Below are 224,897 nucleotides of genomic sequence, written 5' to 3' on the forward strand. Positions count from 1 at the left end.
CCGCTCAACTGCCGGTGCAGGTAGCGGCAATGCCGATCTGTCCAATCCATCATAGGGGCACAGGATAATCTAGCGTGTTGATTTATTTGCATTTTTTGTGTATCTTCAAACTGTTGGCGGCGGATGCTGCTACGCTGTAATACGCCCCAATATCCCCGAATTTGCCCCTCTACGACGACTCATTGCACACACAGCGCACACGAAAATGGCCTCCATCACCAAGCTCCCCTCCGGTGCCTACCGGGTCCAGATCAGACGAAAGGGCCGCTACGCGAGCGAGACGTTCCTCCGCCGCGACGACGCCCATCGTTGGGCCCGCCAGGCGGAGACCCGGGTCGATCAGGGGCTGGCGCCGAACAAGTCGTCCGTTTCCCGCCTCCAGACCTTTGGCGACCTCATCGACCTTCATATAACCGATATGTGCGAGGTAGGGAAACCGCCGCGTCGCAGCAAGGCCGCCACGCTAACGACGCTCAAGCGCGATCTGGGCAAGGAGAAGGTCGGGCACCTCGACCGGCAGAAGTTGATCGACTACGGCAAGATGCGCGCCGAGCAAGGCGCGGGACCGGTGACCCTCGGGATCGATATCGGCGTGATCAAGATGATCATCACCCATGCGGCGGCCGTGCACGGGCTCGATATCTCTCCGGAACCCGTCGATCTGGCGCGCGTCGCGCTCAAGCGTCTCGGTCTGATCGGCAAGGGCACAGAGCGGGATCGTCGCCCCACCACGGACGAATTGAACCGCCTCTTTCGCTGCTTCGATGACAACGATCGCCTGACCCTGCCGATGACACGGATCGTGAAGTTCGCGGTGGCCACAGCCATGCGGCTCGACGAGATCTGCCGCGTCGAATGGACCGATCTCGACGTCGACCGCCGAATGCTCATGATCCGCGACCGAAAAGACCCACGCAACAAGACCGGCAACGACCAGCGGATCCCCCTTTTCGCTGCCACCGGCTTCGATGCCTGGGCGCTGGTCACTGAACAGGCCAAGCATCTGGGTCACACCAACGGACGGATCTTTCCCCATAACTCGAAATCGGTCGGTACAGCCTTCCGGCGCGCCTGCACCGAGGTCAGCGTGAAGGACCTGCATTTCCACGATCTACGCCACGAAGGCACAAGCCGCCTGTTCGAGGCCGGATTCGCGATCGAACAGGTCTCACTGGTCACCGGCCACAAGGATTGGAAAATGCTGCGCCGCTACACGCATATCCGCCCGGAAACGCTGCACCGGCTCGCCGCGTCGCGCGCCCCTTCCCCGCTCGAGACCCGCGCAGCCGAGTGATCCGAGAGGTAGAGGGGTGCCGTCCCGGCCCGTGACGGGTTTGGAGGTCGAGAGAGAGGCTTTCGGCCGCCCGTCGCGGGAGAAAACCCATGAATACCGAAATCATCGATGCCGGGCGTGACATGAGCGGCGGTTACAAGGTGGATGTGTCGCGCGGCACGAATGTCGACCGGGTGTCGTCCGAGTGGTTCTCGCGGCCGGATGACGAGCGGTATCTGTCGCTCGACGATCTTTTCGCCTCGGTCAAGGGCCGGGCGGAACGCAGCCGGACGCGCACGGTGGAGAGCGCGGCGATCCGGGTCGAAGCGCATCGCGACAACCCGGAGAGGCTGGGGCTGGTCCTGCCGGGGGCGGATGAGCCGATCGCGCCGACGCATTGGTCCTTCGGTCAGCTCTCGAGCCTCGTCGGCGCGCCCGCGGCCTATCTTCGGCAACTGCCTGCGCCGCTGGCGGGCATCAACCTGCAATACGGGCTGACGAACCACCGGGCAGAGCAGATCAAGACCATGGAGGTCGCGAATGGCCGCACCGAGCTGCGCGCCGTGACCGGCCCCGACTACGGGCGCATCTACGACCACGAACTGGTATCCGCCGTGCAGCGGATCGCAGGCAACGGCACGGGCGACACGCGCTGGAAGGTGCCGGGCGTCCTCGATTGGTCGACCGGCATCTACAACCCGCGCGTGGACGTGACGAAGGAGACGACGACGCTCTACGCCTCCGACCGCGACGTGTTCCTGTTCCTGGTCGATGACCTCAACCCCATCGAGGCGGGGCTGCTGCCCGATGGCTCACCCGACCTTTATTTCCGTGGGTTCTACTGCTGGAATTCCGAGGTGGGCGCCAAGACGCTCGGCATCGCCAGCTTCTACCTGCGCGCCGTCTGCCAGAACCGCAACCTCTGGGGCGTCGAGGACTTCCAGGAGATCACGATCCGGCACTCGAAATACGCCGCCTCCCGCTTCGCGCACGAGGCCGCCCCGGCGCTGAGCCGCTTCGCCGAGTCCTCGCCCGCGCCGTTCATCGACGGAATCCGCGCGGCGCGGGAGAAGATCGTCGCACGCTCAGACGAGGACCGGCAGGACTTCCTGCGCAAGCGCGGGTTTTCGAAGGCGGAGACGGGGCGAATCGTCGAGACGGTCCTGGCCGAGGAAGGCCGCCCGCCAGAGAGCGTCTTCGACTTCGTGCAGGGGATCACCGCGGTGGCCCGGTCAAAGCCGCAGCAGGATACGCGGTTGGTGATGGAGGGCAAGGCGAAGGCGTTGCTGGAGAAAGCATGATTGCGTTTAATATAACATACATTCAATGCCCTGCAGAGATAAGCTCACGCACTGAATAAAGATTTCGAGGGGCGCTATAGCCCCTCGATCGTGAACTCGGGCGCACCTTGCCAAACCAGCTTCCAGCTCGCGCCAGGGCGGACATTCTGGATGATCCCAGGATCGAAGGCGACAAAGCACCGTCCGCCCGGGTGGCGCACGGAGGGGTAGATCAGCCCGCGATGCCCCTCTGATCTCAGATCCGCCGCGAGGTGCTGCCCGGCCAGATAACCGCGTTCCGGATCCGGATCGAGCGCCTGATGCGCCTCCCCGTGCAGATCGGGGAAGTCCCCAATGAAATCCGCCAGCAGTTCCACGTAACGGGCCTCGTCCTCGTAGCGACCTATGAAGCCCAGTTCGCGGGTCCGGTGAAACCCGACCTCTTGCGCGCTCGTCAGCATCTCCCAGGCGCAATACCAGGCACCGCGGTCACCAGTATTGAAGCGGTTGCCCGAGGGTCTCGTGTACGTGAAGGCCGCGTTGATATGGCTCTGTCCATAGAGGGTCAGGTCATGAGACCGCCGCGCGAAGGCCAGTTCGCGACGGTCGAGTGCGGGGCTTCCCTCGCGCTCGGCGATCAGGCGGGCGCTCGTCTCGCCTTCGATCTCGGCCAAGATGTCTGCTTCCTCGTCGCTGTCGACCAGCCCTCGCAGCACCGGGGGCTTGTGATGGGTCTCGGAAATCAGCCGGACAAGGGCGCGGTCATTGACAGAGGTGATCCTCAAACCCCGCCCCTAAGCGCATCGACATAGCTGCGCACGCGCAGGATCTTGGGCAATCCCCCTTCGATCATCGCGTCCACGGGCCGCGCGCCGTCGAACTCAGGACCCCGGTTGGGCAGCTTCACCCATTCCCGCGAGATCGGCTCGTTGAAGTAGAGCTCGAGCGACTTGTAGAGGCCGATCAGCGCGCTCAGGCGCAGCATCTGGTCCCGTGTCAAATCCCCCGCAAAATCGGGCTTCTTCGCTCGCTTCCAGGTCGACTCAGACATGTCCGCCAGCGCCGCCGCTTCACGCAGGGTGAGCGACCAGGCCTCCGCGATCCGCGCGAAGGCCTTGAGAGCGACACCCTGCCGATCCGGCGCCGGACGTTCCAGAACAAGGTTTTCCATGTGTTGGCGCTCCTTAATAGGTTGACTGATAATATAAGGTCATATGGGTTCCATTACAAGTCCATATGATCCGAATGGTGCCCCCAGAGTAAGAGGGGTGCCGAGTTTTCCGTGACGGGTTTGGAGGTCGGGAGAGAGGCTCCCGGCTGGCCCGTCGCGGAGATATCCCGATGACCAAGCAACAGAAGATCACCCTCAGCGCCTCGCGCGACATCCCCTTCAACAAGCTGATGCTCAGCCAATCGAACGTGCGTCACGTCAAGGCCGGCGTGTCGATCGAGGAACTGGCCGAGGACATCGCGCGGCGGACGCTCCTCAGCTCCATCACCGTGCGGCCCGTGCTGGACGACAATGGTGCCGAGACCGGCATGTACACGATCCCCGCCGGTGGGCGGCGGTTCCGGGCGCTCGAACTGCTCGTCAAGCAGAAGCGCATGAACAAGACCGCGCTCGTGCCCTGCATCGTCCGCACCGATGGGCTCGCCGAGGAGGACAGCCTGGCCGAGAACGTCCAGCGCGCACCCCTGCATCCGCTCGACCAGTTCCGCGCCTTCCAGGCGATGCGCGAGAAGGGTCGCACCGAGGAGGAGATCGCGGCCGCCTTCTTCGTCTCGCCCAGTGTGGTCAAGCAGCGGCTGAAGCTCGCCGCCGTGGCGCCGTCGCTGCATGATGCCTATGCCGAGGAGGAAATGACGCTCGACCAGCTTATGGCCTTCACGGTCAACCCCGATCTCGCGCGGCAGGAGCAGGTCTGGGAGGCGCTGCAGCAGCACTATTCGCGAGCGCCTCATGAGATCCGCCGGATGCTGACCGAGGGTGCGGTGCGCGCATCAGACAAGCGGGCGCAGTTCGTCGGGCTCGACGACTACGTCGAGGCCGGGGGTGAGATCCTGCGCGACCTGTTCCAGCAGGACGATGGCGGCTGGCTGCAGGATGCCGCCCTGCTCGACGTCATGGTGCGCGAGAAACTGGCCGAGGAGGCCGAAGCGATCCGTACCGAGGGCTGGAAATGGGTCGAGGTCGATACCGAGTTCCCCTATGGCCACAATTTCGGGATGCGCCGGGTCCATGGCGAGGCGGTGCCGATGAGCGACGAGGAAGCCGCCAGTAACCAGGCGCTGAAGGCCGAATACGACGCGCTCGAGGCCGAGCATGCGGAGGCCGACGAGTTGCCGGACGAGGTCGATGCCCGGCTGGGCAAGATCGAGGAGGCGATGGAAGCTCTCGAGGCGCGCCCGATCCGGTACGAGGCAGAAGATCTCGCGCTGGCTGGAGCCTTCGTCAGCATCGACAGTTCCGGGCGGCTGCGGGTCGAACGCGGCTATGTGCGGCCCGAAGATGAGCCAGCCGAAGAGGTGGAGGACACCGGCGAGGTCGCACCGGAAGCGGCGCCGGTCGAGGACATCGGCGAGACCGCCGCGACTACCACAGATGAGGAGGAAGAGGATGACGGCCTCAAACCGCTCTCCGACCGCCTCGTTATGGAACTGACGGCCCATTGCACCCTGGCGCTGCGCAATGCGCTGGCCCAGGACCCTCAGGTCGCCTTCCTCGCGGCGCTGCACGCGATGGTCCTGCGGCTCTTCTATCGGTATGCCGTCGACAGCTGCGTCGAGATCGAACCGCGCAACGCGGGTTTCGGATCGCAGGTGCCGGGTCTCGGCGACACGGCCTATGCGCAGGCCATCGACCAGCGCCACGAGACCTGGGCGCGGAACCTGCCGAAAGCGCCCGAGGACCTCTGGGAGGCACTGACCGAGTTCGACAGCTGCAGCCGCGAGGCGCTCTTCGCCCATTGCGTGGCGATTACCGTGAATGCCGTCCACGACCCCTACCAGCGCCGCCCGCGCGCCATTGCGCATGCGGATGTGCTGGCCGGGACCGTCGGGCTCGACATGGCCAAGGCGGGCTGGACGGCGACAGGCGACAACTACCTTGGCCGCGTGACCAAGGCGCGCATCCTCGAGGCCGTGCGCGAGGCGAAGGGTGAGGACGCCGCCGACCGGATCGCCGGGCTGAAGAAGGCGGAGATGGTGGCCGCCGCCGAGGACCTGCTCTCCGACACCGGCTGGCTGCCCGAACCGTTGCGCACGCCGCCGCTACCGGAAGAGGACGCGCCGGAGATCGAACTGATCGACGTGGCGGACGGCGTCGGGGATGAGGCTTCGGACGACGATACCGACAGCGGCGAAGCGCAATCGGCGGAAGACGGCGGCGAACCGGCTATCGGAGACTCCGAGCCTTTGAGCGAAGATGATCCCGTCGCCGGTGACGCCTTCGCCCGAACTGCCGCCGAGTGACCTTCGAGCAGGTCGGAGCTCCTTCCCCCCGAGTTCCGGCAGCCGGGGTCCGCCAGAAATGGCGGGCCCCTTTTTCAATCCACGACAGGAGGCACAGAGTATGCACAGCCCCGCCGCCGACATCGCCCGCCGCCTTGCCCAGGATGCCGAGGCCGTCTGCCGACAGTACCTTTCAAACGGACGCAAGCAAGGCCGCTACTGGATCGTAGGCGACGTGCAGAACACGCCGGGCCGCAGTCTTTACGTTCGGCTATCGGGCCCGACCTCCGGACCCGGCGCGGCTGGCAAGTGGACAGATTCCGCCACCGGGCAGCACGGCGACCTGCTGGATCTGGTCGCCCTCAACATGGGCATCGTCACGCTGAAGGACACGCTTGAGGAGGCCCGCAGGTTTCTAAGCCTGCCGCAGACGGACTTGCACCGCGCCGCCAATCCGCCAGCCAGTCGTGGCTCACCTGAGGCGGCACGGCGGCTCTGGGCAATGGGCCAGCCGATGCCGGGCACCTTGGCCGAACGCTATCTCGAAGGGCGCGGCCTCACTGGGCTGGGCCATCTCGATAGTCTCCGGTTTCACCCGAACTGCTTTTATTGGCGCGAGGATCACGCACTGAACGATCCGCCCGAGACTTGGCCCGCCCTGCTCGCCAAGGTAACGGACCTCGATGGACGGCTCACCGGCCTGCACCGCACCTGGCTTGAACCCGCCACTGCGGACAAGGCCCCGGTCATTCCACCGCGCAAGGCGATGGGCAATCTCCTCGGCCATGGTGTTCGCATCGGCAAACCGGTCAGCGTGCTGGCCGCAGGCGAAGGGCTTGAGACCATGCTCTCCCTGCATCTGGCCCTGCCGGAGTTGCCTGCGGTGGCGGCTCTGTCCGCCAATCATCTCGCAGCCCTGCAGCTGCCCGCCGATCTTCGCCGCCTCTACATCGCCGTCGATGCCGACCCGGCGGGCCTGTCCGCCGCGGACCAACTGGCGCATCGGGCCATCGGGGCCGGGATCGACGCCGTCCATCTCTCCCCCTGTCTCGGCGATATCAATGACGATCTGCGGGCCAATGGCCGCGACGCGTTGCGCGCGCATCTGCGTCCGCAACTGGCGCCCGAGGATGCCGTGACCTTCCTCGACCACGCCGAGGATTGATCGGAGTCGGCGCAGCCAGCCATCGCCTCCGCGATCAGAGCCACGCCCTCCGGCCTTCCGAGAGCGGGCAAAGCGGAGCAGAGCCCGGACGGGCCCGCAACGGCCATGGCCGTCCTCCGCTGCGCTTCGGTTCCACCCCATCGCGCGGGCGCGACGGGGACCCCTGAGAATGCAGACCCGTCCGGCCCCCGCTTTTCCGTTGCCCGGGAAGGCCGCGAGAGGCGCGGTCTTCGACAAACGGAGACGACATCATGACCGACACACATCTTCAAACCCGATCTTCCACCGCCGTCGTGCTCGAGGAACTGCAGCTCTATGGCTGGCGCCCCTTCACGGACGAGCCCGATCCCCGCCCCTTGCCGGAGCCCGACGCCATTCGCACCGCCATCGTCGACATTTTCGACGCGCTCGTCTCGACGCTGTCCGACACGCGCCTGGAACCCGACCTCGAAGATCTGCTCTGGTCCACCACGAACCTCTTTCACCGCATGGCGACGCGGACAGGCCGGGAGCTCGACAGCAACGAACAGGCGCAGAAACGCGCGCAGCGCGAACAGGACGGCTCCGAGGTCCGGTCCGTCGAACTCGAGACCCTGATCGCCGAAGGCATCACACTCATCGAGCGGCGCAATGCCTTTGAGGCCATGCGCGATCTCGCCGCCGAATTGTTCGAGACCCATCTCGGCCAAAACTGGCACCCGCGTGCGGGCAGCCACGTGAACCGCCGCACCCTGACCGCCTCGTTGATCGACAGCCGCGATCACATCGCAGCCAAGCGCCGGGCCGATCTGGAACCGCTCCTGCCCCAAGGCACAAAAATCGCTTTCACTGGCGGGCTGGACTGCAACGATCATACGGCTGTCTGGGCGGCCCTCGACCGCGTCCATGCGAAACACGCCGACATGGTCCTGTTGCACGGCGGCGCGCCACGCGGGGCCGAACGCATCGCTGCAGCCTGGGCCGACAACCGCAGCGTGACACAGATCGTCTTCAAGCCCGACTGGACGCGGCACGGCAAATCGGCCCCCTTCAAGCGCAACGACCAGTTGCTCGACACCCTGCCCATCGGGCTCATCGTCTTCCCGGGCTCGGGTATCACCGAAAATCTCGCCGACAAGGCCCGCGCGATGGGCATTCCCCTCTTCGACTTCCGGCCGAAAGCCGCCCCACCGGCATGACCGGATTTCCGCCGACGCCCGCCCCGGACTCTCCCGGGGCGGGCCGTTTTCTGCTATGATCTGCCCGTGCCAATGGAGGAGGTGGCGGCGCGATCCTTGTTCTCGAAAGGAGTGCCTCATGTTTTTCTCCACCCTCTTCACGCTGTTCGGCCTCGGTGCCCTCTGCTGGATCCTGTTCAACCTGGCCGTCTACGCCCTGCCCTTCGCGATCGGACTGACGTCCGGCATGTATCTGTTTGAAACGGGCCAAGGCGTCTTCCTGTCGATCATTGCGGGCCTCTTCATCGGCGGATTCATCGCGGCTCTCGGAGAATTCGCCTTTGACCGCATCCGTTGGGTTCCGCTCAAACTCGCCATCGGTCTGATCTACGCGGTCCCCGCCGGGATCGCCGGGTTTCATGCGGCAAAGGGTCTTGCCGAGTTCGGCAGCGCGGGCGCTGTGACCATCACCTTCCTGTCTTGGCTGGGCGCACTGGTCGTGGGTGGGACCGCATGGGCGCGTGTATCGGGCTGGTCCGAGGTCAACGCCGTGTCCGACCCGCATCCGCACAGGTCTTTCAACGAACACTGAACGCCCTGTGAAGCTTGCGCGGGTGCTTGCCGTCCGCCACATCGTCAGAATGCGCCGCAACCGATTGCTGCAAAAGGTCTCGATCCTCGCCGTCACTGCAGCGTTGCGGTTGGGCAGGACCGGCTGAGCAAAGCCAGACCACTGAGACCCACGTTGTGGCGCATGGCCCCGGTCGCGCATGCACTTGCAACAACGGCAAACCGAAAATTACGGCAGACAAACGCAGACACCGCGAGAGGGGGCAATCCCGGAGTAGCGAGGCACGTCCGGGACATGCACCGTTTCCGCCTGCACGCCAGAACCTGTCTTTGAACGATGCATACTGCCGGGGTCTTGCGCGGTCCAAAGGTAGCCTGTCATCCCCTCTTCCATGGCATGACGCCACGCGTCCCTTGCGGGCCTCTCAGCGGCTGATCTGACCGGGATCGGCTGACGCCTCGACCGCCTTGGCCGCAACGGCCGGTCCGGACTTTCTTCCCCTGGCGCCCCCGAAAAGTATCGGGTCCGCCATTCCTCGCGGAGCAAGAAAGACCCGCCTTGCCGTCCTCCGCTGGCGCTGCGGGCCACAGGGGCTGCGTCGGCGGATCGTCCCGGTCCTGACGATCGCCATCGAGGCCGCGAAGGGCGCGGGCTCGGACAAGCCAAAAGGAGATATGACATGGCCACCATCGGAACCTTCAAGAAGACCGGCAGCGAATACGTCGGCGAAATCGTCACCCTGAGCGTTCAGGCGAAAGCCGTCCGCATCGTCCCCGAGGACAGCACCCCGAACGACAACGCCCCCTCCCACCGCGTCTTCGTGGGCCGTGCTGAGATCGGCGCCGCATGGTCCAAGCGCTCGACCGAGGGCCGCGACTACCTGAGCCTCAAGCTCGACGACCCGAGCTTCACCCAGCCGATCTATGCAAACCTCTTCGACGATACGGTGATCGAAGGCGGCGAAGAGACCTTCAGCCTCATCTGGTCACGCCCCAACACCCGCCGCAACGGCGACTGATAGCAGACCGCCCCGCCCGGGATCACCGGGCGGGGTGACCTTTACTCATCTTGTGCTGACCGCGAGCGACTCGCGGTTATACTTGACCGCAACGGGTCCGGCCCATTCCGGCCATTCATCATACACTCGGGTGCCGCAGCGAGACTTCCTCAAAGCGGACTTTGATCACTCGTCGAAATCGTTTGTATGCCCGTCCCTACCTTGGCGATAGACTATTAATCGGAAGCAACATTCGCTCTGAGCGGCCAATGCAAACAGATGGATCTAGCAACTTGGAACTAGTTTCGAAGTCGACGAACCGGCTCAATTGGCGGCGCGCTGAATAAAGGCGCGCCGCTCGCCGGTCTTTAATGTGCGATTTCTGTTCCTTTGGTCACATAATCAGCATTGCTTTTGAGCACCTTCCCGAGCATCGACCGGAACTGCGATGCCATCATCGGGGACATGAGCCGACCGATCAGACCCATGCCCGGTGTGAATTGCATGGTCATCGTGACCAGCGTCATATTACCAACCCGTGGGGTCAGTGTCAGTGTCGCCTGCGCGGACCGGATCGGCACGGTCGCCTCGAAAATATCGATGACCATCCTATGCGGCGGGTCATAGCTCACGATCTTTTCGCGGACGAATTGCTTGCCGTTGGCGGACAGGTCGCATTGGCGGCTGGCGCCAATACCAGACTGGGCGCTGCCATCCATAAGGCGTGATGCCTTGATGCCGGGATGGAACCGCGCGACAGCGCCGAAGTCATCCCAACTTGCCCAAACCTGATCGACAGGCGCTTCGACGATTTCCTTTACTGTGACTGTTTTCATCTGATTTCTCCTTTCTGGCGCAGGCCTGACCTAGCCACCAAAAACTGCCGGATCGAAGGCTGGCAGGATGACGACGTTATTGATGCTGGCCGCGCGAGTACGGATCGGAATAAACTGTTCCTGATAGGTGCCGTCCTTGTAGAACTCATCGAAATCCGCCTGGTTCTCAAAACGCATGAGCACCGTCCAGTTGCTGTCCCATGTGCCTTCAACAACCATTGGTGCGGGCGACACAGCCAGAACTAAGGCGCTCGTTGCACCAAGAAGTGCAGCTGTGCCTGGCACATATTCGGATTGAAACGCCTCCATGTCGTCTACCTTCAACTGGGCGATGAAATACACATCGTCCTGATCAGCAGCGGTTTGCACGCGTGCAAAAAGATCCTGTGCAATGCTGGACGAAGGCAACGCAACTGCGAGCGAAACGAGGGCAGTAAGAATGATACGTTTCATGCCGTACCTCCCATCCGCTCAATCATGTCGGCGAACATCAGATCGGCCGCCTCGGCAAAGATGGGTGCCGCGCTGTCCGGCAACAGATCAGTCGTCCAGGTCACGTGCGCAGCGCCATTGTCGTCGGTTACTACGATAGAAGCGGCATGTTCCGTCATCGGGAAGGGCGAGGAATGCACGCGATAGGCCAAACGCTGCAGGTCGTGATCAACTGACAGGATGCTTTCCTCAAGGGTCTGTCCATCCGCCATACGACATGTCCGGTGATCCCCTTTAATCACGCTTTCCGTAATCATGCCGGTCAGGGCGGGCACGTTTCCGATGTCGGAAACAACGCTCCAGACATCTGGCGCAGACGCGCGCAGGGTAGCTGTTTTGGTGATAGTGGCCATGAATGGCCTCCTTTCTTCTGATTTGTGTGATGCAGAGTTATGCAGTCTTTGACTGAGCAAAAGTAGATGATAAGACACCAATATGGTGCAAAAACACACCAATACTTCAGGCTGGGACGGGTTGCAGGCAATCCTGCTGGTTGCGCGGCATGGAACCGTGCGCGCCGCTGCGACAGAGATCGGCGTCGCCCACACCACCTTGGCGCATCGGATTGCTGTCGCCGAAAAAGCGATGGGCGTCACTGCGTTTGTTAAATCAGTTCGGGGCTACGCGCTGACGGACGAAGGTGCCCAGATTGTGGAACATGCCGAGCGTATGGCGGCGGAATCCGAGGCATTAGCACGATCATTGGATGGGGCCGGAAAGGTTGCGAGGGGTCCGGTCACGGTCTCAATGAATGCAAGCCTTCTGACCCACGTCGCGGCCGCCTCCGTGGCAACGCTGCGCGCGCGCCATCCCAATATCGCGCTGACTTTCTTGCTCGGAGATGCCTTTGCCGATCTAGACCGGAGAGATTCCGACATCGTTCTGAGGATGCAGAACGCGCCGGCGCCGTCCCTGTTCGGCAGAAGGCTCTGCCAAGTGCGTTCAACGGTTTTCGTAGCCCGGGACGCAAAAGGCTCTCTTGAACAAGCCAAGAGTCCCTTGCCCGTAATCGGTTGGGCACGCGATGCCGTGGTGGAGACGACATTCGCGTCGCTCGGCTTCGACAATGTGCGTGTCGTGGCGACCGTGTCCGACATCGACGCACAAGCTGCGATTGCGCAGACTACACCGGTTGCCGTTGAGCTACCTTGCTATCTTGGCGACGCCCTTCCCCAGCTTGTCAGGCTGGCGCCTACGCGCCTGCGGGATTTGAATGCGTTGTGGATCCTGACACACGATAGTTTGCGCAATTCTCCCCGGATTAGAGCAGCCTTCGAAGCGCTGTCGTCCGCCGTTCTGGATCGACGGGAGATGATTGAAGGCATTGCTCTGCCCACGCGTGAAGAGGCGTAAAGAAACGAGTTGTAGCGGGCCGCAAGTATTCAATCTTCGCCCCTACGTTGACCCTGAAACGGCTTGGGTCGATTGTCGATTACGTCCGGGAAGTAGCCAAAACCGGGCATGATCTCGTCCATTCTGAAGGGCGGAGCACCATCATCTTCGCGCCGGATTTCGCCGTCGATCAGCAGCATCGCGTAGCCATGCACGAGGCTCCAAAGCATCCATTCTGTGCGCCATGGTCCGCCCGGGGCGCCGGCTTTGTCCCAGTCAAGACCATGGGCCACGTCGCGCAACACGCTGTAGCTTGCCCAACCGGCTTGCTTCAACGCATCATCATCCGAAAGGTGGAAACGGCTGGTGAACATGAGTTTGAACAACTCGGGGTTCTCCAACGCAAAGCGCAGGTATCCGTTGCACGCCGCATCGAGGCGCGCCTTGCCCGGCGGATGATCTTCGACGCCGCGCTGCATTTCGGCCGCATGCCGTCGAAACCCGTCAGTCGCCATCGCGGTCAGCAAACCACGCAGCCCGTCAAAGTGGTTCTTGGGTGCTGTATGGCTGACCCCGACCCGCGCCGCGATCGAGCGGAGCGAGACAGATTCGAGCCCTTTTTCCTCAAGCTCTGCCAGACCAGCCTCAACCAAAGCCGCTTTAAGATCACCGTGATGATATTTTTTTCTGTTTTCTTTCAGCAATTTAGAGCCTCCATATTTCCAATGTAAATTTTTCTTCTGGACATTGCAAGAGATTGCACTCAGTAAATTACCAATGGAAATTTACAGTGGTGATATAAAATGACCCCAGAGCTTCTCTTCTCTCATGTTGGCACCGCCGCGATGGCTGGATGGGCATTGCTGATCCTTGGCCCTAGACGTTCCGTGTGGCTCAACGCACTCCCGCTATGGATCATCCCCGCAGGTCTGTCTGCCGTCTATGCCGCGCTGATCTTCAGCCGCTTTTCGGGCATGGGTGGGGGATTTGACAGCCTGTCTGATGTAGCGAAGCTTCTGGCCGACGACTGGGCGTTGCTTGCAGCCTGGGTGCACTTTCTCGCCTTTGATCTGTTCATCGGAGCGGTGATGGCGGCCCGGATGGATCGCGTCAGCATCGGCCGCCTGGTTCAGACACCAATCCTGCTATCGACCTTCATGCTCGGGCCGCTCGGCTTTCTGATCGCTGCGCTGACGGAGTTGGGCCTGCGCGCCCGGCGTCTTCCCACACAAACCAAATCCCTCGAAGGAACGCACAATGTCTTTGCTTGAAACCAATCTGCCCGCTGTCCCGGCCCCTTCGCCGACCCAATTCATCACGCTGACTGTTGTGGCAATCGTGCTTGCTGCCTTATCCATTCTCTGGGGCTTCGTGGACCCGCGCCTGATCGAAGGCGTCCCGGTCTGGATGAAGCCGCTCAAGTTCGCGCTGAGTTTCGCGCTGCTCTTCGGAACTCTGGCGCTCGTGGAAACGCGGCTATCTGCCCCGGCCCGAGAAGGCTGGACAATGCAGATCACGGGCTGGGTCATGGCGGCGGCATTTCTGTCAGAGATGGCCTACATGATGTATCAGGCCGGTCGCGGAGAGGCCTCGCATTTCAACCTGTCCACTCCTTTTACAGAGTTGATGTACACGACCGTTATGGCGATAGGCGCTGTGGCACTGGTTGTAGGGACGGCAGTGGTAGGCTGGGTTGCCAAGCGCGATCAGGCTGCAGCCCTCAGCCCCGCTCTGCGCGAAGCGATCTGGTTGGGCTTTCTTCTGACCTTCGTGCTTACCATGATCGTGGCGGGATACATGAGCGTTGGGAGTACGCGCTTTGTTGGCCTGCATCCCGAAGGAGCGCCGACCCTACCGTTGGTAGGTTGGTCTGGCGTCACCGGTGACCTGCGCCCGGCACATTTCGCATCGCTGCACGCCATGCAGGCGCTACCACTTCTGGCGCTTTGGCTTGGTCGTGCCGGAGAAGCGAACGGTGCCGTCCGGACCATCCGCATTGCCGCATTCGGCTATGCCACACTGACTTTCGCCATCTTTGCACAAGCTCTGATGGGCCTTCCCCTGATCCCCCTTGGATAACACTCTCTCCGGTCGCTCACTCCTGCGCGGCCGGTTTCAACCCCATCTCTGAAAGGACAATAGAATGCCTCTAAAGATCTCAATTCTCGCACTCTGCATAGGTGTACTGACACCAACGCTTGCCTTTGCAACAACGCCTGACGATGTGCTTGGCACATGGAAAACCGGAATAGGTGAACAGCCTGCACCCGATGGCGGCACGGCATATCTGCAAGTGACAACGGTCTTCACTGAAACGGCACAAGACCTGATCTTCGAAATTTTTGCGGACGAGGCGCTGCAGATGCCTCTTTTCAAGTACCATTCCAGCGGCCCCTGGGACCCACAGGGTGCATCGGCGGAAATTCCAGGTGCGATGGAAGTCAACATGACAAACGACTTTTCGCGCGTGGAGATCTTTGTCGATGCGCCCGAAATCTGGGAGGCTCTCAACATGGCCGATTGCCCACTTGAAATTGGAGTCGCCGTCGAAGTGGCCGATTGTGTGAACGGTCCACCGTTTATCGTATCGGACTGCTTGGACATGGACTTGGTGATGGTCGATCAGGATGGTCAGCGTTTGCGCTATGGCGGGGGCGATGTGAACCGATGCGAGGTTCGGCCGACGGAGATGTCGGCCGACGCTTACTTCAAAGTTGAGTAATTGAGCACGGGCAAGGACTGCAAAGCTCTGCGAGGCTCGCTGGGAGTATTTCTCGGCGAGCCTTTCTACTTCCGGACATTACAGCATTGAAGGCCAACTGTCGCATCGGTTCCTTCGGACGTTCGAGTGAAAAATTCACATTGCGGCATTTGGGAGGTAGGCTTCACAGCCGACCTCGAAGATCGCGCGGCAATCCTGTGATAAGATGCCTCGTCAACGTCGGGCTGCCAAATTTGCTGAAAGGGCTGAGTTCTCGACGCCAATTGTTCATCGATGAATGTCTGCTCTTGCAGTTCACTATTGTATTGCGTGCAACTACAGCGAAAGTCCGGAATCCGCCGATTTTCGTAATGATATAAGATAGTTGCAATCGGCCCATTGCGGACGTTGACCTTGTCATTTCGATGCTGCGTTTGCAGCCCGCATAGCAGACATTCAACGTCGGCGCGAAATGCGTAGCGGGCGAAATCACAGATTGCGCAGACATCGCCACCGTTCAAGCACTACCAATCGCAACATGATGGCCGTTGCTCCACTGCCGTGGCGACTGTCCATACAACCTTTTGAACTCTCGGCTGAACTGGGAAGGGCTGACGTATCCCACATCAATTGCCGCCTCGTTCACGGTCATGCCCCCTGCAATCTTCATTGCCGCGTTGTTGAGGCGCATTGATTTCACGAACTGGATTGGGGCCATTGTTGTGACCTGTTTGAACTTGCGATGAAATACGGCACGGCTCATGCCTGCGTGAGCCGCCATGTCATGAATAGAGATTGGCGCATCTAAGTGGGACGATACATGCGCAATGGACCGTGCAATGGCGTTACCAGCACCAAAGGCTTGTCGAACAAACAAGCCAGCCTCGCCTTGCAGGATAGCATAATAGAGTTCACGCAGTCGGGCATCGCCAAGAACAGCAGCGTCGGTTGGATTTGCGCCAAGCTGCAAAAGGCGCTGCAGCGCATCGGTGAAACCTTCACCCCACTCTGCCAGTCTGATCCCCTGCGCGCGCAAGTCACTTTTGAGCGCAGGAAGCGCGCCACCCACATTTTCCATCTCTAAAGTCAGTTCCGTCATGACCCGTTGGTTCAGCGAAATAAAGACACCGTAAAGAGGGTTATCAGTCGATGCATTGGGGGTCCCGGCCTTTACCGGCATCGACATCGGGCAGCACAAATAACTGCTATCGTCGTAGACGTATCTGTGGCCATCCAAGACAGCCTCCTTGGAACCGCTCACAATAGCAACGACGCTGGGTTCATACACCGCCGGAACACAAGGGATAGCTTGTGTTGCCCGAAACAAGCGTACGCCTGGGATGCCAGTTTCCGTCAGACCGTCTTGGTCAGTGCGGTCTTCGATAAGCTGTTTGATACGTTGTTTGCTCATGCGGCCAATCTAGTGCCGCAGACTCCGCGCTGGCAACCTAACTGAGACAATCAGGCAAGTATTCGCGACGATCTCGCCTATTTTCAAGTATCAGCGAGAGCTACCTACACTTTCAGGACACCAACATGCACTGCGCGGCCGATGTGCCGACGTCATAAGGAGCGACACAATGGCAGATACGACATTCGGACCGAAAGGCTGGACGCCAGAGCGCCTCGGATCGCTTGCAGGCAAGACCTACGTCATCACCGGTGCCAACGCAGGTGCTGGTTTCCAGGCCGCACGCACCTTTCTATCCAAGGGCGCAAAGGTGGTGATGCTGAACCGCAGCGCGGACAAATCAACCGCCGCTGTCCAAGAACTGAAAACAGAGTTCGGCGCTGAGGCCGATGTAAGCTTTGTACGTATGGACCTGTCCGATCTTGCAAGCGTGCGGGCGGCCGCAAAAGAAGTGATGAGAACTGTTCCCCAAATCGACGCGCTAATCTGCAACGCGGCTATAGCACAAGTGCCGACGCAGAAACTGACCGTTCATGGGTTCGAAAGCCAGCTTGGCACAAATCACTACGGGCATTTCGTGCTGTGCGGAATGTTGTTTGACCGGATCGAAGCCAGCAAAGGCCGCATCGTCGTTGTCGCCAGCCTTGGCTACAACCTGGGGATCAAGACCATCCAGTTCGATGACATGAATTGGGACAAAAACTACAGCGCGAACCCTGTCTATAGCCAGAGCAAGCTGGCCCAGATGATGTTTGCCTATGAGTTGCAGGATCGCCTGAAGGGAACAGGCTCGAACGTTCAGGTCTACGTCTGCCACCCCGGTGCATCCGCGACATCATTGATAAGCACGAGTGGCGGTTTCCTGACGCGGCTGACGTGGTGGCTGATGAGCAAGACGCCAATGGTTCAAACCGCCGAAAAAGGGGCTTACCCCGAGATCATGTGCGCGACCGAGGACGGGCTAGAGCAGCGCGCGCTTTATGGCCCCACCGGGTTGATGCAAACAGGCGGCCCGGTCGGAAAGGGCACGCTCAATCCTCATGCCTATGACAAGGCGGTCATGGAAAAGCTGTGGGAAGTGTCGGAAGAGGCGACGGGGTTCAGCTGGGTACTCTGATTGCCTCTCTTATGCGGAGTGCTCAACACGAATCGTAGCAGCAGGCATTTGTTCACCTCGTAGTGTCCGGATCAGCCCCGAAGTATCGGTCATCAGGGAAGGCCCAGAGCGGACATCCAACAGCTTTCCACGATGCTGCAGCCGCAGCGAGCATTGCGGATATTGGCGTTCGACGACAGCTCTATCGCCTTTTCGCGAAGTACGCGGACGCCAAGGCGCCTTGACTGGGCGCCCTGTGCCAAATCGGTAAGCAATCGGCAACTAGCGGTGCCCTATCCGTCTAGAACTCAGCTATCTTGAACAAGCGCCCATCCCTCCCATCGTCGTGTAGCCTGAGCACCACCTCTTCATCAGAAAACCGAACAGGCTGATCTTCCAAATCGCGAGGCAGGTCAGTGTCGATCAAGGTAAAAATGTACTGTAGCTTTCCAGCGCCGGTCTGCTCATTGATCACGTCGAGTAAGTTATTCTTTTTTCGGTTGTCTAAACCTTCGAAAACGCCGTCATGGTAAACGAAACGGAAGAAGGGAGCATCTTCGTATACGCTCAAAAGTGCCAAATCAAAGAGAACGCAGATGAGTTTTTGATAACTAGTCCCATCGGACAAATTTGATGTTGTTGTCGAGCTTCCAGGGAGCGACAAGCCAATCTCATAGTCAAAATTGTTTTGTTGGTTCACTCGAAAGTAAACTATTCCATCGTGGTTCAATACCCGCTTACAATACGCGTTAAAGGTGTTTCTGAAGCGGTCAAAGAGTTGATTGGGCCTTTCAACCATAGCCTTCAACTCATCGGTAACCCGCCCCCGATTTCGCTCAACTTCGCGCAGATCGCGAGCGGCGGCAGCGACGAGTTCAAGCTTTTTCTTTTGTTCCTCCAAGTAAACGAGACGAGCTTTGTGATCGGCCAAGCCTTTTTGAAGTTCCTTGAATTTTTCAAAGGTGTCGGTCGCCTTCATGAAATGCAGTCGTTGCGATCGCTGAGCATCCAAAACGCGTTTCCGCTCAGCAAGCTCCACTCGCCTTTCTTCAAGTGACTTGCGTTGCTTGCGCAGCGCGGCATTTCTCTCTTTTGTTATTTTTCGATTGAAAGCCACGAGCTGTTCATAGTCATTGGCGAGTTGCTTTGGGAAATGAAGCTCTACTTCGTCAAAGATGGACTTGACATCTTTCAGATCGAACTTGTCCTTGTGGGCGAGAGCTTCATCTATCTGCCTGATATCAAAACGCAAATTATACAGAGTCGCCGAAATGTCTGATATCTCAGCCTCAATCTCGTTCACGAGATCACGCACAAGTTTCCGCTCTTCTTCGTCAAAACTGAACCCATCCAAAGCGGTCTCACTTGACTGGATGTCTTGCGCTAGTGACGATATCTGCGCGCTTAGCTGTGGTAACTCGTCTTCGGAAAACTGCACTTCACTTTGAAGATGATCTAGCCTTGCTTTCTTCTCGGCATGCTCTTCGTCCAGACTATACTTTTGCTGTACCAAACCATCGTCGAACGCAAACAGCCTCGCGATGAATGGCTTCCAATACTGATCCTTAGATGAGGCAAATTTCTGAAGCTTTAGCTCATCATCCCAATCACTTTGCGCACGCAGAAAGTAGGTAATCGCCTTTCTGAAGCTGAACGGCTTCAAGACGCGCAAATCAAGCCAACTATCCAAAATGACTTCGGCGTCGCTTCTACTCAACTCAAAGTGATCCCACCGTTCTTCCGGTGCATCGACAAACCTAAGTTCTTGGCTTTCGTGTCTCGCGAGCGAGATCAAATTGGGATCATTCACGCCTCGCCTTACGGTCGCAAATCCACCTGAGTTCAACGCAATTTCGACAAAGAACTGATATCCTTCGAACAGAGCCTTGTTTTTGACCAGAAAGTGTCCTGGCCACATGCCCTTCAGTAGGGAAAAGTCTATCAGATGCAGGAGTGTGGTCTTACCAAGATTGTGCGAGTCCCTCGCTAGATCTGACGGATGACGGATTTCGCCCAGGACTACGTTCAATCTTGTGGCCTCATCCCCAAAATTGAAATCCACGGGTGTGAAGGTTTCGTCATGGTTGCTGTACAGGCGGCTAATCTGCATTGTTCACACCGACAAGCTCAATGACGTCGTTTTTTGCGTGATACTCGACACGACCTAGTAGGAAAAGAAACCGCAAAGCGGGAAGAAACATCAGTTCTCCGTCTTCACCAACGCGTCGAATAATCAGCTTTCGGAGCGCTTCAAATGCGACAGCTCCCTTGCGCTTTAGTTCCTTCAAGATCACAGCGGCGATACGAACTAGTGAAGTATCGAGATCAAGATGCTTTTCTGCAGTTAACATGATCAGGCCGCCAGCTCATCTTCGCTCTTCACGCCGATATCGCAGTTACAGTACATGTAATGCAAGAGGATGCTCACAAGACGTCGCTTCCCTTTCAGTGCGTCCCGCTGGCTCTGAACTTTATCATACAAGAAGGTAAATACTCGGTCAAAGTCTGGAAACTGATCGCGCTCCACGATGAGCTTTTGCTTAAGTTCGTCGGCGGCGTCGTGGTACAGTTCTCGGAACTCGTCGTTTCGTGGGTTCTTGAGGAAGCGTTCAATCCTACCGAAATGAAGCATCGACTCCGCTTCGATTACTTGCTCATAGAACTCTTTGGACAATCCATTGATTGGGTTCTTTTTCGCCTTGATCGATATTGTATCGAATGATTGGGCGCTGTCGAAGGCCTCGTCAATGTGCCCGTCCGAATAGGCGTGCAAAGCGGTGATCACCTCAACTATGTCGTCTGGTTGAAACGTGAACGGCTGAGCGTCCCTGGCGTTTGGCAGGGACTGTGCGAGGCTCGGATTTCCTTCAAGTTCGACATCCAGTCGGCCGGTACCAATAATGTGGGCCGACTGAAGCCCAAGATTCATAAGCTCCTTGTGAAGCTTCTTTTCAGCACCGCCTGTCAGGTTCCGATTGGCAAATAGTATGTAGTGCTCACACATCTCATCTTTGATCAGCTTCTTGATACGAGGGTATTCCTCATTCTTCAGCTTCCTTTGGAACGGACGATCCGAATAGGATGCGATCGGAGACGCTGCATGCTTCGCCTGCAAAACGACCTTACCTTTCAGCGGTTCGGCTGAGCTTGGGAAGCAGTTGGCTGTACCCGTGAATTTGCCATCCCTACCACCGTCAGGACCTGGCGCGAAAGGCGTAACTGCCTTTCCCAACCAATCAACCGATATCTTGACACAAAGGTCTTCGAAATCATCGTCACTAAGTTCGTAAAGTCGAAAGTCTCGACGCATGAAAAACCTGAAAAAAATACGCTGCTCAACTATGACGTTAGTCTTTGGGAGGCTGCCAAGTCAACGCTTGGGTGTAGCAATCAGAATGGTATCCAATGTCTGCTTGGCGGAGGCTGTGATTGAAACGTTCCATCCGCAGCGAACGACCGCTTCCCGCCCTCCTCGAAGAGTTTGTTGGTCTTCAAGCCTTCGCCTATATGACTAAGCCATACCCCAGAGCCCAGCATGACCGTCAAGACAACCATCAGCTTCACCGACCGCCACCATCGGTTCCTGACCGACAAGGTGGGCCAAGGCGTCTTCGCGTCGCAAAGCGCGGCTGTGGCAGCGGCTCTGGAGCAGATGATGCGCGATGAAGAGAAACGCGAGCTGGCCCTCGGCGCGATGGCCGAAGAAATTCGGGCGCGGCTCGACATGCCGCAAACCGACTATGTCTCGGCGGAGAAAGCCTTTGCCGACGCCCGGGCCCGCCTTCAGACCGCGCGCGAGGCGTGAGCCATCGCATCCGGTTCCATCCGGCGGTTGCGGAGGATCTAGACGCGATTATTCGCTGGCTGAACGATTATGCCGGCCCTCAATAGGCAGCGCGCAGGTTGGACGAGATCGAAGCAGCTATCGCTAGCCTTACCGAACTGCCCCAAGAGGGCAGCCGTCGGGATGGGATTGCGCCCGGGCTGCGCGGCATTCCTGCAGGCCGCAAGGCCGTGATCGCCTTCACTATCGACGATGATGCACGCGAGGTGTATATCCACGCCGTGACCTATGCCGGGGCCGACTGGATAAGGCGCAGAAAAGCACGCGGGCGAAAGTGCACACCTCGGGCAGCCAACGAAACCAGTGCCACCAAGCAGCCGAGCGCCGTCGTCCAATCCAGCCGCCCAAATCAGATAGGGACTTGGTGATCCTGGAAATCTATTCGGATTCCGAGTGTTCTTCGATCAGCTTCGCTGGGGCCACATCCAGATGCGCTGCGACCCGCTGCAGGGTCTGCAAGGTGACATTCTGCTGACCGCGCTCCATCGCGCTGACATGCGCGCGGTCGACATCCATCGCCGCCGCCAACGCGGCCTGTGTCAGCCCGCGCAATTGGCGGTAGTGCTTGAGATTCCTTGCAAAAACAACGCGGATGTCCATCCGCGAGTAAAGAACCTATCGCGTATTTTGGTGCGACGTATTATTATGCTCATCTGCAGTTTGACTGACCGCAATCCGACCTTGCACATGCAATCTGATGTGCTGTTATGAGCCTTAACGCCCAACGGCGAGGGGGAATCATGTCTGCCACCGGCACCACGCCGATCGCTGATCTCGCACCACAAAGCGATGAGCTGACCGATTACGACCACGCGCACATGACGCTGTACTTGCGCCTGTTTGATGCCGCTGAAAGCGGAGCCAGCCTGCAGGAAGTTAGTGAGATTCTATTCGGTATAGATGCCGCCGAAGAACCAGAGCGTGCCAAAAAGATGTACGACAGCCACCTCGCCCGCGCCCGCTGGATGACGGAGCAAGGCTATCGCAAGCTGCTTGAAGGCCGGACTGGCTGAACTTTGCCCGATCCATCTGAGATCGGCGAACACCCGCGCAGGTTGCGCAAAGCAACCGTTCCTGCCGTCGTTTTGACGCATCACCAAGCTATACTCATTGTTCATCGAAACAGCTGACGCGGAGCTTCGCCATGACCAAGGATTGGCAAGACGAAACGGCGTACAAGCATTTCGACAGTCTCGACCTGTCCGGGCTGGCCTGGGAGTGCTTACGCCGTAATTCCGACTATCGCGCCAATTACCCGCAAATGCGGGATGGATTGAAATCACCGGCCGCATGGGGGTTGCGATTTCCCGGTTGACCCGGACATCGACGCACCCGATGCACCCGTATTCTGGAAGCCATCAACCGCCCCGGCGGCGGTCGGGTATGCTGTACCGGTCCCCGGCGGCGACACCACCGCGCCGCACATTGATGCAGATGATCTGACCGTCATCGGAACGCAGGGCGGTTTGATGTATGTGCGCCTCGCAACAGGCGCATTGCTTGTGCTGGATGCCAAAAACCTCCAACGCCCGATTGGGATTCTGCTGCCGTTGGACGAACATTGGGCGGCACGAGTGGACATACTCAAGGCGCTTCGCGCGCAGCTGTTGTACCGCAAACGATCCCCTCCGCCCCTGACGTCGCAGCAGCGACGGCGCATCCAGCTGGCACTGCGCACGCTCGACGCGCGCCGGGACGATGCCAGCTACCAGACGATCGCGCGGCACTTGTACGGCGCCGAGGCTGTGTCGCGCGAGCATTGGAAGACCAGCTCCCTCAAGGCCCAGATCACCCGACTGTCAGCCCATGGTACGCATCTCACCACCAAAGGCTATCGCTATCTCCTTCTCGGCAAAGGACCCACGGGGCGCTCCAAGCCGCGCAAGTGATCACCGTGCGATCTCCGAAAATCGAACTCCCATCAATCCCTGATCCTGTTGGCCTTTGGGGGTGACGTTTTCACGGCGCGATCTTCGTCATCCCTCCTCACGGCGCTCTTCCGTTTTCATGACCTCCGACAGCCCGCGACGCGCCGTCGCGCGGCCTAGCCACCGGAGATGCTAAAATGCCCGACCCAAATGAAGGACTCCCGCCCCGCTACCTCAGAACCCCGGAAGCCGCTCGCTTTCTCGGCCTCTCCGGACGCACTCTGGAAAAACACAGGACCTACGGGACCGGCCCGCGGTACTCGAAAATCGGCGGGCGTGTCGTCTATGCGGTCGACGATCTGCAGGCCTGGGTCACCAGGGGCGAGAAGACCTCGACCTCAGACGAGACCGAAGACAGCGTTCTGCCCGCCAAACGCCATGCCGCCGTTTCGCCGGCCTATCTGCGGCGGGGGCGCTGAGCCGATGCAGACACTTGTCCACCTCACCTGGATCGAAGGGCGTATCGAGCGCTGGATCCGTTTCGGTCAGATGGCCGGGGAAACCATCCTGACGCGCACGGAAAAGCGCGTGGCCTTCGCTCCCGGCGCGATCTTCGCGCTCGTCCGCTGGTCGTCGAACGACCACGGCACCGTTGAAAGCCGGATCGACATTCTGCGCGCCGTCGGCGCTGGCGAGCCCTGCTCCACGGTGCCCTGTGTCACGCCAGGCGGAGAGCTTTTGCTGCGCCTCTCCGGCTGGCCCAAGGTCGAGGCGGCGCTGCGGTCCGTCGACATCGTGGAAAGCTATGGCATCGCACCGGAAGATGTCTGTCCCGATCATTGGCGGCACGTCCACAACCGCCTGACCGCGGCATTGGAGCCCCGGCCTTACACCCCTGCCCGGCATGCGGCCTGGCTCAAGCGTCGCATGGTAACGACATGAGCGCGGCGGTCTCTCCCCTCCTCGCGGCCGGTTTGTCCCTTAGTCTTCTCGCAGCTGCACAGATCGATCGCGCACCGCGCCTGATCTGGAATGCCACAGCAAGCGTGCCGATCGGCCTCTACGTCGCTCGAGCGTCACACGGGCCATCGCTGGGCGATCTCGTTGCCGTGCGCCTGCCGGAAGACCTGTCATCCTGGGTGGTTGAGCGCGGCTATGTCGGTGCGGATACCTTGCTGTTGAAACGCGTCACAGCCGTCTCGGGCATGACCGCCTGTCGCCACGATCTCGATATCACCATCGACGGCACCGTTGTTGCCCAAGCAGCATCGAATGACCGGCAGGGTCGCCCGCTTCCCAGATGGACGGGATGTGTCACCATCGGCTCGGACGAGGTTTTCTTGCTCGTCGCAGGTGTCGCGGACAGCCTCGATGGACGGTATTTCGGCCCGTTGTCAGGGGACACGATCCTCGGACGCGCCATCCCTCTTTGGACATTTGGAGGGGCGGAAGATGCGTAGTCTTGAACGCGGTCACAGCCGTCGGCACGCGGGCGTCACGACCGCGCTTGTACTGATCCTCTGCATGCCGATGACCGTGGCACCGTCCGCCGTGATCGCTCAGGACCGCACTGCTCCTGCATCTGAACAGCAAGCGATCGACAACTATATCGCAGAAGCCTCGCGCAGGTTCGGCATCCCGCAGCACTGGCTCCGTGCCGTCATGGAGGTCGAGAGTGCGGGCAATCCACGTGCGGTCAGCCACGCAGGCGCCATGGGGCTCATGCAGATCATGCCCGGCACCTGGGCCGAGTTGCGCGCAGCTTATGGGTTTGGCGATAATCCCTTCGATCCACGCGACAACATCCTCGCCGGTACCGCCTATCTGCGGCAGATGTATGATCGGTTCGAATCGCCCGGCTTTCTCGCGGCCTACAATGCCGGGCCTGCGCGCTACCAAGAGCACCTTGATACCGGTCGCGACTTGCCGCGTGAAACCCGCAATTACCTTGCCATCCTCGCGCCACTCATCGGCGACGGGACCAACGTTGCGCAGGCAGTCAGCCGCCCGCGCAGGACACAGGACTGGCGCGACGCCCCGCTGTTCGTGGCAACGGCTGAGGAGGGTCAAACACCGGGTGATGACACTCAACGGATTGCGTCTGACGCGTCTCAGAACGGGATTTTCGTGCCTCTCAGCCAGAGGCGAACACCATGATCCGCGAAATCGCACCATGGCGAGGTCTGGAAAGCCCGGTCGGAGGAATGTGCCGGAGAGGATCGACGCGCACGGTCTCAACAGAAAGAGCGCGAGATAAAAGAGGTGCCGCAAGCGGACCTCAAGCTGTTGTTTCTCTGCGAGGATTTGCGCGGCACATCCAAGCCGCATGCCGCAGGACTTCACCTAGAAAGCTGATTTATGGGGGTTTTTCAAGCGGCAGCTGGCCCTGCAAGCGAGTGTCGCCATGACCCGGCGCGACAATGACCTGCGCATCCGCCCCGGACGCATCCGCGACGGCGGCAGGACCTCTAAGCAATCGACACGCTTCGTCAACGAGGTGATGCGCGCTGCGCGGAAATCCGGACATACCGGCTATCGCATCGGCGCGGGCAGCACGCGTTCCGGCAACACCTCTTTCGGGCGCGGACGGTTTGCCCGAACGGCCAAAGGCCTGACTCGCACCTCCCGGCGCGTCGTCGTGAAGGCCCGCGTCGTGCGCAACCAGGGCAAGCGCTTTCGCTCCGCGCCCATGGCCAAGCATCTCGGCTACCTGCAGCGCGACGGTGTCGGCCAAGACGGGCGTGATGCCGATCTGTTCGAGGCTGAAAGTGGTGATCTCGACCGGGATGGCTTTGCGGCGCGCTGCGAAGAGGACCGGCATCATTTCCGGTTCATCGTCTCGCCGGAAAACGCGGGCGACCTCGAGGACCTTCGCGCCTTCACCCGGGATCTGATGGCCCGTGCCGAACGGGATCTCGGCACCCGATTGGACTGGGTCGGGGTTGATCACTGGAACACCGACAACCCGCATGTGCACATCCTGTTGCGCGGCAAAGCCGACGATGGGCGCGATCTCGTCATCTCGCGCGATTACATCGGCCGGGGGTTTCGAGCGCGCGCAGAAGACCTCGTACAACTGGAGCTGGGCCCCCGCAGCGCGCGCGAGATTTCCCAAGCCCTGGAAACGCAGGTCACGGCGGAGCGCTGGACCGATCTCGACCGCGGCCTGCAATCGCTGGCGGACGATCATGTCGGCATCGCCGACCTGCGCCGCGGCACACCGGAGCCCCGCGATCCGGAACTGCGCCGCTTGATGATCGGGCGCGCCCAGACACTGGAGAGGCTCGGGCTGGCCGAACAGATCGCCCCTGCCGCCTGGGAGCTGAAACCGAGTGCCGAAGACACTCTGCGCGAACTTGGGATGCGCGGCGACATCATCAAGAGAATGCACCGGGCCATGGGCGCCGACCGCCACCGCGCAGCGGGTGATTTCGCCATCGAAGGCACGCCCACGGCCCCGATCCTCGGGCGGCTCATGGAACGCGGCTTTCATGACGACCACGCCGGGACCGGCTACGCGATCATCGACGGTGTTGATGGTCGCGTTCATCACCTGCGCTTCCGGGATCTCGATGCGACCGGCGACACGCCACAAGGTGGTATCGTCGAAACCCGGCTCTGGACAGGGACGACGGACGGGACAGCGCAACTGTCTCTTCTCGGTCGTTCCGATCTGCCGCTTGCCGCACAGATCGACGCCGATGGCGCGACCTGGCTCGACCGCCTGCATCTGGCCCGGGACCGCGCACCGCTGAGTGGTGCCGGATTTGGCGCGGAGGTTCGCCAGGCGCTGGTGCGCCGCTCGGATCACCTTGTCGCCGAAGGTCTCGCCCGACGGCAAGGCCAGCGCGTGACCTTTGCCCGCGATCTGCTGGCCACCCTGCGCAACCGCGAACTGGACGCCATCGCCCAGAACCTCAGCGCCCAAACCGGACTTCCCCATCACAAGCCAAACGAGGGCGAGCATGTCGTGGGCACGTTTCGCCAACGCCTCGATCTCGCCTCGGGCCGCTTCGCCATGATCGACGATGGCCTCGGCTTCTCGCTCGTGCCCTGGACCCCGCAACTCGAACGCCATCTCGGCCAGACCGTCACGGGCACGATGACGCCCGGCGGCGGGATCGATTGGAGCCTCGGACGCAAGCGCGGGCTGAGCCTCTGAGCAGAAAGGACATCACCATGAGCCGTCAGGACACGTCATCGGCCACCAAGATCCTCTGGGGCCAGGTCCTTATCGTCAGCATCGTGGCGCTGCTCTTCGTCTGGGCAGCGACGCAATGGGTCGCGTTTCGTCTCGGGTTCCAACCCCAGCTTGGCGCGCCTCTGACCACCCTGTTTGGCCTGCCAATCTACCGCCCGTGGCAGGTCTTCACCTGGTGGTACTGGTACGACGCCTACGCGCCGCGCGTCTTCATGGAAGGGGCCGCGATCGCCGGCGCAGGCGGGATCGGCGCCATTGCCGTCGCGATCTTGCTGTCGGTCCTGCGGGCGCGCGAGGCGAGCGACGTGACAACCTATGGCTCGGCCAGATGGGCAAGCCCCAAGGATATCACCGCCGCCGAGCTGTTCGCAGACGACGGGGTCGTGCTGGGCCGTCTCGAAAAGCGCTACCTCCGGCATGACGGACCAGAACATGTGCTGTGCTTCGCGCCCACCCGTTCCGGCAAAGGCGTCGGCCTGGTGATCCCAAGCCTGCTGACCTGGCCGGGCTCCGCGATTGTCCACGACATCAAGGGCGAGAACTGGCAGCTGACGTCCGGATGGCGGGCACGGTTCGGGCGTGTCCTGCTCTTCGATCCGACCAACGCGGCCAGCGCCGCCTACAATCCGCTCCTCGAGGTCCGTCGCGGCGAGCGCGAAGTGCGCGACGTCCAAAACATTGCCGACATCCTCGTCGATCCCGAAGGCCAGCTCGAGCGACGGAACCATTGGGAGAAGACGAGCCATTCCCTTCTGGTGGGCGCGATCCTGCATGTCCTCTATGCTGAGAAGGACAAGACATTGGCAGGCGTCGCCGCCTTTCTGTCCGATCCGCGGCGTCCCATCGCTGCCACACTGACGGCAATGATGCGGACGGCCCATCTCGGAGATCGCCCGCATACTGTTGTCGCTCAGGCCGCCCGCGAGCTGCTGAACAAATCCGAGAACGAACGCTCCGGCGTCCTGTCCACGGCCATGTCCTTCCTCAGCCTCTACCGCGACCCCGTGATCGCCGCCGTGACCCGGCGCTGCGACTGGCGGATCGATGATCTGGTCTCGGATGCGCGGCCGCTCACCCTCTACCTCGTAGTACCCCCGTCGGACATTTCCCGCACGAAACCGCTGGTCCGGCTAATCCTGAACCAGATCGGCCGCCGCCTGACGGAAGAACTGCACAACACCAACCGCAAGCACCGCCTTCTATTCATGCTCGACGAATTCCCCTCCCTCGGCCGTCTCGACTTCTTTGAAAGTCAGCTGGCCTTCATGGCGGGATACGGTCTCAAGGCCGTCCTGATCGCCCAGTCGCTGAACCAGATCGAAAAGGCCTATGGCCAGAACAACGCCATTCTGGACAACTGCCATGTCCGCGTCGCCTTCGCGACCAATGACGAGCGCACGGCGAAGCGCCTGTCCGACGCGCTCGGCACCACGACCGAACTGCGCGCGATGAAGAACTATGCCGGGCACCGCCTGTCGCCGTGGCTCGGACATCTGATGGTCTCGCGCCAGGAAACCGCCCGCGCCTTGCTGACCCCCGGCGAGATCATGCAGCTGCCGCCCGATGACGAAATCATCCTCGTGTCCGGCGCAGCCCCGATCCGGGCACAAAAAGTGCGGTACTTCCGCGATGCGCAACTGACGGCGAGAATCCAAAAGCCGCCTATCGTCGGAGGATCTGCACCCGTCAGCTCTGCGGGATCAGACGATTGGAGCAGTCTTCAGCCAGTCGCACCGCCCCAAGAAGCTGCCACGAAAAAGCCCGCTGACGACGGGGATGGTGGCATCCGACGAGAGCCTGAAATCCCAGAACATGAGGATGTGGCGGCTGAGTTGCCGTTCCCGCGCGAGGAATTCGCCGCTCTCGAAGGCGAACCCGATGACGAGGCCCAACGCGCCCGCGCCATGCAGACCCGCTTCCGCGCCGTCGCGCGTCAAGCGGCCCTCGATCCAGACGACGGCATTGAACTGTGAGGTGACGACATGAAGAAAGCCAAGATCACCGCTTATGTCGACGCAGCCCTCTTCGACGAAATCGACGCACTGGCGGCGCGGCGGCGCGTTCCCAAAACCCAGATCATCGAGGCGGCCTTGGCGTCGTTCCTCTCACCCGACAGCGCCGAACAGAGCGAGGCCGCGATCGTCCGCAGGCTGGACCGCCTGACGCGGTCGCTTGAACGGCTGGAACGAGACCAAGAGATCACAACCGAAGCGCTCGCGCTGTTCGTCCGCTTCTGGCTGACGACGACGCCCCCCCTGCCCGATGACACCTACGCGGCGGCCAAGGCGAAGGGCAAAGAGCGATATAGCGGCTTCGTTCAGACGCTCTCACGTCGGTTGGCGAAGGGATCAACTCTCACAAAAGAGCTGTCTCACGACCGCTCTAGCTAAGCATGTTCACTGCAGGCCTAGCCTAGAACAGAGAAGTGCCATCCGCCGTTGGACGCCCCCGCGCGCACGCCGACTGAACAATGAGAACGTTTTGGCACGCAGTCTGTCTAGCCCACTTCCGTCAACCTGCACCCGGAGCCACACCTTGGACCGCTGAACGAAAACGGTGTTTGCCCACTCCCCCTGTTTCAACTAGCTTCAACTCACATCCCTCGCAGAGGACACCTTGGAATGGCCAACGATGACATTCTGACCGTGAGAGAGCTCGCCGAGTATCTCAAGATCGCGGAGAAAACGGCGTATCGCTTCGCATCGGATGGAAAGGTCCCTGGCTTTAAGGTGGGCAGCGCGTGGCGCTTTCGTAAAAGCGAGATTGAGCGCTGGATTTCCGAGCAGGAACAAAAACAAGAAGGGGGTCAAGAATGACAGGCCAGCAGCAACGGGACGAACTGCACCGCCAAATCTGGAGCATCGCGAATGAGGTACGAGGGGCCGTTGATGGCTGGGACTTCAAGCAGTTCGTGCTTGGCGCGCTCTTCTACCGCTTCATCAGCGAGAACTTCACCAGCTACATCGAGGCCGGCGACGAGAGCATCGACTATGCGGGCATGTCGGACGCCGACATACCCGATGAAGTGAAAGTTGATGCCATCAAGACCAAGGGGTATTTCATCTACCCCAGACAGCTGTTCGCAAACGTGGTCAAATCAGCAAGTTCCAACGAAAGCCTGAATACGGATCTGGCGGAGGTCTTTGCAGCGATCGAAGCGTCTGCAAGTGGGTATCCTTCCGAAGAGGACATCAGGGGCCTGTTCGCCGATTTCGACACCACCAGCAATCGCCTTGGCAACACGGTCAAGCACAAGAACGAACGCCTGGCCAAAGTGCTCAAGGGTGTTGCGGGCCTCCCTCTGAAATTCGATGATAACGAAGGAGACCTGTTCGGCGACGCCTACGAGTTCCTGATTTCGAACTACGCGGCCAATGCGGGCAAGTCGGGTGGCGAATTCTTCACGCCGCAGCATGTGTCCAAGCTGATTGCTCAGCTGGCGATGCACAAGCAGACCAGCGTCAACAAGATCTATGACCCGGCGGCTGGGTCCGGATCGCTGCTTCTGCAAGCCAAGAAGCACTTCGACGATCACATAATTGAAGACGGCTTCTTCGGGCAGGAGATTAACTACACCACCTACAACCTCGCCCGCATGAACATGTTCCTGCACAACATCAATTACGACAAGTTCAACATCCAGTACGGCAACACGCTCGAGGACCCCCACTTCGCCGATGAGAAGCCCTTCGATGCCATCGTATCGAACCCACCCTACTCCGTTCGGTGGAAGGGCTCCGATGACCCGACGCTGATCAATGATGACCGCTTTGCGCCCGCAGGCGTGCTAGCCCCGAAGTCCAAGGCCGACTTCGCCTTTGTCCTTCACGCGCTGCACTATCTGTCGGCCAAGGGCCGCGCCGCGATCGTGTGTTTCCCCGGCATTTTCTACCGCGGCGGGGCAGAGCAGAAAATCCGTAAGTATCTGGTCGACAACAACTTCGTTGAAACCGTGATCGCACTTGCGCCGAACCTGTTTTTCGGCACCACCATCGCGGTGAACATTCTCGTGCTGGCCAAAAACAAGACCGACACAAAGGTACAGTTCATCGACGCCACTGGCTCAGAGTTCTTCCGCAAAGACGTTAACATTAACGTTATGCAGGACCGGCACATCGCCAAGATCATGGAGATCTTCGACAGAAAAGAAAATGTGCCCCATGTCGCAGAAAGCGTGGCCTTCGAGAGGATCGCAGAGAATGATTACAACCTGTCGGTCAGCGCCTACGTCGAGCCTAAGGACACCCGGGAGAAGGTCAGCATCGCTCGCCTAAACGACGAGCTTGAGACGACTGTTGGCAAGATTAACCAGCTACGCGCCGAAATCGATGCCATCGTTGCGGAGATCGAGGCGTGAAGGGTCCAGGGTTTCTTGATAAGCTCTTGGCTGGAACAGATGTTGAATGGCATGCACTTGCCGACATTTTCCATATAAAAAACGGCTATACTCCGAGTCGATCAAAAAAGGAGTATTGGGAAAACGGTAGCGTTCCTTGGTTTAGAATGGACGACATACGCGCCAACGGTCAGGTTCTGTACCATTCATTGCTTCAGGTTTCAGAGAGTGCAGTAAAAGGCGGAAAGCTTTTTCCGGCGAACTCCATGATAATTGCAACTTCGGCTACGATTGGCGAGCATGCTCTAATTGGGGTGCCCTATCTCGCCAATCAGAGGTTTACGAATCTTACCTTGAAGGACGATTTTGCCCATAGGTTCATCGATAAGTTCCTTTTCTACTATGGATTTAGACTTGCCACCTGGTGCCAAAGGAATACGACAAAGTCGAGTTTTGCTTCTGTCGACATGGATGGATTCCGCAGGTTTCAAATACCAATCCCATGCCCAAACGATGTAGAACGATCCTTAGAAATTCAGACTGAAATCGTACGAATTTTGGACCTTTTCACCGAGCTTACCGCCGAGCTTACCGCCGAGCTTACCGCTCGCAGAAAGCAATACAAATACTACCGTGATCGACTACTAGGTTTCGAAGGTATCGACGTCGAGTGGAGGACCTTGGACGAGATCGGCGAGTTCATCCGAGGGAGGCGCTTCACAAAGGCAGACTATGTCGATGAAGGCATTGCCGCCATCCACTACGGTGAGATCTACACGCATTACGGTGTCTATGCCCATGAAACGCTGTCCAAAGTCAGAAGCGATATGGCCGACTCCTTACGATACGCCGAACCGAACGACGTCGTCATCGCAGGTGTCAGCGAGACCATCGAGGACGTCGGGAAAGCCGTGGCTTGGCTTGGAGAGGAAAAAGTTGCCATTCATGACGACAGCTACGCCTTTCGCCACAAGATGAACCCCAAGTTCATCGCGTATGCGATGCAAACCGACGCCTTCCATGATCAGAAGGCGAAACACGTTTCCAGCGGCAAGATCAAAAGGCTCCTGATTGATGGCATCAAGAAGGTCACGCTGCCGGTGCCCTACCCAAATGACCCCGAGAAATCTCTTGAAGAGCAGGCACGCATCGTCGCCATCCTCGACAAGTTCAACACGCTGACGAACTCTCTGAGCGAAGGCCTGCCGCGTGAGATCAAACTGCGGCAACAGCAGTATGAGTATTACCGCGACCTTCTCCTGAGCTTCCCCAAGCCCGAGGAGGCGGCGTAAATGAGCCAAACCCTCGAAGAGATTGCAGAGCAGCTGCACGCCGCCGACAAGAAAGTTCAGCTGATCTATGCGTTCAACGGCACTGGGAAGACCCGACTTTCCCGGGCCTTGAAGAACCTGGTCGCCCCCAAGCCCGAGAACGGCGACGAAGGCGAACCTTCACGCCAGAAAATCCTGTATTACAACGCCTTCACCGAAGATCTGTTTTATTGGGACAATGACATCCTGAACGATGGTGAACCGAAGCTGATGATCCAGCCAAACTCTTTCACCGACTGGATCCTGAAAGAGCAAGGGCAAGACCGAAACATCATCACCAACTTCCAGCGCTACACGAACGAGAGGCTGACCCCTAGATTCAACGAAGAGTACACACGCCAAGACGCCAACGGCAACGACACGACGGTGCAGGCATTCTGTGAGGTAACCTTTTCCCTTGGTACAGGGGGCGACGATGCAGCGGGGAACTTCAAGATCTCAAAGGGCGAAGAAAGCAACTTCATCTGGAGCGTCTTCTACACGCTGCTAGAAGAAGTGGTTTCCGTCCTCAGCGTCGCAGAGCCTGGCGATCGGCAAACGGACCAGTTCAACCAGCTTCAGTACGTTTTCATAGACGACCCCGTCAGCTCGCTGGACGAAAACCACTTGATTGAACTGGCGGTAAACTTGGCCGGCTTGATCAAGAACGCGCCACCTGAGCTGAAGTTCGTCGTTACGACCCACAACCCATTGTTCTACAATGTCCTTCACAACGAATTTCAATACAGAACCAACAACTCCACCTACCGACCACGCGATTGCAAGCAGTACCGCCTGGTCAAAAAGGAAGACGGTACGTTTGTTTTGGAAGACCAGCCCAACGATCGCCCTTTCTCGTACCACCTATTTCTGATGTCCGAGTTGCAAACCGCTATCAGGACTGGCCAAATCAGGAAATACCATTTCAATTTCATGCGGAACATTCTCGAAAAGACGTCTACTTTTCTTGGGTACAAGAACTGGGGCGACCTCCTCCCCAGAACAACCGATGGGTCCGCCGACCCATACATGGCTAGGATCATAAATCTGTCTAGCCATTCGGCACATGCTGGCGAAGAGGTGGCGGAACCCGATGAAGATGACAAGCGCGTACTGGGCTTTCTTTTTCGCCATGTAACTGAGAATTACGGGTATAGACCGTTGGAAGAACAGCCGAATGATTGAACGCATAAAGCCCATCGCGGAATCGAAGAATTTTATCGTTCTCGACAAGTACACCCAAGCCTGGGACGTCGCCAATCAATACCAGAGCGAAGATGCTCTGGAGCGCGAGTTAGTGCAGGATCTGATCAATCAGGGCTATGAATTTCTGCCTGCTCTAACAACCCCAGATGCCATGCTTGCCAATGTGCGGGTGCAGCTGGAACAGCTGAACAACGTCACGTTTTCAGATGATGAGTGGAAGCGTTTTGTCGAGACCTACCTCGACAAGCCGAGCGACAGCATCATCGAAAAAACCCGCAAGATCCACGAAGACTACATCCATGATTTCGTCTTCGATGACGGGCGTATCCAGAACATCTACCTCGTCGACAAGAGGAACATGGCCCGCAACAAGTTGCAGGTGATCAAGCAGTTCGAGCAAGTCGGCACGCACGCCAATCGCTACGACGTGACGATCCTGATCAACGGTTTGCCATTGGTGCAGATCGAGCTGAAAAAGCGCGGCGTGGCGATCCGAGAGGCCTTCAACCAGATTCACCGCTACAGCAAAGAAAGCTTCAACAGCGAGCATTCCCTGTTCAAGTTCCTGCAGCTCTTCGTGATTTCGAATGGCACCGACACCCGGTATTTCGCCAACACGACCAAGCGCAATAAGAACAGCTTCGACTTCACCATGAACTGGGCGAAGTCCGACAACGAACTGATCAAAGATCTGAAGGATTTCACCGCGACCTTCCTTCAGAAGCGTACGCTGCTGAACGTTCTGTTGCAGTATTCGGTTTTCGATGTCAGCGACACGTTGCTGATCATGCGCCCTTACCAGATTGCAGCGACTGAGCGTATCCTGTGGAAGATCAAAAGCTCATATGAGGCCAAAAACTGGAGGAAGCCGGAGAGCGGTGGTTTCATTTGGCACACCACAGGCTCCGGTAAAACGCTGACGAGTTTCAAGGCCGCGCGGTTGGCAACCGAACTGGATTTCATCGACAAGGTCTTCTTTGTAGTGGACCGGAAGGACCTCGACTACCAGACGATGAAGGAATACCAGAGGTTTTCCCCTGACAGCGTGAACGGTTCCGACAGCACGGCCGGGTTGAAGCGCAACTTGGCTAAGGATGATAACAAGATCATTGTCACGACAATCCAAAAGCTGAACAACCTGATAAAGGCAGAGGGTGATCTGTCGGTATATGACCAGCAGGTGGTCTTCATTTTCGATGAATGCCATCGCAGCCAGTTCGGTGAGGCACAGAAGAATCTGAAGAAGAAGTTCAAACGATTTTACCAGTTTGGCTTCACGGGAACGCCGATCTTTCCTGAGAATGCGCTAGGGGCTGAAACGACCGCGGGCGTATTTGGGCGCGAGCTGCATTCTTATGTGATCACCGATGCCATTCGCGACGAAAAGGTTCTGAAGTTCAAAGTCGACTACAACGATGTGCGCCCCCGGTTCAAAGCCATCGAAACAGAGCAAGACGAAAAAAAACTAAGCGCTGCTGAAAACCAACAAGCGCTGCTTCATCCAGAACGTATTCGGGAAGTCTCTCAGTATGTACTGAATAACTTCCGTCAAAAAACCCACCGGATGCAAGCGGGCAGCAGCGGGTTTAATGCCATGTTCGCTGTCAGTAGTGTGGATGCCGCGAAGCTCTACTATGAAACCTTGAACGCCCTGCAGGCGGACAGTGAAAAGCCGCTGAAGATCGCCACGATCTTCTCGTTTGCGGCCAACGAACAGCAAGACGCGATAGGTAACATTCAAGACGAGAGCTTCGATGTGTCAGCAATGAATATTAGCGCCAAGGAATTTCTGAGCGCTGCAGTCAAAGACTACAATTCCTTTTTCAAAACGAATTTTAGTGTCGATAGCAGTGGTTTTCAGAACTACTATCGTGACCTTGCTAGCCGTGTTCGCTCGAAGGAAATCGACTTGCTTATTGTCGTCGGTATGTTCCTTACAGGCTTTGACGCGCCAACGCTGAACACCCTGTTTGTCGATAAAAATCTGCGCTTTCATGGCTTGATGCAAGCGTTCTCCAGAACCAATCGAATCTACGATGCGACCAAAACGTTCGGCAATATCGTAGCGTTCAGGGACCTTGAGCAAGCGACCGTTGATGCGATCACGCTGTTCGGTGACAAGAACACAAAAAACGTCGTGCTTGAGAAGAGCTACGACGAGTACATGAATGGGTTCGTTGATCAGGAAACCGGTGCGGCTCGGCGCGGGTTCATTGATGTTGTCAAAGAGCTCACCGAGCGTTTTCCAAAGCCGGACGAGATTGTCAAAGAAGCAGACAAGAAAGAGTTCGCGAAGCTCTTTGGTGAGTATCTGAGAGTTGAGAATGTGCTTAGAAACTACGACGAGTTTTCTGCATTGAAAGCCTATCAAGGGCTGGATTTAGCAGATCCCGCTGCCGTTGAGGAGTTCAAGCAAAAGCATTACTTGAGCGACGAGGACCTACGCGACATGGATGTGATAGATCTGCCTTCAGACCGAGCAGTTCAAGACTATAGATCAACATACAACGACATTCGCGATTGGCTACGCCGGGAAAAGTCTTCGGCAGAGCAAGAACAAAGCGATATCGAGTGGGATGATGTCGTTTTCGAAGTAGATCTTCTGAAATCGCAGGAGATTAACCTCGACTACATCCTCGAGCTCATCTTTGAAAAAAACAAAAAGGTGAAGAGCAAGAGGGATCTGATTGAGGATGCTCGCCGCGTCATTCGCGGTAGCCTTGGAAATCGTGCCAAAGAGGGCCTGATTGTGGACTTCATTAACCAGACTGATCTTGATAAGATTGATGACAAGGCTGGCGTGATCGACGCTTTCTTTAAATTTGCCCGGGCTGAGCAACGCAAGGAGGTCGACGAACTCATTAAGTCAGAGAATCTTAACTCAGACGCCGCGAAGCGTTATATTTCGGTGTCCATAAAGCGGGAATTTGCAAGCGAAACCGGCGCCGACCTAAATGCCGTACTACCTAAAATGAGCCCGCTAAACCCGCATTTTCGGACGAAGAAGACAACCGTCTTCGAAAAGATTTCAATGTTCGTTGAGAAGTTCAAGGGCGTAGGCGGAGAGGTTTGACTGCATGCAGCAAAAGGCAGTCACAACCAAACGAACAATCGCAAGAACTGAACGAAGCACTCCGGATTCGGATGACAGCTCGGTGGATGCGCGTCGCAGTCGCCCTGCCTTCGTACGCAATTGCGCTACTACGCCTTCACGGCTGTTGCCCGTAAGCCAATAGCGGTCCTCTTGATCGGTCTCGTGATCCATCGCGAGGCCAATCATGACCGTTACCCCTTTCAAAACCGAGACGTCTTCCCGCGGCGCGCGCATGCTGCGAACAGCCCTTGGCCCCGGCATCGCCGCCTGGCTCGAGGATGCGGGCGTCGTCGAGGTGATGCTGAACCCTGACGGTCGGCTCTGGGTTGACCGGCTGGCCGATGGGCTGAGCGACACAGGCGCGGTGCTGTCTCCCGCCGATGGCGAGCGCATCATCCGTCTTGTCGCGCATCACGTCGGGGCGGAGGTCCATCCCGCGGCCCCGCGTGTTTCGGCTGAATTGCCGGACACGGGCGAGCGCTTCGAGGGTTTGCTGCCCCCAGTGGTTTCTGCGCCGACCTTTGCCATTCGCAAGCCCGCCGTCGCGGTGTTCACCCTCGAGGACTATGTCGCAAAGGGCATTCTCTCCTCAGATGCGGCTGCGCAGTTGCGCGAAGGGGTCACCAGCCGGGCAAATATTCTTGTGGCGGGCGGGACCTCGACCGGCAAGACAACCCTGACCAACGCGCTGTTGGCGGAAGTTGCCAAGACCTCGGATCGCGTTGTCCTGATCGAGGACACGCGCGAACTGCAATGCCTGACCCCCAACCTCGTGGCTCTCCGCACGAAAGACGGGGTTGCGACCCTGTCCGATCTCGTGCGCGCGTCGCTTCGGCTGCGGCCTGATCGCATCCCCATCGGCGAGGTGCGCGGGCCGGAAGCGCTCGACCTCCTGAAAGCCTGGGGCACGGGGCATCCGGGCGGGATCGGCACGATTCACGCCGGGTCCGCCATCGGCGCGCTGCGGCGGCTCGAACAGCTGATCCAGGAAGCGGTTGTCACCGTCCCGCGCGCGCTGATCGCAGAAACCATCGACCTGATCGCCGTACTGTCCGGACGGGGGGCCGATCGTCGCCTCTCCGAGTTGGCGCGTGTCACCGGCCTGACCGCCTCGGGCGATTACGCTCTCACCCCCCTTTTCCCACCAACACAAGGAAGCCATCCATGACTCTTCTGCCATCATTTCGCATAGCCCTTGGCGCAACCGCACTCGGCCTGATCGCTTTTGCCCTGCCCGAGCCGGCGCTCGCCGCCGGGTCTGGCATGCCTTGGGAAGCCCCCTTGCAAACCATCCTTGAGTCGATCGAAGGCCCGGTCGCCAAGATCGTCGCTGTAATCATCATCATCGTCACAGGGCTGACGCTGGCCTTTGGCGACAGTTCGGGCGGGTTCCGGCGGCTGGTGCAGATCGTTTTCGGGCTTTCCATCGCCTTCGCGGCCTCGAGCTTCTTTCTGTCCTTCTTCTCCTTCGGCGGCGGAGCGCTGATCTGATGGAGAACCCCACCGACATTCCCGGCTATTTCGCGCCGGTGCACCGCGCCCTGATCGATCCGATCCTGCTGGCCGGTGCGCCACGCACCATCGCCATTGCCAATGGCACCCTGGCGGCCGCCATTGGGCTGGGCCTGCGGCTCTGGCTCGTAGGCCTCGCGTTCTGGCTGATCGGCCACCTCCTCGCTGTCTGGGCCGCGAAGCGAGACGCACAGATCGCTGAAGTGGCGCGGCGGCATCTCCGTTACCCGTCCTGGTTCGGGGTCTGAGCCGATGATGCGTCTGGCCGAATACCGCTCCAAATCCGCCCTACTAACCGATTTTCTGCCCTGGGCGGCGCTGATCGCGCCCGGCGTCATCCTGAACAAGGACGGCAGCCTGCAACGCACGGCGCGGTTCCGGGGGCCGGATCTGGATTCAGCCACGCCCGCCGAATTGGTCGCCACATCGGCCCGGCTGAACAGCGCGCTGCGTCGGCTAGGGTCTGGATGGGCAGTCTTCGTCGAGGCGCAGCGGATCCCGGCACAGGACTACCCCACCTCCGAGTTTCCCGATCCTGTCTCCGCCCTAGTCGATGCCGAACGGTGCGCGCAATTCGAAGAAGCGGGCGCGCATTTCGAGAGCGCGAATTTCCTGACGCTGGTCTGGATGCCGCCCGCTGACGACGCGAGCCGCGCCGAAGGCTGGTTTCTGGAGAACGCCCCTGATCGCAGCACCAAGCCTCAGGATCTTGTCTCCAGCTTTGTCGGCCGCGCCGACCGGCTGACCGATCTGCTGGACGGGTTCATGCCGGAGATCGCCTGGCTCTCCGATGAAGATACCCTGACCTACCTGCATTCAACCGTTTCGACCCGGCGCCAACACGTCCGCGTGCCGGAGGTGCCGATGCATCTGGACGCGGTGCTGGCCGATGATCCGTTGGTGGGCGGACTGACACCTCGGCTCGGGGCCGCGCATCTCAAGACGCTGACCATTTTCGAGCTGCCGAGCGCCACCTGGCCCGGACTGCTCGACGAATTGAACACGCAGGGTTTCGAGTATCGCTGGTGCACGCGGGCGATCTGCCTCGACAAGACGGATGCTGCGCGAGTGTTCACCCGCATCCGCCGGCAGTGGTTCGCCAAGCGCAAGTCCGTGGCCGCGATCCTGAAAGAGGTGATGACCAACGAAGCCTCGACCCTGCTCGACAGCGACGCGGCCAACAAGGCGGCGGATGCCGACGAGGCACTGCAAGAACTCGGCGCCGATGTGGCGGGCGCGGCTTACGTAACCGCCACGATCACCGTCTGGGACGAAGACGCAGCAGCCGCCGAGGCCAAGCTCAAGGCCGCCGAGAAGATCGTGCAGGGGCGCGATTTTACCTGCATCCCGGAATCGCTGAACGCGCTCGAGGCCTGGCTCGGCTCCCTGCCCGGCCATCTCTACGCCAATGTCCGTCAGCCACCCATCTCGACGCTGAACCTCGCCCATATGATCCCGATCTCGGCGGTCTGGGCGGGGCCGGACCGGAACGACCATCTGGACGGCCCGCCACTGTTCCACGCCGAAACCGACGGCACGACCCCGTTCCGCTTCTCCACACATGTGGGCGATGTCGGCCATACCTTGATCGTCGGCCCGACCGGGGCGGGCAAATCGGTCCTGCTGGCCCTCATGGCGCTGCAGTTCCGGCGCTATGCCAGTGCCCAGGTCTTCGCCTTCGACTTCGGCGGCTCGATCCGCTGCGCCACGCTCGCCATGGGTGGCGATTGGGAAAACCTCGGAGATGCACTGGCCGACGAAGACCCCGCCGTGCAGCTGCAGCCGCTCGCCGGGATCGACGACGCGTCCGAACGCGCCTGGGCGCAGGACTGGCTCGCGGGAATCCTCGGGCGCGAAGGCGCGACGACCGACCCTGCTGCGCGGGACCATCTCTGGTCGGCTTTGAGCTCGCTCGCCTCGGCCCCGCGCGAGGAGCGCACACTGACCGGCCTCTCGGTCCTGCTGCAATCGACAGAACTCAAACGCGCTCTGAAACCCTTCTGCCTCGGCGGGCCTTTCGGACGGCTTCTCGATGCTGAGGCCGAAGACCTGGGCAGCGCGGACGTGCTCGCGTTTGAAACGGAGGGGCTGATCGGTTCCCCCGCCGCACCCGCCGTGCTCGCCTATCTCTTCCACCGGATCGAGGCACGCCTCGACGGCCGCCCCACGATGATCCTGATCGACGAAGGCTGGCTTGCGCTCGATGACGCCAATTTCGGCGGGCAGCTGCGCGAATGGCTGAAGACGTTGAGGAAGAAGAACGCTTCGGTGATCTTCGCCACCCAATCGCTGGCCGATATCGACGGGTCCCTCATCGCGCCTGCCATCATCGAGAGCTGCCCCACGCGGATCTTCCTGCCCAATGAGCGCGCTTTCGAGCCGCAGATCGCGCGCATCTATCAGAATTTCGGGCTGAACGACCGCCAGATCGACATCGTCGCCCGCGCGACGCCGAAGCGGGACTACTACTGCCAGTCACGCCGCGGAAACCGGCTCTTCTCCCTGGGCCTCGGTGAGGTGGCGCTGGCCTTCACCGCGGCTTCCTCCAAGGCCGACCAGACCGCCATGACCCAGATTCTCGCCGACCATGGCCGCGACGGCTTCGCCGCGGCCTGGCTGCGCCATCGCGGCCTCGACTGGGCGGTCGAGCTGCTTGGCAGCGCCCCGGCGCCACCCGCTCCAGACCCCCAACCCACCGCCCAGAAGGAGACAGAGAATGACCCGCAACCCTGACCGCCCTACCCACCCCCTGAGACTCGCCGCCGCATTGATGGCCAGCGCTCTCGTCCTGACACCGGTCCTCACGACACCGGCTCAGGCCTTCTTCTTCGGCGGTGGCGGGCGGATCGTCTACGACCCCCGCAACCATGCCGAAAATATCCTCTCGGCCGCCCGCGCGCTGGAGCAGATCAACAACCAGATCGCCCAGATCCAGAACCAGGCGCAGATGCTGATGAACGACGCGCTGAACCTTGCAAACCTGCCGCATTCCTCGCTGGCGCAGCTGCAGGACGCCATCGGCGAAACGCAGCGCCTGTTGGCCGATGCCCAAAGCCTCGCCTTTGATGTGGCCACCATCGAACGGGCCTTCGCGCAGGATTACGGCGCCGCCGCAGCTCAGGGCGATTTCGACGCGATGATCGCCGGAGCGCGTGAGCGGTGGGAGACATCCGTCGCGGGCTTCGAGGACGCGTTGCGCGTGCAGGCCGGGGTCGTCGGCAATATCGACGGAGCCCGCAGCCAGATGGACGCACTCATCCGCGAAAGCCAGGGCGCCGTTGGGGGCCTGCAGGTCGCGCAGGCTGGCAACCAGCTGCTCGCATTGCAATCGACACAGATCGCCGATCTGATCGCCGCCATTGCGGCGCAGAACCGCGCCGAAGCGCTGGAAGCCGCCCGCAACGCCTCCGCCGAGGCGCAGGGCCGCGAGAACCTCGCCCGGTTCCTCGATTACGGCGGCGGCTACTCCCCCGGCACCGTGCGCTTCTTCGGGGATTGAGCGTATGGCACTCGACACCCCACAAACCTTGCGCCTGATCGCCTTCGGTATCGGCGGCCTAGCTGCCCTCGCCGCCGTGGTCGAACTGACCCGCACGGTCCTGCCCACCGACACCGGGCATGTGGTCAGGGATGACGCTTTGCGCGGCACCCTCGCGCGTTGCCGTGACCTGACGCCCGAAGACTATGCCACCGACACCGAATGCCGCGCCGCCTGGGAGGCGGCCCGGCAGCGCTTCTTCGATCTGGCTCCAGAGCCGGCCGGGATGGAGTGAGGTAATGGGCGGCGTCAGTGTCATCGACCGGTTTCTCGAAGTCTTCGCCTCCTACATCGATTCCGGCTTCGGCCTTCTCGGCGGCGATGTCGCCTTTCTCGCTACCACGCTGATCGTGATCGACATCACGCTGGCCGCGCTCTTCTGGGCCTGGGGCGCGGATGACGACATCATCGCGCGGCTGGTGAAGAAGACCCTCTTTGTGGGGGTCTTCGCCTATATCATCGGCAACTGGAACACGCTGGCCCGGATCGTTTTCGACAGTTTCGCGGGCCTTGGCCTGGTCGCCACCGGCGGAACGATCTCCGCCGGTGAACTCCTCCAGCCGGGGCGCATCGCGCAGGTCGGGCTCGAGGCGGGCCAGCCGATCCTCGCCTCCATCGCCGACCTCTCCGGGTTCGTCGCCGTCTTCGAGAACTTCATCCAGATCGGGATCCTGTTCTTCGCTTGGTTGGTCGTGCTGCTCTCGTTCTTCATCCTCGCCATCCAGCTTTTTGTCACGCTGATCGAATTCAAGCTGGCCACGCTGGCAGGCTTCATCCTCGTGCCCTTCGGCCTCTTCAACAAGACCGCCTTCATGGCCGAGCGCGTGCTGGGTCTCGTCATTTCCTCCGGCGTCAAGGTGCTGGTCTTGGCCGTGATCGTCGGCATCGGGTCGACCATCTTCAGCGAGTTCACCGCCGGATTCGCGGGTGAACCCACGATCAACGACGCCATGTCGGTCGTCCTTGGCGCGCTGGCGCTCCTCGCCCTCGGTATCTTCGGCCCCGGCATCGCCAATGGCATCGTTTCGGGCGGGCCGCAGCTTGGTGCAGGCGCAGCGGTCGGTACCGGAATCGCCGTAGGCGGGGCCGCGGTCGCCGGTGTCGCCGGGACACGGATGGCCCTTGGCACCGGTGGCGCGGCCTTGCGTGGTGCCAGTGCGGTTGGCAGCGGAACCGCGACCGCTTACCAACTTGGTGCCGCGTCCCGCAGCACTGCGTTGGGCAAGTCCGTCGGTGGCGTGGCCGCTGTCGGCAAGACCGGTGCCGTCGCGGCGTTCAGCCCGCTCCGGCGCGCGATCTCGGACGGCGCGCAGTCCGGCGCCCGCGCAGCCTATGCCGCCACCGGCGGGCGCATTGCGGGTGGCGCCCTGCCCTCCCCGGCCAATGACGGCCCACCCGATTGGGCGCGCCGGATGAAGCGCCAGCAATCCCTTCAACACGGCCTCTCGACCGCCGCCCATGTCATCCGCTCCGGAGACCATGGCGGCGGCGGCACGGTCGTCAGCCTCTCCGAAAGGTCCTCCTGATGTTCCGACGCCCCAGTGTCCGCTATGGCACCACGCCCGAGCCTGTCACCCCCTACCAGAAGGCCGCCCAGGTCTGGGACGAGCGCATCGGCTCGGCCCGCGTTCAGGCCCGCAACTGGCGCCTTATGGCGATGGGCTGCCTTGCCCTGTCCGCCGGGCTCAGCGCGGCGCTCACCTGGCAATCGACGCGCAGCAGCGTCGTCCCTTACGTGGTCGAGGTTGACGATCTCGGTGCGGCACAGGCCGTCGCCCCGGCGCTTGCCGAGTATCGCCCGACCGACCCGCAGATCGCCTGGCATCTTGCCCGCTTCGTCGAGCATGTCCGGCAGGTCCCGGCCGATCCGATCGTGCTGCGCCAGAACTGGCTTCGTGCCTACGATTTCGCTACGGATCGCGGCGCCGTCGCGCTGAATGACCATGCCCGTTTGAACGATCCCTTCGCCTTGGTCAGCGACACGCAGGTCTCCGTCGAGATCTCGAGCGTCATCCGTGCATCAGAGTCGAGCTTCCGTGTCGCCTGGATCGAGCGCCGCTATGGAAACGGTCAGCTCGCCACAACCGAACGCTGGACCGCCATCCTCAGCGTCGTGGTCCAGCCGCCGCGCGATGCCGAGCGTCTGCGAGCCAACCCGCTCGGCGTCTATGTCCACGCCATCAACTGGTCGAGGGAGAGCGCCCAATGAGCCGATTGCCATCCATTCCCGTTGTTCTCATCGCGGCCACCGCGCTGAGTGCCTGCACGGGACAACGTCCCCCCGAGATCGCCTATGATGACACCCTCCCCGCGCTTGCGCCGCCGCCGGCACCGCCCCCGGCCGAGGGGCCGCCCCGCCCGGTTCACACGCCGCCAGCGTGGACGCCCTCCCGTGGCGGCGATCCGGAAGCGGATACGCCGGAAGCGCGCATCATCGCCGCCAATGCCGCCGCCCGCGTCGAGCCCCGCCAGCAGGGCTATTACAACGCCATGCAGGTTTTTCCGTGGAGCGAAGGCGCACTTTACCAGATCTATGCAGCACCCGGCCAGATCACGAATATCGCGCTCGAACCCGGCGAACGCCTGACCGGCCCCGGCCCGATCGCGGCGGGCGACACCGCGCGCTGGATCATCGGCGACACTACCAGCGGCGCAGGCCGCACCGAGCGCGTCCATATCCTCGTGAAACCCACCCGCCCCGTCATCTCCACCAATCTCGTCGTAAACACCGACCGGCGCACCTATCACATCGAATTGCACGCCGACGAGGAGACCTGGATGCCCAGCGTTGCATGGGCCTACCCGGAGGTGCGAACCACGCCCCGCGCCCCGACCATCCTCCGTCCAGAGGTCCCGCCCGAGGCCGAGCGGCACTACCGCTACGGCTTGCAGGGCGACGCCCCGCCCTGGCGGCCGGTCTCGGTCTTCGACGATGGACGGCGTGTCTATGTCGTCTTCCCGCCCGGCATCGCCCAGGGCGAAATGCCCCCGCTCTTCGTGATCGGCGCGGATGGACGCGGCCAGATCGTCAACACCCGCGTTCTCGGCAACGTGCTGATCGTGGACCGCCTGTTCGGGGCCGCAGAACTGCGTCTCGGCGAAAGACAACAGCAGGTCGTGCGGATCATACGGACGGATGGCGTCCATAGCCCACCGCGCACGCCACAGCCGGAGGCGGAGCAGTGACACAAAACCCTGATATCCAAAAGCCGACACGGACCGAGGAAGGCATCGCCCAGGAGCTCCGTCTCAGGCCCGATCCACCCCGTGTCATGCGCCTGTCCCGCCGGGCCATTGCCCTTGCCACCGCGATTGGCGGACTTGGCCTTGGTGCGATCCTGATCGTGGCCCTGCAGAACAACCGGCAGGAAGGCACCCAGACCGAGCTCTTTTCCACCGAACGCATTCAGGCGGCTGAAGGGCTGTCCACATTGCCTCGGGATTACGCCGATGTCCCGCGTCTCGGCCCACCCTTGCCCGGTGAGCTGGGCCGCGCCATCCTTGGGGCGCAAGATCGCGGCCAGCCGGTCCCGGCACCGCCCCTTTCCGGTCCATTGGCCCCCACGGTCGATCCGGAGGAACAACGCCGCCTTCAGGAACTCGACGCCGCCCGGCTGAGCGCCCTTTTCGCGGAGGCGCAAACCGTGCCCCGTGGCGGAGCACAGGCCACACCGACGCCCCCCGCAACCGGCGCGCTCTTCCCCTCCACATTGGGCAGCCCGACGGCAAATGATCCTATTTCGGGCCGGGAGGCATTCCTCACCCGTCCCGGAGATACGGAAACCGTGAGTGCACAACGCATCACGGCACCGCCCAGCCCCTACATCCTGCAGGCCGGAACGGTGATCCCGGCCGCCCTGATCACCGGCCTGCGCTCCGACCTACCTGGCCAGATCTCGGCCCAGGTGACTTCGAATGTCTATGACAGCCCCTCAGGACGATACCTTCTGATCCCGCAAGGGGCCCGTCTGCTGGGAGAATATGACAGCCGCATCGCATCCGGGCAAAGCCGCCTGCTCCTCGTCTGGACCCGCCTCATCCTTCCGGATGGTCGCTCCATTGTGCTGGAACGCGCGCCCGGCACTGACGGAACAGGCGCGTCCGGCCTGCAGGACCGGGTCAACTACCATTGGGGTCGCGTCTTCCTCGCCGCTGGCCTCGCCACGATCCTGAACCTCGGCCTGGAAAGTGGCGCAGAAACCGAAGACGATGTCGCCCGCGCCATCCGCGAGGCCGCCCAGGACACGATCGGACGGACCGGGGACGAGATCGTCCGGCAGCAGCTCGCCGTCCCGCCGACACTGACCATCCGACCGGGCTTCCCCGTCCGCGTCATGGTCACCCGCGACCTGATCCTTGAGCCCTTGGGAGAAGTGAGATGACGAAGCTGAAGCTTGGCCCGATCCATGACGACAAGCCGGTCAAGCTGACCGTGGAACTTCCCGCCGATGTGCACCGCGACCTTTGCGACTACGCGGCTGTCCTGGGCCAACAGACCGGACAGGATCTTGAGCCCGCCCGCCTCGTCGCCCCCATGCTCGACCGCTTCATGGCCACGGACCGCGGGTTCGCTGCAGCGCGCAAAGCGGGATCGACGGCTAACCGCAAGAAGCCAAACCCACCGAAGCCACTGGATTCCGATCAGGGCTAAGTATCTGAGAAATCGTAAATCTCTTGGCGGATCGCATTGCACACGGATCGCACATAGGCACCCCCTACTCGCCTGAAGTTGCGACGGAGTCGAGCCGATCCTCCATAAGCGAAGCGTTCGACTCGCGGTTAATGGCCAATAGCCATCTCCGGTAAACCCGGGGCGTTTCATATTGGCAAGGAAAACGATTAGAAGTGCGGGGCGTTTTCTGCCCCACACAGTGTTTTTCACTATGCGTGATGTTTCGGCATTTTCTGAAACACCACATAAAGGCCCGCCAGAACCAAAGCCGTTCCGACGACGCCGGCATTCCAGGCGGTCACAGGTTCGGTGAATCCGAACAGCCAAGGCGCCGCTACCAAAATCAAACCGTAGGAAACTCCCAGATAGGTCTGGACCAAGTAATGCTTGTTGTGACCGTAACCCGCTACGGTCAAAGCCAAAAGCCCCGAGAGAATGAGCAGTCCTGCATCGCCAACGAGGGCATTGCTTAGAGCCGACTGGCCGCCGAGAAGCATGAATGGCGACAAGATGAGCCAAAGCCCTGAAGCTGTGAAGGTCCATCTGAAAGCTTCGCGATTCTGCATAGCGCGTACTCCAACCTTTGGTTTCAGGAGTCGGTTTCAGGATCCGCGAGATTGCCAAGCTCGACGGCGATAGTCATTTCCTCGTCGTCGACGAAACCATCACCATTTGTGTCGATGTCGCCGAACACTTCCTCGGTAAGTTCAGGGTATGAAACCTGAAGTTCAGCGAAGGATGCCATGCCGTCTCCGTCAGTATCAATTTCGGCAGACATTGCGTTGGCGGAGAATGCGACGGATGTCATGAGGGCAGCTACGAGAGTTACATTTTTCACGTTTTTTCCAATCAAGGTAAGGCAATCCATCATGGATTGCGGTTCAAGTCCCGGCGTATTGCATTCTGCATTTGCGCAAACTGGCCCGCTTTTTCAGGCGGCCGTTATTTATTACGCAAGGGCTTTCCTGGCAGCGTCGAGTTCGTATTTCGTCTTTATGTCGTCATTCGCTTTGTGCGCGGCCTCAGCAGCGTTGTAATGTCTCCAGGCCTGCGTTCTTTTTTTCACCGAAGGGTGCGCCTCCACAGCTGGCTTTGACGGACTTCATCTTTTCCGAGATGGTATTGGTGTTGAGTTTCATTGTGGTGTCCTTTCCTAGGCACTTCGAGAAACAGCGGCGCGCGAAAGAAGAATTTCATTTTAGGGAACTCACACTTGCGCGCCGCTCTAAAACTCGAAAACACACTTCCTGCTGAATTTTCAGCGGGCATTCTCTAGCTAACTTACATTTCAGCTTTCAACGCTTACACAGATCAGCTTGGAGCGATTTGATGTTGGAAAGCGGAGCCTTCAGACATGGTCTACTCAGGGTGCAGAGCGACTGGAAAAAGTCGGGGCGTTGGTGCGAGCCGTTTTCAGAAATATGCTGCTCGCGGCTCATAAAGAGTGGTTCCAATGCCGCAAGCAAAAGTTCGCTTCTACATCATGCCTTCCATACCCTCCATGTCGGGTATGCCGTGGCGGTTCGGCCTGGCGGGTTTATCCGCCACCATCGCTTCGGTGGTAACGAGCAGGCCCGCAACCGATGCCGCGTATTCCAGCGCGATCCGAACGACCTTGGTCGGATCAATGACACCGGCCTTCAACATGTCGCCGTACTGATCCAGCTGCGCATCATAGCCGAACGTCTTGCTGGTGTTCTCAAGTACTTTTCCAGCCACGACCGAGCCATCGACACCGGCGTTTTCAGCGATCTGGCGCAACGGGGCCTGAAGGGCTTTGCGGATGATCTTGATACCCGCATCCTGATCCGCGTTGTCACCTTTTAGACCTTCCAGAACCTTGCCCGCATGGACAAGTGCAACGCCACCGCCTGGTACGACGCCCTCTTGGACGGCTGCACGAGTTGCGTTCAAGGCGTCATCAACCCGGTCCTTACGCTCTTTCACTTCGATCTCGGTCGCGCCACCAACTTTGATCACCGCAACACCGCCCGCCAGTTTGGCCAGCCGCTCCTGCAGTTTCTCCTTGTCGTAGTCAGAGGTGGTCTCTTCGATCTGTGCACGGATTTGGGTAACGCGAGACGCGATGGCTTCTTTGTCGCCAGCGCCGTCGATCACGGTTGTTGTGTCCTTCGTGATTGTAATCTTCTTGGCATCGCCAAGCATGTCCATCGTGACGTTTTCGAGCTTGATGCCCAGTTCTTCGGAAATCACTTGTCCGCCCGTCAGGACGGCAAGATCTTCCAGCATCGCTTTGCGGCGATCCCCAAAACCGGGCGCTTTGACACCGGCCACTTTCAGCCCACCGCGCAGTTTGTTCACCACAAGCGTTGCGAGTGCTTCGCCATCAATATCCTCGGCCATCACCAAAAGCGTCTTGTTCGCCTGCATGACAGCCTCAAGCAGCGGCACCATGGGGGCCAGAGATGTCAGTTTTTTCTCATGAAGGAGGATCACGCAGTCCTCCAGGGTCGCCGTCATCTTGGCGGTATCCGTGATGAAATACGGGCTGAGATAGCCACGATCGAATTGCATGCCCTCGACGACTTCGGTCTCGGTCTCCAGCCCTTTGTTCTCTTCGACGGTGATGACACCTTCGTTGCCGACCTTGGCCATCGCGTCCGCGATCTGTTGACCGATAGCAGATTCACCGTTTGCCGAAATGGTGCCGACTTTGGCGATCTCGGCCGTATCGCCCACAGGCCGTGACATTGCCTTGACCTCGGCAACAACGGCAGTGACCGCTTTGTCGATACCGCGTTTGAGGTCCATCGGGTTCATGCCCGCTGCGACTGATTTCATGCCTTCTTTGACAATGGCCTGCGCCAGAACTGTCGCTGTGGTCGTGCCGTCGCCTGCCTCGTCATTGGTACGGGACGCGACATCCTTGACGAGCTGTGCGCCCATGTTCTCGAACGCATCCGAGAGTTCGATTTCCTTGGCGACCGTAACGCCGTCCTTGGTGATGCGTGGCGCGCCATAGGACTTGTCGAGAACCACGTTGCGGCCCTTGGGACCCAGCGTGACCTTTACGGCGTTGGCGAGCGTGTTGATGCCCTTAAGCATGCGGTCACGGGAGTCCGTGCCGAATTTGACTTCTTTTGCAGACATGTCGGTATTCCTAAATGAAAGATGTGTGAAAGGGGACGCGTAGTTCAGGCCATAATGCCTAAGATGTCGCTCTCCTTCATGATCATCAGCTCTTCGCTATCAATCTTGATTTCAGTGCCCGACCATTTGCCGAACAAAATTTTGTCGCCAGCTTTGACGTCCATTGCGATACGTGCGCCTGCGTCGTCTTTTGCACCGGCACCGACGGATACGACTTCGCCTTCCTGCGGTTTTTCTTTTGCATTGTCAGGGATGATCAGGCCGCCCGAGGTCTTTTCGTCGCCTTCAATAATGCGAACCAAGACACGGTCATGTAGTGGGGTAAACATCATGGAAATGCTCCTTTTCGGGATTTCCGGGTAGGGGTGGCATGCTTAAGGACGCATTGGCACTCGCCACACCTGAGTGCCAATGTATGAAAAATGGCTATCCTGATCGGTCTCTGCAATAGGTTGTTGAACTATATTTAGCTCAAACCTGCTTTTCAGAAATCGCGGCGTAGAAGGCTGTCTTACTTTACCTTTTTCCCACCAATCGCCAGCGCAGGCTTTCCTGCAATGGAGTTGGCTGTGGCAGAGACCTTCGGCTTTTCTTGATTGGGTTTCTTGGGCGCAGGCGAATGATAGAGCTGCCCTTGTGATAGAGCCGTCTGCGTTTTCTGTGACGGTGGGGAAGTTCCCTGCCCTCTTCGCCCCATAAGACATCGGTCGGCGTGATGCGAGCGACGTCTAGACAGGGCGAATTGACGGGTCCGGTACGGTACTGGGAAGACGACGCGGGCACCGATAGAGATTAGCGGCGGCGAGATGCACTCGGGCTGACGGGCACGGCGTTCCGCCAGGCGTTCAACCCCTTGCAGCGCCGACAGATCCGTTCTCCAAAGCCTTCACTCCAGAAAACAGCATCGCATCTCAGACAAGGACGGTTTCGAGGTACGTCGCCAAAGGCCCTTCCGCGGGCGATGTCCGGAAATGCTACGTCGACCGAGGTTTTGTTCGCGATCATATCGAATCCGCGCTGACTTCCGTGCGCATAGCCGACGTCCCTGTCGGTCGTGGGGGCATGCCCTCGTTTTCAGCAGCATGGATTGACGCAATGTCACGTGCGCCTTGTCGCGCCGGGTTCCGGTCCAGGACATCCCTGTCAGACTGGGGCGTCCCGTGCCCGGAGTAGAGATGTCTCAGATGCGCCTCGGAGACCCCGTCGGCCTCCATAACGAGGCGCACCATCGGATCTGCCAGCATTTCCTCAAGGAAGAAGTCGGACAACGCTCTGCCCGTCAGCTTGTCCCTGGCGCGGGCATGGTCCAGATCGGCAAGGGAAACAGTCAGAGTCCGTGCAAGTCCCGGATGAGATATCCGGGGATGAAGCTTCACAAGGACGGAAGCTTTCCAGGCTGCGGGATCCCGTTGATCAGGGGGTGAAGCCACCTCCGTTTCGATCTCGTATTCTCCCGCCGGGAGCGTCTCGTCAAAGCCCGGAACGGTGAAGGGCCGGGAAAAAACCGCAACGGTCTTGCTCGTCAGATCTTCCATTGGTGCGTTCCTTTCCCTTGTCGCTGTGGATGGTCCGCGCCCTTACAGGAATGAGGCGCGTAACCTGTGTAGGTCTCAAGATGTCTTGGACTTGGCGGGTGCATCCTTGCCAGAAGCCTTGGGCTCGGTCTCCTTGGCAGGGGACGTCGCTGTTTTCGCAGGCTTGGGCTTTAACGCAGCCGCAGCCCTGGCGGTCAGGTCCTTGAAGGACATTTCATCGATCCTTTGATTTTCCGACGCCAACTCCTCGTCCATGTCGGACCGGGATGCTTGACGCCAGTGTTACTTATGTGGGGATTGGCGACCCGGTTTACGATAGCGCATCAAAAAGGAAGCCAAGGTCAGTCAGGCCAATTCATCCGTCCAGACCTTGAATTCCGTCAAAGTGTTCTGACCAAATGTCTGGGTCAGAGGGACATCGGCAGCATCGCGACCGCGCGCGATCAGAATTCTGGCAAACCGCAGCTTGTTATTCCGCGGGTCGAACATGTGCCATTCACCAGCGAGAAAGACCTCCATCCAAGCGGCGAAGTCCCCAGGCGGATGAGGCAGAGGTTCACCGATGTCGCTCAGATATCCGGTGCAGTAGCGGGCCGGAATGTTTATGCAACGACACAGGGCGATGGCGAGATGGGCGAAGTCGCGGCAGACACCCTGTCGCTCGGCCATGGTCTGCGATGCGGTGCGCGTCGCCTTCGCCTGCATGTAGTCGAAGCGGACATGTCCGTGCACGAAATCGCAGATCGCCTGCACGCGTGACCATCCGGGGTCCGTGGTCTCGAACAGGCGCCACGCTTCCTCCGACAGAAGGTCGGTATCGCAATACCGGCTTCCCTGCAGAAACACGAGGGTCTCGAACGGCAGATCCTGAACGGCGTACTGCCGCGCGCCGGGCATGGAGGGATCAGGCTGGCCCGTGTCGCGGAAGATGCCATCCGTCGACAGGCAGAAGTCGCCCTCCGGGGCCACCATCCGCGTGCACCAGTTGCCGAACCCGTCGCGGTAGCTTTCCAGCGGCACGCTCGGCTGCGTCACGAGATAGTCGGCACGCTCCAGATCGCCAAAGCGCGAGTAGTGGACGTTCAGCATCGCAATCAGTGGCGTCGGCTGCGGGAAGCTGTAGCGCAGACGGCACCCGATGCTGACGCGCATGCCGGACCCGCCACGACGAGAAAAATCCGCATCACCGTGCAAGGACGCACATCCCGTCAGAGAGCCGGAAGCCTCGATTGCAGCTCCACCGGTTGCCGGATCGGTCGAGATAGGCGTTCTCCGGCAGATCGATAGAGACGCAGGAACCGCTCAGCGGCTCGTACCCACGATCACAGCTCCAGCCCGGTCCATAGGATGCCTCGTCCAGATAGGCATTCGATGGCACGACAACGGCGTCGCATCGGTCGTCGATTCTGACGAAGCCCCTCTCACAAGCCCAGGCGGCGCCGTAGTCTGCGTTGGTCAGATACGCGTTCTCTGGCACGACAATCGGCGAACATGTCCCTGCAAGAGCCTCATAGCCACGATCACAGGTCCATCCAGTCCCCGAGTGATCGTCTGTCAGGTAGGCACGCTCGGGAATTACGATGGGCACGCATGCCTCGTTCTCCTGCCGGAACCCGCGTTCGCATTGCCAATCGTAGCCGGAAGACCGGAGGAAGGCATTGGTGGGCAGCGAGATGAAATTGCAGGATATCCCGTTTACCTCTTCATAGCCACGGTCGCACTCCCACCCCGTCCCGTAGGAGCGCCCGGTTGGATAGGCATGCTCTGGGATGTCGAGCGCAAGGCATTCGGTGCCCGCCACCCGGTAACCAAGATCGCAGACCCATCCGCCGCCATAGCTGCGCGGCTGGGCGTTCTCAGGCATTGGGCCCGTGCCATCCTGCGCGAGAACGGGGAAGGCGAAAGACGCTATCACACCGGCTATGACTGCCGTCTTCGCGATCAGCCTCGCGAGGGGATGCCTCATCGCCGCTTGCTCCTTGGCGGACCAGAGTCTGCCGTTTGCCGCGCGAGTCTTCGATAGCGCAAGCGTGAGCGTTCCAGTCAGCCATCGCGTGGGCGCGGGCGGCGGCGGGGAGCCCCTGGAATTCGATCTCGATGGCATGCCTTCGTTCTCGGCCACCTGGATCGAGAAGTCCTGCGGGACTGTCGGATGAGTGCTACCGGTCATCGGGGTGACAACTTGTACAACGCTGCAGCGGCGAGAGCATGTTCCTTCTGGTGGTAATCGCCGCGGAACTTGCCATCGACCTGCACCTCCCAAATTCCGTTTCGTTCGCGTACCTGAACCCCACCGCGCTGCGGTGGCCTGTTCATGGAAGAACCCTGTTCACCTTTGCTTTTCGGTGGCACGGGTTGCTTGTTGGTCATTTCCGGCTCCTTCGCGTTGGGCGCGCGCGCTTCTCCTAGGAGCATCACCGCGCGAATAAATTCTGCCGCATAATCATCGGTTTCGCGGTGGTCGTGTTCGCGCTGGGCCAATCTCATCGGATCTACGAACCGTTCTCGCAGGTGGTCGACGAAACGCGGCTCGGTACGGGCCATGTAGGCGATTAGAGCTTGCAGGATCCGTTCATGGGCCAGAACGCGCCGTTCAAGATCGGTCGTCTCTGCGGCCGTCGTGGTAAGATCTTTCAATGATGTCATGGCTTGTCATCCTTCACGCTGCGTGGTGTGACGCTGGATGTCGTGTGCTCGGGCGTGCGCAGGCAGGCCCTCACCTCATCGCGATACAACTCTTGCCATCTACCTACCAGCCAAGCGTAATTCGTGCGCTGACCCAGGTTAGGGGCACAGAAATTAAGTGGGTGTGTCTTGCCCAGAAGCGTAAAGAAACCGACCTCGGCAGTCCGAGTGTCATTGACGTGCTTCCGCCATGATTATGGCTGTCAGCCTTCGTTGAAGACTGATTCATTGTCAAAATAGAAGCCCAAAAACCTGCGCGAGATCTTGCCTGAGCGTCATCATGCTGCCTGCTTGCCAATCGCCCAGATGATTACGAGTGCAGACAACGAGAGGAGGAGAATGGCGGCCGCCTCGATCAGTATGTTTTCCGGCGCCATTTCCTTGCCCTGCAGGACGACCAGCCGTCCGACCGCAGTGATCGCAATAAAAATTGGATACACAAACACGGAATTGCGCTTGGCATAATACACCGCAACCATTCCGATCACTTCAAGATAGAGAAACATCAGCAGAATATCGGCCAGCAGGATGGTGCCAAGGCGATATATTGCCACGATTTCGAAGGCAACGGCGAGCAGCGTCATGGCCACGATGACAACCAGCAACAGACGCTCGATGAAGTGGAACAGACCCAGGGCAAACAGTCTTTCGCCGCGCCCCGCGCCATCGTCTTCCTTTGGGGGCAGCGTCTTGTCTCCCGCTGCCGCTCCCGCTTGATACCCTCTATTCATGATTGCTGCCTTTGGCCACGAAACTATCGGCCAACGCCGACATCTGAGCGTGTCAGGATCGGCGTCGCGGGGTCTTGCGCTGGTCGGGGCCTGCCGATTGACGCCACGCCACCGTCGCCTGGGACGCTGCCCGGATCGCGGAGTGGGTCTGCCTCGCCCTGCATGCCGCGCAGGAACTGGAACAGATCGCTGTCCGTCGTCAGGACAAGCGTCGTGTCGTCCGAGATCATATCGCCGTAGGCCTGCATGGTTCGGGTGAAATCGTAGAATTCGACCGAAACGGCATCGACATTGTAAGCACCCGCATAGATTGCTGCTGCGGCGGCATCTGCGGCACCGCGGATTTCCTCGACGGCGCGATAGGCTTCGGACTGGATCTTGTTCAGATCACGCACCCTGTTGCCTTGAATACGGGCTGCTTCGCCGTTGCCTTCCGACAGGAAGCGTTCGGCGATCTGTCGCCGTTCCGAAATCATGCGGTCATATATTTTGGGCCGCACGCTTTCATTGTAGTTTATGCGTTTGAAGCGGATATCGAGAAGCTCGATCCCGAAGACGCGCACCTTCTCCGCCGCCGCTTCGAAGATCTGCTGTTCGACCAGCGCCCGCCCTTTCGTGATGGGAACCAGTGCGCCAATGTCCTGCGCAAGCTCCTGGTCCGTCAAAAGCGTGTCCCGAAGCGGCGTCCGCCCCCTGGTCGTGCGCACAATCTCGATGAGTTCGTGCTTGGCTACGGCGTTGCGCGTCTCGCTGCCGAGGATATCGTCGAGGCGAGACTGGGCGCTGCGCTCGTCGCGTAGGCGCAGGAAGTATTGCAACGGATCGGTAATCGTCCAGCGCGCGAAGAGATCGACTGAGATATAGAGCTTGTCCTTGGTGGGCATGTCCGATGGCGAGCCGTCCCACTCCAGAACCCGGCTGTCGATCCGGTTAACCTCCTGAACGAAGGGGAGTTTCAACTTGAGACCAGCCTCGGTGACCGGCGCGCCGACCGGCTTGCCGAACTGGGTGATGATGGCCTGTTCGACCTCGCCTACGGTGTAGACGGCGGATGACACAGCGACGACCCCGGCAACCGCGATTCCCGAGGCAATAAGCGAAAGGGTCTTCATGGTTGATCTCCTGTCTGTCGATCCAGATTCAAAAGCGGGAGGATGCTTGCTGTGGACCCGTCGACAATGATCTTGGAACCAATTCCCGGCAGAACATCCTGAAGGGTTTCGATGTAGATCCGGCGCCGGGTCACTTCGGGCGCCAGACGGTATTCCGTCAGGAGGGCCGTGAACCGGGCCGCATCGCCCTCGGCTTCGTTGATCCGCCTCAGGCGATAACCATCGGCTTCGCGGATCCGCTGGTCCTTTTCGCCTTCGGCCAGAGGTATGACGCGGTTGTATTCGCGGCGGGCCTCGTTGATGATCCGCTCCTTTTCTTGTTGTGCCTGGTTGACCTCGTTGAACGAGGCCTGAACCGGCTGGGGCGGATTGATGTTCTTCAGCTGTACCTGATCGATACTGATGCCCATCGCGTATTTGGTCGCGAGCGCCTGCATCTTCAGCAGGGCTTCGCTTTCGATTTCCTGGCGCCCGACGGTGATCACCTCGTCGACTGTGCGGTCTCCCACGACTTCGCGCATGACGGACTCCGAGACGTAACGCAGGGTCGCGCTTGGCTCGCGCACTTCAAACAAGAACTTCCGGGGTTCGGAAATCCGGTACTGCACCACCCACTCCACGAGCGCGGCGTTGAGATCGCCAGTCACCATCTCGGTCTCGCGGCGACCGTCCGTCGGGCTCTGATAGGGATCGGAGGCACCCGGAGTCGTAAACCCGAACTCCTGTTTCAGCTGGCGCTTGACCGGGACCAACGTGGTCACGTCAATCCCGAACGGGATCTTGAAGTGCAGCCCCGGAGGGACCTCGGCCGCGTACTTCCCGAACCGTTGGACAATCGCAACGGAGTCGCTCGGCACCGTGTAATACGAGGTCCACGCCCCAAACGCCGCAAGCGCAATGGCGGCCCCGATTGCAAGACGCTTCACCGGTGGCAGACCGTCCGGCAGGATGCCGTGCAGCCGATCCCGGCCCCGTCTGAGAATTGCGTCAACCTCAGGGGGAACGCGGGTCTGCTTGTTTTTCCAAGGTCCGCGATCTTCCGGTCCATTGTTATCAGAAGGCATCGCAAGCTCCTATTTCGGTTTTGGCACTCGGGGCGATGCGTGGCTCGCGCGTTTGACGGTGCGACCCGATTTGCGCCATCACATCGTCGGCTCTGAACAGCATGACCTCAGAGTTCCAGTTCCTTCAGGCAGGCTTGCGCAATGTCTCGGTCTGGGGCATCGGTTCCTGGCATCGTCGCCCAGCCGGCTGTCATGAGAGCGTCGCGCCTCTGGTAGGTTGAAGCTGCCCGGATCGTTGCAAGCTTGTCCGCCCGGGCCGGGTCTGACCGCGCCATGTCGAGGCAGACCGGAACCATTGAGGCGACGACATCGTTACGGGACATCGCAACCGCGCGGTCATTCGAGGTGCCGCCGGTCACCCAGCCACCCCATGAAAATCCGACGACGCCGACAAAGACAGCACCGATCACGGCACCATAGATGCCGGGTTTGAGCCATTCGGGAGTATTCATAGCAAGTCCTCCTGCGGAGAAAGCGCCGCTTCGCTGTGGTTGTTCATCTCAGTCGGACCCAGATCCCGGCTCAGCGCCTCATTCAGGTCGCGCTCTGATATCGTGTGCAGTTCCATCCAACCCGCCCGATCCCCTCTGCCAGGAACGGTCATATGGGTCGCCGTCCTCTGATACGTTTCGAAACCTTGCCCGCGGAGAAGTTCTTCCTGAATCAGGACTTCGTAGTCCCCGGCCGGAAGTTCGTCCGGAAAATCGGCTAGGCGGAACGGGTGCAGGAAAGTCACCCTCAAACTGGATGAACGCACGCTCATCTATGGCCTCCACGATTTTGGCAGATCCGTCGCTCGCCACTGTTGACGGCCCCTTGGGTTCCGGACCTGACCAGTCGAACGATTTCTCCTCTTGTACTTCGGAACCGTTCGACTGGTGCTGACACATGTTAGTCCCGGGCGCCGCGCGGGTAGCGAACACCCTGGGGAGGTTTGCGGGCACTGACCTGTGTAAGGGCGGCGAGACCGACCTGCGCGTATCCTTTGGGAAACAGGGATGATCTGCATTCCTGCAACCCTTGAAAGGATTGGCTATGGCCGACCCCAATGTACTCAACCCGCACCCGCCCGAGTTCGATCGGTTTCTGCATGCGTCGGTCGGCGAGGACAGGAACGGCTATGCCGTGACCGTGCTCTCCACGCTCGCGCGGCTTGGCATCGATCCATGGAAGGAAACCGCTGAACTGGTCATGCTGGGGCACGACGCCGCGCAGGCACGCTTGGGAACGCTGCTTGCCCGATTTCGGGACGTACCCGCGCTCGCAAGCGATCACCGCAAGATCGCACGAGACCTGAGCCAGCTGCTTCCCGAAGGCCGGGAGTCCGGTAGCCTGAAGCGAGCTGCCTCGACGGTGACCGGCGACCGCCCCGGGACAAGCGGAGCGATCTGGGCGGTGCTCGCGTTTATCTTCCTTCTATTTCAGATGTTCATGGTTGGCGGGTCGGGGTCAGGCGAATGACCGCACCAACCGCGACTGCGAAGAGACCGGCACATGCGGCACACAAGTCCGGCACGCTATCACCGCGTGAACAGGGCGTTCTGTGGGACATGGAGGAAGACTTCTGGACCAGTGGTGCCGACAACGCACGGGCGACGACAGCGACCAACGCGGTGATGATTTTTCCCTATCCGCCCGGGATCCTCCAGGGCGACCAGATCTGGCCCCATCTTCGCGAAAGGACCGGCTGGCGTTCCGTCGTCATGGCCGAACGGCGCGTGACGCGATGCGGTGACATCGCGATACTCACCTATCGGGTCTCGGCGGAGAAGCCCGACGTGCCAATCTACAAGGCGCTCTGCGCCTCGACCTATCTTAACGATGACGAGACTTGGGTAAGGATTTCCCACCAGCAAACTGTGGTGACATGAGAAGCGCAGAGGCAATCGACCTGCCGCGGCCGCCAGGACTAACCTACGTCAGTACGGCGTGGCGCCAACATCGGTTAGGTGGGACGTGCCCGCCGAGTATTTGGCGGTGCATCTTTTTCCGAGTACCTGAGAAGCGTGTGGGCGTGTCGATCCCAAAAGGGCCGGCATGTCGGCGCGCTTCTTGTTTCTCGGAAAGTCCATGAAAGGACAATTCCAATGACACCCGAACAGAACAAGACTGCCGAAAAGATGACGTCCGTGAAGGTCGCGTGGGACAAGGCGCCCGCTGGTCCGAAGAAGGACGCGGCGCTGAAGCACTACCAGGCAGCCGAGAAAGCCAACACGGCGAAGAACGACGCCGAGACCAACAAGGAACTCGATGCGGCGACCCACGCGCTCGCTTAATGTCCAGCGTCTGACCTGAACACCGGGGCCGCCCGCCGATCAATGGCCGGCGGTCCTTCTTATTTCAAGAGCGGCCCGGTCTGATCCAGATAGGCTGCATCAAACTCAGCCAGCTCCACCAACCCGGCACGATCTTCAAAGGACACGCGACCGTCTCGAAAGATCACCAGCCCTCTTTCGCGCAGCTGTCGCAGGACGCGATTCACATGAATGGCACTTAACCCCAGCACATCGGCCAAGTGATACTGGGTCAGTGGGCAGTCGTATCCTTCCCGGGATCCCATATCCACCAGTGCCAGCCTCGATCCCAGTTCCAACAGAAAATGTGCCATCCGGGCGTCCGCGTCGCGCCTGCCGATCCCGACAAGGTGTTCGACCACCATTGCCTCGTCCCGCGACGCGGCCCATAGAATGGCCGTCGCAAGCCTGGGCGTCTGCGCGAAGGCGTCCAAAAGGTCACTCTTGAGAACCTCGGCGGCCATGATGTCCACGATCGGCTCGAAACTGTGGTCCGATGTCCGCAGCAGCACGCTGCGCAGGCCGAGGAAATCCCCGGGCACCTGGAAGTCGACGATCTGGCGTGTCCCGTCAGGCTGGAGCTTGTAGGAACAAACCCAACCTTCCGACAGGATATAGGCAGCCTGATCCGACTGCCCCTGATGCACCATATCGCGCCCAGCGACGAAGGAGCGGCGGCGCTGGTGCAGGCGCTCGAGCACATCCAACTCCGCCTTTGACAAAGCGACAAAGGCAGAAAGCTTGCGGGTGAGCGGGCTGGTCGCGAATGGTGTCATAGCTTCTCCCTGACAGGTCCGTCAGCCGTGTGGAAATCGTTTCTTCGACTGCTCTCGATCAGTCCAGCATAGCTCATATCGTGCGAGAAGTATGGGTAGGTCCGGTGCGAATTCGGGCCAGATCGCGAAACAAGAAGGGAATTCCGAAGATGTCTACGGCGAACGAGCATTCAGGACAGGCCGCCCTTTCAATCTGCGAAGCACTTCTGCTTGCGATGAACGATGGCGGACTGCTGCCGGAGCATGAGATCGTAGGTGTTCTTCGCGACGCCGCAGCAACCCATGAGAACGCAAAGGGATCAGAGGCCGAAACGGAAACGCACCGATCTGTTGCGGCACTCATCAACCAGATCATCGCTGGTGGCAACTCCGTTCGGAGGCCGCAAGTGTAAACGCTCAATCACACAGGATTTCTATTGCCGATGAAGCTTTCGTCCTATTCAACCAACAGTCGTCGCCAAGGGCGGGATCGAGAAGAGTTACCGGATCAGACCACCAACCAAGTCCGCAAAGCTCAGCCTCTGAGCGCGCCGCAGCCCCCAGTACAAGCGCGGGCCTCGTCCATTTCGGGTAAGGAGCCGGGCACGCAAAATGCTGCCGGTCAGACTGATCTGATGCGGGAAGAGCCCAATTTGGCTCCTTCAGACTGGTCGCGGGCGATGGCGAAATACCGACAGCCAATCCATTCGCGCAGCATCTTCGAGCTGACTGTAACAGTGGCCCCGTTTGTGGCAATATGGGCGGTCGCCTGGTGGATGCTCTCGATCAGTACTGCGCTGGCAATGGCCCTGGCACTGGTGAATGCGGCGTTCCTCGTCCGACTGTTCATGATCCAGCACGATTGCGGTCACGGGTCCCTGTTTCGCAATCGGCGTCTGTGCGACTGGATCGGTCGCGTTATCGGCGTGATCACGCTGACGCCCTATGACGTCTGGCGCAAAACGCACGCAATCCATCATGCCACGACCGGAAACCTCGACCGGCGGGGTGTCGGAGATATGCCGACCCTCACAGTCACGGAGTACCGAGAAAAGGGGTGGCTCGGCCGGGCGCTCTATCGGCTTATCCGCAATCCAGTTTTCCTGTTCGGGGTGGTGCCGTTCTATACGTTCTTTTTGCAGAACCGACTGCCCGTTCACTTAATGCGGTCGGGCTGGCGATACTGGCTGAGCGCGATGGGAACAAATGCCGCCATTGGTTCGGCGCTGGCCTTGATCGTCTGGCTGGGTGGATGGGACGTTGTTCTGTTCGTCTTCCTGCCAACCATGTTTTTGGGTGCAGTCGCCGGCATGTGGTTCTTCTATGTCCAGCATCAGTTCGAAGAAACCAGTTGGCGGCACGAAGAAAACTGGAACATCCACGAAGCAGCGCTTAACGGAAGCTCACATTACGATCTTCCAGGCGTTCTACGCTGGATTACTGGCAACATCGGTGTCCACCATGTTCATCATTTGGCCAGTCGAATTCCGTTTTATCGCCTGCCAGAGGTGATCGAGGATCACGAGATTCTGGCACAGACCAAGCGCATCACGCTTCGGCAAAGTCTCCGCTGCGCGCACCTCCACCTCTGGGATGAGCATCGCCGCAGACTTTTGTCGTTCGCCGAGGCACGCGCTCTGTCCTCCTGAACCTTCCATGATATGATGCCTGGGCAAAGAGACGCGCGAAGGTGCCTACAGGGCTGCGATGTGAGAGCGGTGCATCGTCCAATTGGAAAAGGCATGTTCATCCCATGATCGACGATGCCCAGACTTTGCCCCATGAGGCCGCCGACAGAATAACAAAGCCATTTGTGCGCTTTCTGAAAATCGAAGCGGCGGCAGGAGGGCTCCTGCTTCTGGCGGTTCTACTGGCCTTGGCGCTGGCGAATTCACCTTGGCGAGAGGCCTTTCTGGGCTTTTGGGAGACGCCCATTGGCCTGACATTCGGCTCGTTGGATTTCACCCGCTCGCTGCGACACTGGATCAATGACGGTTTGATGACGCTCTTCTTCTTTGTGCTTTCGTTGGAGCTCAAGCGGGAAATCGTGCTGGGAGAATTGAAAAACCCTCGACAGGCCGCCCTGCCGTTTGCAGGCGCAGTGGGTGGCATGGTAGTACCGGTCTCCCTGTTTCTTGCGATGATGTACGGGCAACCCGGGATGCACGGCTGGGGAACCGTGATGGCGACAGATACGGCGTTCGTGATCGGATGCCTGGCCCTTTTCGGAAACCGGATCCCTCCAACCTTGCGTCTGTTCCTGCTTTCCCTCGCTATCTTTGATGATGTCGGCGCGATACTCGTGGTCGCCCTTGGATACGGGGAAGCGCCGACTTGGTCGGCCCTCGGGTTGGGCCTGCTGGGAATTGGTATTGTAGCAACCGCCTCGCGCCTCGGGATCAGAAGCATCCCGGTCTATTTCTTCATGGGAGCGGCAGTCTGGCTGTGCTTCGATGCCTCTGGCGTTCACGCGACCATCGCCGGTGTCATTCTGGGCCTCATGACCCCTACCCGAATTTGGGTGAGCGATATTCGCCTGCGTGTGATCCTCGGGCGCGTACTCGCCGCTCCGAACGGCGACCATCGGCAAGGGGATGTTGCAGGCCATCATGACCTTCGTCAGGCGGGCCGAGCGCTCACCGAATCGCTCTCGCCGGTCGAACGTCTTGAGATAGTGCTGCACCCTTGGGTCGGCTTTGCAATCATGCCGATCTTCGCGCTGGCAAATGCTGGCATCACTATTGGCGGTGGCGATTTCGGACAACCGGTTTCCGTGGCGATCATTGTCGGCCTAGTGCTGGGAAAACCGATTGGCGTCCTCGGGTTCAGCTGGCTTGCGGTCCGCTCAGGCTTGGCTGTGCTCGCGCCAGGGCTGTCGTGGCCATTCATCATCGCCGGCTCGTTTCTCACGGGAATCGGTTTCACGATGTCGCTGTTCATTGCGGGCCTCGCATTCGACTGGTCTGTCCTGAATGCGGCGAAGCTGGGCATTCTCAGCGGATCAGCTCTCTCCGCGATGCTCGGAGTCGCACTGCTGATCTGGCTGACACTACGAAGGACGTGACAACAACTCACCGCTGGTAAGATGCGCGACATCGTTCATGTACTGCCAATGTCCATGGTCGATGTCGACGCTACGCGCTGGATGGGTATTGCCACCACGTGCCGCACGTCGCAACGGGCAGGAGTATCGAGTTCGAGGGCACAGCATCCTTCTGATCCCGGGCGCACAGTCCCCTGCTCCCGATCCGTGTCAGTGCAAGGAACAGCACGAAAAAGACAGATCCCATCGTGACCAAGAGGTACATTTAGCCGACGTTTGTGGCTGTCGCATGGAGCACTGCACGCTCAATCGCCCTAGGCATGATCGCCGCGGCTAGCAGGAACATGGCAACGACCGCCACCGACACGGGAAACGCCGGCCTTCAACTCACCAACTCTTTGATGGGCACGACAAGGGACAAATGACTACGTGCCGTTGCAGAGTTGGTGAGATCTCTAGGCCCTCCGGGTCCAACGCGCTTCAGTTCGACCAAATCCACACAACCGCCAAACGCCCGACCGAGTGCGCTAGAACGCGATTTCTTGTTGCACACACAGTGCACACAGAACCGATTAAGATACTGAACTTACTAACTAACCCGTCCAATCCATCATAGGTGCAACGGACAAGCGTGCGGCGCGGGTTATGTTAGCATGTGTTGCCATGGCGCGCGACATAAGCCGTGCGGTACCTTTTGCCAAGAAGAACGGTGCATGGCACGAGCCTCATGGCGTGCTGTCAGATGCAGAGGCAGTGCAAGTCCACAAAGGCTAGGCCAAGGATGGAAGCCACAAAACAATTGCCGGGAACGCAACCAGAAGCGCAATTGTAATCGCGTCCGCGATGAAGAAAGGGGTAACTCCCCTGAACACGTCCTGCACGCTCAGATCATCGCGCACGCCCGCAACCACAAAGCAGTTGAGACCGATGGGCGGTGTGATCAAACAGAACTCGGCCATCTTGACCACCAGAATGCCAAACCATATCGCACACATTGGTCCGGACATGCCAAAGGTGCTGTCCTCCGCACTGACGAATTCGCCCCCGTTAAGCGCCATCACGGCCGGGTAGACCACGGGCAGGGTCAAGAGCAGCATGCCAATTGCGTCCATGAACATGCCCAGCACGGCATACGCCAGAAGTATGCAAACCAGGATCAACATGGGCGACACGGTCAGCGAAGTGATCCAGTCCGAGAATGCACCCGGCAGGTCAGCGAACCCCAAGAAGCGAACATAAATCAAGACGCCCCAGATGATGGTAAAGATCATCACCGTCAGTTTGGCCGTCTCGATCAGCGCGTCCTTCAGCTCAGTCAAGCGCATGCCTCGGTACACCGCCATGAGGAATACAATGAACGCGCCCACTGCCCCGCCTTCCGTCGGCGTCCCCCATGCGTCGCCAAAGGGGTTGTAGACAAAGAAGATGATGATCACGACAACCGCTACGATGGGCAGCGCAGGTGGTAGAGCCAGCAAACGTTCTTTCCATGTGAAACCGGTAACGGGCGGGCCAACGGTTTTGAAGATAACCGCGATACCGATGATCAGAATGGCGTAGACAAAGGCGGAAAATGCACCGGGAATAAAACCAGCCAACAGCAGTTTACCCACATCCTGCTCGACGATGATCGCATAGATCACAAGGATGGCTGACGGCGGGATCAACGACGCAAGCGTGCCACCGGCCGCGACAACACCAGCCGCGAATTGTTTGTTATAGCCGATCTTAAGCATCTCTGGGATCGCGATACGGGCAAACACGGCTGCGGTCGCCACCGAGGCTCCTGACACAGCGGCAAAGCCGGCGGTCGAGAACACGGTGGACACGGCCAAGCCCCCCGGAACCCAGGCAATCCACTTTTTGGCGGCATCGAAGAGGGCGGTAGTGAGTTTGGCGTAGTAGGCCAAATAGCCAATCAGAATGAAGGTTGGGATCAGGCTCAGCGCGTGCGCAGATACCTTTGAGTGAGGTACCTGGCCCGCAACCTTGACGCTGATTTCCAGCGCTTTTCCAAAGCGTTCCGGCGCGTAATCAAAGCCGTTCCAGCGCAACCAGACCAAGCCGACGAAGCCAGCCAAACCAGCCGCAAACGCAACACGCATTCCCAGAAAAACAAGGCACAGCATGCCGCCTGTAACCCACAGGCCAATTGTGATCGGGTCCATCAGTCTGCTCCGTCCAGGGCTTCGGCTTCTGCACGCGCTTGCGCGGCGACACTCTGGATCAACGGCACTGCAACTGGGCGCTCAAGGTTCAGCCAGAAGGCACGCGCATAGCCGACGGCTTGCAGCACAAGTCGGGCACACAGAACAGCAAAGGCAATGGGCACCAGCAGTTTCGATGGCCAGATCGGCAGCGAGATATCGATGGAACTGTCTCGGCTGCAAAACGGACGTGCGCAGTCAAAAGAACGATCGAAATGGGCCCATGCCCCCCAAACCAAAGCAATCATGAGGACAAGGATCAAAACCACCATGATCAGCTCGACCAGCCACAGCAGGCGTCCCCGCATGGCACCGATAATGATGTCCATACGAATGTGCCCACCGTTTCGCTGAACATAGGACACACCCATAATGGCGATCAGAGGCATCAGCATTTCGATCAGGTCGACGTAACCCATCAGCGGTGCTTCGAAAAACTCCCGGCCTGCGACCGAATAAGCGGCAAGGAACATGAGGGAAAAGGCGGCCAGTCCGCTTAACAAGGCCATGACCTGCTCAATTGGCAATAGCGCCCTATCCAAACGGCTTAGAACACTGGAGTCTTCCAGCACTGTGGATGCACCTGCCATCCCTGCCCCCTGTTTTTATGTGTTTAGGGCGGGCCATGTGACCCGCCCCTTTAAGGCTTAGCTTCCGCCTTTGGCGTCAGCGAGTGTTTTGACGACCAGGTCATACAGTTCCTGACCGGGCAAGCCCTGCCCTTCCATGTCTGCGATCCACGCGTCACGTGCGGGATCTGCTGCAATCGACCGGAACTCGGCAATCACTGCGTCGTCTATCTCGACCTTTTGCACGCCCTTCTCTTCAAGAACACTGTCCCAACGCTCGAGCAATTCGGCATAGTTGGCCAGGTAGTGATCAATCGCCTCGGAAACCGAGCTTTCGAGCGCTGCCTTGTGCTCGTCCGACAAGCTGTCATACGCGTCGATGTTCACAACCACCGGGCAGTTCACGGTGCCGGGGTTCAGGTTGGCCGTCCACCAGTCAGCCTGGTTGATCGTACCAAACGACAGGTGTGCGTGCTGGGCAAATGCCACCGTGTCTACAACACCGGACTCCATCGCCTGGTAAGCCTCGGTTGCGGTGACAGATGTCGGAACGCCACCGACGCTTTCAAAAGCCTTGCCCAGGCCACCTGTTGCGCGCACGCGCATACCTTCAAAGTCTGACAGCGTTGTCTTAGGTTCGCCCGTCCCGACCAAGTTGTACTGCGGCATCGGCGAGGTCATCAGAAGGCGTGCGTTCCACTGCTCCATCTCCTCGACGGCAGCTGGGTGTTGGTAGACGGCAGTCGCCACCGCCACTTCTTGCTCCAGGTTCTCGACCCCGAGGAACGGCAATTCCAAAACGGTGATCACCCGGTTCTTGTCCCGGTGATAGCCTGCGCAGAACTGTGCCATTTCGAACGCACCGATCGAGATGCCATCAAGGTTCTCGCGGTTCTTGGACAAGCCACCATAGCTGATGTTCATGGTGAATTCGCCGTTTGTCTTTTCAGACACGAGCTCGGCCAGTTTTTCAACATGCTCGGTAAAGGCACGACGCTTGCCCCAGACCGACACGTTCCATTCCGTGGCCGCGGCTTCGAGCGCAAATGTACATGATACAGCGGCAACAACGCCGCCCAACGCGAATTTGTTCATGATGTTTCTCCCTTGATGCGGGACCTGACGGCCCGCTTAGAGTGGAAGCTAGCGTGGCGGCCTCGCGCTGCCAAGGGGCTGCAAACCGGCCAAATGCCAGCTTGATTCTCGAACAACAGCCGTCGCTGCAATGCAGCAGGTGTTTTATCGCAGCTTTTCAAGTGCGTGACGCGAAGATGCAGGGGGCCACTCTTCAAGGGATTTCGACAAAAAAGATGTGTAAGTCATTGTAATTTATTATTTTATCACCTCATCCGTCACATCACACGGCTTTGGCCTGACCTATACAACCAACGTCCCATTTATTTCCTTCTGCTCTGCATTGCGTATTATCACCAACAGAGGGAGGAGGCCGCGCGCACGGTTGCGTCATCATGGAGGATGGCACGTAAATCTTGCGCACCTCCAACAAGAATAGGACGACCCGGAGGAACCATGCCCGAAACCAAAACACACGCGCCACATCCCGATCTGGCCGCCAATGCACATGTGAATGCGGCCCGCTATGACGAGATGTATGCGGCATCCATGAGCGACCCGGCGGCCTTTTGGAGTGAGCAAGGGAAACGGGTGGACTGGATGACGCCCTATAGCGAGGTCAAGGACGTGTCCTATGATTTCGGCAACGTGTCGATCAATTGGTATGCGGACGGCACACTGAACGTCTCCGCCAACTGCATCGACCGGCATCTTGCAAAACGTGGCGATCAGACGGCCATCATCTGGGAACCCGACGATCCCAATGATACCGCCAAGCACGTCACCTATGCAAAGTTGCATGCAGAGACGTGCAAAATGGCCAATGTGCTCAAGGGGCTGGGCGTTAGCAAAGGTGATCGGGTGGTGATTTACATGCCGATGATCCCCGAAGCCGCCTATGCCATGCTGGCTTGCGCACGTATCGGTGCGATTCATTCCATTGTATTTGCGGGGTTTTCGCCCGACGCGCTGGCAGCGCGCGTATCAGGCTGCGATGCCAAGGTGGTCATCACCGCCGACGGCGCCCCCCGCGGGGGCCGCGTGACCAACCTCAAGGACAATGTGAACCAAGCGCTGATCAACGTGATCAACGATACCAAGTGCCTGGTGGTGCAACGCACGGGACAGCAAATTGCATGGCGCGACGGGCTGGACTATTGGCTGCACGAAGAAGCGGCCAATGTCCCGGCAGAGTGTCCACCAGAAGAGATGGGCGCAGAGGACCCTCTGTTCATTCTTTATACGTCTGGATCGACGGGACAGCCCAAGGGTGTCGTCCACACCACCGGCGGCTACCTTGTCTATGCGTCGCTCACGCACGAGATCACCTTCGACTACAAAGATGGTGAGATTTACTGGTGCACAGCAGATGTGGGTTGGGTGACCGGCCACAGCTACATCGTCTACGGCCCGCTCGCGAACGGGGCCACAACCCTGATGTTCGAAGGGGTGCCGACCTACCCCGATGCCAGCCGCTTCTGGCAGGTCTGCGAAAAGCACCAGGTGGCACAGTTCTATACTGCGCCTACGGCCATTCGTGCCCTCATGGGCCAAGGCAATGATTACGTGACCAAGTGCGATCTGAGCAGCCTTCGCATACTGGGTACGGTTGGTGAACCAATCAATCCGGAAGCCTGGAATTGGTACAATGACGTGATCGGCGGCGGGCGATGCCCCGTTGTAGACACGTGGTGGCAAACCGAAACAGGTGGCCATCTGATGACGCCCCTGCCCGGTGCCCATGCGACCAAGCCGGGCGCGGCGATGAAACCGTTCTTCGGGATCAAGCCATTGGTTCTGGAGCCTGCCACCGGCGACGTCATTGAAGGCAATGGTGTTGAAGGGGTGCTGGTCATCGCAGACAGTTGGCCGGGCCAGATGCGCACAGTCTGGGGCGATCACGAGCGCTTCGAGAAAACCTATTTCTCTGACTACAAAGGCTACTACTTCACCGGCGATGGATGTCGCCGGGACGAAGATGGCGACTACTGGATCACCGGCCGCGTGGATGACGTGATCAATGTCTCAGGGCACCGGATGGGCACGGCCGAGGTGGAAAGCGCACTTGTCGCGCACGCAAAAGTGGCCGAGGCTGCAGTGGTCGGCTATCCCCACGACATCAAAGGTCAGGGCATCTATTGCTATGTCACCTTGATGAACAACGAGGAACCGACCGAAGAATTGCGCAAGGAGTTGCGCACATGGGTCCGGTCCGAGATTGGCCCCATCGCCTCCCCCGATCTGATCCAGTGGGCGCCGGGCCTGCCCAAGACACGATCAGGCAAGATCATGCGCCGCATTCTGCGCAAGATTGCCGAGGATGATTTTGGCGCATTGGGCGATACATCAACCCTCGCCGATCCGTCCGTGGTTGAGGACCTGATCGAAAACCGGATGAACAAAAGCTGACCAAGCGGGGCCGCTTCACGCGGCCCCATGCGGCAACCCGATCACGCCAAATGACTTGCATATTCCGCCAAGCCGCTGGCTTGGTCGGCGAAAAGTGGTCACACTGGCACCATGACCGCGCCGCAAGAAACCTATTACAAGATTGCCCGGACGACCGAACAGTTGTGTGGGCTGTTGCAAGTGGATCCGACCGCCGTGATGCGGCGCATGCGGTTTCCGCCGGACTTTCTGCAAAACGAAGGGCGCGGCGTATCTGCGGCAGACTATTTTGCGGGATGGAATGCAATCCTCGCGGAAGCGGACCGCGAAGACACCCCGCTCATGCTGGGTCGCGCCTATGCCCGCGGGCCATTCAACCCCGCATTCTTTGCCTTTACGTGCAGCCCCAACGTGGCCGTTGGACTGGAGCGACTGTCACTGTTCAAACCCCTGACCGGTCCACTCGTTCTCAGACTCAAGCGCACGCCATCGCAGGCTCTGGAGATCCACAAATCTTCGAACCAACCCACCCTGCCCTTACCCGCGACCTTTGCAGCAACCGAGCTTGTCTTTCTGACCGAGGCCATCCGCGCGTGCACCGGTCATCACATGATACCGCAGGCCGCCCGCCTGCCTGAACGGCTGGCCTGCCATGATGCATTGGAGGAGTTCATCGGCATTCCCATTGAAACGGGAGGACCGAACATGATGATGCTTGCGCCCGAGGATGCCGACCGCAAGTTACTGTCGGCTGATCCGGCGCAATGGGCGCAGCTTGAACCCGGCTTCAAACGTCAGATGCAATTGCAGACCTCGGAAAAGGCGATAACGGCGCGGTTGCGCGCAACACTGGCAGAAATGCTACCCGCTGGAGAAGCCACAATCGACGCCGCAGCACGGCGCATGCGGCTGAGTACACGTAGCCTGCAACGGCATCTGCGCGACGAAGGCACGCGATTTCAACAGGTCCTCGACACCACACGCGCAGATCTGGCGCGCGACTACCTGACCTCAACAGACTTGAACGTGGCCGAAATCAGCTACTTGCTTGCCTATCGTGACCCAAACTCCTTCTACCGCGCCTTCAGCACGTGGACAGGCTAAACACCTCAATCCGTACGCGCCGCTGCCAATACCTAGATGGCCTGTGTCACATCGTGGCGATAGACCCAATCCTGGCGCGCATGTATCAGTCCGGGGGCGATGCGTGCTCCAAGTGCCATTGGTCCATAGAACCCGATACTGCCAAGCGGTGTCGCCTTATGAAACATGCGTGCATTGGCGGCTGACCCGGTCTGGATCCGTGCTGTACGCTCGATGCGCAAGTCAAAATAACGCTGCAATCCGACCTCAACCGATGCGGCATCTTCGAGCACTGCCGCGAGCGTCCATGCATCCTCCAACGCCTGCACCGCCCCTTGAGCCATGGATGGCAACATCGGATGCGCTGCATCGCCTAATAGGGTGACCTGCCCCTCATGCCAGCGGGGCAAAGGCGTCCGATCAAACAGGGCCCAGCGATTCAAAACCCGGGCTTTTGCAATCAGCCCCGCGACGATTGGATGCCATCCGTCAAAGGCGGCCATCGCATCATCACGGCTGCCCTCGATCCGCCAACCTTCAGGCGCTGGCTCCGGTTCTTCAACCATGCCGACGAAGTTCGCCAATGTACCAGCGCGCAACCGCGTGGTGACGGCGTGGCGCTTGTCGCCCGCCCAGACACATGCCGTTGGCGGGGGCGGACGATCCAGTTCATCGACTGGCACCACCGCGCGCCAGGCAATATTGCCTGTGTATCGTGGCTTGTCCGGACCCAGCATTTGCTGACGGATCGCCGAATGCAGCCCATCGGCCCCAACAACCAGATCACCCGAGACCTGAGTGCCATCTGCGAACACAACAGTACCCTTCGGATCATATGTGGAGACACTCAAACCGGTTTGCACGGCAGCGGGTGACAACTCGTTCAAACGCTCCACCAACGCATCCACCAAGTCGACGCGATGGATATGTATGTATGGTGCGCCCCAGCGCTGGGCCGCATACCCTTTCATAGGAAGTGAAAACACCTGACGACCTGATACGCCCAGGCGCATCTCGATCGCTTCCGGTTCGAAGAGCGTCCGCGTCATGTGCGCAGACACGCCCAGCGCCTCAAGCACATGCCAGCCGTTAGGTGAGATCTGCAGCCCAGCACCCACTTCAGTCAACGCCGGGGCCTGCTCGAACACGGACACATCCCAGCCTCGCAAGCGCAAGGCAATCGCAGTGGACAGCCCTCCTATACCACCGCCGACGATCAATGCCTTCATGTCAGCGCTCCGTCCGCCCGAAGCGCGTCAATACTTGTCTGATCGTAACCGAGCTCGGACAGTACGGCCTCAGCGTCCTGCCCGGGTGCCGTCGACGATTTTGGATTACGCGGTGGAGTGTGATTCAGACGGGGCGCGGGTGCAGCCTGCCAAACGTCGTCAACGGACAAGTAGGTACCACGGCCCGCCATGTGCGGGTCATCCCGCGCTTCCTCCATCGACAGAACCGGTGCAACGCAGGCGTCCGTCCCAGCAAAGATGCGAGCCCATTCATCGCGCGGGCGCCGTGCAAACAATGTAGAGAACTTGCCGGTCAGTGCAGGCCATCCGCTTCGATCATTCTGATCCGGCAAGCTGATCGGCTCCAGCTCAAGCCCCGCAAGCAAGGCTGCATAAAATTGCGGTTCCAAGGCTGCGACGGCCACATCACGCCCGTCAGAACAGCGGTAACAGCGATAGAACGGTGCACCACCATCCAACCAGTTCTGCCCAGGTTGATCCGTCCAAAACCCATTGGCCATAAAGCCATGCAGCAACCCCATCATCGCTGGCACACCATCCACCATGGCAGCATCAACCACCTGACCTTTGCCCGTCCGACCCCGTGCAATGACCGCAGAAAGAACCCCGAAAATCAGGAACATGGCCCCACCGCCGTAGTCCGCAATCAGGTTCAATGGCGGGCGCGGCGGTGCATCAACTGTCGCCATCAGGCTGAGCACACCCGTTTGCGCCAGATAGGTCAGGTCATGGCCTGCGGTCTGCGCCAGCGGCCCGTCCTGCCCCCACCCGGTCATGCGGCCATAAATCAACGTGTCCGGCGTGTCATCCGGCCCCAAGCCAAGACGCTCCATCACGCCCGGGCGAAAACCTTCGATCAGGATATCAGCCTGTGCAAGCAAATCACGCGCCACCCCACGCCCGGTATCAGACTTCAAATTCAACGCAATTGACCGCTTGCCGCGCCGGTTCACATCGTACGGATCAGCAGGACCGGAGGCGCGGTCAATCACCACAACATCTGCCCCCATGTCAGCCAGAAGCTGCCCCGTCAACGGGGCCGGACCAAGCCCGGCAAATTCGATCACCTGCAACCCGTGCAGCGGTCCTGTCATCCATGTGCCTCAATCGTGCCATCCACAACCCAGCCATCAAAAACAGCCAGCGCTGCATCCACAAACGCATCATCATTGATGTGAGCGGCAACCTCGGTAAATCCCAACGGTTCTGTAATCACAGCGCGCATCTCGTCGCAGAAGGCGGCCAACCCCTCGGGATCATGCGCCGGTTGACCCGGGCGATCCCATTCCTCGATCCCGCCAGATGGAAGGATCACATGCGCCGGGGTGTCGCTGGCCTTGAGCCGCCTGGCAATTTCTCGTGCGGTCGCACGGCGTTCTTCCGCGTTGAATGCAGAGCATTTGATCAATCGATTATGCGCGTGGAACGGGCGGTCACGATATTGCTCCGGGATCTCCTGCCAGCCTGCAAAGTCAATCAGGTCAAGACAACCCGGCGCGACGATCCGTGGAATGCCTGCGCGCCCGGCATTCAGCATGCGATCTTCGCCGCCATTCACCACGGACCCCGCCATCAGGTTGCCAAGCTCGGACAAGGCAAAGTCCATGACGCAGACGAAGCCACCCTCGCGCGCAATACTTTCAAACGCCATGCCGCCCATGCCGGTGGCGTGAAAGATCGCAACCTCGTAACCCCGCGCCTCCAGCTCTGGTTTCAGGCGCTTCATGTATCGGAGGCAAGATGAGCCAAGCGATGTCATACCAACCATTGGACGATCAGCCGCCGGAGGCTCAACGGCGCGTGCAGCCCCCAATACCGCCCCCGCCGCCTGGCTTAGCGATGCTTTGCAGACCGAATTCAGACCATAGAGGCCACCCGCCCACAGGATCATCTGTATGTCAGCCGACAACCGGTCTGTCGGGATGACTGGCGAAAAACTGACCGTGGACACCACATATTTGGGAACCCCCAAGGGCAACGCCTGACAGATATCCAGCGCCACATCCGTCCCCATGGAGCCGCCCAAGATGACCACACCATCAAACCGGCCTTGATCCAGCAATGACCGCGCCAGCACACTCGCCCCACGCGCCATGATCTGCATGGCCGTGTTTTCATCACCGCTGTCGATCACCGCTTGAATGGTCGTGCCTGCCGCCTCCGCCACTTCAGATTTTGAGACATCGACTGGACGCTCGGGATCACCCAGAACCGAGATGTCCATTGCCAGCACGCCACCACCCATGGCGGTGATACGCTCGGCCATGTAGGTCAGTTCGTCATTCTTGGTATCGTAGGTCCCGACAACCAAAATGGTCTTGTCCGCCATGTGTGCTTTCCCTTGCCGTGCGACGACATGCAATCACAGGCAACGAAACAGGGAAACCGCAAAAGATGTCGCGATCAGCGCCATCCAGACATGAGAGTTCAGAAACGCCGTTCATGGGCGGTGCACGCGACTGGTTGTGGCTGAATGCGCGCGCCAAGACTGATTGCGGCCAGCATCAGGATCCTAGTCCAAAGACACAGCCGCCCAAACAAGGTCGTGGTCTGATAGCGGTTGCCCCGCGTCTGACAGCGACGTCCTGATCCCGCACTCCTGGCACCGCAAACCGCGCCCAGCGATCCAATCCAGCTTCATTTGCCGATCCGGATGTGGCGTGATCAGGCTGGGCCTTGTTGTCGTTCCCTCAGCGGTAAATTCCCACGAGTAGCCGCGGCTTTCAGCCAAGGAAAAGAGAGTTTCCTGACGCCAGTCAAAGTCTGGCGGCATGTGGTTCCCGGTATTCAAATCACCGCCGATCACGACCGGGCCACTTGGCGCAAAATCGTCGATGGCATCCAACAAGATATCAAATTGGCGATGGCGATGTGGCGCATCCGCATTGCTTTCCAAATGCGTGGAAACAACTGTTATGGGTCCCTTCTCTGTCGGCAGTTCCGCCAACAATGCCATCCGACCACCGACACGCGGCTGCTCCGGGTCCGATGCTCCGCTGTCGCCCGCAAACCAATGTCCATGATCATCGAGCCGAACCATCGCCACCCGATCGAAGGGCACGGCGGACAGGATTGCATTGCCATGCCAGCCAAGCACATTGAAGTCGTCAGTGCACAGCGGCAGTTCAGTTGGGCCGCCTAGTCCCAACTCATGGAACTCGACGCCATAGGCGTAAACCATCGACAACGCGTCGGCAAAGCTTGCGGTTGTGTGGCGCTGGCTGGTACGGGCCATACCGTTGTCCACCTCTGACAACAGCACCACATCAGGCTTGATCGGTTCAAGATGATCCGAACAGGCTTCGGGGAACAGACACCGTTCAACGTTCCATGCGACCACCGTAATGTCGCTTGGCAAGCGGTCCCGCTGCGCCCTGCCCCCACATTGAACCGCGTTCATGGCAGGAATACCGTTCAGCAGCTGACGATGCGCGTCCGCCGTGCGCGGGGCAGACAGAATACGCGCGCGCTGTTCTTCGCTCACCGGTTCAAGAACCGTCCGAACATCGGTGATCATATCGCTTTACCGGTCTCCGGTTGGAACAGCCGGATCGCATCCGGTTTGATCTGCAGCCTGACCTCACCCGCATTCGCCAATGACTCCTTGCCGACATGCACGGTAAAGGCGTGCCCCGCCAAACGGCCATGCAACAGGCGATGGGCTCCCAGCTCTTCCACGATTTCAATCGTAAAGGGCGTCGAACCGGCTTCATCTATGACAACGTCTTCGGGGCGAATGCCCATTGTGACCGGCCCGGCATAGGCTTGGTCCGAGGGAGCGGTCAGTACGGTGCTGCCGTTCATACGGATTTCGCCATTTTCCAGTTGTGCATCTATCAGGTTCATTGGCGGCGCGCCCATAAAGGACGCGACAAATTTCGAGGCAGGATTGTGATAGATCTCTGCCGGGGTGCCGATCTGCTCGATCTCGCCACCGTTCAAGACAATGATACGATCCGCCATGGTCATGGCCTCGACCTGGTCATGGGTCACATAGATCGACGTCACACCAAGACGTCGCTGCAAGGCCTTGATTTCGATCCGCATTTGGTTGCGCAATTTGGCGTCCAGGTTGGACAATGGCTCGTCGAACAGAAACAACGCCGGATCGCGCACCACGGCACGCCCCATCGCGACGCGCTGGCGTTGACCACCAGACAGTTGCGAAGGCTTGCGGTCCAGCAAGGCGCTCAGATCGAGCATCTTGGCCGCATCCTGCACCTTCGCCTCGATCTCGGCGGCAGAAGTGCCACGGTTCTTGAGGCCATAGCCGATGTTCTTGCGCACGGTCATGTGCGGATAAAGCGCATAGTTCTGAAAGACCATGGCGACATCCCTGTCCGCCGGATCCACATCATTGACCTCGCGGTCTCCTATGTTCAGCGAGCCAGCGGTTATGTCCTCAAGGCCAGCCACCATGCGCAGAAGCGTGGACTTGCCGCAGCCTGATGGCCCCACAAGGACAACAAACTCACCGTCCGCAATGTCAAAGCTGGAAGGCTTCACCGCCTCAAATCCATTCGGGTAGGTTTTTCCAACCCCGTTCAGTGTAACTTGTGCCATTTGCGGTGTTCCTACTTGTCTGACTCGGTCAGGCCCTTGACGAACCAACTCTGGAAGAAAATGACGATCAGGACCGGCGGCAGCATCGCGATGATCGCAAGCGCCAGGGCCTGGCCGTATTCCGGGATGGAGTTTGCGTCGATCATCGTTTGGTAGATCTGCTTGATGCCCCGCACGAGGGTAAACAACCCCTCGTCAGTGGTGATCAGCGTGGGCCACAGATACTGGTTCCATCCGAAGACGAACATGATGATGAAGATCGCGGCAATCATGGTTTGCGACAACGGAACCAGAATATCGATGAAGAACTTCACCGGACCTGCCCCATCTATCCTCGCCGCCTCAGCCAACTCTTCGGGGACTGAGCGGAAGAACTGCCGGAAAAAGAATGTGCCCGTTGCCGATGCAATCAGCGGCACGATCAGGCCAGTATAGGTGTTGGCAAGGTCGAGGCGCTGAATGGCCTCGTAAGATGGCAGGATGCGCACCTCCAACGGCAACAGCAGCGTTGTGAAGATGATCCAGAACGCAAAGGTCGCAAAGCGAAGCCGGAAGTAAACAAGCGCATAGGCGGCCAGCATCGAAATGATGATCTTGCCAAGGGCAAAGCCCAACCCAAGGATCAGAGAGTTCTTGAGCATCACCATGCCGTCGATTGTGGCAGTGAAGCCTCCCTTTTCGAACATGGCCTTTGAGTAGTTTTCCCCGAGGTGACTTCCCGGAACAAACATGATGCCTTCTCGTGCAATTTGGACTGCGCTGTGACTGGATGTGACGAATGCCAGCACCACGGGCACGAGCATGAAAAGCGCGCCCAAGATGAGGATCGTATGATCGAATACGGGCGCCCACTTGAAGGGCTTGCGGGTCTGTGAGCGTGCCATGACGTGGACCTCAGCTATAGTGAATGCGGCGTTCTATCAGCCGGAACTGAAAGACGGTAAGAACAAGGACCAGAACCATCAGGATCACGGACTGGGCTGACGAGCCACCCAGATCATTTCCGCGGAACCCGTCCATGTACACCTTGTAAACAAGGGTCATCGGGTTGTTCCCCGGCTCGCCCTTCACCAGCGTGTCGATGATGCCAAAGGTGTCGAACAGTGCATATGTGATGTTGATGATCAGCAGGAAGAAACCGGTCGGGGCCAGCAGTGGGAATGTGATGTCCCAGAACCTGCGAACGCCCGAGCGATTGTCGATCATGGCGGCTTCACGCACTGCTCTGGGTATGGATTGAAGACCGGACAGGAAGAAGATGAAATTGACCGGGATTTGCTTCCAGACAGAAACGATGATGAACGCCGTTGCCGTTGAATTGTAATCAACCAGAATTTTGTAATCCCAGCCCAGCGCCTTGAAGAAATCCGTCATGGGGCCGGTGTGCTGGTGAAACAGCATGATACCCATGAAACCCGCCACTGGCGGCGCCACAGCATAGACCCACATCAATAGCGTGCGATAGCTTTTGGCGCCCCGAATAACCTTGTCCGCCTTCACGGCGAGCAACAAGGCGATCGACAGTGAAAAGAAGGTCACAAGAACCGTGAACACCACGGTGAACCACGCGATCCGCATATACTCCGAATTCGCTGTCAGGTCGGTGTAATTTTCAAATCCCACAAATGTCGATCCAAAGCCGAACGGATCCTGAAGATAGAAAGACGACTGAACCGCCCAGCCTGCTGGCCAATAGAAAAATATCGCGATGATCGAAAGCTGCGGTAAAAGCAATGCTACAGGCAGCCAAACGCTGGTGAACCCGGCTCGTTTCATTCGGAATCCCTTTTGCAGAAAAGTGGCGACCGCACTGAACGGTCGCCACCCAAGTATGAAACGTGCGGCTTAGCCTTGGGTCTTGGCGAAGCGCTCCAAGAGTTTGTTGGATTCCGCCTCGATCGTGGCAAACCCGCTTTCTACATCCGTTTCACCGGTCAGGATGCGGCCGTACTCACGGTTCATCACGTCACGGATCTGCACATAGAAGCCCATACGGTAGCCCCGGGTGAACTCGCCCGCAGGCAGTGAAAGCTGCTGGATGCCAACCTCGGCCGCCGGGAATTTCTCGTAGTGGCCATCCGCCTTGGCTGCTTCATAAGCAGCTTCCGTGATCGGCACGTAACCCGTGGCCTGGTGCCAGAAATACTGCGTATCGGACGATGTCAGGTAGCTGAAGAATTCTGCCGCCGCTTTGTTTTCCTCTGCCGATTTGCCGGACATCGCAAACAGGGCCGCGCCACCGATAAAGGTTTGTGTGGGTTCGGTTGTCACACCTTCCCAATAGGGCAGCATTGTCGCCGAGAAATCAAAGCCCAGGTCCTTGGCCAGCAATCCACCGAACGAACCCGAAGACCCCAGCCACATCGCGACATTGCCGTCCTCGAACGGCTTGGCGTTGTCACCCCATCCGGTGCCGTACCACTCAAACAGCCCCTGCTCTTTCCAATCCACCAGCGCGGAGAAATGCGCCTTGATGGCCGGGTTGTTGATCATGATCTGCGTGTCGTTGCTGTCGTATCCGTTGTTGCTGGATGCAAACTGCAGATTGTGCCGGGAAAAGAAATTCTCGGTGAAAATCCACGGCAGGTGCGATTGGCTCAGCGGAATGTAACCGGCCTCTTTCAACGCCGGAGCGGTGACATTGGCGAATTCTTCCCACGTTGCGGGCGGCGTGACACCGGCTTTCTCAAGCGCTTGGACATTATAGTACATGATCGGCGTTGAAGAGTTGAAGGGCATACCGATCATCTTGCCGTCGGCATCCGCATAGAAGTAACGCACACCAGCGATGTAGTCGTTGATGTCAAAATCGATACCATTGTCCGCCAGCAGGTCCTGCACCGGGATAGTCGCACCTTGCGCACCGATAACCGTGGCTGCACCAGCATCAAAAACCTGGATGATGTTGGGTTGTTCACCCGCACGGAAGGCCGCGATGCCGGCAGTCAACGTTTCTTCATACGAACCTTTGAAAACGGGCGTGATCTTGTATTCGTCCTGGCTTGCGTTGAAGCCTGCGGCAACTTCGTTGACCGTTTCCCCAAGCTGGCCGCCCATCGCATGCCAGAAGGTGATTTCGGTTTCGGCCAAGGCCGCTTGGCCTGCAAATGCGATGCTGAAAGCAGCCGCGCCCAGTTTGAAAGATTTCATTACATTGCTCCGTGTGTCGTGAGACTAATAGAGTTTGGCAACTGGTGTCGGGACGTCTTTAGACCCCGGCAAGTCCAGCTGCTGTTTGGTTACAGGGAATAAACTGCCCCATGCTGCACGGAATGTGCACACGTGTTCAGTACGAGTTAAATGTAACGGTGATGCTACGGTTTCAGTTCCGTCTTGAAAAGTTTTTCCTACAACGGGAAGGTGCATGCGGATGCCCCAAACATCAATGAAACGCTTATAAATATGGCCAAACGCAAACGTATTACTGCTCAAATGGTGGCTGATCGTGCGGGCGTTTCGCGCTCTGCGGTGTCTCGTGCCTTCACCAAAGGCAGCTATTTGGAAGAATCAAAGCGCCGTCGAATCTTGGGAATCGCGGCCGAAATTGGGTACCAGCCAAACGCACTCGCCGCGGGTCTGCAGGGCGGACGCTCCCGTTTGGTAGCAGTGATCGAGGGGGACATTCGCAACGCCCATGACACAACCCTGATCAGCCGATTGTGCAGCGCGCTCAATGCAAATGGCTTTTGGCCCATTCTTGTCAGCGGGACGCCGATCAACGGGTATACAGAGGCTCTGGCTTTTCCGCTGGATGCATTGATCGTGCGCGGCGGCAGCATGTCAAAAGACCTTGTCCACCGATGTGCCAAGCTCGGTATTCCGATGATCTGTTACGGGCGCCCGACCGAAGAGCTCAACATCGACTCAGTCCACTGCAAGAACCAGGCAGGGATGCAATTGGCAACCGAACTTCTGGTGTCAAAGGGCCGGCAAAAATTCGGTTTTCTTGGTGGACCGGACCAGTTCTATTCCTCCATGAAGCGGCGGAAAGGAGTGTTGAACGCACTCGAAAACGCGGGCTTGGATTTGCAGGCGGAGGCGGCCAGTGATTTTTCAGTGGATGGTGGTTTTACCGCAGCAAAAACCCTGCTCACTGGAAACGGACACATAGATGCGCTCGTCTGCGCAAATGATGCCATGGCCATTGGCGCACTCGGAGCGGCCCGCGCGCTTGGGATCGCCATACCAGACGCCTTGTCGGTCGTCGGCTTCGATGATGCCGACATGGCGGATTGGCAGATCACAAAGTTGACCACTGTTCGGAATCCGCTTGAGACGACGGTTCAGGAAGTTCTCAATCTGCTTGTCGATCGGATCAACAATCCGGATAGAGAGTGTCGAACGATCCGGGTCGAACCACAGCTTGTAATCCGCGGAACGCACTAGCGTGGTTTGAATGTTGCTCGCCACAGCAAAGTGGCTGCAACACAGCCGCCGCCACCGAAACTACGCCCCAACGCAAGACGCGAGCACTCTTTTCGCCGGTTAGTGGTCCCGCCAATCACAAACCGGCGGGCCAGGTCGCGATTTCAACTCCGAAGGGTGGCGCGACCAGTCTGCGGCCCTATCTTTCTACGTACCCACGTTCAGCACGGAGATCTAGGCATGGCACTTTCACTCAAGATCAATGGCAAGACCCAAGAAGTGGAGGCTGACCCCGGCACCCCGCTGCTGTGGGTCATACGCGATGAACTGAATATGACCGGCACCAAATTCGGGTGCGGTGTTGCGTCCTGTGGCGCCTGCACTGTGCATCTGAACGGCGAACCTGTCCGGTCTTGCCAAACCTACATCGAGGACGTCGAAGACGCAGAGATCACGACAATCGAAGCCATCGGGGACAACGCAATCGGGGCCGCTGTGCAACAGGCATGGGTGGAACTGGACGTGGTTCAATGTGGTTACTGCCAGTCCGGGCAAGTCATGTCTGCCGTCGGCCTCCTGTCCGAAAACCCAAAGCCATCGGCTCAGGAGATTGACGACTACATGCACGGCAATGCCTGCCGCTGCGCCACGTACCAACGTATCCGCGCGGGCATTCAACGCGCCGCAGACATCCTGGAGGCTTGATCATGACTGTGAACACATCCCGCCGCAGTTTTCTCAGGGGTGCTGCAGCCGCAAGCGCCGTATTGGTGGTCGGCATTCGCCCCGATGGCGCGCTAGCCGCCGCTGGAAATCCATCAATGCTGACACCCTTCGTGCAGGTTGGTGCCGATGGGTCGGTGACCGCCATCATCAAGCATTTCGAAATGGGTCAGGGTCCGTCGACGGGCCTTACAACGCTGATTGCCGAGGAAATGGGCCTGTCGATGGACCAGATCGGCTATGATTTTGCCCCGTCGAACCCACAGGTTTACAACAACACCCTCTTCGGCCCGATGCAGGGCACAGGCGGCTCAACCGCAATGGCCAACTCTTATCTGCAATATCGCCAAGCCGGCGCCGCCGCGCGCGATATGCTTTTGCAGGCTGCAGCGGATGCATGGAGTGTGGACGCCAGCTCACTCAGCATCGAAGACGGCATTATCTCCGGCCCGGCGAATGCCGCACCCCTCGGTCAGTTTGTGGAAGCGGCCGCCGCTCTCGATGCCCCAACAGAACCGCGCCTCAAGGATCCATCCGAGTTCCGCCTGATCGGCAACCCCGATGTCCGTCGCCTCGACAGCGCTGCAAAAGGCAACGGGACAGCGATGTTCGCTATGGACATTCGGCGCCCGAACCAGATGGTTGCCATGATTGCCCGCCCCGAACAGCAACGCGCAACCGCCGTCAGTGTCGATGCCAGCGGGGCCGAAGGGACCAAGGGATTCATCAGCGCCGCGATCCTGCCCAATAAGGCGGGCGTGGCTGTCTTTGCCGAAAATACATGGGCCGCAATGCAGGCCCGCGATGCGCTTTCAATCGAATGGGACACCTCAAACGCGGAAACCCGCAGTTCAGACCAGATCGAGGCGGACATACGCACAGCACTTGAGGCCGAACCGACCTATAATGTGAACAACGCAGATGTGCCTGCCGTGCAAGCGGCAATCGACGGCGCGGACACCGTGGTTGAGGAAAACTTCTACTTCCCCCTCCTTGCCCACGCCCCGATGGAGCCGCTCAACTGCACCATCGAACAGACTGAGGATGGCGGCATTCTGCTGCATGACGGGTGCCAGATCCCAACGATCCCCCATGGTGCGATTGCCCAAATCTTCGACCTGCCCTTCGAAAAAGTGCAGATCAAGACCGTGCTGGCAGGCGGATCATTCGGGCGCCGGGCAACGCCCAGCGCCGACTACCAGGTCGAAGCCGCGCTCGCCTTCTCGCTCACCGACCGATCGCGCCCCGTGCATCTGGTCTGGTCGCGCGAAGATGACCTGCGTTCAGGCTACTACCGTCCGGCCTTTGGACACAAAGTGCGGGTCGGGTTGGACGGATCAGGCAACATCGTTGGTTGGGAACACCGCGTCGCTGGCCAATCGATCATGAAGGGCACGCCATTCGAAGCCTTCGCCGTGCATGATGGCGTCGACCACTCCTCGATCGAAGGGACCTCAGACAGCCCCTACCAAATTCCGGGTGCAGCCTTTGGTCTGACAGACACCGAAAAGGCAACCAGCACCTTGTGGTGGCGCGCGGTCGGGCACACGCACACGGCCTATGTCATGGAGGTCATGATGGACATGGCCGCCACCGCGGCTGGAATTGATCCCGTTGAATTCCGCCTGGCCTACCTCTCAGGTGACGGAGCTGACCAAACCCGCAAGGCAGGTGTCCTGAAACTGGTCGCCGAAAAAGCAAACTGGGGCAACCCAGCCGAAGGGCGCAGCCAGGGCATCGCCGTGCACAAATCCTTTGGCTCCTACGTGGCCGAGGTTGTCGAAATCTCCGGCAACGCCGACGACGGGATCAGGATTGAAAAGGTCACCTGTGCCGTCGATTGCGGCGTGGCCGTGAACCCCGACCTGATCAAGGCACAGATGGAAGGTGGAATTGGGTACGGCATCGGCCACAACATGCGCGACAAGATCACGCTGACGGACGGTGTCGTGGACCAGTTCAATTTCCCCGACTACGAACCGCTGCGGATCTCCGACATCGGTGAGATCGAAGTGCACATCGTGCCCTCGGTCGAGGCACCGACAGGCGTAGGCGAACCGGGCACACCGCCCGCGGCCCCGGCGCTCGCAAATGCCATCGCAGCGGCCAGTAACCTGCGCGTCGCGGCACTCCCCATGGAAGACAACGGCGTGTTCTTCGCCTGACCCAAGCCCCCGGCGTCAACGCCGGGGGCCACACTCTCTTGCCCTTCTGGCCGCGATGCCCATGATGGCGCCAAACGCAGGGACAGGAGACGCATATGCCCCACACCACCGCCGTCATCGGCCTTGGCTCAATGGGCTATGGCATTGCCCAATCCTGTCTGGCTGCTGGGCATACAACACACGGATTTGACATCGCCCCGGCGCAGGTCGAACGCTTCCGCACCGAAGGCGGCGCAGCCGGGAACCTCACCAGTATTGCAGACACGCTTGATGCCGTCATCGTAGTTGTCCTGAACGCAGCCCAAACCGAAACAGTCCTGTTCGGAGAGGCGGGGATCGTCCCGCATCTGAAACCAGGCACGGTGGTGATGGCCTGCGCAACCGTCCCCCCGGACTTCGCCAAGGACATGGAAGCGCGCTGCAACGCCCACAACATCCACTACCTAGACGCGCCAATTTCGGGCGGATCGGTGAAGGCTGCCCAAGGGGCCTTGTCCATCATGGCGTCCGGCACGCCAGATGCCTTTATCGCGGCAAAACCCGTTCTGGACGCCACCGCCGAAACCGTCTTCGAACTGGGGGATCATGCAGGCCCCGGCTCGGCTATGAAAGCTGTGAACCAATTGCTGGCAGGCGTACACATCGCCACGATGGCCGAGGCGCTGACCTTCGGCATGACCCAAGGCGTCGCCCCCGATCAGTTTGTCGAGGTGATTTCGAAATGTGCAGGGTCCAGCTGGATGCTGGAAAACCGCGCGCCTCATATCGTGAACGGAGACTACACTCCGCACTCATCGGTCAACATCTGGCCCAAGGATCTGGGCATCGTGCTCGACATCGCCAAGTCGTCCCGCTTCTCCGCCCCCATCACAGCCGCAGCCCTGCAACAATTCATCGCCGCCGCAGGCATGGGGCTCGGGGGCGAGGACGACGCCGCTGTCGCAAAGGTCTATGCCCGCAACGCGAGCCTTACCCTGCCCGGAGAGGACGCATGAGGTTCTCTGCCAATCTGGGCTTTCTCTGGAACGACCGCCCCCTGCCCGATGCCATCCATGCCGCCAAGGCGGCCGGTTTCGATGCCGTCGAATGCCACTGGCCCTATGACATTCCAGCGGAAGACGTGCGCGCCGCGCTCGACGCAACGGGTCTGCCGATGCTGGGTCTCAACACCTCGCGCGGAGACGTGGCTGGCGGTGAAAACGGTCTCGCCGCCCTGCCGGGGCGCACGGATGATGCCCGCGCGGCCATAGATCAGGCGATTGCCTATGCCGGCATCGTCGACGCTGGCGCGATCCATGTCATGTGCGGCTTTGCAAACGGCCCTAAAGCCCATGCCACGTTCATCGAAAACCTGCGCTACGTCTGCGCAGCGACCACGCGCCGGATCCTGATCGAACCGCTCAACCGTCACGACGCGCCCGGCTATTTCCTGCAAACGACAGATCAGGCGCGCGCCATCGTCGCCGAGGTCAACGCGCCCAACCTCAAACTGATGTTCGACTGCTATCACGTTGGCCGGACCGAGGGCGACATCCTGACCCGCATCACAGACCTTGGCGATCTAATCGGGCACATCCAATTCGCATCGGTCCCCGACCGCGGCGCGCCGGATCACGGAGAGTTGGATTACACCACCATCTTCGCCGCGCTCAAAGACTGGCCACATCCGCTGGGCGCGGAATACAAACCCGTTGGAGACACAGATGCTACGCTGGGCTGGATGCAGCGCTATCGCTATCGCTGATCCGGCCAATCGACAGCCAGCTCAGCACGATCATCACAGCCGCCGTTGCAAGGCACAGGGACACGCCGCCAAGCTGGTAGGCCAGTCCTGACAACACGGTGCCGATCAACCGGCCCGCCGCATTGGCCATGTAGTAGAACCCCACATCCATCGTGACCCGTTTTGCATCGGTAAAGGCAAGGATGAGATACGAGTGCAGCGACGAGTTGAGCGCAAAAAGCACGCCGAAGACCAACAATCCGAGCACGACAAAACCCGTCAGCCAAAGCGTCGGCGTTCCCACCGACCAAACGGTCACAGCCAAAACAGCGGGCACGAAAAAGAGTGTTCCGACCCAAAACCGTGCCGCGCGTGCCAAATCCGCCTCGCTCCTCTGCGCGCTGCGCAGCATAGCTGGTGCCTTGGCCTGCACGGCGCCGTAAAGGATCACCCAAACAGCCATGAAAATGCCAATCATGAAGAACGCGGCACGCTGCCCTTCCGGGCTGCCATCACTCAGCACCGAATAGAAATAAATTGGAATACCCACGACAAACCAAACGTCCCGCGCCCCGAACAGGAACACGCGGGCCGCACTCAGCCAGTTCACTCGCGGGTTCTTCGAAAATACCTCTTTGAACTTCGCGTCCTTCCGACCGGCCGGCAGCCCGCCGGGCATGCGTAGCAACACCACCAGCAGGATCACGGCAAGGATCGCGGCCATCCCCAGCACGCTTGGCGCAAAGCCAAACAGCGCCAGCGCCCCGGCCCCTAGTAGAAAGCCAAAGCCCTTGACCGCATTCTTCGATCCAGTCAGCAGCGCCACCCAACGAAACAACCCATCGCCCTCGGCGGGCGCCAGCAGCTTTACGGCAGATTTCGATGACATCTTGGCCAGATCCTTGGCCACGCCGGACAGCCCCTGCACCGCCATCACAAAAACAACCGATGCAGCGACGGACCATGCTGGATCAAGCTCCGCCAAGGCCAGAAGCGCAATCACCTGCAAACCTAGCCCGACATAGAGCGTCGAGGTCAGCCCAAACCGCGCGGCAATCCATCCCGCACTCAGGTTGGTCACAACACCCGCGATCTCGTACAGCACAAAGAGATAGGCCAGCTGCACCGGCGAAAAGCCCAGCGTGTTGAAGTGCAGCAGCACCAACATGCGCAAGGCGCCATCGGTCAGCATGAACGCCCAGTAGGCCGCCGTCACGGCCACATAGGCTGCAAACCCGTCCGGTCGGGTCAAAGGCTGTCACCAACCATCTGCGCCACGTCAACAAGCCTGTGCGCATAGCCCCATTCGTTGTCATACCAGGCATAGACCTTCACCTGCGTCCCGTTCACCACCATGGTGCTGGGGGCATCCACGATGCTCGACCGCGGATCATTGGTGTAGTCGGTTGAAACGAGGGGCCGCGTCTCGTACCCAAGAATGTCCTGGAGCGGCCCATTCGCAGCCGCTTCAAACAGCGCATTCACCTCTTCTACGGTTGTCTCCCGCTCCACCTCAAACACGCAATCGGTCAGGGAGGCGTTCAGCAGCGGCACCCGCACCGCATGACCGTTCAACTTGCCTGTCAACTCTGGATAGATCAGCGTGATCGCCGTGGCCGAGCCAGTGGTTGTCGGGATCAGCGAGTTCAGCGCAGACCGTGCACGCCGCAAATCCTTGGCCGGACGGTCCACGATGGTCTGCGTGTTGGTTACATCATGGATCGTCGTGATCGACCCATGCTTGATACCTAACCTTTCGTGTATCACTTTAACAACGGGCGCTAAGCAATTGGTTGTACAGGATGCAGCCGTTACAATAGGTTGCCCAGTGTAGACGTCATTGTTAACGCCGTAGACAATGTTCGCCGTCTCTCCGTCCTTGACCGGTGCAGACACAACAACCTTCTCTACGCCCGCTTCAAAGTACGGGGTCAGCTTGGCTTCGGTTTTGAATACGCCGGTGCAATCAATGACAACGTCTACACCGTCCAGTGGCAGATCCTCGATGGTCCGGACAGACAGCGCAGGTATGCGCGTGCCATCAATGGTGATGCTGTCTGCATCTGCTGCAAAATCGGCATCCCAACGCCCATGCACCGTATCGAACTCAAGCAGATGCGCATGCATGGCCGGATCGCCGACCGCGTCGTTGACAAACGCAATCTCGCACCCGCGGTCAAGCAGCGGCTTCAGGGCCAGTTTTCCAATCCGGCCCAAGCCGTTCAACGCGTATGTCGTCATGTGTCTTCCTTGGTGCGGCCGATATCATCGACCTCGTTCTGCAGTGATGCGCGGCTTAGCGTGTCAAGCGGCAGCGCGGTAAAGGCGATGATGCGGTTGCGCATCGCGCCAAAGGTGTGTTGGAAGGCAAGTCGTTTTTCGGCATCTGTGCCTTCCGCCTTGACCGGATCGGGCAGACCCCAATGGGCACTGATAGGTTGCCCTTCCCACGCTGCGCATTCCTCGTTCGCAGCCAGATCACAAACGGTAAAGACGAAATCCAGATGCGGCGCGTCCGGGCCTTGAAACTCCGAGACGTTTTTTGCCCGCAGACTACCCGTCTCGATCCCTTTCTGCGCAAGCATCTCAACGGCGAAAGGGTTCAACTCGGAAAATGGCTTCGTCCCGGCAGAATAGACGTTGAACCGGTCACCCGCTTCATGGCGCATAATGGCTTCGGCCAAGATCGACCGGGCCGAATTGCCGGTACAGATGAACAAAACGTTGTGTTTGTAGTCAGACATGGGCGCCATCCTTTGCAGCGGGTCGACCATTGCGGGCGGGCACAAATCGGGCCGACCATTGCAACAATCCGTGAAAAGCTGCGCCACCATGTCCCGCGCCCCGTCCAACTTCACAGCATAGCGCAGAGAATTCCCATCGCGGGTGTGATGGATCAATCCAGCCTTCTGCAAAGCCGACAAATAGACCGAGGTGGTCGAGGGCTTGAACCCCAGCACCTGTGCAACCTCACCCGCTGGCACCGCATCAGGACAGCGCCGCATCAGCAGGCGAAACACGCGCATCCTCTCGGGATGGCTGAGGGTTGAAAGTTGGTCGAGCAGCATGGCCCATATCTATTTCACGATTCCATGAAATATATATGACAGGAGGTGCCCGACCCTCAATCGTAAACGTTACAGGCTCAGCCGAAGAACTCCCGCGGCTGGCAACTTATGCCCCTCTACCTGCACCGGTTGATCGGTGTAGTTGAACCAGAACCGTTCGGTCCCCGTGTCGCGGCATCGCACGCCTTCTGGCATGTGCGTTGTTGCCAGATCAGGCGCAACCGCCTCGATCAGACGCATATGCGCCTCATCATCCACCCATCCCGCGACATAGGTTGTCTGGGCGTCCAGACGCACAGCCACCGGCGCGTCTGCGGTGTGCAAGACAATCTCGCCACCACCCTCAACCTGCTCAAGATACAGATGAACGTGACCACCGCCCTCAATCGGAACAGGCAGATCAGGGCGGATGGATTGCACACGGCTGACAACCAGATCACTGCCGGGCCATGCGGGCGGCAACGGAGTCGGGATATTGAAATCGGCATCCCGCGATGCGGTACGCGGCCCCAGAATGACTTGTGCATCAGAGGCTTGCAGCGCAACCTTCAACTCAATTGGCACATGCATCATGCCCGGCACAATCACAGCCGCATAGCCTGCAAAATCCCGTGTCGATGATGGCAGGATGTCAACCGACAGACCAAGTTTGCGACAAGCCCGATACCAATCAAACACCAACCCGAAATAACTCAGGCCCGCCCCATGCGGCTGCACAGACCACGCCCAATCGGCATCATAATCAAAGACGATCCCAACAGGCGCTTGAACAGGCGTCACATCAGGGGCATCCCCCAATTCTTCCATAACCTGCGCGGCTTCACCAAAGGCCTCGGCAGCAACCGAATCCGGGCGCAACAGCCCAGCATGCATCTGCTCTTGAGCAAAAGGGGCCTGCCGCCAGCGGAAGTAGCACACAGCTTCTGCCCCATGGGCAAAGGCCTCCCAAGTCCACAACCGCACCATTCCCGGCAAGGGGGACGGGTTGTAGGGCGCCCAGTTCACCGGACCGGGCTGCTGCTCCATGATCCACCAGCGGCCCTTGCCCACGGCACGATAGAGATCGTGGTGAAAAGCCTGAAAGTCCGGGTCGCCCTGCCGCGCATAGGCACGCTGATGCGCAGCATCTGCCCCCACACGATCTTCAAGAAACCCAAGCGGGTAGCTGTCCCAAGACGCGATATCCAGATCGTCGCCAACCTTGAAATGGTCAAACTCGGTCACGCGGCCCATATAATTGTGGGCAATGGGCGCATCGGAATGGGCCCGAATGATCTCAACCTGTGCCCGATTGAAGGCCACGACCTCTTCGCTAGCAAACCGCCGGAAGGCGTGCACATGGGCCGGGTTCGGCTCGGTCACTGTCAGGTTCGGCAGGCCGATTTCGTCGAAATCATCATAATCCATCGACCAGAACACATTGCCCCAGGCAGCGTTCAGCGCGTCGATATCGCCGTCATTGCCCTGCCCCGGAAACTGCCCGCGCAACCAGCCGCGGAACCGGCCCCGCGCCGCATCGGAATAGCTGATGACCGTGTCATGGCAGCCATATTCATTGTCGGTCTGCCAAGCGGCCACATGCGGGTTGCGGCCATAGCGTTCTGCGACGGCACGCACGATACCACGGCATTCCTCAAGAAAGCCCTGATGCGAAAAACAGTAGTGCCGGCGTGATCCGTAGCCGCGCGCATGGCCCTGTTCGTCCACTGCAAACATGTCCGGATGCTTCTTGCAGACCCATTTCGGTGGTGTGGCTGTTGGCGTGCCCAGCACGACCTTCAGTCCTGCAGCTCCCAGAGTCTCGATTGCGCGGTCCAGCCAGCCCCAGTCATAGTCACCTTCGCGCGGCTCCATCCGCTTCCAGGCAAATTCGCCAATCCGCACCCATGTCAGGCCCAGTTCGGCCATGCGCTGCGCGTCCTCGGCCCACTGCGCCTCGGGCCAATGTTCAGGGTAATAACACACCCCCAATGTTCGTTTCATAGGATCACCCGATGTTCGCTCTGGCCTGTTGTGCCAGCGGGTCCGTAAAAGGTTTTCCCTCCCTCTGCTTCGTCCAGCCCGACTGCCGCAGTTGTGACGAAAAGCGTGGTGCCATCCGGCCCGCCAAAGGCCGGACAGCTTGTTTGCGATGCGGGCGCATCAATGGCGCGCACGAACGCACCCGCCGGGCTGTAGCCCGCCACACGGCTGGCCCCCCACTGCGCATTCCAAAGGTTTCCATCTGCATCCACGACAGCGCCATCGGGGTTCAGCCCCTCACCCTTCAGATCCAGAAAGACCTCTGGCTCTCCCTCGGGCCAGCCATCTGAATCCAGCACAACTGACTGTATTTGCTGAGAAAACGTATCGCTGAAATACGCACGCGTGCCATCAGGCGCAAAGCAGATCGCATTGGAAATGGTGATGCGATCGAAAAGCTTGCGTAGCTCACCTTTGTAGTAGCGATAGATCGCCCCGGCATAGGCTTCAGTATTCAAGCCCATGGTCCCGATCCAGAACCCACCCTGCGGGTCGGCCCGTCCGTCATTGGATCGCGTGGTCGGATTGTCCGCCTCCAACGCTGTGACCAGCTCCCGATCCCCGGTCGGGACGTCAAAGCGCCACAAGCCAGAAGCCGACGCCATCAGCAGCGTATCCCTGTCCACCCAACCACAGGCGGAAACGTGTTCGTCAAACTGCCATTCGCGGCGCTGCGCGCCTTTGGCAAACATGCGTTTGCCCAGAATGTCGAACCAGAACAGCTCACCCCGCTCGGGGTGCCACATCGGCCCCTCGCCCAGCGCACACGCCGTGTCATCAAAGACCTGCATCACGCCCCCGCGTCGTAGGCCGCCACCATGTCCGCCGCGCGCGATGCCACGTCAGCCACTGACATACCGGGCTTGAACACGGCCGAGCCGATACCAAACCCTGTGATCCCGGCGGCAAACCATTCCGAAAAATTGGCCGGTCCCACGCCGCCCACGGCATAGGTCTTGGTTCCCTTGGGCAACACGGCACCAATCGCCTTCAACCCTTCAAGGCCAAGCAGCGAGGCCGGGAACAGCTTCAAACCATCGGCCCCCGCGTGCAGCGCCGCAAAACATTCGGTCGGTGTCATCACGCCGGGGAAGGACATCATACCCGCCTGCTTCGTCGCCACGATGACGGATGCATTTGCATCCGGTGACACAACCATATGTGCACCCATCTCGTGCAGGCGCTCGACGGATTGCACATCCAGAACTGTGCCTGCGCCGATCATTGCATGATCGCCGTGCGCCTCCAGCATTTTCCCAATGCTGTCAAAGGGATCGGGCGAATTCAGAGGGACTTCGATCCGCGTGATACCTGCGGCGACCAAGGCATCTGCAATCGGAAGGGCCTCGTCCGGGGTCACACCCCTCAGGATGGCAATGATCTCACGGCTCATGCGGCCTCTCCATATATCTGGGTGTATGCGGCGGTCAGGCCCGCCAGTGTCATGTCTTCGGCGTCGGCCTGCTGGCACGGCACGCCCTGCGCCGCAAGGGCCGTGGCATAGGCATCAGACAAGCGATCCGCCCCGATCAGCGCCACCTGCTGGCCCAGCCAATACGGTCGCATGGACGCCAGTTCTGCCCCGATCAAAAGGCCGGACAAACGTGCACGTGCAGCATCTCCGGCCAACCCATCCAGCAATCCCTCGGCCCGCAGCGAAAACAGCGCCGCCGCCAGCCCTTCGGGCCGGGACAAGGACTGATCAACGCCTGCCGCAAACGCACTAGCATCCCAGCCCTCGCCCATCGAATGGCGCAGCACGGATTGCTTTGACAAAAGGCCAAACATCTCGCCCGTCATGGCGGTGCGGAAACTCACGATTTCGCCTGCGCTCACATGCACCCACTTCGTGTGTGTGCCCGGCAGGCAAATCACCCCGTCAAAGCCAGGGGACGTCGCCAGATATCCGGCGATCTGCGTCTCTTCCCCGCGCATCACGTCGGCAGGTTTGGCCTGCTTCACACCGGGCAGGATACGAACATCCAGGTCAGTGCCGGACACCCGAACAGCCTCTGCAGCCGAAGGCGGCGCACAGGGCACGGCACTGTAAGGCGCCTCTGCCCACCCCTGCCGCGAACCCACCATGCCGCAGGCCAGAACCGGCGCGGGCAACGCATCACCAACCAGATCCCGCAAGGCGGGCTCAAACCCGGCCCGGTCCAGTGTCCCCATCCCTTGCGCCGACGACCGCCGATCCAGAACCGACCCATCACGGCGCATCAGCCATGCGCGCACATGCGACGTCCCCCAATCCACAGCGATCCACGCAACTTGCCCCATCAACCTGTCACCACCACACCGCCATCGATCACCATCGACTGCCCCGTCATCATGCGGCTCGTCTCCGACGCCAGGAACAGCGTTGCACCCACTATATCGCGCGGCTCCAGATGCTCTTTCAGGCACTGACGCTCCATATGAGCGGCCAACCCCTCGGGCGTCGCCCACTTGTCCAGCTGCTTCTGGGTCAACACCCAGCCCGGCGCCAGCGCATTCACCCGGATCTTGTCGGGACCGAACTCGCGTGCCAACGACCGGGTCATCCCGTTGATGCCGCTATTCGACCCGGTATAGATCGGATAGCCTGCATTCCCCATCATGTAGCTGATGGAGGAGAAATTGATGATTGACCCGCCACCGGCGGCCTGCATCCCCGGGATCACCGCCTGACAGGCAAAGAAATACGCCTTGAAGTTGATGGCAATCATCCAATCCCAAAACTCGGAATCCACGTCCATCGTGGCATGCCGCTTGTCATTGGCCGCGTTGTTCACCAGCGCGGTGATCGGACCATGGGCCTCTGCCGCCTGCGCAATGCAAGACTTCAACAGTTCTGTATCGGTGATGTCGCATTGCATAAACAGCGGGCGCACCCCGTGCTTCTGCTCCATCTCGTCGCAGAATTCCGTGGCATCCGACCGCCCGACAAAAGCGACATGCGCCCCCTGCTCCATGAACCCATCCGTCAGCGATGCGCCAATGCCCGCGCCACCGCCGGTGATGAACACTGACGCGCCCTTCAGGTCGTGAAATGTGGCTGTCTCTTTCATGGCATCACTCTCAATTCAAAGGGTCAGGCAAGGTCGCCCTTGATCACCCACATCCGTTCCGGGAAACTCCATGGCAGCGTTAGGCCATGATACATCAGATACGCACCGCTCACCACGAACGGCCCGGTTTTGAGCGCATTCTGGCCGCGTGACAAATGGCTCGCGTCGGCGCGGTTTACAAGCTCAACACGATACTTCGCATCGGGTGACAAACGGGTCAGACGCAGGGGGCGCGGGGCAATCTGATCGCTGGTCGCAGCCTTGCCTGCGAATACTGCAAACTGCCCGCCGCCCTCTTCCAGATGCTGCTCGGCAAAGACGGCCGGATCAGCGCTATCAAGGCGCAGGATATCGGCGCCATACATCCAATCCCGGTTCTGCTTCCACCACCCCGTCACCTCGGTCAGCACATGCTTTTCGTCATCCGTCAACTCACGCGGATCCATCTCGAACCCCATGTGCCGCTGGGCCGCAACCCAGGCACGGAAACGGATGTCGAGGGTGCGCCCCGAGGTATGACAGGTGCGCGGCCCCACATGCGATCCAGTCACCGCCATCGGCAAGAAAATCGAGGAATTGTGCTGAATGCGCAGCCGCTCGACGGCATCATTGGAGTCGCTCAACCAAACCCGCTGCGTCCGCTCCATGATACCGAAATCAATCCGGCCACCGCCCGACGCGCAGCTTTCAATCTCAACATCCGGAAACTCACGCCGCAAGCGGTCCAGCAAGGTGTAAGACCCACGCGTCTGTGCCGCATCGGGCATCGGCAGCACACGGTTGTGGTCCCACTTGATGTATTCGATGTCGTGGCGGCTAAGAATATCGCTCATCCGCGCAAACAGGAACGATTGCACCGCAGGCAGTGCCATGTTCAGCGCCATCTGCTGACGGCCCATGATCTGATCCTCGCCCCCCAGCGCCCAATCGGGATGGGCGCGGAAGATGTCGGAATTCTGGTTGATCATCTCTGGCTCGAACCAGATGCCAAAGGTCATGCCCAGCGACTTCACGTGATCAATCAACGGGGTCAGCCCTTGCGGGTACTTGCGCGGGTCAACCTCCCAGTCGGACAACGCCTGCGTGTCATCGTCCCGGTTCCCGAACCAACCGTCATCCAACACAAACCGCTCAGCCCCAAGCTTGGCGGCGCGCTCGGCAATATCCTTCAACTCATCCAGGTTGTGGTCGAAATAGACGGCTTCCCAGCAATTGTAGTGCACGGGGCGCGGCGCATCTGGGCGCGGGAACGTGACGATCCGGTCGCGCAGATGGCGCTGGAAGGCGACGGCGCAGCCGTTCAAACCGTCATCCGAAAACACGGCATAGACCTTGCCCGTGGCAAAGTGTTTCTGTGCTGCCCCTTCAACACGAGCGGCATGACCGAACTGGATCTGACGGCGCCCATCGGGCAGTTCTTCGGCGACCATGCGGTGCCCGCCGGACCACCCATAGTGAAAGGCATAGGCGTGACCGGAGGCGTTCGACGCCCCACGCACTGGTACGATCAAGCCGGGGAAATGCTCGTGCCCTGTCCGGCCGGTGCGGTTCTCGCGATAGCGGATGCCGGGCGACCAAGGCGTGCGGTTCATCTGGAACTCGCCGCACCAGCGGCCCGCAAAGTCGATCATCTCGTCTGCAAGCTGTGGCGCCGGAAACACCGGTGCGGACAGCCAGTGCAAGTGCATGGGTTCCAATGCATCCAACTCGGCACTCGCCTCGATCATGTGCGTGTCGGGATCGATGGCAAACCGCGCGCGATAGGTCAGCACCCGGTCCTGATCCATGTAGGTCAGGATCAGCACGTTGTCGGCCACATCCGACCGCTCAAGGCAGAACTTCGGAAGGAACGGTGTGCCGTCGCCGTGCCGGATGATCAGGCCCGGCTGTCCAGGAAAGGACCGCGTTGCCTCCGGGCAGATGCTGAGTTCGGGATTCGCATCCAGCATTCCACCCGTCACATCAAGGGTATAGGCCTCATAAAGAGTCGTCAGATCTTCTTCGTCCGGCAGGCGCGGTCCCCAATAGACAACCTCCGCCAATCGGCCCCTGTCGGAGCCGAGGACCAAAGTCTGACGCCCGTCATCCAGGCGCCAACATCTTATCACTTAACAGCCCCCAGCGTCAGACCGGCAATGAAGTGCCGCTGCATGAGAAAGAAGCAGACAACTGGTGGGATCGCCGCCAGCAGAGACGCCGCCGACACCAGATGCCAATTATTCACAAACTGCCCGTTCAGCGCTCGCACACCCGCCGTGATCGGCTTGGCACTTTCGCCTTGGGTCAGCACGTTCGCCCAGAAGAAGTCGTTCCAGACAAAGGTAAAGATCAGCACGGCGAGCGCCGCGATGGCGGGCCGTACGAGCGGCAGAACGACGTACCAGAAGATACGCCATTCAGCGACGCCTTCGATCCGCGCAGATTCCACCAGATCAAAGGGCAACGCCTTGATGAAGTTCCGCATGAACAGCGTGCAGAAGCCCGTCTGGAAGGCCGCGTGGAACAGGAACTGTCCCGCGATCGTGTCATAGAGGCCCGTTTGGACCGACATATCCCGCACCGGCACCATCAGGATCTGGAACGGGATGAAGTTGCCCGCCACGAACAGGAAAAACAGCGGCAGAGCGACCCGGAACCGATAGATCGCCAACGCGTAGCCCGCAAGGCACGCCAGGGCGACGGAAATGATAACCGTGGGTACGGTGATCAGAACCGAGTTGATCATGTACTGCGCAGCGGCCGACTGGGTGAAGACCGCTGTGTAGTTGGCGATCAGAGCGAACTCGCTGGGCCAACCAAACACGTTGCCCGAGTTGATGTCCGCCGCCGACCGGATCGATGTGAGGAAAATCGCCAGCAAAGGCAGAAGCCACATGATCAGGGCGACCGGCAGGAACGCCTGGTAGGCCGCCTTGGCCGTGGTGCCGGATTTTTCGATGGGACGTGGAAACATCTCAGCGCCCTCCCTTTTCGTCCTGGTACATGCGCCACAGGAAATAGCTGATGAAGAACAACATGATACCGAACAGCACCGTCGCAACGGACGAGCCATAGCCGTACCGTTCGCCGTATTCGGAAATCGCAACTTCGAACATGTAGTGCGACAAAACGTTGGTTGATCCGAACGGCCCGCCTTGGGTCATAATGGCGATCATATCGAAGGACCGGAGCGCGCCGATCACGGTCACGACCACAGCGATGAAAGTTGCCGGTTTCAATTGGGGCACAACCACGTACCACAGCATCTTCCACCCCTTGGCCCCGTCCAGACGAGCCGCCTCAATCTGGTCAGCGGCCACGTTGTTGAGGCCGGTGAGATACAGGATCATGCAGTATGCAATCTGCGGCCACAGACCGGCGGCAATGATGCCGTAGGTCGCCCACTGTTCACTCGATAGAATATCGGGCACGGGGCGCTCGCAAATAAAGGTCGTGTTGCCAAGGATGTTGGTCGTTTCCTCGCAGAACATCGCCTTCCACACGGTCCCCACCACACCGAAATCCGGGTTGTAGAACCAGCCAAAGATCAGGCCGACCACCACCTGTGAGATCACGAATGGAAAGAAGAACATCGACTTATAAAAGCGCATCCCCGTCACCGTCTGGTTCAGGAACAGCGCGATAAAAAGACCCAGCGGAACCGCGAGCATGTAGAGGACCAGCCACGCAATGTTATTGCGTAGGGACGTCCAGAAATTGGGATCATCCCAAAGCTTCACGTAGTTCTGGAACCCCACCCAAACGGCGGTCGAGTTGCCCTCGGCATCATAGAGACCGTTCCACTGATAAAGCGACAGCCACAGCGATTCAAAGATCGGGATGACAACGTAGATCGCGAAAAAGATCAAGGCGGGGATCAGGAAAATCCACGGGGCGATGGCCAGCTTGTTGCGCCTGAGCCATCCCGGTTCAGACCGGGTTTCGGTTTCGGGCAAGACCGCATGTGTCATGGTCAACCTCCTGAGCTGGGGCATCTGTCCCCGCGGGGACAAACATAACCTTTTGAAACCACACGAATTAATATGTGTTTACAGAAGGTTAATCAATAAAATGAAGAAGGGGTGGGCACGACATGCCCACCCCGGAAAGGTCTTAGTAAACCTCGGCTTGGACTTCATCCAGACGCTGCAGGATCGCGTCTTTCTTGGACGGGTCCAGCATGAACTCCTGGAAGCCTTCCATGCCCGCCTTGGCCATGGCCGCAGGTGCGTCACGGTCATAGAACTGCGCCAGACCGGTGGCCGCGTTCAGCAGGGCAAAGCCTTCCTGGATGAACTTGTCATCCGAGATGTCCGCCTTGGAGTTGATGGGCAGCTGGCCGATGGTCTTGTTCCAATCGGTCTGCACATCAGGACGCGCAACAAAGGCCAGGAATTTCTTGGCGTCTTCAACGTTCTTGGCGTTTGTCGGGATAAAGAATGCGTCCGCAGGCGCTTCTTCCGCCGGAGGCACATCCGCGCTGATCGTCGGGAACGGCATGAAGTCGATCTGGTCTTCGGTCAGGCCAGCGTTCTTGTAGCCGTCGACCGAGAAGTTGCCCATCACGTACATCGCCGCGTCACCGTTGGCGAAAGGCGCAATCGCGTCCTGCCAGGACATCGAGGCGTGGTTGTCGACAAAGCCGCACTCGTTGATCAGCTGCTCCCAGTTGTCGAAGGTCGCGACAATGCGGGGATCGGTGTACTTGATCTCGCCTGCCGTCAGTGCGTTGTGCACGTCATAGCCGTTGGTGCGCAGGTTGATGTAGTCGAACACACCGGCGGCGGTCCAAAGGAACTTGGTGCCGATGGTGAAGGGCGTGACGCCGTTCTCTTTCATCTTGCCGCAGGCCGCCAGCAACTCGTCCCATGTCTGGGGCTCTTCCAGCTCAAGCAGGCCAAAGATATCTTTGCGGTAGTAGATGCCCCACTGGTAGTAGGAATAGGGCACACCCCAGATCTTGCCGTCGCGGCTCATGGTTGCCTTGATCGCCGACAGATCTTCGGAGAAGCCGTTTTCTTCCCACACGTCATCGACGGGCTGGAACAATCCTGCGTCAACAAAGGGAGCCATACGGTTGCCCGGGTACCAGCTGGTCACGTCAGGCGCGTCAGCGGTCAGGAAGTTGCGGATCGCCGTCTTGTGCGCTTCGCGGTCGTTGATGTTAACGATCACGTTGATGTCCGGGTTCTCAGCTTTGAACTTTTCCACGGCATCTTCGAAGCCCTTTTTCGGGCCTGGATTCAGGTCATCGAAGTTGATGACCAGGTCGCGCGCGAATGCTGTGCCAGCAACAGCTGACAGAGCAATGGCCGCAACCGCGGTTTTAAGATTAAGGAACATGGTTCTCCTCCCGTTGGTTCCATTACGCTTCGCCGCCGAGCCTGAAGTCTTCCTGTCGGCGACGAAATTCAGATTTTCTTTGACACCGGCCCCCGCATTGTGGAAGTTCCACATAGTGAAACCGGTTTCCAACTATTGGAACTATGCGGGGACACGACGCGCAGGTCAACAAGTTTCATGCGTGGCGTCTTGGGAGGAGACAGATGAATAATGCAGCCCCCCGTTCGGGGGAGGGAACCATTGCCAAGGCGTTGGAAGTGCTGGACCTTGTCGCCCAGCTGGAGCGTCCTGTGCGGTTTTCCGAGCTGCTGTCATTGTCGCCCCATCCCAAGGCCACATTGTACCGTCTTGTCCAGACGCTGACCGCGCTTGGGATGCTGCGATATGACACCGATCGCCAGACTTATGCCCCCGGTTTGCGCCTTGTCCGCTTGGCACATGCCGCTTGGCGGCAGAGTTCTTTGGCCCCTATCGCACGCCCCTTTATCGACGAACTGAGCACGCAGGTCGGCGAAACTGTGCATCTTGCGCAGATGGATGGCGGTCAGGTGCTGTATGTCGACAAACGCAACGCGGCAGAACCGCTTGAGATGTTCAGCCAGGCAGGCAAGGTCGGCCCGGGATATTGCACTGGCGTGGGCAAGGCGATGATGGCTTTTCTGCCCCCTGATGCGCTGGACATTGCCCTGTCTCAGCAAGCGTGGTTCGCGCATACGGCGCACACGCATACCAATCGCGAATCGCTTTGCGCTGAATTGGACGAGGTTCGCGCCGAGGGCGTTGCGTACGACCGCGAGGAGCACGAGCCCGGCATCATATGTGTGGCTGCCCCGATTCTTTCGGATGCAGGCCGCTCGATCGGCGCGCTGAGCGTCACCACATCCACCGCACGCAAATCCCTAGCCGATCTGGGTCAGCTTGCGCCACATCTTCAATCCACTGCGCGCGACATCGCGAGTGCCGCTGCCAATTGGCAGTTTCCAAGTCAATAAGGGAGGACCACCATGACCGGTGTGACATTGCAAAAGGCCATCAAGAGGTACGGAGCCACACAGGTCATCCATGGTGTGGACCTGACCATCGAGGATGGAGAGTTCTGCGTCTTTGTTGGCCCGTCGGGCTGCGGCAAGTCGACTTTGTTGCGCATGATCGCAGGGCTGGAGGAGACAAGCGACGGCCAGATCAACATCGGCGCACGCGATGTGACCCATATGGACCCGGCCGAGCGCGGGGTGGCCATGGTGTTCCAGACCTACGCTCTGTACCCGCATATGACGGTCGAGGAAAATATGGGCTTTGGCCTGAAAATGAACGGTGTCGACAAGGCCGAGATCAAGCGCAAGGTCGATGGCGCGTCGAAGATTCTGAAGCTGGATGATTATCTGAAGCGCAAACCCGCCGCCCTGTCCGGCGGTCAGCGTCAGCGGGTGGCCATTGGCCGGTCGATTGTGCGTGGACCCGAGGTGTTCCTGTTTGACGAACCCCTGTCGAACCTAGATGCCGAATTGCGCGTGGACATGCGGGTGGAGATTGCCCGTCTGCACAAGGAACTCGGCACCACGATGATCTATGTCACCCACGATCAGGTCGAGGCGATGACGCTGGCCGACAAGATCGTGGTGCTGCGCGCGGGCTACATCGAACAGGTCGGCAGCCCTATGCACCTGTATCAGGACCCGGACAACAAGTTCGTGGCCGGGTTTATCGGTTCACCCGCAATGAACTTCGTCAAGGGCGTTGTGGAAGATGGCGGTGTACGGGTGCCCGGTCTGGCCGACCGCGTGATCCCCACATCTGTATCACTGCCCGCGGCGGGGAGTGAAGTGACCGTTGGCGTGCGTCCACAGGACATGGCCTTGGATCAGGGGACATCACCGATCAAGCTGGACATCCGCGAACGGTTGGGCGGTGTGGCCTATGATTATCTGACCACCCCTACCGGAGAACGTCTGATTGTCGAGTCGCGCGGTGACATGGCGATGGACGAAGGCACCGAGGTGACCGTCAGCTTTGATGATGATCGCGTGATGTTCTTTGACGCCACATCGGAGCAGCGGCTGCGCTAAGCGGTTTCGGACGCAAAACAGGCCGCCATCTGCGATGCAGGTGGCGGCTTTTTTGTGCTTTGCGAAGGGGTCGAGTGAGCTGTGAGTATTTCTTTGTGTTGTCCGTTTATTGAAATTTCTGACACTATATGACCGGCATAAATATAAAATAAAGCTGAAATCAGAATGTAACTTGAGTTGGCGAGCGCTGTCTTGATCCCTGACAGCACTGCAGTACCGCGAAAACCCGCATCACGGCTGAAAATGACGCAAGGCGTTCAAACACCGTCGCCAGAATTTGCTTCTAAACGACTTTGCAGGGCATCAACCCTGATCGCGCAAATAGTCCATAATGGCCGGCCTGACGCTCATATCACCCCTGTGGCGTGCGTCAGCAATGACTTTGCGCACTTCGTCCAGATTTGAACGTCTTAACAAGGACTTGACCGGGCCGATGGACGCCGGGCGCATGGACAGGCTGCGCAAACCTATGGCCGCAAAGCAAAGCGCCTCAACCGGACGACCTGCGTCTTCACCGCAGAACGACAGCGGTGTATCTGTCTGGTCGCAGCGCTCAACGATGCGCTCGATGAAGCTGAGAAAAGATACATTCAGCGTGTCATAGCGCCGCCGCACGCGCTCATTCTCGCGGTCGGCCGCAAAGAAGAACTGCTTGAGATCGTTGCCCCCGATGGACAGGAACTCCACCTCTTCAAAGAACTTCTGAGGGGAAAAGGCGAGACTTGGGGTTTCCAGCATCGCACCCACTTTGAGAGTCTCCGGCAGCACATGGCCCAGCCGCGCCTCACGCTCCATGGCTTTGTCCACCTCGGCGTGGGCACGGGTGTATTCTTCGTATTGCGCGACAAAGGGGAACATCACCGTCAACGGACGCCCGTTTGCCGCGCGGATCAGCGCCTGCAACTGCATCCGCATCACACCCGGTTTGTCCAGCCCCACGCGGATCGCGCGCCAACCCAACGCCGGGTTCGGCTCGTCATTGGGTTTCATGTAGGGCAATACCTTGTCCGACCCGATGTCGAGCGTCCGGAACACCACCGGCTTGCCACCCGCAGCATCAAGAACACGGGCATAAAGCGCCGACAGTTCTGACCGCTTTGGCATCTGATTTCGGACAAGAAACTGCAATTCTGTGCGAAACAGCCCCACACCTTCTGCCCCGGACCCCTCCAGTGAAGGCAGATCAGCCATCAATCCTGCGTTCATGTGCAACGACACAACCGATCCGCAGAGCGTCTCGGCTGCCTTGTCACGGATGGAGGCATAACGCTCAACCGCTGCTGCCTGCATCGCCATCTTGTCGCGAAAGGCCGTGACCACCGTGTCATCCGGGCGCAGGTGAACGATCCCCTGCTCGCCATCTACCATCACATGATCGCCGTTCAACGCCTCAAGCGTCGCCCGGTCCACATGAACGATCAGCGGAATCGCCAGCGCGCGCGCAACGATGGCGGCGTGGCTGCCGACGGAGCCGGCTTCCAGGATGATGGCCCGCAGGTTGCGCCCATAGTCCAACAGTTCGGCAGGTCCGATATTGCGTGCCACAAGGATGGGGTCCGCCGGCATCTCGGCCCCGGTGTCCGCCCCCTGCCCGGTCAGAATACGCAGCAGACGGTTCGACAGATCGTCCAGATCGCTTAACCGTTCCCGCAGGTAGTTGTCGGTCGCCTGCCCCATACGCGCCCGGGCCAGCGATTGTTCCTTTTCCACAGCAGCTTCCGCGCTCAGGCCATTGCTGATGTCCTCTTGCATGCGCCGCATCCACCCTTTGGAATTGGCAAACATGCGATAGGCTTCCAGCACCTGCGCCTGTTCCTTGTCAGCGGCCAGCGCCAGCATCTTGTCGACACCTACGCGCAGTTCCTCAACCGCTTCGGTCAGCCGCTCAAATTCGCGATGTGGGTCATCGGCGATCGGGTTCGTGACAACGACACGTGGCTCATGCAGCCAGATATGTCCTTCGGCCACGCCTTCCTGGGCGACGGTGCCACGCAGCATCGCGGGCTGCGAATGGCGCGCGCCCATGGCAGCACCTTCCCCCACAAAGGCACCAAGCTCTGCCATTTCAGCGAGGACCATGGCGACAACTTCAAGCGCATAGACTTCATCGGCAGAAAATTCGCGTGCCTCCTTGGATTGTACGACCAGCACGCCAAGCGACTCGCCCAGCCGCTGGATCGGCACACCGAGGAAGCTGGAAAACACCTCTTCCCCCGTCTCGGGCATATAGCGGAACCCGCGCGCGCTTGGGGCATCCGCGGTGTTCACAACCTGCCGACTACGGGCCACGCGACCCACCAAACCTTCCCCCAAACGCATCCGTGTCTGGTGCACCGAGTCGGGGTTCAGCCCTTCGGTCGCACAAAGCTCAAGCGTCTCTTCATCTCGGAACAGGTAGATCGAACACACCTCACACCCGATGCTGTTCGCAATCAGATGCGTGATCTTGTCCAGCCGCGCCTGGCCAGGGTCATCTCCCGCCATCGCGTCGCGCAAGCGGCCCAGCAGCTTGCGGCTTTCAGTTTCAAGGCGTTCGGCCATTGCCGCGCTGTCCCCACGTCCATTCTGCGACATCAGCTTAGATCACAGCAACACGCAAAGAGAAACGCCAAAGCGACCTGCCAGTCGCCATTATTCCCGTATGAGTAGTATTTGCGCTGTAATCCGCGGCAGCAGGCGGATCACTCTGCCAACTGGGCAACCATCCTGTCGACATACGCGCTGCACAGGAAAATTCTGCGCCCATTGCGCTTCCAACCGGCTGTTCCGTCACATTGGGCCAAGTCCAGCGTGATGCGGGAGTGCCAATCAATACGGGACAGCATGGTCAGGGCGACCTCGACCAGTTCGCGATTGGCGATGGCTATCGCTTCCAGGTCCGGGTCCGCGCGCAGGCCCACCTCGGTCACGCGCGCCTCTGGGTCGATCCACAGCGGTGCAAGGGTCCGCCGCCAGCTGCGCAACAGTTCGGGGGCAATATCGGCGCAAGTGTCGCGCACGTCTTCGTCCATTGCGTTGCGATCGGCCAACGCGGTGTAAAGATCCGGATCAAAGCCATACAGCAGGCAAATCATGCGCCCGGCCATTTGATCATCCGGGCGGTATTCGGAAAACGGGCCAGGCCGAGCGCCATCGGCGCGATGTTGCGCGGCGCGCGCCTCGATGATCGCTTCGGCCCGGTCAGGCAGCGTGAGATAGATGAAGGTGGTGGCGAAATCCTCGGCAATATCCTCTTCGGGACCAAGGATCGGTAGATCGAATTCGCGCAAAACGGCGTGCCCGGCCTCATGCGCGATGACATGAAGCAGCGCGTTCCCGACCCGTTCGGGCAAAGTGTTGGCCAAGGCCGGGATCGCATAAATGGAGAGGATCAGAGCGTAGAGCATGCGCAACATAGGATCGTCCCTTGACGTCTCGGTTGCGCTCTACATGGGGGTTTAGGCGGCCTTGTCCAACTCGAACGCGTCATGCAGGGCCTGAACCGCTAATTCCATGTATTTGCGGTCGATCAGGACGCTGATCTTGATCTCGGACGTGGTGATGACCTTGATGTTGATACCCTCGGCGCTCAGGCATTGGAACATCTTGGCCGCAACCCCGGTGTGGCTGCGCATCCCGATACCCACGACACTGATCTTGGCCACATCCGTGTCGGCGATCAGTTCGTGGAAATTGATGATCCCTTCGCCCTTGGCTTCGGCCATCGCCTTTTCCGCACGTGCCACCTGGTCTGTGGGGCAGGAGAAGGTCATGTCCGTCCGCCCCTCTTCCGAGATGTTCTGGACGATCATGTCCACGTTCACGCCCGCATCACTGAGCGCGGAGAAGATGGTGGCGGCGATGCCCGGGCGGTCCGCGACCGACACCAGCGTCATTTTCGCCTCGTCCCGGGAAAAGGCCACACCGGCCACAACATTGCTTTCCATGATATCCTCCTCATCGCAGACCAGCGTGCCGGCCTCGTCGGATTGTTCCTCGAAACTGCTGAGCACGCGCAGTTTGACCTTGTAGCGCATCGCCAGCTCAACAGACCGGGTTTGCAGCACCTTGGCGCCGAGCGATGCCAGTTCCAGCATTTCCTCGAAGGCGATCTTGTCGAGCTTGCGCGCCTTGGGGCTCACACGGGGGTCAGTGGTGTAGACGCCATCGACATCCGTATAAATGTCGCAACGCTCCGCGTCGAACGCGGCGGCAAAGGCAACGGCGGTGGTGTCCGACCCGCCCCGGCCCAGCGTGGTGATCCGGCCTTCGGGGCTGATCCCCTGAAAACCTGCGACCACAGCCACGCGCATGCCTTCGCCAAACTTGGCATTGATGTTGTCAGGCGGGATCTCTTCGATCCGGGCGCTGGAATGCGAAGAGTTGGTTTTGAGCGGCACCTGCCAGCCCTGCCAGCTGCGCGCCGGAACGTCCATTTCTTGCAAGGTGAGCGCCATGAGGCCCGCCGTCACGTTTTCACCCGACGACACCACGGCGTCATATTCGCGCGCATCAAACAGGGGCGACGTTTCATTGACCCACCCCACCAATTCGTTGGTCTTGCCGGACATGGCGGACACGATGACGATCACATCATAGCCCTTGGCCACCTCGACACCCACGCGCTTGGCGGCGCGCCGGATGCGGTCCAAAGTGGCCACCGATGTGCCACCAAATTTCATCACGAGAACAGGCATGAAAGGCCCCAATTTTCCGTCCGCCTGCCTTTATCCCCCCACATGAAGAGTTGCAAGGACAGCCCAGCAACACGTGACATGCGGCCTTCTTCTGACTGAAAATACCACGGGGAGCGTGAGGGGCAGCGCCCCTCACAAATCAAATCGAGCCGCGCGCCAGCGCGTCCATTGAACCACAGCTTGACGCATCGCACTCAGTACGCGTGGGCGCGCCCGTCCCATGTTTCAAAACAGCCGGTCGTTTCATGGCTCAGGGTGTCAAACCGCTCCACCAAACCCGACACTGCCTCATCCACCGTAATGTCGGCGCCTCCGCCGCCCATATCCGTTTGAACCCAACCCGGATGATAGATACCCACCGCCACCTCCCCCGCAAGCTCAGAGGCAAGGTTACGGCCAAGGTTCAGCACGGCGGCTTTGGACGCACGGTAGATATAACTGCCACCCGGCGCACGGGTGTGCGAAGCCATCTGCGACGAGATGATTGCGATACGCGGTGCGGGCGCTGCTCGAAGGTTGGGCAACAGGGTCTGTATGGTCAGAAAGACGCCCGTTACATTGGCCGCAAAACTCTGCGCCCACAGATCGGGGGCATAACCGGTCTCAAGCTCATTGCCCTTGTCCAGATAAACGCCAGCATTGCACACCAAGAGATCAATAGGTCGCCCCTCAAGCTGAGCAGCCATTGCGCGATGATCGGACGGTTGGGTGACATCCAGCGTGACCTCGGCCCCAGACGACCGGCCAGTGCCGGTCACATCATGGCCCTGTGCACGGTAAGCCTCGGCCAACCCGGCTCCAATGCCTCGCGTGGCCCCGGTGATCAAAACATGCATGAAAATCAGTTCGCTTTGCGTGATGGAACAAAAGGAAGCGGCGCAACCGGCACGCCGTCTTCGATCAGACGCTTGGCTTCTTCGCGGTTGGCCTCGCCCCAGATCGGGCGATCGGGCTGTTCACCCAGATGCTGTGCCAGTGCCTCGGATGCAAAGTTGCCACCCACATAGGTTGCGTTCTTCTCAACCGTCTCGCGCATCTGGATCAGGGCCGCTTCCACCTCTGATCCGGGTTGGCTCAAATCAGTGCCGGTGTCAGACACGTCAGTTTCCGTCGCGCGCGCGGTGCGGACGCGCGGTGCCATGATCGCTTTGTCCACCTTCGCACTGCCACAGATCGCGCAAGACACGTGCCCAGCTGCCTTGAGACCATCAAAGGCATCTGCGCTGGCAAACCAGCTTTCAAAGCCGTGCCCATCGGCACATTTGAGTGTGTATTTGATCATCGTGCTTCACACATATGCGACCCGGCGGTGCCGTCAAAGGCACAAAGGTCAGAAATCAGACCAGAAACCTTGGGTCAAAGTCACGCAGGATGCGCGACAATTCGGGGGAATCCACCATTTGCGCCGCCTTTTTTCGTGTCACCCATTTGCGCTTCCGCTCTGCCGCCTCAGGGTAGTCGGTGGACAGTGACTTGACCTTCACGGCGTAGACCATGGCCGCGACAGGCAGACCGTCGTCGTCACCCATATGCTTGTTGTACGAAAACATGCCAAGCGGGCGTTGGTCAGCACGACCAACCACACCGGCCTCTTCCCACGCTTCTTGCGCGGCACTATCGCCGGGTGTTTGTCCATCGATCGGCCATCCTTTCGGAACGATCCACCGCTTGGTTCGGCGCGATGTCACCAGAAGCACCTGAACCTTGTCGTTCTTGATGCGGTAGCACAGCGCGGCGAACTGCGTCCGTACGTCTGCTTTCTTGGCGCGCCCCAGCGAAAGGGGAAGCTGTTTTATCATCGGGGCCGTCACTGCCCTGCCCTCCGTTATTCGGACTGTTATACTGGAATTAACCAAGAAAGACCAGTTTCGGCCCGTAACTACGCACCGTAACGTGAAAAAAGCGTTACATGCGCCGGGAACACTGGGGCCGAACCGCACCGTTTTTGGGCTTGAGCGCAAGCCGCCATTGCCCAATAGTTCTGCCCGATGAAAACTCCAAGATGGATCAAGGGCTTGTCCTTCGCTTGTACGGCGTGGCTCGTGGCAACCGCCAGTGCTGCAGAGACCGTCCGGGTCTTTGCAGCCGCCTCGCTGCAAGGTCCACTTGATGAAGTAGCCCACGCGTGGGACGGCGAGGTTGTCATCAGCTACGGCGGCAGTGGTGCAATAGCGCGTCAGGTCAGCCAAGGGGCACCCGCCGATGCCGTTATCCTTGCGAACGTCGCGTGGTCCGATTGGCTAGTGCAAGAGGGTCATGCCCCGGATACAGCGCGGCCACTTCTATCCAATACCCTTGTGATCATTGGCCCTGCAGGGGCGCCTGCCCTGCCCGGCCCCGAACCGGAAACGATCCTCGCGCGGCTTGACGGCCGGCGGCTCGCCATGGGTCAGCACATGTCCGTGCCCGCGGGGATATATGCGCAAGCATGGTTAGAGGGCATGGGCACATGGACCGTGCTGCGCCCAAAGCTGGCCGAAACCGAGAATGTCCGTGCCGCCGTTGCCCTCGTCGCGCGCGGAGAAACGCCATTGGGCATCGTTTATGCCTCTGATGCAACCGCGAGCGATGACGTGTCCGTGGTGTTCGAAGTGCCTGCCGATGCGCACCCGCCCATTTTGTATCCGGGTCTCGCCCTGAGCCCCGGCGGGTCCGCCTTCCTGGATCATGTCGCGACACATTCCGACGTTTTCACCGCCGCCGGGTTTCGCCTGCCATGATGCTGGACGAAGCCGGATGGACTGCCCTGCGCCTGTCGCTGCTGGTTGGCGTAACTGCCACGCTGCTGGCGTTGCCCATTGCCATCTGGATCGCTTGGCTGCTTGCCCGCCGAGACTTCTGGGGCAAATCGGTGCTGAACGCGCTGGTCCATCTGCCTCTGGTCCTGCCCCCGGTGGTCACCGGCTACCTTCTGCTTCTGTCTTTTGGCCGTAACGGCCCTGCGGGGCGCTTTCTGGAAGAGACATTCGGTCTTGTCCTCGCCTTTCGCTGGACCGGTGCGGCACTGGCCGCCATGGTCATGGGCTTCCCCCTGATGGTTCGCGCCATTCGCCTTGCCATCGAAGCCGTGGACCCCAAAATCGAGGATGCGGCCCTCACCCTCGGCGCCCCCGGTTGGGCCGTCTTTGGGTCGATTACCCTTCCCCTGATCCTGCCCGGTGTATTGGCCGGTGCGGTCATGGGTTTTGCCAAGGCCATGGGCGAATTCGGGGCCACCATCACCTTTGTCGCCAACATCCCTGGAGAGACGCAGACCTTGCCCTCGGCCATCTACGCCCTGTTGCAGGTGCCGGGCGGAGAGGATGCGGCGATCCGGCTGGTCCTCTGGGCCTGCATCATCGCACTGGGGGCCGTGGCCCTGTCGGAATGGCTGGCGCGCAGGGTTGCGCGCCGGATCGCGGGTAAATGACTCTGTCTGTCGCCCTCCGTCACCGCTTGGGTGATTTCGCGCTGGATGTCGCGTTCGAGGCCGGGCCGGGTGTGACCGCCCTCTTTGGCCGCTCGGGTGCGGGCAAGACGACCATCGTGAATGCCGTTGCCGGCCTGCTGCGCCCTGATCATGCGCAGATCACCCTTGATGGTCTGCGCTTTGACACGTTGCCCGTCCACAAACGCCGTGTGGGTTACGTGTTTCAGGATGCCCGCCTGTTCCCGCACATGACCGTGGCCGACAATCTGGACTACGCCGGTCGCTACGGTGCGCGGGCTTCGGATCGCCCCCGGATCATCGAAATGCTCGGGATTGGTGCCTTGCTCGATCGCCGACCCGCGACGCTTTCAGGCGGAGAGAAACAGCGCGTGGCCCTCGGGCGCGCGCTTCTGTCGAACCCGCGCCTGTTGCTCATGGACGAACCACTGGCCGCGCTGGATGGCCCCCGCAAGGCCGAGATCCTACCCTATCTCGATCGGCTCAAGCGCGAAGCGGGCGTGCCGATCCTTTATGTCAGCCATGCCGTGGACGAGGTTGCACGGTTGGCCGATCACATGGTGCTGCTGGCCGGGGGGCGCGTGGCACGGCAGGGGCCGATCTTTGACGTGATGGCCGATCCGGCTGCCGTGCCGCTACTGGGTGTACGTGAGGCTGGTGCCGTACTCCGAGCGCGGGTGGAGGCACATGGAGAAGATGGTCTGAGCACCCTCCAGCTTGCTGCAGGCAGGGTCCAGTTGATGGGTGTGCAAGCCCCCGTTGGGGCAGCAGTGCGCCTGCGCGTGCTGGCGCAGGATGTACTCTTGTCCTTGTCACGTCCCGAAGGGTTGAGCGCGCAAAACATTCTGCCGGTGACCATCACTGCCATTCGTGCGGGCGACGGCCCGGGCGCAGCGATCGCACTGGACGCAGGCGGTGACGCGTTGCTTGCAAGGATCACGGCGCGGGCGGTGCAGACCATGAGTCTGCGCGAAGGACAGTCTGTGTTCGCCGTGATCAAGGCAACCTCAGTTGCGCAATCGGCTATCTCAGGCGGCGCTACTTGAGCGCCAGAACCTCGCTCCGGAGCCGCTCGACCATGATCTCGTGCGGCTGATCCGCCTCGACCGCGAGGCGGCGGAGTCCGAAATGCACATGGGCCATGTCGGTGTAATAGCTGGTGTAGGCGTAGTTCGTGGCAGCACCCGCGACAGCGCCCAATACTGGGACGGTCTGTGCCGCCAGCTTTTGCCCCATCACCACGGCAAGCCTTGGAGCAACGCGTGCGACCAACGCCTGCATGGCCGCACCGCTCAGCGCCATACGGGCGGACAGAAAGGCGATATCCGCCCCATCATCATGCTCAAGCGGGCCAGCAGCGGCAAAGACCTGCACGCAGTCAAATCGGACGGAGTCCATGGCGGGATCGAATCCGTGTTCCACGGCCACACCTTCGATCACGCGCAACAGCAGCGTTGTGGTCACGGGCAGCTCAGCCAACGCAGTGGGCAGTCCACCGAAGCCACCTGCAGCCCCCATGGCGGCACTGACGGTCGCATTCAGCCATTCGGCCTGATCCGGCACCACGCCGCGCGACCTGCTTGCCGCGCCCAGCGCCTGCACAAGCGCCGCGCGGGTCGCCCCATCCAATTGATCGCGTACGGGGCCGGGTAATCGACCCAGCAGCCCGTCGGCCCGCGTACCAAGAGTGTTGAGGACCTGAATGCCAAGGCCTCCCGCAGCCTTGTAACGGCGCGCCAGTCGATCCAGTTCTGCATCTGTGTCCAAGGGTTTGGGAACAAGGATAATTTCGTTCATCCCTTCAACATGGGATGACACGGGCGCGTTATCAACCGAAACGCATGACGTCGCCGCGCAAACCAGTCCACGCACCGGCCGTCAGGTCACGGCCCAATACACGTTCAGGGTTGGTCGGCGGCGGCATGATGATACCGGGCAGTTTCTGGAATCCGAAACGGCTGTAATAAGGGGCATCGCCCACCAGCATTACCCGGTCCCACCCGGACTGCACTGCCTGCCTAAGCGAGGTTTCAATCAATTCGCCCCCAAGCCCCTCTCCTTGCCGGGTGGGGTGGACAGCTACCGGCCCCAGCAAAAGCGCTGTCTGAGCCGCGATCTGCACAGGCCAATACCGGATCGCGCCCGCAAGGATGCCATCAATATCCCGCGCCACATGGCTCAGCCCCACCACCGGGGGCACATCATCGCGCAAACGGTAGGATGACAACGCCTCGCGCCCCGGTGCAAAGCACAGGTCATACAGGGCCTCGACCTCCCACCGATCGTCGGGCGTCTCTGTGCTCAGATGATACATGGTCGGTGCGTTTGGTCCGGGGTCTTATGGGCTGGAACCCGCCCTAGCATGCAGGTAACCCTTGCGCAAACGCACGAAACGGAGCCCGCATGTTCTACCGCCCCGCCGATGGCCACGGCCTGCCGCATAACCCCTTCAACGCCATCGTAACACCCCGCCCCATCGGCTGGATTTCGACCCGGGGCAGCGATGGATCCGACAACCTTGCCCCCTATTCTTTCTTCAACGGCGTGGCCTATGTCCCACCGCAGGTCATGTTCGCATCAACCAGCACCAAGCCCGACCGCGACGGGACAAAGGACAGCGTGGCCAACATCCGAGATACGGGCGTCTTCTGCGTGAACGTGGTGGAGTACGCGATGAAGGACTCCATGAACCAAACCTCGGGCGAGTGGTCAGCGGACACGGATGAGTTTGCGCTTGCCCAAATCGACAAGGCGGACTGTTCCGAGATCAACTGTGCCCGTGTCGCCGCATCCCCGGCCTCGCTGGAATGCCGCATGACGCAAATCACCAAAATCGAGGGGGAAGCCAACTATGTCGTGTTCGGCGAAGTTGTGGGCGTGCACCTGCGGGACGACTGCATCGTCGACGGCATCTTTGACGTGCTGCAATACAATCCGCTCACGCGGCTGGGATACCGCGACTATTCGGTTGTGCGCGAGAAGTTTAGCCTGAAACGACCCGGCGAATGACCTTTCCAGACGCCGGACGCGCCTATCCCATCACCCTGCCCGACGGTTCAGAGCATCAGGGCACCGTGTTTCTGAACAGGGTGATCGATCACCCTGGGTGGGAGATCGGTGACTACACCTACGCCTCAAACTTTGCCCCGGTAGCGGATTGGGCGGCGCATCTGGCCCCCTACATGTTCGGATACGGACCCGAAAAGCTGCGGATTGGCCGGTTTTGCCAGATCGCACACGGGGTGCGGTTCATCACATCCGGCGCCAACCACGCCATGGATGGACTGACCACCTTTCCCTTTCCCATCTTCGACCAAACGCAAATGGCGGGTTTTCAACCGGACACCCGCGACACGGTGATCGGACACGACGTCTGGCTGGGATACGGCGCAATCGTGTGCCCCGGTGCGCGGATCGGCAACGGCGTGATCGTCGGGGCCGGAGCCGTGGTAAGGGGCAGCATTCCAGACTACGCCATTGTTGCCGGCAATCCGGCACAGGTGGTCAAGATGCGCTTTTCCGACGCTGATATCGCAACACTCAACCAGCTCCGCTGGTGGGATTGGCCCGCAGACCGCATCGCGGAAGCAGTGCCCGCACTGCAGGCCTGTGACGTCGAAGCATTGACGACCTGCTGATCAAGCAGGTCGGCGAAGCTCTTTAATGTGCCCCGCCACCTGCCAGCCCTACGCCGGATATCAGGGCGCCCCAGACCTTCAGGCGCAGCCCCACCGCCTTGACCACGCCTGTGGCCGCAATGATGTGTCCGGTCACGCCGCTGAGATTGCTGGTATAGGTCTGGACGATGCACCCCGCCCCATCGACCATGATCGCCTCATGCTCGGGGTGCTCAAGCTCAAAGTAGACCAGCATCGATCCGCGTTGCAGCCCGTTTTCCGGCTCAAGCAGCCGACCACCGGGCACCACCTGCCCTGCCGCGATGGCAGGTTGGATGGACGCCACGCGCGCAGGCAGAACCGCATTGCGGAATGACAGGCCGATATTGCTGTCGCAGGCGATCTCGGCGGGCATCCCCTCGTACAACGTGGCGCGGGCGACCTGTGAAAAACCTGCAGTGATACGAATGGGTACGCCTTCGGGTCGGTCAGGGATGATCACCATCGCCGGGCTCAGGATCAGCTGGGACGCCGGGCTGCCCACGCTCATAGCAAGCTGGGTGACGACACCATCAGAAAAGGCGCGCACCTCTGTCTGCGCCAGCGCTACCTGGGCGCGCTCCAGCGCTGCCTCGGCGGCGCGACGCTCGGCCGGGATGGCCTGTGTGATGTCGGATTGTGCCAGATCGGCTTGCGCTTCGGCCGCGCCCTTTTCCGCCTCGGCGACAGCCACGGCGGATTCCAGTTCGCGCACCGTATCCTGCGTCCCCACATTGCGGGCCAGCAAGGTTTGCGCGTTTTCCAGATCGACCTGCAGCTTTTCCAGCGATGCGGTTGCTTCGATCACGCTGGCCTGCGCCACAAGCAGTGTGTCCTGCGCCTTGACCTCAGCGGCTGCGAGGCGGTCAAATTCGGCCTCTGCCTGTTTGACGGCCGCAGCCTGGGCACTGTTTTCAATACGAAACAGAAGGTCACCCTTCGACACGCGTTGTCCGTTCACAGTGGGCAGTTCAGTAACCGGACCGCTGGTTTGAGCCACAACGGACACAGTGCGGAACGGCAGCAGGCCGGAATAGGATTTTGGGTGGAAATAGAAGATCACCAGAAAGAGCGTAAAGGCCATGATCGCCCACAGGAACACCGCCGTGCGCATGTTCCAGACCGTCAATGCCTCGCCTCGGCGCTTGAGTTGGAAATACCGGATAACGACCGGGAACGAAGTCAGGAGCAGTTCAAACATTCCGCGGCTCCACCTGGTCGGTCCCTGTTTGCGTCGCGGCATCGGGGTATTCTGTAGATGGTATTTCGTCGCGACGAAGGTTGAACCGTGACCAGTCCGCCATCAGTGCAATCAGGATTGCGCTGAGCGGCAACAGGATATTGAAATGCCCCAAGGGAAAAATCTCGTAGAGCAGCGCAATGGTCAGCATGGTTGGTATCGTTTTGGCCAGCGGCGTGCCCTTGGACTGATGTTCAGCCCAGCGGTCGAAAGCGGCATACAAAGATACGAGCCCGTAGAGGGCCAGCGCAATGAAGATCAGTGAAATCCATGCCAGGGAATCCCCTTCCCCCGGCGCAACAAACCAAGACGGCGATGCATGCCCGCCCCCACTTTCACCCGCCATATTCCGTGCCCCCAGTCATTTCACTTCTGATCATTCTCTAGCCTGAGTTGTCCATGGGTCCAACTGCGATTGGCAGTTTGCAGAGCATACACGTATTAAGAAAGTGGTCAGGCCAGCAATCAACGATGAGTTTAGGCCGCAAAAGCCCTATGACAATGCGGCGCCGATCGGCGATTTGGCGCGCAATTCCACGCATAGGGCGTTATCGTTTCGAGCCTCAGAAAGCCGCGTGCTAGCGTAGCGCAATATTAAATAGGCTCAGGAGTTCAGCCCATGCGTAAATTTTTTGCCCTCGCTGCCATGGCAGCCATGACGACGGTTGCAGCCTGCGGCGACAGCACGCTTGAACGCGCGGTCGTTGGCGGCGCTATCGGCTGTGCAGCAGGCGAAGTGTTAACAGATGGACGCTGCGTCGAAGGGGCCGTTGTCGGCGCCGGTGTTGGCGTGATCACCAACTAGGAAAAGCCGCAGCATTTCCAAACAAAAGTGGCACGGGCCGGATGACACCGGCCCGATCCAAAAAGCCAACAGACGTCAGTGTCCGCCCAAAATACCAGTGCGTACGCCGTAATCCGTCGCGATCTCGTAATCAGGGTCATCATCACTGTCGACAATCAGGTGACCCGCCTTGGTCAGCAGCTTGTGACAATCATGCGTCAGGTGACGCAGCTGAACGCGCTTCCCAGCCTCTTGATACTTACCGGCCACGGCTTCGATCGCTTGAAGGGCGGACTGATCCACGACACGGCTATCGGCAAAATCGATGATGACCTCGCGCGGGTCAGACTCGACCTTGAACATCTCGATGAAGCCAGTCGCCGAGCCAAAGAACAGCGGCCCTTGCACCTGATAGACGCGCGCGCCCTCAGGGGTGGTATAGGTCTTGGCGTGAATTCGGCGGGCGTTGTTCCACGCATAGGCCAACGCGGAAACGATCACACCTACGACAACAGCGACGGCAAGGTCCTCCATCACTGTCACAACAGTCACCAGAACAATGACGAAGGCATCTGTCAGCGGCACCTTGCGCAGGATCTTGAGGCTGTTCCACGCAAATGTCCCGATTACCACCATGAACATCACACCGACCAGAGCGGCCAGCGGGATCAGTTCGATGATCGATGAGCCGACAAGGATAAAGGCCAGCAGGAACAGCGCTGCAGCAACCCCGGCAATGCGTGTGCGCCCACCCGATTTCACGTTGATCATGGATTGACCGATCATCGCGCATCCGCCCATGCCACCGAAGAAGCCGGTTGCGGTATTGGCGACGCCCTGGGCAATGCACTCCTGGCTCGCCCCGCCGCGCTGCCCGGTCAGATCGCCCACAAGGTTCAGGGTCAGAAGGCTTTCGATCAGACCAATGGCAGCCAGGATGACCGCATAAGGCAGGATGATCTCAAGCGTTTCCCATGTCAGCGGCACCATCGGAATGTGGAATGGAGGCAACCCACCCTGGATCGAAGCAAGGTCACCTACACGCGGCACATCCAAACCAAAGGCAATCACGATGGCGGCAACAATTCCGATACCCGCCAGCGGTGCCGGAATGGCGCGTGTCACGCGCGGCGCCAGCCAGATGATTGCCATCGTCAACGCAACCAGCCCCAGCATCAAGAAAAGCGGCATGCCCGACAGCCAATCGCCACCTGCCATACCATGCCCGGATGCCTCGGCACTGCCCGGCACTTTGAATTGCGTCAGCTGTGCCAGGAAAATCACAATGGCGAGCCCGTTCACGAACCCCAGCATCACCGGGTGCGGAACAAGGCGGATGAACTTGCCCCACTGCATCACGCCCGCAAAAATCTGCAAAAGCCCCATCAGGACGACCGTGGCAAACAGGTATTCAACCCCATGCTGCGCCACCAGCGCGACCATGACGACGGCCAAAGCGCCCGTCGCACCGGAAATCATGCCGGGACGCCCGCCAAAGATCGCGGTGATCAAACCAACCATAAACGCCGCATAGAGACCGACAAGCGGGTGCACGCCTGCGACAAAGGCAAAGGCCACCGCCTCGGGCACCAGCGCCAGCGCCACGGTCAGCCCCGACAGCAAATCCGTCTTGATCTGACCCGGTGTCAGCTTGGTGTCACCCGGCGCGATTGAGAAATCGCCGAAGCGGGTCTTGGTGTTGAGATTATCAAGAAAGGCCATTCGGAATCCGTCTGCTCGTGGGGGCGCGATCGGTGGCGTCTAAACCATCAGAGGGTTAATAACCATTGCACCAAATGCGGGTCTGTTATGTGCGCTGCACATAGCAGGTTACACAGGAATGACACGGTATTTCTGGGTATGCAGAAAACGCTGTCCTGATCGGTGCTTAATCAACACTCAGGACCGCGCAATGCAAACTGCGCCCATCTACCCTTTGGCCAAATCACCTCTCGCATACTCCATCCGCCAAGTGAAAAACCGGCGCTCGAACAGAACCCCCACCCGATCCGACCCTCTCGGTCACACCATGGTGCAGCCCTAACAAAACCCGCGGACGGCGTGAACCAACTCCCGCGTGTAGGGCACTTACTTCCCGACAGATGCAGTCATCGGAACAACGCGATTGCGTTTGCTCAACTCGAACAGTGAAAGGACTTAGAAATGTGGAAATATGATGGGCTGACATATCCTGATGTCGGGGCGGATATGCTGAAGCACAAAAAGCTGGGGCCGATCCTGCGTGCGCACATGAAAGCGAGCATGATGGCCGAGAATTATATGTTCATCGACGCGATGGTCGCCAAGATGAAGACTAAGACACTCTATGAAAGATTCATCGACGACAACTCGAGGGAGGCGGTCAATATTTCGCACAGCATGCGCGAGCCGATGACCCGTGCCGCAGAAATTGGCGACTTTTCGTCCCCGATCTGGGTCAAAAGCCTCAAGGCCGTGTACGGCGAGGTGAACAAATTGATAGCCACGAACATCTACCCAAGTACTCTCGTGAAGAACAAGGCGTTCAGAGCCTACCACAATTCTCGGAAGTGGAAGAACAAGGCCAACCTGATCAACAAATACAAGCTGAGGAAGGAAACCAAAAAGGTCGCGAAGATTCTTGATATGGAATTGACCGATGACAATTACGAGATCATCGCAGAGGCCGCGGCTGCTCTGGAATATGAACCCAAATCGGCTCTGAAACCGATCACTCTGATTGCGAACTCGAGCAAGAAGAAACAAAACGCAAACTCGGTGAAAGCTGCAATTCGGAAGTCCTTCGGCTGATCCCGGCTGAAATTCACGCCTAGAATGGCAAACGCTCAGCGCGGTTCTCCGCGCTGAGTTCCCCTTCGGCGAAGTGGAACCTAACCGCATAGTGGTTGGTCCAATGATGCTGCATCCGTAAATCGCACTCTTCGGCACAGCCCGATCTTCACATCTCACTCGCATGATCGGCCAACGAAAAGCGCGGGTGACCAGTTTATTCCGTTGCACCCAACCTCACCTCACCGCGCGTTGGGGGTGCATGGGGGGTGTACGCAGAGTGCACGGCTGGTGTACGGGTGGTGCTGGCCTGTTTTGGCGCATAAATTTTCTTCTGTCCCGGCACGAGAGACCCTAATGACCCAAACGAAAATCGCCGTGATCGGCGGCTCTGGTATCTACGACATCGACGGGCTGGAGGGGGCCGAATGGGTGCAAGTCGACACACCCTGGGGGGCGCCGTCGGACCAGATCCTGACCGGCACACTGGACGGGGTCGGCATGGCCTTTCTGCCACGACATGGGCGCGGTCACGTACATTCTCCGACGACGGTCCCCTACCGCGCAAACATTGATGCACTGAAGCGGTTGGGCATGACGGATGTGATCTCGGTCTCGGCCTGCGGGTCGTTCCGTGAAGAAATGGCACCGAGCGATTTTGTCATTGTGGATCAATTCATTGACCGGACCTTTGCCCGCGAAAAGTCGTTCTTTGGCACCGGCTGTGTCGCCCATGTTTCGGTCGCGCATCCCACCTGCCCGCGCCTGTCAGACGCCTGCGAAACAGCGGCGCGCGATGCGGGGATCAACGTACACCGCGGCGGCACCTATCTGGCGATGGAGGGGCCGCAATTCTCAACCTTGGCCGAGTCGAAAATGTACCGGGAAAGCTGGGGCGCGGATGTGATCGGCATGACCAACATGCCCGAGGCCAAACTCGCCCGGGAAGCCGAGCTGTGCTACGCCTCAGTCGCCATGATCACAGATTACGACAGCTGGCATCCCGATCATGGTGAGGTCGACGTTACCCAAATTATTCAAACGCTTATGGGAAATGCAGATAAGGGTCGCGAGCTAGTCAAACGCCTCCCCGCCCTGCTTGGTGCGGACCATGCCCCCTGCCCACACGGCTGCGATCGCGCACTCGAATTTGCAATCCTTACATCACCCGATGCCCGCGATCCCGCCGTGGTCGCCAAGCTTGATGCCATTGCGGGCCGGGTGCTTTGACGCAAAGGAATTCATGATGCCTTTTGATCTTTGGCTGACATTCGTTGTCGCCTCCACCGCGCTACTGGTCATCCCTGGTCCAACGCTCATGATGGTGCTGAGCTATGCAATGACCCAGGGGCGTAGGGTTGCCATCGCATCCGCGCTTGGCGTCGCCACCGGCGACTTGATTGCCATGACCCTGTCCGTGATCGGTCTTGGCGCTCTGTTCCTGACGTCAGCGCTGGCATTCACCGTTTTAAAATGGGTGGGCGCTGTTTACCTTGTCTATCTGGGCATTCGTATGTTGCTAAGTGCTCGGACACCCACCGCGACAACGCTGATGAACAAGCCCGATGGCCAGAGCGCCAAGCGCGTGTTTCGCGATCTCACAACGGTTACGGCGCTGAACCCGAAATCCAATACGTTCTTCGTGGCCTTCGTGCCGCAATTCATTGATCCCAGCGCCAGTTTTGCCCCGCAAGCCGCGACCCTGATTGCAACCTTTGTCATCATTGCCGGGATCAACGCGTTGATTTTTGCACTGGCCGCCAATGCCATGCGCAGCCGCATCACGCGCCCCACTGTCCAAATGTGGTTGACCCGCACAGGCGGTGCCACACTTGTGGGCATGGGCCTGCTGACCGCCACCCTTCGGAGAGCCACATGAAGACCGTTCAGGATTACATTCGCACCATCGTCGATTTCCCCCATGAAGGGATCATGTTCCGCGATGTGACCACCCTCTTTGCCGACCCGCGCGGGTTTCGCATCGCCGTGGACCAGATGCTGCATCCCTATGCCGGGCTTGAGATCGACAAGGTTGTGGGACTTGAAGCACGTGGCTTCATCCTTGGCGGGGCCATTGCGCACCAACTGTCGATTGGCTTTGTTCCGATCCGCAAGAAAGGAAAGCTGCCCGGCGCAACGATTTCCGAGGCCTACACCCTGGAATACGGCGAGGCGATTGTCGAAGTGCATGACGATGCAATCAAAGCAGGTGAGAAGATACTGCTTGTTGATGACCTCCTGGCCACAGGGGGCACGGCCGAAGCCGGAATCAAGCTAGTGGAACGGCTTGGGGGCGAGATCGTGTCCTGCGCCTTTGTCATCGATCTGCCCGATCTGGGTGGACGCGCGCGGCTTGAGGCTATGGGCATGGACGTGCACGCCCTGTGCGCATTCGACGGGGAATAACGCCGCAAAATCGGGCATCAAGGGCAGAGCACCTCGGACATCTCCCCCCTCAGTGTGCCGATACATGCAAAATCGGCTAGGCTGACCGGAGGTTAGACGCGGGACCGGACACCATGCCCAATCACGATTCGCGTCGGAAAATTGCACTGGTTACGGGGGGCGGCAGCGGCATAGGCCGGGCCACTGCGCAGCGCCTCGCTGCATCGGGGGCACATGTGGTTCTGACTGGGCGCCGCGCCTCCACTCTCGACAGCGTGGTGGCGGACATCACAGCGCAGGGCCATAGTGCGCAGGCCATTTTGAACGATGTCACCGACAGCGACGCAGTGTCAGCCCTGCACAGCCAGATCCTGGCCGAACATGGTCGGCTCGACATCGCCTTCAACAATGCAGGCTGCCGTGAAGAGCGCGCGCATCTGAGCGATCAATCCCTCGATACCTACACGCGCGTTTTCGATACCAATGTCCGCGGGGTACTGGCCTGCCTGCACAACCAGATCGCGGCGATGCGAGCACAGGGCACAGGCGCTATCGTGGTCAATGCGTCCATCAGCGGTCTGCGCAATCCCAACCCTGGTTTCGGGCTTTACTCCGCGTCCAAGGCAGCCGTGATCTCGATGACCCGCAGTGCGGCAATGGAAGAGGCCCAGCATGGCGTGCGCATCAACATGGTCGCACCGGGGCGCGTGGTCACCGACATGATCATGGAGCCGGGGCTTGACCTTGATGCGGTCGCCGCGACGCTTCCCCTACGCCGGACAGGCACCCCCGAGGAAGTGGCTGAAGCAGTGCTCTGGCTCAGCTCTGACGCGGCGGCTTATGTTGTCGGACACGTGCTTTGCATCGATGGTGGCTTCATGGCGTCTTGACCGCTGCGGCCGAACCCAGAGCAACGGGGGGATTAGCCCGCAGAGCATCCGCGATCCGCATTGCCCAGATATCATAAACCTGTGCCCCGGGGTGAAACCCATCAGCGGCCATGAGACCGGGTTCCAGCGGCAGATCAAAGGGCAGATGTTCCACCCCATCCTGATCGGCACACAGGTCAGCAAGGATCGTATCGAACCGCGCTGCACGTGCCCCCAACACATTGCGCAAAGGGCGCGGCAAAAGCGGGAAAGCCCCAAGCGGCGGTACGCCCGATGCGTAGATGCGCCGCACGCCGTGCCGTCCGCGCAATTGCTCAAGCAGCTTCGCGTAATTGGACAGCCAGCGGGTTGGATGCATCCCGTTTTTTGTGTCGTTCACCCCGAGAGCAATGACCGCCAAGTCAAAGTCATGGGCAGGCTGTGTGTTCAGCATTCGCAACATGCCGGATGTCGTCAGTCCCGATTGCGCCCACAATGCCCATCGCACGTCGTAGTCGGCGTACAGATGTGCGACCAGACGCCCCGCCAGTGCAACATCCTGATGAGCCGCCCCGACACCAGCCGCTGAACTGTCACCCAGAATGAGTACCCGCAGCGGCGGCCCAACCCCTGACTGCCCGCTGCGCGGCCCGTCGGCTTCTGGCAAGCGCATGGCGCGTACCGCGACCCAGACGGCCTGCACCAACAGGATCGGCGTAAGGACAAATGTGGGCAACCCCGCCATCAGACACGCCCTCGGGTCGGTGGGTGGGCGCCTTTCGCGGTCACAGCCTGCGAAACAGAGCCGCCCGGCGACATCAGCCGTTCCGCGCCCGCAACACCGCGCCCGGGTTCATGATCCCGTGGGGGTCAAGCGCATTTTTGATGGCACGCATGGCTGTCAGCTTGGCAGGATCGCTGTAGCGCTCCAAGTCTTCGACCTTCAACCGTCCGACACCGTGTTCGGCACTCACCGATCCGCCCATTTCATGCACCAGAGCGTGGACCACCTGTTTGATTTCGGGCCGTTCGACGTCGTGATCCGAGCGGCTTTTGCCCGGAACCGGAAAGACGTTGTAGTGCAGGTTGCCGTCGCCCACGTGACCAAAGCAATTGATACGGAAGCTGCCAAGCCGCGCAATGCGCCGCCCAGCCTCAGCAATGAACTCTGCAAGCGCGCCCAAAGGCACTGAAATGTCGTGCGAACTGATGGACCCGATCCGGCGGTTGGCTTCCGGGATGCTTTCCCGGATCGTCCAGAAGTCAGTGGCCTGCTGCGCACTTTGCGCGACCATGCCGTCTTGCACAAATCCTGCCTCTGACGCCGCGACGAAAATCTCTTCCAGCGCAGCCGTCGGGTCTTGGCCCCGCGAAAGGCCCAGCTCGATCAAAACGGACCATTCTGGTGTCGCCGCCCATGGGTTGCGGATTTGGGGCAAGGTCTCCTCCAAAAAGGCAAAGCCCTGTGCATGGATCAACTCGAATGCGGATACGCCTTCGCCGACGTGATCCCGCACAAAGGACAACAAAGACAGCGCCGCCGCCGGAGAGGCAACCTGTAGCAGGGCCGTACCCGCCGCAGCAGGTCGTGGCGACAATTTGAGAGCCGCAGCAGTGATAACGCCCAATGTGCCCTCGGCCCCGATCAGCAGGTGCCGCAGATCATAGCCGGTGTTGTCTTTGCGCAGGCGGCTCAGACCATGATAAATTTCGCCGCAGGGCAATACCGCCTCGACACCCAAACAGAGGTCCCGCGCATTGCCATAGCGCAGCACGCCGGTTCCCCCCGCGTTGGTGCTCAGATTACCACCAATCCGCGCCGATCCTTCGGCCGCGAGTGACAATGGGAACAAGCGGCCGACACGCTCCGCCGCCGCCTGTACGTCAGCCAAGATGACGCCGGCCTCGGCGACCAGCACGTTTTCTTCGGGATAAGTGGCACGAATGGCCGTCATTTTCTCAAGCGATAGGATCAGCGGAACAGGGCCGTCCTCGGCCACCTGACCACCAACCAAACCCGTGCCGCCCCCATAGGGCACAACCGGCACACGCATATCCGAAGACATGGAGACAAGCTTGGCCACTTCACCCGTGGTACGCGGCAAGGCAAGCAGCCCTGCCTGCCCGGTGTAGCGACCCCGCGGCTCTTGCAGATATGATGCATCTGCTGAGGAGAAACGATCTTCGGGCAAGATATTGCGAATGTTTTCCGCCAAGTCAGCTGTCAGTGAATTCAGCATGAACGCCCCCCCCTGCCCCTACCCGCGTTTGGTGCCAGAAAGCTTCAGCCCCGACAACGCGAAAGGCACATCTACTCACCTTCCTCGCGCAGCCATTCCGGGCGCAAGACCATGATCGTCGGTCGCGCCGGCAATCGGTCAACTGACACGTCAAGAGATGGTCCACCCACTTCAACCACCTGGAACTCGTCACGCATGCCGGTCAGAAACGCATCCAATGTGAACTCCCCGAACCAATGCATGGGGATCACGATCGAGGATTTGAGCCGCGAGATGATGCGCATCATCGTGGGCAAATCCACGGTCATGCCGCCATCAACGGCAGCCATGACAACATCGAGCCGCCCGATGGCCGCGTATTGCTCCGCACTGGGTTCGTGATGCAAGTGGCCGAGATGCCCGATGCAAAGACCGGCCACCTCGAAAATGAAAATTGAGTTTCCGTTCTCTTCGACACCGGACCATTGCGACCGGATGTCGGTCGAGACATTCCGCACAAGCACCTCTACAAGGTCGACACGATGGTCAATGCCTTGGCCAAATTCCTCTCCCCAGCCGGGCAGAACGTGGGGAATGGCAGGGTCCGGGAAGGCGGTCCAATGCGTTTCATGTGCATGGTTCATGGTGACGACATCCGGGATCATCGGCACGTTGCCGACAAAGCCGGTAAAATCGGTGACCATGTTCAACCCACCCGCAGTGCGGATTAGGAAAGACGCATGGGCGATATAATGGATGCGCACTGTTTCGGGGGCAACCTCCACATTGTGGCTGGCCCGCTGAATGTAACGTGCGCCGTCAATCTGATCGGCCAAGGCGATACAATGGCTCGGTGTTCGAACCTCTTGTGTTGCGGCCATCACTGGCGCGAGCAGGAAAGCAAAAGCAAGGAATACAAGGCGCATGCCTATCAGGTTAGTGCGCAATGCGATTTTTGCAAAACCTTGAGATAGGTCTGGGCCAGTTTTTAGCCTGCGTCAGTACGTCCGCGCCTGTCCATGCGCAAAGCTGCGTAAAGAACATGCGTTCGCCAGCGCCCATCGATCTGAAGATAGCTTTGCGCGACACCTTCGTATTTGAACCCGCATGTCTCCAGCAATCCGCGCGAGGCCACATTTTCGGGCAGGCAGGCCGCTTCGATCCGGCTGAGGTCAAGCCGTGTGAACGCGTGATGCACAACCGCAAGGATCGCCTCGCGCATGTAACCTTGGCGCGCATGGGCCGCACCTGTCCAATAGCCAAGGGTTCCGGCTTGGGCAGGGCCCCGCCGGATGTTGTCCAGCGTGATCGCGCCCAGAAGGGCGTCATCGCCACGCCGGAACAGGAATAAAGGCATCGCGGTGCCACTGGTCACCGACCGCTGCGCCCAATAGACACGGTTGGTAAACGCCTTGCGCGTCAGATGATCATTTGCCCAGCTTGGCTCCCACGGGGTGAGGTGTTCAGCGCTGACGGCACGCAGCGTGGCCCAGTCCCGAAAATCGGAATGCGTTGGCGGACGCAGCGTCATCCGCTCCGTCTCAATCCGCAGTTTCCGCTTGTTCAGGATCATCAGGCGGCGCGCTGCTCCTGCAGGGCAAAGCGTGTCGGTGCAGCGTCAATCGGACCATAAAGCGCAAGCGCCATTGGGGCTTGTGTTGCCATATGCTCCGCGAATGCGCGGACATCCTCCACCGTAACGCTGTCGATTAACGCAACGGTTTCGGTTAACGCAGGCACCCGATCCCAAATCTGCACCAGTCGCGCCAGCCGTTCTGCCCGGTTCGACGGGCTTTCGAGACCCATCAGCAACCCGGCCTTCATCTGGGCACGTGCCCGATCGACTTCGGCGACTGTCATGTCATCAGCCGCACGCTTGATTTCGTCCACAGTAATGGTGGCCAGGTCGGCAACCTGTTCTGCTGACGTACCGGCGTACACCGTCGTCATGCCGGTGTCTGCATATGCCCCTGCTTGCGCGAAGATGGTATAGCAAAGACCTCGGTTCTCGCGCACCTCCTGGAACAGTCGGCTGGACATGCCGCCGCCCAAGGCACTAGCATAGATTTGTGCAGTATAGATCGCATCATCGCGATAGCCGGGCGATTCAAACGCCATCGCGAAATGCGCCTGTTCCAACGCCTTGCTGCGCCGTTCTTCGCCGCCTGCAAAAGTGGCACAGTCGGCAACGCGCTTTGGCCGTGAGCTGAGATGACCGAACAGCTCCTCGGCCAATCGCACAATGGCGTCGTGATCCACCGCACCGGCCGCTGACAAGATCATCTGTTCCGGGCCATAATGCTCGTCAACGAAACGAGACAGATCAGCGCACCCGAAGGACGATACCCGTTCGGACGGGCCAAGGATGGTACGGCCCAACGGCTGTTCGGGATAGGCCTGTTCCTGCAGCCAGTCAAAGATCACGTCGTCGGGCGTATCCAGTGCCTGCCCGATCTCTTGCAGTATCACACCGCGCTCGACCTCGATCTCGCTCTGATCAAAGACAGGGTTCAGCAGGATATCCGCCAGAACATCCAGTGCCAGCGGCACATCGTTTTCCAGAACGCGGGCATAGTAAGCAGTCACCTCGCGGCTGGTATAAGCGTTGATGTAGCCGCCTACATCCTCGATGGCCTCGGCAATCTGTAACGCACTGCGCCGTTCGGTGCCCTTGAACGCCATGTGTTCCAGAAAATGGGCAATGCCATTCTGCTCGGGTGTTTCGTGGCGGGCGCCTGCGCCCACCCAGATACCGATTGAGGCCGAAGCGAGCCCCGGCATATGTTCAGTGACGATGCGAAAGCCGTTGCTCAGGCGATGGGTCTGGGTGGTCAAATTCGTCTCGCTGCTATGTTGTTACTGCGCGCGGTGCGTCATTATGTGGGCCTTGAGCGCCTCAAGATCATTCGGCACGCGTGTCAGCCGCTCCGCGCGTTCATACAGGTCTGCCATCCTGGGTGGAAGGGGGGGCGTGATCCCTGTCGCTGCCTCAACCGCCGCAGGGAACTTAGCAGGGTGTGCGGTGGCGAGAGTGATCATGGGCGTGCCCACCTGCCGCTCGATATCCGCTACATGCACGCCGACGGCGCTGTGCGGACACAAAAGCTCTCCACTTGTTTTGAGCGAGGAGGCGATCTGGGCGCTGGTTTCGTCCTCGGACACCCGGCCCGACGCGTAGTGTTCCTGCAGCACCTGCATTGCACCTTGGCTGATGTCAAAGCCACCCGCCTTCAGCTCATCCATCAACTGCGACACAGCCGCCCCGTCGCGGTCATAGCCATCGAACAGCGCGCGTTCGAAATTCGAGCTGACCTGAATGTCCATGGACGGGCTGATCGACGGGATGGTTTCGCCCTTGTGGTAGCCCTGCCCGCTCAGACACCGGTGCAGGATGTCGTTCTGATTGGTCGCCACCACCAGCTTGTCGATGGGTAGGCCCATACGCTTGGCAATGTAGCCCGCAAAGATGTCGCCGAAGTTGCCCGTGGGAACTGTGAAGCTGACTTTGCGATGCGGTGCACCAAGGGCCAGGGCGGAGGAGAAATAGTATACGACCTGCGCCAACACGCGCGCCCAGTTGATCGAGTTCACACCCGCAAGGCCAACACCATCCCGGAACTCGAAATCGTTGAACATGTCTTTCAGCCGCGCCTGGCAGTCGTCAAAATCACCGTCCAGCGCCAACGCATGCACATTGCTTTCCGTTGGCGTCGTCATCTGGCGACGCTGCACTTCTGACACACGACCGTGTGGGTACAGGATGAACACATCGACGTTGTCGAGACCGCGGAACGCCTCGATTGCCGCCGATCCAGTGTCGCCGCTTGTGGCCCCAACGATCGTCACGCGTTGCCCGCGCCGTTTCAGCGCCGTCTGAAACAGCTGACCAATCAGCTGCATGGCAAAATCCTTGAAGGCAAGCGTGGGCCCGTGGAACAATTCAAGCAGGAAATGCCCCTGATCCAGTTGCACCATTGGCGCACGCGCTGCATGGTCAAAACAGGCATAGGCGCGATCAATGCAGGACCGGAACTCGTCATCGGTGAAGGTGTCACCCACAAACGGGCGCATGACGGTGTAGGCGATCTCTTCGTAGGGGTGCCCCTCCATCCCGGCAATTGTTGCAATATCAAGGCTCGGAATCGTCTCGGGAACATAAAGACCACCGTCACGGGCAAGGCCGGTGAGCATCGTGTCTTCGAAGGTCAGCACAGGGGCCTGTCCACGGGTCGAGATATAGCGCATGGGTTCGTCTTTCTCAGCGCGGGCTGCGGTTGGTGCGCAGCACGAAATAGGCAGTCATCAACACCCAGATTGCCGCAAGCGAAAACCAGGTGATTGCGTATTGCAGGTGATCGTTCGGAATGCCAGCGGTGTCTACAGGCCAAGGCGTCACGCCAAAGTCTGTTTCCGGCGCATCGCGCAGAACGACCATGATGGGTCGAGTGTTCAGCACTTCGGCCATCGCCAGCACATCACGGGCAAACCAGATATTCGTGTCAATCTCAGGTGCGGGTGTAAACCCGTCAACCTCATTCGGGGCATCCAGATTCCCCAAAAGACTAAGTCGCTCTAGCGACACCCCTGGCACATCAATGCCATCTCGAACCCAACCTGTATCAACCAAAATGCGGCCGTAGCCTTCCACTTCAAACGGACGAATAATCCGATAAACAGCCCCTGTGTTTCTACGTGACGCCAGTGCACTCAAATACTCGTGGTCGAGACCAAAAGTCCCGACGATTTTGACAGGGGCGTAGCGCCGAAACTCGGGAGTCGTGGCTTCCGCCAGCGACACGGGCGCGGCGTTGATCTGTGCTTCAATACGCGCAAGCAGATCCTGCTTCCAAGCAAGCCGTTGCACCTGCCAGACCCCAAGGCTGATCAGGATACCCGCCCCCATCAACCCGAATGTCATCAGAAAGAGTAAGCGACGCATGCGTCCGTTTGCCCTGCCCTAAAGTGAAAAACGCGCGGAGACCGCGCGCTTTGATCATTGTTGCGTAAGACGCGGTTTAGTGGTCGAGGCCCGGCATCGTGCCCACGCCCCAGATGTAAACGGCGAAGAACAGGAAGAGCCAGACAACGTCAACGAAGTGCCAGTACCAAGCCGCGGCTTCGAAACCGATATGCTTCTCGGCCGAGAAGTGGCCCTTCATCGCGCGCAGCAGACACACGAACAGGAAGATCGTCCCGATGATCACGTGTGCGCCGTGGAAACCAGTCGCCATAAAGAAGTTCGAGAAGAACTTGTCGCCACCGAACTCCCAGCCTTGGTACAGCAGGTAGGAGTATTCGTAGCCCTGCAGCGCGGTGAACGCCACGCCCAGCACAACCGAAATGGCCAGACCGTTGATCACGTCCTTGCGCGTGCCACCATGCACCAGCGCGTGGTGCGCCCATGTCACAGCGCAACCGGACAGCAACAAGATCAAGGTGTTAATCAGCGGCAGGTGGAACGCGTCCACGTGGTAAATCTCGGGTTGGATGTACTCGGTGCCGACATACTCGCTCATCGGGTACATGGCGTGCTTGAAGAAAGACCAGAACCACGCGGCAAAGAACATCACTTCCGACATGATGAACAGGATGAAGCCATAACGCAGGCCGATGCGGACCACGGGCGTGTGATCCCCGACCTTGCTTTCTGCAACCACATCAGTCCACCAGCCGAACATAGTGTAGAGGACCGCGACGAAGCCGATCAGGAACAGCCAGGGGCCGCTCAGTTCGATCGACTTGAAAAAGATGGTCATGCCGCCGGACATCCAGGCGACAGCGCCAAACAGCATGGTGAAGCCGGCCAAGGCACCCAGCAGGGGCCAGGTCGATGGCGCAAGAATGTGGTAGTCGTGGTTTTTTGCGTGGGCCATTGTCCGTCCCTCAGTTCAGGTTTGTATCGTTCGTTTGCTCGAGTGCTGCAAAGCCTTCGGGCAGGTCGATTTGGTAAAAGGTATAGCTCAGCGTGATCGTATGCACGTATTTTGCGTCACGATCTGTTACGATCTCCGGATCGACATAAAAGGTGACCGGCATCATGACACGTTCACCCGGCTGCAGCACCTGCTCTTCAAAGCAGAAGCAATCGATCTTGGAGAAAAAGCCACCCGCTTCGTATGGCGCCACGTTGTAGCTGGCCGAGCCTGCAATGGGTTTGTCCGTCGGGTTGTAGGCTTCGTAGAAGGCAAGGCCCGTCTCACCAATGCGCAGCTCCATCTCACGCACTTCCGGAGTGAATTGCCATGGCATGTTGCGTTCAAGTGATGCGTCGAAGCGCACCTTGATCGTCTGGTCCAGAATGTCGTCGCTGGCGACTTCGGATATACCCGGCGTGCCGCCAAAACCTGTCACTCGGCAGAACCAGTCGTAGAATGGGACCGAAGCCCAGGCCAGGCCCCCCATGAACACGACCAGCCCAAGTGTCTGAAATACCGTCTTTTGTGGCCCAGAGAGGTGGCGCATTACTGTGTCTCCTCGATCCGGGGCAGCTCGAACGCGCCGCCCGTGATTTTCACAAAGGTCAATGCCAGTACCAAAACGACAAATGCGGCCAGCATCAGACCAACACCCACATTGCGTCCCTTGCGACGTTGGTGGATCTCGTGCTCCGCCTTGATGCTCATGCCCAGATTCCCCAGGCTGCTGGCAGCATCGCTTCGACCAAGATCGCGCCAAAGTGCAGGAACAAATACAGCAGCGACAGTTTGAAGAACGATTTTTCTACAGCATAGCCATCGGCTTCGGCCTGTGCCTCGTTTCGGCGCCAGATATCGAATGCCCCCTTGAGGAACAGCGCGTTCAGAACCACAGCCACGATCAGATAGACTGGACCACCAATGGCCGTAAATGCAGTGCCAACCGCAAGCGCGACCAAAAGTAATGTATAGACCAAAATATGCAGACGGGTTGCCTTGCGCCCATGCGTGACGGTCAGCATCGGCACGCCAGCGTCATCGTAGTCAGACTTCATAAACAGCGCCAGCGCCCAGAAATGCGGCGGCGTCCACATGAAAATCAGGGCAAACATCAGCCACGCCTCAACGGACAGGGAGCCCGTGGCAATGACCCATCCGATGACCGGAGGGAATGCACCAGCAGCGCCGCCGATCACGATGTTCTGCGGTGTCGACCGCTTCAACCACATCGAATAGATCACGGCGTAAAAGAAGATGGTGAATGCCAGAAGACCTGCGGCCAGCAGATTGGCGCTCAGCGCAAGCATCATGACCGACATGCCCGACAGGGCCACGCCCAGAACCTTGGCCTCGTTTGGTGTGACTTTGCCTGCAGGAATGGGGCGCTTGACGGTCCGCTTCATCACGGCGTCGATATCCGCATCCCACCACATGTTCAGCGCACCCGACGCCCCTGCCCCGATGGCAACAAACAGGATCGATGCAAACGCGATGACGGGATGTACGGACACCGGAGCTGCCAACAATCCAACGAGCGCGGTAAACACCACAAGTGACATAACGCGCGGCTTGAGCAGCGCAAAATAGTCACCAAGGCTTGCTTCGGCCTCGTGGGTCTGATGCTGGTAGCTGACGTCCGTCATATGCGTCTCTGCCTGAAAAACCGTAAGGCGGAGGTGTCCTCCGCCCTACCCGATTAGTTTGATGCGACTTGGAAATCTTGCGGTGTGCCGGCGAATTCTGCCTTCGCACCGGACAACCACTCAGCGTATGCTTCCTCGCTCACCACTTTGACGGTGATCGGCATGTAAGCGTGCGCAATACCGCACAGCTCAGAACACTGACCGAAGTAAATGCCTTCCTTCTCTGCGGTGAACCACAGTTCTGCCAAACGACCAGGTACCGCGTCTTGCTTTACGCCAAAGGCGGGAATGGTCCAGGCGTGGATCACGTCAGCGCCTGTAACCTGCACAACGATGGTCTTGCCAACAGGCACGACGACTGAGTTGTCAGTCGCCAGTAGGAAGTCTTCGCGGCTGTATCCAGCATCGACAAGTGCTTGCTCGGTCTCGGGCGTCAGGGAATTGTCACCACCGGTTGCAGGTGCGCCGATCATGTAGCTGTCAAACGCAAACCCTTCGTCTACGTACTCGTATCCCCAGAACCACTGGTAGCCAGTCGCTTTGATGGTCACGTCCGCTTCAGGGATCTCTTGCTGGTGGAACAGCGTGGGCAGCGAAAACGCACCGATGAACACCAGGATAACGATCGGGATGACTGTCCAAGCAATCTCGACCGGGGTGTTGTGGGTGAAGCCGGCAGGCTCCGGGTTGCGCTTGCGGTTGTACCGCACAATCACCCAAGCCATCAGACCGGTCACGAACAGAGTGATCAAGGTGATGATGACAAGGATCATACCGTCCAGCCACTGCAAGCGGCGGGCGATTTCCGTGGCTGCAGGCTGGAAGCCCATCGCACCATCCACGGGGCGGCCAATCACCTCAAGGCCGTCCTGGGCCCAGGCCGGGGCGGCGGCAAGGGCGCTCAGCACACCCGAAATCGAGAAAAGCTTTTTCATCTGGTCGTCCTGATCTTGAGTGATCAACATTTTGGTTCGGAGAAAGGCCGCAGCACTAACTGCGTTCGCCTCCCGTTGTATTGTCGCGACTTACAATCATATCTTGGCTGCAAGATAAAGACATAAGGGGCGCGTCAAACGGACGCTTGCCGTGGCGAAATGCCCCACAGCACACCGGAGTATACCAAATGACCGACGCCCCTTTTGCACCGCTGGATCGGGATATTGACCGCACGGTGGCCTTGCAGGTGTTGCGCGACGCCACAGCTGGCGCGGACGACGGCGAGTTGTTCCTTGAACGCCGCCGATCAGAGGCACTGGTGTACGATGACGGTCGCCTGAAGACAGCCAGCTATGATGCAGCGCAAGGGTTTGGACTGCGCGCGGTAAGAGGAGAAGTGGCTGGATACGCACATTCCACCGAAATTTCCGAATCTGCGCTGCGCCGCGCGTCAGAGACTGCGCGCCTCGCTGTTGGGGACGGCGGCGGCACGCTGGCTGACGCACCACGACCAACCAACTCGCAACTCTATACTTCGGACGATCCGATCGCCGGGGCCAGCTTTCCGGTCAAGCTGGAGACGCTGAAGGAAATCGATGCCTATGTCCGCGATCTTGATTCGCGCGTCGTTCAAGTGTCAGCCTCCCTCGCCGCATCGATTCAGGAGGTCGAGATTTTGCGTCCCGAGGGTCATTCGGTGCGTGATATCCGCCCGATGACCCGGCTGAACATCTCGGTCATCGTCGAACAGAACGGGCGCCGTGAAAGCGGCAGCGCTGGTGGCGGTGGGCGCGTGGGCCTGGATGGCCTGGTCGACCGGAATGATTGGCAGGCCAAGGCACGTGAGGCACTTCGGGTCGCAGTGGTGAACCTGGATGCGGTCCCCGCCCCTGCTGGTGTTATGGACGTCGTTCTTGGTCCCGGCTGGCCCGGCATTCTTCTGCACGAAGCGATTGGCCACGGGCTTGAAGGAGACTTCAATCGCAAAGGCAGCTCGGCCTTTGCCGGCTTGATGGGCGAACGGATTGCTGCGCCCGGTGTAACGGTGCTGGACGATGGCACCATTCCAGACCGACGCGGGTCGATCACTGTGGATGATGAAGGCACGCCGTCAGGCAAGAATACCCTGATCGAGGATGGCATCCTAGTTGGCTATATGCAGGATCGCCAAAACGCCCGGCTGATGGGCGTTAAGGCAACGGGCAACGGGCGGCGGCAAAGTTACGCACACGCACCGATGCCGCGTATGACCAATACGTACATGTTGGCCGGCGACAGCACGCCAGAAGATATCGTGGTTGATCTCAAGGACGGGATCTATGCCGTGGGCTTCGGGGGCGGACAGGTCGATATCACCAATGGCAAGTTCGTGTTCTCCTGCACCGAAGCCTATCGCGTCGAAAACGGCAAGGTCGGCGCTCCTGTCAAAGGGGCAACCCTGATTGGCGACGGGGCCACGGCGCTGAAACAGATCCGCGGAATCGGAAACGACATGGCGCTCGATCCTGGTATGGGCAATTGCGGCAAGGCAGGTCAGTGGGTGCCAGTTGGCGTTGGGCAACCGACTCTGATGATTGGTGGACTGACCGTTGGGGGATCTGCGGCCTGAACGGGCACTGATTCCAATTGTTTAAAATGCATGAAGATTTTGCGCCTTCCCGCGGCTTCGGATGCGGGAAGGGAAGCACCATGTACTTGGGGCATTGGAAGAGAAACCGTTTTCGGATATAAATTTCACAACGAATTCAAAGCATAAGCGCGCGTATTGATATGAAACGACCAGTCTTCATGCGTTGTTAACCTTGCCGATTCTACAACGTTCTCAGCAACGGACGGAGCCTCGGATGACTGAAAAGGATACCCATCCTTCTTCCACTCACCCCCCACTCCCACCCACCTCGGAAGATGACCAGTTTGCCCGTCTCCGTCTGTTGCGCTCACGCCGGGTCGGCATTTCAACGTATAAACGCCTGCTGATCGAACACGGCACCGCGCAAAACGCGCTGGCCGCGCTGCCCCAGGTAGCGCGCGCCGCCGGCGTTGAGAATTACCAGATTTGTCCCGAAGGTGTCGTGCATGCCGAATTGAAGGCCGCGCGCGCAATCGGCGCACGGCTCGTAGCGTTCGGCAGCTCTGACTATCCTGCTCCCTTGAAGGAGCTGAGCGATGCGCCGCCATTCCTGTGGGTACTGGGCGAAACATCGCTGCTGAAAAAACCGATGATAGCGCTTGTGGGCGCACGGAACGCGTCCTCGCTCGGCACCCGCATGGCACGATCATTGGCTCGTGATTTGGGCGCCGAGGGGTATGTCGTGGTTTCTGGGCTCGCGCGCGGTATCGACGCCTCTGCGCATCTCGCCGCACTGACAACCGGCACTATTGCCGTGCAGGCAGGTGGCGTTGATACGATTTACCCGGCCGAAAACACTACTCTGGCAGAAGATATTGCCGCCAAGGGCGCACGCATCAGCGAGCAGCCCATTGGCCTTCAGCCGATGGCGCGGCATTTTCCCGCCAGAAACCGCATCATCTCGGGCCTGGCCCAAGCCACTATTGTCGTTGAGGCAGCGGCCAAGTCCGGCAGCCTGATTACAGCGCGGGATGCGCTTGATCTGGGCCGTGACGTTCTCGCGGTGCCGGGTCATCCCATGGATGCGCGCGCATCAGGGTGCAATATGCTGATCCGTGACGGGGCGACATTGGTGCGTAACGCGTCCGATGTGCTTGAGGCTTTGGCACCGATCGCACCCGCTGCTGCACCAGAATTGCCGATGCAAGCACCGAAAAGGGCTCCCAAGGACCGCCGCACACTTCAAGAAACGGCGGCGCTGCACCAGCAGGTTCTATCGCGCCTCGGCCCCTCCCCCTTAGCCGAAGATCAGTTGATCCGGGACCTTGGTGCACCTTCAGCGGCTGTCGCACCGGTGCTTGTGGAACTCGAGCTTGATGGCGTCATTGATCGCGCCCCGGGTGGCCTTCTGACCCGCGCCAGTTGATCGCACCCCGTTGGACCATGTTGACATTCGGGACTTGCACCCCACATGTTGCGCCGCCATAGAGCAGCAAATTATCCCGTTTGAGGTCACCCCAGTACATGCCTGTCGTCGTTGTTGAATCCCCTGCCAAAGCCAAGACGATCAATAAGTATCTGGGCGACGACTATACCGTTCTGGCCAGCTACGGACACGTGCGCGACCTGCCCCCCAAGGACGGATCCGTCGACCCAGACAATGAATTCGAAATGCTGTGGGAAGTGGCCTCCGACAGTAAAAAACACATGAAAGCCATCGCGGACGCGCTGAAGGACGACAACGCCCTGATCCTCGCAACCGACCCCGACCGCGAAGGCGAAGCAATTAGTTGGCACCTGCAAGAGGCGCTGACCAAGCGCAAGTCGATCAAGAAGGACACGGACGTCAAACGCGTCACATTCAACGCCATCACAAAGACCGCTGTGACCGAAGCGATGCAGAATGCGCGTCAGGTCGATATGCCATTGGTCGAAGCGTATCTGGCGCGCCGCGCGCTTGACTATCTGGTCGGCTTCAACCTGTCGCCGGTTCTGTGGCGCAAGCTGCCCGGTGCCAAATCCGCTGGGCGCGTTCAATCTGTTTGCCTGCGCCTCATCACCGAACGCGAGATGGAAATCGAAGCATTTCGTGCCCGCGAATACTGGTCCGTCAAAGCCGTTCTTGCGTCCCCGCGGGGACAGGAATACGAGGCGCGCCTCGTCAATCTGGCAGGCAAGAAGCTCGAGAAATACGATCTGGAGAACCAGACGCAGGCGGAAATGGCCCAGCAGGCTATCACCAGCCGCGACCTGAAAATCCAGTCGGTCGAGGCAAAACCCGCCTCCCGCAACCCGTCTGCCCCGTTCATGACGTCGACCCTGCAACAGGAAGCCAGCCGCAAATTCGGTATGGGCGCACGACAGTGTATGTCGTCGGCCCAGCGGCTCTATGAGGCGGGCTACATTACCTATATGCGGACAGACGGCATCGATATGGCGCCCGAAGCCGTGCAAAACGCTCGGGACGCGATCAAAGATCGCTATGGCGCTGAATACGTGCCCGCCCAACCGCGCATGTACAAAAACAAGGCCAAGAACGCTCAGGAAGCCCACGAGTGTATCCGCCCCACGGACATGGCGCGCGATGCGGCCAGCCTGAAAATCACCGACGACGATCAGCGCAAGCTCTATGACCTGATCTGGAAACGGACCCTCGCCTGCCAGATGGAAGGCGCACGGTTGGAACGCACCACGGTCGAGATCGGCAGTGATGATGGTCAGGTCGTGCTACGATCCACCGGTCAGGTTGTTCTGTTCGATGGCTTCCTGCGCGTCTACGAAGAGGGCCGCGATGATGATGTTGTGGATGATGACGACAAGCGCCTGCCACAGCTGAGCGAAGGCGAAAGCGCCGACAAGCGCACGGTCACGCCTGAGCAGCATTTCACCCAGCCCCCGCCCCGCTATACCGAGGCGACGCTGGTTAAGCGCATGGAAGAGTTGGGCATCGGCCGCCCATCGACCTATGCCAGCATCGTGACCACGATCCAGGACCGCGAATACGTCCGCAAGGATCGCAACCGCCTGATCCCAGAAGACAAGGGGCGGTTGGTGATCGCCTTCCTCGAAAACTACTTCCGCAAATATGTCGGCTACAACTTTACTGCCGGGCTTGAGGAAGAGCTGGACGACGTCAGCGCAGGGGACCGGAATTACAAGGACGTCTTGGGTCGCTTTTGGCAGGATTTTTCAGCTGCAATTGCCGAGACATCCGAACTGCGCATCACGGATGTGCTGGAAAAGATCAACGAGGTACTGGAACCGCATCTGTTCCCACCATTGGAAGATGGAGGCGACCCACGTCTGTGTCCGAATTGCGGACTTGGCCGTCTTTCGATGCGCACTGCACGTTCGGGTGGCGCATTTATCGGCTGTTCGAACTATCCCGAATGCCGTTACACCCGCCCGTTTGGCCCGCCGGATCCAGAAGCCGAAGCCAGTGCCATCCCGCCCGAGGGCAAGCTGCTGGGTGAAGATCACGGTGACGAAATCCGCATATTCAAAGGTCGCTTCGGACCTTACGTGCAACGCGGAGCGATCACTGAAGAAAATAAAAAACCACCACGCCAGTCGATCCCCAAGGATTGGACGCCCGAGGAACTGGAGCTGGACCGTGCAGTCATGCTGCTGTCCCTGCCCCGCGAACTGGGGCCACACCCCGAAGACGGGATTATGGTCTGGGCCAATATCGGGCGCTATGGTCCGTATCTGAAACATGCGGAAAGCACGTCTGATCGCGGCGGCACCAATGCAAATCTCGAAAGCATTGATGAAGTGTGGACCGTCGGCATGAACCGTGCAGTCCAATTGCTGGCCGAAAAGGTGGCTAGTCGGGGCGGGCGTGGTGCCGCTGCAAAACCGTTGCACGAATTGGGCGAACACCCGGATGAAGGCGGACCGGTCAACGTGATGAAGGGCAAGTACGGCCCTTACGTCAAATGGGGCAAGGTCAACGCCACGATACCCAAAGGGACCGAGCCAGAAAACGTGACCATGGATATGGCCGTTCAATTGATCGCGGAAAAGGCACCCAAGAAGAAGACCACGCGCAAAAAGGCTGCTCCGAAAAAGAAAGCGGCCAAGAAAAGCGCCTGATCTCAGTCCTTGATTTCCAGCGCCTCGACACGGTCAGCGACCTTGCCGAGGAGCCTGATCAACTCGTCCTGCTCTGTGACTGTCAGGGCAGATAAAAAGATTCCCATGTCTGTCAGGTCCTGATCATGGATGGCATCCGCAATCACCTGCCCCTCGGGCGTCAGGGTTAACTGATATGCGCGTCTGTCTCCGGTGCATTGCCTGCGTTCAATCCAGCCGCGATTGATCAGGCGCCCAATCACACTGCTGGCCGTGGTCGCGGCGATACCGAGTGATCCGGCCACAACAGATGCACGCACACCCGGATCAGCGCGCACCATGCCCAGCGTGTGAAAGTCCAATGGATTGAACTTGATGATGTGCTGATGCTCGGGCCCGGTCCGCTCACTGATCAGCATGACGCGCATCACCGTTTTCACGTGGCGCAGAAGTTCGTGTTCCTTGGTCATCCCTAAAAATTGCGCAGACCTCTTGAACCTGCAAGGGGGCTTCCTAAATACTACGATAATCGCAGCAAAAACTGCGAGAATCGTAGCAAAGGAAACGACCATGAAACGCTCGATCATTGCAACTGGTGTCGCACTTGCCCTGGTGTTTGGGGCAGTCACGTCTTCCGCAGCGATGACCTACACCTTCCCGCCGGATGTTCCCGTCCGTAGCGATGTAGATGGTGGTACCCAGACAAACTGGGTGTTTGAAAACTCGTAATTGGCGACAAGAACACAGCGCGCCCGGTTCACCCCGGACGCGCTTGATCAGCCCTAGGGCAGGTCCGCAATTCCAAGTTCCATCGGCGCGATTGTGAATTATTCCACATCACCATTCCGGAGAGTCGCCAGCATGGTGTAATATATCGCGCACGCTCCCCTCTTCGTTGACTTTGACAGTGCATACATTCACATACTGAAGCCAGTGCGACTGCCCTCCCACGGGCTCTCTTGGGGAATAACATGAAGAAAATTTACGGCTCAGCTTCTGAAGCGTTGGATGGGCTTTTGTTTGACGGCATGTTCATTGCGGCGGGGGGATTTGGTCTGTGCGGCATTCCCGAGCTTCTGTTGGACGCAATCAAGGATGCGGGCACCAAGGACCTGACCTTTGCGTCAAACAATGCCGGTGTGGATGATTTCGGCATTGGTATCCTGTTGCAAACACGCCAGGTCAAAAAAATGATATCGTCCTACGTGGGCGAAAACGCTGAGTTCATGCGCCAATACCTGTCCGGCGAGCTTGAGCTTGAGTTCAATCCCCAAGGCACACTGGCCGAGCGCATGCGCGCGGGCGGTTGCGGCATTCCCGGGTTTTATACCAAAACTGGTGTCGGAACCGTCATCGCCGAAGGTAAGGAACACAAGGACTTCGGCGGCGAAACATACATTATGGAAGAAGGCATCTTTGCCGATCTTTCCATCGTCAAAGCCTGGAAAGCCGATGAAACGGGCAACCTCGTGTTCCGCAAGACGGCCCGTAACTTCAACCCGCCCGCTGCAATGTGTGGCAAGGTCTGTATCGCGGAGGTAGAAGAGATTGTTTCGACCGGCAGCCTTGACCCTGACAGAATCCACCTACCTGGTATCTATGTCCACCGCCTGATCCAGGGCGAACATGAAAAGCGCATCGAACAACGGACAACGCGCGCCGCGTGAGGAACCAGGCCATGCCTGACACCATCGAAGAACTACTGCAGGACGACAAATCCTTTGATGGGTTTTCGCGTGCACAGGTTGCCATGGTGGTGACCAATCCGCACCTCGAAGACAATCCAATTGTCTACGTGAACCAGGCATTCACCCGTTGCACTGGATATGCGCGATCTGCATCAATTGGGCGCAACTGTCGTTTCCTGCAGGGTGAGGGAACACTCAAATCTGATGTGGACAAGTTGCGCGCGGGCGTCGAATCCGAAGAAAGCGTCACCGTTGACATTCTTAACTACCGCGCAAATGGCGATCCTTTCACCAACCGTCTTATCGTTGCACCCGTTCATGATTCACGCGGCGAAACCCAGTACTTCGTGGGTATCCAGAAAGAGCTGCGTCAAAATGAGATGGCGAGCAGCGCCGAGGAAGTAAATGCGCAACTGATCGAAATTCAGAACCGCGTTGCTTCTGACCTTTCAATGATCATCGGCATGATCCGCCAGCAATCCGGATCCACGTCTGTGCCCGAGGATTTTGCAGCGCTCAGCCGCCGGATTGAAACGCTCCAGCTGCTCTACGAAGAAATGAAGCTTAGCGATCAGCAATCCAACCGCGACCGCATACAGATGGGCAGCTACCTGTCCCGCCTGTCAGCCGCCATCGCGCATATAGAAGGGCGCTCCGGCATCCGGGTATCGCTGCAGATTGAATCGCTGGAAGTGCCGATCGAAACAGCGACGCGGGTCGGCTTAGTCCTGTCCGAACTGCTTACAAACGCATTTCAGCACGCCTTTGATCGCATCGACATGGGTTTGGTCGAGGTGCGGATGAGCAGGCTGAGCGCCGGTGGCCTGCGTCTGATCGTGGCCGACGACGGCGTGGGCATTCCAGCAGATATGGAATGGCCCGACAGCAAGACTGTCGGAGGCCGTATTGTGTCTGGTCTAATCGAAGGGCTAGAAGGTACATTGCACCTGGGCCGTGGCGCCGCAGGAAGCTTTGTTACCATTGACGTGCCCGCCGGCGCGGCACTCACCGACGAATAGTGAATAAGGACAATCGATGCCCTGGGATCGCAACCAAATGGCGGCGCGTGCCGCGCAGGAACTTGAAGACGGCTGGTATGTGAACCTCGGGATTGGGATTCCCACCCTGGTGTCGAACTATATACCCGACGGGATCGAGGTTACTTTGCAGTCCGAAAATGGCATGCTTGGCATGGGCCCTTTCCCCATTGAGGGTGAAGAGGACGCCGATCTGATCAACGCAGGCAAGCAAACAATCACCGAACTACCCCAGACCGCGTATTTTGACAGCGCGCAAAGCTTTGGCATGATCCGGGGCGGCAAAATCGCCATGGCAATCCTTGGCGCAATGGAAGTGGCCGAAAACGGCGATCTGGCCAACTGGATGATCCCCGGCAAGCTGGTCAAGGGCATGGGGGGCGCCATGGACCTTGTTGCTGGCGTCGGTCGTGTTGTGGTGGTCATGGATCACACCAACAAACATGGCGACAGCAAAGTGCTCAAGGAATGCACGCTCCCGCTTACAGGGAAAGGCGTTGTTGATCGCATCATCACGAACCTTGGTGTACTGGATGTGGTTGATGGTGGCCTAAAGATCGTCGAGGTTGCCGAAGGCGTCACCGAGGACGAATTGAGCGCCGCCACGCAAGCGACCCTTGTCTGAGTTTGACATTCGCCGGGAAGAAGACGGGTCAAAAGGCCGATATGTCCTGACCCGTGATGGCGCAGAGGCGGAACTGACCTATTCGATCCTGTCGCCTCAGACGAGGATTGCGGATCATACAGGTGTACCAGATGTCATGCGTGGCACCGGTGCCGGGCAAGCGCTGGTGAAAAGGCTCGTCGAAGATGGGCGGGCGGAAGGATGGAGGATTGTCCCTCTCTGTCCGTTCGTGAATGCCCAGCGGGCAATGCATCCCGATTGGGCCGACGCGTTTAATGTCTGACAGTAAAGATTTGCATTAGATAATACGGACAGGCGTTTTGCCCGGTTCCAGCATGTCAGTTCAATGCCGCAAACACGCACCCGTCTGTAACAAGTTCCGGTGGTGTCACGCACAGGCCCTTCGCGACCTGAAATGTCGCCAGCACCTTGGGCACGTAATCCCGCGTCTCTGCAAAGGGTGGAACACCCTGATGGGTTCGTACAGACCCCTCGCCCGCATTGTACCCTGCAAGCACAAGCACAGGATCACGTTCAAACGTATCCATCAGCCAATCCAGGTATTTGACACCACCTGCAATGTTCTCGGCGGGGACAAAACTGTCCTGCACCCCGAAACGCGCGGCCGTATCGGGCATCAACTGCATCAAGCCCTGCGCCCCTGCCCCGCTCAGCGCATCCGCCTTGCCCGCAGATTCCACCATCATTACGGCCAGCACCAAAGCAGGCGAGACATCCGTGCCGATGGTTGCCTTGAGAATGTCGATGCCCTGCGCCTGGGCCAAGGCTTGCATTTGTTGCAGACGCGGCACAGGAACCGGCTGTTCCGCCCGGGCCAGCGCTCTCAGCGCCTCATCCAACCGGCCAGGACCCGCCTTGTCCATCTCGGGCGAGATGTCCTGCCAGAACCAATCAAAGCGCGTAGTTGGCGTCTTGGGGGCGGTGGCAACATCGGATGCTTCAGGCACACTTGCTTCGGTCGCTAGCGCTTCGGGGTCGATCTGCACCGTGATCCGTTTCTTCGTTCCCGGCTGCGGCGGTTTCACGCGCTTGGCAGAGAAATCTTTGAAGGGCGGCGGATCATCAGCAAATGCATTGCCACACATCAGTGCAAGCGCTGCCAGAAGCATTACAGACAAACGAACCATGAAACTGCTCTCACTTTTGCGCCCGCTCTTTGGCCGGCTTTCTAAAATTATCGCAAAAATCCGGGTTTCAGGCCAGTCTGCACCGCGAAAAAATGGCAAAGCTGCCACATTTGCCATGCCGATTAACGAAAATTACACCAATTGCAGGTCGCCCTCAAAAATTATCCCTTAAAAAACAACATCTTAAAAAAACACTTCGAAAAAGTCTAACCGAGACGTGAAATCCTCAATTTGCCGTCAAATTCGTGCCCCAATCCCCCGACTATATAGCGGCATACCAAGTCGGACACGGGCCAATGAGAGAGAGCGGCTCACAAAGGACGGCGAGGTTAATGTAAATCTACTGATCCTTTGGAGGGACACTATCATGATCAAATTTATCAAAAACTTCCGCAAAGACGAAAACGGTGCCGTGACTGTTGACTGGGTTGTTCTGACCGCAGCCGTTGTTGGCCTGGCGATCGCAGCCTACACTTCGATCCAGTCCGGTGCAGAAGACCTGACAGCCGCCACCGAGACGTTCCTTGGTGAGCAAACTGTTGGTTCGATCGGCGCACCTGCTGGCGAATAATAGTTCCGGCGTAATCGTCTGAACAAAGGGGCCGTGACCGCAACCGGACGCGGCCCCTATTTTAATTGAAGTCATTCGAGCATGTGTAGAGGTTGATGATGATCCAGTTCCTGAAAAACTTCGGACGCAGTGAACGCGGTGCAGTGACAGTCGATTGGGTTGTTCTGTGCGCGGCAGTCGTCGGCTTGGCAATTCTCATCGTCACGACCATGCAATCTGGCGCATTAACGCTGGCAGGCAATGTCGGAACATTCTTTGATGCTCACTTCTTCGCTGGGGAATAGTCCAGCACAAGAAGCCGTTTATGGTCAAAGGCCCGGCCGCTATATGCGCGCCGGGCCTTTGCTTTTTTAAACAAATACCGACCTGAATGCCTCGTGCCTTCCTCACCCCTTCCCAGAAATCGCCACATTCTTCCGTTAATAAAGTCGCAAGAGGTTCCGCCCGTTCCGGAGTAGGAGCCCAAGCAATGAGGTAATGAAATGCGACTGGTATTCGGATTGGTCTTGCTCGCGGGCATCGCGCTGGCGGGCGGGGCTGTTTACATGGCCAAAAACTATATCGGGAAGTATCAGGTGGCCTTGGCCGCCGAACGCGCCCAACGCGAGAAAATCGTACCGACGATTCCGGTCTATGTCGCGGACCGTCAACTAAAGTACGGTGAAGCGCTAACTGCTGAAGATGTGCGTGCCGTGGATTGGCCCGAAACGTCCGTGCCCGAAGGCGCGTTTACCGAAGACAACCCTCTCTTTCCCGACGGCGTGACCGAACACCGCGTTGTTCTCCGCACAATGGAGAAGCACGAGGCGGTCCTTGCCGTCAAAGTGACGGAACCTGGTGAAGAAGCCGGCCTGACATCTCGTCTTGAGCGCGGCATGCGCGCATTTGCCATTCGAGTCGACGTTGCAACCGGTGTTTCCGGATTCCTGCGCCCCGGTGACCGAGTGGATGTGTATTGGACCGGTCGAGTCGACAGAACCCTGGATCAAAGCCGCGGCGAAGTCACCAAGCTGATCCAGCCCGCCATCAAATTGATTGCCATTGACCAGAACGCTGCCGGAGACGTCGATGGCACGGTCATTGCGCAGACCGTGACGGTCGCCGTCGCCCCGGCACAAGTAGCTAAGCTGGCTCAGGCACAATCCACTGGACGCCTTTCACTGTCCCTCGTCGGAGCCGAGGACGACACCGTCGCAGGTGCCATCGAAGTGGATCAACGCGCCCTTCTTGGCATCGAAAGCAAAGCCGTGAAGGTCGAAGTGGAAGAAGAAAAGACCTGTTCGATCCGGACGCGCCGCGGCGCGGACGTCGTACAAATTCCGATCCCCTGCACCAACTGATTGCCCCCATTTCAATCACTTACACCGGCGTCACCTCTTGTGGCGCCGGTTTTCAACTTTACCTTCTGTTGCCAGTTGTCCACATAAAAGAATCACCTGAACCCATTGATTCTTGCAAAAAAATCTAAACTGCCGCATGGTATCAAGCATCACGGGCATCAAGACCCGGCATCGAGGCGTGATCAAAAAGGCAGGTCACATGAAAATTGACGGATTCTTCAAGGCGGCCCTTCTGGGGCTGTGTTTTGCTGCAGGCCCCATTGTAGAAGTGGCGCAGGCAGAAAACTTGCGGGTGGTACGCAAGTCCACAGATTCGACCCTGAGCGTGCCGATGAACCGCGCGGTCGTGGTCGAAAGCGAAACAGCATTCGCCGAACTGAGTATCGCCAACCCGGCGATCGCAGATATCTCATCGCTCAGCGACAAGACAATCTATGTCTTGGGCAAGGCACCGGGCCTGACGACGCTCACTCTGCTGGATGCAAACGGTCGACTGATCACAAACGTGAACGTGCGTGTGTCGGCAGACATCTCCGAATTCAAAGAGCGGTTACGCCAAATCTTGCCCGGCGAGAAGATTGAAGTGCGGACCGCCAATGACGGTATCGTATTGTCCGGCATAGTATCGTCCAGCGCGCGCCTGCAGCGGGCCCTGGATCTGGCGGAACGCTACGCCGAAGGACGCGTCAGCAACCTGATGAGCGTTGGCGGCATTCAGCAGGTATTGCTGAAGGTGCGCTTTGCTGAAATGAACCGCAGCGTGTCGAAGTCGCTCAGCTCGTCCCTGTCCTTGAACGGAAGCCTGTTTTCCGGTGACGTTGACGTAAACGGTGGATCCGGGACAACGGTGGGATCCGGGGCGCTGCAACGGTCACTTGACAACCTCGTACCAGCCACCAACGAAAACAACGGCGCAATCGTCTTTGGCTTCAATGCCGGAAGCACGCGCGTCGGCCTTTTGCTGGAAGCCCTTGAAACCAAAGGGGTTGTGCGCACTTTGGCTGAGCCAAACCTCGTTGCCCTATCAGGTCAAGAGGCACGTTTTCTCGCCGGTGGTGAATATCCGGTTCCGATTGCACAGGAAGACGGCGTTATCACCGTTGAATTCAAACCCTTCGGTATCCAGCTGAGCTTTATCCCCCGGGTTGTCGACAAGGATCTGATCAACCTGGAACTTGAAGCAGCCGTGTCCGACATCGACCCGAACAACGGCCTGTCCTTCGATGGCTTCACCATTGATGCATTCAGCCGCCGCGAAACCGCGACAACGGTCGAATTGCGTGATGGTGAAAGCTTTGCGATTGCTGGTCTACTCGAAGACAACTTTATCGACGAGAACCAGCAACTGCCATGGCTCGGTGATGTGCCGGTATTGGGCGCCCTCTTCCGGTCAGCGTCCTATCAGCGCGACCAGTCAGAACTGGTGATTATAATCACCGCACACCTCGTTTCTCCGGTTCGTGGCGATGCACTGGCGCTGCCAACGGATCGGATCAAACCTCCAAGCGAGCGGGACTTGTTCCTCTTCGGTCGGACCGCCGCCGGCACACGAGCGCCCGAACAGGGCGGTGCAGGCGAGGTTGCCAAGCAGGACTTCTCCGGCTCATATGGATACGTGTTGGACTAAGGACAGGATCATGAAACCGATCTTCACCGTCGCATTGGCAAGCAGTTTGGCCCTTGGTGCCTGCACAGCATCCAATGATCCCGTCTATACACAGTTCTACCGCGAAGCGGGTGCAGTGGTAGATACGGGCCAGTTTGGAAACTCCACGGCAAACAATACGCTGATCCTGACGGGCGAACGCCAGTACACGTTCGATCTGGCGCGTCGTTTCGCATCAGAGGTCGGCACGACTGTCAATTTCGCGTTCAACTCTTCGCAACTTGATGCGGGTGCGCGTGATGTTCTTAGAGAACAGGCAATCTGGATCCGCCAATTCCCTGAGATCCGATTCCGCGTTTATGGGCATACGGATGCAGTTGGATCCGCTGCCTATAACAAACGTCTGGGCCTTGCCCGCGCAAACACGGTTGTACAATACCTCAGCACCCAAGGGATCAGCCGGTCACGCCTTGAGGCCGTGGCTTCGTTTGGCGAAACCCAGCCTTTGATCGTGACCCAAGGCCGCGAACGGCGCAACCGTCGCACCGTGACAGAGGTGAGTGGGTTCGTACAATCGCATCCCACCGTCCTGGATGGTAAATATGCTCAAATCATCTATCGCGACTATGTTGAATCGGCTGTAGCGCCCACTGGGCTGACCGGCACAGCCGGCGCCGATCTCAGAACCGAACAGTAGCAAAACTCCTGTCCATCTACGTAGGGGGCCCGCAGACAATCCTGTCTGCGGGCCCCTTATCGTTCTGAGATACCCAACAATTGGAGCTTTTTGGCCCAAATCTCGCCTGAATTCGTTGCGACAACTGCCCCTGAGGACACGTATGCCCGGCAAAAGCACCGGGTGAGGGCCGCAGCATCCACATGCCGAAACGGCAAAACCGGATGCCACGCCCATTGAGCAAAGGACGAGTGGGCAATGAGCAGCGCAATGCCGCAACCAGAAACTGCACCAATCACGGCCTGTACCATCAGCCGTGATGTTCAGAATTTCGACTTGTTGATCGAGGACATGGAGCAAGCACTGGGCGAAGCCTGGGGCGATCTTGGTTTTGCCGAAGCCTTGGCCTTTTTCAATCAACCCGATGCCGAAGCCATGGAATTTGTGGCGCTGGCACTGAATGAAGAAGACGAAGACAACCTCGTTCTTCTGGGCGAGATCATCACCCAAGCCAAAGCCCATGGCATAAAGGTGATCCTGATCGCCGAAGACGTCACGCCTGCATCCTTGCATCAGCTGCTGCGCCAAGGGGCTGACGAGTTTGTCCCCTACCCGCTTCCCGAAGGCGAATTACAGCAAGCGATAGATCGCCTGAAATCCAGTGGGCAACCTCAGCCTGCCAATGATGAGAAGACTGCAAACCTAAAATCCGGTGCGGATAAACAAGGTGCCATCTTTGTGTGTCATGGTGTGGCCGGAGGGACAGGCGCCACGACGCTGGCTGTAAACCTCGCTTGGGAATTGGCGTTGCTGTGTGACGGCGATACACCCTCAGTCTGCTTGTTGGACCTTGACTTTCAGTTTGGCTCGACCTCGACCTATCTCGATCTGCCGCGGCGCGAAGCCGTATTTGAAATGCTGTCGGACACCGAAAGCATGGACGACGAAATCTTTGGCCAATCGCTTTTGACATTCGAAGAAAAATTGCAGGTGCTGACGGCACCGGCTGACATGATCCCACTGGATCTTGTCGCACCCGAAGACGTGAGCCGGGTGATTGAAATGGCACGTGCGCATTTCGACTATGTCGTAGTCGATATGCCTTCGACGCTCGTCCAGTGGACAGAAACCGTACTGACCGCATCGCATCTCTATTTCACCACGCTTGAGATGGATATGCGATCGGCCCAGAACACGCTGCGTTTCAAACGCGCCCTGCAAGCCGAAGACCTGCCCATCGAAAAGCTGCGCTACGTGCTGAACCGTGCACCGAAGTTCACCGATCTGGGAGGCAAAGCCCGGGTCAAGCGCTTGTCTGAAAGTCTGGACATCTCGGTCGAGGTGCAATTGCCGGATGGTGGCAAGCCGATCAGCCAAGGCGCTGATCATGGCGTGCCGCTGGCAAGCTCGGCCACCAAGAACCCGCTGCGCCGCGAAATCGCCAAGCTGGCCGCATCCATCCACGAACTCAGCGAGGACCACGCCAAAGCGGCGTGATCCGTTAATCGGAGGATCCCTCGATGTTTTCCAAGTACAAAAAGGCCGAACCCAAGCCAGTCGCAGCGCCGGCGGAAAAGGTCGCGGAATTGCCCAAGGCCGACGAGAAGCCCAAGATTGCGCGCAAGGCGAACCCATCCCAACCCGCGACCGTCACTCCGATGGACAAGGAACGCAAGCGTAAGGAACGCATGGGCGAGATCAAACTCGAACTGCACCGCGCGCTGTTGGACAACCTGAACCTGGCGGCCCTCGAACATGCGACCGAACAGGACCTGCGCCAGGAAATCAGCGCCATTTCGTCCGAGGTTCTGACGGAAAAGAACATCATCCTGAACCGTGAGGATCGCCAGACCCTCAACCAGGAACTGTTTGACGAAGTGACGGGGCTCGGGCCCCTTGAAACGCTTTTGAAAGACGAAAGCGTCAACGATATTCTGGTCAACGGCCCGCAGCAGATCTTTGTTGAGCGGTCGGGCAAGCTGGAACTGACCGACGTCACGTTCAAGGACGAACGCCACCTGCTGCGCATCATCGACAAGATCGTGAGCGCTGTGGGTCGTCGTGTCGACGAATCCAACCCCTATGTGGACGCCCGTTTGCAGGACGGCTCGCGTTTCAATGCCATGGTGCCCCCCATCGCGGTGGACGGCAGCCTCGTCTCCATCAGGAAGTTCAAAAAGGATAAGCTGGGTATCGATGACCTGGTCAATTTCGGTGCTTTCACCGAAGAGATGGCCGCCTATCTGCAGGCTGCGGTCGCCACACGGCTGAATGTGATCGTGTCGGGCGGTACCGGGTCCGGGAAAACGACCACTCTGAATGCGCTGTCGTCCTTCATCGACAATGCCGAACGTATCCTGACAATCGAGGATACGGCGGAACTCCAGCTGCAACAGACCCATGTGGGCCGGATGGAAAGCCGCCCGCCCAACGTCGAAGGCAAGGGCGAGGTGTCCCCACGCGATTGTCTGAAAAACGCGCTGCGTATGCGCCCCGACCGCATCATCGTGGGCGAAACGCGAGGCGAGGAAGTCATCGACATGCTCCAGGCCATGAACACCGGCCACGACGGGTCCATGACCACGATCCACGCCAACTCCGCCCGCGATGGGGTCAGCCGCCTGGAGAACATGATCGCCATGGCTGGGATCGAAATGCCGCTCAAGGCGGTGCGCTCGCAAATCTCCTCGGCTGTGAACCTGATCGTGCAGGCCTCGCGTCTGCAGGACGGCTCGCGCCGCATGACGTCGATCACCGAGATCACCGGCATGGAGGGCGACGTGATTTCCATGCAGGAAGTGTTCCGCTTCCAGCGCGTGGGCCTCACGCCCGACAACAAGATCATAGGTCACTTCACCGCCACAGGCGTGCGCTCGCACTATTCCGAACGCTTCCGCATGTGGGGCTATGACCTGCCCGCATCCATCTACGAACCCGTCGCCGCCCAATAAGGATCCGAAGCCATGAGTGCAGAACCAATTATCTACGGCCTGATCTTTATCGGCGTTCTGGTACTGGTCGAAGGCCTGTACCTTGTCGCCTTTGGTAAGTCGATCAGCCTCAACAGCCGTGTGAACCGCCGCCTTGAAATGCTGAACAAGGCCGGGGGTCGCCGCGAGGAAGTGCTCGAACAACTCCGCAAGGAGATGCAGCAGCACATGGGCGCGCGGTCCATCCCGCTCTATTCGCTGCTGGCGGACAAAGCGCAAAAGGCCGCCATTGCATTCACGCCTCAACAGCTGATCATGATCATGGGTGGCCTGTCAGTGGTGGCCTTTGTCGGGCTCAGCGTGGGGACGGAAACAGACACGCCCGTGCGCATCCTCATGTCCATCGGCATCGGCATCGGTGCGGTGTATTTCTGGGTGTCGTCCAAGGCCAACAAACGGCTCAGTATGCTCGAAGAGCAACTGCCGGACGCTGTTGAGCTCATGGTGCGCTCCTTGCGCGTCGGTCACCCGTTCAGCTCGGCCATCCAGATCGTATCGAAAGAGGTGCAGGACCCCCTGGCTTCGGAATTCGGACTTATCGCCGATGAGAGCGCCTTTGGCCGTGACGTGGGCGAAAGCCTCAAGGACATGGCCGAACGGCTCGACATGCAGGATTTGCGCTTCCTGTCAGTCGCGGTGACGATCCAACAGCAATCTGGTGGTAACCTTGCTGAAATCCTCGCCGGTCTGGCCAAGGTGATCCGCGCCCGCTTCCGCCTGTTCCGCCGGGTCAAGGCGATCACGGCCGAAGCCAAGTGGTCAGGTAAATTCCTGTCTGCCTTCCCTATCGTGGCGCTGATCGTGATCAACGTGACCGATCCGCACTATTACGACGACGTGCGCGACCATGCCTATTTCATTCCCGCCTGCTTTGCCGTGGGTATCTTCCTGGCCGCAAACCTCATGGTGATGCGCGTCCTGACCAACATCAAAGTGTAAGGAGCTTGCCATGGACGCCCTACTGCAACCCATAACGGATGCGCTTGGCCCGCTTGGCTTTATCGTGCTGGCTGGCGTGCTCGGTGTGATGATGGTCGCAATCGTGATCATCATGATGCTGCGGCAACCCGAGGACCCGCTGACCAAGCTCAAGAAGTCGAGCCAGATGGCAACCGCCAGTGGCCCGAACAAAGAGCGCCTGCGCCAGGGCTCGCGCAACGAGCAGCTTGAACGGTTCTCGAAATTCCTTGAACCCGAGGATGTGGCCGAACTGTCCAAACGGCAATTGACCCTGCGTCAGGCGGGCTACCAGTCCCGTGACGCGGTGCGCATGTTCCACGCGGCCCAGTTCCTTCTGGGTGTCTTCGGTCTCGCGTTGGGTGTTGTTTACACCAACTTCATTGTTGGTACGGACAACATGACGACCCAAAAAATCATCATGTTCACCATTGGTCCCGGTGGCGCAGGCTACTACCTGCCCCAGTATTGGGTGACGCGCCGCGTCGAAAAGCGGAAGGAAGAGATCACGCAGGGCTTCCCTGACTCTTTGGACATGCTTCTGGTTTGCGTCGAAGCGGGTCAGTCTCTGGATCAGGCCATCACCCGCGTCGCCTCAGAATTGCGGGCGTCCTACCCCGCATTGGCCGATGAATTCATGATTGTCAGTCTTGAAATGAAGGCCGGTAAGGACAAGGTGACCGTGCTGAATGACATGGGCGAACGCTGCGGCGTGCAGGACGTGGCCAGCTTCGTGACCGTGCTGGTGCAATCCGCCAGCTTCGGTACGTCGATCGCCGAGGCGCTGCGGGTCTACGCGGGCGAGATGCGTGACAAGCGTGTCATGCGCGCAGAAGAGGCCGCCAATAAACTGCCAACCAAGATGACGCTTGCCACAATGATGCTGACAGTGCCGCCTTTACTTATGATCCTCGTGGGGCCATCTGCGCACGGCATTACGCAATTTGGCAACATGAGTTCACTCGGCAACTAGGCCAACGGCCTGACCCGTGCTACAACGCTTGCACCGCGCGTCCTTTTCGGGCGGGCGGTGCAGTCAATAATGAGACGTGGCAAAGACCACCATGATCACAGGCATCCGGGTATTCCTTGCCCTTCCCCTCACATTCGCCCTAACCGCTTGTGGAGAGCCGGGCATCGACGCTTCGCAGACCGGGCCGTTTGCCCCGGGCGTCGACCGCCGCGCAAATGGGGTCGACGGTGTTGAAGTGGGCCACCGCCTCATTGCCGCGGGCGAATTTGAACTGGCCATCAAATCCTTTAATCGCGCCGCACTTGACCGGGGCGGGTTTGATGCTGAAATCCTGTCCGGCCTCGGCACTGCCAATCTCGGGCTTGGCAGATTGAACCAGGCTGAAAAGCTCTTGCGCCGCGCCACCACCGAATATGATCCGGTCCCCTCTGATCTGAACAACCTTGGGGTTGTGTTGATGGAACAGGGCAAAACGGCCGAAGCCGTACAGATCTTTCGCCGTGCATTCGCATTGGATGACGGAGAAAGCACACTTATTCGGGATAATTTGCGCTTGGCACTCGCAAAATCTGAAAATTCTGTTAGCGTAGCGCCCAATGAGAACCAGTATAAACTGGTCCGTCGAGGCAGCAGCGACTTTTTGATCCGCACTGCATCTTGATTTTTCCGCCTTCGGGTGGGTTTGAGGCTGCGCTATCATGGGCGCAAAAGGGATGCGACCGGGCAGCAAAAAGCACGGCGCGAACGAGCAGGAAAAAGGACGCAAACATGCGCCACTCCGTATTCATGGCCGTCGCTCTTTCGAGCGCTATGGCCCTTGCCGCTTGCGATCAGAAAAACGCCGAAGAAACCGTCGAACGGGCCTTTCAGGACGTGAACGTCGTGGATGAAAGCGACCTGAACGACGTCATGCTGACTGTCGCGGACCCGAACGAAGCGGTGGCCCACTTCAGCCGCACAAGCAAAGAAAACCCGGGCCGGATTGACGCGCAGCGCGGCCTCGCCATCAGCCTCGTGCGAGCCAAACGCTATACCGAGGCCAGCTCGGCCTACGCAAGACTGGTGAAACTTGACGGGGTCACGAATGACGACCGCGTGGATTTTGCGGACGCGCTCCTGCGTTCGGGCGACTGGGCCCGCGCCGAGGAAGAGCTGGACAAGGTCCCCCCGACAGTCGAAACCTTCAAACGCTACCGCCTCGAAGCACTTGTCGCCGACAGCAACCAGGAATGGAAGAAGGCTGACAGTTTCTATGAAACCGCCGTAGGCTTGACCACGCGCCCCTCCGGCGTGTTGAACAACTGGGGTTACTCCAAGCTGACGCGCGGCGATTTCGGCGATGCCGAACGGCTGTTCACCGATGCGATCCGTCAGGATCCCAGCCTGTTCACAGCCAAGAACAACCTGATCCTCGCCCGTGGCGCCCAGGGCAACTACAGCCTGCCGGTGATCCCCATGGATCAGACGGAGCGTGCGCAATTGCTGCATACATTGGGTCTCGCGGCGGTCAAACAGGGCAACCTCGAAACAGGCAAGGGCCTGTTGCGCGATGCCATCGAAACCCACCCGCAGCACTTCGAGGCGGCAGTTCGGTCGTTGCGCGCGCTCGAGAACAACGTCTCGAACGGGTAAGACATGATTGCGCTTTCGGCCACGGTGGCCCTATGGTTCCTGCCGCTGCTGGTTCCGCTCTGCCTGTATGTCGCCTATACCGACCTGGCAGAAATGCGGATTACCAATCCAACGGTGCTTGCGATGGCCGCGATCTTCGCGGCCATGGGGCCATTCCTCTACCCGATGGACGCCTATCTGTGGCAGCTCGCCCATCTGGCCATTGTTCTCGTCGTCGGCATGATCCTGAACGCTGCTGGAGCCATGGGGGCGGGTGACGCCAAGTTCCTCGCCGCAGCCGCACCATACGTGGCGCTTGGGGATATTCGTATGCTTATGGCACTCTTTGCCACCGTCCTTCTGGCAGCATACGCGGTCCACACCATCGCAAAACGCACCCCTTTACGCACATTCGCCCCCAATTGGGCCAGTTGGAGCCAGGAAGGGCGCAAATTCCCCATGGGATTTGCACTGGGCCCTACCCTTGCGATCTATCTCGGGCTGGCGGCGCTGTACGGCTCTTGACCTCTTAAAGCCATATTTTGGCCGAAGTGCTGCGCTAGACCACACACAACAATACGCAGCAGAACACAGGCCCGCCTCATGAACATGCAAGTCTCGGACGTGATTGCGCCCCCGGCTCCCAAACGGCTGGAAGAGATGAAACTGCCCGTGGTGATGATGCGGGACATCTTGCTGAAAACCATGTTCCGAAAGAACCTCGACATGGTGTCCGACCTCAGCCCGGCGCTGTGTTTGCCCATTCCGGTTGTCCAGGAACTCATCGACATGTGTCGTGACCAGCGGCTGATGGAGGCGACTGGTACGCTCAATGCCAACAATGGCAATGAAATGGGCTATCAACTGACGGACAGCGGCAAGGCACGCGCCCTGGATGCGTTGGCCCAATCTGAGTATTTCGGCGCCATGCCCGTCCCGCTGGAAGTTTACCGCGCACAGGTGAAACGCCAATCCATCCGCAACATCATGGTCACACGGCAACAGCTAACCGGTGCGATGGGCCACCTCGTCCTGCCCGATGACCTTCTAGACCAGCTTGGCCCAGCGGTCAGCGCAGGCCGGTCGATCCTGATGTATGGCCCCCCCGGCAACGGTAAATCGTCCATCTCAAACGGCATCCGCGATGCGCTGGGGGACAACGTCTATGTCCCGCGTGCCATCGAATATGCGGGTCAGGTCATCACGGTCTATGACCCGATCGTGCACGTGCAGGCCCCGGAAGAGGCACAGGACCCCAACTCGCTGCGGCGCACCACGCCTTATGACAAGCGCTACGTCAAATGCGAACGCCCCACGGTGATCACAGGGGGTGAACTGTCGCTGGACATGCTGGACCTCGTCTACAACCCCACGGCGCGGACCTACCAGGCGCCTCTGCAGCTGAAGTCCACCGGCGGCATCTTCATCGTGGACGACCTTGGCCGTCAGGCCGAACCGCCACAAGCGCTCGTCAACCGCTGGATCGTCCCACTCGAAGAATCCAAGGACATCCTCGCCCTGCAATCAGGTGAGAAATTCGAGGTACCCTTCGACACGCTGGTCGTCTTCTCGACCAACTTCCACCCGAACGAAATCTTCGACCAAGCGGCCCTGCGCCGGATCTTCTTCAAGATCAAGATCGACGGCCCGAACCAGGCGAATTTCCTGAAAATCTTTGCCATGGTGGCCAAGAAGAAAGGGATGGCCCTGAACGAAGAGGCGCTCGTGTACCTGCTCAAGGTCAAGTATCCGACGATCGACAACATCTACGCCAACTACCAGCCAAACTTCCTGGTGGATCAGATGGTCGCCACCTGCAATTTTGAAGGCATCCCGCTTCAGATGACGCCCGAACTGATCGACCGGGCGTGGGCCAACATGTTCGTCAAGGACGAACATATCGTCAAATGATCGGCCTCGCGGGCTGCGGACGCATGGGGCTGCCAATGCTGGCCGCCCTGCGCGACGGGGGCGCGCACGTCAAAGGCTTTGATGTGGTGGACAAGGGCCTGTCTGACACAACCACCAACATCATGGCCTTTGCCCCCGAGGTGGAAACCCTGTTTTCCGTTGTCCGGGACGAAGGTGAAACCAATGCTCTTTTGTTTGACACCCAGAACCTGATGGGCACCGCACCCAAGCTGCGGCGCGTCTTCATCTGCTCCACGCTGTCGCCGCGCTATATTCTTGGCCTGCGCAACAGAGTTCCAAGCCACATCACCCTGATCGACGCGCCGATGTCCGGTGCGGTCATCGCCGCCGAAAACCGCACGCTCAGCTTCATGCTCGGTGGCACACAGTCTGACATCGACGATGCCAAGCCCCTGCTCGCGCTCATGGGCCAACACTTTCACCACATGGGCGCCTATGGTGCCGGGATGCAGGCCAAGGTGCTGAACAACCTGCTCGCGGCATCTCACACCGCCATGACCCGGCTTGTGCTGGACTGGGCGGACGAGGCCGGGCTGGATACCCAACACCTCCTGAACCTGATCGAAACGTCGTCAGGACAAAACTGGCTCACCTCCGGATTCGACACGATCGAGTTCGCGAAACACGGCTACGCCCCCGACAACTCCATAGGCATCCTGGTCAAGGATGTATCAGCCGCCCTCGACGCCGCCCCGGACGGCGCCGACACGTCGCTCCCGAGACAGGTGCAGGCGACAATCCGATCCTTGAAACCACGCAGTTGACCAAATCAGCAACACCTGCCGCTCAGCGCTTCATCGCTGCCTGCAGGATATCTGTTACCTCGTTCTTCCACTTGGACCATTTCGCATAGTGGATGGGCTGCACAGGCGCGTATTCTGCGTCATATGCAAGGGGATCAGCACCACAGTCCAAAAGATGTCGCACGACCGGGGGCGATGAAATCATCGCAGCGCGGTGCAATGCGGTCTCGTCCAGCGCATGACGAAAATTCACGTCCACTCCGGCCTCAATCAGCCTGTCAATCCAGCCGGTGACGTCCTTCGTGCTCAAGGCGGGCGGAAATTGCCTTTCCATTTCCAACAACAATTTCAACGGGCCGTATCCTTCGTCGTCACAAAAGTTGACCGGTACCCTTTGGGCCAGCACCCAATCAAAAACTGTGTAGTGGCACGCATGTATGGCATGGGTTATCCATGATCGCGTGAACGTCGTGTCCTGCCCAAACGGAAAAGGTGGATACGCCTCGGCAACAAACTTTAAAAAGGCGAGGTCGCCTTCAGACATCGCGGCATAGACTTCGTCGAAAAAATCCATCGTCTCACCGCGTTCAATCTCTGACATGGGCAATCACTGACACAGCCACGAAAGCACCAAGCGAAAGCATATGTACCGACCAGAACCAGCGTCGGCGCCCCACCGCACGTTGCGTTAACCCCACCCGTACCGCCCGATGGGGGTGCACAAGGGGTGTACGGATGCTGCACGCGGGGTGACACCCTGCCTTACACCCTTAAACTCCATGAATACCGGGTAAATCCCGCACGAATCGGCTCCATCTTCCCTGTTTCAAAAAAATCCCCGCCGGAGGCTCCCGCACTTCCCACGCGCGCCACACCCGCTACATTGCGTCTCATGACCACCCTCCCCCGCATCTTCACCGATTGGTTCACCTCCAAAGGTTGGAGCATCCACCCCCACCAGCAAGAGATGCTGGAACGCGCAAACGATCCCGCCCTCCTGCTCATCGCCCCCACGGGCGGCGGCAAGACGTTGGCTGGTTTCCTGCCCACATTGGCCGATCTGTCGGAGAACGATCACGAGGGGTTACACACTCTCTACATCTCTCCACTCAAGGCATTGGCCGCTGATATCAAACGAAATCTCCGTACACCTGTCGCGGAAATGGGCCTCGACATCCGGATTGAGGACCGCACTGGCGACACCTCCGCCACCCAGAAGAAACGCCAGCGCGCTGACCCGCCCCATATCCTGCTGACCACCCCCGAAAGCCTCGCGCTACTCACCAGCTACGAAGACGCGCCGCGCATGTTCGCGGGCCTCAAGCGGGTAATTGTCGATGAAATCCACGCGCTCGCGGAAAGCAAACGCGGCGACCAGATGTTCCTCGCCCTGTCGCGGCTTCAAGCCCTGCGCCCCGATCTCAAACGTGTGGGCCTTTCAGCAACGGTCGAGGATCCACAGGCTATCGCCCACCTGCTGGCGAAACACCCCGATCCCTGCGACATACTCCATGCTGACCCGGGCCCCCCGCCAGATATCCAGATGTTGGTGACAGACGAACCTCCCCCCTGGTCTGGCTCGGGGGGCAAGTACGCCATCCCTGCGGTGCTGGAAGAGGTCAAGAAGCACAAGACAACCCTCATCTTCCACAACACCCGCGCCCAGGCGGAGCTTTATTTCCACAACATTTGGCTCGCCAACGAAGACCAGTTGCCGATCGGCATCCACCACGGCTCTCTCGACCGCCAACAGCGCGAGAAAGTCGAACAGGCCATGATTGATGGGCAGCTCAAGGCCATCGTCTGTACCGGCACGCTCGACCTCGGCATAGACTGGGGCGACGTCGATCTTATCATCCAAGTCGGTGCCCCAAAGAACGTCAAACGCCTGGTGCAGCGTATCGGTCGCGCCAACCACCGATACAACGCGCCGTCGAAAGCCCTTTTGGTACCCGCAAACCGCTTCGAAGTGGTCGAATGCGTGGCCGCCTTGGACGCCGTGAAAGAAGGCGCGCTTGACGGCGACCCACGCGGCCATGGCCCCCGCGACGTGCTTTGCCAACACATCCTGATACGCGCCTGCGCGGGCCCGTTCGATGCGGATGCCCTCTTTAACGAAATATCAACCACGGGCGCGTATACGTCTCTGTCTCGCGCAGAATTTGATGCCTGCCTCGATTTCTGTGCCACCGGTGGTTACGCCCTGCGCGCCTACGACCAATGGAAGCGGCTGCAACAACGCCCTGACGGACAGTGGCAACTCCGCGATCCCCGCAGCGCCCAACGCATCCGTATGAACATCGGCACCATTCAAGACACCGACACGCTCAAGGTGCGCTACAAGGGCCGAGGGGGCAAACCTTTAGGCGAGATAGAGGAAGGTTTCGCCGCCTCTCTTACCCCGGGCGACACATTCCTGATCGGCGGGCAGATCGTCCGGTACGATTCCTTGCGCGAAATGACCGTCCAGGTGACCCGCGATGCGGCCAAGAGGCCAAAGATCGCCACCTTCCTCGGCACCAAGTTCGCCACCTCCACCCAGCTCAGCCACCGCATCATCGAGATGTTCCAGCAAGACACATGGCTCGCCCTACCGCCACACACATCCGAGTGGCTGACCCTCCAACGCCAAGTCAGCCGCTTGCCCGAACCGGGTCGCCTGCTGATCGAAAGCTTCCCACATGACAACCGTATCCACACAGCTGTCTACGGCTTCGCAGGCCGCAACGCGATGCAAACACTGGGACTTCTTTTGACCAAACGGATGGAGGAAACGGGCCTGAACCCCCTTGGGTTCCTCGCCACCGACTACGCCACGCTCATCTGGGGCCTGAACAAGATCACCGACCCTGCCCCGCTCTTCGACATCGACGCTCTGCGGGACGGGCTCGACCGCTGGCTTGCAGGCAACGCCGTTATGAAGCGCACCTTCCGCGCGTCGGCCACAATCGCCGGATTGATCGAACGCAACCTGCCCTCCAACCGCAAGACCGGACGACAAGCCACCTTCAGCTCCGACATCCTCTACGACACGCTGGCGAAGTATGACCCGGACCACCTCATGCTGCAGATCACACGCGAGGAAGCGATGCGCGGCCTTGTCGACTTTGGCCGGATCGAGGAAATGTGCGCCCGCATCGGCACCCGCATCGACCTGACAGAACATGATCGCGTCACGCCTCTCGCAGCCCCCCTGATGCTTGAAGTGGGCCGCGTCCCCATCAAAGGCCTCGCCGAAGAAAAACTGCTCGCCGAAGAAGCAGAACGGCTGATGACCACCGCAGGCTTACCACCTGAGCCCAAGAAAAGGGAATGGCGCGTTCCGTTCTAACCTCAGCCTTCTTCCGACCCAAAATACGACGGGGTTTGAGGCAGAGCCCCAACAGTAAGGCGCATCTTGATGCGCCCTTCCCCCGGCGCTATGAACAAAATATGAACACGTGCGATCTCACTCTCGCCGGTGCGGCGCTCAAAGCGCTCGGCTCCGGCGCACTCTACTGGCCCGACCAAAACCTGCTCTGTATCTCGGACCTGCACTTGGGCAAAGCCGAACGCAGCGCCAGACGCAGCGGTATGCAACTGCCACCCTACGAGACGCGCGACACGCTCACCCGCATCGCCTCCGACCTCGAAGCGACAGGCGCACGCACGGTCGTCTGCCTTGGGGACAGCTTCGATGACCTCATCGCTGCGCGCAGCCTGCCCGAAGAAGAGCGGCTCTGGATCAACAAACTGCAAGCAGGCCGCCGCTGGGTCTGGATCGAAGGCAACCACGATCCCGGACCGATAGAAATTGGCGGCACTCATCTGGCTGAACTGCCCATCGGTGCCCTCACCTTCCGCCATATCGCCAAACCGGGCGCCAGCGGCGAGGTGTCCGGCCACTACCATCCAAAGGCGACGTTGCAAACACGGGCGCGCGCCATCTCGCGTCCTGCCTTCCTGATCGACAGCGACAAGCTGATCCTGCCCGCCTATGGAACCTATACCGGCGGTCTGCGCAGCCACAGCCAGACGCTGAGCAAACTGATGCGTCCCGACGCAAGCGCCGTGCTGACCGGCCCACGGCCGGTGCAAGTGCCCATGCCCCGCGGGGCCGCATGAGGGACCGGATCAAAGCCAGCTTTGCCCGGCAAAGCATGATCCAGACCTTTGGCGCCACTTTGGACGCCATCGAACCGGGTCTCGTAACCATCTCGGCCCCAATCCTGCCCGGCAGCCGTCAGCAACAAGGATTTGCACACGCTGCACTGACCTTTGGTCTTGGAGACAGCGCAGCAGGCTACGCAGCCCTCACCACGCTCCCCGAGGATCAGGAGGTCGTCACGGCAGAGATCAAGATCAACCTGACCGCCCCTGCCATTGGTGACCGCCTGATTGCAAAAGGCCGGGTCATCAAACCCGGCCGTCGCCTTATCGTCGTCAGTGCAGAGGTTTTCGCCCTCAAAGACGGGTCCGAAACGCTCGTGGCCGTGCTTCAGGGCACCATGGTTCCGGTCAAGCTGTAGGGCGGAAGTATCTTCCACCCTAGCTTTTAGGCTGTAAGACCTTCGGGCTCTGCGAGGCCGTTGGCCCGGCAGCATGCGGTGACGGTATTGGCCAAGAGACACGCGATGGTCATCGGTCCTACGCCGCCCGGTACGGGCGTGATGGCGCCAGCTACAGCAGCGCAGCTGTCATAGTCACAATCGCCCACAAGCCGCGTCTTTCCCTCGCCCTTTTCAGGCGCATCAATGCGGTTAATGCCCACGTCGATCACGGTTGCACCGGGTTTGATCCAGTCGCCTGTTACCATCTCGGGGCGGCCCACAGCAGCCACAACCACATCCGCCTCGCGCACTTTGGCTTCGATATCCTTGGTCCGCGAATGCGCAATCGTCACGGTGCAGCTGTCACCCAAAAGCAGTTGTGCCATCGGCTTGCCCACAATGTTCGACCGGCCAATGACCACCGCGTTCAGCCCCGACAATGACCCATGATGATCGCGCAGCATCATCAGACAGCCCAGCGGTGTGCACGGCACCATCGACTTCTGCCCGGTCCCCAGTAGACCCACGTTCGAAATGTGGAACCCATCCACATCCTTCGCCGGGTCGATGGAGTTGATGACAAGGTCTTCGTTCAGATGACCCGGCAGCGGCAGTTGCACCAGAATACCGTGAATCTCGGGATCTTCGTTCAGCGCCTTCACAACGGCCAACAGATCGGCTTCGGACGCATCCGCATCAAGGCGGTGTTCCACGCTCTTCATGCCAACCTCGACCGTCATCTTGCCTTTCGAACGGACATAGACCTGGCTCGCCGGGTCTTCGCCTACCAGCACAACCGCAAGGCCGGGTGTGATCCCATGCGCCTCTTTCAGGCGTGCAACATGGTCGGCCACCTGGCCCCGTACCTTGGCCGCAAAGGCCTTGCCATCAATTACAGTCGCGGTCATGTCGATTGGGTCTCCTACTTATCGGATGAAATTCACCTGATGCGCCCAGGTTTCGCCATCGCTGATCACCAGCGTGTCGAATTCCATCAGTTGCAGCAGATCAAAAAAGGTTGCCACGAATTGCAGCTCTTGCGCGCGAAAGAAGTCGTTGTTGCGCATGTTGGATGTCATTTGCGCCAGTACCGCGCGGGCCCGGAACAGGGTCGAAAACACTTCGTCGTCCAGGGCGATGACGGTCAGATGTTTGGCATCCGCCCCCTTGGCAAAAAAGACGAAGCGCGGGCTTTCGGGGGCGGCCAGTTGGGCCACCGTCAAGTTGGTCACGAACTCGACACGCACGCCCTTGCTGGAATCGGGCGCTTGCCGGATCACACGGGTGAAGTCCTCGGTCGAGGTGACTTCCGGATAGTAATACCCTTCGTACCGCTCCTGCGCCTGGGCCGTTGCAGCGGCAAAAACGAGGGTGGCAATCAGTGCAAGTAATCTGGTCATAGGTCGTCCTCCAAGTGATGGAGAGCACGCTGACCGCCGGAGCGGTGTCGGGTCAATGAGATTTCAGCCCCGTCATCGCTTTGTGACGGGGCCGAGAGGGGTTTTGCAATTAGAACAGACCTTCGATCTGGCCTTCATCATTGAGCATGATGTTTTCCGCAGACGGCAGGCGCGGCAGGCCCGGCATGGTCATGATCTCGCCGCAGACGGCCACGACAAAGCCGGCACCTGCAGACAGACGCACCTCGCGCACCGGCACCGAGTGGCCCGTGGGCGCACCGCGCAGGTTCGGATCGGTCGAGAACGAGTATTGCGTCTTCGCCATGCAGACAGGCAGATGGCCATAGCCCTGCTCTTCCCATAGCTTCAGCTGATCGCGGATCTTCTGATCCATCAGCGCTTCGTCCGCGCGGTAGATGCGCTTGGCGATGGTCTGGATTTTTTCGGCCAGCGGCATGTCATCGGGATAGATGGGTGCGAAGTTCGCGGTGTCCGCATCAGCCAGTTCCGCCACTTTGGTCGCCAGATCAGCCGAGCCTTCCGAGCCCAGTTCCCAGTGGCGCGACAGGATAGCCTCGGCCCCCTGTTCGGCCACGAAATCCTTGACCGCCTGAATTTCCGCATCGGTATCGGTGACAAAGTGGTTGATCGCAACCACCACCGGGACGCCAAAGGATTTCAGGTTCTCGATGTGGCGGCCCAGGTTCGGGCACCCTGCCTTGACGGCGTCGACGTTTTCGGCGCCCAGATCGGCTTTGGCCACACCACCGTTCATCTTCATGGCGCGCACAGTCGCCACACAGACGACCACAGAGGGCGCGAGGCCCGCTTTGCGGCACTTGATGTTCATGAACTTCTCGGCACCAAGGTCCGCACCAAAGCCTGCTTCGGTGACCACGTAGTCCGCCAATTTCAAGGCAGTGGTGGTGGCGATGACCGAGTTACAGCCGTGTGCGATGTTGGCGAAGGGACCGCCGTGTACGAAGGCCGGGTTGTTTTCCAGCGTCTGCACGATGTTTGGTTGCATCGCATCCTTGAGCAGAACGGTCATCGCGCCATCGGCCTTGATGTCGCGGGCAAAGACGGGGCTGCGGTCACGACGGTAGGCCACGATCATGTCGCCCAGACGCTTTTGCAGGTCCTTGAGGTCCTTCGCCAGACACAAGATCGCCATGACTTCTGACGCCACGGTGATGTCAAAACCAGCCTCACGCGGGAAACCGTTGGCCACACCGCCGAGGCTGGCCGTGATCTGGCGCAGCGCCCGGTCGTTCATATCCACCACGCGACGCCACACAACGCGGCGGGTGTCGATCTCAAGTGCGTTGCCCCAGTAGATGTGGTTGTCGATCATGGCCGACAGCAACGAGTGGGCAGAAGTGATGGCGTGGAAGTCACCTGTGAAGTGCAGGTTCATCTCTTCCATCGGCACGACTTGCGCGTAACCGCCACCAGCGGCACCGCCCTTCATCCCGAAGTTCGGCCCAAGCGAGGCTTCACGGATACACACGCAAGCGTTCTTGCCAATGCGGTTCAGACCATCGCCCAGACCCACAGTGGTGGTCGTTTTGCCCTCACCCGCAGGTGTGGGATTGATGGCCGTGACGAGGATCAGCTTGCCGTTCTCGCGGTCCTGGACCGAATTGATGAAGTTCTGGCTCACCTTGGCCTTGTCATGGCCGTAAGGCAGCAGATCGGCACTTTCGATACCCAGCTTGGCCCCGATCTCCTGGATCGGCTTCTTCTGCGCCTCGCGCGCAATTTCGATGTCGGATTTATAGGCCATGGTAGCTCCCCGCAGTCCTGAATGGGCACGTCTTTCGTGGCCTGCATACAGGCGTATGCCTAGGGGAGATGCGTGCGATTCCGACATTTTGGGACGTTGCAGCGGCCCAATTGCGATCACCGGTTTCATTTCGGAAACGGTGGGCAGGAACGCGAAACCTGGCACGGGGCGCAGGACACCTGCGCCTTACGAATAGGATTTGCCGCGGTAAGGCGCAGTTCACTGCGCCCGCATGGCAGAGGACACCTCTGCCTTACCGAGTGCCGAACCTGTAAGACGCAAGTGTCCTGCGCCGCTCTTGTTCAGCCTGCGCGCGCCGCCTCCAGATGGGGCCAAACCGGCTGATCAGGCACGTGCAGGGTCAGCATATCTCCCACGGCCAAAAGGCCACCATGTTCGACCCAGGCCGTCACACCGCGCCGTCCCTTGGCCGCAGGCTTGTAAAGCTTGCCCATGCCCTGTGCCTCTTCCTCGATCTCCTTGCCCGGATAGATGCAGGGGCGGTTTTCAATATCAACAGCAAGACCGACGCCGCTTTCCGACATCAAGCGAGACGCAGGCGGCACATGGGTAAAATTCGGAATCCCCTCGATCACCAGAGATGCACCGACCCATGCGGGATCAATGCGCTCCAGCCCCATCTCAGTCGCAGTCGCGGCCAGTTCCTCAGCACTCAGGATCGACAATTGGCGCGTGTTCCGTATTTCTGTTCCGGGTGTGTATTGCGACCGCACCCGCACGCAGGACGGACGCGTCGGTCCACCATGATCCTCGCCCGGAAAGCCATCCAACGTGACGTCGACAGATTCGGCGGCTACAGCCCGCAGGCTGGCTTCCCGGCTTGGAACGTGACCCAGCCACGTGATTTTCGCCGTAAAGGATGTCGGTTTCAGTGCAGGCATGTCCACCCCTCAATCAAGTGTTTCCGAGGTCCTATCAGCGCGCTGCCTGCATGGCCAATGACGCTTTGCTACCGCGCGCGCACAATTCGTGATGACTTACGACTGGATCGGTCTGCGCACACGACGCAAGGCCGGGCGGATCACCAACGGCACCAGGCAAACACCGCACCAGAAGATGGATCGACCGACATACCAATCCAGCAAGTACCAATGCCACAGCGCCAGCGCTGCAGCAGGATAGACCAACAAGTGCAATGACTTCCATTTCCGGTCCAATCGACGCACTGACCAAGCGTTTGACGTCAGTGCAAGGATAACAAACAGCGCGAAACTCAACCAGCCAACGGCAAATTCCAGTTGCCACAGATCGAATAATACGGCGGGCAGACTGCGTTCATGCGCCAAGTAGTACCACAGATGCAGCGCCGCATAGATTGCGCTGCCAAGACCCAGATGCCGCCGCCTGCGCAACAGCCAACGTCCAAATCCCTGCCCACGACCAACACGGCCAATCAACAGCAGGATCGGGGTGACCGACAGCGTCGCGATCAAAAACCAAACCGACCATACGCCGCTGTCATACATCAGGGCCGGATAATAGGCATCAGCGCTCCACAATCCGCGAAACGCGGTCCGTCCCGGCCACAACATGGCAAGATAGAACACAGGAACAGACTGGGCTGCCGCCTGCAAGAAAGCGATTGGGGACCACATGGTTCAGAACCTGACCACATTGATCAAATGGCACAAGCCTGCTCGCACGGACGTGATGTAGCGCCCCAAAGAAAAAGGCCCGCTCAAAAGCGGGCCTTCTTGCATCTATGTCTCAGGATCAGCCTGTCGGCTCGGGTTCCATCCCGCCATCACCCGAAGGACCCGACTTTTTCTTGGCCTTGGGAATGGCTGTCAGGCTGGGCTTCTTGTCCTCAACTGCCGACCCACCGTCCTCATCATCGGGGGCATGGGGCGGCTCGCCGTTCATGACACGCTCAATCTCCTCGCCGGTCAGGGTCTCGTATTCAAGCAAGCCCTGCGCCAGACGTTCGAACTTCTCTTCATTCTCGGTGATGACCTTCAGCGCCCAGTCATAACCATCCTGAATGAATTTTTGGACCTCCTGCTCTACCAACTCCTTGGTGTTGGCAGAGACAGAGAAACCAGCCGTGTTGCCTTGATAGCCCTGGGCCGCTTCGGAATAGTCGATGTTGCCGACCTTGTCCGACATGCCCCATTGCAGGACCATTGCGCGCGCAAGAGCCGAGGCTTGCTGGATATCGCCAGCGGGGCCATTCGACACCGAGTCCGGGCCGTATTTGTGAATCTCAGCCGCTTTACCCGCCATGGTCATGGCCAGACGCTGGTGGCATTCGTCCTTGAACATGTTCAGGCGATCCATCTCTGGCAGGCTCATCACCATGCCCAGTGCGCCACCGCGCGGAATGATCGTCGCCTTGTAAACGGGATCGCACTTGGGCAGCAGGTGCCCGACCAGCGCGTGCCCCGCCTCATGATAAGCGGTCATTTCCTTTTGCTCAGGTGTCATGACCATGCTGCGCCGTTCGGGGCCCATCATGACCTTGTCCTTGGCGCTTTCGAAATCGAGCATGGTGACAAAGCGGCGCCCGATCCGGGCCGCCATCAGCGCCGCCTCGTTCACCAGGTTGGCCAGATCAGCCCCCGAGAAACCCGGTGTACCGCGTGCGATGATGCGCAGATCAACGTCAGGGCCAAGCGGCGTCTTGCGGGCGTGCACGCCCAGAATCTTCTCGCGGCCCTTGATGTCGGGGTTGCCAACAGTGACCTGACGGTCAAAGCGGCCTGGACGCAGCAGCGCAGGGTCCAGCACATCCTTACGGTTGGTAGCCGCGATGATGATCACGCCTTCATTGGCTTCAAAGCCATCCATCTCGACCAGCAGCTGGTTGAGCGTCTGCTCACGCTCGTCGTTACCGCCGCCATAACCGGCACCCCGGTGGCGACCCACGGCGTCGATTTCGTCGATGAAGACGATACACGGCGCATTTTTCTTTGCCTGCTCGAACATGTCACGGACACGGGACGCCCCCACACCGACAAACATCTCGACGAAATCAGAACCGGAAATGGTGAAGAACGGCACACCCGCTTCACCTGCCACGGCGCGGGCCAGCAGCGTCTTACCAGTACCCGGAGGGCCCACAAGCAACGCACCTTTGGGGATCTTGCCGCCAAGGCGGGAGAATTTCTGCGGATTGCGCAGGAACTCGACAATCTCGTCCAGCTCATCCTTGGCTTCGTCAATGCCCGCAACATCGTCAAAGGTCACGCGCCCATGCTTTTCGGTCAGCATCTTGGCCTTAGACTTGCCAAAGCCCATGGCACCGCCTTTGCCACCGCCCTGCATCCGGTTCATGAAGTAAATCCACACACCGATCAGCAACAGGAACGGCAACAATGACAGGATAAAGGTCTGGAACCCGGACTGTTGTTGCGGCTCGACCTGTACAGGCACCTCGTTGGCGATCAGCAATTCGGTGACCGAAGCATCTTCGGGCTTGATGGTCACGAAGTCGTCGGTTCCACGGCGAAAGCGCACCTGCTCGCCATCCAGGGTCACCTGGGTAACAGATCCGTCTTGGACGGCTGAAACGAACTCGGAATACGTGACCTCGCGGCTTTGCAGCGTGTTGCCCGACCCACCAAACAGGTTGAACAGCGCGAGGATCAGCAGAAACAGAACGACCCAGAAGGCGATATTACGTGCGTTTCCCAAGGAAAATCTCCTGATAATACCGGTACGCGGCCCTCGCCCGCACCGTTTCCTCTAAGATAGACATGCTGCGCACATGTTCAATGCGATAAAAGTGCAGCGAAAAAAGCGTCTTTTCCACCGTCCAGCTCGGCGCTCCACTCGTCATCGAGCCCGACAAAGGGCGCCGCGACCAGACGATCCTCGTACCAGACCGCCGGAGACGCCGCCAGTGCAGCGCGCGGAAGACCAATATCACGCCATCCTTCGATGTCCGCCAACGCTTCATACCCAAGCGGGCGCACCTCAAGATCGGGATCGTCTTCCGGACCTGAGATCATCCAACGGTCATCCCACATATCGCCCACTTCGCACACGGTGTCCTTGACCGAGTTCAACTCGCGGAACACCCAGATCTTCCCGTTTTCAACGCAGATATGGCAGCCATCCAAGGTTGCGGGCTGTCCTGCCCGGACCGCCGCTAAGGTGCGCGCCACTGGGTCCTTGCGCGGAGGATAGACACTTTGCGAAGTCCAGCTCAGAGTGTGCAACATAAGCCTGCGCGCGGTTTCCTGTGGCAGCAACCGAAACTTTGCCAGATCAATGGCAATCACGCCATGGACGACTTCGGCCATGTCCCGGGCGGCCAGGAAGGTCTGCCAATCCAGCGCTTCGCGGGCGCGCGCCATGTGTTCGGCCACTTCAACAAGCTTCCCGGTTGTCACGCCCAGCGTCCCCAGGACTGTCAGAGCCTCGCGCACCCGCACACGTTCAAAATCATGTGACAGGTTGCTTGGGTCGTCACACCAGTTGATCCGGGCGTCCCGCAAAAAAGCACGCAAAGTTGCACGTTCAATCTCGAGAAAGGGCCGCACCCACGTGATGCCATGATGCACACGTCGCGCCGCCATGGCACTCAATCCGTCCACACCGGACCCGCGGGCCAGACGCATCACAAAGGTTTCGGCCTGATCGTCAGCGGTATGGCCCAGCGCAATATGACTGATGCGGTTGGCATAGGCCCAATCCGCCATGATCTCGTACCGGGCATCCCGGGCGGCAGCCTGCAAGTTGCCCTGCCCATCCCAGCCGGTCCAGTATTCCACGTGATGTGGCAAATTCCAGCGAACGCACAGATCCGTGACAAGGGCGATCTCGTCCCGGGTCTCTTCCCGCAAACCGTGGTCGACGGTGATGACATGCAGTTCAACGTCTTGATCACGGCAATACTCGACAAGGGCTGCCAGCAGCGCGACTGAATCTCCTCCTCCCGACACGGCCACTGCCATGCGTTCGGGCGGGTTTGCCCCCATGTGCGCCTTAGTCGCCGCGATCAGGGGGGCAATCATGGATCAGGAACAGCCGATATTGCGCATCGCATTCTGGGCGTCGGCAATGACAGCAGCGCCGGGAAAGCGGACCTCAACCTCGGCCAGCGTCACACACGCTTCCTGGGTCTGGCCCAACCGGCCCAAGGCGGCCCCCAACTTGAACAAGGCCTCCGGCGCAAGCGGACCTTGCGGCGACAGGGTAAAGGCAGACAGGAATGCCCGCGCGCCCTCGCGCACATCACCAAGCCCCTCAAGCGCATCACCCCGCCGCAGCTCCGCCTCTATTGAGAGCGGTCCGCCGGGGTAGGTCTGATTAAAGGTCGCAAACTGGTCTGCGGCGGTGCGAAAGTCACCGGTGGCGAGCGCCTCCTGCGCCCGCTCGAAGTCTGCTTTTTCCTGTGTGGCCAGTTGTGGCGCATCCGTCGCGGGTTGCTGGACGACGGGCGCGGTTGCGGTCGGTGCCTCACCTCCGCCCAGTGTCGGGGTGTCGCCGAGGGCAGAGATGTCACAGCCCTCTTCCAGTTCACACAAACGGAACTCCAGATCGCCAACCCGGTTGGTGCCATCGGTCACAACGCTGTTGATGCGAAACTCAAGCTGCTCGGTCTTATCAGTCAGGCGCCGCAACTCGACCTCGATGGTGTTGACGCGGTCCAGTACGGACCCACCCGCCGCACCGCCGCCGACACCACCGGTTGTCGACAGCTCACGCTTCAGACGCTGCACCTCGGTGTTGAGCACCACCAGCTCCTGCCGGATGTCGGCCAGGGTCTGATCCTGCGCCAGCGCCGGGCCCGTCAGACCAACCGCCAGCGCCAATGCGACAAAATACCGTTTCACCAAAGACATTCCCCGTCGTGTTTTCTTAGCTGGTCAAACCACCTGCCAACACCGTAACAGCCCGACGGTTCTTGGCATAGCAGGCTTCTTCGCTGCACACCTCGATCGGGCGCTCTTTCCCGAAGCTCACAACCTGCAGACGGCCCGGCTGCACACCTTGGCTGACAAGGTAAGCACGGGCTGCATCAGCACGACGCGCACCAAGGGCAAGGTTGTATTCGCGCGTGCCCTGCTCATCCGCGTGGCCTTCGATGACGGCGGTGAAATCAGCATTCTGCAACAACCAAACCGCCTGACCATCCAACGTGGCGCGCCCTTCAGGCGTCAGCGTGGACTGGTCCACCGCAAACAACACTCGGTCACCGACAGCCTGTTGGAAATAGGCGGGCGATGCGGGGTCGGACGCGCTGCCCGGCACCACACCACCGCTGTTTGCCAGCGGATCAGTTCCATCAGCCCCACCACCAAAGCGTGCCGGGTCGGTACATGCGGCCAGGCTCACGGCCGCACAGATCATCAGGATCGAAGATTTCAATTTCATGGCCTGTGCCTCTCTGTTTATCGCGCCCACTGCTTGGCGTCTTTCTGGTTGTCTACCACGTTCCTGCGCACAAGAAAACGTGGCCTTTATCGCTGCAATGGCCCCCAAGATGGGTCCGACCCGCCTTCAGGCGTGCGCACAGGGCGCAGGTTTCGGCCCGTGATGTCAACGGAATAGAGCGTCGACCGCCCCGCCGCCCCTTGGGTTTCTCGGGCAAACATGATGACGCGACCGTTGGGCGCCCATGTTGGCCCCTCATCCAGGAAGGATGCCGTCAAAAGTCGTTCCTCGCTGCCATCCGTGCGCATCACGCCAATATGAAAGCGGCCCTTCGACTGCTTGGTAAAAGCAATCAAGTCACCACGTGGCGACCAGACAGGCGTGCCATAGCGCCCCTCGCCAAAGGAAATGCGCCGCGCTTCACCGCCGCCAGCCGGCATGACGTAAAGCTGCTGGGTGCCGGAGCGGTCACTTTCAAATACGATCTGACTGCCGTCGGGGCTGAAGCTTGGCGCCGTCTCGATCGCCGGGGTCGAGGTCAGACGCTGCGATTGCCCCGACCCTACATTCATGGCCCAGATGTCCGTGTTCGCCCCTTGGGTCAGCGAATAAACCACCGTTTGCCCATTGGGGGCAAACCGGGGCGCAAAGCTCATCGTGCCGGGCTGGCTTTCCAGCACACGACGCTGCACGCTGCCGACATCCAGCACATAGATGCGCGGGAAGCCAGTTTCGTAGCTGGTGTACAACACGCGGTCCCCGGTTCCGGAAAAACGCGGTGCCAGAACGATATCCTCGGACCCCGTCAGGTATTGGATATTTGCGCCGTCATAATCCATGACTGCCAAACGCTTGCGGCGGCTATCTTTTGGCCCCGTTTCGCTAACAAAGACCACGCGGCTGTCAAAATACCCCGTTTCACCCGTGATGCGGCTGTAAACAACATCTGCCATCTTATGCGCGATGCGGCGCCATGCGTCGGTGGTGCCCGCCAGTTGCAGGCCCTCCCCCAGCTCCGCGCCCGAGAATACGTCGTACAACCGGAACTTCACCGAAATCTGGTCGCCATTTACGCTGACAGCACCGGCAACAAGCGCCTGCGCGTTGATCGCTTTCCAGTCGGCATATTGCACAGGTGCCGCGAAACTGCTGACCTGACTGATAAAGGCCGAAGACGGGATTTCCCGGAAAAGGCCGGTGCCCGTCAGGTCCTCGGCCACAACGCGGGCGATGCGCTGGCCCCAATCACCAGTGGCTCCGCCTTCGGGCACCAGATCGGGGATGGCGACGGGTAAGGGTTCAATGACACCCTCGGTGATCTCGATCCGCAGGGGGCCGCTTTGTGCTGCAGCCCATGCTGGGGCCAAGCACATCAGCATCAAAAAAAGCGCTCGAACTATCATTTGATACGCATCCTTTCGGGATTGAACGTCATCTCGATTTCCTTCCACTGCCCGTACTTCTCGGCGGGCAGGTCATATCCATCACGTGTACAGCGAATAATCGCCCGGCGCGCTGCTTCAAACGCCTGCTGCGCCGCGGTCTGGCTGCCGCCCGAGCTTGAGGCCAGGCGGATCGACGGAACCACTGGCTTGCCATCCTGCGACATATCTACTGTGACAACCACTGTGGTCTGCAATGCCTCGGACGACAGCGATCCGACATTCCAGCAATTCGAAACCGCCACACGAAGGGCGTCTTTCTCTCCTGCTGACAAGGGCGGGCCTTGCGGCACCTCTTCTTGCTCTGCGCCGCCCAGCGCCTCGCGCAGGGCGTCATTCACGTCGTCCGCGGTATCTGCAGGCTCGGCCGTCTGGGTATCGGGCTGTGCTTCTGTCTCGGGTTCAGATGCGGGTTCTGGTTCGGACGCAGGCTCTGCCCTCTGTACAGGCGGGCTGGGTCGCCGCGCGGGAGGACGCAAGGACGCCGTGGGCGCGCGCGCCGGTTCCTCGGCTTCTGTGACAATCTCGGTCGTCGCCTCTTCCGGCGCCGTAGCCTCCTGCTCTTCGGCCTGTGTCTCGCCATTGTCCGCTTCGGTGACGGCATCCTGCTGCACATCATCCGGCGTCGCCTCTGGCTCCGGCGGAGCGACAGGCTCGGGCGCGACACGCTCGGAGGCGCGCGGAATGGGCCGTGGCGCGACCTCGGGTACAACCACGGCCTGATCCTGCGGCACCGGCTGCACGGGCGCATCATCAACAACTTCGGGCTCAGGGTCAGGTGCGGGCGGCTCTGGCGCAACATCAGGCTCTGGCGCCGGGGTCGGTTCAGGTGGTTCCGCCTCGACCGCCTGATCGGGCACAGGTGTTTCAACGGGATCGGGCTGCACGTCAGGCTCCGCTGGCAAAGCCACATCAGTTGCCGTATCCGGTGCAGGTCCACTGGGCAAAAGCGCCTCGAACGCGTCAGACGAGATGACAGACACCTCCGTCACCTCGAACGGCAACGGCTCGGACTGAAAGGACCCGCCAAACAGCATCCACCCGATCAGGCCTGCATGCCCGATGCCCGATATGACCTGCCCCGTGTTCATCGAGACGTTCAAGGGTTACTCCCCCTCGCCATCCAGCGTCGGGCCGCCAATATCCGTCACAAGGCCGATGTTGGAAAAACCGCCCGCATTGAGGGCTCCCATAACCTGCATCACCTGCTCATACGGCACGGCACCGTCAGCGCGTAGGAACACCCGGTCGCTGTCGCGCTCGGCCGCGATGGCCCTCAGACGACCGACCAGATCGGCACGCTCAACTGCGGTGGTCTGGATTTGCACCTCGCCCGTTGAAGTCACCGTGATGGTCAGCGGCTCTTCCTGATCGCTGGGCAACGCATTGGCTGCCGTCTCGGGCAGGTTCACCGGCACACCCACGGTCAACAAGGGCGCAGCCACCATGAAGATGATCAAAAGCACCAACATCACGTCCACAAAAGGCGTGACGTTGATCTCGGACATCGGACGCGCCCGGCTGTGCTTGCGCCGCCGGGACCCGCCGCCATCCTTTTGAATGACACCTGCTCCCATGGCTTAGCCGTCCAACTGGCGGCTCAGGATGGTGGCAAACTCGTCCGAGAATGCCTCGTATCCCGCCACGATCCGGTCACTGTCCGCGCTCAGCTTGTTGTAGAAAATCACCGCCGGAATAGCGGCCAGCAGACCCAGACCGGTCGCCAGAAGCGCCTCGGCAATACCCGGGGCCACGACCGCAAGGTTGGTGTTCTGCTGCTCTGCAATCTCGATAAACGCGTTCATGATGCCGATCACAGTGCCGAAGAGACCGATGAACGGGGCGGACGACCCCACGGTCGCCAGAACGGTCAACCCGCCCTGCAAACTCTCCGCCTCTTTCGCAATCGCAACGTCCATGCTGCGGTCAATCCGGCTGGTGGCCCCTGCAATCAGCCCGCCATCCTCACGATGGGACCGCTGCCATTCGATCATGCCCGAGGCGAAGACCTTCTCTGAGGCCCCATCCGGCTCCGGCCCAATCTTCTCGAACAAGCCATCCAACGGCTCACCTGACCAGAACGCGCGATCAAATCGATCCGCTTCGGCCCGTGCACGACGGTAAACCAGCAATTTCTGAATGATGATGCCCCACGCCCAGAACGATGCAACGATCAGCACGATCATCACCAATTTCACCGTAAAGGTCGCGCGCAAGAAAAGCCCCCACATCGAGAAATCAACCTCGTGCGCCAGGGCGAGCGTTTCTGCTTCCATACTGCCTGCTCTTTTTGTTTGGCCGCTATTCGGCTCTTTCTTGGGCAGATTTATAGGGCAGACCCAAGGGGAAAGCTATCACTTCGGCGTCAGAACGCGTTTATTTCGCCTGCATTGCGCGGATTTCCGCGGGCAAACGGACGGGTTTTCCGGCTGTCGTCATGGTCACGGCAATGACATGCGCCCGAAAAAGCACCTGCCCGTCCCGCTGCACTTCCTGGTCAAATGTCCATCGTGCGGGGCTCACAGCCTGATGCGTGGTGACCACCTCCAGCCGATCCGCCATGCGAGCGGGGCTGATGTAGTCGGCCTCAACACGCGTGATGACAAAGACTATGCCTCTTTCCCGCATCTCATTCTGGTCCAGCCCCATCTCCTCGACAATGGTTGATCGGGCGCGCTCAATGTAGCGCAGGTAGTTCGCATAATAGACGACACCGGCCAAGTCGGTGTCCTCGTAGTAGACAATTATGGGAAAGCGGTGCGGGGTCATAGGGCCTGCTCAAATTGGGTAACGCCATAGATACCGACCGACGAAAGGCGCGCAAGCCCACCCGGGACCAAGGATGGGGCAGTTGCTTGGGCGGCAACCGAAGACGTGTTGTCGCTTTATCTCGAAGCGGACATCAGCACGCGCTGCAGGTTGCCCGCCCTGCTGGACCAAGCCACCATAGATCAATGTCCGCATTTCGAAAGTCTGAGCCCGCATGGGTCTCCAAGAAGCCAGGAAAACCCCAATGAAGTAGGGAGCGATGTATTCACCTTCTGTCGAGTTGAGGAAACGGCCGCAAAGTGCATTGGGCCACCACCCACCAGACCCGGAGAGAGTATTTAGGGCGCAGTCTTGGCATAGTGGTTCTCTTTCATTCCATCCCTGGGCTTAAGCAAGCAGAGCGCGACATCGCATCTTCTTACGAGGAAGACGGGCATATTGTGTCACTACCGGATCTCTTCGCTGGGGAAACCGCAAAAACCTATGAAGACGGTTTTGCGCTGAAAGATGCACTTGGAGACGACCTCATTTAAGCGGGCATTCGCTAGCTGTGAACTGCCCATCCGAAAACGTACCCTGCAGCAAGCGATCCTAGAACTGCAAGAAACAGATAAAGTAGAAATGGTTTCAGTTTGAGGACCGGGGCAATGGCCATGGCACCCCAAATACTGACCACACCACCCGAGATCAAAAACGCCATGGCAGCGCCCTCGGACATGCCATTGTCAATCAATCCACGCGTCAAGGGCAGCGCGGCATATCCGTCGATGTACGCGGGTGCGCCAACAAATACCGCAGCGGGGATAGCCCACCACTGATCCTTGCCAACATACGCTGCAAGCGCCCCTGGGGTCAGTGCGGCGTTCAGGGCATATTCAGCGGCGAAGGCAGGGATCAGGCAAATCAGGATGAGCCGCCCAGTTGCCCGGAACTGTTTGCCGAAGGATTGCCGCCGCACCTTTGTTTGCCAGACCCATGGATCAAATGTCTTATCTCCGCCACAGCGTGCAGCGCTCAGTTGGCGTGCAAAGCCGTTGTCGCGAAGCGCGTCTCGTGCCCAAGGTGCCTTGGCAAATAGGACGGTCGCTGCGCCACCGAACAAACCCAACCCAATTGCTGCGATCGTCTTGCCGACAGCAAAACCTATGCCAAGCGTTGCAGCAGTCGTTGCGAGCATTGCAGGATCCGTGATCGGGGATGACAACCAGAACGCCATGATCGGGGCAAGAGGCACGCCAGCCGCCAACAACCCAGCCATCAAGGGCAGTACGGTAACACCGCAGACCGGCGTGATGGCCCCGATCAATGATGCGGCCACCACCGTTCGCAAAGTCCTGCCCTCAAACGCACTGGCAATATACGTGTCCGCGCCGCTGGCGATGATCCAAGCCGCCAGAAGAATGCCCGGAATGACAATGGGGGCGACAACAACCAACCCCCACACCACGAACTTGGCCGCGTTCATGGTGTGTTGCGGCCAAACAAAAGCGATGACAACTGACAGAGAGAGGCACATCCCCCAAACCAGATATCTTTTGTTTGTTTGTCGGCGGGCAATTGTCTGATCGGTCATCGCACACTCCTTTGTCCTTGAAAGTTAGTGGCGGGAAAGGCATGTGTGAAACGAATAGTTTTAATATCTGACATTGGAAAAACAGATGGATGATCTGGATAGCGACCTACTGCGCACCTTTGTCGCCGTGGCTGAAGCTGGAAGTGTCACGGAAGGCGCAGCGCGCATCTACCGTTCCCAATCTGCGACCAGTCTTCAGGTCAAACGTCTCGAAACCATCCTGGGCCAATCCGTTTTTGAGCGCCACGGGCGCGGCGTTGTCCTGAGCGACACAGGTCGTCGCTTGTTGCCAGTTGCAAGAGAGGTGACTGCCCGCCTCGACGCAGTACTACGGGACATCTCCCAAGATGCGGTGGCAGGCAAACTACGCCTGGGTATTCCCGACGATCACGGACGATCCAAGCTGGCGCAGATCATTGCAGCATTTGCGCACAACCATCCGAAGGTCGAACTGGACGTGACCTGTGCATTGAGCACAGATTTCCCTGAGGCGCTGGACAAGGGCGCGCTGGACCTTGCGATTTATGAGGTGGAACAGCCGAAAAAGCATGAAGAGGTGCTGTTTGAAGACCCAACCTGCTGGGCGTCGTCCGCACATCGCAGTTTCATAGCCGATAAAACCCTGCCAGTAGCCCTATTCGATCATGCCTGCTGGTGGCGCGACGTTGCAATCGCGTCCCTGAAAACTCTTGGGAAGCCATACCGTATTGTCTACTCTAGCCAAAGCGTGTCTGGCGTGATTTCAGCCGTTGAAGCCGGGATCGCAGTCGGCCTGCTGGGCCGGTCATCGCTACATTCGGGCTTGTCGATAGTCGGAAATGAGCTTGGCCTCAGAAGCACGCCCACTTCGAAACTTGTGATGGTCGGAAATGAGCTCGCTGACGTGGAACCGCTGAGCGCAATGAAAACAGCTATTCGCGCCGCATTTTCATCCAAGCTCTAAACGTTCCAGAAGGTGATGAACAACGGCTGAATGGGCTTCATCAATTCCCCTAAAGCCGGGGAACACATTGACGTCCACGATCTTTGGCCCTTGTGCTCCCAGAAGCACGTCAACTCCGAATATTTCCAGTCCTGTTTCTACTCCCACGGCCATTGCCAGACCGACCAATTCTGGCAATGCATCGAACGACTGTGCAGGCACGTCCGGGTTCCGAGGCCAAGGTTTGATAAGACCGAAACAGCGCGATCCGGCCACATACAACTTTCGATCCAGACCGTCGTTTTCAATGTATTCTTCTACAAGATACGGTCCAGAAAATGGGGCTGCCTTTGGCAAGGTGTTTCGTATGGCAATCACAACCTGTGTCCCCCGGCCGACTGTGCCATCTGCCGCTTTGACGACCACGGATCGCTCAGTCCCTATTCGAATGACATCCGCCCAGTCCGGCAGTCGCTGCCATTTCGGAACGGGCAGACCCGCGTTTCGCAAACGGCACATCAACGTGTTGCGATCTCCTGCCAGAACACTTGATGTCGGGCTGTTGCAGAAACGCCATCCGTCCGCCTCCTTCTGCGCGAGTTGGTCAAGCATTTCTTTGTTCAGGCCCCGATGAACAACCAAGGTATTTTCGGGCCATCGCTCGGTGCCAAGAGTGCGAGAATTATGTGGCAAAAGCACCTGCACCGCCACCTTCCTCGCGATCAGGCTATCGTGGACCAGATCGAAAATTGTGCCTGGTTTGGGCGATTTGCCAAGCAGGCAGGTTACAGAAGGACTCATCATTCCATCATAGATCCTCGGGCTCGGGACAACGCGGCTTGGGTATCAATTGGACGCAAACCAGACCTGCAGCAGCGTAGCACAACTAACTGCAGCAAACGGGTCTTAACGTCGGGAGAGCGGACAATTCGGTCTTTCGCCAGATGCGTGCGAACGACCTAAGTTGAAAGTTGCGTCTGCCATTGCGTCGCGTGTGCGGTTGTTCCGCCGTGCTCGTGGAAGAAACTATCCATAGCGGCGACAGCCTAATCGACCTCATCTTCGCAGATATCCAAGAGCGCGGCTTTGCAAGGTCTCGGGCTCGGGCCACGGTTCTCGCCCGCTTGGCTCAATGGCTGTCCATTGAGTGAACCCACACCTCCGCCTCCGGTTCATGCGGAGCCCGCGTTCCGTCCGTGACGGCGCCGAGCCTCTTCGCCACAGCCTGTGAACGCGTATTTTGCGTGTCTATGTAGCTGTATAGCCGATCTAACCCCAGATCCTCACGAGCCCATTTCTTGACGGCCCAAGCAGCTTCCGTGGCAAAGCCTTTTCCCTCCGCGCCTTCGAACAAATGCCATGCCAGCTCTATGTCCGGCCATCCCAAATGCTTGATCAGGCCCACGCGGCCGACGGGACGCTCCGTCTGCTGTTCTACAACCGTAAAAAAGCCGAAACCGTGCCAATGCCAATGACCAATGCCAGATAGAAACCCGAACCAGGCCTGTTCCGCTGTGATCGTCTCGCCCTGCGCTTCCATCGACAGGGCACTGGTCATGAAACGGGTGAAATCCGGTAAATCATCCCGTTCGGGTCCACGCAAAACCAACCTTTGCGTCGTCAGCATGGGTGCAGTCGAGAGGCTTTGCATGCGCCGCCTTTCCGTTCGCAGGCTTGGGTTTCAGCCAGGTTCAGCATACCGAACGGTCGCGCATAACTGAAAGTAGCCATTCAAACATACCGCAGTATTCTTCAGCAAGAGCCCAAAGCCCCATGTGCTGCAACTCGCACGGGTGTTCGCTTTTCGGAGATGCGTTGCCCGCAGACCACGGGCCGTCCCATTATCATCACCGCCCAAATAGCACACGAATGCTATTTGAAGGAGCAAGCGTGGGATTTCTGGCGAAGCGTTCAGCCGTGCAGTTTTGTAGCCCTAACGTCCGGCTCGACGGGTTCTTACGCCACCTCTGACGTTTCAGATATGTTGCCGCGCAGCCAATTTAACAGAACGCGGTGCTCGGGTTGAACTTGTTCTGCCATGCCTCCACTAAATTCAAGGCATGCATTCGTGTTCAATTCATTGAGGCCAACCGATACTGGCAGGTCAAGATCAACTGCGTCTGCGGCAACCGGACGAAACCCCCGCCCATATGCCAAAGGTCCAGAGTTGGGAATCAGCCGCACTGTCGTTCCGAGCTACCACGTGGAAACCGTATCCTAGCCCAGCTTATGAGGGCGTAATTCCGGCTGGGCGGGCTTGACGTCTAAATCGCCAAAAGTAACTGTAAACTAAGTTAAATGGTGCCCCCACACGGACTCGAACCGCGGACCTACTGATTACAAATCAGTTGCTCTACCAGCTGAGCTATAGGGGCCGTGGGCGCAGCATGTACTCTGAGAGTCGCGCGGTGGCAAGCTTGTTTTTCGTTCCGCGTCAGAGGTTTTATCCGGACGCAAAACAGGTATATCTGAGCCACTGTAACTCACGCCCATCAGGTCGAACTACATGCAAATTGTCCTTCACGCTGGCGCGCATTTCACCGAAGAAGATAGGCTTATGCGCTGCCTATTGCGGAACAAGGAAGATTTTTCAAAACGCGGCGTCGCCGTGCCCGGTCCAGGCAAGTACCGGGCACTTCTGAAAGACACGGTTGCGGCACTGCAAGACGCCCCACCTGCCGCGGATGCACGCGATGTCCTGATGGACCTGATCCTCGATGAAGAAAACGCGGATCGCATGATCCTGAGTCACATGTTCCTATTTGGGGCTCCTCGGGGTTGCGTGCGCGATGGCACAATCTATCGATCGGCGCCGGAACGGATGGCCCAGCTGTCTGCCCTGTTCGCCCATGACGAGGTTGAGCTTTTTCTTGCCATCCGAAACCCTGCCACGTTCTTACCGGCCCTCTTCGACAATGCGCCACAAAAGGACATGAATGCGTTTCTACGGGGCGTCGATCCCTACAGCATTCGCTGGTCCGATACCCTGTCGGCCATACGAACAGCCGCGCCTGACGTGACCATTACCACCTGGTGCTTTGAGGACATGCCGATGCTGTGGGCGCAGATCGTCCGAGAGCTTGCTGGTCTGGAACATGGCGAAAAGATCATCGGTGGTTTCGATCTGCTCGCGGACATCATGTCAAAAGAAGGGATGCAACGGTTTCGTGCCTATCTGAAATCGCACCCCACGATGACAGAAATGCAAAAGCGCCGGGTGATTGCTGCCTTCCTTGATAAGTTCGCGATCGAAGATCAGATCGAAGAAGAGCTTAATGCACCCGGCTGGACCGATGAGACGGTCGAGACAATGACCGAAATCTACGAAGAAGACATGGAACGCGTGGCCCGTATTCCCGGTGTCACCGTTATTGCGCCCTAGACGCCGGGCAGTCCGTCGAACACCTGAACCCCCTCAGGCACTGTGTGAAAACCCAAGGCATCCGCGTGGCAAATCGCAACACGCGGGACAAATCCGCCTGGGTTATCCAGGGTGCCGATCTTGACGATGTATCCTGATGTGTCCTGCCGCGTGGTCACAAGCTGCGTTCCGCATGTCTTGCAAAAGTATCTTGTGACCGCGTTTTTCAAATCTGGGTGTGTGAAATGTGCTGGCTTTCCCGCTGTCCACGCAAACCCATTTGGCGGTACGAGGATGAAGTATTGGGGCGCACCGCCTGACATTCGCTGGCATGGTTGGCAATGACATTGCCCCTTGACCAACGGCGGCTGCGAGACGACGTACCTGACCGCTCCGCAATAGCAACCACCTGCGTTCACTGCGTTTTCAGTGGCTTGCGACGTCATTTCGGTATATCCTGACTGCAACAATAAAACACTGGCAGAGCAGAGTTCAAATGTCAAACCCAGAAGATTCACCTGTGCGTGAAAGCCCTGTGCCGATGTCAGAATGCGGTGCGGCCCTTGCCATCGAACAAGTCCCAGATCGCTGGACATGGTTGATATTGCGGGAAATGTTGTACGGGGTAAGCCGTTTTGCGGACATTCAGGCGGACATCGGAATACCGAAATCCGTATTGTCCGGGCGACTGGCTCAGATCGTTGAAAACGGGCTGGCCAAGAAAAAAGCGTATCGCGATGGGTCGTCGCGTACACGCCATGCCTATGTGCTGACCCAAAAAGGCCGCGAACTTGCGCCCGTGATCCTCGCGCTAATGCAATGGGGTGACAAGCATATCAAGAATGGCGAATCCGCGCTTGAATTGACAGATAAACGCTCAGGGAACCCCGTAAAAATCGGGATTGTGCCTAAGGGCGGCGCGTTGCCACTGCGCTGGCTACACTTTGCGCCAGCGCGTCAAGACAACGAAGGCAAGAGCTGAGGCTAACCGCTCAGCTCATACCAAGCGCTTCCTTATACATCTCCAGAACGGCTTCCTCTTCGGCGATGTCATCGCTGTCTCGCTTGCGCAGTGCAATCACCTTGCGCATCACCCTGGTGTCGTACCCGCGCGCCTTGGCCTCGGCCATCACCTCTTTTTGCTGGTCGGCGATGTCCTTCTTCTCCATCTCAAGCCGTTCAAACCGTTCGACGAACTGACGCAACTCATCCGCCGTGACACGGTAGCTTTCGGCATTGGTGGCAGTCTCGGTCATTGCGCGCTCCTTAGGATCAGATCAGCCCGCTGGATAGCGGGGCGCGCGCGGTGCTGCAAGGGGCGTTGGCACCTTGCCATGACGGCAATGCTCGGATAGCCGGAAGGCATGGAACAAGAGACAGCTTTCACCCTGTTGGATGGCTTGATCTGGGGCGGGGCCGCATTGTCGGTCATCGGCCTGATCGGCCTTGTCTGGTGCATCATCAAAGTATGGCGGGCGCGTGCTGCAGGCCTGAACGATGCTGACATGCGCGCGGTCATGGCACGGGTGCTGCCACTGAATTTGGGAGCACTGTTCGTGTCGGTCATTGGCTTGATGCTTGTCATCGTTGGCATCTTCCTCAGCTGATCAAGGAGAAACCTATGTCTATTGACTGGATTTGGGGCCTCGTCGGCGGCGTAATGATCGGGACAGCGGCGGCGGTTCTGCTTCTGGGGACTGGTCGCATCATGGGAGCCAGCGGGATCGTTGGCGGGTTGATTGACGGAACAGGTCAAGATCGTTCAACCACATTTGCCTTCCTGATCGGTTTGATCGGGATGCCCGCGTTGATGACACTTGGCGGCTGGGCGGCAGACACACATGCCACGTCCCTGCCATGGCTTTTGATCATAGGCGGATTGTGTGTCGGGATTGGAACACGCTTTGCCAACGGATGCACGTCCGGGCACGGCGTGTGTGGGATGTCACGCCTTTCGGTGCGCGGGTTCGTGGCAACGCTCGCCTATATTGGCGCAGGCGCTGCAACCGTCACACTCGCGCGCGTGGGGTTGGGCCTGTGATGCGGGGTTTCATCGCCCTGCTGAGTGGCGCTCTGTTCGGCGCGGGCCTGCATATATCGGGTATGACCAATACTGCCAAAGTACGCGGCTTTCTTGATTTCGCCGGTGCCTGGGACCCAACACTGGCTTTTGTCATGGGAGGCGCCATGCTGCCCATGGTTTTTGCCTGGCGGTTGACCCGTGGCCGCACACCGCTGACGGGCGGCAGCTACCCTGCCCCGCCGCGTTCCGAAATCACCCGCCCCCTGATCGCGGGATCCATCCTGTTTGGTATCGGGTGGGGGCTGGTCGGTCTCTGTCCGGGCCCGGCACTCGCATCCATCACCTATGGCGGTTGGCAGGGTGTGCTGTTCCTCGTTGCCATGCTGGCTGGCATGTGGGCGGTTCCACCACTGCGACTTGGTCTGGACAGACTGATGCCCACGACATAAATCGGTGGCATGGATATTCGACAGATCACACCGACCTATTTTGTGGCACCACAACTGGATCCAGCCGATCTGCCCGATATTGCGGCGGCCGGGATCAAGACTGTAATCTGCAATCGCCCTGATGGCGAAATCCCACCGGCCTTTCAGGCGGACGCAATCGAAACTGCGACTCTCGCGGCAGGGCTGACCTTTCACCGGTTGCCACTGACGCATCAGACAATGACGCCTGACATTGTTGCCAAGCACATGGCGCTGGCCGAGGAAACGGAAACTCCGGTTCTGGCATATTGCGCATCCGGCACGCGGTCGACGGTGGTATGGTGTTTGGGCCAAGCCGGGCGCATGCCAACCGATGACATCCTGTGCACCGCGCGCGAGGGTGGCTACGATCTGGATGCCTTGCGTCCGACCCTGGACGCGATTGCTTCGCAATCGGGTGGGTGACCAGACTAAACAGCCGCCAAATCAGGCAATTCGGACAGGTCTGGAAGGTCTGAGAGATCGGGCAGCGCATCAAGATCAGGCAAATCGTCAAGAGCCGGCAGATTTGCATCTCCGGCCTTCGCATCCTCAAGCGGGCCCGTATCAACCGCTATGCCGTCCGATGCATCAGCAGGTGGCAATGCGGGCAGGCTTGCATCCACCCCTGTCGTTGGCACATTGGGCGCATCTTCTTCCCGCCGTGCTGGGCCAGAGATTTCCTCAACCTGGGGCATCTCGACAAGGGGCTCGTCCGACTCGCGGCGCAGTGGTTGCGTTGCGTGGGACGGCGCGCGTTGAGGTTTGACAGCGCGCACCCCGTCCACATGACCGACAACGCCGCGGCCGACCACGCGGCCTGTATTGGTCGTGATTTGAACGTTTGGAAACGCGGCAGGCGTCAGTGGCAACTCGTCCCCAACGGCCAATGCTTGCAAAGCGTTCAACGGCAGATGCAGGCTGCAGACAATCATGTTCAGATCAGTGTTCAGGCCCATGACCGTATCGGTCATAGTGGGTGCATCACCGCTTTCGTCCTCTGTCTCACCTTCATCCAGGTCGGCATCGCGCGTATCTGACGGTGGAAGAACCAATGTGATTTCACCCTGCCGGGCGCCACGCGCGATATCGACCGTCAGGCGTATCAAAGTGTAATCCTGAGCATCCAGCGCCATTGCAAGCGTGCGCGCGTCTTCTGCTTTTGCCCCAAATCGAAAGCCATCAAGCAGCGCGGCATCCTCTGGGTCCTCCAGTACCGGGCACGTTTTCTCGAGCAACATGTCGATCAACGGCGCGCAAATGGCAGCATCCGTGCGGGTCATCGCCCGTGCCACGCCGCCATCGGCAAGCACAACACCCATGGTTTGCTGTTGGATCAGGCCACCCACTACAATGGGGTCGAACACGGCTGCTCCGGCACGACCATCCGGTCCATCAAGCAGCATCAGCAAGGCGTCGTCGTTCAGTTGTGCCTCAACTGCTTCGCCGTCAACCTTGTCGACCACGGCACCGATGACAGCAATGGGCAGTTCCATGAGCGCATCGGCCACCCTGGCCAATGTAAGACGCAAGGCTTTTGCCAGCGTCATAACACGCGCCTGACGCTCTTCCCGGCCCGCGGTCGCCATCCGTCCCAAGATACTGTTTTTTGCGGTTTCGCTCATAAACTCCGCCGTTTCTACGGCCTGAACATGCACGTCGGGTCTAAGGAAGATAGGTTACCAACCGCTTTATGAAGACAAAGCTTTTGGCACTATTGCGCTGCCAGCGCAGCCCGGACAGGCAAGTGCACAACAAACGCATTGCCGTCAGCGCGCGGCTCGTGGGTGATATCGCCACCAAGACGCGCCATGATCTCGCGACATATGGCAAGGCCCAGACCAGCACCTGATCCATCCTTGTCATTGATCCGAGAGAATTTTTCAAAGATCAGCGACCGCGCTTCAGAGGGTATAGGCGTGCCGTTGTCGTGAAAAACAACCTGCAACCCGTCGCCGCGGTCCATCACATCGATGCGCAACTCGGGTTCTGGCGCATCGCAATACTTCTGGGCGTTGGTGATCAGGTTGATGAACACCTGCCGCAACCGGTCAAGGTCGGTTGTCAGCGGCCGATCGACCCCCGCTTGCTCATGCCTGACCGTCAGTCGCGTGCTCCGGTCCCCCCCGGCAGACAGCACTGCCTGCCCGATCACATCGTTCAGGTTGCCGGTATCCAGGTTCAGGCTCACCTGCCCGTTTTCAAGCACGCTCAGATCAAGAAGGTCATCCAGCAGGCGCGTCAACCGGATCGTTTCCCCATGAATAATCGACGCGTATTTGGTCTTTTCCGACTGCTCCAATTCATCGGTGTCGCGCAAAATCTCTGAGAAAGACCGGATCGATGTCATCGGCGTCCGCAACTCGTGACTGATTTGCCCCAGAAACGCATCCTTCTGCACCGACAGCGCCGTCAGCTTTTCGTTGGCTTCCCGCAACTTGCGTGCGGTGCGACTCAGTTCCGCCGATTTCGCCTCAAGCCGGTTGGAGTATTCAAGGATCTGCGCAGACTCGTCTGCCACAGCCATAAGATCTTCGACCGATACCGAAGCTCCGCCAACCAACTGGCTGATCATCGCATGAGCCGTTGCCGATCCCACGGACCCTGCAAGTTCCCGTTCAAGCGCCTGAAGGAACCCTTGTGTCGGTTCAGGCAAATGGCCGGTCACCCCTTGCCGCTGCGCTTCCGCCCGAAACAACGCCAATGCATCATCCGGTCCAAGGATACGCTGCGCCATGACCATGAGGTCCTCGGACGTCGCAGGGGCAGCGTCCCAGCCGCGCGCCTGTGCGGAATGATCGAAGACGTTTACGAATTGAGCACCCTGCAAGCGTTCAAGAGGCTGTGGAAAGGTGACAATCGACACGCCAAGGAAGGCAACCATGTTCAGGGTTATGGACCACACGATCGCATGCACGGTTGGGTCGATCCCTTCAACTCCAAACAGCGCTTGCGGTCTCAGCCAGCCCATTCCGGCGATACCATTGTCAAAGACAGATGCACTCAGCACGGCGTCCGGCCCAAAGCTCGGCAGAAGCGAGCAAAAGACCCAGACAGTAAAACCCACCACCAGACCTGCAAGCGCCCCCCACCGCGTGGCACCCCGCCAAAAGATACCGCCCAGCATGGCGGGCAGAAACTGCGCCACCCCGACAAAGGAGATAAGGCCAATCGCCGCCAGCGCAGCGCCGCCCCCGGACAACCGGTAATACAGGTATCCGAAGAAAATGATCAGAAGGATCGAGGCGCGCCGCGCCAGTATCACGACATTCCGCACATCTCCCGACACCTGTGCCCCTTCGGCTTGAGTACTCAGCCAGATGGGCATCACGATATGGTTCGACACCATTGTGGAAAGGGCGAGCGTCGCAACGATCACCATGGATGTGGCCGACGAAAACCCACCAAGGAAGGACAGTGTCGCAAGGCCACCCTGCCCCTCGGCCAATGGAACTGTCAGGACAAACAGATCCGGGTTGCTGCCCGGCGGCAAGATGTCGAGGCCGATCACGGCAATCGGCACCACGAACAGGCTCATGAGCATAAGATAAAGCGGAAATGCCCAGCTTGCGATCTGCAAATGGCGCTCGTCATCGTTCTCGACCACCATGACCTGGAACATGCGGGGCAGCGCCAGAAAGGCTGCTGCGGACAAAGCCGTCAGGGCAACCCAGCGGCTACGATCCATGCTCCACTCTCCGATGGGAGATGAATCGATGCGCTCCAGCATCGGACCGATACCGCCTGCGATCCCCCAAACGACAAAGATGCCAACAGCCAGCAGGGCAATCAGCTTCACCACCGCCTCGACCGCAATGGCAATCACCACCCCGTCATGGCGTTCGTTGGCATTCAGGTTCCGCGTCCCGAACAGGACGGTGAAGATGGCAAGACCACATGCCACCCAGAACGTCGCCGTGGATTGGCTCAGGCCATCGGTCTGGACCGGATCGGAAAAAATGGACACGGACAGTGTCACCGATTGCAGCTGCAGCGCGATGTAGGGCGTCACACCCACCACGGCCATCAGCGTCACAACGATGGCCAAAAGATTGGATTTACCGTACCTCGCTGAAATCAGGTCAGCCACCGAAGTGGCCCGTTGCGCGCGTCCGATGCGGACCAGCTTGCGCAACACCCACCACCAGCCGATCATCACAAGACTTGGACCCAGATAGATGGTGACAAACTCCATCCCGGACCGCGCCGCATAGCCCACCGCCCCATAGAAAGTCCACGCCGTGCAATAGATGGATAGGGACAAGGTATAGACCAGCGGCGACCGCAGCCAGCCACTGCGCCCACGGACTGAGGCGCGCTCGGCAAAGAAGGCAATGGCAAACAGGAACGCCACATAGACCAGACTGACGGCAACCAGCTGGTTGACGGATATCATCGGCCCTGCTCCGGCGGCTCAGTCCCCTCACCGGCTCTTTTGGACAAACCCCACCACAGCGCCAAGGCCGACAGGATCAACACCCCCCAGACCAAAAACACGTATGTGACTGCACCAGACATGGACACGGATGCGGGTGCATCCGGGCCATCTTTTGCATTCGGCCAGAACACCGGGAACAACCACAACAACAGTCCCACAATCGGCAAAAGGCGCAATGCGTCCATCAACCGGCGACGGCGATAACTGCGCCGTTCTAGAAACAGTGTCGTGTTTGTGTTGTGGTCCGTCATTGCGCCAATTGCACAAGATCGCGAACAGCCGTCACCACCTCTGTATTGGAAAACGGCTTGGTCATGAAACGGCTGACCCCTGCCCGCTCGGCCAAATCCCGATCCCTGCTTTGACCACGTGCGGTCAGCATCAGAACCGGCAACCGTTCAAAGTCAGGATCGGCCCGCAACTCGGTCAGAATGTCGATGCCATTCTTGCCCGGCAACATGTAATCCAGCACGACCAGATCGGGGCGCATATTGCGCACCTTGTCGACGGCCGTGGCCCCGTCCGAATGCGTATCAACCTGCCAACCCTCACGGCTGAGCAGGAACTGGATTGCCTCTATGATGTTAGTCTCGTCTTCAACGAGCAGAACATGCTTACCCATGTCTGCGACTCCTCCCCAAAATCGCACCAACCCGCGGCAGTTTCACCTCTTGGTCGGCGCGCCCAACTATGTGCGTATTTGGTCAGGCTGTCAAAAACCTCCGAACCCATCACTCAGGATCGACGGCTCGCGCCGTCCTGCACAACCACCGCGCGGACAGATGCGACATGCGGGACCGATATCTTGGACCGGAACGTCACCTGCCGTGGGACTATCCGGCACCGGCAAAATAAGCATTGCAGCTTCCAAAAGCCGCGGGGCGTTGAAAACCATCGGGCCCACAGGTTCGGCTGCGGCAAAGCAATCAAATACGACACCGTCGCGCGTCGGCATCTGAACCCGCGCACGGATCACTTGCCCCGGTTGCCCCATCACCTGAAACAGCGGCCACAACGGACAAGCTGCCCCGTGGCGCGGGATGGTGAAACCTTCGATATCCTTGCGAAACAGCAGACTGCCCGCGCGGTCAGACACGACCAGCCCGGCATCAAGCCCCGGGACAGCAGCAAGGCGGCGCATCATATGCGGGACAGAAACGCCAAAGCGATCAGACAGCGCAATCACATCCACCCCATCTTCGGCAAGTGCTGCCTGCAAGTCGGTCATCCCGACCTGCGCACTGTCCTGAACCACACGGTTAAGCACCGTGCGGGCAAGATGACGGGATTGGACCGACACCAATTCGGGCGCCCCCGACACAAGGTTGTCAACGCTCCCCGACCCATCCTCAAGGGATACAAAGCCGTAGTCATGCGCCGCCAGAAACTGCGCCACCTCTTCTTGGGGCGATCCAGAGGGCGCGGCCTCACCGGTTTCGGTATCCAGAAAGCCCACAAGCGCCTTCGAGCTGTCGGCAAGGCGGCGACTGTCGGCGTCGATATTGGTGTGGAACCTGTTGCGCCACTCCTCCGTGATCGTCTTATCTTCAGCCAGGATGGAGGCCGTTGACCGGATCGACGCCGCCGTCGACAGAACTTCATGGACCGACGCCGCCAGCTCCGGGTCATGCGCGAGGCGGTCACTCAGGGTTTCAACCGTGCGCTCCAGATCTGCAATCTTGCGGTGAGCCGCCGCCAGCACATCGGCCCAGCCGGGAAAACGACCAGCGAATTCCTCCGCCCGCCCGCTTTCGGAATCAGACATGTTCGCGCGTTGGGCAGCTTCTTGCAGCGAGGCGATCAGGGCAGCCTCGGCGCCCTCGCTTAATACGGTAGGTTCAACACCCAAAGCCGCCGCAATATCCAGCAACAGCTTGCCACCGATTCTGCGACGATTGTGTTCAATCAGGTTCAGATAAGACGCCGAGATGCCGATCTGACGCGCCAAATCAGACTGCTTGAGCCTTCCCATTGTCCTGCGCTCGCGTATCCGTGTTCCTGTGAGTGCGTCTCGCGCCATGACCATTCCCGCCCGTTTGCAAGTCATTTCAACGCGTTTCTGCGCTGCGACATAACAAAGTTTACAAAGCATACCGTCGTATTGTGCAAATGTTTACAAAATAATTCTGCAAAACAAAGGGTTTATTGCGCAATTTTCCAACCATGCGCGATAGTACCTTTGCACGAAAAGTGCATGCGCGATCCGGTTGAGGAGCAGGATCGCGCTTTTCAACAATTGGGAGGATATTCATGTCCAAAATGAATCTGACGCGTCGTGGCGTGCTCAAGACCGGTGCCATCGCAGGCGCCGGCGTTGCTGCGCCAACGATCTTTACGGCGCAGTCGGCCGCTGCTTTCACGAACGAACCCACAGGGTCCAGCGTGACGCTTGGCTTCAACGTGCCGCAAACCGGTCCCTACGCTGACGAAGGTGCAGACGAACTGCGCGCCTACGAACTTGCTGTCGAGCACCTGAACGGTGGCGGCGACGGCGGCCTGATGAACACGTTCTCGTCCAAAGCCCTGCAAGGCAACGGCATCATGGGCAAGAAGGTCGAATACGTCACCGGCGATACGCAGACCAAATCTGACGCGGCCCGTGCATCGGCCCGGTCGATGATCGAAAAAGACGGTGCCGTGATGATCACCGGCGGTTCGTCCTCGGGTGTGGCTGTGGCCGTGCAAGCACTCTGCCAAGAGGCAGGCGTGATCTTCATGGCGGGTCTGACCCACTCCAACGACACCACCGGCAAGGACAAGAAGGCCAATGGCTTCCGCCACTTCTTCAACTCCTACATGTCCGGTGCGGCCCTCGCGCCGATCCTGGCCAACAACTACGGCACGGATCGTAAAGCGTACCACCTGACAGCCGACTACAACTGGGGCTACACGACCGAAGAAGCCGTGCGCACCTCGACCGAAGCCATGGGTTGGGAAACTGTCGCAGCCGTGAAAACGCCTCTGACACAGACCGACTTCTCGTCCTACATCGCGCCGGTTCTACAATCGGGTGCGGACGTTCTGGTTCTGAACCACTACGGCGGCAACATGGTGAACTCGCTGACCAACGCGGTTCAGTTCGGTCTGCGCGACAAGCTGGTGAACAACAAGAACTTCGAGATCGTTGTGCCGCTCTACTCCCGCCTGATGGCGAAGGGTGCGGGTGCCAACGTGAAGGGGATCTTCGGGTCCACCAACTGGCACTGGTCGCTGCAGGACGAAGGCTCCAAAGCATTCGTCAAATCCTTCGGCACCAAATACGGCTTCCCGCCCAGCCAGGCCGCACACACCTGCTACGTTCAGGCCCTGCTCTATGCAGACGCTGTGGAACGTGCTGGGTCGTTCAACCCATGTGCTGTTGCCGAAGCTCTCGAAGGCTTCGAATTCGACGGCATGGGCAACGGCAAGACGCTGTACCGCGCCGAAGACCACCAGTGCTTCAAGGACGTGCTGGTCGTGAAAGGGAAAGAGAACCCGACATCCGAGTTCGACCTTCTCGAGATCGTGGAAGTCACGCCGACAAGCCAGGTCACCTACGACGCGTCGATCTTCGGTGGCGAACTGGGGTCCTGCAACCCCGGCGCCTAAGCCACAAGACGTTGGGTGGGCCCGCCGTGGCCCACCCTTCCCTGGCACCTGATCCCAGGCATCCCGATATTTAACATAATGTGTCCCATCATGGGACAGATGCCCCCCAACCAGAGGTTCGGCCGATGGAAGCGATCATCCTTCAAATTCTAAACGGGCTCGACAAGGGCTCGGCCTATGCGCTGATCGCGCTGGGTCTCACGCTGATTTTCGGCACCCTGGGCGTGGTGAACTTTGCCCACGGCGCCCTGTTCATGATCGGCGCGTTCTGCGCCGTCACACTGAGCCGAATCCTGACCATCAGCCACACGGTTGTAGACGAAACCCAAAAGGACTTTCTGGGCAATCCCCTCAAGGTGGATGTTCCTTATGTCTATGATTGGTTCGGAGAGGCTGCAGGCAACACGATCATCGACTGGGCCGTCCCGCTCTCGATCCTGTTTGCCATCCCGGTGATGATCGCCATCGGGGTCATCATGGAACGCGGCCTGATCAAGCATTTCTACAAGCGCCCGCACGCGGACCAGATCCTCGTGACCTTCGGTCTTGCCATCGTTCTTCAAGAGATCATCAAGTACTACTACGGCGCCAACCCGATCCCGACCCCTGCCCCTGCCGCCTTCAAAGGGTCGTTCGATTTCGGCGCCATGATGGGCTTTGATCCCAACACGATTATTTACCCGTATTGGCGCATCATCTATTTCGCCTTTGCCGCCGTCATCATCGGTGCCGTGTTTGCCTTCCTCCAGTTCACCACCTTCGGGATGGTTGTGCGGGCAGGTATGGCCGACCGCGAGACGGTGCAGCTGCTTGGCATCAACATCGACCGCCGCTTCACGCTGATGTTCGGTATCGCCGCCGCCGTCGCGGGGCTTGCCGGTGTGATGTACACGCCGATCAACTCACCAAACTACCACATGGGCATGGACTTCCTCGTCCTTAGCTTCGTGGTGGTCGTGGTGGGCGGCATGGGCTCCCTGCCCGGTGCTGTCGCTGCGGGCTTCCTGCTTGGCATCCTCGAAAGCTTTGCCTCCATGCGCGAGGTCCTCGCGGTGCTGCCCGGCCTGAACCAGATCATCATTTACCTGGTGGCCATCATCATTCTGTTGACCCGTCCTCGGGGCCTTATGGGCCGCAAGGGCGTGATGGAGGACTGATCCATGTTTGGACTGGACAAAAAAGACTTCCGCCTGCTGCTTCTAGTCGCTGTACTTGTCGCACTGGCCCCCTTCATCCTGAACCCCTTCCCTGAAGGGTCCGGAATGGCGCAGTTCAACGCAGGTTATCCTGACCTGATGCAACGCTTCGTGATCTTTGGCATCTTCGCCATCGGGTTCAACATCCTCTTTGGCCTCACCGGCTACCTGTCCTTCGGACACGCCGCCTTCCTTGGGGTCGGCTCCTACGCCGCGATCTGGATGATGAAGCTGCTGACCATGAACGTGATCCCGGCCATCATCGTATCGGTCATCGTCGCAGGCATCTTCAGCCTCGCCGTGGGATGGATCAGCCTGCGCCGCTCCGGCATCTACTTCTCGATCCTGACGCTGGCCTTTGCTCAGATGTCCTACTCGCTTGCCTATTCGGTGCTGACACCAATCACGGGCGGCGAGACGGGCCTGCAGCCAAAGGTCAACGACCCCCGCATTCTGGACGGCACGCTGGCCAATGGCGCAACACCCAAGGCCAACCTATTCGGGCTTGAGATGGGGTCTAGCTTCAACCTCGATGTCGGGGCATGGGTCTTCACGTTCAACGTTGGGTACTACCTGGCCGGTATCGTGATGCTGCTGGCATTCTACCTGTCGATCCGCATCTTCCGCTCGCCCTTTGGCATGATGCTGCGGGCGGTGAAATCCAACCAGCAGCGCCTGAACTACACCGGCCTGAACGCTAAGCCGTATACCCTCGCGGCCTTTGTCATCTCGGGTATGTATGCCGGTCTGGCCGGTGGCCTGATGGTTGCCATGGACACGCAAGTGGGCGCGGAACGCATGTTCTGGACCGCCTCGGGTGAAGTGGTTTTGATGTCCATTCTGGGCGGTGTTGGCACTCTGATTGGCCCGGTGCTGGGTGCTGGTGCAATCAAGTACATGGAAAACATCCTGTCCAAGATCAACTCAGACATCCTGCACACGTGGTTCGCCTTTCTGCCCGACGGACTTGAGGATTTCGTGGTTACGCTGATCTATCCCTTTATTGGGAAAGGCTGGCACCTGACACTTGGTCTGATCTTCATGCTGGTTGTGATCTTCCTGCCCGGTGGCCTTGTTGAAGGAGGTCAACGCGTTGCGCGCCTGTTTGGCCGCAAGAAGAAGTCTACCGACACGCCTGACGGCAAAACAACGCCTGCGGAATAAGGAGAGAAACCAATGGGTATTCTTGAAGTCAAAAACGTGGGCAAGCGGTTCGGTGGTTTGCAGGCGCTGGGGGACGTGAACCTGTCCGTCGCCGAGAACACGGTCCATGCCATCATCGGACCAAACGGTGCAGGCAAGTCCACCTTGCTGAACTGTCTGGTGGGCAAGCTGATCCCCGACACCGGGTCGGTCATGTTCGACGGGCAGTCCGTGCTGGGCCGAAAGCCGTTCGAGATCAACCAGATGGGCATCAGTCGCGTGTTCCAGACGCCCGAGATCTTTGGTGATCTGAGCGTCATGGAAAACATGATGATCCCCTGCTTTGCCAAGCGCGACGGGGCGTTCACCGCCAACGCTTATGCCGCGATGATGAGGGACAAGGAAATCATCGAACGGGCTGAACACGTGCTTGAGGACATGAACATGGCCGACAAACGGCACATGAACGCGGCCTCAATGTCCCGCGGTGACAAGCGGCGGCTTGAGATTGGCATGTGCCTGTCCCAAGAACCGCGCCTTCTTTTGTTGGACGAACCCACAGCCGGGATGGCCCGGGCCGATACCAACAACACCATCGACCTGCTGAAACAGATCAAGGAGGAGCGGGACATCACCATTTCGATCATCGAACACGACATGCACGTTGTGTTCTCGCTCGCCGAGCGGATCACCGTTCTAGCACAAGGCACCCCGCTGGTCGAAGACACGCCAGACAATATCAAAGGCCACCCGAAAGTGCGCGAAGCCTATCTGGGCGAAGCGGCTGCGGCGTAAGGAGGCAAGACCATGAACGTCAAACCCGACTTTTCCAAAGGCGTCAGCCACGCCGCCACCGCACCCGCTTTTCTGAGCGTGTGGGACATGCACGCTTACTATGGCGAAAGCTATATCGTGCAAGGTATCAGCTTCAACGTGCACGAAGGCGAAATCCTCGCGCTTCTGGGCCGCAATGGCGCCGGCAAGACATCAACCCTGCGATCCATTGCCCGGATTGGCGACCCCGAAGTCACCCATGGCGAGATTTGGCTGGACCACCAGCCATTGCACAAGATGTCGAGCCACGAGGCCAGCCAGGCCGGTCTGGGCCTGGTGCCCGAGGATCGGCGTATCATCCCTGGCCTCACGGTTGAAGAGAACTTGAAGCTTGCCCAGATTGCGCCGCCCATTGGGTGGTCCATCGAGCGGCTCTATAACCTGTTCCCCCGCCTCGGCGAACGGCGCACCCAAGAGGGCACGACACTGTCGGGCGGTGAGCAACAGATGCTGGCCATCGCCCGTGCGCTGGCCCGGGACATCAAGGTTCTGCTTCTGGACGAACCCTATGAAGGGCTGGCGCCGGTCATCGTGGACGAGATCGAAAAGACCCTGACCGTGATCAAGGAACAGGGAATCACGACAGTGATTGTGGAACAGAACGCGGTGCGTGCCCTGCAGCTGGCTGACAGGGCCGTGATCCTTGATACTGGCGGGATCGTGTTCGATGGCACCGCATCCGAGGTGCTTGAAAACGAAGAGTTGCGGGCGGAATACCTCGCCATCTGACTGAACCTGGGAAGGTCGGATGTCACAGCCGGTCCCCTCGTGGGGCCGGTTTTTTCGTTGAAGGCCGCGTCCGGTCCACAAGTCTGCGGCACCGGCATCACCGAAATGTCACAGCGCTTTCCTCTGCGTCATTGCAAGGCTATAAGCGGCGAAGAGCACTACGGGCCGCGTATTGGACTGCGCGGCAACGACCAAACGGTTGAGGACAAGAATGACAAAGAGCAACCATGACGCGGATGTGGCCTTTATCCAGGCACTGGCCGAACTGCTGCGCGAAAATGATCTGACGGAACTGCAGGTCAAACGGGAATATGGCGAAGATGACAGCCTGAACGTGCGCGTGTCGCGCCAAATGGCGCAACAGGTTGTCGCCCAAGTTGCGGCCCCGGCGCCTGTCGCCGCGGCAACGCCCGCAGCGGCAGCTGCCGCGCCGGCATCGGAACCGGCGGCCGATCCAGCAAATGATCCGGGCGCCGTCACATCCCCCATGGTCGGTACCGTGTACATGCAGGCAGAACCGGGTGCGCCGTCCTTCATCAAAGTCGGACAGCAGGTCAGCGAAGGCGACACCCTGCTCATCGTCGAAGCGATGAAAACCATGAACCACATCCCTGCCCCACGCGCAGGCACGATCAAACGTATCCTGGTTGATGACGGCGCCGCTGTTGAATTTGGCGCTCCGCTTGTGATCCTCGAATAAGGGTCGGCGCATGTTCAACAAAATCCTGATTGCCAACCGCGGAGAGATTGCCCTGCGCGTCATCCGCGCCGCGCGCGAGATGGGCATTGCCACCGTGGCCGTGCACTCCACGGCGGATGCCGACGCGATGCATGTGCGCATGGCCGACGAATCCGTCTGCATTGGCCCGCCCGCATCGCCGCAATCCTACCTGAGCTTTCCAGCCATCATCTCGGCTTGCGAGATCACGGGCGCCGAGGCGATCCACCCCGGCTATGGTTTCCTGTCTGAAAATGCGCAATTCGTGCAGATCGTCGAAGATCACGGCCTGACCTTTATCGGCCCAACTGCGGAACATATCCGCGTCATGGGCGACAAGATCACTGCCAAGGACACGATGAAGGACCTTGGCGTACCCTGCGTGCCCGGTTCTGACGGCGGCGTGGCCACGCTGGACGAAGCAAAAGCCATCGGCGAAGAATTCGGCTATCCGGTCATCATCAAGGCCACGGCTGGTGGTGGCGGACGCGGCATGAAAGTGGCGCAGACAGCCGCTGACATGGAAAGCGCGTTCATGACGGCGCGGGCCGAAGGCAAAGCCGCTTTCGGCAACGACGAAGTCTATATCGAGAAATACCTGACCACGCCGCGCCATATCGAGATTCAGGTCTTTGGCGATGGCAAGGGCCGTGCCGTGCATCTGGGTGAGCGGGATTGTTCCCTGCAACGCCGTCACCAAAAGGTGTTTGAAGAGGCACCCGGCCCCGCGATCAGTGCAGCAGAGCGAGCCGAAATCGGACGCGTCTGTGCCGATGCCGTTGCCAAGATTAATTACATCGGCGCGGGGACCATCGAGTTCCTCTATGAGAACGGCGAATTCTATTTCATCGAAATGAACACCCGACTGCAGGTCGAACACCCAGTGACAGAGGCCATCTTTGGCGTTGATCTCGTCCGCGAGCAAATTCGCGTCGCGTCTGGCATGGATATGTCCTTCCAACAGGACGATCTGCAGATCAACGGCCACTCGATCGAAGTACGACTGAATGCTGAAAAGCTCCCCGACTTCACGCCCTCACCAGGTCGTATCACGCAGTACCATGCGCCGGGCGGTCTTGGGGTGCGCATCGATTCAGCACTTTATGACGGCTACTCGATCCCGCCCTACTACGACAGCCTGATCGGAAAACTGATCGTGCATGGCCGCGACCGGGCCGAGGCACTGGCACGGCTCAATCGCGCATTGGGTGAGTTGATCATCGACGGCATCGACACAACCGTGCCGCTGTTCCACGCACTGCTGGCGGAAAAGGACATCCATACAGGGGATTACAATATCCACTGGCTGGAAAAGTGGCTTGAAGCACAAGCTGACTAAGGCACGTTCGATGAATTTTGAGGGGACCGCGGCCTGCGGTCCCCTTTTTTATATGCGACCGGCAGAGTAGTCTGAGCGCAAGCCTGACGGACACCCGGACATGAAAGACGACATTCGACTGACCCCCAACCTGTTGTTGCAGGGCTATGCCGCGGGCATTTTTCCGATGGCAGAATCGCGTGATGATCCGGAAGTGTTCTGGGTCGATCCGCGGATGCGCGGGGTATTGCCGTTGGATGGGTTTCACATGTCCCGGTCCCTCGCGCGAGCCATGCGAAAAAGCGATTGGACACTTCGGATTGATGCCGATTTCGAAGGTGTCGTCGATGGCTGTGCGGATCGGATCGATACCTGGATCAACCCGGAAATCCGAGGTCTTTACAACGCACTCCATGAACAAAAACAGGCGCGGTCCATTGAAATCTGGGAAGGATCGCACCTGGTTGGCGGAGTGTACGGCGTTGTTTTGAAAGGGGCGTTTTTCGGCGAAAGCATGTTTTCGCGTCGCACAAATGCGTCAAAAATGGCACTGGCCGCGGCTGTTGATCATCTGCGCCGCGCAGGCTTTGCCCTGTTCGATACACAGTTTCTGACAACACATCTGGCAAGCCTTGGCGCAATCGAAATCGCAAGGGATACATATCACGCCCGTCTTGACCGCGCGCTGAACATACATGGCGCCAATTTTGATGCCGTTCCCGTTGGAACGCTTCAGGACGTGGTGCAGCGCATGACCCAGACGTCGTAGCGCGCATGCTCCATCGCATTGAGCGCCGGAGCCGACGCAATCATCCAGCCTGAGAAGACCACACCATCGCGGCCAGCTTCCGTAATTTGCAACCCGGCATAGGCGTTGCCTGACGGGTTACCTGCAGGATACCGGCATTCGGTCAGGGTGATGCTGAGCCGTTCGAACCGAACGGTTCGGCCCGCCAGCATCTGAATGTCAACAACCTGACCGCTGAATTTGTCCAGCCCGCGCAGTACGGCCCCCGGTGCGGATTCGGTTTCATCCTGCGCCGCGACCCCGGTGCCCAGCACCGCAATCGCGAGCGCCGCAACCTGTGCGGCGCGCCGGATCATTCGCCTTCACCCCCAGACACGAATTTAAGCAACAATGAAATCAGGCTTACGGATCCTTGAGTGTCAGTGATTTCATCCCCGGCTTCGAAGAAAAAGGGCGATCCGCCCGGCATGATTTCAACGAAATTGCCCCCCAACAGCCCTTCGGAGCTGATGACGATAGCACTGTCATCAGGGATTTGCGTGTCGGTCCGCAGGGACACAACCGTGTCGGCGCGATACGTTTCGGGGTTCAAGGCGACATCTGTGACCGTTCCGACCTTAACGCCAGCAAGGCGCACATCGGTGCCGACATTCACGCCCTCAAGACTACGGAAGCTGGCGGTCAGCGGATAGGCGGAGCCGTTGTTGTTGCCAAGACCAGCGACTTGCGCGCCATAGACGGCAAATCCAATGGCCGCTGCCAGCACAACACCGCCAACCAGAACCTCGGTCGTGTTCTCAGCCATTTATTCGGGCGTCCACGCTTCGTAGTCCGAACGGTCAGCAGGCGCTGAACGTCGAATAGAACCTGTCGGGGCATAGGCCATGGCCGTACCAGTCAGATTCGGTTGATGCGGCTTTTCCCAGTCCTTGCGCTTGAGGGGTTTGTCGGTGGGCGGTTCATCCCATGTGCGATGCAACCAGCCGTGCCATTCGGGGTCCACGCGGCTTGCCTCGGCCTCGCCATTGTAGATGACCCAACGACGGTTATCGTCCTGCGTTTTGTAAAAGACGTTGCCCTGACTGTCTTCACCCACTTTCACGCCCTTGCGGGCCGTAAAAATCTGCGTGTTGAGCGTTTGGCCGTTCCACCAAGTCACCGCGCGCAACAGCGTGTTGAGAATGCCCATGTTTCGCCTCCGACGTTTGGACGAGTCTATGCCGCAATACCGCACAGAGGTCCAGTGGCACAGGCGCCGCAGGTCTTTATCACCTGAAAACTCGCTCAAATTTCAGTGGGAACCCGCTACCTCAACGTGTATCTGAATATCAACAACTCATAACTTGAGGCACGTCATGAGGGACAGCATCGACGCGAGTGAACCATCGTCGGAAATCGCGGCCACTTGTTTCGGGGTGAATGTCCCCGCATCCCCATTCCTGAACGAAACCCGCATCCGCCGCATGAATGAGGGGCGGTACGAGGGTGAGGAAATCAAGGGAGCGTTGGACGTTGTCCAACCCGGTGATCGTGTGCTTGAGCTGGGCGCCGGTCTGGGTGTGGTTGGGGCAGTCATTGCCAAAAACGCGCAGCCGGATGCGGTTCTTTCCTTTGAGGCAAATCCGAACCTGATCCCGCACATCAGAGCGTTGCATCGCTTGAACGGGCTTGAGGACGTAATGGAGGTGCGCCACCAGGTTGTCACTGTCGGCGCAGATCAGCCGGATCATGTCACCTTTCATTTGCGGACGTCTTTCCTTGGGTCATCCCTGATCCAGAATGAGCGACGCCGCACGACGCCGGTCGAAGTTGAAACGGTTTCATACGACACGACCATCAAGAGCTTTCGTCCAGACGTATTGATCATGGATATAGAAGGGGGGGAGTTGGAGCTGCTGCGCCATGCCAACCTGCGCGGTATTCGTGCCATAGTGCTGGAATTCCACCCCGACGCATATGGCAAAGCCGGCACACGCGAGTGCAAGGCCATCCTTCGGAAGTCGAAGTTCACGAAGAACGAAGAGCTTTCGACACGCTTTGTCTGGACCTGCACCCGGGATGAGGTTTGGTCACACCCCGATGCCAGCTGGCCCGACCCCGCCGGAGGCTGGTCGGAGCGGATGCAGACCTGCGAAAATGCGATAGTCAAACCGAGTGAGACAAGTGGGTTCATCAGCTTGTCCGGCGTGCAGACGGCGCAAGGCCATGATGTTCCGATGGCCGCCCATTGGAGAAATCGAGGTCGCACGACCTTGCCGTTCGGTCCTCTGAACGACACGCCCAAGCCCTTGGCCGGGCGTTGGATCTGGGGGGGTGTGCTGTATCGCAACTTCGCCCATTTCGTGGCTGAATCGCTTGGTCGCTTGTGGGCGTTGGATGCCGTTCAGGGTGATATCGACGGGATATTGTTTACACCCAGACGCCCCGACAGTCCGCTTTCACTGAAGTCATTTCAGAGTGATATGTTCGCCGCCATGGGCGTCAACGTCCCGATCAAAGTGCTTGGCAAACCGCGGCGTGTGGAGCAATTAATCGTCCCAGGCCAGGGGTTTGGTCTGGGGGCCATTGTCACGGGTACACCATCGTTTCGACGGTACCACGAAAACAACTTTGCCAAGGACATTGCTCCGGACGGCGGTGAAAAACTCTATATCTCGCGGTCAAAGCTGTCTCTAGAAAAGGGTGGTTTGCTTGGCGAAAAGCAGATTGAAGAGCATCTAAGCGCCCAAGGATACGAGATTTTCCACCCGCAATATCACTCGGTCCGCGACCAGATCGCCCGTTACAAGGCCGCAAAACAGGTGATTGCCTGCGAAGGTTCCGCATTGCATTTGACGGCGTTCTGCGGTGTGACAGACCAACGGGTTGCCGTGATCGCGCGTCGGAAATCCAGCGCAACAGGTATGATCACGCGGCATATTGAAGCTTTCTCGGGCAACAAGGCGTTGGTCATCTCCCACCTGAAGTCCATATGGGAACGTCCTGACACACCGCGCGGACGTTTGGCCATGGGAGAACCGGAGATGGGGCAAATCCAGACAGCTCTCGTCGAGGCCGGCTTTATCACCTCGGGCACGCCTTGGCCTGAGCTCGATCCCGATGACGTTCAAGCCGTTTTGAACAAGCGTTTCAAGAGCGTAGCTTAGCTCTGATTTGGTGCCAACGCGGTGACTTCAATTTCGATCCTGTATTTTGGATCGATCAAACCGCATTCAATCATTGTGGCCGCAGGGGGATGCGCACCAAAGGTGTCTTTCAAGATGGGCCAGCATGGTTCGAACTCGTGTCGGTCCGGCAGCATGTAAGTCACGCGTACAACGTCTTTCCAATCCGCACCGGCCTCGGTCAAAGCAGTGTGTATTATGTCCAGCGCGTTCTTGCACTGCTCAGTTACGGAGTCACCCGGCCCCACCGTGCCTGCAACATGAATCCATCCGCCGGCAACAACTGCGCGGCAATACCCGATCTTTGGTTCAAACGCACCGCCAGAATGAATACGTGAAATCATCATTGCGCTCCCCTTCAATGGCGCACGCACAAGTGCGTCTTACGGTTTCAGTCGAGTGTCCCCGAACAACGTTCAAAAAAAGGCGGGTTTGAAACCCGCCTTACTCTTTGTCCCGCCATGTCAAAATCAGCTCGCTGAAGCTGGTTCTTTCTCTGCCTCGGCATGGATCATGAGGGGCGCCGCGTCGGACATTGCCGCTTCCTCATTCACAACAACTTCCGTGACGGACTCAAGGCCCGGCAATTCAAACATGGTATCGAGCAGGATGTCTTCAAGGATCGAACGCAGCCCCCGAGCCCCTGTCTTGCGTTCGATTGCACGTTTGGCAATCGCGCTCAACGCATCTTCGGTGAAAGTCAGCGTCGTGTCTTCCAGCTCGAACAGCCGCTGGTATTGCTTGACCAGCGCGTTCTTGGGCTGCGTCAGGATGGTGACAAGCGCGTCCTCGTCCAAATCTTCGAGCGTGGCCAGAACAGGCAAACGACCGACGAATTCCGGGATCAGGCCGAATTTCAGCAAGTCTTCGGGTTCAAGATCGGTAAAGATTTCGCCGACACCGCGTTCATCATTGCCGCGCACGTCAGCCCCAAAGCCCATGGCCGAGCCCTTGCCGCGCTGCGCGATGATCTTATCAAGGCCCGCAAACGCGCCACCGCAGATGAACAGGATGTTCGTGGTATCGACCTGCAGGAACTCCTGCTGCGGGTGTTTGCGCCCACCTTGCGGCGGGACCGAAGCCACGGTGCCTTCCATCAATTTCAGAAGCGCCTGCTGCACACCTTCGCCCGACACGTCGCGGGTGATCGAAGGGTTTTCGGACTTGCGCGTGATTTTGTCGACCTCGTCGATATAGACGATGCCGCGCTGCGCGCGTTCGACGTTATATTCAGATGACTGCAGCAGCTTGAGAATGATGTTCTCGACATCCTCACCCACATATCCAGCCTCGGTCAGCGTGGTTGCGTCTGCCATTGTGAACGGTACGTCCAGAATGCGCGCAAGAGTCTGGGCCAACAAGGTCTTGCCGCAGCCAGTGGGACCGATCAGCAGGATGTTGGATTTCGCCAGTTCGATATCACCGCCCTTCTGAGCGTGATTCAGGCGTTTGTAGTGGTTGTGCACGGCCACCGACAACACGCGCTTGGCCATGGCCTGACCAATCACGTAGTCGTCGAGAACTTCGCAAATGTCCTTGGGCGTGGGTACGCCATCGGTGGACTTCAGACCCGAAGCCTTCGTCTCTTCCCGAATGATATCCATGCAAAGTTCGACACACTCGTCGCAAATGAAAACTGTTGGTCCCGCAATCAGCTTGCGGACCTCATGCTGGCTCTTGCCGCAGAAGCTGCAGTAGAGGGTATTCTTGCTGTCGCCGCCCGAGTTCGTGGCCATGTCGCGTCCTTCCCGGCAGATGCCGCCAATCCAGGTGCCGGAAATCTCCGGCGCGCCCCGCGTTGACCGTCAGCTTAGGACAGGCCCGCGGGGTCCACAATCGTCTTTTTACCTGACCTCGCGGCCAAATCACGCACCCCGTGAGGTGCGCGATCAGTTGATCAATTACTCGTCATCACCAGACTTGGCCCGCTCTTCGACGATCTCGTCGATGTGGCCCCAATCCTTGGCTTCTTCCGGTGTCATCCATGTATCACGGTCCAGCGCCTGCTGCACCGTTTCATAGTCCTGACCGGAATGCTTCACATACATCTGGTACATACGCTCGCGTGTGCGTTCGATGTGGCGGGCCGAGATCAGGATATCAGCCGCCATGCCCTGCGATCCGCCCGATGGCTGGTGCACCATCACTTCCGAATTTGGCAGAGCAAAGCGCATGCCCGGCTCGCCACCGATGGCAATGGCCGACCCCATGGACGCCGCCATGCCACAGATCAGTGTCGATACCTTCGGCTTGATGTATTGCATCGTGTCATAGATCGAAAAACCGGCCGTCACCTCGCCGCCGGGCGAGTTGATGTACATGCTGATTTCCTTGGACGGGTTTTCCGCTTCAAGGTGCAACAGCTGGGCCACGATCAGATGGCTCATGCCACTGTGGACCGGACCGTTGATGAATACGATCCGCTCCTTCAGGAGGCGCGAAAAGATGTCATAGGCCCGCTCGCCCCGGCTGGTCTGTTCAACCACCATGGGCACCAGGTTGTTGGTGAAATGTGCATATTGGTCGATGGGATCGCGCATAGTATTCTGCCTCGTCAGACTTCCGCGAGACCATACCCGCAGAGAAGTTACCCGAGTCTTAGTATCGGCGTTCGGGGGCTGCAAGGGCACGCGGACGCTTGAAGCTGTCGCACTGCCGCCTAGCTGGGCTTGCATGACCGAGGCTCTGACACGATTCCCCCCGACACGCACCGCGGCACTTGAGCGCTTGAACAGGTTCCTGCCCCACGCAGGACGTGATTATGCAGCGCGCCGAAACTATGATCTGGGCCGCAATGGGCACGACGCTGTGTCGACCCTGTCGCCCTACATTCGTGCGCGCCTTGTGACCGAGGCAGACGTGTTGGAAGCGACACTGGCTCGCCACAGCGCAAAATCCGCGGAAAAGTTCATTCAGGAAGTGTACTGGCGCAGCTATTGGAAAGGGTGGCTAGAGCAGCGGCCTGCCGTTTGGACACAGTACAAGACGGCTCTCAAAGGGGCGCTCGACAACGTGCAGACGCAGGTAGGCTTACGCGACAGGTGGGAAGCCGCGTGCAAACGTGAAACGGACATCGATTGCTTCAACACCTGGGCGCAAGAGCTTGTTAGCACTGGATTTTTGCACAATCACGCACGGATGTGGTTCGCATCCATCTGGATATTCACCCTGCGTTTGCCATGGGAATTGGGTGCCGACTTCTTTCTCCGGCATCTGCTTGATGGTGATCCGGCGTCCAACACGCTCAGTTGGCGGTGGGTGGCTGGCATCCAAACACCCGGCAAGACATATCTGGCCCGCACCTCGAACATCTCAAAATATACCGAAGGTCGTTTTGCCCCGAAATGGCAATTGGCTGGCGAAGCACCTGCCCTCTCCGGACCACCCAAACCTGACATCATGCCCCTGTCTGATGACGACCTACCAACCTCGACAGCACGAACCGGCCTGATCCTCCATGACGACGATCTGAGCCCAGGCTTTATTCTGGATGCTGGCATCGCGCCGGTTGCGACAGCTGTCATTTCCACGCGGTCCGGCCTGTCCCCATTGTCGGTAGCGGATCATGTCACTGCGTTTGCGCACAGTGCTGCACAAGATACTGCAAATCGTTTTGACGCGCGTCTTGGTGCTGTTTCGCACCCCGCGCCTACGGCGGTTGCGCTCGCTTCTTGGGCAAAGGACGCTGGTTTGGATCAGATCGTGACGGCATACGCGCCGGTAGGACCGACTGCAGATATTCTGTCCCGATTGACTGCGACGGAGGACACGCCGCCCCTACGCACGGTGCGGCGCGCATATGATAGTTCTGCCTGGCCTCATGCGACCCACGGGTTCTTTCGATTCAAGGACAAGATCCCCCAACTACTGGGGGATCTTCGAGGGGTGCGAGCGGCAGAATGATCTATTTCAGGCAGGCTGCCAGTGACGTCGCCATGTTGCGGATCAGGGTTGCATAAAGGTCGGGACCAGGTTCAACCGACACACCGATGGGGTCGATCTCACCCACGCGCACATCGCCCAGCGCGTTGATGATGCCCGGATTGAATTGTGGCTCAGTCAACGCGCAGACAGCGTCGAGCGCCTCGATCTCTTCGCCCAGCTCGGCAAGGCGCCGGGGGCTTGGGTCCTCGGCATCCGAAGCAGAAACCGCTCCGACCGCAGCGACCCCAAAGCGCGCTTCAAAGTATTGATAGGCGTCGTGGAACACGATGAACGGTTTGTCAGAAACAGGTTGCAACTCTTGTTCAATCTCTGCGGTCAGCGCTTTGATTTCGCTTCCGAAAGCTGCGGCGTTGTTTGCGTAAGCCTGCGCATTGTCGCGGTCGAGATGCCCAAGCTCTTCGGCAATCGCGGCCGCCCAGATCACTGCGTTTTGCGGATCGAGCCAAGCATGCGGGTCCACACCGTCAGCATGTGCATGGCCGTGACCATCATGGCCTGCTTCGTCATGCGATGCCTCTTCATGATCATCGTGCTTGTGTTCACCGTGCGCATGCTCATCTTCATGCGCGTGGTCGTCGTGAGCATGTTCATCGTGATCTGCGTGCTCATCGTGGCTGGCGTGCTCATCGTGGCTGGCGTGCTCATCACCATGATCGTCGTGCTTATCATCGTCGTGATCTTCATGATCATGATCATCATGCTCTTCTTCACCATGCCCGTGATCATGCGCAGCGAAGGTCGCACCTTCCCGCAATTCCATGAGCCGGGTTGCAGGCAGTTTCAGCAGTTCGATCTTTTCAGCCCCCTCACCAAGGCTGTCCAACGGCCCTTCCAACCAAGGCGTAAGGCCATGCCCAACCCACACAATCAATTCCGCTTCATCCAGCGCACGCGCCTCAGAGGGTCGCAGGCTGTGGTCGTGCGGCGAGGCCCCGGTGGGCACGATCAGATCAGGCGTGCCGACCCCTTCCATTACAGCTGCTACGATGCTGTGCACGGGTGCAATGTCCACCGCCACGCGGGGCGCATCGGCCAGTGCTGTTGTGCCAAGCAGAACAGCCAAAGTTGTCGGAAGAAGAGTGCGCATCATTGCCCCCAAATTGATATGTTATAACATTCAATCAGGGTTGCTATACGTCATAGTATAACATATCAACCCCCAAATCTGACGGCGCAGCCCCGAGGCCCCATGCCCACCCTTGGTTTTCACAAACACGACCATGCAAGTTGCATCAGTTCGACCCTTGAACGGGCCGAGGCGCATTGTGTTGCGCACAACCTCAAGTTCACGCCTGTCCGAAAGCGCACATTGGAAATCCTGCTGGCCGAACACCGGGCACTTGGCGCCTATGACTTACTGGCTATGCTGTCGGAAGAGGGATTGGGCACAGCGCCCCCCGTCGCCTATCGCGCATTGGACTTTCTGACCGGCGCCGGTTTTGCCCACAAGATCGAAGGGCTGAACGCCTATATCGCCTGCGCGCATCTGGGCGAGGATCACGCACCCGCGTTTCTGGTCTGTACCCGCTGCAAGACCGTGGCCGAGGCCGATACCGCCGCCGACAAGGGCCGTCTGGGACAGGCTGCCGCCGCAACCGGGTTCCAGATTGAAAAGACAGTGATCGAGGCCATGGGCATCTGCCCCGCCTGTGTGGAGGACGCCCCATGCGCCTGATGACCGCCGATGGGCTGACCCTGGGGCATGGCACCACGCCAGTGCTCCGCGATGTCGATTTTCACATCGACCGGGGAGAGATCGTCACATTGGTCGGCCCCAACGGATCGGGCAAATCCACACTGGTCAAAGGGCTGATCGGTGCGATCCGCCCCATCAAAGGCCGAGTGGATCAAGTGCGTGGGCTGCGCATCGGTTACGTGCCGCAAAGCCTTCAAATGGACGGGTTTCTTCCGCTGACCGTCTCGCGCTTTCTATGCCTGCCACACAGGCATTCCAGCGACGCCATGGCGCGCGCCTTGCAAGAGGCGGGCGTGCCCGATCTGGCCAAACGTCAGATGCGCGACCTGTCCGGCGGGCAGTTCCAGCGTGTTTTGCTGGCACGGGCCCTTCTAATGGAACCTGACATATTAATCCTGGATGAGGCCACCCAAGGCCTCGATCAACCCGGGGCCGCTGCATTTTATCGCCAGATCGCAGATGTGCGTGACCAGTTGGGTTGCGCAGTGCTGATGGTCAGCCACGATCTGCACGTGGTCATGGCCGCTTCCGACCGGGTACTTTGCCTGAACGGCCACGTGTGCTGTCAGGGCACGCCGGACGTTGTGCAGGACGCACCGGAGTATCGCGCCCTGTTCGGAACAGGTACGCAAGGAGCCTTTGCCCTCTATCGCCACCAGCACGATCACCACCATCATCATCACGACCAAGACCACGGGCACGACCACGAAGATGCTTGACGATTTCCTTGTGCGCGCGGGCCTTGCCGGTGTCGGCACGGCCCTCGCCGCCGCCCCTCTTGGTTGCTTTGTCGTGTGGCGCCGCATGGCCTATTTCGGCGATGCAACGGCCCATGCCGCCCTGTTGGGTGTCGCACTGTCCCTCGCCTTCCAGGGGCCGATCATGATCGGCGTGCTGGCAACGGCCCTCATCATGGCGACGCTGGTGCAATCCCTGTCGGGTCGTGGATTGGCCGAAGACACGCTGCTGGGCGTGATGGCACATGCAGCGCTGGCCGTCGGCCTCGTCGCCGTGTCCCTGTTGTCGGGCGTGCGGGTGGACCTGATGAGCTACCTGTTCGGCGACATCCTTGCCGTGTCGAAGACCGACCTGGCTCTAATCTGGACCGGCGCCGCCGCCGTGGTCGGCCTGATCCTGTGGCGCTGGCAAAGACTGCTCACAGCCACGCTGAATCCGGATCTTGCACAAGCCAGCGGAATCTCGGCCAAGACCGAACAACTGGTCCTGACGGTTGCCCTTGCCGTGACCGTCGCAGTGGCAATCAAGGTGGTCGGAGCGCTTCTGATCGGCGCCCTTCTGGTTATCCCGCCCGCCGTGGCACGCCCTCTCGCGCGCACGCCCGAGGTTATGGCACTGCTGACAGCGGGTATCGGCAGCTTGTCGGCGCTTGGTGGTTTGGGCGCGGCCTACCAGTTCGATACCCCGACCGGACCAACAATCGTCTGCGTCGCAGCCGGGCTGTTCATCATCACGACCTTGTTTGGCGCACGCACCCTTCGGTGACGCAACGATCAAACACCCAGATAGGTGTTTGCAACGTCCCCGGACACGTCGGCCATCGCCCCGTGCCAGACCGAGCGGCCACGTTCTAGGATCACAGCATGATCCGCAATCCGGCCCAATTCGGCCAGCGACTTGTCCACCACCAGCAGCGAAAGCCCGGTGTCCAGGCGCACGGCATCCAGCGCCGCCCAGATCTCTTGACGCACAACCGGGGCCAGCCCTTCGGTCGCTTCGTCCAGAAGCATCAGGCGCGGATTGGTCATCAGCGCGCGACCTATGGCAAGCATCTGCTGCTCTCCACCCGACAAATGCCCCGCTAGTTGGCCTGACCGTTCCGCCAACCGGGGAAACAGACCCGTCACCTTGCGCAGATCCCATGCCCCCGGACGGGCCGCAGCGATCAGGTTCTCACGGACCGTCAGTCGGGCAAACACGCGCCGCCCTTCAGGCACCAGCCCCAACCCGGCACGAGCGGCCAAATGCGATGGAATGCGGGCCATGTCCCGCCCATCAAATTGCACGGAACCTCGTGATTGCTTCATCATCCGACAGATCACCCGGATCGTCGTGGACTTGCCCATGCCGTTGCGGCCCATGAGAGCCAGCACCTCGCCCTCCTCCACGGCCAGATCAACGCCAAACAGCGCTTGCGCCGCGCCATAGGCCGCTTCGATCCCCTCCAGACGCAACAGGCTCATGGCGCGTGTTCCTCGCCCAGATAGGCGGTGCGCACGTCCGCGTTGCTGCGGATGTCGGCGGGCGTACCCGTTGCGATCACCTTGCCGGACACCAGGACCGAAATGCGATCCGCGAGGGCAAAGACAGCATCCATGTCGTGCTCGACCAGCAGAATGGGTGCTTCGCTGCGCAAACCATCCAGAAACCCGGTCATGCGGGCCGACCCCTCCGCACCCAGTCCTGCCATCGGCTCATCCATCAGGAATACCTTGGGGCGTAGGGTCAGTGCGATGGCCACCTCCAGCAGGCGGCGTTGCCCGTGGCTCAACTCTCCAACACGCATGTCGACGACGTCAGACAGGCCGACGCGGTCCAAGGCCGCCTCGGCTTGGGCGCGCACGCCGCCATCCCGCATGACCGATCGCGCAAAGCGCCACACACGGCGCGACGCACCAACGACACCTAGAACAGTGTTCTGCAACACCGTGTTCTCCATTGCGAGCGCGCTGATCTGAAAGGTGCGACCCAAACCCGCACGGGCCCGCTCAGCCGTGCCAAGGGTGGTCATATCACGCCCATCGAACAGGATGCGGCCCGCGTCAGGGACAAGGCCACCAGCAACTTGCTGGATCAAGGTCGACTTGCCCGCCCCGTTTGGTCCGATCAGCGCATGAATCTCCCCCGACAAAAGGGTCAGCGACACATCGTCCGTCGCACGCAACGCGCCAAAGGACTTGGATACCCCCTGTATGTCCAGAAGCGGATCAGCCATGGTGCGCGCCCCGCCCGGCCAAGGCACCAATGACGCCGCCTCGTGCAAAAAGGACAACAAACAACAGGATGGCGCCGAGGTAGATCAGCCAGAACTCACTGACCCCGCTCAGCAGATGCTCCAGCAGCACAAACAGACAGGCCCCTACCACCGGCCCAAACAACCGACCAATGCCACCCAGCACGATGAAGACAATGAACTCCCCCGACATCTGCCAACTGAACATGGTCGGCGACACAAAGCGGTTGAGGTCTGCAAACAGCGCCCCCGCCAGCCCCGTCACCGCACCGGAAATGACAAAGGCCACAAGGCGCAGATGAAACGGGCTGAGGCCTACGGTTTCAACCCGTGCTGCGTTCTGCCGTGCGGTGCCAAGCGCCAGACCAAACGGGGACCGCTCAAGGCGCCCCATGATAAGCAGCACAGCGGCCAGAACGGCGAACACAAGACCAAAGAACTGGATGGGATCAAGCGTATTGAAACCCGGAAAACTGTTGCGCACATAGATGCTCAACCCGTCTTCACCGCCGTAGGCCGGCCAGGAAATGGTGAAGTAATAAAACATCTGCCCGAAGGCGAGCGTGATCATGATAAAGTAAACACCCGCCGTGCGCAGCGCCAGCAAACCAATCAGCAACGCCGCCAACGCACTGACAAAAACAGCCGTCAGCCAGATCACCGGCATGGACTTGGTGCCCTCGATCACGAACAATCCAAGGTCCAGCGGCGCATAGCTTTGCGCGTGGCTCGCCAGAATGCCCATGGCATAGCCGCCCAGCCCGAAGAACACCGCGTGTCCAAGGCTCACCAGCCCGCCCAGACCAAGGGCAAGGTTCAGACCCACAGCCGCAAGGGCAAGGATCGCCGCACGAGTCGCAAGCGTGATCGTGAACGGCTCGTCCAACACAAGCGCAATGACAGCGACCGCAGGCAGCGCCAGAAAGACAAGGGTGTTCAGAACCGCCTCGCGCTGCATCATGCCGTCCCGTACAGGCCAGTTGGGCGAAAGATCAGGACCACCGCCATCAGGATGTAAATAGACATCGACGCCAGCGCGGACCCGACCGAGGTTGCCGCGGACGCGTTCATCATGCCACTCAGTGCAAGGGGCAACAGAACGCCGCCCAACGTATCGGTCAAACCGACCAGAAGCGCGCCAACCAATGCGCCCTTGATCGACCCGATGCCACCAATGACGATCACGACAAAGGCAAGGATCAGGACAGGCTCACCCATACCGACCTGTACCGATTGGATCGCTCCAACCAAGGCTCCGGCCAGCCCAGCCAGCGCCGCGCCCAACGCGAAGATCAACGTGTAAAGCTTTGATATATCAACGCCAAGGGCTGCGATCATCTCACGATCACTCTCTCCTGCGCGGATTTGGATGCCGATGCGGGTCCGTGCGATCAACAGGAATAACCCTACCGCAATCGCCAGTCCGACACCGATGATCAGCAATCGGTATGCGGGGTATTGAATCCCGCCGGGCAATGTAACCGGCCCCGCCAGTGCCGCAGGTACGTCCAGATAGAGCGGAAAGGACCCAAACGCCCAACGTGTCCCTTCGGACAAGATCAGGATCAGCGCAAAGGTGGCCAATACCTGATCCAGATGATCGCGATCATAGAGGCGGCGGATCACTCCGATTTCAATGATCGCCCCCGCCGCAGCAGCTGCAATCAGGCTTGCGCCCAAGGCCAGCACAAAGGACCCGGTGGCCCCAGCAACCGCAGCCGCCGCAAAGGCCCCGATCATGTACAGCGAGCCGTGCGCCAGATTGATCAGGCCCATGACGCCAAAAATCAGAGTCAAACCAGCCGCCATCAGGAACAGCATGATCCCCGATTGCAGCCCGTTCAGCACCTGCTCGATCAACAGAAGCGTCGTCATTCGCCCCGTCTTGCGAGATCACCTTTGCCTCGCAAGCCTCTCATTTTTATGGAAGGTATGGCCTCGGGCATAACCGAGGCCAATCAGATCAAAGCTTGCAATCCGCCGCATAAGGATCGCTGTGATCCGTCGCAGCCGTGCCGACGATCCGGTTGGTGACCAGATCACCTTCCTTGATCACTTCGCGCATGTAGATGTCCTGTACGGGGTGGTTGTTTGCCCCGAACGAGAATTTGCCGCGCACAGACTGAAAATCCGCCTCTTTCAACGCAGCACGGAAGGCATCGGCATCATCCACATCTGCCTTGGCCGCAGCCGAGGCCAGCAAAAGACCGGTATCAAAGCCCTGCGCCGCGTAGATCGACGGCAGACGACCATACTCCGCCTCGAATGCCGCAACAAACTCGGCGTTGCCGGGGACATCCAGATCCTTGGACCAGTGCGCCGTGTTCTTGGCCCCCACGGCGGCGTCGCCAATGGCACCCAAAATGCCCTGGTCAAAGCTGAACGCTGGACCCGACACAGGCTTGTCCACGCCGGACCCCGCGTATTGCTTCATGAATGAGATCCCCATGCCTCCCGGCAGGAAGAAATAGATCTGGTCGGCATCACTCGCCCGCATCTGCGCAATCTCGGCCGCATAGTCGGTCTGACCCAGCTTGGTATAGACCTCGGCCGCAATCTCGCCTTGGAAGGTGCGCTTGAAACCGGCCATGATGTCCTGCCCCGCAGGATAATTCGGGGCCATCAGGAACACTTTGCCTGCCTCACCACTCAGCGCCGTGCCCGCCGCTTCCGAGAACGCATCGTTCTGCCAGCTCACATTGAAATAGTTCTGGTGGCATCCCTTGCCCGCCAATGCGGACGGGCCAGCGTTGGGCGACAGGTAGAACTTGCCCTGCGCCGTCGCGGCAGGCACCACCGCTATCGCCAGGTTCGACCAGATGATCCCGGTCATCACGTCGACCTTTTCGGACTGGATCATCTTGTCAGCCAGTTGCACGGCGATGTCCGGTTTGCGTTGGTCATCCTCGATCACCAGCTCGATGTCGTCATTGCCCTTCACTGCCAGCAGGAACCCGTCGCGCACGTCGATGCCAAGGCCCGCGCCACCGCCCGAAAGCGTTGTGATCATGCCAACCTTCACCCCATCGGCTTGCGCGCCCGCACCCAGGGCCGCGACGCAGGTCGCAGCCAGAAGCTGTTTGAATGTCATTGAAATCTCTCCCTTGTCTGCCGGACTCTGACGGCCCGTCTTTCGTCGCTATCAGGCGCTTATACGCCCCCATTCTGTCAAGCCCTAGGTCACTCTCTGGCGAGCCATAAAGACAGGATCGTCCCACAACCGGTCTCTCATGACGGTTTCGATGTGGTCCACAGCCGCCAAAACATCTGCCTTATCCAGATACAGCGGAGTGAAGCCGAACCGCATGATGTCCGGCGCGCGGAAATCCCCGATCACGCCCCGCGCAATCAGTGCCTGCATCGCCGCATAGCCATTCTCGAAGCCGAACGACACCTGGCTGCCGCGCTGCGCTGCATCGCGCGGGCTGGCAAGAGTCAGCTCGGGCACGCGCGCCTCAACCTCGCGGATGAACACCTCCTGCAAAGCCACTGATGCGACACGCAAATCCTGCATGTCGATGCCTTCCCACACCTCCAGGGCCGCCTCCAACGCGGTCAATTGGATCACCGGCGGTGTGCCGACCCGCATCCGCTCGATACCCGGCGCCGGGCGATAGTCGAGGTCGAAAGCAAAGGGTGCGTCATGCCCCAGCCACCCGGCCAATGCAGGATCGACGCTGTCCGCGAGGTCGGGCCGCACATAGATAAAGGCAGGCGCACCCGGCCCACCGTTCAGATACTTGTAGGTACAGCCCACCGCGAATTCGCAAGCGCAAGCAGCCAGATCAACGGGCAACGCACCCGCGCTGTGGGCCAAATCCCAGATCATCACGGCCCCGGAACTGTGCGCCAGTTCGGTGATGGCCCCCATGTCATGCACCCGGCCCGTGCGGTAATCGACCTGCGTCAGCATCACCGCAGCCACATCGTCATCAATAGCATCAGCAACCGCCTCGGGCGCGACCACGCGCAACTCGTATCCGCCGTCCAGCATCTGGATCAGGCCTTGCGCCATGTAAAGATCGGTAGGGAAGTTACCGGAATCACTCAGAATAACCTTGCGATCCGGCCGCATCTTAAGAGCGGCAGCCAGTGCCTGATAAACCTTGATCGACAGCGTATCGCCCATCACGACCGAGCCTGCGGGCGCACCGATCAACCGACCCACCATATCTCCGACCCGGCTCGGTTGTGCCATCCAACCGGCACTGTTCCACCCCTTGATCAGTTGCGCGCCCCATTCATCCTGCATCATCTCGGCCACGCGCGCCTTGGCATTCCGCGGCAGCGGGCCAAGAGAGTTGCCATCAAGATAGATGACACCCTCAGGCAGATCGAAAAACTCTTTTCTCAAAACCATCTACAGGGCCCCTCTCACATTCCAAAGCTCAGGAAACAGAACAACGTCCAGCATCTTGCGCAAATAGCTGACCCCGTCCGTTCCGCCAGTGCCGCGCTTGAAGCCGATAATGCGCTCGACCGTGGTGACATGGTTGAACCGCCAGCGGCGGAAATAGTCCTCAAGATCCACAAGCTTCTCAGCAAGTTCATAAAGCTCCCAATGGGTTGCCGGATCTTCATAAACCTTTTGCCACAAATCCTGTACGAGATCGCGCGCAGCCCACGGCCCGGTGTGCGGCTCCCCCGACAGATCGGTCGCGTCGAAATGACTGCCCAATCGGGCCAATGCCACCTGATACAGGCTCGGGCGCACCAACTCCGCGGACAAGATGGCGAACGCCTCGGGCCGATGTTCATGCACCTTGGACACGGCAAGCTGCCGGTTGCCCAACACGTACTCAATCAGCCGGTACTGATGCGACTGAAAGCCCGATGAATTACCAAGGCTGGGCCGAAAAGTCGTGTATTCACTGGGAGTCATCGTGCGCAGCACATCCCACGCCCCATTGAGTTGCTCAAATATGCGCGCCACCCGCGTCAGCATCTTGAAGGCTGGGGCCAGATCCCCCACCGCGATCGCATCCCGGGCCGAGTTCAACTCGTGGATGGCCAACCGCATCCACAGCTCGGATGTCTGGTGCTGGATGATGAACAGCATCTCGTCATGGGCGTCCGAACGCGGATGCTGAGCGGTCAGCAGCGCATCCAGTTCGAGATAATCGCCGTAAGACATGTCGCCTTTGAAATCGAGCTTGGCACCATGGTGTTCGTCATTGCCGGTCATTGCGTGTCTCCCCCGCACGATAATGTTCAGGCACGCGGCGATGTCCATAGCAGCACATGACGGAAAGCCCCGAACGCGACCGATGTGATGCAACCGGTTTTCAACATCCGGCCCCATCAGCAGCCACGCCATTGAAGTCCAACCACGCAGTATTCACAGCCCAAAGGCACGCGCGCTGATAAAACCCGCCCTATTTGACATGGGACAAGTCAACGTGGCGTCGAGTGGCCTAATATCTCCAACGAGAGGTAAAGCCATGACCATTTTGATCGCATTTGGAACGGTCGAAGGACAAACGCGCAAAATCGCGCAATTTGTGGACGACCAGCTTCGCAAAGCCGGACAGGAAACGGTCCTGTTTGATACGGATGAAAGGACCGAAGGGTTGGCGTTTGATGGCGTCGACAAGGTCATACTTGCGGCATCAGTCCATGAGAGACGCCATCCAAAGCCGTTTGAGATCTTCGTCGCAAGCAGTCGCCAGGATCTGGCCAAACGACCAACACTGCTTTTGTCTATAAGCTTGAAAGCCGCATTCCCGGACGGTCGGGAAGAAGCGCAGGACTACGTGGATGAAATGAAGCTTCGCACCGGTCTCACCACCACCCGTGAACTTTTGGTGGCCGGAGCCATTCGCTCGGACAGCTACGACTTTTACGCGTCGCAGGTCTTGCACCACGTTGTTTTGTCGGATCAGACGTTCGATCCCTCGGCACGTGATTACGAGTTCACGGACTGGGACGAACTCGGTTCATGTGTTGCCGACTTTTTGTTGAACGATGCAGCGGGCCTACACGACGAAACCGCAACCTAGTCCGCAGCAGTCCAAAACAACACTTTTCAAGGCTTGCGGCTGCCTTGGCTTCAAACGGGTCATTGGTGCCCATCGCGCCACAGGCCCTCTCGGTCAGTCACTGACGCAAGCGGCAAACGCGTCTGAACTCTTGCAGTGGGACCAGTGGCGGAGGCTGTGGGATTCGAACCCACGGGACGCTCTCACGCCCAACGGTTTTCAAGACCGCCGCATTCGACCACTCTGCCAAACCTCCGGTGGACCCGCTTTATGCGGGCACACGTGATTCGGCAAACCCCACATCCAAGGGAAAAATCGCCGACAAACGAATCACATGCTTTTCAGATCGGGCGGATCAGGCTATGGTTGCGCCAGAACCCTGCCATAGTGGGGCAAATCGCTGTGTCGGACGCGACACCAATAGAGCCCAAAAATGGGCATACAGGCAACAGCAGGCAAGGACTTGGTCCATGAGCAGATATTCTTCCCGTTTCACATTTCGCAGCAGCACCGCCCTCCTCCTCGCCATTGGCCTGTTGGCCGGATGCGACGAAAGCGGTCAGTTTGTGGCGATGGACGCGTTCAAACGCTCCAACACCTCGGTCGAGGGCACGGCACAGGACGCCACGTCGATCAAGACCGTCGAACGGGACGTGGAAGCGCCCGACGTCTTCTCTGCAACTGAGGCCGGCCTTTGGGACGGACGCCCGTCACTGGGCGGTGTCTGGGTCGCACACCCGGACGTGACCGAGCCTGAGCGCGTCATCATCCGCAACACCGAAAACGACAAGTTTGTCGTCGGCGCACTGTTCCGCCGGGAACGCGATATTCCCGGCCCGCGCCTGCAGATCAGCTCGGACGCGGCCGAAGCGCTGAGCATGCTGGCCGGTGCCCCCTCACAGCTGAACGTGACAGCCCTGCGCAAGGAAGAAGTTGCAGTAGAACCCGAATTGACCGAAGCCGAAGCCACCGTGGCGGCCCCTGCGGATATCACCGAAACGACCCTCGACCCAATCGAAAGTGCGGCTGCTGTCCTTGATGCGCCTGCCCAGGCCGAAGTCACACCTGCTGCAGCGCCCACAGCCGCGCAGGGCATCCAGCCCGCTCCGACACCCACCGCGATCCCTGCGGCTGCAACAACGCGGCCCACCGCTTCCAAACTGGACAAGCCGTTCATCCAGATCGGCATCTTCTCGGTTCAGGCCAATGCCGACCGGACCGCCACGCAAATGCGCAATGCAGGGGTCATCCCCACCGTGAAAACCTTTGAGCGCGACGGCAAATCGTTCTGGCGCGTTGTTGTTGGCCCCGCCGGCACATCCTCGGAACGCAGCCAGCTGCTGACCAAGATCAAGGACGAAGGGTTCACGGACGCATACGCCGTCACCAACTGACCAGGAGCATACCCCCCGTGATCCGCCCTCTTGCTGCCGCCGCCCTTTTGATTGCAACCACCGCGCTGCCTGTCACCGCGTTTGAGACGCGAGCGTCAGCGGCCTATGTCATCGATCATACGACCGGCACGGTGCTGCTGAACAAGAACGCGGATGATCCGCTGCCGCCTGCGTCCATGTCCAAGCTGATGACGCTCTATATGGCGTTCGAGGCGATCGAACGTGGGCAAATGTCCATGACGGACGAATTGGTCGTGTCGGCACACGCCAACAGCTTTGGCGGCTCAACCCTGTTTTTGAAACAGGGCGAACGGGTCACGGTCGAGGATTTGATCCGCGGCATCATCGTCCTGTCGGGCAATGATGCCTGCGTCGTGATCGCCGAAGCCCTCAGCCCGGACGGGACCGAAGCGGGCTTTGCCCGCCTGATGACCCGCCGCGCGCAAGAGATGGGGATGACGAACTCGACCTTCGCCAATTCAAGCGGCTGGCCTGCCGCAGGCCACCTTATGTCCATGCGGGACCTGGGCCTTCTGTCGCAGCGTCTGATTGCGGACTATCCCGAATATTACCCTATGTTTTCGGAAACCGAGTTCCTGTTTGACGAAGAAGAAAGCTCGAACCGGTACAACCGGAACCCACTGCTCACGCTTGGCATCGGCGCGGACGGCCTGAAAACCGGCCATACGCAAGAGGCTGGCTACGGCCTCACCGGCTCGGCCAAGCAAGGGGACCGCCGCGTTGTGTTCGTGATCTCGGGCCTCGATACGGCCGCAGGACGGGCTCAGGAATCCGAAGCCATCGTAAACTGGGCCTTCCGTCAATTTGCTGAACGCACCGTCGTCGAAAGCGGGTCTCGCGTTGCCACCGCACGGGTCTGGGAAGGGGCTGAACCCGAAGTCGGGCTTGTCCCGCAAGAGGACGTGACCATCCTCCTGCCCATTCTTGCTGGCAAAACCGTGGATGCTGAAGTGGTCTATACCGGCCCGATCCAGGCCCCCATTTCCGAAGGGACAGAACTGGCCGAGCTGGTCATCCAACCCGAAGGTTTGCCCGAAGTACGTATTCCCTTGGTGGCCGAAGCCGACATCGCGCATGGCGGCTTCCTGGCCAAGCTTTCTACCGCAGCCCTGTCGCTGATTGAACGGATGAATTCAGGCAACACAGCCGAAGGTGACGTGTGACGTCCAAAGGGCACTTTATCACCTTCGAAGGCATTGATGGTTCCGGCAAATCCACGCAAGCGCGGATGCTGGCGGATCGTTTGCGTGAAGAAGGCCACGATGTTGTTCTGACACGCGAACCCGGCGGCAGCCCAGGGGCCGAAGAAATCCGCGCGCTGGTCCTGCAAGGGGACCCCGACCGCTGGTCCGCCGAAACCGAACTTTTGCTGTTCACAGCCGCCCGCCGGGACCACATGGAACGGTTGATCCAACCTGCGATCGACGCCGGTCAAATCGTCATCTGCGACCGCTTTGCCGACAGCACACGCATGTATCAGGGCCTCAGCCGGGGCGACCTGCGCTCAAAGGTCGATGTGCTGCACGACCTGATGATTGCGCGCGAACCCGACCTGACCATCCTGATCGACATGGACCCCGCACAGGGGCTGGCCCGCGCAAAGGGGCGTCAGGGAGTAGAGGAACGGTTCGAGGATTTCGGCGCCGACCTGCAAAAGAAAATGCGCGCAGGCTTTCTCGCCCTTGCCACTGAGTTTTCGGATCGCTTCCGCACCATTGATGGCGCGCGCGCCATCAACAACGTGGCCACCGACGTGCACGCCACGACCATGGCCCATCTGGCTTCTTCTGACTGAAAATACGACGGGGGACGGCGCGGATGCGCCGGGGGGCTGGCCCCCCTCCCCGCTCCGATGCTAGAGCAATCCCATGGCTGACGAGACCCAAGACCCAACCCGCGTTCCCGGCGCACCGCACCCGCGCGAGACGCAGACGCTGATTGGTCAGGACGCGGCACAACAGACATTCCTGGACGCGTTCAACACCGGCCGCCTGCACCATGCGTGGCTGCTCACCGGCCCGCGCGGCGTGGGCAAGGCCACACTGGCATGGCGCATCGCCCGCTTTCTGCTCGCCACACCCGACCCGGACCCCGACGATATGTTTGGCGCCCCCGTACCCGCGACGCTCGATGTCTCGCCAGATCACCCCGTCGCACACCGCATCGCGGCAGGCGCAGACCCGGGCCTCAAATCCGTACACCGGACCGAAAACGAAAAGACCAAGCGGCTGCGCGACCAGATCACCATCGACGATATACGCGCACTTGGCTCGTTCTTCCAACTGTCCTCGACCGATGGGGGCCGCCGGGTGGTCATCATCGACGCCGCTGACGACATGAACGTGAACGCGGCCAACGCGCTCCTGAAGATGCTGGAAGAGCCGCCAGCCCGCACCACGCTCCTGCTGATCTGCCACCAACCCAGCCGCCTTTTGCCGACAATCCGGTCGCGCTGCCGTACACTCAGGCTCGGCACGCTCAGCTCCACCCAGATGGAACAGGCGATGGCGCAAGCGGGCATTGACCCGGGCGCTGATGCCGCCGCACTTGCCGAACTCAGCGCCGGATCGGTGGGCGACGCGCTGCGCCTGTCCCTGCTCGACGGGCTCAAGCTCTACCGCGAAGTCATCCACCTGCTGGGCACCCTTCCAAATCTCGACCGCGCCCGCGCGCTGGCCCTTGCCGAAGCCGCGGCAGGCCGTGGGGCCGAAGAAAAGCTCGACCTGCTCTACACACTGATCGACGTGGCCCTTGGCCGCCTCGCCCGCACCGGCGCCCTCGGCCAGCCCCCGCAGGTCGAGGCCGCCCCGGACGAGGCGGCGATCCTCACCCGGCTGGCCCCGAACGCGGCCCAAGCCCGCGCCTGGGCCGACACCGCGCAACAGGCTCTCGCCCGCGCACGCCATGGTCGGGCGGTCAACCTTGACCCTGCCGCCCTCGTCCTAGATACGCTGTTCAAGCTTACCGACACGGCCCCTGCCCGATGACGCCAGAAATCACCGACAGCCACTGCCACCTCGACTTCCCTGATTTCGACGGACAGCTGCCCCAGATCATCCAGAACGCCGCCGACGCGGGCGTCACCCGCATGGTCACGATCTGCACCAAGCTGCGGCTTGAACCGCAGGTGCGCGCCATTGCCGAAGCACATGCGCCGGTTTTTTATGCGGCAGGCACCCACCCGATGAGCGCAGCGGACGAGCCGCTGGCCACCACAGATCAGCTGATCGCGCTGACAGACCACCCCAAATTCGTCGGCATCGGTGAGTCTGGCCTCGATTACCACTACACATCCGACAGCGCGGACATTCAGAAAACGTCCCTGCGCATCCATATCGATGCCGCACGGCAAACCGGCCTACCCCTGATCATCCACGCCCGCGCAGCGGATGACGACATGGCCCAAATCCTGACCGAGGAATACAGGCAAGGCGCCTATACCTGCGTCATGCACTGCTTTTCATCATCGAAGACACTGGCCCACGCAGCACTCGATCTGGGCTTTTATCTCAGCATGTCCGGCATCACGGCCTTCCCCAAATCGCAAGAGCTGCGGGACATCTTTGCCGAAGCGCCGATGGACCGCATCCTGGTGGAAACAGACGCCCCATACCTCGCGCCGCCACCCCACCGCGGCAAGCGCAACGAACCGGCCTACACCGCGCATACCGCGCGCAAAGGGGCTGAAACCATGGGCCTCGACTACGCCGACTTCGCCGCGCAAACACAAAAGAACTTCGACCGCTTGTTCTCCAAGGCGGCGGCCTACACAGTGCCCGCATGAGCGACACTATAACCTTCACGATCCTGGGCTGCGGCTCCTCCGGCGGCGTGCCCCGGCTGGGCGGCCACTGGGGAGCCTGCGACCCCGAAAACCCCAAGAACAGAAGGCAGCGCTGCTCGCTGCTGGTCGAACGAAAAAGCGATGCAGGCACCACAACCGTCCTCGTCGACACATCCCCCGACCTGCGCAACCAACTGCTGAACACCAACACCGGCAGGCTCGATGGCGTGATCTACACCCACGCCCATGCGGACCATGTCCACGGGATAGACGACCTGCGCATGATCGTCTTCAACATGCGCGAGCGGTTGCAGGTCTGGGCGGATGGCGACACGCAACATGACCTGATCAGCCGCTTCGGCTACGCCTTCGTACAACCCAAGGGCTCACCGTACCCCCCGATCCTCGAGCTTAACACAATCAACGGCGACACAGTGATTGAAGGCCCCGGCGGGCCCATCACCTTCACCCCGTTCAAGGTGAACCACGGCAGCATCGACGCGCTTGGTTTCCGGATCGGCGACATCGCCTACCTCCCGGACGTGGCAACGATCCCCGATGCTGCATGGGAGCATCTGGAAAACCTCGACACATGGATCGTCGACGCGCTGCGCCGAGACCCGCACCCGACGCATAGCCACCTCGAAAACACACTCCAGTGGATCGAGCAGGTCAAACCACGCCACGCCATTCTCACCAACATGCATATCGACCTCGATTACGACACAGTGCTGGCCGAAACCGCAGACCACATCGAACCCGCTTATGACGGGTTGACGGTGACGCGCCACGTGTCCTGACCTTCCCTGTTTCAAAAAAATCCCCGCCGGAGGCTCCCGCCCTCTGACACCGCCGCAAAGGCCTAATCATGCAAGCGCTCCTCGACGTCATCCTGCCCGTCTTCCTCGTGATCGGGTTCGGTTACGTTGCAGTCTGGCGCGGTTTTTTCACCGCACAGGGCATCGACGCTTTGATGAAGTTCAGCCAGAACTTCGCCATCCCCTGCCTGCTCTTTTCGGCCATCGCCACTCTCGACCTGTCCACCAGCCTCGACATCCGCCTGCTTGGCAGTTTCTACGCCGGTGCAGCGACAGGCTTTGCACTTGGCACGGCCGGGGCGTACTTTATCTTCAAACGGGATATCGAAGACAGCATCGCCATTGGCTTCTGCTGCCTTTTCTCCAACTCGGTCCTCTTGGGGCTGGCCATCAACGAACGGGCCTATGGTGCGGATGCCCTCGCCGGAGCCTACGCGATCATCGCCTTCCACTCACCCTTTTGCTACGGGCTGGGCATCACCGCGATGGAGATTGCGCGCAACCGCGGTCAAAGCCCACTTGTCATGGCACGCGGCGTGGTCCGTGCCATGTTCCGCAATGTGCTGGTGCTGGCGATCATCGCAGGCTTCGTCGTGAACCTCAGCGGGATCACCCTGCCCGGCGTGCTCAGCGACGGGCTCGACCTCGTGATCCGGGCGGCCCTGCCCACCGCGCTCTTTGCCCTTGGCGGTGTGCTGATCCAATACAAGCCCGAGGGCGACGCGCGGGTGATCGCGATGGTCTGCGCAATCTCGCTGCTCATCCATCCCGCCATCACCTTCACGCTGGGCAACGCCCTCGCCGTGCCGACAGACGCCTACAAGGCTGCCGTCCTGACAGCCGCGATGGCCCCGGGGGTCAACGGCTATATCTTCGCAAACATGTACGGACGGGCCAAGCGTGTGGCCGCCACCTCCGTTCTGGTGGCAACCGCGCTCACGATCCTGACGGCGTGGATGTGGCTGGTGGCTCTGGGATAGCCAACTTGGCGCGACGTGCCCGGGCCAGTTCGGCATTCAAAGCCCCCCCGAGCAGCACCAGATAGGCGCTGATGAACAACCACATCAGCATCACGATCACCGCCCCGATCGAACCATAGATTTCATTGTACCGGCCAAAGTTCTGCAAATAGATGGAAAATCCGCTCGACGCGGCAATCCAACAGATGACGGCAAAGACAACGCCGGGTGAAATCAGGCGCGGGCGCCTCCCCTCCAAGTTCGGACCCAGCCGATAGATCACGGCAAACCCCACCAGAAGAACCCCGATACCCACGCCCCAGCGCAACAGCTCAACCCCAAGGTTGGCCCAAGGTCCCAAGGGCAGAAACGCAAGGACAACCGGCACCACCACGATGCATGCCATCGCGATAAGGACAACGCCGATCAGGCTAAGCGTCAGCAGAAAAGCCCGCAGATACTGCGACAGCCCCGACCGGTTCGGCGCATCGTAAATAGCGTTCAATCCCTGCATGAGCGCGGCAACCCCCGCACGCGCCGACCACAGGGCAAACCCAAAGGACAACAGGGACGCCCACCCAAGGGTCAGACCATCCGTCGTTGCCAGTTTGGTCAATTGGGCCGTGAGCAGGACATAAACATCCGACGGAATCAGCGCCCGAAATTCTTCAATCTGCTCCAGCGCAAGGGCCGGATCGCCGATCATCCCCCACAAGGCAATGGTCGCCGCAATGCCCGGAAACACCGCAAGGATGGCATAGAACGCAACGCCCGCCGCGATCAGGCCCAGATGCTTTTCATCGTTCAACCGCGCCACATGGGTTATGGCCCGCCACCACAGGGCGACGTCCTTGGGCGGTCTGTCTGTTGTTTCCGGATGCATCATACCGGGCCGAAGGTATGGAACCCGCACGCGTTTCTCAACACTCCTGATGCGGCCCGCAGCGGTATGGCGGCGATCCAAGTCATACCGGACAGGCGATGCCGATTGTCCAATTCACCTGTTTCAGTCAGACTCCGCTGCGCTGGGTTGCAAAACGTCTTCAATCGCGGCAACCGCAACGGAAACACCATCCTCCCCCCTGAGCGTTTGACCCAGAGCACGGGCATTCTCCCGCAAGGTGGGATCACCGACGGCCAAACGCAACGAAGACGCGAGCGCATCAGAGGTCAGGTTTCGACGGGGAACAGGCGGCGCGCCAACGCCCAGCGCGACGCTTTTTTCCGCCCAACCGGGCTGATCCCCGAAGAATGGGCAAATCACGCAAGGCACGCCCGCACGAAACCCTTGCGCCGTGGTCCCTGCCCCTCCGTGATGGACCACCGCCGCCATCCTTGGGAACAACCATTCATGCGGCACCGGCGGGATGGTGATAAGCGCGTCAGACTCCGCCGCTTCCAAACCTGCCCAGCCTGACGCGACTACACAGCGCAGACCAGTGTCGTCCAAAGCCCCGCTGATGATACGCAACAGCAAAGCAGGATCTTCTGACATCATGCTGCCAAAGCCGATGTATATGGGCGCCGGACCGGCATCAAGAAACCGCGCAAGACGGTCCGGTGGCTCATAGTCAAGCCTTAGCGGAAGGAACCAATAGCCGGTCACACTGGCTTCTGGCGGCCAATCTGCCGGTCGCGGCAAAACCGTTGGGCTGATTGCATGAAGGATACGGACGATCCTTGCGCCGGGCGGCGTCAGCACCTCGCAGCCGCCTCGCACCGGTCTCAAGCCAAGCTGATCAACTCGAAAACGGTTGATGGATCGTCTGAACGCACCATAGGAAACAGTGATCAACCAATAGGCAATCCTGGTGTAGCCCGGTATCGGCAGCTTGGGCAGGCCGGTCGGTGGGAAAGCCTTGGTTGGAACGATCATGGGCTGCAACAACCCCATGATCGCAGGAACGCCAAGGGCTTCGGCGATGTGTGGCGCGGCCATGACTTTGGGATGGTAGACAACAAGGTCCGGTTTGGCGGCCTTTGCCGCCTCCCACGCGTCACGGCATAGCAGCGCATTGATCGAACCCGATTTGCGCGCCAACCGCATCCCAGCCACGATACGCGCCAACCTGCCAGAGCTTCCCTCCAGCAACGTCTTGCCGTCTTTCGTGTCCATCTGGTCAAGGGACACATCCGAAATAGGCGCAAACGGAATGCTAAATTCCTTGATCCAGTCTTCAAAGCGCCGTGCTGTGCACAGGGTCACGGTATACCCGCGCGCCATCAGGCCATGTGCAAGAGCGAGAAAGGGCTCAACGTCTCCGCGCGTTCCGTAAGTGAAAAGGAGTATCCTGGAGCTGGCCGCCATAGCGAAATACTTAAGACCCGCTCGATCAAATTGAAGGTTTGCACGCCGAAGACAATCACGCACATATCTGTGCCCATGCCCGCTCTTGTGGTCGTCGGTACGACCCGATACCCAAGAACGCACTGCAGAAGGAGATTTATGCACAGAAGCCTCAGTTGAACCGCATGACGCGGTAAACCGCAGCGTCAATCTGGCGCTGTCTTTCTATGCATAAATATCTCTGGAACCATCATGAAAAACATGGACACACGCATCCGTGCCTACCAAGCGGCAACGGACCTCAACACGCTGTCGACCATCTGGTTTGACGCATCCAGTCTCGCGCATGACTTTGTCGGCCGCGAGCATCTGCACGCACAGCGCACCTTGATCGAAACGCAATACCTGCCCAATGCGGAAACCTGGGTGGCCGTGCAAGACGAACTGCCGGTTGGCTTCATCAGCTTGCTCGACACGTTCATCGGCGGGCTGTTTGTCGCCCCACATCATCAGGGGCAAGGGGTCGGTCGCCAATTGATTGCGCATGCCTTGGACCTGAAAGGGGAACTGTCGCTAGAGGTGTATACTCAAAACGTTCAAGCGCTGACCTTCTACGAAGCCCTTGGGTTCAAAGAGCTTTCAAGGCGCGCAACGGATGACGAGGGCATGCCATTTGAAAACGCCAAAATGCGCCTGAAGCGCTGAACCTGTGGTCAGGCCGCCCAGAACACGCGGCCTGACCTGACCCGGCACAGCCTTCAAAGCGGACTATCCGACACCACCGTCAACCACCTGTTCAGGGTGCTGCTCTGACCAGTCCAGCAGGAACTCCACGATCTCATTCGGCCCCGCCAACTCGATGGCGCGGCGGGGCAACGCCACGCCCTCGTTCAACGCAAGGCGCAGGCAGGTCACGTAATCACGTTCTTCCCGCTGCGGGCAGTTTTCCGATCCATGCAGGATCGTGGACAGAAGTGTGCCGCCATAACCGTTCACGTGGGTCAGGTCCGGCTTCAAGGACAGCAGGTACTCCAACACGTCCGGCAATCCCTCCCATCCCGCGACATGAACCGGGGTCAAACCCTCCGTGTCAGGAAGGTCATAGGCAACACCAACCGAAACCAGCCTTTTGACATGATCCAGCTTGCCCGGGATATGGATGATCATGCGAATGATGTTGCGGT

General features: G+C 59.4%; 238 protein-coding genes and 2 tRNA genes (2 of these 240 only partly in view). 120 read left to right on the forward strand and 120 right to left on the reverse strand.

Annotated elements, in window-relative coordinates:
• On the reverse strand, positions 1-92 hold the start of the coding sequence (gene dusA, locus Q1A51_RS02270) for a tRNA dihydrouridine(20/20a) synthase DusA (protein ID WP_299603296.1). Its footprint begins 910 nt before the window's first position; only the first 92 of its 1,002 coding nucleotides appear in the window; the start codon lies at positions 90-92; its stop codon lies beyond the left edge, outside the window.
• 113 nt (positions 93-205) lie between these two features.
• Here dusA and Q1A51_RS02275 point away from each other — a divergent pair, with 113 nt between their 5' ends.
• Entirely contained in the window at positions 206-1,294 is a 1,089-nt protein-coding gene (locus Q1A51_RS02275; protein WP_299603299.1) for a site-specific integrase, read from the forward strand.
• Positions 1,295-1,383: 89 nt separating this feature from the next.
• Positions 1,384-2,574, forward strand: a complete 1,191-nt coding sequence (locus tag Q1A51_RS02280; protein WP_299603301.1) for a DUF932 domain-containing protein — start codon at positions 1,384-1,386, stop codon at positions 2,572-2,574.
• Positions 2,575-2,648: 74 nt separating this feature from the next.
• On the opposite strand, the gene Q1A51_RS02285 is transcribed toward Q1A51_RS02280, so the two are convergent.
• Positions 2,649-3,338: an RES family NAD+ phosphorylase gene (locus tag Q1A51_RS02285; RefSeq protein WP_299603303.1), complete on the reverse strand. Its 690-nt coding sequence runs from the start codon at positions 3,336-3,338 to the stop codon at positions 2,649-2,651.
• Positions 3,335-3,724 (reverse strand): antitoxin Xre-like helix-turn-helix domain-containing protein, encoded by a 390-nt coding sequence (locus tag Q1A51_RS02290; protein ID WP_217779747.1) that lies wholly within the window; start codon positions 3,722-3,724, stop codon positions 3,335-3,337. The genes Q1A51_RS02285 and Q1A51_RS02290 overlap by 4 nt, the downstream gene beginning before the upstream one ends.
• Positions 3,725-3,894: 170 nt before the next feature.
• On the opposite strand from Q1A51_RS02290, the gene Q1A51_RS02295 reads away from it, so the two are divergent.
• From Q1A51_RS02295 to Q1A51_RS02315, 5 genes are all read left to right on the forward strand, one after another.
• On the forward strand, positions 3,895-6,024 hold the full coding sequence (locus Q1A51_RS02295) for a ParB N-terminal domain-containing protein (protein WP_299603313.1): 2,130 nt from the start codon (positions 3,895-3,897) through the stop codon (positions 6,022-6,024).
• Positions 6,025-6,124: 100 nt separating this feature from the next.
• The gene (locus Q1A51_RS02300; RefSeq protein ID WP_299603316.1) at positions 6,125-7,168 is read left to right on the forward strand and encodes a toprim domain-containing protein; all 1,044 of its coding nucleotides are present in this window, start codon (positions 6,125-6,127) and stop codon (positions 7,166-7,168) included.
• Positions 7,169-7,419: 251 nt separating this feature from the next.
• On the forward strand, positions 7,420-8,346 hold the full coding sequence (locus tag Q1A51_RS02305; protein ID WP_299603319.1) for a DUF2493 domain-containing protein: 927 nt from the start codon (positions 7,420-7,422) through the stop codon (positions 8,344-8,346).
• A 118-nt stretch (positions 8,347-8,464) separates the two neighbouring features.
• Complete coding sequence (locus Q1A51_RS02310; protein ID WP_299603322.1) at positions 8,465-8,917, forward strand: hypothetical protein; 453 nt, start codon at positions 8,465-8,467, stop codon at positions 8,915-8,917.
• A 658-nt stretch (positions 8,918-9,575) separates the two neighbouring features.
• Positions 9,576-9,914 carry a DUF736 domain-containing protein gene (locus Q1A51_RS02315; protein ID WP_021100681.1) on the forward strand — a complete coding sequence of 113 codons (339 nt, stop codon included), beginning with the start codon at positions 9,576-9,578 and terminating at the stop codon, positions 9,912-9,914.
• A gap of 347 nt (positions 9,915-10,261) precedes the next feature.
• On the opposite strand, the gene Q1A51_RS02320 is transcribed toward Q1A51_RS02315, so the two are convergent.
• From Q1A51_RS02320 to Q1A51_RS02330, 3 genes are read right to left on the reverse strand one after another with little or no spacing between them, the layout of a single operon-like run.
• A complete protein-coding gene (locus tag Q1A51_RS02320; protein ID WP_299603334.1) occupies positions 10,262-10,729 on the reverse strand; it encodes an SRPBCC family protein in 468 nt (155 codons plus the stop codon).
• A gap of 30 nt (positions 10,730-10,759) precedes the next feature.
• Complete coding sequence (locus Q1A51_RS02325) at positions 10,760-11,182, reverse strand: DUF1330 domain-containing protein (protein ID WP_299603337.1); 423 nt, start codon at positions 11,180-11,182, stop codon at positions 10,760-10,762.
• Positions 11,179-11,574 carry an SRPBCC family protein gene (locus Q1A51_RS02330; protein WP_299603339.1) on the reverse strand — a complete coding sequence of 132 codons (396 nt, stop codon included), beginning with the start codon at positions 11,572-11,574 and terminating at the stop codon, positions 11,179-11,181. Before Q1A51_RS02330 ends, Q1A51_RS02325 begins: the two co-directional genes overlap by 4 nt.
• Positions 11,575-11,656: 82 nt before the next feature.
• On the opposite strand from Q1A51_RS02330, the gene Q1A51_RS02335 reads away from it, so the two are divergent.
• Positions 11,657-12,574 carry a LysR family transcriptional regulator gene (locus Q1A51_RS02335; RefSeq protein ID WP_299603341.1) on the forward strand — a complete coding sequence of 306 codons (918 nt, stop codon included), beginning with the start codon at positions 11,657-11,659 and terminating at the stop codon, positions 12,572-12,574.
• A 29-nt stretch (positions 12,575-12,603) separates the two neighbouring features.
• On the opposite strand, the gene Q1A51_RS02340 is transcribed toward Q1A51_RS02335, so the two are convergent.
• Complete coding sequence (locus Q1A51_RS02340) at positions 12,604-13,257, reverse strand: TetR/AcrR family transcriptional regulator (RefSeq protein WP_299603343.1); 654 nt, start codon at positions 13,255-13,257, stop codon at positions 12,604-12,606.
• A 99-nt stretch (positions 13,258-13,356) separates the two neighbouring features.
• Here Q1A51_RS02340 and Q1A51_RS02345 point away from each other — a divergent pair, with 99 nt between their 5' ends.
• From Q1A51_RS02345 to Q1A51_RS02355, 3 genes are all read left to right on the forward strand, one after another.
• Complete coding sequence (locus tag Q1A51_RS02345; RefSeq protein ID WP_299603346.1) at positions 13,357-13,824, forward strand: ABA4-like family protein; 468 nt, start codon at positions 13,357-13,359, stop codon at positions 13,822-13,824.
• Positions 13,811-14,632: a hypothetical protein gene (locus Q1A51_RS02350; protein ID WP_299603348.1), complete on the forward strand. Its 822-nt coding sequence runs from the start codon at positions 13,811-13,813 to the stop codon at positions 14,630-14,632. The genes Q1A51_RS02345 and Q1A51_RS02350 overlap by 14 nt, the downstream gene beginning before the upstream one ends.
• A 64-nt stretch (positions 14,633-14,696) precedes the next feature.
• A complete protein-coding gene (locus tag Q1A51_RS02355; protein ID WP_299603351.1) occupies positions 14,697-15,275 on the forward strand; it encodes a hypothetical protein in 579 nt (192 codons plus the stop codon).
• Between the two features lie 496 nt (positions 15,276-15,771).
• Here Q1A51_RS02355 and Q1A51_RS02360 read toward each other — a convergent pair whose 3' ends face one another.
• Positions 15,772-16,665, reverse strand: coding sequence for an AraC family transcriptional regulator (locus tag Q1A51_RS02360; RefSeq protein ID WP_299603354.1), 894 nt, complete (start codon positions 16,663-16,665; stop codon positions 15,772-15,774).
• Between the two features lie 169 nt (positions 16,666-16,834).
• Between Q1A51_RS02360 and Q1A51_RS02365 the strand changes: the two genes are divergently transcribed.
• A complete protein-coding gene (locus Q1A51_RS02365; protein WP_299603357.1) occupies positions 16,835-17,782 on the forward strand; it encodes an SDR family oxidoreductase in 948 nt (315 codons plus the stop codon).
• A 280-nt stretch (positions 17,783-18,062) separates the two neighbouring features.
• Here the strand turns inward: Q1A51_RS02365 and Q1A51_RS02370 are convergent, their stop codons facing one another.
• From Q1A51_RS02370 to Q1A51_RS02380, 3 genes are read right to left on the reverse strand one after another with little or no spacing between them, the layout of a single operon-like run.
• A complete protein-coding gene (locus Q1A51_RS02370) occupies positions 18,063-19,871 on the reverse strand; it encodes a DUF2326 domain-containing protein (RefSeq protein WP_299603360.1) in 1,809 nt (602 codons plus the stop codon).
• Complete coding sequence (locus tag Q1A51_RS02375) at positions 19,861-20,112, reverse strand: ABC-three component system middle component 8 (protein WP_299603362.1); 252 nt, start codon at positions 20,110-20,112, stop codon at positions 19,861-19,863. Before Q1A51_RS02375 ends, Q1A51_RS02370 begins: the two co-directional genes overlap by 11 nt.
• A gap of 2 nt (positions 20,113-20,114) precedes the next feature.
• On the reverse strand, positions 20,115-21,071 hold the full coding sequence (locus Q1A51_RS02380) for an ABC-three component system protein (protein WP_299603365.1): 957 nt from the start codon (positions 21,069-21,071) through the stop codon (positions 20,115-20,117).
• 225 nt (positions 21,072-21,296) lie between these two features.
• On the opposite strand from Q1A51_RS02380, the gene Q1A51_RS02385 reads away from it, so the two are divergent.
• Both Q1A51_RS02385 and Q1A51_RS02390 read left to right on the forward strand, forming a co-directional pair.
• Complete coding sequence (locus Q1A51_RS02385; protein WP_299603368.1) at positions 21,297-21,566, forward strand: hypothetical protein; 270 nt, start codon at positions 21,297-21,299, stop codon at positions 21,564-21,566.
• A 98-nt stretch (positions 21,567-21,664) separates the two neighbouring features.
• Positions 21,665-21,973 (forward strand): hypothetical protein, encoded by a 309-nt coding sequence (locus Q1A51_RS02390; RefSeq protein ID WP_299603371.1) that lies wholly within the window; start codon positions 21,665-21,667, stop codon positions 21,971-21,973.
• A 10-nt stretch (positions 21,974-21,983) separates the two neighbouring features.
• Here Q1A51_RS02390 and Q1A51_RS02395 read toward each other — a convergent pair whose 3' ends face one another.
• Complete coding sequence (locus Q1A51_RS02395) at positions 21,984-22,205, reverse strand: helix-turn-helix transcriptional regulator (protein WP_299603374.1); 222 nt, start codon at positions 22,203-22,205, stop codon at positions 21,984-21,986.
• 140 nt (positions 22,206-22,345) lie between these two features.
• Between Q1A51_RS02395 and Q1A51_RS02400 the strand changes: the two genes are divergently transcribed.
• The 26 genes from Q1A51_RS02400 (at position 22,346) to Q1A51_RS02525 (ending at position 47,321) form a co-directional block, all read left to right on the forward strand.
• Entirely contained in the window at positions 22,346-22,618 is a 273-nt protein-coding gene (locus Q1A51_RS02400; RefSeq protein ID WP_299603378.1) for a DUF2285 domain-containing protein, read from the forward strand.
• Positions 22,619-22,749: 131 nt separating this feature from the next.
• A complete protein-coding gene (locus tag Q1A51_RS02405; RefSeq protein WP_161861004.1) occupies positions 22,750-22,920 on the forward strand; it encodes a DUF6499 domain-containing protein in 171 nt (56 codons plus the stop codon).
• A gap of 154 nt (positions 22,921-23,074) precedes the next feature.
• The gene (locus tag Q1A51_RS02410; protein WP_299603399.1) at positions 23,075-23,494 is read left to right on the forward strand and encodes a DUF2285 domain-containing protein; all 420 of its coding nucleotides are present in this window, start codon (positions 23,075-23,077) and stop codon (positions 23,492-23,494) included.
• A 176-nt stretch (positions 23,495-23,670) separates the two neighbouring features.
• A complete protein-coding gene (locus Q1A51_RS02415; RefSeq protein ID WP_299603402.1) occupies positions 23,671-23,952 on the forward strand; it encodes a helix-turn-helix domain-containing protein in 282 nt (93 codons plus the stop codon).
• Between the two features lie 4 nt (positions 23,953-23,956).
• Entirely contained in the window at positions 23,957-24,415 is a 459-nt protein-coding gene (locus Q1A51_RS02420; protein WP_092059643.1) for a DUF2840 domain-containing protein, read from the forward strand.
• Positions 24,412-24,933: a S26 family signal peptidase gene (locus Q1A51_RS02425; RefSeq protein WP_299603409.1), complete on the forward strand. Its 522-nt coding sequence runs from the start codon at positions 24,412-24,414 to the stop codon at positions 24,931-24,933. The genes Q1A51_RS02420 and Q1A51_RS02425 overlap by 4 nt, the downstream gene beginning before the upstream one ends.
• Positions 24,926-25,630, forward strand: a complete 705-nt coding sequence (locus tag Q1A51_RS02430; RefSeq protein WP_299603412.1) for a lytic transglycosylase domain-containing protein — start codon at positions 24,926-24,928, stop codon at positions 25,628-25,630. Before Q1A51_RS02425 ends, Q1A51_RS02430 begins: the two co-directional genes overlap by 8 nt.
• A 247-nt stretch (positions 25,631-25,877) precedes the next feature.
• Complete coding sequence (locus tag Q1A51_RS02435) at positions 25,878-27,635, forward strand: DUF3363 domain-containing protein (RefSeq protein ID WP_299603414.1); 1,758 nt, start codon at positions 25,878-25,880, stop codon at positions 27,633-27,635.
• Positions 27,636-27,652: 17 nt separating this feature from the next.
• Positions 27,653-29,647, forward strand: a complete 1,995-nt coding sequence (locus Q1A51_RS02440) for a conjugal transfer protein TraG (protein ID WP_299603416.1) — start codon at positions 27,653-27,655, stop codon at positions 29,645-29,647.
• 9 nt (positions 29,648-29,656) lie between these two features.
• Positions 29,657-30,064, forward strand: coding sequence for a ribbon-helix-helix protein, CopG family (locus Q1A51_RS02445; RefSeq protein WP_299603418.1), 408 nt, complete (start codon positions 29,657-29,659; stop codon positions 30,062-30,064).
• Positions 30,065-30,295: 231 nt separating this feature from the next.
• A complete protein-coding gene (locus Q1A51_RS02450; RefSeq protein WP_299603420.1) occupies positions 30,296-30,490 on the forward strand; it encodes a helix-turn-helix domain-containing protein in 195 nt (64 codons plus the stop codon).
• Entirely contained in the window at positions 30,487-32,031 is a 1,545-nt protein-coding gene (locus Q1A51_RS02455) for a type I restriction-modification system subunit M (protein WP_299603422.1), read from the forward strand. Before Q1A51_RS02450 ends, Q1A51_RS02455 begins: the two co-directional genes overlap by 4 nt.
• Positions 32,028-33,302, forward strand: coding sequence for a restriction endonuclease subunit S (locus Q1A51_RS02460; protein ID WP_299603425.1), 1,275 nt, complete (start codon positions 32,028-32,030; stop codon positions 33,300-33,302). The genes Q1A51_RS02455 and Q1A51_RS02460 overlap by 4 nt, the downstream gene beginning before the upstream one ends.
• Positions 33,303-34,505, forward strand: a complete 1,203-nt coding sequence (locus tag Q1A51_RS02465; protein WP_299603428.1) for an AAA family ATPase — start codon at positions 33,303-33,305, stop codon at positions 34,503-34,505.
• Entirely contained in the window at positions 34,498-37,599 is a 3,102-nt protein-coding gene (locus Q1A51_RS02470; protein WP_299603430.1) for a type I restriction endonuclease subunit R, read from the forward strand. Before Q1A51_RS02465 ends, Q1A51_RS02470 begins: the two co-directional genes overlap by 8 nt.
• Positions 37,600-37,804: 205 nt before the next feature.
• The gene (gene trbB, locus Q1A51_RS02475) at positions 37,805-38,788 is read left to right on the forward strand and encodes a P-type conjugative transfer ATPase TrbB (RefSeq protein ID WP_299603432.1); all 984 of its coding nucleotides are present in this window, start codon (positions 37,805-37,807) and stop codon (positions 38,786-38,788) included.
• Positions 38,785-39,111 (forward strand): TrbC/VirB2 family protein, encoded by a 327-nt coding sequence (locus Q1A51_RS02480; protein WP_299603435.1) that lies wholly within the window; start codon positions 38,785-38,787, stop codon positions 39,109-39,111. Before trbB ends, Q1A51_RS02480 begins: the two co-directional genes overlap by 4 nt.
• Positions 39,111-39,380, forward strand: coding sequence for a VirB3 family type IV secretion system protein (locus Q1A51_RS02485; RefSeq protein ID WP_299603438.1), 270 nt, complete (start codon positions 39,111-39,113; stop codon positions 39,378-39,380). Before Q1A51_RS02480 ends, Q1A51_RS02485 begins: the two co-directional genes overlap by 1 nt.
• Positions 39,381-39,384: 4 nt before the next feature.
• Positions 39,385-41,865, forward strand: coding sequence for a conjugal transfer protein TrbE (gene trbE, locus Q1A51_RS02490; RefSeq protein WP_299603441.1), 2,481 nt, complete (start codon positions 39,385-39,387; stop codon positions 41,863-41,865).
• Complete coding sequence (trbJ, locus tag Q1A51_RS02495; RefSeq protein ID WP_299603444.1) at positions 41,849-42,631, forward strand: P-type conjugative transfer protein TrbJ; 783 nt, start codon at positions 41,849-41,851, stop codon at positions 42,629-42,631. Before trbE ends, trbJ begins: the two co-directional genes overlap by 17 nt.
• A gap of 4 nt (positions 42,632-42,635) precedes the next feature.
• Positions 42,636-42,905: a putative entry exclusion protein TrbK-alt gene (gene trbK-alt, locus Q1A51_RS02500; RefSeq protein ID WP_299603447.1), complete on the forward strand. Its 270-nt coding sequence runs from the start codon at positions 42,636-42,638 to the stop codon at positions 42,903-42,905.
• Between the two features lie 4 nt (positions 42,906-42,909).
• A complete protein-coding gene (trbL, locus tag Q1A51_RS02505) occupies positions 42,910-44,196 on the forward strand; it encodes a P-type conjugative transfer protein TrbL (protein WP_299603450.1) in 1,287 nt (428 codons plus the stop codon).
• Positions 44,196-44,879, forward strand: coding sequence for a conjugal transfer protein TrbF (gene trbF, locus Q1A51_RS02510; RefSeq protein ID WP_299603453.1), 684 nt, complete (start codon positions 44,196-44,198; stop codon positions 44,877-44,879). The genes trbL and trbF overlap by 1 nt, the downstream gene beginning before the upstream one ends.
• Complete coding sequence (gene trbG / locus Q1A51_RS02515; protein ID WP_299603456.1) at positions 44,876-45,856, forward strand: P-type conjugative transfer protein TrbG; 981 nt, start codon at positions 44,876-44,878, stop codon at positions 45,854-45,856. Before trbF ends, trbG begins: the two co-directional genes overlap by 4 nt.
• Before the next feature lie 86 nt (positions 45,857-45,942).
• Positions 45,943-47,052, forward strand: coding sequence for a TrbI/VirB10 family protein (locus Q1A51_RS02520; RefSeq protein ID WP_299604022.1), 1,110 nt, complete (start codon positions 45,943-45,945; stop codon positions 47,050-47,052).
• Positions 47,049-47,321 (forward strand): DUF2274 domain-containing protein, encoded by a 273-nt coding sequence (locus Q1A51_RS02525; RefSeq protein WP_299603459.1) that lies wholly within the window; start codon positions 47,049-47,051, stop codon positions 47,319-47,321. The genes Q1A51_RS02520 and Q1A51_RS02525 overlap by 4 nt, the downstream gene beginning before the upstream one ends.
• Before the next feature lie 230 nt (positions 47,322-47,551).
• Here Q1A51_RS02525 and Q1A51_RS02530 read toward each other — a convergent pair whose 3' ends face one another.
• The 14 genes from Q1A51_RS02530 to Q1A51_RS02595 all read right to left on the reverse strand — a co-directional run bounded on the left by Q1A51_RS02530 (position 47,552) and on the right by Q1A51_RS02595 (position 58,343).
• A complete protein-coding gene (locus tag Q1A51_RS02530; RefSeq protein WP_299603462.1) occupies positions 47,552-47,908 on the reverse strand; it encodes an SPW repeat protein in 357 nt (118 codons plus the stop codon).
• A 23-nt stretch (positions 47,909-47,931) separates the two neighbouring features.
• Positions 47,932-48,210, reverse strand: coding sequence for a hypothetical protein (locus tag Q1A51_RS02535; RefSeq protein WP_299671123.1), 279 nt, complete (start codon positions 48,208-48,210; stop codon positions 47,932-47,934).
• Positions 48,211-48,818: 608 nt separating this feature from the next.
• Complete coding sequence (gene groL / locus Q1A51_RS02540; protein ID WP_299603468.1) at positions 48,819-50,453, reverse strand: chaperonin GroEL; 1,635 nt, start codon at positions 50,451-50,453, stop codon at positions 48,819-48,821.
• A gap of 44 nt (positions 50,454-50,497) precedes the next feature.
• Complete coding sequence (locus Q1A51_RS02545; RefSeq protein WP_299603472.1) at positions 50,498-50,785, reverse strand: co-chaperone GroES; 288 nt, start codon at positions 50,783-50,785, stop codon at positions 50,498-50,500.
• A gap of 669 nt (positions 50,786-51,454) precedes the next feature.
• Entirely contained in the window at positions 51,455-51,988 is a 534-nt protein-coding gene (locus Q1A51_RS02550; RefSeq protein WP_299603475.1) for a hypothetical protein, read from the reverse strand.
• 75 nt (positions 51,989-52,063) lie between these two features.
• The gene (locus tag Q1A51_RS02555; RefSeq protein ID WP_165099973.1) at positions 52,064-52,201 is read right to left on the reverse strand and encodes a hypothetical protein; all 138 of its coding nucleotides are present in this window, start codon (positions 52,199-52,201) and stop codon (positions 52,064-52,066) included.
• 132 nt (positions 52,202-52,333) lie between these two features.
• Positions 52,334-53,140, reverse strand: a complete 807-nt coding sequence (locus Q1A51_RS02560) for a transglutaminase family protein (protein WP_165099970.1) — start codon at positions 53,138-53,140, stop codon at positions 52,334-52,336.
• Positions 53,141-53,171: 31 nt separating this feature from the next.
• A complete protein-coding gene (locus Q1A51_RS02565; protein WP_299603492.1) occupies positions 53,172-53,954 on the reverse strand; it encodes a hypothetical protein in 783 nt (260 codons plus the stop codon).
• A gap of 200 nt (positions 53,955-54,154) precedes the next feature.
• The gene (locus Q1A51_RS02570; protein WP_299603495.1) at positions 54,155-54,634 is read right to left on the reverse strand and encodes a hypothetical protein; all 480 of its coding nucleotides are present in this window, start codon (positions 54,632-54,634) and stop codon (positions 54,155-54,157) included.
• Positions 54,635-54,951: 317 nt separating this feature from the next.
• Positions 54,952-55,404 carry a phosphate-starvation-inducible PsiE family protein gene (locus tag Q1A51_RS02575; RefSeq protein ID WP_298976166.1) on the reverse strand — a complete coding sequence of 151 codons (453 nt, stop codon included), beginning with the start codon at positions 55,402-55,404 and terminating at the stop codon, positions 54,952-54,954.
• A gap of 23 nt (positions 55,405-55,427) precedes the next feature.
• Positions 55,428-56,516 carry a protease modulator HflC gene (hflC, locus tag Q1A51_RS02580; RefSeq protein WP_299603498.1) on the reverse strand — a complete coding sequence of 363 codons (1,089 nt, stop codon included), beginning with the start codon at positions 56,514-56,516 and terminating at the stop codon, positions 55,428-55,430.
• Complete coding sequence (gene hflK / locus Q1A51_RS02585; RefSeq protein WP_299603501.1) at positions 56,513-57,580, reverse strand: FtsH protease activity modulator HflK; 1,068 nt, start codon at positions 57,578-57,580, stop codon at positions 56,513-56,515. The genes hflC and hflK overlap by 4 nt, the downstream gene beginning before the upstream one ends.
• A gap of 107 nt (positions 57,581-57,687) precedes the next feature.
• A complete protein-coding gene (locus Q1A51_RS02590; RefSeq protein WP_165099958.1) occupies positions 57,688-58,032 on the reverse strand; it encodes a hypothetical protein in 345 nt (114 codons plus the stop codon).
• Complete coding sequence (locus Q1A51_RS02595; RefSeq protein ID WP_299603505.1) at positions 58,029-58,343, reverse strand: hypothetical protein; 315 nt, start codon at positions 58,341-58,343, stop codon at positions 58,029-58,031. Before Q1A51_RS02595 ends, Q1A51_RS02590 begins: the two co-directional genes overlap by 4 nt.
• Before the next feature lie 257 nt (positions 58,344-58,600).
• Here Q1A51_RS02595 and Q1A51_RS02600 point away from each other — a divergent pair, with 257 nt between their 5' ends.
• From Q1A51_RS02600 to Q1A51_RS02610, 3 genes are all read left to right on the forward strand, one after another.
• Positions 58,601-59,041 (forward strand): hypothetical protein, encoded by a 441-nt coding sequence (locus Q1A51_RS02600; protein ID WP_299603508.1) that lies wholly within the window; start codon positions 58,601-58,603, stop codon positions 59,039-59,041.
• Positions 59,038-59,451 (forward strand): hypothetical protein, encoded by a 414-nt coding sequence (locus Q1A51_RS02605; RefSeq protein WP_299603511.1) that lies wholly within the window; start codon positions 59,038-59,040, stop codon positions 59,449-59,451. Before Q1A51_RS02600 ends, Q1A51_RS02605 begins: the two co-directional genes overlap by 4 nt.
• Positions 59,452-59,667: 216 nt before the next feature.
• Positions 59,668-59,856 carry a hypothetical protein gene (locus tag Q1A51_RS02610; RefSeq protein WP_299603514.1) on the forward strand — a complete coding sequence of 63 codons (189 nt, stop codon included), beginning with the start codon at positions 59,668-59,670 and terminating at the stop codon, positions 59,854-59,856.
• Positions 59,857-59,915: 59 nt separating this feature from the next.
• Here the strand turns inward: Q1A51_RS02610 and Q1A51_RS02615 are convergent, their stop codons facing one another.
• A complete protein-coding gene (locus tag Q1A51_RS02615) occupies positions 59,916-60,650 on the reverse strand; it encodes a Crp/Fnr family transcriptional regulator (protein ID WP_299603517.1) in 735 nt (244 codons plus the stop codon).
• Positions 60,651-60,799: 149 nt separating this feature from the next.
• On the opposite strand from Q1A51_RS02615, the gene Q1A51_RS02620 reads away from it, so the two are divergent.
• The 3 genes from Q1A51_RS02620 (at position 60,800) to nhaA (ending at position 63,693) form a co-directional block, all read left to right on the forward strand.
• On the forward strand, positions 60,800-61,042 hold the full coding sequence (locus Q1A51_RS02620) for a hypothetical protein (protein WP_263845023.1): 243 nt from the start codon (positions 60,800-60,802) through the stop codon (positions 61,040-61,042).
• Positions 61,043-61,264: 222 nt separating this feature from the next.
• Positions 61,265-62,278, forward strand: coding sequence for a fatty acid desaturase (locus tag Q1A51_RS02625; protein ID WP_299604025.1), 1,014 nt, complete (start codon positions 61,265-61,267; stop codon positions 62,276-62,278).
• A gap of 104 nt (positions 62,279-62,382) precedes the next feature.
• Positions 62,383-63,693 carry a Na+/H+ antiporter NhaA gene (gene nhaA, locus Q1A51_RS02630; protein WP_299603520.1) on the forward strand — a complete coding sequence of 437 codons (1,311 nt, stop codon included), beginning with the start codon at positions 62,383-62,385 and terminating at the stop codon, positions 63,691-63,693.
• A 749-nt stretch (positions 63,694-64,442) separates the two neighbouring features.
• Here the strand turns inward: nhaA and Q1A51_RS02635 are convergent.
• The 3 genes from Q1A51_RS02635 to Q1A51_RS02645 are packed head-to-tail and all read right to left on the reverse strand — an operon-like array spanning position 64,443 to position 67,543.
• A complete protein-coding gene (locus Q1A51_RS02635; protein ID WP_299603522.1) occupies positions 64,443-65,840 on the reverse strand; it encodes a TRAP transporter large permease in 1,398 nt (465 codons plus the stop codon).
• The gene (locus Q1A51_RS02640; RefSeq protein ID WP_299209182.1) at positions 65,840-66,469 is read right to left on the reverse strand and encodes a TRAP transporter small permease; all 630 of its coding nucleotides are present in this window, start codon (positions 66,467-66,469) and stop codon (positions 65,840-65,842) included. Before Q1A51_RS02640 ends, Q1A51_RS02635 begins: the two co-directional genes overlap by 1 nt.
• Positions 66,470-66,526: 57 nt before the next feature.
• The gene (locus Q1A51_RS02645; RefSeq protein ID WP_299209179.1) at positions 66,527-67,543 is read right to left on the reverse strand and encodes a C4-dicarboxylate TRAP transporter substrate-binding protein; all 1,017 of its coding nucleotides are present in this window, start codon (positions 67,541-67,543) and stop codon (positions 66,527-66,529) included.
• Positions 67,544-67,978: 435 nt separating this feature from the next.
• Here Q1A51_RS02645 and acs point away from each other — a divergent pair, with 435 nt between their 5' ends.
• Positions 67,979-69,931, forward strand: coding sequence for an acetate--CoA ligase (gene acs / locus Q1A51_RS02650; RefSeq protein WP_299603524.1), 1,953 nt, complete (start codon positions 67,979-67,981; stop codon positions 69,929-69,931).
• A gap of 111 nt (positions 69,932-70,042) precedes the next feature.
• Positions 70,043-71,014 carry an AraC family transcriptional regulator gene (locus Q1A51_RS02655; RefSeq protein ID WP_299603527.1) on the forward strand — a complete coding sequence of 324 codons (972 nt, stop codon included), beginning with the start codon at positions 70,043-70,045 and terminating at the stop codon, positions 71,012-71,014.
• Between the two features lie 32 nt (positions 71,015-71,046).
• On the opposite strand, the gene Q1A51_RS02660 is transcribed toward Q1A51_RS02655, so the two are convergent.
• The 8 genes from Q1A51_RS02660 to Q1A51_RS02695 form a co-directional block, all read right to left on the reverse strand.
• Positions 71,047-72,222 carry an FAD-dependent monooxygenase gene (locus Q1A51_RS02660; RefSeq protein ID WP_299603530.1) on the reverse strand — a complete coding sequence of 392 codons (1,176 nt, stop codon included), beginning with the start codon at positions 72,220-72,222 and terminating at the stop codon, positions 71,047-71,049.
• Positions 72,219-73,337, reverse strand: a complete 1,119-nt coding sequence (locus Q1A51_RS02665; protein WP_299603533.1) for a CaiB/BaiF CoA-transferase family protein — start codon at positions 73,335-73,337, stop codon at positions 72,219-72,221. The genes Q1A51_RS02660 and Q1A51_RS02665 overlap by 4 nt, the downstream gene beginning before the upstream one ends.
• A complete protein-coding gene (locus Q1A51_RS02670; RefSeq protein WP_299603536.1) occupies positions 73,334-74,572 on the reverse strand; it encodes a Tm-1-like ATP-binding domain-containing protein in 1,239 nt (412 codons plus the stop codon). The genes Q1A51_RS02665 and Q1A51_RS02670 overlap by 4 nt, the downstream gene beginning before the upstream one ends.
• 183 nt (positions 74,573-74,755) lie before the next feature.
• On the reverse strand, positions 74,756-75,760 hold the full coding sequence (locus Q1A51_RS02675) for an endonuclease/exonuclease/phosphatase family protein (protein WP_299603538.1): 1,005 nt from the start codon (positions 75,758-75,760) through the stop codon (positions 74,756-74,758).
• Positions 75,757-76,806 (reverse strand): sn-glycerol-3-phosphate ABC transporter ATP-binding protein UgpC, encoded by a 1,050-nt coding sequence (ugpC, locus tag Q1A51_RS02680; RefSeq protein ID WP_299603541.1) that lies wholly within the window; start codon positions 76,804-76,806, stop codon positions 75,757-75,759. The genes Q1A51_RS02675 and ugpC (Q1A51_RS02680) overlap by 4 nt, the downstream gene beginning before the upstream one ends.
• A gap of 11 nt (positions 76,807-76,817) precedes the next feature.
• Positions 76,818-77,690 (reverse strand): sn-glycerol-3-phosphate ABC transporter permease UgpE, encoded by an 873-nt coding sequence (ugpE, locus tag Q1A51_RS02685; protein ID WP_299603544.1) that lies wholly within the window; start codon positions 77,688-77,690, stop codon positions 76,818-76,820.
• A 10-nt stretch (positions 77,691-77,700) separates the two neighbouring features.
• Entirely contained in the window at positions 77,701-78,582 is an 882-nt protein-coding gene (locus Q1A51_RS02690) for an ABC transporter permease subunit (protein ID WP_299603547.1), read from the reverse strand.
• 69 nt (positions 78,583-78,651) lie between these two features.
• A complete protein-coding gene (locus Q1A51_RS02695) occupies positions 78,652-79,956 on the reverse strand; it encodes an extracellular solute-binding protein (protein WP_299209148.1) in 1,305 nt (434 codons plus the stop codon).
• 252 nt (positions 79,957-80,208) lie between these two features.
• Here Q1A51_RS02695 and Q1A51_RS02700 point away from each other — a divergent pair, with 252 nt between their 5' ends.
• The 5 genes from Q1A51_RS02700 (at position 80,209) to Q1A51_RS02720 (ending at position 85,803) form a co-directional block, all read left to right on the forward strand.
• The gene (locus Q1A51_RS02700; protein ID WP_299671127.1) at positions 80,209-81,192 is read left to right on the forward strand and encodes a LacI family DNA-binding transcriptional regulator; all 984 of its coding nucleotides are present in this window, start codon (positions 80,209-80,211) and stop codon (positions 81,190-81,192) included.
• 219 nt (positions 81,193-81,411) lie between these two features.
• The gene (locus tag Q1A51_RS02705) at positions 81,412-81,876 is read left to right on the forward strand and encodes a (2Fe-2S)-binding protein (protein ID WP_299603550.1); all 465 of its coding nucleotides are present in this window, start codon (positions 81,412-81,414) and stop codon (positions 81,874-81,876) included.
• A 2-nt stretch (positions 81,877-81,878) separates the two neighbouring features.
• Positions 81,879-84,059 (forward strand): molybdopterin cofactor-binding domain-containing protein, encoded by a 2,181-nt coding sequence (locus Q1A51_RS02710; protein ID WP_299603554.1) that lies wholly within the window; start codon positions 81,879-81,881, stop codon positions 84,057-84,059.
• Positions 84,060-84,154: 95 nt separating this feature from the next.
• The gene (ltnD, locus tag Q1A51_RS02715) at positions 84,155-85,054 is read left to right on the forward strand and encodes an L-threonate dehydrogenase (protein WP_299603557.1); all 900 of its coding nucleotides are present in this window, start codon (positions 84,155-84,157) and stop codon (positions 85,052-85,054) included.
• A complete protein-coding gene (locus tag Q1A51_RS02720; protein WP_299603560.1) occupies positions 85,051-85,803 on the forward strand; it encodes a TIM barrel protein in 753 nt (250 codons plus the stop codon). Before ltnD ends, Q1A51_RS02720 begins: the two co-directional genes overlap by 4 nt.
• On the opposite strand, the gene arsJ is transcribed toward Q1A51_RS02720, so the two are convergent.
• From arsJ to Q1A51_RS02780, 12 genes are all read right to left on the reverse strand, one after another.
• Entirely contained in the window at positions 85,766-87,034 is a 1,269-nt protein-coding gene (arsJ, locus tag Q1A51_RS02725) for an organoarsenical effux MFS transporter ArsJ (protein WP_299603563.1), read from the reverse strand. The genes Q1A51_RS02720 and arsJ overlap by 38 nt on opposite strands.
• Complete coding sequence (locus Q1A51_RS02730) at positions 87,031-88,023, reverse strand: ArsJ-associated glyceraldehyde-3-phosphate dehydrogenase (RefSeq protein WP_299603565.1); 993 nt, start codon at positions 88,021-88,023, stop codon at positions 87,031-87,033. The genes arsJ and Q1A51_RS02730 overlap by 4 nt, the downstream gene beginning before the upstream one ends.
• Entirely contained in the window at positions 88,020-88,850 is an 831-nt protein-coding gene (locus Q1A51_RS02735) for a helix-turn-helix domain-containing protein (protein ID WP_299603567.1), read from the reverse strand. The genes Q1A51_RS02730 and Q1A51_RS02735 overlap by 4 nt, the downstream gene beginning before the upstream one ends.
• Positions 88,851-88,919: 69 nt before the next feature.
• A complete protein-coding gene (locus Q1A51_RS02740) occupies positions 88,920-90,833 on the reverse strand; it encodes a beta-galactosidase (RefSeq protein ID WP_299603569.1) in 1,914 nt (637 codons plus the stop codon).
• Complete coding sequence (locus tag Q1A51_RS02745; protein WP_299603571.1) at positions 90,830-91,663, reverse strand: SMP-30/gluconolactonase/LRE family protein; 834 nt, start codon at positions 91,661-91,663, stop codon at positions 90,830-90,832. The genes Q1A51_RS02740 and Q1A51_RS02745 overlap by 4 nt, the downstream gene beginning before the upstream one ends.
• Positions 91,663-92,265, reverse strand: coding sequence for a 2-dehydro-3-deoxy-6-phosphogalactonate aldolase (locus Q1A51_RS02750; protein ID WP_299603573.1), 603 nt, complete (start codon positions 92,263-92,265; stop codon positions 91,663-91,665). Before Q1A51_RS02750 ends, Q1A51_RS02745 begins: the two co-directional genes overlap by 1 nt.
• Positions 92,262-93,152 (reverse strand): 2-dehydro-3-deoxygalactonokinase, encoded by an 891-nt coding sequence (locus Q1A51_RS02755; RefSeq protein WP_299603574.1) that lies wholly within the window; start codon positions 93,150-93,152, stop codon positions 92,262-92,264. Before Q1A51_RS02755 ends, Q1A51_RS02750 begins: the two co-directional genes overlap by 4 nt.
• Positions 93,152-93,922 (reverse strand): SDR family oxidoreductase, encoded by a 771-nt coding sequence (locus tag Q1A51_RS02760; RefSeq protein WP_299209114.1) that lies wholly within the window; start codon positions 93,920-93,922, stop codon positions 93,152-93,154. The genes Q1A51_RS02755 and Q1A51_RS02760 overlap by 1 nt, the downstream gene beginning before the upstream one ends.
• A 23-nt stretch (positions 93,923-93,945) precedes the next feature.
• Complete coding sequence (locus tag Q1A51_RS02765; RefSeq protein ID WP_299603576.1) at positions 93,946-96,030, reverse strand: alpha-galactosidase; 2,085 nt, start codon at positions 96,028-96,030, stop codon at positions 93,946-93,948.
• A complete protein-coding gene (locus Q1A51_RS02770; protein ID WP_299209108.1) occupies positions 96,027-96,875 on the reverse strand; it encodes a carbohydrate ABC transporter permease in 849 nt (282 codons plus the stop codon). Before Q1A51_RS02770 ends, Q1A51_RS02765 begins: the two co-directional genes overlap by 4 nt.
• 1 nt (position 96,876) lies before the next feature.
• Entirely contained in the window at positions 96,877-97,872 is a 996-nt protein-coding gene (locus Q1A51_RS02775) for a sugar ABC transporter permease (protein WP_299603579.1), read from the reverse strand.
• A gap of 142 nt (positions 97,873-98,014) precedes the next feature.
• Positions 98,015-99,244, reverse strand: a complete 1,230-nt coding sequence (locus Q1A51_RS02780) for an extracellular solute-binding protein (protein ID WP_299603581.1) — start codon at positions 99,242-99,244, stop codon at positions 98,015-98,017.
• A gap of 203 nt (positions 99,245-99,447) precedes the next feature.
• On the opposite strand from Q1A51_RS02780, the gene Q1A51_RS02785 reads away from it, so the two are divergent.
• Both Q1A51_RS02785 and ugpC (Q1A51_RS02790) read left to right on the forward strand, forming a co-directional pair.
• A complete protein-coding gene (locus tag Q1A51_RS02785) occupies positions 99,448-100,236 on the forward strand; it encodes an IclR family transcriptional regulator (RefSeq protein WP_299209102.1) in 789 nt (262 codons plus the stop codon).
• 12 nt (positions 100,237-100,248) lie between these two features.
• A complete protein-coding gene (gene ugpC, locus Q1A51_RS02790) occupies positions 100,249-101,310 on the forward strand; it encodes a sn-glycerol-3-phosphate ABC transporter ATP-binding protein UgpC (RefSeq protein WP_299603583.1) in 1,062 nt (353 codons plus the stop codon).
• Between the two features lie 303 nt (positions 101,311-101,613).
• Here the strand turns inward: ugpC (Q1A51_RS02790) and ptsP are convergent, their stop codons facing one another.
• From ptsP to Q1A51_RS02820, 6 genes are all read right to left on the reverse strand, one after another.
• Positions 101,614-103,851, reverse strand: coding sequence for a phosphoenolpyruvate--protein phosphotransferase (ptsP, locus tag Q1A51_RS02795; protein WP_299209096.1), 2,238 nt, complete (start codon positions 103,849-103,851; stop codon positions 101,614-101,616).
• Between the two features lie 140 nt (positions 103,852-103,991).
• Positions 103,992-104,705: a DUF4344 domain-containing metallopeptidase gene (locus tag Q1A51_RS02800; protein ID WP_299603585.1), complete on the reverse strand. Its 714-nt coding sequence runs from the start codon at positions 104,703-104,705 to the stop codon at positions 103,992-103,994.
• A 42-nt stretch (positions 104,706-104,747) separates the two neighbouring features.
• Positions 104,748-105,986: an aspartate kinase gene (locus tag Q1A51_RS02805; RefSeq protein ID WP_299603587.1), complete on the reverse strand. Its 1,239-nt coding sequence runs from the start codon at positions 105,984-105,986 to the stop codon at positions 104,748-104,750.
• A gap of 194 nt (positions 105,987-106,180) precedes the next feature.
• Positions 106,181-106,822: an SDR family NAD(P)-dependent oxidoreductase gene (locus Q1A51_RS02810; protein WP_299603590.1), complete on the reverse strand. Its 642-nt coding sequence runs from the start codon at positions 106,820-106,822 to the stop codon at positions 106,181-106,183.
• 5 nt (positions 106,823-106,827) lie between these two features.
• Complete coding sequence (locus Q1A51_RS02815; RefSeq protein WP_299603593.1) at positions 106,828-107,268, reverse strand: DUF1178 family protein; 441 nt, start codon at positions 107,266-107,268, stop codon at positions 106,828-106,830.
• 55 nt (positions 107,269-107,323) lie between these two features.
• Positions 107,324-107,785 carry an NUDIX hydrolase gene (locus tag Q1A51_RS02820; RefSeq protein WP_299209084.1) on the reverse strand — a complete coding sequence of 154 codons (462 nt, stop codon included), beginning with the start codon at positions 107,783-107,785 and terminating at the stop codon, positions 107,324-107,326.
• Positions 107,786-107,974: 189 nt separating this feature from the next.
• On the opposite strand from Q1A51_RS02820, the gene modA reads away from it, so the two are divergent.
• From modA to modC, 3 genes are read left to right on the forward strand one after another with little or no spacing between them, the layout of a single operon-like run.
• Positions 107,975-108,706 carry a molybdate ABC transporter substrate-binding protein gene (modA, locus tag Q1A51_RS02825; RefSeq protein ID WP_299603597.1) on the forward strand — a complete coding sequence of 244 codons (732 nt, stop codon included), beginning with the start codon at positions 107,975-107,977 and terminating at the stop codon, positions 108,704-108,706.
• Positions 108,703-109,395: a molybdate ABC transporter permease subunit gene (gene modB / locus Q1A51_RS02830; protein ID WP_299603600.1), complete on the forward strand. Its 693-nt coding sequence runs from the start codon at positions 108,703-108,705 to the stop codon at positions 109,393-109,395. Before modA ends, modB begins: the two co-directional genes overlap by 4 nt.
• Positions 109,392-110,459 (forward strand): molybdenum ABC transporter ATP-binding protein, encoded by a 1,068-nt coding sequence (gene modC, locus Q1A51_RS02835; RefSeq protein ID WP_299603603.1) that lies wholly within the window; start codon positions 109,392-109,394, stop codon positions 110,457-110,459. The genes modB and modC overlap by 4 nt, the downstream gene beginning before the upstream one ends.
• Here modC and Q1A51_RS02840 read toward each other — a convergent pair.
• Both Q1A51_RS02840 and Q1A51_RS02845 read right to left on the reverse strand, forming a co-directional pair.
• Complete coding sequence (locus tag Q1A51_RS02840; protein WP_299603606.1) at positions 110,452-111,210, reverse strand: EcsC family protein; 759 nt, start codon at positions 111,208-111,210, stop codon at positions 110,452-110,454. The genes modC and Q1A51_RS02840 overlap by 8 nt on opposite strands.
• A gap of 31 nt (positions 111,211-111,241) precedes the next feature.
• Positions 111,242-111,727, reverse strand: a complete 486-nt coding sequence (locus Q1A51_RS02845) for an N-acetyltransferase (RefSeq protein WP_299603609.1) — start codon at positions 111,725-111,727, stop codon at positions 111,242-111,244.
• An 89-nt stretch (positions 111,728-111,816) separates the two neighbouring features.
• Here Q1A51_RS02845 and Q1A51_RS02850 point away from each other — a divergent pair, with 89 nt between their 5' ends.
• Entirely contained in the window at positions 111,817-112,422 is a 606-nt protein-coding gene (locus Q1A51_RS02850) for a flavin reductase family protein (protein ID WP_299603612.1), read from the forward strand.
• Positions 112,419-113,051 (forward strand): CatB-related O-acetyltransferase, encoded by a 633-nt coding sequence (locus tag Q1A51_RS02855; protein ID WP_299603615.1) that lies wholly within the window; start codon positions 112,419-112,421, stop codon positions 113,049-113,051. Before Q1A51_RS02850 ends, Q1A51_RS02855 begins: the two co-directional genes overlap by 4 nt.
• A 22-nt stretch (positions 113,052-113,073) precedes the next feature.
• Here Q1A51_RS02855 and Q1A51_RS02860 read toward each other — a convergent pair whose 3' ends face one another.
• Positions 113,074-114,270, reverse strand: coding sequence for a biotin/lipoyl-binding protein (locus Q1A51_RS02860; RefSeq protein WP_299603616.1), 1,197 nt, complete (start codon positions 114,268-114,270; stop codon positions 113,074-113,076).
• Complete coding sequence (locus tag Q1A51_RS02865) at positions 114,263-114,655, reverse strand: hypothetical protein (RefSeq protein WP_299603617.1); 393 nt, start codon at positions 114,653-114,655, stop codon at positions 114,263-114,265. Before Q1A51_RS02865 ends, Q1A51_RS02860 begins: the two co-directional genes overlap by 8 nt.
• A 273-nt stretch (positions 114,656-114,928) precedes the next feature.
• On the opposite strand from Q1A51_RS02865, the gene Q1A51_RS02870 reads away from it, so the two are divergent.
• Entirely contained in the window at positions 114,929-115,114 is a 186-nt protein-coding gene (locus Q1A51_RS02870; protein WP_299209057.1) for a hypothetical protein, read from the forward strand.
• Between the two features lie 75 nt (positions 115,115-115,189).
• Here Q1A51_RS02870 and Q1A51_RS02875 read toward each other — a convergent pair whose 3' ends face one another.
• Complete coding sequence (locus Q1A51_RS02875) at positions 115,190-116,815, reverse strand: SulP family inorganic anion transporter (RefSeq protein WP_299209054.1); 1,626 nt, start codon at positions 116,813-116,815, stop codon at positions 115,190-115,192.
• Between the two features lie 441 nt (positions 116,816-117,256).
• On the opposite strand from Q1A51_RS02875, the gene Q1A51_RS02880 reads away from it, so the two are divergent.
• The 5 genes from Q1A51_RS02880 (at position 117,257) to Q1A51_RS02900 (ending at position 121,137) form a co-directional block, all read left to right on the forward strand.
• Complete coding sequence (locus Q1A51_RS02880) at positions 117,257-117,883, forward strand: hypothetical protein (protein WP_299209052.1); 627 nt, start codon at positions 117,257-117,259, stop codon at positions 117,881-117,883.
• 336 nt (positions 117,884-118,219) lie between these two features.
• Complete coding sequence (locus tag Q1A51_RS02885; protein ID WP_299603620.1) at positions 118,220-119,092, forward strand: S-methyl-5'-thioadenosine phosphorylase; 873 nt, start codon at positions 118,220-118,222, stop codon at positions 119,090-119,092.
• A 16-nt stretch (positions 119,093-119,108) separates the two neighbouring features.
• Complete coding sequence (locus Q1A51_RS02890) at positions 119,109-119,741, forward strand: LysE family translocator (RefSeq protein ID WP_299604031.1); 633 nt, start codon at positions 119,109-119,111, stop codon at positions 119,739-119,741.
• Entirely contained in the window at positions 119,738-120,268 is a 531-nt protein-coding gene (locus Q1A51_RS02895) for an adenine phosphoribosyltransferase (protein WP_189368826.1), read from the forward strand. Before Q1A51_RS02890 ends, Q1A51_RS02895 begins: the two co-directional genes overlap by 4 nt.
• A gap of 113 nt (positions 120,269-120,381) precedes the next feature.
• The gene (locus tag Q1A51_RS02900; protein WP_299603625.1) at positions 120,382-121,137 is read left to right on the forward strand and encodes a glucose 1-dehydrogenase; all 756 of its coding nucleotides are present in this window, start codon (positions 120,382-120,384) and stop codon (positions 121,135-121,137) included.
• On the opposite strand, the gene Q1A51_RS02905 is transcribed toward Q1A51_RS02900, so the two are convergent.
• From Q1A51_RS02905 to coxB, 12 genes are all read right to left on the reverse strand, one after another.
• Complete coding sequence (locus Q1A51_RS02905; RefSeq protein ID WP_299603627.1) at positions 121,124-121,861, reverse strand: SGNH/GDSL hydrolase family protein; 738 nt, start codon at positions 121,859-121,861, stop codon at positions 121,124-121,126. The two genes, Q1A51_RS02900 and Q1A51_RS02905, sit on opposite strands and share 14 nt — an antisense overlap.
• Before the next feature lie 73 nt (positions 121,862-121,934).
• Entirely contained in the window at positions 121,935-123,356 is a 1,422-nt protein-coding gene (locus Q1A51_RS02910; protein ID WP_299603629.1) for an FAD-binding oxidoreductase, read from the reverse strand.
• Positions 123,357-123,427: 71 nt separating this feature from the next.
• Positions 123,428-124,261 carry an MBL fold metallo-hydrolase gene (locus Q1A51_RS02915; RefSeq protein WP_299603631.1) on the reverse strand — a complete coding sequence of 278 codons (834 nt, stop codon included), beginning with the start codon at positions 124,259-124,261 and terminating at the stop codon, positions 123,428-123,430.
• Positions 124,262-124,323: 62 nt separating this feature from the next.
• Positions 124,324-124,908 carry a GNAT family protein gene (locus Q1A51_RS02920; protein WP_299209033.1) on the reverse strand — a complete coding sequence of 195 codons (585 nt, stop codon included), beginning with the start codon at positions 124,906-124,908 and terminating at the stop codon, positions 124,324-124,326.
• Entirely contained in the window at positions 124,908-126,170 is a 1,263-nt protein-coding gene (locus Q1A51_RS02925; RefSeq protein ID WP_299603635.1) for a pitrilysin family protein, read from the reverse strand. Before Q1A51_RS02925 ends, Q1A51_RS02920 begins: the two co-directional genes overlap by 1 nt.
• A gap of 21 nt (positions 126,171-126,191) precedes the next feature.
• Positions 126,192-127,580: a threonine synthase gene (thrC, locus tag Q1A51_RS02930; protein ID WP_299603638.1), complete on the reverse strand. Its 1,389-nt coding sequence runs from the start codon at positions 127,578-127,580 to the stop codon at positions 126,192-126,194.
• A gap of 13 nt (positions 127,581-127,593) precedes the next feature.
• Positions 127,594-128,274, reverse strand: coding sequence for an SURF1 family protein (locus Q1A51_RS02935; RefSeq protein ID WP_299671132.1), 681 nt, complete (start codon positions 128,272-128,274; stop codon positions 127,594-127,596).
• 76 nt (positions 128,275-128,350) lie between these two features.
• Entirely contained in the window at positions 128,351-129,208 is an 858-nt protein-coding gene (locus Q1A51_RS02940) for a cytochrome c oxidase subunit 3 (protein WP_299209021.1), read from the reverse strand.
• A 10-nt stretch (positions 129,209-129,218) separates the two neighbouring features.
• Positions 129,219-129,797, reverse strand: a complete 579-nt coding sequence (locus Q1A51_RS02945; RefSeq protein ID WP_299603645.1) for a cytochrome c oxidase assembly protein — start codon at positions 129,795-129,797, stop codon at positions 129,219-129,221.
• Positions 129,797-129,958 carry a cytochrome C oxidase assembly protein gene (locus Q1A51_RS02950; protein ID WP_299209015.1) on the reverse strand — a complete coding sequence of 54 codons (162 nt, stop codon included), beginning with the start codon at positions 129,956-129,958 and terminating at the stop codon, positions 129,797-129,799. Before Q1A51_RS02950 ends, Q1A51_RS02945 begins: the two co-directional genes overlap by 1 nt.
• Positions 129,955-130,893: a heme o synthase gene (cyoE, locus tag Q1A51_RS02955; protein WP_299603649.1), complete on the reverse strand. Its 939-nt coding sequence runs from the start codon at positions 130,891-130,893 to the stop codon at positions 129,955-129,957. Before cyoE ends, Q1A51_RS02950 begins: the two co-directional genes overlap by 4 nt.
• Positions 130,894-130,946: 53 nt before the next feature.
• On the reverse strand, positions 130,947-131,828 hold the full coding sequence (gene coxB, locus Q1A51_RS02960) for a cytochrome c oxidase subunit II (RefSeq protein ID WP_299603651.1): 882 nt from the start codon (positions 131,826-131,828) through the stop codon (positions 130,947-130,949).
• A gap of 188 nt (positions 131,829-132,016) precedes the next feature.
• Between coxB and tldD the strand changes: the two genes are divergently transcribed.
• The 3 genes from tldD (at position 132,017) to topA (ending at position 137,494) form a co-directional block, all read left to right on the forward strand.
• Complete coding sequence (gene tldD / locus Q1A51_RS02965) at positions 132,017-133,438, forward strand: metalloprotease TldD (protein WP_299603654.1); 1,422 nt, start codon at positions 132,017-132,019, stop codon at positions 133,436-133,438.
• 235 nt (positions 133,439-133,673) lie between these two features.
• A complete protein-coding gene (dprA, locus tag Q1A51_RS02970) occupies positions 133,674-134,825 on the forward strand; it encodes a DNA-processing protein DprA (protein ID WP_299603657.1) in 1,152 nt (383 codons plus the stop codon).
• Between the two features lie 98 nt (positions 134,826-134,923).
• Positions 134,924-137,494, forward strand: coding sequence for a type I DNA topoisomerase (topA, locus tag Q1A51_RS02975; RefSeq protein ID WP_299603661.1), 2,571 nt, complete (start codon positions 134,924-134,926; stop codon positions 137,492-137,494).
• A gap of 2 nt (positions 137,495-137,496) precedes the next feature.
• On the opposite strand, the gene Q1A51_RS02980 is transcribed toward topA, so the two are convergent.
• Positions 137,497-137,943 (reverse strand): MarR family transcriptional regulator, encoded by a 447-nt coding sequence (locus tag Q1A51_RS02980; RefSeq protein ID WP_299208996.1) that lies wholly within the window; start codon positions 137,941-137,943, stop codon positions 137,497-137,499.
• Positions 137,944-138,043: 100 nt separating this feature from the next.
• On the opposite strand from Q1A51_RS02980, the gene Q1A51_RS02985 reads away from it, so the two are divergent.
• The 5 genes from Q1A51_RS02985 to Q1A51_RS03005 all read left to right on the forward strand — a co-directional run bounded on the left by Q1A51_RS02985 (position 138,044) and on the right by Q1A51_RS03005 (position 141,106).
• The gene (locus Q1A51_RS02985) at positions 138,044-138,202 is read left to right on the forward strand and encodes a hypothetical protein (RefSeq protein WP_299208993.1); all 159 of its coding nucleotides are present in this window, start codon (positions 138,044-138,046) and stop codon (positions 138,200-138,202) included.
• A 242-nt stretch (positions 138,203-138,444) separates the two neighbouring features.
• Positions 138,445-139,140: a CoA transferase subunit A gene (locus Q1A51_RS02990; protein WP_299603664.1), complete on the forward strand. Its 696-nt coding sequence runs from the start codon at positions 138,445-138,447 to the stop codon at positions 139,138-139,140.
• Positions 139,141-139,151: 11 nt separating this feature from the next.
• Entirely contained in the window at positions 139,152-140,180 is a 1,029-nt protein-coding gene (locus Q1A51_RS02995) for a PAS domain-containing protein (protein ID WP_299208988.1), read from the forward strand.
• A 16-nt stretch (positions 140,181-140,196) separates the two neighbouring features.
• On the forward strand, positions 140,197-140,823 hold the full coding sequence (locus tag Q1A51_RS03000; RefSeq protein ID WP_299603666.1) for a 3-oxoacid CoA-transferase subunit B: 627 nt from the start codon (positions 140,197-140,199) through the stop codon (positions 140,821-140,823).
• Entirely contained in the window at positions 140,816-141,106 is a 291-nt protein-coding gene (locus Q1A51_RS03005) for a GNAT family N-acetyltransferase (RefSeq protein ID WP_299603668.1), read from the forward strand. The genes Q1A51_RS03000 and Q1A51_RS03005 overlap by 8 nt, the downstream gene beginning before the upstream one ends.
• A gap of 55 nt (positions 141,107-141,161) precedes the next feature.
• Here the strand turns inward: Q1A51_RS03005 and Q1A51_RS03010 are convergent, their stop codons facing one another.
• A complete protein-coding gene (locus Q1A51_RS03010) occupies positions 141,162-141,953 on the reverse strand; it encodes a lytic transglycosylase domain-containing protein (RefSeq protein ID WP_299604033.1) in 792 nt (263 codons plus the stop codon).
• Positions 141,954-142,338: 385 nt separating this feature from the next.
• Between Q1A51_RS03010 and Q1A51_RS03015 the strand changes: the two genes are divergently transcribed.
• The 14 genes from Q1A51_RS03015 to Q1A51_RS03080 all read left to right on the forward strand — a co-directional run bounded on the left by Q1A51_RS03015 (position 142,339) and on the right by Q1A51_RS03080 (position 155,391).
• Complete coding sequence (locus tag Q1A51_RS03015) at positions 142,339-142,542, forward strand: hypothetical protein (RefSeq protein ID WP_299208980.1); 204 nt, start codon at positions 142,339-142,341, stop codon at positions 142,540-142,542.
• Between the two features lie 95 nt (positions 142,543-142,637).
• On the forward strand, positions 142,638-142,826 hold the full coding sequence (locus Q1A51_RS03020) for a hypothetical protein (protein WP_366523111.1): 189 nt from the start codon (positions 142,638-142,640) through the stop codon (positions 142,824-142,826).
• Positions 142,827-143,024: 198 nt separating this feature from the next.
• The gene (gene cpaB, locus Q1A51_RS03025) at positions 143,025-143,882 is read left to right on the forward strand and encodes a Flp pilus assembly protein CpaB (protein WP_299208977.1); all 858 of its coding nucleotides are present in this window, start codon (positions 143,025-143,027) and stop codon (positions 143,880-143,882) included.
• Between the two features lie 199 nt (positions 143,883-144,081).
• Positions 144,082-145,509 (forward strand): type II and III secretion system protein family protein, encoded by a 1,428-nt coding sequence (locus tag Q1A51_RS03030; RefSeq protein ID WP_299603671.1) that lies wholly within the window; start codon positions 144,082-144,084, stop codon positions 145,507-145,509.
• 10 nt (positions 145,510-145,519) lie between these two features.
• Positions 145,520-146,185, forward strand: coding sequence for an OmpA family protein (locus Q1A51_RS03035; RefSeq protein WP_299208971.1), 666 nt, complete (start codon positions 145,520-145,522; stop codon positions 146,183-146,185).
• A 237-nt stretch (positions 146,186-146,422) separates the two neighbouring features.
• Positions 146,423-147,661, forward strand: a complete 1,239-nt coding sequence (locus Q1A51_RS03040) for an AAA family ATPase (RefSeq protein WP_299208968.1) — start codon at positions 146,423-146,425, stop codon at positions 147,659-147,661.
• Between the two features lie 23 nt (positions 147,662-147,684).
• Positions 147,685-149,115, forward strand: a complete 1,431-nt coding sequence (locus Q1A51_RS03045) for a CpaF family protein (RefSeq protein ID WP_299208966.1) — start codon at positions 147,685-147,687, stop codon at positions 149,113-149,115.
• A gap of 12 nt (positions 149,116-149,127) precedes the next feature.
• Positions 149,128-150,093, forward strand: a complete 966-nt coding sequence (locus Q1A51_RS03050) for a type II secretion system F family protein (protein WP_299208963.1) — start codon at positions 149,128-149,130, stop codon at positions 150,091-150,093.
• Between the two features lie 10 nt (positions 150,094-150,103).
• Complete coding sequence (locus Q1A51_RS03055) at positions 150,104-151,084, forward strand: type II secretion system F family protein (RefSeq protein WP_299603674.1); 981 nt, start codon at positions 150,104-150,106, stop codon at positions 151,082-151,084.
• A gap of 76 nt (positions 151,085-151,160) precedes the next feature.
• Complete coding sequence (locus Q1A51_RS03060; RefSeq protein WP_299603676.1) at positions 151,161-151,745, forward strand: tetratricopeptide repeat protein; 585 nt, start codon at positions 151,161-151,163, stop codon at positions 151,743-151,745.
• 107 nt (positions 151,746-151,852) lie between these two features.
• Positions 151,853-152,716 (forward strand): tetratricopeptide repeat protein, encoded by an 864-nt coding sequence (locus Q1A51_RS03065; protein ID WP_299603679.1) that lies wholly within the window; start codon positions 151,853-151,855, stop codon positions 152,714-152,716.
• 3 nt (positions 152,717-152,719) lie between these two features.
• Positions 152,720-153,220 (forward strand): prepilin peptidase, encoded by a 501-nt coding sequence (locus tag Q1A51_RS03070; protein WP_299603682.1) that lies wholly within the window; start codon positions 152,720-152,722, stop codon positions 153,218-153,220.
• 78 nt (positions 153,221-153,298) lie between these two features.
• Entirely contained in the window at positions 153,299-154,606 is a 1,308-nt protein-coding gene (locus Q1A51_RS03075) for an ATPase (protein ID WP_299603685.1), read from the forward strand.
• Positions 154,603-155,391: an NAD(P)-binding domain-containing protein gene (locus Q1A51_RS03080; protein WP_299603688.1), complete on the forward strand. Its 789-nt coding sequence runs from the start codon at positions 154,603-154,605 to the stop codon at positions 155,389-155,391. The genes Q1A51_RS03075 and Q1A51_RS03080 overlap by 4 nt, the downstream gene beginning before the upstream one ends.
• Before the next feature lie 22 nt (positions 155,392-155,413).
• Here the strand turns inward: Q1A51_RS03080 and Q1A51_RS03085 are convergent, their stop codons facing one another.
• Entirely contained in the window at positions 155,414-155,971 is a 558-nt protein-coding gene (locus tag Q1A51_RS03085) for a hypothetical protein (RefSeq protein ID WP_299603691.1), read from the reverse strand.
• Positions 155,972-156,262: 291 nt separating this feature from the next.
• Here Q1A51_RS03085 and Q1A51_RS03090 point away from each other — a divergent pair, with 291 nt between their 5' ends.
• From Q1A51_RS03090 to Q1A51_RS03100, 3 genes are all read left to right on the forward strand, one after another.
• A complete protein-coding gene (locus Q1A51_RS03090) occupies positions 156,263-158,701 on the forward strand; it encodes a ligase-associated DNA damage response DEXH box helicase (RefSeq protein WP_299603693.1) in 2,439 nt (812 codons plus the stop codon).
• 101 nt (positions 158,702-158,802) lie between these two features.
• A complete protein-coding gene (pdeM, locus tag Q1A51_RS03095; RefSeq protein WP_299603696.1) occupies positions 158,803-159,474 on the forward strand; it encodes a ligase-associated DNA damage response endonuclease PdeM in 672 nt (223 codons plus the stop codon).
• Positions 159,471-159,878: a PaaI family thioesterase gene (locus tag Q1A51_RS03100; protein WP_299603699.1), complete on the forward strand. Its 408-nt coding sequence runs from the start codon at positions 159,471-159,473 to the stop codon at positions 159,876-159,878. Before pdeM ends, Q1A51_RS03100 begins: the two co-directional genes overlap by 4 nt.
• A gap of 26 nt (positions 159,879-159,904) precedes the next feature.
• On the opposite strand, the gene folD is transcribed toward Q1A51_RS03100, so the two are convergent.
• From folD to Q1A51_RS03175, 15 genes are all read right to left on the reverse strand, one after another.
• Complete coding sequence (folD, locus tag Q1A51_RS03105) at positions 159,905-160,807, reverse strand: bifunctional methylenetetrahydrofolate dehydrogenase/methenyltetrahydrofolate cyclohydrolase FolD (protein ID WP_299603702.1); 903 nt, start codon at positions 160,805-160,807, stop codon at positions 159,905-159,907.
• A gap of 18 nt (positions 160,808-160,825) precedes the next feature.
• A complete protein-coding gene (locus tag Q1A51_RS03110) occupies positions 160,826-161,299 on the reverse strand; it encodes a hypothetical protein (RefSeq protein WP_299603705.1) in 474 nt (157 codons plus the stop codon).
• A gap of 109 nt (positions 161,300-161,408) precedes the next feature.
• Positions 161,409-163,085 (reverse strand): formate--tetrahydrofolate ligase, encoded by a 1,677-nt coding sequence (locus tag Q1A51_RS03115; RefSeq protein ID WP_299603708.1) that lies wholly within the window; start codon positions 163,083-163,085, stop codon positions 161,409-161,411.
• Between the two features lie 302 nt (positions 163,086-163,387).
• Positions 163,388-163,987 (reverse strand): MOSC domain-containing protein, encoded by a 600-nt coding sequence (locus tag Q1A51_RS03120; protein WP_299603711.1) that lies wholly within the window; start codon positions 163,985-163,987, stop codon positions 163,388-163,390.
• 96 nt (positions 163,988-164,083) lie between these two features.
• Complete coding sequence (locus Q1A51_RS03125) at positions 164,084-164,701, reverse strand: ferric reductase-like transmembrane domain-containing protein (RefSeq protein WP_299603714.1); 618 nt, start codon at positions 164,699-164,701, stop codon at positions 164,084-164,086.
• 118 nt (positions 164,702-164,819) lie between these two features.
• Complete coding sequence (gene ftsH / locus Q1A51_RS03130; RefSeq protein ID WP_299208924.1) at positions 164,820-166,739, reverse strand: ATP-dependent zinc metalloprotease FtsH; 1,920 nt, start codon at positions 166,737-166,739, stop codon at positions 164,820-164,822.
• Between the two features lie 77 nt (positions 166,740-166,816).
• A complete protein-coding gene (tilS, locus tag Q1A51_RS03135) occupies positions 166,817-168,064 on the reverse strand; it encodes a tRNA lysidine(34) synthetase TilS (protein ID WP_299603718.1) in 1,248 nt (415 codons plus the stop codon).
• A 3-nt stretch (positions 168,065-168,067) separates the two neighbouring features.
• Positions 168,068-168,895 (reverse strand): tol-pal system protein YbgF, encoded by an 828-nt coding sequence (gene ybgF / locus Q1A51_RS03140; RefSeq protein ID WP_299603721.1) that lies wholly within the window; start codon positions 168,893-168,895, stop codon positions 168,068-168,070.
• A gap of 16 nt (positions 168,896-168,911) precedes the next feature.
• Complete coding sequence (pal, locus tag Q1A51_RS03145) at positions 168,912-169,427, reverse strand: peptidoglycan-associated lipoprotein Pal (protein ID WP_299208916.1); 516 nt, start codon at positions 169,425-169,427, stop codon at positions 168,912-168,914.
• Positions 169,428-169,513: 86 nt separating this feature from the next.
• Positions 169,514-170,830, reverse strand: a complete 1,317-nt coding sequence (gene tolB, locus Q1A51_RS03150) for a Tol-Pal system beta propeller repeat protein TolB (RefSeq protein ID WP_299208913.1) — start codon at positions 170,828-170,830, stop codon at positions 169,514-169,516.
• On the reverse strand, positions 170,827-171,972 hold the full coding sequence (locus Q1A51_RS03155; RefSeq protein WP_366869739.1) for an energy transducer TonB: 1,146 nt from the start codon (positions 171,970-171,972) through the stop codon (positions 170,827-170,829). Before Q1A51_RS03155 ends, tolB begins: the two co-directional genes overlap by 4 nt.
• A gap of 3 nt (positions 171,973-171,975) precedes the next feature.
• A complete protein-coding gene (tolR, locus tag Q1A51_RS03160) occupies positions 171,976-172,446 on the reverse strand; it encodes a protein TolR (protein WP_299603726.1) in 471 nt (156 codons plus the stop codon).
• Positions 172,447-172,449: 3 nt separating this feature from the next.
• The gene (gene tolQ / locus Q1A51_RS03165; RefSeq protein ID WP_189368878.1) at positions 172,450-173,145 is read right to left on the reverse strand and encodes a protein TolQ; all 696 of its coding nucleotides are present in this window, start codon (positions 173,143-173,145) and stop codon (positions 172,450-172,452) included.
• A 100-nt stretch (positions 173,146-173,245) separates the two neighbouring features.
• On the reverse strand, positions 173,246-173,638 hold the full coding sequence (locus Q1A51_RS03170; protein WP_299208860.1) for a YbgC/FadM family acyl-CoA thioesterase: 393 nt from the start codon (positions 173,636-173,638) through the stop codon (positions 173,246-173,248).
• Between the two features lie 544 nt (positions 173,639-174,182).
• A complete protein-coding gene (locus tag Q1A51_RS03175) occupies positions 174,183-175,211 on the reverse strand; it encodes a permease (RefSeq protein ID WP_299603730.1) in 1,029 nt (342 codons plus the stop codon).
• Between the two features lie 85 nt (positions 175,212-175,296).
• On the opposite strand from Q1A51_RS03175, the gene Q1A51_RS03180 reads away from it, so the two are divergent.
• Positions 175,297-176,154, forward strand: a complete 858-nt coding sequence (locus Q1A51_RS03180; protein ID WP_299603732.1) for a LysR substrate-binding domain-containing protein — start codon at positions 175,297-175,299, stop codon at positions 176,152-176,154.
• Here Q1A51_RS03180 and Q1A51_RS03185 read toward each other — a convergent pair.
• The 4 genes from Q1A51_RS03185 to Q1A51_RS03195 form a co-directional block, all read right to left on the reverse strand.
• Positions 176,140-176,745 (reverse strand): hypothetical protein, encoded by a 606-nt coding sequence (locus Q1A51_RS03185; RefSeq protein WP_299671137.1) that lies wholly within the window; start codon positions 176,743-176,745, stop codon positions 176,140-176,142. The genes Q1A51_RS03180 and Q1A51_RS03185 overlap by 15 nt on opposite strands.
• 517 nt (positions 176,746-177,262) lie before the next feature.
• Entirely contained in the window at positions 177,263-177,784 is a 522-nt protein-coding gene (locus tag Q1A51_RS03190; protein ID WP_299603738.1) for a GNAT family N-acetyltransferase, read from the reverse strand.
• A gap of 305 nt (positions 177,785-178,089) precedes the next feature.
• Positions 178,090-178,317 (reverse strand): DUF2478 domain-containing protein, encoded by a 228-nt coding sequence (locus tag Q1A51_RS24315; protein ID WP_366869740.1) that lies wholly within the window; start codon positions 178,315-178,317, stop codon positions 178,090-178,092.
• Between the two features lie 115 nt (positions 178,318-178,432).
• Positions 178,433-178,508: transfer RNA gene (locus Q1A51_RS03195), tRNA-Thr, on the reverse strand.
• Between the two features lie 131 nt (positions 178,509-178,639).
• Between Q1A51_RS03195 and Q1A51_RS03200 the strand changes: the two genes are divergently transcribed.
• The gene (locus Q1A51_RS03200; protein ID WP_299603741.1) at positions 178,640-179,515 is read left to right on the forward strand and encodes a hypothetical protein; all 876 of its coding nucleotides are present in this window, start codon (positions 178,640-178,642) and stop codon (positions 179,513-179,515) included.
• Here Q1A51_RS03200 and Q1A51_RS03205 read toward each other — a convergent pair.
• Positions 179,512-180,090 (reverse strand): GFA family protein, encoded by a 579-nt coding sequence (locus tag Q1A51_RS03205; protein WP_366869741.1) that lies wholly within the window; start codon positions 180,088-180,090, stop codon positions 179,512-179,514. The two genes, Q1A51_RS03200 and Q1A51_RS03205, sit on opposite strands and share 4 nt — an antisense overlap.
• Here Q1A51_RS03205 and Q1A51_RS03210 point away from each other — a divergent pair.
• Complete coding sequence (locus tag Q1A51_RS03210) at positions 179,991-180,476, forward strand: helix-turn-helix domain-containing protein (RefSeq protein WP_299603747.1); 486 nt, start codon at positions 179,991-179,993, stop codon at positions 180,474-180,476. The two genes, Q1A51_RS03205 and Q1A51_RS03210, sit on opposite strands and share 100 nt — an antisense overlap.
• A gap of 10 nt (positions 180,477-180,486) precedes the next feature.
• On the opposite strand, the gene Q1A51_RS03215 is transcribed toward Q1A51_RS03210, so the two are convergent.
• On the reverse strand, positions 180,487-180,750 hold the full coding sequence (locus Q1A51_RS03215) for a DUF2312 domain-containing protein (RefSeq protein WP_299603750.1): 264 nt from the start codon (positions 180,748-180,750) through the stop codon (positions 180,487-180,489).
• Between the two features lie 108 nt (positions 180,751-180,858).
• Here Q1A51_RS03215 and Q1A51_RS03220 point away from each other — a divergent pair, with 108 nt between their 5' ends.
• From Q1A51_RS03220 to Q1A51_RS03235, 4 genes are read left to right on the forward strand one after another with little or no spacing between them, the layout of a single operon-like run.
• Positions 180,859-181,101 carry a hypothetical protein gene (locus Q1A51_RS03220; protein WP_299603754.1) on the forward strand — a complete coding sequence of 81 codons (243 nt, stop codon included), beginning with the start codon at positions 180,859-180,861 and terminating at the stop codon, positions 181,099-181,101.
• 14 nt (positions 181,102-181,115) lie between these two features.
• Positions 181,116-181,535, forward strand: a complete 420-nt coding sequence (locus tag Q1A51_RS03225; protein ID WP_299603757.1) for a YeeE/YedE thiosulfate transporter family protein — start codon at positions 181,116-181,118, stop codon at positions 181,533-181,535.
• Positions 181,535-181,966: a DUF6691 family protein gene (locus Q1A51_RS03230; RefSeq protein ID WP_299603759.1), complete on the forward strand. Its 432-nt coding sequence runs from the start codon at positions 181,535-181,537 to the stop codon at positions 181,964-181,966. The genes Q1A51_RS03225 and Q1A51_RS03230 overlap by 1 nt, the downstream gene beginning before the upstream one ends.
• 9 nt (positions 181,967-181,975) lie before the next feature.
• Entirely contained in the window at positions 181,976-182,410 is a 435-nt protein-coding gene (locus Q1A51_RS03235; protein WP_299603762.1) for a TIGR01244 family sulfur transferase, read from the forward strand.
• 5 nt (positions 182,411-182,415) lie between these two features.
• On the opposite strand, the gene Q1A51_RS03240 is transcribed toward Q1A51_RS03235, so the two are convergent.
• The 5 genes from Q1A51_RS03240 to Q1A51_RS03260 form a co-directional block, all read right to left on the reverse strand.
• Complete coding sequence (locus tag Q1A51_RS03240; protein WP_299603765.1) at positions 182,416-183,609, reverse strand: hypothetical protein; 1,194 nt, start codon at positions 183,607-183,609, stop codon at positions 182,416-182,418.
• Between the two features lie 89 nt (positions 183,610-183,698).
• Positions 183,699-186,380 (reverse strand): sensor histidine kinase, encoded by a 2,682-nt coding sequence (locus Q1A51_RS03245; protein ID WP_299603768.1) that lies wholly within the window; start codon positions 186,378-186,380, stop codon positions 183,699-183,701.
• The gene (locus Q1A51_RS03250) at positions 186,377-186,673 is read right to left on the reverse strand and encodes a hypothetical protein (protein WP_299603771.1); all 297 of its coding nucleotides are present in this window, start codon (positions 186,671-186,673) and stop codon (positions 186,377-186,379) included. Before Q1A51_RS03250 ends, Q1A51_RS03245 begins: the two co-directional genes overlap by 4 nt.
• Positions 186,670-187,044, reverse strand: coding sequence for a response regulator (locus Q1A51_RS03255; RefSeq protein WP_299209287.1), 375 nt, complete (start codon positions 187,042-187,044; stop codon positions 186,670-186,672). Before Q1A51_RS03255 ends, Q1A51_RS03250 begins: the two co-directional genes overlap by 4 nt.
• Positions 187,045-187,134: 90 nt before the next feature.
• Complete coding sequence (locus Q1A51_RS03260; RefSeq protein ID WP_299603775.1) at positions 187,135-188,442, reverse strand: helix-turn-helix transcriptional regulator; 1,308 nt, start codon at positions 188,440-188,442, stop codon at positions 187,135-187,137.
• 230 nt (positions 188,443-188,672) lie between these two features.
• Between Q1A51_RS03260 and Q1A51_RS03265 the strand changes: the two genes are divergently transcribed.
• The 8 genes from Q1A51_RS03265 to aat all read left to right on the forward strand — a co-directional run bounded on the left by Q1A51_RS03265 (position 188,673) and on the right by aat (position 196,717).
• Complete coding sequence (locus tag Q1A51_RS03265) at positions 188,673-190,010, forward strand: substrate-binding protein (RefSeq protein WP_299209293.1); 1,338 nt, start codon at positions 188,673-188,675, stop codon at positions 190,008-190,010.
• 125 nt (positions 190,011-190,135) lie between these two features.
• Positions 190,136-191,167 (forward strand): branched-chain amino acid ABC transporter permease, encoded by a 1,032-nt coding sequence (locus Q1A51_RS03270; RefSeq protein WP_299209296.1) that lies wholly within the window; start codon positions 190,136-190,138, stop codon positions 191,165-191,167.
• 3 nt (positions 191,168-191,170) lie between these two features.
• Complete coding sequence (locus Q1A51_RS03275; protein ID WP_299603780.1) at positions 191,171-192,370, forward strand: branched-chain amino acid ABC transporter permease; 1,200 nt, start codon at positions 191,171-191,173, stop codon at positions 192,368-192,370.
• A gap of 12 nt (positions 192,371-192,382) precedes the next feature.
• Positions 192,383-193,144, forward strand: a complete 762-nt coding sequence (locus tag Q1A51_RS03280) for an ABC transporter ATP-binding protein (RefSeq protein ID WP_299603783.1) — start codon at positions 192,383-192,385, stop codon at positions 193,142-193,144.
• Between the two features lie 12 nt (positions 193,145-193,156).
• Positions 193,157-193,912: an ABC transporter ATP-binding protein gene (locus tag Q1A51_RS03285; RefSeq protein WP_299603786.1), complete on the forward strand. Its 756-nt coding sequence runs from the start codon at positions 193,157-193,159 to the stop codon at positions 193,910-193,912.
• A gap of 211 nt (positions 193,913-194,123) precedes the next feature.
• A complete protein-coding gene (gene accB, locus Q1A51_RS03290; RefSeq protein ID WP_299603789.1) occupies positions 194,124-194,612 on the forward strand; it encodes an acetyl-CoA carboxylase biotin carboxyl carrier protein in 489 nt (162 codons plus the stop codon).
• Positions 194,613-194,622: 10 nt separating this feature from the next.
• Positions 194,623-195,969 carry an acetyl-CoA carboxylase biotin carboxylase subunit gene (gene accC / locus Q1A51_RS03295; RefSeq protein WP_299603791.1) on the forward strand — a complete coding sequence of 449 codons (1,347 nt, stop codon included), beginning with the start codon at positions 194,623-194,625 and terminating at the stop codon, positions 195,967-195,969.
• 112 nt (positions 195,970-196,081) lie between these two features.
• The gene (gene aat, locus Q1A51_RS03300; RefSeq protein WP_299209549.1) at positions 196,082-196,717 is read left to right on the forward strand and encodes a leucyl/phenylalanyl-tRNA--protein transferase; all 636 of its coding nucleotides are present in this window, start codon (positions 196,082-196,084) and stop codon (positions 196,715-196,717) included.
• On the opposite strand, the gene Q1A51_RS03305 is transcribed toward aat, so the two are convergent.
• Genes Q1A51_RS03305 through Q1A51_RS03315 form a run of 3 tightly spaced genes read right to left on the reverse strand, consistent with a single transcriptional unit; the run spans position 196,681 to position 197,885 of the window.
• Positions 196,681-197,052, reverse strand: coding sequence for a DUF2155 domain-containing protein (locus tag Q1A51_RS03305; RefSeq protein ID WP_299209313.1), 372 nt, complete (start codon positions 197,050-197,052; stop codon positions 196,681-196,683). The two genes, aat and Q1A51_RS03305, sit on opposite strands and share 37 nt — an antisense overlap.
• Complete coding sequence (gene mlaD / locus Q1A51_RS03310) at positions 197,049-197,501, reverse strand: outer membrane lipid asymmetry maintenance protein MlaD (protein WP_299603795.1); 453 nt, start codon at positions 197,499-197,501, stop codon at positions 197,049-197,051. Before mlaD ends, Q1A51_RS03305 begins: the two co-directional genes overlap by 4 nt.
• Complete coding sequence (locus Q1A51_RS03315) at positions 197,502-197,885, reverse strand: NADH:ubiquinone oxidoreductase subunit NDUFA12 (RefSeq protein WP_299603798.1); 384 nt, start codon at positions 197,883-197,885, stop codon at positions 197,502-197,504.
• 166 nt (positions 197,886-198,051) lie between these two features.
• On the opposite strand from Q1A51_RS03315, the gene Q1A51_RS03320 reads away from it, so the two are divergent.
• Positions 198,052-199,842 (forward strand): FkbM family methyltransferase, encoded by a 1,791-nt coding sequence (locus Q1A51_RS03320; protein ID WP_299603801.1) that lies wholly within the window; start codon positions 198,052-198,054, stop codon positions 199,840-199,842.
• Here the strand turns inward: Q1A51_RS03320 and Q1A51_RS03325 are convergent.
• The 3 genes from Q1A51_RS03325 to Q1A51_RS03335 form a co-directional block, all read right to left on the reverse strand.
• Positions 199,839-200,204 carry a RidA family protein gene (locus Q1A51_RS03325; protein WP_299604038.1) on the reverse strand — a complete coding sequence of 122 codons (366 nt, stop codon included), beginning with the start codon at positions 200,202-200,204 and terminating at the stop codon, positions 199,839-199,841. The genes Q1A51_RS03320 and Q1A51_RS03325 overlap by 4 nt on opposite strands.
• A 126-nt stretch (positions 200,205-200,330) precedes the next feature.
• Positions 200,331-201,596, reverse strand: a complete 1,266-nt coding sequence (clpX, locus tag Q1A51_RS03330; protein WP_299209328.1) for an ATP-dependent Clp protease ATP-binding subunit ClpX — start codon at positions 201,594-201,596, stop codon at positions 200,331-200,333.
• 165 nt (positions 201,597-201,761) lie between these two features.
• The gene (locus tag Q1A51_RS03335) at positions 201,762-202,400 is read right to left on the reverse strand and encodes an ATP-dependent Clp protease proteolytic subunit (protein WP_299209331.1); all 639 of its coding nucleotides are present in this window, start codon (positions 202,398-202,400) and stop codon (positions 201,762-201,764) included.
• Between the two features lie 133 nt (positions 202,401-202,533).
• On the opposite strand from Q1A51_RS03335, the gene Q1A51_RS03340 reads away from it, so the two are divergent.
• Entirely contained in the window at positions 202,534-203,763 is a 1,230-nt protein-coding gene (locus tag Q1A51_RS03340) for an FAD-binding domain-containing protein (RefSeq protein WP_299603803.1), read from the forward strand.
• A gap of 1 nt (position 203,764) precedes the next feature.
• Here the strand turns inward: Q1A51_RS03340 and Q1A51_RS03345 are convergent, their stop codons facing one another.
• Positions 203,765-204,892, reverse strand: a complete 1,128-nt coding sequence (locus Q1A51_RS03345) for a zinc ABC transporter substrate-binding protein (RefSeq protein WP_366869742.1) — start codon at positions 204,890-204,892, stop codon at positions 203,765-203,767.
• Positions 204,893-204,994: 102 nt separating this feature from the next.
• Between Q1A51_RS03345 and Q1A51_RS03350 the strand changes: the two genes are divergently transcribed.
• The 3 genes from Q1A51_RS03350 to Q1A51_RS03360 are packed head-to-tail and all read left to right on the forward strand — an operon-like array spanning position 204,995 to position 207,004.
• The gene (locus tag Q1A51_RS03350) at positions 204,995-205,480 is read left to right on the forward strand and encodes a transcriptional repressor (RefSeq protein WP_299603807.1); all 486 of its coding nucleotides are present in this window, start codon (positions 204,995-204,997) and stop codon (positions 205,478-205,480) included.
• Positions 205,471-206,220: a metal ABC transporter ATP-binding protein gene (locus Q1A51_RS03355; protein WP_299603809.1), complete on the forward strand. Its 750-nt coding sequence runs from the start codon at positions 205,471-205,473 to the stop codon at positions 206,218-206,220. Before Q1A51_RS03350 ends, Q1A51_RS03355 begins: the two co-directional genes overlap by 10 nt.
• Positions 206,213-207,004, forward strand: coding sequence for a metal ABC transporter permease (locus Q1A51_RS03360; protein WP_299604041.1), 792 nt, complete (start codon positions 206,213-206,215; stop codon positions 207,002-207,004). Before Q1A51_RS03355 ends, Q1A51_RS03360 begins: the two co-directional genes overlap by 8 nt.
• An 8-nt stretch (positions 207,005-207,012) precedes the next feature.
• Here Q1A51_RS03360 and Q1A51_RS03365 read toward each other — a convergent pair whose 3' ends face one another.
• From Q1A51_RS03365 to Q1A51_RS03395, 7 genes are all read right to left on the reverse strand, one after another.
• Positions 207,013-207,702 (reverse strand): ABC transporter ATP-binding protein, encoded by a 690-nt coding sequence (locus Q1A51_RS03365; RefSeq protein WP_299603812.1) that lies wholly within the window; start codon positions 207,700-207,702, stop codon positions 207,013-207,015.
• Positions 207,699-208,454 (reverse strand): ABC transporter ATP-binding protein, encoded by a 756-nt coding sequence (locus tag Q1A51_RS03370; protein WP_299603815.1) that lies wholly within the window; start codon positions 208,452-208,454, stop codon positions 207,699-207,701. Before Q1A51_RS03370 ends, Q1A51_RS03365 begins: the two co-directional genes overlap by 4 nt.
• Positions 208,447-209,430 carry a branched-chain amino acid ABC transporter permease gene (locus Q1A51_RS03375; RefSeq protein ID WP_299604045.1) on the reverse strand — a complete coding sequence of 328 codons (984 nt, stop codon included), beginning with the start codon at positions 209,428-209,430 and terminating at the stop codon, positions 208,447-208,449. The genes Q1A51_RS03370 and Q1A51_RS03375 overlap by 8 nt, the downstream gene beginning before the upstream one ends.
• A complete protein-coding gene (locus Q1A51_RS03380; RefSeq protein ID WP_299603817.1) occupies positions 209,430-210,347 on the reverse strand; it encodes a branched-chain amino acid ABC transporter permease in 918 nt (305 codons plus the stop codon). The genes Q1A51_RS03375 and Q1A51_RS03380 overlap by 1 nt, the downstream gene beginning before the upstream one ends.
• 88 nt (positions 210,348-210,435) lie before the next feature.
• The gene (locus Q1A51_RS03385; protein WP_299603820.1) at positions 210,436-211,563 is read right to left on the reverse strand and encodes an ABC transporter substrate-binding protein; all 1,128 of its coding nucleotides are present in this window, start codon (positions 211,561-211,563) and stop codon (positions 210,436-210,438) included.
• Positions 211,564-211,647: 84 nt separating this feature from the next.
• Positions 211,648-212,832 carry a kynureninase gene (gene kynU, locus Q1A51_RS03390; protein WP_299603823.1) on the reverse strand — a complete coding sequence of 395 codons (1,185 nt, stop codon included), beginning with the start codon at positions 212,830-212,832 and terminating at the stop codon, positions 211,648-211,650.
• Positions 212,833-213,657 (reverse strand): tryptophan 2,3-dioxygenase family protein, encoded by an 825-nt coding sequence (locus Q1A51_RS03395; RefSeq protein WP_299604048.1) that lies wholly within the window; start codon positions 213,655-213,657, stop codon positions 212,833-212,835.
• A gap of 256 nt (positions 213,658-213,913) precedes the next feature.
• Between Q1A51_RS03395 and Q1A51_RS03400 the strand changes: the two genes are divergently transcribed.
• Positions 213,914-214,471 (forward strand): flavodoxin domain-containing protein, encoded by a 558-nt coding sequence (locus Q1A51_RS03400; RefSeq protein WP_299603827.1) that lies wholly within the window; start codon positions 213,914-213,916, stop codon positions 214,469-214,471.
• 145 nt (positions 214,472-214,616) lie between these two features.
• Here Q1A51_RS03400 and Q1A51_RS03405 read toward each other — a convergent pair.
• A tRNA-Ser gene (locus Q1A51_RS03405) sits at positions 214,617-214,706 on the reverse strand.
• A 214-nt stretch (positions 214,707-214,920) separates the two neighbouring features.
• Between Q1A51_RS03405 and Q1A51_RS03410 the strand changes: the two genes are divergently transcribed.
• The 7 genes from Q1A51_RS03410 to Q1A51_RS03440 all read left to right on the forward strand — a co-directional run bounded on the left by Q1A51_RS03410 (position 214,921) and on the right by Q1A51_RS03440 (position 221,447).
• Positions 214,921-215,844 carry an SPOR domain-containing protein gene (locus Q1A51_RS03410; RefSeq protein ID WP_299603830.1) on the forward strand — a complete coding sequence of 308 codons (924 nt, stop codon included), beginning with the start codon at positions 214,921-214,923 and terminating at the stop codon, positions 215,842-215,844.
• Positions 215,845-215,861: 17 nt separating this feature from the next.
• Complete coding sequence (locus Q1A51_RS03415; RefSeq protein WP_299603833.1) at positions 215,862-217,028, forward strand: D-alanyl-D-alanine carboxypeptidase family protein; 1,167 nt, start codon at positions 215,862-215,864, stop codon at positions 217,026-217,028.
• Positions 217,025-217,660, forward strand: a complete 636-nt coding sequence (tmk, locus tag Q1A51_RS03420) for a dTMP kinase (protein WP_299603836.1) — start codon at positions 217,025-217,027, stop codon at positions 217,658-217,660. The genes Q1A51_RS03415 and tmk overlap by 4 nt, the downstream gene beginning before the upstream one ends.
• 73 nt (positions 217,661-217,733) lie before the next feature.
• Entirely contained in the window at positions 217,734-218,852 is a 1,119-nt protein-coding gene (locus Q1A51_RS03425; protein WP_299603839.1) for a DNA polymerase III subunit delta', read from the forward strand.
• On the forward strand, positions 218,849-219,649 hold the full coding sequence (locus Q1A51_RS03430; protein ID WP_299603842.1) for a TatD family hydrolase: 801 nt from the start codon (positions 218,849-218,851) through the stop codon (positions 219,647-219,649). Before Q1A51_RS03425 ends, Q1A51_RS03430 begins: the two co-directional genes overlap by 4 nt.
• Positions 219,646-220,449: an MBL fold metallo-hydrolase gene (locus tag Q1A51_RS03435; protein WP_299603845.1), complete on the forward strand. Its 804-nt coding sequence runs from the start codon at positions 219,646-219,648 to the stop codon at positions 220,447-220,449. Before Q1A51_RS03430 ends, Q1A51_RS03435 begins: the two co-directional genes overlap by 4 nt.
• 68 nt (positions 220,450-220,517) lie before the next feature.
• Positions 220,518-221,447: an AEC family transporter gene (locus tag Q1A51_RS03440; RefSeq protein ID WP_299603847.1), complete on the forward strand. Its 930-nt coding sequence runs from the start codon at positions 220,518-220,520 to the stop codon at positions 221,445-221,447.
• Here the strand turns inward: Q1A51_RS03440 and Q1A51_RS03445 are convergent.
• Together Q1A51_RS03445 and Q1A51_RS03450 are read right to left on the reverse strand one after the other, a co-directional pair.
• Positions 221,404-222,312, reverse strand: a complete 909-nt coding sequence (locus tag Q1A51_RS03445; RefSeq protein WP_299603850.1) for a YihY/virulence factor BrkB family protein — start codon at positions 222,310-222,312, stop codon at positions 221,404-221,406. The genes Q1A51_RS03440 and Q1A51_RS03445 overlap by 44 nt on opposite strands.
• A 120-nt stretch (positions 222,313-222,432) precedes the next feature.
• Positions 222,433-223,734, reverse strand: a complete 1,302-nt coding sequence (locus Q1A51_RS03450) for a glycosyltransferase (RefSeq protein ID WP_299603853.1) — start codon at positions 223,732-223,734, stop codon at positions 222,433-222,435.
• A 231-nt stretch (positions 223,735-223,965) separates the two neighbouring features.
• Between Q1A51_RS03450 and Q1A51_RS03455 the strand changes: the two genes are divergently transcribed.
• Positions 223,966-224,418, forward strand: coding sequence for a GNAT family N-acetyltransferase (locus tag Q1A51_RS03455; protein ID WP_299603855.1), 453 nt, complete (start codon positions 223,966-223,968; stop codon positions 224,416-224,418).
• A 63-nt stretch (positions 224,419-224,481) separates the two neighbouring features.
• Here the strand turns inward: Q1A51_RS03455 and Q1A51_RS03460 are convergent, their stop codons facing one another.
• Positions 224,482-224,897: the final stretch of an ankyrin repeat domain-containing protein gene (locus Q1A51_RS03460; RefSeq protein ID WP_299603857.1), read on the reverse strand. Its footprint extends 1,126 nt past the window's final position; 416 of the gene's 1,542 nt are visible here — the last part of the coding sequence; its start codon lies off the right edge, out of view; it ends in the stop codon at positions 224,482-224,484.

Source organism: uncultured Tateyamaria sp. (genome assembly GCF_947496075.1).
In the GTDB taxonomy this organism is placed as follows: Bacteria; Pseudomonadota; Alphaproteobacteria; order Rhodobacterales; family Rhodobacteraceae; genus Tateyamaria.

Bases quoted from the DNA above. Each gene is read 5' to 3' on its own strand.
- folD (WP_299603702.1), bottom strand. From the start codon at position 160,807: ATGACCGCGACTGTAATTGATGGCAAGGCCTTTGCGGCCAAGGTACGG.
- Q1A51_RS02620 (WP_263845023.1), top strand. From the start codon at position 60,800: ATGTCTACGGCGAACGAGCATTCAGGACAGGCCGCCCTTTCAATCTGC.
- Q1A51_RS02570 (WP_299603495.1), bottom strand. From the start codon at position 54,634: ATGACATCATTGAAAGATCTTACCACGACGGCCGCAGAGACGACCGAT.
- Q1A51_RS02780 (WP_299603581.1), bottom strand. From the start codon at position 99,244: ATGTTCCTTAATCTTAAAACCGCGGTTGCGGCCATTGCTCTGTCAGCT.
- Q1A51_RS02275 (WP_299603299.1), top strand. From the start codon at position 206: ATGGCCTCCATCACCAAGCTCCCCTCCGGTGCCTACCGGGTCCAGATC.
- Q1A51_RS03200 (WP_299603741.1), top strand. From the start codon at position 178,640: ATGCAAATTGTCCTTCACGCTGGCGCGCATTTCACCGAAGAAGATAGG.
- Q1A51_RS02355 (WP_299603351.1), top strand. From the start codon at position 14,697: ATGCCTCTAAAGATCTCAATTCTCGCACTCTGCATAGGTGTACTGACA.
- Q1A51_RS02655 (WP_299603527.1), top strand. From the start codon at position 70,043: ATGACCGCGCCGCAAGAAACCTATTACAAGATTGCCCGGACGACCGAA.
- Q1A51_RS02995 (WP_299208988.1), top strand. From the start codon at position 139,152: ATGCCTGACACCATCGAAGAACTACTGCAGGACGACAAATCCTTTGAT.
- Q1A51_RS02710 (WP_299603554.1), top strand. From the start codon at position 81,879: ATGACTGTGAACACATCCCGCCGCAGTTTTCTCAGGGGTGCTGCAGCC.
- Q1A51_RS03175 (WP_299603730.1), bottom strand. From the start codon at position 175,211: ATGACCGATCAGACAATTGCCCGCCGACAAACAAACAAAAGATATCTG.
- ugpE (WP_299603544.1), bottom strand. From the start codon at position 77,690: ATGGCACGCTCACAGACCCGCAAGCCCTTCAAGTGGGCGCCCGTATTC.
- Q1A51_RS02375 (WP_299603362.1), bottom strand. From the start codon at position 20,112: ATGTTAACTGCAGAAAAGCATCTTGATCTCGATACTTCACTAGTTCGT.
- Q1A51_RS03100 (WP_299603699.1), top strand. From the start codon at position 159,471: ATGAGGGACCGGATCAAAGCCAGCTTTGCCCGGCAAAGCATGATCCAG.
- Q1A51_RS03230 (WP_299603759.1), top strand. From the start codon at position 181,535: ATGCGGGGTTTCATCGCCCTGCTGAGTGGCGCTCTGTTCGGCGCGGGC.
- Q1A51_RS02430 (WP_299603412.1), top strand. From the start codon at position 24,926: ATGCGTAGTCTTGAACGCGGTCACAGCCGTCGGCACGCGGGCGTCACG.
- Q1A51_RS03020 (WP_366523111.1), top strand. From the start codon at position 142,638: ATGATGATCCAGTTCCTGAAAAACTTCGGACGCAGTGAACGCGGTGCA.
- Q1A51_RS02290 (WP_217779747.1), bottom strand. From the start codon at position 3,724: ATGGAAAACCTTGTTCTGGAACGTCCGGCGCCGGATCGGCAGGGTGTC.
- Q1A51_RS02950 (WP_299209015.1), bottom strand. From the start codon at position 129,958: ATGAGCATCAAGGCGGAGCACGAGATCCACCAACGTCGCAAGGGACGC.
- tldD (WP_299603654.1), top strand. From the start codon at position 132,017: ATGACCGACGCCCCTTTTGCACCGCTGGATCGGGATATTGACCGCACG.
- modA (WP_299603597.1), top strand. From the start codon at position 107,975: ATGAAAACTCCAAGATGGATCAAGGGCTTGTCCTTCGCTTGTACGGCG.
- Q1A51_RS03445 (WP_299603850.1), bottom strand. From the start codon at position 222,312: ATGATGCATCCGGAAACAACAGACAGACCGCCCAAGGACGTCGCCCTG.
- Q1A51_RS02295 (WP_299603313.1), top strand. From the start codon at position 3,895: ATGACCAAGCAACAGAAGATCACCCTCAGCGCCTCGCGCGACATCCCC.
- ybgF (WP_299603721.1), bottom strand. From the start codon at position 168,895: ATGTCTTTGGTGAAACGGTATTTTGTCGCATTGGCGCTGGCGGTTGGT.
- topA (WP_299603661.1), top strand. From the start codon at position 134,924: ATGCCTGTCGTCGTTGTTGAATCCCCTGCCAAAGCCAAGACGATCAAT.
- Q1A51_RS03115 (WP_299603708.1), bottom strand. From the start codon at position 163,085: ATGGCCTATAAATCCGACATCGAAATTGCGCGCGAGGCGCAGAAGAAG.
- Q1A51_RS02980 (WP_299208996.1), bottom strand. From the start codon at position 137,943: ATGACCAAGGAACACGAACTTCTGCGCCACGTGAAAACGGTGATGCGC.
- Q1A51_RS02365 (WP_299603357.1), top strand. From the start codon at position 16,835: ATGGCAGATACGACATTCGGACCGAAAGGCTGGACGCCAGAGCGCCTC.
- trbF (WP_299603453.1), top strand. From the start codon at position 44,196: ATGTTCCGACGCCCCAGTGTCCGCTATGGCACCACGCCCGAGCCTGTC.
- modB (WP_299603600.1), top strand. From the start codon at position 108,703: ATGATGCTGGACGAAGCCGGATGGACTGCCCTGCGCCTGTCGCTGCTG.
- ugpC (WP_299603583.1), top strand. From the start codon at position 100,249: ATGACCGGTGTGACATTGCAAAAGGCCATCAAGAGGTACGGAGCCACA.
- Q1A51_RS02845 (WP_299603609.1), bottom strand. From the start codon at position 111,727: ATGTATCATCTGAGCACAGAGACGCCCGACGATCGGTGGGAGGTCGAG.
- Q1A51_RS03340 (WP_299603803.1), top strand. From the start codon at position 202,534: ATGACCGAGGCTCTGACACGATTCCCCCCGACACGCACCGCGGCACTT.
- Q1A51_RS03395 (WP_299604048.1), bottom strand. From the start codon at position 213,657: ATGACCGGCAATGACGAACACCATGGTGCCAAGCTCGATTTCAAAGGC.
- Q1A51_RS02850 (WP_299603612.1), top strand. From the start codon at position 111,817: ATGTTCTACCGCCCCGCCGATGGCCACGGCCTGCCGCATAACCCCTTC.
- Q1A51_RS03220 (WP_299603754.1), top strand. From the start codon at position 180,859: ATGGAACAAGAGACAGCTTTCACCCTGTTGGATGGCTTGATCTGGGGC.
- Q1A51_RS02895 (WP_189368826.1), top strand. From the start codon at position 119,738: ATGAAGACCGTTCAGGATTACATTCGCACCATCGTCGATTTCCCCCAT.
- Q1A51_RS03180 (WP_299603732.1), top strand. From the start codon at position 175,297: ATGGATGATCTGGATAGCGACCTACTGCGCACCTTTGTCGCCGTGGCT.
- Q1A51_RS02785 (WP_299209102.1), top strand. From the start codon at position 99,448: ATGAATAATGCAGCCCCCCGTTCGGGGGAGGGAACCATTGCCAAGGCG.
- Q1A51_RS02635 (WP_299603522.1), bottom strand. From the start codon at position 65,840: ATGGACCCGATCACAATTGGCCTGTGGGTTACAGGCGGCATGCTGTGC.
- pdeM (WP_299603696.1), top strand. From the start codon at position 158,803: ATGAACACGTGCGATCTCACTCTCGCCGGTGCGGCGCTCAAAGCGCTC.
- Q1A51_RS02940 (WP_299209021.1), bottom strand. From the start codon at position 129,208: ATGGCCCACGCAAAAAACCACGACTACCACATTCTTGCGCCATCGACC.
- thrC (WP_299603638.1), bottom strand. From the start codon at position 127,580: ATGCGCTATATCTCGACCCGTGGACAGGCCCCTGTGCTGACCTTCGAA.
- Q1A51_RS02815 (WP_299603593.1), bottom strand. From the start codon at position 107,268: ATGATCAAATACACACTCAAATGTGCCGATGGGCACGGCTTTGAAAGC.
- Q1A51_RS03455 (WP_299603855.1), top strand. From the start codon at position 223,966: ATGAAAAACATGGACACACGCATCCGTGCCTACCAAGCGGCAACGGAC.
- nhaA (WP_299603520.1), top strand. From the start codon at position 62,383: ATGATCGACGATGCCCAGACTTTGCCCCATGAGGCCGCCGACAGAATA.
- Q1A51_RS02675 (WP_299603538.1), bottom strand. From the start codon at position 75,760: ATGATCACCGATGTTCGGACGGTTCTTGAACCGGTGAGCGAAGAACAG.
- Q1A51_RS02405 (WP_161861004.1), top strand. From the start codon at position 22,750: ATGACCAAGGATTGGCAAGACGAAACGGCGTACAAGCATTTCGACAGT.
- Q1A51_RS03170 (WP_299208860.1), bottom strand. From the start codon at position 173,638: ATGACCCCGCACCGCTTTCCCATAATTGTCTACTACGAGGACACCGAC.
- Q1A51_RS02590 (WP_165099958.1), bottom strand. From the start codon at position 58,032: ATGAATACTCCCGAATGGCTCAAACCCGGCATCTATGGTGCCGTGATC.
- tolB (WP_299208913.1), bottom strand. From the start codon at position 170,830: ATGATAGTTCGAGCGCTTTTTTTGATGCTGATGTGCTTGGCCCCAGCA.
- Q1A51_RS02735 (WP_299603567.1), bottom strand. From the start codon at position 88,850: ATGCTGCTCGACCAACTTTCAACCCTCAGCCATCCCGAGAGGATGCGC.
- Q1A51_RS02410 (WP_299603399.1), top strand. From the start codon at position 23,075: ATGTATGTGCGCCTCGCAACAGGCGCATTGCTTGTGCTGGATGCCAAA.
- trbJ (WP_299603444.1), top strand. From the start codon at position 41,849: ATGACCCGCAACCCTGACCGCCCTACCCACCCCCTGAGACTCGCCGCC.
- Q1A51_RS03450 (WP_299603853.1), bottom strand. From the start codon at position 223,734: ATGGCGGCCAGCTCCAGGATACTCCTTTTCACTTACGGAACGCGCGGA.
- Q1A51_RS03125 (WP_299603714.1), bottom strand. From the start codon at position 164,701: ATGTGGTCCCCAATCGCTTTCTTGCAGGCGGCAGCCCAGTCTGTTCCT.
- Q1A51_RS03255 (WP_299209287.1), bottom strand. From the start codon at position 187,044: ATGGGTAAGCATGTTCTGCTCGTTGAAGACGAGACTAACATCATAGAG.
- Q1A51_RS03050 (WP_299208963.1), top strand. From the start codon at position 149,128: ATGAGTGCAGAACCAATTATCTACGGCCTGATCTTTATCGGCGTTCTG.
- Q1A51_RS02435 (WP_299603414.1), top strand. From the start codon at position 25,878: ATGACCCGGCGCGACAATGACCTGCGCATCCGCCCCGGACGCATCCGC.
- Q1A51_RS02385 (WP_299603368.1), top strand. From the start codon at position 21,297: ATGACCGTCAAGACAACCATCAGCTTCACCGACCGCCACCATCGGTTC.
- cpaB (WP_299208977.1), top strand. From the start codon at position 143,025: ATGCGACTGGTATTCGGATTGGTCTTGCTCGCGGGCATCGCGCTGGCG.
- Q1A51_RS03325 (WP_299604038.1), bottom strand. From the start codon at position 200,204: ATGATTTCACGTATTCATTCTGGCGGTGCGTTTGAACCAAAGATCGGG.
- Q1A51_RS03360 (WP_299604041.1), top strand. From the start codon at position 206,213: ATGCTTGACGATTTCCTTGTGCGCGCGGGCCTTGCCGGTGTCGGCACG.
- Q1A51_RS02820 (WP_299209084.1), bottom strand. From the start codon at position 107,785: ATGATAAAACAGCTTCCCCTTTCGCTGGGGCGCGCCAAGAAAGCAGAC.
- Q1A51_RS03385 (WP_299603820.1), bottom strand. From the start codon at position 211,563: ATGACATTCAAACAGCTTCTGGCTGCGACCTGCGTCGCGGCCCTGGGT.
- Q1A51_RS02660 (WP_299603530.1), bottom strand. From the start codon at position 72,222: ATGAAGGCATTGATCGTCGGCGGTGGTATAGGAGGGCTGTCCACTGCG.
- hflC (WP_299603498.1), bottom strand. From the start codon at position 56,516: ATGAAGACCCTTTCGCTTATTGCCTCGGGAATCGCGGTTGCCGGGGTC.
- modC (WP_299603603.1), top strand. From the start codon at position 109,392: ATGACTCTGTCTGTCGCCCTCCGTCACCGCTTGGGTGATTTCGCGCTG.
- Q1A51_RS02550 (WP_299603475.1), bottom strand. From the start codon at position 51,988: ATGGAAGATCTGACGAGCAAGACCGTTGCGGTTTTTTCCCGGCCCTTC.
- Q1A51_RS02875 (WP_299209054.1), bottom strand. From the start codon at position 116,815: ATGGCCTTTCTTGATAATCTCAACACCAAGACCCGCTTCGGCGATTTC.
- Q1A51_RS02865 (WP_299603617.1), bottom strand. From the start codon at position 114,655: ATGGCGGGTGAAAGTGGGGGCGGGCATGCATCGCCGTCTTGGTTTGTT.
- Q1A51_RS02480 (WP_299603435.1), top strand. From the start codon at position 38,785: ATGACTCTTCTGCCATCATTTCGCATAGCCCTTGGCGCAACCGCACTC.
- Q1A51_RS03070 (WP_299603682.1), top strand. From the start codon at position 152,720: ATGATTGCGCTTTCGGCCACGGTGGCCCTATGGTTCCTGCCGCTGCTG.
- Q1A51_RS02320 (WP_299603334.1), bottom strand. From the start codon at position 10,729: ATGAAAACAGTCACAGTAAAGGAAATCGTCGAAGCGCCTGTCGATCAG.
- Q1A51_RS03085 (WP_299603691.1), bottom strand. From the start codon at position 155,971: ATGTCAGAGATTGAACGCGGTGAGACGATGGATTTTTTCGACGAAGTC.
- Q1A51_RS02935 (WP_299671132.1), bottom strand. From the start codon at position 128,274: ATGCGTCGCTTACTCTTTCTGATGACATTCGGGTTGATGGGGGCGGGT.
- Q1A51_RS02330 (WP_299603339.1), bottom strand. From the start codon at position 11,574: ATGGCCACTATCACCAAAACAGCTACCCTGCGCGCGTCTGCGCCAGAT.
- Q1A51_RS03040 (WP_299208968.1), top strand. From the start codon at position 146,423: ATGAGCAGCGCAATGCCGCAACCAGAAACTGCACCAATCACGGCCTGT.
- Q1A51_RS03210 (WP_299603747.1), top strand. From the start codon at position 179,991: ATGTCAAACCCAGAAGATTCACCTGTGCGTGAAAGCCCTGTGCCGATG.
- Q1A51_RS02700 (WP_299671127.1), top strand. From the start codon at position 80,209: ATGGCCAAACGCAAACGTATTACTGCTCAAATGGTGGCTGATCGTGCG.
- tolR (WP_299603726.1), bottom strand. From the start codon at position 172,446: ATGGGAGCAGGTGTCATTCAAAAGGATGGCGGCGGGTCCCGGCGGCGC.
- groL (WP_299603468.1), bottom strand. From the start codon at position 50,453: ATGTCTGCAAAAGAAGTCAAATTCGGCACGGACTCCCGTGACCGCATG.
- trbG (WP_299603456.1), top strand. From the start codon at position 44,876: ATGAGCCGATTGCCATCCATTCCCGTTGTTCTCATCGCGGCCACCGCG.
- Q1A51_RS02870 (WP_299209057.1), top strand. From the start codon at position 114,929: ATGCGTAAATTTTTTGCCCTCGCTGCCATGGCAGCCATGACGACGGTT.
- Q1A51_RS02915 (WP_299603631.1), bottom strand. From the start codon at position 124,261: ATGCGCCTTGTATTCCTTGCTTTTGCTTTCCTGCTCGCGCCAGTGATG.
- Q1A51_RS03275 (WP_299603780.1), top strand. From the start codon at position 191,171: ATGTTTGGACTGGACAAAAAAGACTTCCGCCTGCTGCTTCTAGTCGCT.
- Q1A51_RS02625 (WP_299604025.1), top strand. From the start codon at position 61,265: ATGCGGGAAGAGCCCAATTTGGCTCCTTCAGACTGGTCGCGGGCGATG.
- Q1A51_RS02890 (WP_299604031.1), top strand. From the start codon at position 119,109: ATGCCTTTTGATCTTTGGCTGACATTCGTTGTCGCCTCCACCGCGCTA.
- coxB (WP_299603651.1), bottom strand. From the start codon at position 131,828: ATGAAAAAGCTTTTCTCGATTTCGGGTGTGCTGAGCGCCCTTGCCGCC.
- trbK-alt (WP_299603447.1), top strand. From the start codon at position 42,636: ATGGCACTCGACACCCCACAAACCTTGCGCCTGATCGCCTTCGGTATC.
- Q1A51_RS02470 (WP_299603430.1), top strand. From the start codon at position 34,498: ATGATTGAACGCATAAAGCCCATCGCGGAATCGAAGAATTTTATCGTT.
- Q1A51_RS02520 (WP_299604022.1), top strand. From the start codon at position 45,943: ATGCGCCTGTCCCGCCGGGCCATTGCCCTTGCCACCGCGATTGGCGGA.
- Q1A51_RS02455 (WP_299603422.1), top strand. From the start codon at position 30,487: ATGACAGGCCAGCAGCAACGGGACGAACTGCACCGCCAAATCTGGAGC.
- Q1A51_RS02595 (WP_299603505.1), bottom strand. From the start codon at position 58,343: ATGAGCGTGCGTTCATCCAGTTTGAGGGTGACTTTCCTGCACCCGTTC.
- Q1A51_RS02855 (WP_299603615.1), top strand. From the start codon at position 112,419: ATGACCTTTCCAGACGCCGGACGCGCCTATCCCATCACCCTGCCCGAC.
- tolQ (WP_189368878.1), bottom strand. From the start codon at position 173,145: ATGGAAGCAGAAACGCTCGCCCTGGCGCACGAGGTTGATTTCTCGATG.
- Q1A51_RS02690 (WP_299603547.1), bottom strand. From the start codon at position 78,582: ATGAAACGAGCCGGGTTCACCAGCGTTTGGCTGCCTGTAGCATTGCTT.
- Q1A51_RS02530 (WP_299603462.1), bottom strand. From the start codon at position 47,908: ATGCAGAATCGCGAAGCTTTCAGATGGACCTTCACAGCTTCAGGGCTT.
- Q1A51_RS02665 (WP_299603533.1), bottom strand. From the start codon at position 73,337: ATGACAGGACCGCTGCACGGGTTGCAGGTGATCGAATTTGCCGGGCTT.
- accC (WP_299603791.1), top strand. From the start codon at position 194,623: ATGTTCAACAAAATCCTGATTGCCAACCGCGGAGAGATTGCCCTGCGC.
- Q1A51_RS02755 (WP_299603574.1), bottom strand. From the start codon at position 93,152: ATGGGGCAAGTTGCGTGGATCGCTGTGGATTGGGGGACGTCGCATGTG.
- Q1A51_RS03315 (WP_299603798.1), bottom strand. From the start codon at position 197,885: ATGGGCATTCTCAACACGCTGTTGCGCGCGGTGACTTGGTGGAACGGC.
- Q1A51_RS02670 (WP_299603536.1), bottom strand. From the start codon at position 74,572: ATGGCGGACAAGACCATTTTGGTTGTCGGGACCTACGATACCAAGAAT.
- Q1A51_RS03090 (WP_299603693.1), top strand. From the start codon at position 156,263: ATGACCACCCTCCCCCGCATCTTCACCGATTGGTTCACCTCCAAAGGT.
- cyoE (WP_299603649.1), bottom strand. From the start codon at position 130,893: ATGACGGACGTCAGCTACCAGCATCAGACCCACGAGGCCGAAGCAAGC.
- Q1A51_RS03280 (WP_299603783.1), top strand. From the start codon at position 192,383: ATGGGTATTCTTGAAGTCAAAAACGTGGGCAAGCGGTTCGGTGGTTTG.
- Q1A51_RS02770 (WP_299209108.1), bottom strand. From the start codon at position 96,875: ATGTTTCCACGTCCCATCGAAAAATCCGGCACCACGGCCAAGGCGGCC.
- Q1A51_RS03205 (WP_366869741.1), bottom strand. From the start codon at position 180,090: ATGTCCAGCGATCTGGGACTTGTTCGATGGCAAGGGCCGCACCGCATT.
- Q1A51_RS03065 (WP_299603679.1), top strand. From the start codon at position 151,853: ATGCGCCACTCCGTATTCATGGCCGTCGCTCTTTCGAGCGCTATGGCC.
- Q1A51_RS02860 (WP_299603616.1), bottom strand. From the start codon at position 114,270: ATGTTTGAACTGCTCCTGACTTCGTTCCCGGTCGTTATCCGGTATTTC.
- Q1A51_RS02395 (WP_299603374.1), bottom strand. From the start codon at position 22,205: ATGGACATCCGCGTTGTTTTTGCAAGGAATCTCAAGCACTACCGCCAA.
- clpX (WP_299209328.1), bottom strand. From the start codon at position 201,596: ATGGCCACGAACTCGGGCGGCGACAGCAAGAATACCCTCTACTGCAGC.
- Q1A51_RS02560 (WP_165099970.1), bottom strand. From the start codon at position 53,140: ATGCGCGTCAGCATCGGGTGCCGTCTGCGCTACAGCTTCCCGCAGCCG.
- Q1A51_RS03240 (WP_299603765.1), bottom strand. From the start codon at position 183,609: ATGAGCGAAACCGCAAAAAACAGTATCTTGGGACGGATGGCGACCGCG.
- hflK (WP_299603501.1), bottom strand. From the start codon at position 57,580: ATGCCTTCTGATAACAATGGACCGGAAGATCGCGGACCTTGGAAAAAC.
- Q1A51_RS02310 (WP_299603322.1), top strand. From the start codon at position 8,465: ATGTTTTTCTCCACCCTCTTCACGCTGTTCGGCCTCGGTGCCCTCTGC.
- Q1A51_RS02565 (WP_299603492.1), bottom strand. From the start codon at position 53,954: ATGAGGCATCCCCTCGCGAGGCTGATCGCGAAGACGGCAGTCATAGCC.
- Q1A51_RS02800 (WP_299603585.1), bottom strand. From the start codon at position 104,705: ATGTTGCGCATGCTCTACGCTCTGATCCTCTCCATTTATGCGATCCCG.
- Q1A51_RS02985 (WP_299208993.1), top strand. From the start codon at position 138,044: ATGAAACGCTCGATCATTGCAACTGGTGTCGCACTTGCCCTGGTGTTT.
- Q1A51_RS03335 (WP_299209331.1), bottom strand. From the start codon at position 202,400: ATGCGCGATCCCATCGACCAATATGCACATTTCACCAACAACCTGGTG.
- Q1A51_RS02420 (WP_092059643.1), top strand. From the start codon at position 23,957: ATGCAGACACTTGTCCACCTCACCTGGATCGAAGGGCGTATCGAGCGC.
- Q1A51_RS02465 (WP_299603428.1), top strand. From the start codon at position 33,303: ATGAGCCAAACCCTCGAAGAGATTGCAGAGCAGCTGCACGCCGCCGAC.
- Q1A51_RS02605 (WP_299603511.1), top strand. From the start codon at position 59,038: ATGACCGCACCAACCGCGACTGCGAAGAGACCGGCACATGCGGCACAC.
- ptsP (WP_299209096.1), bottom strand. From the start codon at position 103,851: ATGGCCGAACGCCTTGAAACTGAAAGCCGCAAGCTGCTGGGCCGCTTG.
- Q1A51_RS03425 (WP_299603839.1), top strand. From the start codon at position 217,734: ATGGCTGACGAGACCCAAGACCCAACCCGCGTTCCCGGCGCACCGCAC.
- Q1A51_RS03075 (WP_299603685.1), top strand. From the start codon at position 153,299: ATGAACATGCAAGTCTCGGACGTGATTGCGCCCCCGGCTCCCAAACGG.
- pal (WP_299208916.1), bottom strand. From the start codon at position 169,427: ATGAAATTGAAATCTTCGATCCTGATGATCTGTGCGGCCGTGAGCCTG.
- Q1A51_RS03045 (WP_299208966.1), top strand. From the start codon at position 147,685: ATGTTTTCCAAGTACAAAAAGGCCGAACCCAAGCCAGTCGCAGCGCCG.
- Q1A51_RS02350 (WP_299603348.1), top strand. From the start codon at position 13,811: ATGTCTTTGCTTGAAACCAATCTGCCCGCTGTCCCGGCCCCTTCGCCG.
- Q1A51_RS02920 (WP_299209033.1), bottom strand. From the start codon at position 124,908: ATGATCCTGAACAAGCGGAAACTGCGGATTGAGACGGAGCGGATGACG.
- Q1A51_RS02695 (WP_299209148.1), bottom strand. From the start codon at position 79,956: ATGAAATCTTTCAAACTGGGCGCGGCTGCTTTCAGCATCGCATTTGCA.
- Q1A51_RS02615 (WP_299603517.1), bottom strand. From the start codon at position 60,650: ATGACACCATTCGCGACCAGCCCGCTCACCCGCAAGCTTTCTGCCTTT.
- Q1A51_RS02370 (WP_299603360.1), bottom strand. From the start codon at position 19,871: ATGCAGATTAGCCGCCTGTACAGCAACCATGACGAAACCTTCACACCC.
- Q1A51_RS02640 (WP_299209182.1), bottom strand. From the start codon at position 66,469: ATGGCAGGTGCATCCACAGTGCTGGAAGACTCCAGTGTTCTAAGCCGT.
- trbE (WP_299603441.1), top strand. From the start codon at position 39,385: ATGATGCGTCTGGCCGAATACCGCTCCAAATCCGCCCTACTAACCGAT.
- Q1A51_RS02900 (WP_299603625.1), top strand. From the start codon at position 120,382: ATGCCCAATCACGATTCGCGTCGGAAAATTGCACTGGTTACGGGGGGC.
- Q1A51_RS03375 (WP_299604045.1), bottom strand. From the start codon at position 209,430: ATGCAGCGCGAGGCGGTTCTGAACACCCTTGTCTTTCTGGCGCTGCCT.
- Q1A51_RS02730 (WP_299603565.1), bottom strand. From the start codon at position 88,023: ATGACGACATACGCGTTGAACGGCTTGGGCCGGATTGGAAAACTGGCC.
- Q1A51_RS03305 (WP_299209313.1), bottom strand. From the start codon at position 197,052: ATGATCCGGCGCGCCGCACAGGTTGCGGCGCTCGCGATTGCGGTGCTG.
- Q1A51_RS02880 (WP_299209052.1), top strand. From the start codon at position 117,257: ATGTGGAAATATGATGGGCTGACATATCCTGATGTCGGGGCGGATATG.
- Q1A51_RS02450 (WP_299603420.1), top strand. From the start codon at position 30,296: ATGGCCAACGATGACATTCTGACCGTGAGAGAGCTCGCCGAGTATCTC.
- ltnD (WP_299603557.1), top strand. From the start codon at position 84,155: ATGCCCCACACCACCGCCGTCATCGGCCTTGGCTCAATGGGCTATGGC.
- dprA (WP_299603657.1), top strand. From the start codon at position 133,674: ATGACTGAAAAGGATACCCATCCTTCTTCCACTCACCCCCCACTCCCA.
- Q1A51_RS03260 (WP_299603775.1), bottom strand. From the start codon at position 188,442: ATGGCGCGAGACGCACTCACAGGAACACGGATACGCGAGCGCAGGACA.
- Q1A51_RS03000 (WP_299603666.1), top strand. From the start codon at position 140,197: ATGCCCTGGGATCGCAACCAAATGGCGGCGCGTGCCGCGCAGGAACTT.
- Q1A51_RS02440 (WP_299603416.1), top strand. From the start codon at position 27,653: ATGAGCCGTCAGGACACGTCATCGGCCACCAAGATCCTCTGGGGCCAG.
- Q1A51_RS03110 (WP_299603705.1), bottom strand. From the start codon at position 161,299: ATGACCAGATTACTTGCACTGATTGCCACCCTCGTTTTTGCCGCTGCA.
- Q1A51_RS02445 (WP_299603418.1), top strand. From the start codon at position 29,657: ATGAAGAAAGCCAAGATCACCGCTTATGTCGACGCAGCCCTCTTCGAC.
- Q1A51_RS03350 (WP_299603807.1), top strand. From the start codon at position 204,995: ATGCCCACCCTTGGTTTTCACAAACACGACCATGCAAGTTGCATCAGT.
- Q1A51_RS03440 (WP_299603847.1), top strand. From the start codon at position 220,518: ATGCAAGCGCTCCTCGACGTCATCCTGCCCGTCTTCCTCGTGATCGGG.
- Q1A51_RS02745 (WP_299603571.1), bottom strand. From the start codon at position 91,663: ATGCAGGTCTTTGATGACACGGCGTGTGCGCTGGGCGAGGGGCCGATG.
- Q1A51_RS02945 (WP_299603645.1), bottom strand. From the start codon at position 129,797: ATGCGCCACCTCTCTGGGCCACAAAAGACGGTATTTCAGACACTTGGG.
- Q1A51_RS03190 (WP_299603738.1), bottom strand. From the start codon at position 177,784: ATGCAAAGCCTCTCGACTGCACCCATGCTGACGACGCAAAGGTTGGTT.
- Q1A51_RS02760 (WP_299209114.1), bottom strand. From the start codon at position 93,922: ATGAAAGAGACAGCCACATTTCACGACCTGAAGGGCGCGTCAGTGTTC.
- Q1A51_RS02775 (WP_299603579.1), bottom strand. From the start codon at position 97,872: ATGACACATGCGGTCTTGCCCGAAACCGAAACCCGGTCTGAACCGGGA.
- Q1A51_RS03215 (WP_299603750.1), bottom strand. From the start codon at position 180,750: ATGACCGAGACTGCCACCAATGCCGAAAGCTACCGTGTCACGGCGGAT.
- Q1A51_RS02705 (WP_299603550.1), top strand. From the start codon at position 81,412: ATGGCACTTTCACTCAAGATCAATGGCAAGACCCAAGAAGTGGAGGCT.
- Q1A51_RS03225 (WP_299603757.1), top strand. From the start codon at position 181,116: ATGTCTATTGACTGGATTTGGGGCCTCGTCGGCGGCGTAATGATCGGG.
- Q1A51_RS02525 (WP_299603459.1), top strand. From the start codon at position 47,049: ATGACGAAGCTGAAGCTTGGCCCGATCCATGACGACAAGCCGGTCAAG.
- Q1A51_RS03030 (WP_299603671.1), top strand. From the start codon at position 144,082: ATGAAAATTGACGGATTCTTCAAGGCGGCCCTTCTGGGGCTGTGTTTT.
- Q1A51_RS03345 (WP_366869742.1), bottom strand. From the start codon at position 204,892: ATGCGCACTCTTCTTCCGACAACTTTGGCTGTTCTGCTTGGCACAACA.
- Q1A51_RS03015 (WP_299208980.1), top strand. From the start codon at position 142,339: ATGATCAAATTTATCAAAAACTTCCGCAAAGACGAAAACGGTGCCGTG.
- Q1A51_RS03010 (WP_299604033.1), bottom strand. From the start codon at position 141,953: ATGCTTCTGGCAGCGCTTGCACTGATGTGTGGCAATGCATTTGCTGAT.
- Q1A51_RS02415 (WP_299603402.1), top strand. From the start codon at position 23,671: ATGCCCGACCCAAATGAAGGACTCCCGCCCCGCTACCTCAGAACCCCG.
- Q1A51_RS02555 (WP_165099973.1), bottom strand. From the start codon at position 52,201: ATGTCCTTCAAGGACCTGACCGCCAGGGCTGCGGCTGCGTTAAAGCCC.
- Q1A51_RS02885 (WP_299603620.1), top strand. From the start codon at position 118,220: ATGACCCAAACGAAAATCGCCGTGATCGGCGGCTCTGGTATCTACGAC.
- Q1A51_RS03235 (WP_299603762.1), top strand. From the start codon at position 181,976: ATGGATATTCGACAGATCACACCGACCTATTTTGTGGCACCACAACTG.
- Q1A51_RS03245 (WP_299603768.1), bottom strand. From the start codon at position 186,380: ATGATATCCGTCAACCAGCTGGTTGCCGTCAGTCTGGTCTATGTGGCG.
- Q1A51_RS03400 (WP_299603827.1), top strand. From the start codon at position 213,914: ATGACCATTTTGATCGCATTTGGAACGGTCGAAGGACAAACGCGCAAA.
- Q1A51_RS03430 (WP_299603842.1), top strand. From the start codon at position 218,849: ATGACGCCAGAAATCACCGACAGCCACTGCCACCTCGACTTCCCTGAT.
- Q1A51_RS02535 (WP_299671123.1), bottom strand. From the start codon at position 48,210: ATGGATTGCCTTACCTTGATTGGAAAAAACGTGAAAAATGTAACTCTC.
- kynU (WP_299603823.1), bottom strand. From the start codon at position 212,832: ATGGTTTTGAGAAAAGAGTTTTTCGATCTGCCTGAGGGTGTCATCTAT.
- Q1A51_RS03435 (WP_299603845.1), top strand. From the start codon at position 219,646: ATGAGCGACACTATAACCTTCACGATCCTGGGCTGCGGCTCCTCCGGC.
- Q1A51_RS02545 (WP_299603472.1), bottom strand. From the start codon at position 50,785: ATGATGTTTACCCCACTACATGACCGTGTCTTGGTTCGCATTATTGAA.
- Q1A51_RS03080 (WP_299603688.1), top strand. From the start codon at position 154,603: ATGATCGGCCTCGCGGGCTGCGGACGCATGGGGCTGCCAATGCTGGCC.
- Q1A51_RS03285 (WP_299603786.1), top strand. From the start codon at position 193,157: ATGAACGTCAAACCCGACTTTTCCAAAGGCGTCAGCCACGCCGCCACC.
- Q1A51_RS02305 (WP_299603319.1), top strand. From the start codon at position 7,420: ATGACCGACACACATCTTCAAACCCGATCTTCCACCGCCGTCGTGCTC.
- Q1A51_RS02380 (WP_299603365.1), bottom strand. From the start codon at position 21,071: ATGCGTCGAGACTTTCGACTTTACGAACTTAGTGACGATGATTTCGAA.
- Q1A51_RS02805 (WP_299603587.1), bottom strand. From the start codon at position 105,986: ATGCCTGTTCTCGTGATGAAATTTGGTGGCACATCGGTGGCCACTTTG.
- Q1A51_RS02575 (WP_298976166.1), bottom strand. From the start codon at position 55,404: ATGAATAGAGGGTATCAAGCGGGAGCGGCAGCGGGAGACAAGACGCTG.
- Q1A51_RS02315 (WP_021100681.1), top strand. From the start codon at position 9,576: ATGGCCACCATCGGAACCTTCAAGAAGACCGGCAGCGAATACGTCGGC.
- Q1A51_RS02425 (WP_299603409.1), top strand. From the start codon at position 24,412: ATGAGCGCGGCGGTCTCTCCCCTCCTCGCGGCCGGTTTGTCCCTTAGT.
- Q1A51_RS02360 (WP_299603354.1), bottom strand. From the start codon at position 16,665: ATGAGCAAACAACGTATCAAACAGCTTATCGAAGACCGCACTGACCAA.
- Q1A51_RS02400 (WP_299603378.1), top strand. From the start codon at position 22,346: ATGTCTGCCACCGGCACCACGCCGATCGCTGATCTCGCACCACAAAGC.
- Q1A51_RS03410 (WP_299603830.1), top strand. From the start codon at position 214,921: ATGAGCAGATATTCTTCCCGTTTCACATTTCGCAGCAGCACCGCCCTC.
- Q1A51_RS03270 (WP_299209296.1), top strand. From the start codon at position 190,136: ATGGAAGCGATCATCCTTCAAATTCTAAACGGGCTCGACAAGGGCTCG.
- Q1A51_RS02345 (WP_299603346.1), top strand. From the start codon at position 13,357: ATGACCCCAGAGCTTCTCTTCTCTCATGTTGGCACCGCCGCGATGGCT.
- Q1A51_RS03355 (WP_299603809.1), top strand. From the start codon at position 205,471: ATGCGCCTGATGACCGCCGATGGGCTGACCCTGGGGCATGGCACCACG.
- Q1A51_RS03185 (WP_299671137.1), bottom strand. From the start codon at position 176,745: ATGCTTGACCAACTCGCGCAGAAGGAGGCGGACGGATGGCGTTTCTGC.
- Q1A51_RS02740 (WP_299603569.1), bottom strand. From the start codon at position 90,833: ATGAAACGAACATTGGGGGTGTGTTATTACCCTGAACATTGGCCCGAG.
- Q1A51_RS03120 (WP_299603711.1), bottom strand. From the start codon at position 163,987: ATGCCTGCACTGAAACCGACATCCTTTACGGCGAAAATCACGTGGCTG.
- Q1A51_RS02810 (WP_299603590.1), bottom strand. From the start codon at position 106,822: ATGCATGTTTTGATCACCGGGGCCACGCGAGGCATTGGAGCCGGGTTG.
- Q1A51_RS02720 (WP_299603560.1), top strand. From the start codon at position 85,051: ATGAGGTTCTCTGCCAATCTGGGCTTTCTCTGGAACGACCGCCCCCTG.
- Q1A51_RS02910 (WP_299603629.1), bottom strand. From the start codon at position 123,356: ATGCTGAATTCACTGACAGCTGACTTGGCGGAAAACATTCGCAATATC.
- Q1A51_RS02610 (WP_299603514.1), top strand. From the start codon at position 59,668: ATGACACCCGAACAGAACAAGACTGCCGAAAAGATGACGTCCGTGAAG.
- Q1A51_RS03055 (WP_299603674.1), top strand. From the start codon at position 150,104: ATGGACGCCCTACTGCAACCCATAACGGATGCGCTTGGCCCGCTTGGC.
- Q1A51_RS02645 (WP_299209179.1), bottom strand. From the start codon at position 67,543: ATGAACAAATTCGCGTTGGGCGGCGTTGTTGCCGCTGTATCATGTACA.
- accB (WP_299603789.1), top strand. From the start codon at position 194,124: ATGACAAAGAGCAACCATGACGCGGATGTGGCCTTTATCCAGGCACTG.
- Q1A51_RS03365 (WP_299603812.1), bottom strand. From the start codon at position 207,702: ATGAGCCTGTTGCGTCTGGAGGGGATCGAAGCGGCCTATGGCGCGGCG.
- Q1A51_RS02905 (WP_299603627.1), bottom strand. From the start codon at position 121,861: ATGGCGGGGTTGCCCACATTTGTCCTTACGCCGATCCTGTTGGTGCAG.
- Q1A51_RS02750 (WP_299603573.1), bottom strand. From the start codon at position 92,265: ATGAGCCGTGAGATCATTGCCATCCTGAGGGGTGTGACCCCGGACGAG.
- Q1A51_RS02485 (WP_299603438.1), top strand. From the start codon at position 39,111: ATGGAGAACCCCACCGACATTCCCGGCTATTTCGCGCCGGTGCACCGC.
- Q1A51_RS03250 (WP_299603771.1), bottom strand. From the start codon at position 186,673: ATGACGGACCACAACACAAACACGACACTGTTTCTAGAACGGCGCAGT.
- Q1A51_RS03370 (WP_299603815.1), bottom strand. From the start codon at position 208,454: ATGGCTGATCCGCTTCTGGACATACAGGGGGTATCCAAGTCCTTTGGC.
- Q1A51_RS03320 (WP_299603801.1), top strand. From the start codon at position 198,052: ATGAGGGACAGCATCGACGCGAGTGAACCATCGTCGGAAATCGCGGCC.
- Q1A51_RS02325 (WP_299603337.1), bottom strand. From the start codon at position 11,182: ATGAAACGTATCATTCTTACTGCCCTCGTTTCGCTCGCAGTTGCGTTG.
- acs (WP_299603524.1), top strand. From the start codon at position 67,979: ATGCCCGAAACCAAAACACACGCGCCACATCCCGATCTGGCCGCCAAT.
- Q1A51_RS03265 (WP_299209293.1), top strand. From the start codon at position 188,673: ATGTCCAAAATGAATCTGACGCGTCGTGGCGTGCTCAAGACCGGTGCC.
- trbB (WP_299603432.1), top strand. From the start codon at position 37,805: ATGACCGTTACCCCTTTCAAAACCGAGACGTCTTCCCGCGGCGCGCGC.
- ugpC (WP_299603541.1), bottom strand. From the start codon at position 76,806: ATGGCACAAGTTACACTGAACGGGGTTGGAAAAACCTACCCGAATGGA.
- trbL (WP_299603450.1), top strand. From the start codon at position 42,910: ATGGGCGGCGTCAGTGTCATCGACCGGTTTCTCGAAGTCTTCGCCTCC.
- Q1A51_RS02990 (WP_299603664.1), top strand. From the start codon at position 138,445: ATGAAGAAAATTTACGGCTCAGCTTCTGAAGCGTTGGATGGGCTTTTG.
- Q1A51_RS03380 (WP_299603817.1), bottom strand. From the start codon at position 210,347: ATGACGACGCTTCTGTTGATCGAGCAGGTGCTGAACGGGCTGCAATCG.
- Q1A51_RS02840 (WP_299603606.1), bottom strand. From the start codon at position 111,210: ATGAACGAAATTATCCTTGTTCCCAAACCCTTGGACACAGATGCAGAA.
- Q1A51_RS02280 (WP_299603301.1), top strand. From the start codon at position 1,384: ATGAATACCGAAATCATCGATGCCGGGCGTGACATGAGCGGCGGTTAC.
- Q1A51_RS02335 (WP_299603341.1), top strand. From the start codon at position 11,657: ATGGTGCAAAAACACACCAATACTTCAGGCTGGGACGGGTTGCAGGCA.
- Q1A51_RS03035 (WP_299208971.1), top strand. From the start codon at position 145,520: ATGAAACCGATCTTCACCGTCGCATTGGCAAGCAGTTTGGCCCTTGGT.
- Q1A51_RS02300 (WP_299603316.1), top strand. From the start codon at position 6,125: ATGCACAGCCCCGCCGCCGACATCGCCCGCCGCCTTGCCCAGGATGCC.
- mlaD (WP_299603795.1), bottom strand. From the start codon at position 197,501: ATGGCTGAGAACACGACCGAGGTTCTGGTTGGCGGTGTTGTGCTGGCA.
- tilS (WP_299603718.1), bottom strand. From the start codon at position 168,064: ATGATTGCCCCCCTGATCGCGGCGACTAAGGCGCACATGGGGGCAAAC.